This window comes from Haloarcula halobia (genome assembly GCF_029338255.1).
Classification (GTDB): domain Archaea; phylum Halobacteriota; class Halobacteria; order Halobacteriales; family Haloarculaceae; genus Haloarcula; species Haloarcula halobia.
Map to the genome: position 1 here is coordinate 991,905 of NZ_CP119787.1, position 221,044 is coordinate 1,212,948.

Annotated in this window: 228 protein-coding genes, 2 tRNA genes and 2 pseudogenes (2 of these 232 only partly in view); 107 read left to right on the plus strand and 125 right to left on the minus strand. The window is 68.9% G+C overall.

Features of this window, described 5'->3' with window-relative positions:
* Positions 1-1,977 carry the 5' portion of a VWA domain-containing protein gene (locus tag P1K88_RS05295; RefSeq protein WP_276413119.1) on the minus strand. The gene continues 147 nt to the left of window position 1, outside the view, so the window shows 1,977 of its 2,124 coding nt (coding positions 1-1,977); the start codon lies at positions 1,975-1,977; its stop codon lies off the left edge, out of view.
* A gap of 35 nt (positions 1,978-2,012) precedes the next feature.
* On the opposite strand from P1K88_RS05295, the gene cobN reads away from it, so the two are divergent.
* From cobN to P1K88_RS05315, 4 genes are all read left to right on the plus strand, one after another.
* Positions 2,013-5,897, plus strand: a complete 3,885-nt coding sequence (gene cobN / locus P1K88_RS05300; RefSeq protein ID WP_276413120.1) for a cobaltochelatase subunit CobN — start codon at positions 2,013-2,015, stop codon at positions 5,895-5,897.
* Complete coding sequence (locus P1K88_RS05305; protein ID WP_276413122.1) at positions 5,887-6,654, plus strand: precorrin-8X methylmutase; 768 nt, start codon at positions 5,887-5,889, stop codon at positions 6,652-6,654. The genes cobN and P1K88_RS05305 overlap by 11 nt, the downstream gene beginning before the upstream one ends.
* Positions 6,651-7,421: a cobalt-precorrin-7 (C(5))-methyltransferase gene (locus tag P1K88_RS05310; protein WP_276413123.1), complete on the plus strand. Its 771-nt coding sequence runs from the start codon at positions 6,651-6,653 to the stop codon at positions 7,419-7,421. The genes P1K88_RS05305 and P1K88_RS05310 overlap by 4 nt, the downstream gene beginning before the upstream one ends.
* A gap of 177 nt (positions 7,422-7,598) precedes the next feature.
* Complete coding sequence (locus P1K88_RS05315) at positions 7,599-8,381, plus strand: CbiX/SirB N-terminal domain-containing protein (RefSeq protein WP_276413125.1); 783 nt, start codon at positions 7,599-7,601, stop codon at positions 8,379-8,381.
* A gap of 741 nt (positions 8,382-9,122) precedes the next feature.
* Here P1K88_RS05315 and P1K88_RS05320 read toward each other — a convergent pair.
* Entirely contained in the window at positions 9,123-9,851 is a 729-nt protein-coding gene (locus P1K88_RS05320; RefSeq protein WP_276413126.1) for a DUF7847 domain-containing protein, read from the minus strand.
* A 172-nt stretch (positions 9,852-10,023) separates the two neighbouring features.
* Here P1K88_RS05320 and P1K88_RS05325 point away from each other — a divergent pair, with 172 nt between their 5' ends.
* From P1K88_RS05325 to P1K88_RS05360, 8 genes are all read left to right on the plus strand, one after another.
* Entirely contained in the window at positions 10,024-10,968 is a 945-nt protein-coding gene (locus P1K88_RS05325; protein WP_276413127.1) for an ABC transporter substrate-binding protein, read from the plus strand.
* The gene (locus tag P1K88_RS05330; protein WP_379786737.1) at positions 10,965-11,687 is read left to right on the plus strand and encodes an ABC transporter permease; all 723 of its coding nucleotides are present in this window, start codon (positions 10,965-10,967) and stop codon (positions 11,685-11,687) included. Before P1K88_RS05325 ends, P1K88_RS05330 begins: the two co-directional genes overlap by 4 nt.
* A complete protein-coding gene (locus P1K88_RS05335) occupies positions 11,687-12,451 on the plus strand; it encodes a phosphate ABC transporter ATP-binding protein (protein ID WP_276413131.1) in 765 nt (254 codons plus the stop codon). The genes P1K88_RS05330 and P1K88_RS05335 overlap by 1 nt, the downstream gene beginning before the upstream one ends.
* A 188-nt stretch (positions 12,452-12,639) precedes the next feature.
* The gene (locus P1K88_RS05340) at positions 12,640-13,122 is read left to right on the plus strand and encodes a Tfx family DNA-binding protein (protein ID WP_276413132.1); all 483 of its coding nucleotides are present in this window, start codon (positions 12,640-12,642) and stop codon (positions 13,120-13,122) included.
* A gap of 189 nt (positions 13,123-13,311) precedes the next feature.
* Positions 13,312-13,710 carry a hypothetical protein gene (locus tag P1K88_RS05345; RefSeq protein WP_276413133.1) on the plus strand — a complete coding sequence of 133 codons (399 nt, stop codon included), beginning with the start codon at positions 13,312-13,314 and terminating at the stop codon, positions 13,708-13,710.
* Positions 13,711-13,720: 10 nt separating this feature from the next.
* Positions 13,721-13,969 carry a sulfurtransferase TusA family protein gene (locus P1K88_RS05350; RefSeq protein ID WP_276413134.1) on the plus strand — a complete coding sequence of 83 codons (249 nt, stop codon included), beginning with the start codon at positions 13,721-13,723 and terminating at the stop codon, positions 13,967-13,969.
* Positions 13,970-13,976: 7 nt separating this feature from the next.
* Entirely contained in the window at positions 13,977-15,116 is a 1,140-nt protein-coding gene (locus P1K88_RS05355; RefSeq protein WP_276413136.1) for an NAD(P)/FAD-dependent oxidoreductase, read from the plus strand.
* Between the two features lie 9 nt (positions 15,117-15,125).
* Complete coding sequence (locus P1K88_RS05360; protein ID WP_276413138.1) at positions 15,126-15,608, plus strand: helical membrane plugin domain-containing protein; 483 nt, start codon at positions 15,126-15,128, stop codon at positions 15,606-15,608.
* Positions 15,609-15,748: 140 nt separating this feature from the next.
* Here P1K88_RS05360 and P1K88_RS05365 read toward each other — a convergent pair whose 3' ends face one another.
* The 5 genes from P1K88_RS05365 to P1K88_RS05385 all read right to left on the minus strand — a co-directional run bounded on the left by P1K88_RS05365 (position 15,749) and on the right by P1K88_RS05385 (position 17,722).
* A complete protein-coding gene (locus P1K88_RS05365; protein ID WP_276413140.1) occupies positions 15,749-16,738 on the minus strand; it encodes a ring-cleaving dioxygenase in 990 nt (329 codons plus the stop codon).
* A 97-nt stretch (positions 16,739-16,835) separates the two neighbouring features.
* Complete coding sequence (locus P1K88_RS05370) at positions 16,836-16,991, minus strand: hypothetical protein (protein ID WP_276413141.1); 156 nt, start codon at positions 16,989-16,991, stop codon at positions 16,836-16,838.
* Positions 16,992-17,089: 98 nt separating this feature from the next.
* On the minus strand, positions 17,090-17,227 hold the full coding sequence (locus P1K88_RS05375) for a hypothetical protein (protein ID WP_276276387.1): 138 nt from the start codon (positions 17,225-17,227) through the stop codon (positions 17,090-17,092).
* 139 nt (positions 17,228-17,366) lie between these two features.
* The gene (locus tag P1K88_RS05380; RefSeq protein WP_276413144.1) at positions 17,367-17,555 is read right to left on the minus strand and encodes a hypothetical protein; all 189 of its coding nucleotides are present in this window, start codon (positions 17,553-17,555) and stop codon (positions 17,367-17,369) included.
* A 2-nt stretch (positions 17,556-17,557) separates the two neighbouring features.
* The gene (locus tag P1K88_RS05385; protein WP_276413146.1) at positions 17,558-17,722 is read right to left on the minus strand and encodes a hypothetical protein; all 165 of its coding nucleotides are present in this window, start codon (positions 17,720-17,722) and stop codon (positions 17,558-17,560) included.
* Between the two features lie 162 nt (positions 17,723-17,884).
* On the opposite strand from P1K88_RS05385, the gene P1K88_RS05390 reads away from it, so the two are divergent.
* From P1K88_RS05390 to P1K88_RS05405, 4 genes are read left to right on the plus strand one after another with little or no spacing between them, the layout of a single operon-like run.
* Positions 17,885-18,517: a hypothetical protein gene (locus tag P1K88_RS05390; protein ID WP_276413148.1), complete on the plus strand. Its 633-nt coding sequence runs from the start codon at positions 17,885-17,887 to the stop codon at positions 18,515-18,517.
* Positions 18,518-18,519: 2 nt separating this feature from the next.
* Complete coding sequence (locus tag P1K88_RS05395; RefSeq protein WP_276413151.1) at positions 18,520-18,828, plus strand: DUF8156 family protein; 309 nt, start codon at positions 18,520-18,522, stop codon at positions 18,826-18,828.
* A 6-nt stretch (positions 18,829-18,834) separates the two neighbouring features.
* Positions 18,835-20,967, plus strand: coding sequence for a type B DNA-directed DNA polymerase (locus tag P1K88_RS05400; protein WP_276413152.1), 2,133 nt, complete (start codon positions 18,835-18,837; stop codon positions 20,965-20,967).
* A gap of 59 nt (positions 20,968-21,026) precedes the next feature.
* Positions 21,027-21,659, plus strand: a complete 633-nt coding sequence (locus P1K88_RS05405) for a hypothetical protein (protein WP_276413153.1) — start codon at positions 21,027-21,029, stop codon at positions 21,657-21,659.
* A gap of 9 nt (positions 21,660-21,668) precedes the next feature.
* On the opposite strand, the gene P1K88_RS05410 is transcribed toward P1K88_RS05405, so the two are convergent.
* Positions 21,669-22,652: a Gfo/Idh/MocA family protein gene (locus tag P1K88_RS05410; protein ID WP_276413155.1), complete on the minus strand. Its 984-nt coding sequence runs from the start codon at positions 22,650-22,652 to the stop codon at positions 21,669-21,671.
* 46 nt (positions 22,653-22,698) lie between these two features.
* The gene (locus tag P1K88_RS05415; protein ID WP_276414118.1) at positions 22,699-22,977 is read right to left on the minus strand and encodes a DUF7577 domain-containing protein; all 279 of its coding nucleotides are present in this window, start codon (positions 22,975-22,977) and stop codon (positions 22,699-22,701) included.
* Between the two features lie 164 nt (positions 22,978-23,141).
* Between P1K88_RS05415 and P1K88_RS05420 the strand changes: the two genes are divergently transcribed.
* Positions 23,142-23,573: a hypothetical protein gene (locus P1K88_RS05420; protein WP_276413157.1), complete on the plus strand. Its 432-nt coding sequence runs from the start codon at positions 23,142-23,144 to the stop codon at positions 23,571-23,573.
* Positions 23,574-23,582: 9 nt separating this feature from the next.
* Positions 23,583-24,317, plus strand: a complete 735-nt coding sequence (gene nucS / locus P1K88_RS05425) for an endonuclease NucS (protein ID WP_276413158.1) — start codon at positions 23,583-23,585, stop codon at positions 24,315-24,317.
* Positions 24,318-24,333: 16 nt separating this feature from the next.
* On the opposite strand, the gene mutS (P1K88_RS05430) is transcribed toward nucS, so the two are convergent.
* Complete coding sequence (mutS, locus tag P1K88_RS05430; RefSeq protein WP_276413160.1) at positions 24,334-27,012, minus strand: DNA mismatch repair protein MutS; 2,679 nt, start codon at positions 27,010-27,012, stop codon at positions 24,334-24,336.
* Positions 27,013-27,098: 86 nt separating this feature from the next.
* Here mutS (P1K88_RS05430) and P1K88_RS05435 point away from each other — a divergent pair, with 86 nt between their 5' ends.
* On the plus strand, positions 27,099-27,428 hold the full coding sequence (locus tag P1K88_RS05435; RefSeq protein WP_276413161.1) for a thioredoxin family protein: 330 nt from the start codon (positions 27,099-27,101) through the stop codon (positions 27,426-27,428).
* Between the two features lie 57 nt (positions 27,429-27,485).
* Here P1K88_RS05435 and P1K88_RS05440 read toward each other — a convergent pair whose 3' ends face one another.
* The 5 genes from P1K88_RS05440 to P1K88_RS05460 are packed head-to-tail and all read right to left on the minus strand — an operon-like array spanning position 27,486 to position 32,537.
* Complete coding sequence (locus tag P1K88_RS05440) at positions 27,486-28,196, minus strand: ABC transporter ATP-binding protein (RefSeq protein WP_276413163.1); 711 nt, start codon at positions 28,194-28,196, stop codon at positions 27,486-27,488.
* Positions 28,193-29,014 (minus strand): ABC transporter ATP-binding protein, encoded by an 822-nt coding sequence (locus P1K88_RS05445; protein WP_276413164.1) that lies wholly within the window; start codon positions 29,012-29,014, stop codon positions 28,193-28,195. The genes P1K88_RS05440 and P1K88_RS05445 overlap by 4 nt, the downstream gene beginning before the upstream one ends.
* Positions 29,007-30,233 (minus strand): branched-chain amino acid ABC transporter permease, encoded by a 1,227-nt coding sequence (locus tag P1K88_RS05450; RefSeq protein ID WP_276413165.1) that lies wholly within the window; start codon positions 30,231-30,233, stop codon positions 29,007-29,009. The genes P1K88_RS05445 and P1K88_RS05450 overlap by 8 nt, the downstream gene beginning before the upstream one ends.
* A gap of 1 nt (position 30,234) precedes the next feature.
* Entirely contained in the window at positions 30,235-31,194 is a 960-nt protein-coding gene (locus P1K88_RS05455) for a branched-chain amino acid ABC transporter permease (protein WP_276413167.1), read from the minus strand.
* Between the two features lie 8 nt (positions 31,195-31,202).
* Positions 31,203-32,537 (minus strand): ABC transporter substrate-binding protein, encoded by a 1,335-nt coding sequence (locus tag P1K88_RS05460; RefSeq protein ID WP_276413168.1) that lies wholly within the window; start codon positions 32,535-32,537, stop codon positions 31,203-31,205.
* Between the two features lie 169 nt (positions 32,538-32,706).
* Here P1K88_RS05460 and P1K88_RS05465 point away from each other — a divergent pair, with 169 nt between their 5' ends.
* The gene (locus P1K88_RS05465) at positions 32,707-33,534 is read left to right on the plus strand and encodes a proline dehydrogenase family protein (RefSeq protein WP_276413169.1); all 828 of its coding nucleotides are present in this window, start codon (positions 32,707-32,709) and stop codon (positions 33,532-33,534) included.
* Here the strand turns inward: P1K88_RS05465 and P1K88_RS05470 are convergent.
* Positions 33,531-34,250: a helix-turn-helix domain-containing protein gene (locus P1K88_RS05470; RefSeq protein WP_276413171.1), complete on the minus strand. Its 720-nt coding sequence runs from the start codon at positions 34,248-34,250 to the stop codon at positions 33,531-33,533. The genes P1K88_RS05465 and P1K88_RS05470 overlap by 4 nt on opposite strands.
* A 162-nt stretch (positions 34,251-34,412) precedes the next feature.
* On the opposite strand from P1K88_RS05470, the gene P1K88_RS05475 reads away from it, so the two are divergent.
* A complete protein-coding gene (locus P1K88_RS05475) occupies positions 34,413-35,936 on the plus strand; it encodes an aldehyde dehydrogenase family protein (RefSeq protein WP_276413173.1) in 1,524 nt (507 codons plus the stop codon).
* Positions 35,929-36,057 (plus strand): hypothetical protein, encoded by a 129-nt coding sequence (locus tag P1K88_RS05480; protein ID WP_276413174.1) that lies wholly within the window; start codon positions 35,929-35,931, stop codon positions 36,055-36,057. The genes P1K88_RS05475 and P1K88_RS05480 overlap by 8 nt, the downstream gene beginning before the upstream one ends.
* Before the next feature lie 64 nt (positions 36,058-36,121).
* Here P1K88_RS05480 and P1K88_RS18415 read toward each other — a convergent pair.
* A pseudogene (locus P1K88_RS18415) lies at positions 36,122-36,394 on the minus strand (sulfite exporter TauE/SafE family protein); the annotation flags it as partial.
* A gap of 226 nt (positions 36,395-36,620) precedes the next feature.
* On the minus strand, positions 36,621-37,253 hold the full coding sequence (locus tag P1K88_RS05485; protein WP_276413176.1) for a DsbA family oxidoreductase: 633 nt from the start codon (positions 37,251-37,253) through the stop codon (positions 36,621-36,623).
* 226 nt (positions 37,254-37,479) lie between these two features.
* On the opposite strand from P1K88_RS05485, the gene P1K88_RS05490 reads away from it, so the two are divergent.
* On the plus strand, positions 37,480-38,340 hold the full coding sequence (locus P1K88_RS05490) for a class 1 fructose-bisphosphatase (protein WP_276413177.1): 861 nt from the start codon (positions 37,480-37,482) through the stop codon (positions 38,338-38,340).
* A 3-nt stretch (positions 38,341-38,343) separates the two neighbouring features.
* On the opposite strand, the gene thiD is transcribed toward P1K88_RS05490, so the two are convergent.
* Positions 38,344-39,699, minus strand: a complete 1,356-nt coding sequence (thiD, locus tag P1K88_RS05495; protein WP_276413179.1) for a bifunctional hydroxymethylpyrimidine kinase/phosphomethylpyrimidine kinase — start codon at positions 39,697-39,699, stop codon at positions 38,344-38,346.
* 147 nt (positions 39,700-39,846) lie between these two features.
* Here thiD and P1K88_RS05500 point away from each other — a divergent pair, with 147 nt between their 5' ends.
* Positions 39,847-40,011 carry a DUF7331 family protein gene (locus tag P1K88_RS05500; RefSeq protein ID WP_276276413.1) on the plus strand — a complete coding sequence of 55 codons (165 nt, stop codon included), beginning with the start codon at positions 39,847-39,849 and terminating at the stop codon, positions 40,009-40,011.
* A gap of 564 nt (positions 40,012-40,575) precedes the next feature.
* On the opposite strand, the gene P1K88_RS05505 is transcribed toward P1K88_RS05500, so the two are convergent.
* From P1K88_RS05505 to P1K88_RS05515, 3 genes are read right to left on the minus strand one after another with little or no spacing between them, the layout of a single operon-like run.
* Entirely contained in the window at positions 40,576-41,604 is a 1,029-nt protein-coding gene (locus tag P1K88_RS05505; protein WP_276413182.1) for an AIR synthase family protein, read from the minus strand.
* Positions 41,605-41,655: 51 nt separating this feature from the next.
* The gene (locus P1K88_RS05510) at positions 41,656-43,734 is read right to left on the minus strand and encodes a PGF-CTERM sorting domain-containing protein (RefSeq protein WP_276413183.1); all 2,079 of its coding nucleotides are present in this window, start codon (positions 43,732-43,734) and stop codon (positions 41,656-41,658) included.
* 40 nt (positions 43,735-43,774) lie between these two features.
* Complete coding sequence (locus tag P1K88_RS05515; protein ID WP_276413185.1) at positions 43,775-44,206, minus strand: arsenate-mycothiol transferase ArsC; 432 nt, start codon at positions 44,204-44,206, stop codon at positions 43,775-43,777.
* Between the two features lie 175 nt (positions 44,207-44,381).
* Between P1K88_RS05515 and mutS (P1K88_RS05520) the strand changes: the two genes are divergently transcribed.
* A complete protein-coding gene (gene mutS, locus P1K88_RS05520; protein ID WP_276413186.1) occupies positions 44,382-47,057 on the plus strand; it encodes a DNA mismatch repair protein MutS in 2,676 nt (891 codons plus the stop codon).
* A gap of 15 nt (positions 47,058-47,072) precedes the next feature.
* On the opposite strand, the gene P1K88_RS05525 is transcribed toward mutS (P1K88_RS05520), so the two are convergent.
* The 6 genes from P1K88_RS05525 to P1K88_RS05550 form a co-directional block, all read right to left on the minus strand.
* Positions 47,073-47,627: a DUF7992 family protein gene (locus P1K88_RS05525; protein ID WP_276413188.1), complete on the minus strand. Its 555-nt coding sequence runs from the start codon at positions 47,625-47,627 to the stop codon at positions 47,073-47,075.
* 130 nt (positions 47,628-47,757) lie between these two features.
* Positions 47,758-48,354, minus strand: a complete 597-nt coding sequence (locus P1K88_RS05530) for a class I SAM-dependent methyltransferase (protein ID WP_276413190.1) — start codon at positions 48,352-48,354, stop codon at positions 47,758-47,760.
* 48 nt (positions 48,355-48,402) lie between these two features.
* Entirely contained in the window at positions 48,403-48,534 is a 132-nt protein-coding gene (locus P1K88_RS05535; RefSeq protein WP_276413191.1) for a hypothetical protein, read from the minus strand.
* Positions 48,535-48,598: 64 nt separating this feature from the next.
* Positions 48,599-48,802: a DUF8149 family protein gene (locus P1K88_RS05540; protein WP_276413192.1), complete on the minus strand. Its 204-nt coding sequence runs from the start codon at positions 48,800-48,802 to the stop codon at positions 48,599-48,601.
* Between the two features lie 52 nt (positions 48,803-48,854).
* On the minus strand, positions 48,855-49,361 hold the full coding sequence (locus P1K88_RS05545; protein WP_276413193.1) for a hypothetical protein: 507 nt from the start codon (positions 49,359-49,361) through the stop codon (positions 48,855-48,857).
* A 70-nt stretch (positions 49,362-49,431) separates the two neighbouring features.
* A complete protein-coding gene (locus P1K88_RS05550; RefSeq protein ID WP_276413195.1) occupies positions 49,432-50,688 on the minus strand; it encodes an HAD family hydrolase in 1,257 nt (418 codons plus the stop codon).
* Between the two features lie 365 nt (positions 50,689-51,053).
* Here P1K88_RS05550 and mutL point away from each other — a divergent pair, with 365 nt between their 5' ends.
* The 4 genes from mutL to ygfZ all read left to right on the plus strand — a co-directional run bounded on the left by mutL (position 51,054) and on the right by ygfZ (position 56,488).
* The gene (gene mutL, locus P1K88_RS05555) at positions 51,054-53,072 is read left to right on the plus strand and encodes a DNA mismatch repair endonuclease MutL (RefSeq protein ID WP_276413197.1); all 2,019 of its coding nucleotides are present in this window, start codon (positions 51,054-51,056) and stop codon (positions 53,070-53,072) included.
* Positions 53,073-53,109: 37 nt separating this feature from the next.
* Complete coding sequence (locus P1K88_RS05560) at positions 53,110-54,054, plus strand: sugar kinase (RefSeq protein WP_276413199.1); 945 nt, start codon at positions 53,110-53,112, stop codon at positions 54,052-54,054.
* Positions 54,055-54,128: 74 nt separating this feature from the next.
* Entirely contained in the window at positions 54,129-55,364 is a 1,236-nt protein-coding gene (locus tag P1K88_RS05565) for a PGF-CTERM sorting domain-containing protein (RefSeq protein ID WP_276413201.1), read from the plus strand.
* Between the two features lie 38 nt (positions 55,365-55,402).
* Positions 55,403-56,488, plus strand: coding sequence for a CAF17-like 4Fe-4S cluster assembly/insertion protein YgfZ (gene ygfZ / locus P1K88_RS05570; RefSeq protein ID WP_276413203.1), 1,086 nt, complete (start codon positions 55,403-55,405; stop codon positions 56,486-56,488).
* Here ygfZ and P1K88_RS05575 read toward each other — a convergent pair.
* Positions 56,479-56,874, minus strand: a complete 396-nt coding sequence (locus P1K88_RS05575; RefSeq protein ID WP_276413205.1) for a hypothetical protein — start codon at positions 56,872-56,874, stop codon at positions 56,479-56,481. The two genes, ygfZ and P1K88_RS05575, sit on opposite strands and share 10 nt — an antisense overlap.
* A 58-nt stretch (positions 56,875-56,932) precedes the next feature.
* Positions 56,933-57,160 (minus strand): DUF7860 family protein, encoded by a 228-nt coding sequence (locus P1K88_RS05580; protein ID WP_276413207.1) that lies wholly within the window; start codon positions 57,158-57,160, stop codon positions 56,933-56,935.
* Between the two features lie 81 nt (positions 57,161-57,241).
* Here P1K88_RS05580 and P1K88_RS05585 point away from each other — a divergent pair, with 81 nt between their 5' ends.
* Positions 57,242-57,472: a DUF8151 family protein gene (locus P1K88_RS05585; protein ID WP_276413209.1), complete on the plus strand. Its 231-nt coding sequence runs from the start codon at positions 57,242-57,244 to the stop codon at positions 57,470-57,472.
* 6 nt (positions 57,473-57,478) lie between these two features.
* Here the strand turns inward: P1K88_RS05585 and P1K88_RS05590 are convergent, their stop codons facing one another.
* Together P1K88_RS05590 and P1K88_RS05595 are read right to left on the minus strand one after the other, a co-directional pair.
* Entirely contained in the window at positions 57,479-58,561 is a 1,083-nt protein-coding gene (locus tag P1K88_RS05590) for a geranylgeranyl reductase family protein (RefSeq protein ID WP_276413211.1), read from the minus strand.
* 45 nt (positions 58,562-58,606) lie between these two features.
* The gene (locus tag P1K88_RS05595; protein WP_276413213.1) at positions 58,607-59,044 is read right to left on the minus strand and encodes a DUF5518 domain-containing protein; all 438 of its coding nucleotides are present in this window, start codon (positions 59,042-59,044) and stop codon (positions 58,607-58,609) included.
* 123 nt (positions 59,045-59,167) lie between these two features.
* Between P1K88_RS05595 and P1K88_RS05600 the strand changes: the two genes are divergently transcribed.
* Complete coding sequence (locus P1K88_RS05600) at positions 59,168-59,554, plus strand: hypothetical protein (protein WP_276413215.1); 387 nt, start codon at positions 59,168-59,170, stop codon at positions 59,552-59,554.
* Here the strand turns inward: P1K88_RS05600 and P1K88_RS05605 are convergent.
* From P1K88_RS05605 to uvrA, 4 genes are all read right to left on the minus strand, one after another.
* Positions 59,551-60,504: a WD40/YVTN/BNR-like repeat-containing protein gene (locus tag P1K88_RS05605; protein ID WP_276413216.1), complete on the minus strand. Its 954-nt coding sequence runs from the start codon at positions 60,502-60,504 to the stop codon at positions 59,551-59,553. The two genes, P1K88_RS05600 and P1K88_RS05605, sit on opposite strands and share 4 nt — an antisense overlap.
* A 50-nt stretch (positions 60,505-60,554) precedes the next feature.
* Positions 60,555-62,411, minus strand: a complete 1,857-nt coding sequence (locus P1K88_RS05610) for a S9 family peptidase (protein ID WP_276413217.1) — start codon at positions 62,409-62,411, stop codon at positions 60,555-60,557.
* 43 nt (positions 62,412-62,454) lie between these two features.
* Positions 62,455-63,216 (minus strand): hypothetical protein, encoded by a 762-nt coding sequence (locus tag P1K88_RS05615; RefSeq protein WP_276413218.1) that lies wholly within the window; start codon positions 63,214-63,216, stop codon positions 62,455-62,457.
* Positions 63,217-63,286: 70 nt separating this feature from the next.
* Positions 63,287-66,256 (minus strand): excinuclease ABC subunit UvrA, encoded by a 2,970-nt coding sequence (gene uvrA, locus P1K88_RS05620; RefSeq protein WP_276413219.1) that lies wholly within the window; start codon positions 66,254-66,256, stop codon positions 63,287-63,289.
* A gap of 105 nt (positions 66,257-66,361) precedes the next feature.
* Here uvrA and P1K88_RS05625 point away from each other — a divergent pair, with 105 nt between their 5' ends.
* Positions 66,362-66,943 carry an LURP-one-related/scramblase family protein gene (locus tag P1K88_RS05625; RefSeq protein WP_276413221.1) on the plus strand — a complete coding sequence of 194 codons (582 nt, stop codon included), beginning with the start codon at positions 66,362-66,364 and terminating at the stop codon, positions 66,941-66,943.
* Between the two features lie 55 nt (positions 66,944-66,998).
* Positions 66,999-68,399 carry an LVIVD repeat-containing protein gene (locus P1K88_RS05630; RefSeq protein ID WP_276413222.1) on the plus strand — a complete coding sequence of 467 codons (1,401 nt, stop codon included), beginning with the start codon at positions 66,999-67,001 and terminating at the stop codon, positions 68,397-68,399.
* Positions 68,400-68,405: 6 nt separating this feature from the next.
* On the opposite strand, the gene P1K88_RS05635 is transcribed toward P1K88_RS05630, so the two are convergent.
* The 3 genes from P1K88_RS05635 to P1K88_RS05645 are packed head-to-tail and all read right to left on the minus strand — an operon-like array spanning position 68,406 to position 70,372.
* Positions 68,406-69,806 carry a ribonuclease FAU-1 family protein gene (locus tag P1K88_RS05635; protein ID WP_276413223.1) on the minus strand — a complete coding sequence of 467 codons (1,401 nt, stop codon included), beginning with the start codon at positions 69,804-69,806 and terminating at the stop codon, positions 68,406-68,408.
* Complete coding sequence (locus P1K88_RS05640; RefSeq protein WP_276413225.1) at positions 69,803-70,177, minus strand: DUF7532 family protein; 375 nt, start codon at positions 70,175-70,177, stop codon at positions 69,803-69,805. Before P1K88_RS05640 ends, P1K88_RS05635 begins: the two co-directional genes overlap by 4 nt.
* A gap of 39 nt (positions 70,178-70,216) precedes the next feature.
* A complete protein-coding gene (locus P1K88_RS05645) occupies positions 70,217-70,372 on the minus strand; it encodes a preprotein translocase subunit Sec61beta (RefSeq protein WP_276413226.1) in 156 nt (51 codons plus the stop codon).
* Between the two features lie 247 nt (positions 70,373-70,619).
* Here P1K88_RS05645 and trxA point away from each other — a divergent pair, with 247 nt between their 5' ends.
* The 4 genes from trxA to P1K88_RS05665 all read left to right on the plus strand — a co-directional run bounded on the left by trxA (position 70,620) and on the right by P1K88_RS05665 (position 74,723).
* The gene (gene trxA / locus P1K88_RS05650) at positions 70,620-70,886 is read left to right on the plus strand and encodes a thioredoxin (RefSeq protein ID WP_276276444.1); all 267 of its coding nucleotides are present in this window, start codon (positions 70,620-70,622) and stop codon (positions 70,884-70,886) included.
* 123 nt (positions 70,887-71,009) lie between these two features.
* Positions 71,010-71,603, plus strand: a complete 594-nt coding sequence (locus P1K88_RS05655) for a DUF192 domain-containing protein (protein ID WP_276413228.1) — start codon at positions 71,010-71,012, stop codon at positions 71,601-71,603.
* A gap of 46 nt (positions 71,604-71,649) precedes the next feature.
* A complete protein-coding gene (locus tag P1K88_RS05660) occupies positions 71,650-73,569 on the plus strand; it encodes an ABC transporter ATP-binding protein (protein ID WP_276413229.1) in 1,920 nt (639 codons plus the stop codon).
* A 245-nt stretch (positions 73,570-73,814) separates the two neighbouring features.
* Positions 73,815-74,723, plus strand: coding sequence for an NAD(P)H-binding protein (locus P1K88_RS05665; protein ID WP_276413231.1), 909 nt, complete (start codon positions 73,815-73,817; stop codon positions 74,721-74,723).
* A 1-nt stretch (position 74,724) separates the two neighbouring features.
* On the opposite strand, the gene P1K88_RS05670 is transcribed toward P1K88_RS05665, so the two are convergent.
* The gene (locus tag P1K88_RS05670) at positions 74,725-75,378 is read right to left on the minus strand and encodes a potassium channel family protein (protein ID WP_276413232.1); all 654 of its coding nucleotides are present in this window, start codon (positions 75,376-75,378) and stop codon (positions 74,725-74,727) included.
* 3 nt (positions 75,379-75,381) lie between these two features.
* Positions 75,382-76,782 (minus strand): APC family permease, encoded by a 1,401-nt coding sequence (locus P1K88_RS05675; protein ID WP_336407607.1) that lies wholly within the window; start codon positions 76,780-76,782, stop codon positions 75,382-75,384.
* A gap of 297 nt (positions 76,783-77,079) precedes the next feature.
* Between P1K88_RS05675 and P1K88_RS05680 the strand changes: the two genes are divergently transcribed.
* Positions 77,080-77,523, plus strand: a complete 444-nt coding sequence (locus tag P1K88_RS05680) for a hypothetical protein (RefSeq protein WP_276413237.1) — start codon at positions 77,080-77,082, stop codon at positions 77,521-77,523.
* A gap of 69 nt (positions 77,524-77,592) precedes the next feature.
* Complete coding sequence (locus tag P1K88_RS05685; RefSeq protein WP_276413239.1) at positions 77,593-78,345, plus strand: response regulator; 753 nt, start codon at positions 77,593-77,595, stop codon at positions 78,343-78,345.
* A 42-nt stretch (positions 78,346-78,387) separates the two neighbouring features.
* Here P1K88_RS05685 and P1K88_RS05690 read toward each other — a convergent pair whose 3' ends face one another.
* Genes P1K88_RS05690 through coxB form a run of 3 tightly spaced genes read right to left on the minus strand, consistent with a single transcriptional unit; the run spans position 78,388 to position 82,006 of the window.
* Positions 78,388-78,654: a cytochrome C oxidase subunit IV family protein gene (locus P1K88_RS05690; protein WP_276413240.1), complete on the minus strand. Its 267-nt coding sequence runs from the start codon at positions 78,652-78,654 to the stop codon at positions 78,388-78,390.
* 2 nt (positions 78,655-78,656) lie between these two features.
* Positions 78,657-81,221: a cbb3-type cytochrome c oxidase subunit I gene (locus tag P1K88_RS05695; protein WP_276413242.1), complete on the minus strand. Its 2,565-nt coding sequence runs from the start codon at positions 81,219-81,221 to the stop codon at positions 78,657-78,659.
* Positions 81,218-82,006, minus strand: coding sequence for a cytochrome c oxidase subunit II (coxB, locus tag P1K88_RS05700; RefSeq protein WP_276413244.1), 789 nt, complete (start codon positions 82,004-82,006; stop codon positions 81,218-81,220). The genes P1K88_RS05695 and coxB overlap by 4 nt, the downstream gene beginning before the upstream one ends.
* Positions 82,007-82,120: 114 nt before the next feature.
* On the opposite strand from coxB, the gene P1K88_RS05705 reads away from it, so the two are divergent.
* On the plus strand, positions 82,121-82,648 hold the full coding sequence (locus tag P1K88_RS05705) for a DUF6789 family protein (RefSeq protein WP_276413246.1): 528 nt from the start codon (positions 82,121-82,123) through the stop codon (positions 82,646-82,648).
* 42 nt (positions 82,649-82,690) lie between these two features.
* Here the strand turns inward: P1K88_RS05705 and P1K88_RS05710 are convergent, their stop codons facing one another.
* Positions 82,691-82,840 carry a DUF7557 family protein gene (locus tag P1K88_RS05710; protein WP_276276455.1) on the minus strand — a complete coding sequence of 50 codons (150 nt, stop codon included), beginning with the start codon at positions 82,838-82,840 and terminating at the stop codon, positions 82,691-82,693.
* Between the two features lie 155 nt (positions 82,841-82,995).
* Here P1K88_RS05710 and P1K88_RS05715 point away from each other — a divergent pair, with 155 nt between their 5' ends.
* The gene (locus tag P1K88_RS05715; protein WP_276413247.1) at positions 82,996-83,415 is read left to right on the plus strand and encodes a universal stress protein; all 420 of its coding nucleotides are present in this window, start codon (positions 82,996-82,998) and stop codon (positions 83,413-83,415) included.
* 8 nt (positions 83,416-83,423) lie between these two features.
* A complete protein-coding gene (locus P1K88_RS05720; RefSeq protein WP_276413248.1) occupies positions 83,424-84,293 on the plus strand; it encodes a universal stress protein in 870 nt (289 codons plus the stop codon).
* 21 nt (positions 84,294-84,314) lie between these two features.
* Here P1K88_RS05720 and P1K88_RS05725 read toward each other — a convergent pair whose 3' ends face one another.
* The 6 genes from P1K88_RS05725 to P1K88_RS05750 form a co-directional block, all read right to left on the minus strand.
* A complete protein-coding gene (locus P1K88_RS05725; protein WP_276413250.1) occupies positions 84,315-84,482 on the minus strand; it encodes a CBS domain-containing protein in 168 nt (55 codons plus the stop codon).
* Between the two features lie 397 nt (positions 84,483-84,879).
* Positions 84,880-84,953, minus strand: a tRNA-Val gene (locus P1K88_RS05730).
* 47 nt (positions 84,954-85,000) lie between these two features.
* Positions 85,001-85,666 (minus strand): NADPH-dependent F420 reductase, encoded by a 666-nt coding sequence (gene npdG / locus P1K88_RS05735; protein WP_276413251.1) that lies wholly within the window; start codon positions 85,664-85,666, stop codon positions 85,001-85,003.
* Between the two features lie 54 nt (positions 85,667-85,720).
* A complete protein-coding gene (locus P1K88_RS05740; RefSeq protein WP_276413252.1) occupies positions 85,721-86,110 on the minus strand; it encodes a hypothetical protein in 390 nt (129 codons plus the stop codon).
* Between the two features lie 42 nt (positions 86,111-86,152).
* On the minus strand, positions 86,153-87,019 hold the full coding sequence (locus tag P1K88_RS05745) for a TIGR01548 family HAD-type hydrolase (RefSeq protein ID WP_276413254.1): 867 nt from the start codon (positions 87,017-87,019) through the stop codon (positions 86,153-86,155).
* Between the two features lie 19 nt (positions 87,020-87,038).
* A complete protein-coding gene (locus tag P1K88_RS05750) occupies positions 87,039-87,449 on the minus strand; it encodes a UPF0146 family protein (protein WP_276413255.1) in 411 nt (136 codons plus the stop codon).
* Positions 87,450-87,488: 39 nt separating this feature from the next.
* On the opposite strand from P1K88_RS05750, the gene P1K88_RS05755 reads away from it, so the two are divergent.
* Entirely contained in the window at positions 87,489-88,010 is a 522-nt protein-coding gene (locus P1K88_RS05755) for an archaemetzincin family Zn-dependent metalloprotease (RefSeq protein ID WP_276413256.1), read from the plus strand.
* Between the two features lie 70 nt (positions 88,011-88,080).
* A complete protein-coding gene (locus P1K88_RS05760) occupies positions 88,081-88,308 on the plus strand; it encodes a hypothetical protein (protein ID WP_276413258.1) in 228 nt (75 codons plus the stop codon).
* 70 nt (positions 88,309-88,378) lie between these two features.
* Here the strand turns inward: P1K88_RS05760 and P1K88_RS05765 are convergent, their stop codons facing one another.
* The gene (locus tag P1K88_RS05765; protein ID WP_276413259.1) at positions 88,379-88,903 is read right to left on the minus strand and encodes an RNA-binding protein; all 525 of its coding nucleotides are present in this window, start codon (positions 88,901-88,903) and stop codon (positions 88,379-88,381) included.
* Between the two features lie 78 nt (positions 88,904-88,981).
* On the opposite strand from P1K88_RS05765, the gene P1K88_RS05770 reads away from it, so the two are divergent.
* Positions 88,982-89,893, plus strand: coding sequence for a cobalamin-binding protein (locus tag P1K88_RS05770; RefSeq protein WP_276413261.1), 912 nt, complete (start codon positions 88,982-88,984; stop codon positions 89,891-89,893).
* Here the strand turns inward: P1K88_RS05770 and P1K88_RS05775 are convergent.
* The 3 genes from P1K88_RS05775 to P1K88_RS05785 all read right to left on the minus strand — a co-directional run bounded on the left by P1K88_RS05775 (position 89,890) and on the right by P1K88_RS05785 (position 92,223).
* Positions 89,890-90,264: a DUF5658 family protein gene (locus P1K88_RS05775; RefSeq protein ID WP_276413263.1), complete on the minus strand. Its 375-nt coding sequence runs from the start codon at positions 90,262-90,264 to the stop codon at positions 89,890-89,892. The two genes, P1K88_RS05770 and P1K88_RS05775, sit on opposite strands and share 4 nt — an antisense overlap.
* A 64-nt stretch (positions 90,265-90,328) precedes the next feature.
* The gene (gene ubaA, locus P1K88_RS05780; protein ID WP_276413264.1) at positions 90,329-91,144 is read right to left on the minus strand and encodes an SAMP-activating enzyme E1; all 816 of its coding nucleotides are present in this window, start codon (positions 91,142-91,144) and stop codon (positions 90,329-90,331) included.
* Between the two features lie 53 nt (positions 91,145-91,197).
* Positions 91,198-92,223, minus strand: coding sequence for a methyl-accepting chemotaxis protein (locus P1K88_RS05785; RefSeq protein WP_473092252.1), 1,026 nt, complete (start codon positions 92,221-92,223; stop codon positions 91,198-91,200).
* Between the two features lie 219 nt (positions 92,224-92,442).
* Here P1K88_RS05785 and P1K88_RS05790 point away from each other — a divergent pair, with 219 nt between their 5' ends.
* Positions 92,443-93,600 carry an amidohydrolase family protein gene (locus P1K88_RS05790; RefSeq protein ID WP_276413268.1) on the plus strand — a complete coding sequence of 386 codons (1,158 nt, stop codon included), beginning with the start codon at positions 92,443-92,445 and terminating at the stop codon, positions 93,598-93,600.
* A 39-nt stretch (positions 93,601-93,639) separates the two neighbouring features.
* Here the strand turns inward: P1K88_RS05790 and P1K88_RS05795 are convergent, their stop codons facing one another.
* Positions 93,640-95,421 carry a hypothetical protein gene (locus P1K88_RS05795; RefSeq protein WP_276413270.1) on the minus strand — a complete coding sequence of 594 codons (1,782 nt, stop codon included), beginning with the start codon at positions 95,419-95,421 and terminating at the stop codon, positions 93,640-93,642.
* A 62-nt stretch (positions 95,422-95,483) separates the two neighbouring features.
* On the opposite strand from P1K88_RS05795, the gene P1K88_RS05800 reads away from it, so the two are divergent.
* The 3 genes from P1K88_RS05800 (at position 95,484) to P1K88_RS05810 (ending at position 98,093) form a co-directional block, all read left to right on the plus strand.
* Positions 95,484-95,669, plus strand: a complete 186-nt coding sequence (locus P1K88_RS05800; protein ID WP_276276472.1) for a hypothetical protein — start codon at positions 95,484-95,486, stop codon at positions 95,667-95,669.
* A gap of 450 nt (positions 95,670-96,119) precedes the next feature.
* Positions 96,120-97,283: a M24 family metallopeptidase gene (locus P1K88_RS05805; protein ID WP_276413272.1), complete on the plus strand. Its 1,164-nt coding sequence runs from the start codon at positions 96,120-96,122 to the stop codon at positions 97,281-97,283.
* A 57-nt stretch (positions 97,284-97,340) separates the two neighbouring features.
* A complete protein-coding gene (locus P1K88_RS05810) occupies positions 97,341-98,093 on the plus strand; it encodes a GNAT family N-acetyltransferase (protein WP_276413273.1) in 753 nt (250 codons plus the stop codon).
* Between the two features lie 10 nt (positions 98,094-98,103).
* Here P1K88_RS05810 and P1K88_RS05815 read toward each other — a convergent pair whose 3' ends face one another.
* On the minus strand, positions 98,104-99,177 hold the full coding sequence (locus P1K88_RS05815) for a M20 family metallopeptidase (protein WP_276413275.1): 1,074 nt from the start codon (positions 99,175-99,177) through the stop codon (positions 98,104-98,106).
* Positions 99,178-99,326: 149 nt separating this feature from the next.
* Here P1K88_RS05815 and P1K88_RS05820 point away from each other — a divergent pair, with 149 nt between their 5' ends.
* Positions 99,327-101,204 (plus strand): PINc/VapC family ATPase, encoded by a 1,878-nt coding sequence (locus tag P1K88_RS05820; protein ID WP_276413276.1) that lies wholly within the window; start codon positions 99,327-99,329, stop codon positions 101,202-101,204.
* Between the two features lie 373 nt (positions 101,205-101,577).
* A complete protein-coding gene (locus tag P1K88_RS05825) occupies positions 101,578-101,853 on the plus strand; it encodes a ubiquitin-like small modifier protein 1 (RefSeq protein WP_276413278.1) in 276 nt (91 codons plus the stop codon).
* Here the strand turns inward: P1K88_RS05825 and P1K88_RS05830 are convergent.
* Complete coding sequence (locus P1K88_RS05830; protein WP_276413280.1) at positions 101,850-102,245, minus strand: pterin cluster protein; 396 nt, start codon at positions 102,243-102,245, stop codon at positions 101,850-101,852. The two genes, P1K88_RS05825 and P1K88_RS05830, sit on opposite strands and share 4 nt — an antisense overlap.
* A 91-nt stretch (positions 102,246-102,336) precedes the next feature.
* Here P1K88_RS05830 and P1K88_RS05835 point away from each other — a divergent pair, with 91 nt between their 5' ends.
* Genes P1K88_RS05835 through P1K88_RS05845 form a run of 3 tightly spaced genes read left to right on the plus strand, consistent with a single transcriptional unit; the run spans position 102,337 to position 103,381 of the window.
* On the plus strand, positions 102,337-102,705 hold the full coding sequence (locus P1K88_RS05835; RefSeq protein ID WP_276413281.1) for a DUF7971 family protein: 369 nt from the start codon (positions 102,337-102,339) through the stop codon (positions 102,703-102,705).
* A 52-nt stretch (positions 102,706-102,757) separates the two neighbouring features.
* Positions 102,758-103,012, plus strand: a complete 255-nt coding sequence (locus P1K88_RS05840; protein WP_276413283.1) for a MoaD-like domain-containing protein — start codon at positions 102,758-102,760, stop codon at positions 103,010-103,012.
* A gap of 6 nt (positions 103,013-103,018) precedes the next feature.
* A complete protein-coding gene (locus tag P1K88_RS05845) occupies positions 103,019-103,381 on the plus strand; it encodes a DUF8048 family protein (protein WP_276413285.1) in 363 nt (120 codons plus the stop codon).
* Here P1K88_RS05845 and P1K88_RS05850 read toward each other — a convergent pair.
* Positions 103,371-103,733, minus strand: a complete 363-nt coding sequence (locus P1K88_RS05850) for a DUF8159 domain-containing protein (RefSeq protein WP_276413287.1) — start codon at positions 103,731-103,733, stop codon at positions 103,371-103,373. The two genes, P1K88_RS05845 and P1K88_RS05850, sit on opposite strands and share 11 nt — an antisense overlap.
* Before the next feature lie 76 nt (positions 103,734-103,809).
* Positions 103,810-105,753, minus strand: coding sequence for an aldehyde ferredoxin oxidoreductase family protein (locus tag P1K88_RS05855; RefSeq protein WP_276413289.1), 1,944 nt, complete (start codon positions 105,751-105,753; stop codon positions 103,810-103,812).
* Between the two features lie 275 nt (positions 105,754-106,028).
* Between P1K88_RS05855 and P1K88_RS05860 the strand changes: the two genes are divergently transcribed.
* Together P1K88_RS05860 and moaA are read left to right on the plus strand one after the other, a co-directional pair.
* Positions 106,029-106,730, plus strand: coding sequence for a TOBE domain-containing protein (locus P1K88_RS05860; protein WP_276413290.1), 702 nt, complete (start codon positions 106,029-106,031; stop codon positions 106,728-106,730).
* Positions 106,731-106,802: 72 nt separating this feature from the next.
* Positions 106,803-107,888: a GTP 3',8-cyclase MoaA gene (gene moaA, locus P1K88_RS05865; RefSeq protein WP_276413292.1), complete on the plus strand. Its 1,086-nt coding sequence runs from the start codon at positions 106,803-106,805 to the stop codon at positions 107,886-107,888.
* Here moaA and P1K88_RS05870 read toward each other — a convergent pair whose 3' ends face one another.
* The 3 genes from P1K88_RS05870 to P1K88_RS05880 all read right to left on the minus strand — a co-directional run bounded on the left by P1K88_RS05870 (position 107,889) and on the right by P1K88_RS05880 (position 111,325).
* On the minus strand, positions 107,889-109,739 hold the full coding sequence (locus P1K88_RS05870) for a molybdopterin biosynthesis protein (protein WP_276413293.1): 1,851 nt from the start codon (positions 109,737-109,739) through the stop codon (positions 107,889-107,891). It abuts the gene before it with no gap.
* Positions 109,736-110,953 (minus strand): molybdopterin molybdotransferase MoeA, encoded by a 1,218-nt coding sequence (locus P1K88_RS05875; RefSeq protein WP_276413294.1) that lies wholly within the window; start codon positions 110,951-110,953, stop codon positions 109,736-109,738. Before P1K88_RS05875 ends, P1K88_RS05870 begins: the two co-directional genes overlap by 4 nt.
* 108 nt (positions 110,954-111,061) lie before the next feature.
* Positions 111,062-111,325 (minus strand): helix-turn-helix domain-containing protein, encoded by a 264-nt coding sequence (locus P1K88_RS05880; RefSeq protein WP_276413296.1) that lies wholly within the window; start codon positions 111,323-111,325, stop codon positions 111,062-111,064.
* Between the two features lie 127 nt (positions 111,326-111,452).
* On the opposite strand from P1K88_RS05880, the gene P1K88_RS05885 reads away from it, so the two are divergent.
* Positions 111,453-111,749, plus strand: a complete 297-nt coding sequence (locus P1K88_RS05885; protein ID WP_276413297.1) for an EMC6-like membrane protein — start codon at positions 111,453-111,455, stop codon at positions 111,747-111,749.
* A gap of 2 nt (positions 111,750-111,751) precedes the next feature.
* Positions 111,752-113,590 carry a ribosome biogenesis/translation initiation ATPase RLI gene (locus tag P1K88_RS05890; protein WP_276413298.1) on the plus strand — a complete coding sequence of 613 codons (1,839 nt, stop codon included), beginning with the start codon at positions 111,752-111,754 and terminating at the stop codon, positions 113,588-113,590.
* Between the two features lie 25 nt (positions 113,591-113,615).
* On the opposite strand, the gene P1K88_RS05895 is transcribed toward P1K88_RS05890, so the two are convergent.
* Positions 113,616-114,086 carry a hypothetical protein gene (locus tag P1K88_RS05895; RefSeq protein WP_276413300.1) on the minus strand — a complete coding sequence of 157 codons (471 nt, stop codon included), beginning with the start codon at positions 114,084-114,086 and terminating at the stop codon, positions 113,616-113,618.
* 459 nt (positions 114,087-114,545) lie between these two features.
* Between P1K88_RS05895 and P1K88_RS05900 the strand changes: the two genes are divergently transcribed.
* The 3 genes from P1K88_RS05900 to P1K88_RS05910 all read left to right on the plus strand — a co-directional run bounded on the left by P1K88_RS05900 (position 114,546) and on the right by P1K88_RS05910 (position 116,811).
* Positions 114,546-114,905 carry a cell division protein SepF gene (locus P1K88_RS05900; protein ID WP_276413302.1) on the plus strand — a complete coding sequence of 120 codons (360 nt, stop codon included), beginning with the start codon at positions 114,546-114,548 and terminating at the stop codon, positions 114,903-114,905.
* A gap of 89 nt (positions 114,906-114,994) precedes the next feature.
* Positions 114,995-115,939, plus strand: coding sequence for an ABC transporter ATP-binding protein (locus P1K88_RS05905; protein WP_276413304.1), 945 nt, complete (start codon positions 114,995-114,997; stop codon positions 115,937-115,939).
* 98 nt (positions 115,940-116,037) lie between these two features.
* Entirely contained in the window at positions 116,038-116,811 is a 774-nt protein-coding gene (locus tag P1K88_RS05910; protein WP_276414119.1) for an ABC transporter permease, read from the plus strand.
* Between the two features lie 201 nt (positions 116,812-117,012).
* On the opposite strand, the gene P1K88_RS05915 is transcribed toward P1K88_RS05910, so the two are convergent.
* Entirely contained in the window at positions 117,013-117,405 is a 393-nt protein-coding gene (locus P1K88_RS05915) for a DUF5611 family protein (RefSeq protein WP_276413306.1), read from the minus strand.
* A gap of 38 nt (positions 117,406-117,443) precedes the next feature.
* Positions 117,444-118,220 (minus strand): DUF7093 family protein, encoded by a 777-nt coding sequence (locus P1K88_RS05920; protein WP_276413307.1) that lies wholly within the window; start codon positions 118,218-118,220, stop codon positions 117,444-117,446.
* 145 nt (positions 118,221-118,365) lie between these two features.
* Between P1K88_RS05920 and P1K88_RS05925 the strand changes: the two genes are divergently transcribed.
* The 3 genes from P1K88_RS05925 (at position 118,366) to P1K88_RS05935 (ending at position 121,580) form a co-directional block, all read left to right on the plus strand.
* On the plus strand, positions 118,366-119,667 hold the full coding sequence (locus P1K88_RS05925; protein ID WP_276413309.1) for a PKD domain-containing protein: 1,302 nt from the start codon (positions 118,366-118,368) through the stop codon (positions 119,665-119,667).
* A gap of 197 nt (positions 119,668-119,864) precedes the next feature.
* Complete coding sequence (locus P1K88_RS05930; RefSeq protein ID WP_276413312.1) at positions 119,865-120,923, plus strand: hypothetical protein; 1,059 nt, start codon at positions 119,865-119,867, stop codon at positions 120,921-120,923.
* Between the two features lie 363 nt (positions 120,924-121,286).
* Positions 121,287-121,580 carry a DUF6432 family protein gene (locus tag P1K88_RS05935; protein ID WP_276276497.1) on the plus strand — a complete coding sequence of 98 codons (294 nt, stop codon included), beginning with the start codon at positions 121,287-121,289 and terminating at the stop codon, positions 121,578-121,580.
* Between the two features lie 76 nt (positions 121,581-121,656).
* Here P1K88_RS05935 and P1K88_RS05940 read toward each other — a convergent pair whose 3' ends face one another.
* Positions 121,657-122,871: an MBL fold metallo-hydrolase gene (locus P1K88_RS05940; protein ID WP_276413314.1), complete on the minus strand. Its 1,215-nt coding sequence runs from the start codon at positions 122,869-122,871 to the stop codon at positions 121,657-121,659.
* A gap of 69 nt (positions 122,872-122,940) precedes the next feature.
* On the opposite strand from P1K88_RS05940, the gene P1K88_RS05945 reads away from it, so the two are divergent.
* Entirely contained in the window at positions 122,941-123,546 is a 606-nt protein-coding gene (locus P1K88_RS05945) for a transcription antitermination protein (protein WP_276413316.1), read from the plus strand.
* Positions 123,547-124,005: 459 nt separating this feature from the next.
* On the opposite strand, the gene P1K88_RS05950 is transcribed toward P1K88_RS05945, so the two are convergent.
* Positions 124,006-125,322: an RNB domain-containing ribonuclease gene (locus P1K88_RS05950; protein ID WP_276413319.1), complete on the minus strand. Its 1,317-nt coding sequence runs from the start codon at positions 125,320-125,322 to the stop codon at positions 124,006-124,008.
* 51 nt (positions 125,323-125,373) lie between these two features.
* Positions 125,374-125,649, minus strand: a complete 276-nt coding sequence (locus tag P1K88_RS05955) for a DUF7562 family protein (protein WP_276413320.1) — start codon at positions 125,647-125,649, stop codon at positions 125,374-125,376.
* Between the two features lie 337 nt (positions 125,650-125,986).
* Here P1K88_RS05955 and P1K88_RS05960 point away from each other — a divergent pair, with 337 nt between their 5' ends.
* From P1K88_RS05960 to P1K88_RS05970, 3 genes are read left to right on the plus strand one after another with little or no spacing between them, the layout of a single operon-like run.
* Positions 125,987-126,958 carry a phytoene/squalene synthase family protein gene (locus P1K88_RS05960; RefSeq protein ID WP_276413321.1) on the plus strand — a complete coding sequence of 324 codons (972 nt, stop codon included), beginning with the start codon at positions 125,987-125,989 and terminating at the stop codon, positions 126,956-126,958.
* A 14-nt stretch (positions 126,959-126,972) separates the two neighbouring features.
* Entirely contained in the window at positions 126,973-127,698 is a 726-nt protein-coding gene (locus P1K88_RS05965) for a lycopene cyclase domain-containing protein (RefSeq protein ID WP_276413322.1), read from the plus strand.
* A complete protein-coding gene (locus P1K88_RS05970; protein WP_276413323.1) occupies positions 127,689-128,735 on the plus strand; it encodes a Brp/Blh family beta-carotene 15,15'-dioxygenase in 1,047 nt (348 codons plus the stop codon). Before P1K88_RS05965 ends, P1K88_RS05970 begins: the two co-directional genes overlap by 10 nt.
* A gap of 258 nt (positions 128,736-128,993) precedes the next feature.
* Here P1K88_RS05970 and P1K88_RS05975 read toward each other — a convergent pair whose 3' ends face one another.
* Both P1K88_RS05975 and P1K88_RS05980 read right to left on the minus strand, forming a co-directional pair.
* Positions 128,994-129,761 carry an IclR family transcriptional regulator gene (locus P1K88_RS05975; protein ID WP_276413324.1) on the minus strand — a complete coding sequence of 256 codons (768 nt, stop codon included), beginning with the start codon at positions 129,759-129,761 and terminating at the stop codon, positions 128,994-128,996.
* A gap of 279 nt (positions 129,762-130,040) precedes the next feature.
* A complete protein-coding gene (locus P1K88_RS05980; RefSeq protein WP_276413325.1) occupies positions 130,041-131,072 on the minus strand; it encodes an alcohol dehydrogenase catalytic domain-containing protein in 1,032 nt (343 codons plus the stop codon).
* Between the two features lie 458 nt (positions 131,073-131,530).
* On the opposite strand from P1K88_RS05980, the gene P1K88_RS05985 reads away from it, so the two are divergent.
* From P1K88_RS05985 to P1K88_RS06010, 6 genes are all read left to right on the plus strand, one after another.
* Entirely contained in the window at positions 131,531-133,003 is a 1,473-nt protein-coding gene (locus P1K88_RS05985) for an extracellular solute-binding protein (RefSeq protein WP_276413327.1), read from the plus strand.
* A 43-nt stretch (positions 133,004-133,046) separates the two neighbouring features.
* Positions 133,047-133,982 (plus strand): carbohydrate ABC transporter permease, encoded by a 936-nt coding sequence (locus tag P1K88_RS05990; RefSeq protein WP_276413329.1) that lies wholly within the window; start codon positions 133,047-133,049, stop codon positions 133,980-133,982.
* Entirely contained in the window at positions 133,982-134,863 is an 882-nt protein-coding gene (locus P1K88_RS05995; protein WP_276413330.1) for a carbohydrate ABC transporter permease, read from the plus strand. Before P1K88_RS05990 ends, P1K88_RS05995 begins: the two co-directional genes overlap by 1 nt.
* A gap of 85 nt (positions 134,864-134,948) precedes the next feature.
* The gene (locus P1K88_RS06000; protein WP_276413331.1) at positions 134,949-136,112 is read left to right on the plus strand and encodes an ABC transporter ATP-binding protein; all 1,164 of its coding nucleotides are present in this window, start codon (positions 134,949-134,951) and stop codon (positions 136,110-136,112) included.
* 93 nt (positions 136,113-136,205) lie between these two features.
* On the plus strand, positions 136,206-137,357 hold the full coding sequence (gene dgoD / locus P1K88_RS06005) for a galactonate dehydratase (protein ID WP_276413332.1): 1,152 nt from the start codon (positions 136,206-136,208) through the stop codon (positions 137,355-137,357).
* Between the two features lie 38 nt (positions 137,358-137,395).
* The gene (locus P1K88_RS06010) at positions 137,396-138,427 is read left to right on the plus strand and encodes an NAD(P)-dependent alcohol dehydrogenase (protein ID WP_276413333.1); all 1,032 of its coding nucleotides are present in this window, start codon (positions 137,396-137,398) and stop codon (positions 138,425-138,427) included.
* Positions 138,428-138,702: 275 nt separating this feature from the next.
* Here the strand turns inward: P1K88_RS06010 and P1K88_RS06015 are convergent, their stop codons facing one another.
* The gene (locus tag P1K88_RS06015; RefSeq protein ID WP_276413334.1) at positions 138,703-139,293 is read right to left on the minus strand and encodes a 50S ribosomal protein L15e; all 591 of its coding nucleotides are present in this window, start codon (positions 139,291-139,293) and stop codon (positions 138,703-138,705) included.
* A gap of 308 nt (positions 139,294-139,601) precedes the next feature.
* On the opposite strand from P1K88_RS06015, the gene P1K88_RS06020 reads away from it, so the two are divergent.
* Entirely contained in the window at positions 139,602-140,564 is a 963-nt protein-coding gene (locus tag P1K88_RS06020) for a C-terminal binding protein (protein ID WP_276413335.1), read from the plus strand.
* A gap of 294 nt (positions 140,565-140,858) precedes the next feature.
* Complete coding sequence (locus tag P1K88_RS06025) at positions 140,859-141,707, plus strand: DUF7537 family lipoprotein (RefSeq protein WP_276413337.1); 849 nt, start codon at positions 140,859-140,861, stop codon at positions 141,705-141,707.
* A gap of 21 nt (positions 141,708-141,728) precedes the next feature.
* On the opposite strand, the gene P1K88_RS06030 is transcribed toward P1K88_RS06025, so the two are convergent.
* The 5 genes from P1K88_RS06030 to P1K88_RS06050 form a co-directional block, all read right to left on the minus strand.
* Positions 141,729-142,049 (minus strand): cupin domain-containing protein, encoded by a 321-nt coding sequence (locus P1K88_RS06030; RefSeq protein WP_276413339.1) that lies wholly within the window; start codon positions 142,047-142,049, stop codon positions 141,729-141,731.
* Positions 142,050-142,250: 201 nt separating this feature from the next.
* Positions 142,251-143,159, minus strand: coding sequence for a serine/threonine-protein kinase RIO2 (locus P1K88_RS06035; protein WP_276413340.1), 909 nt, complete (start codon positions 143,157-143,159; stop codon positions 142,251-142,253).
* Between the two features lie 136 nt (positions 143,160-143,295).
* Complete coding sequence (locus P1K88_RS06040) at positions 143,296-143,721, minus strand: acyl-CoA thioesterase (RefSeq protein WP_276413341.1); 426 nt, start codon at positions 143,719-143,721, stop codon at positions 143,296-143,298.
* A complete protein-coding gene (gene msrA, locus P1K88_RS06045) occupies positions 143,718-144,242 on the minus strand; it encodes a peptide-methionine (S)-S-oxide reductase MsrA (RefSeq protein WP_276413343.1) in 525 nt (174 codons plus the stop codon). The genes P1K88_RS06040 and msrA overlap by 4 nt, the downstream gene beginning before the upstream one ends.
* Positions 144,243-144,296: 54 nt before the next feature.
* The gene (locus P1K88_RS06050; protein ID WP_276413345.1) at positions 144,297-145,937 is read right to left on the minus strand and encodes an NADH-quinone oxidoreductase subunit D; all 1,641 of its coding nucleotides are present in this window, start codon (positions 145,935-145,937) and stop codon (positions 144,297-144,299) included.
* 86 nt (positions 145,938-146,023) lie between these two features.
* Between P1K88_RS06050 and P1K88_RS06055 the strand changes: the two genes are divergently transcribed.
* From P1K88_RS06055 to P1K88_RS06070, 4 genes are all read left to right on the plus strand, one after another.
* Positions 146,024-146,698 (plus strand): helix-turn-helix domain-containing protein, encoded by a 675-nt coding sequence (locus P1K88_RS06055; protein ID WP_276413347.1) that lies wholly within the window; start codon positions 146,024-146,026, stop codon positions 146,696-146,698.
* A gap of 39 nt (positions 146,699-146,737) precedes the next feature.
* Positions 146,738-147,535 carry a lipoate--protein ligase family protein gene (locus tag P1K88_RS06060; RefSeq protein ID WP_276413349.1) on the plus strand — a complete coding sequence of 266 codons (798 nt, stop codon included), beginning with the start codon at positions 146,738-146,740 and terminating at the stop codon, positions 147,533-147,535.
* A gap of 47 nt (positions 147,536-147,582) precedes the next feature.
* Positions 147,583-148,416, plus strand: coding sequence for a deoxyribonuclease IV (locus tag P1K88_RS06065; RefSeq protein ID WP_276413351.1), 834 nt, complete (start codon positions 147,583-147,585; stop codon positions 148,414-148,416).
* 90 nt (positions 148,417-148,506) lie between these two features.
* Positions 148,507-149,253, plus strand: coding sequence for a class I SAM-dependent methyltransferase (locus tag P1K88_RS06070; RefSeq protein ID WP_276414120.1), 747 nt, complete (start codon positions 148,507-148,509; stop codon positions 149,251-149,253).
* Here P1K88_RS06070 and P1K88_RS06075 read toward each other — a convergent pair.
* Genes P1K88_RS06075 through P1K88_RS06085 form a run of 3 tightly spaced genes read right to left on the minus strand, consistent with a single transcriptional unit; the run spans position 149,231 to position 150,894 of the window.
* Positions 149,231-149,746, minus strand: a complete 516-nt coding sequence (locus P1K88_RS06075) for a DUF7965 family protein (protein ID WP_276413353.1) — start codon at positions 149,744-149,746, stop codon at positions 149,231-149,233. The two genes, P1K88_RS06070 and P1K88_RS06075, sit on opposite strands and share 23 nt — an antisense overlap.
* Positions 149,739-150,164, minus strand: coding sequence for a CopD family protein (locus P1K88_RS06080; protein WP_276413355.1), 426 nt, complete (start codon positions 150,162-150,164; stop codon positions 149,739-149,741). The genes P1K88_RS06075 and P1K88_RS06080 overlap by 8 nt, the downstream gene beginning before the upstream one ends.
* 37 nt (positions 150,165-150,201) lie before the next feature.
* The gene (locus tag P1K88_RS06085; protein WP_379786751.1) at positions 150,202-150,894 is read right to left on the minus strand and encodes a DUF7095 family protein; all 693 of its coding nucleotides are present in this window, start codon (positions 150,892-150,894) and stop codon (positions 150,202-150,204) included.
* A gap of 88 nt (positions 150,895-150,982) precedes the next feature.
* On the opposite strand from P1K88_RS06085, the gene P1K88_RS06090 reads away from it, so the two are divergent.
* Positions 150,983-151,690, plus strand: a complete 708-nt coding sequence (locus P1K88_RS06090) for an alpha/beta fold hydrolase (RefSeq protein WP_276413358.1) — start codon at positions 150,983-150,985, stop codon at positions 151,688-151,690.
* A gap of 55 nt (positions 151,691-151,745) precedes the next feature.
* Entirely contained in the window at positions 151,746-152,741 is a 996-nt protein-coding gene (ncsA, locus tag P1K88_RS06095; RefSeq protein ID WP_276413360.1) for a tRNA 2-thiolation protein NcsA, read from the plus strand.
* 98 nt (positions 152,742-152,839) lie between these two features.
* On the opposite strand, the gene ftsZ is transcribed toward ncsA, so the two are convergent.
* From ftsZ to P1K88_RS06110, 3 genes are all read right to left on the minus strand, one after another.
* Entirely contained in the window at positions 152,840-154,069 is a 1,230-nt protein-coding gene (ftsZ, locus tag P1K88_RS06100) for a cell division protein FtsZ (protein ID WP_276413361.1), read from the minus strand.
* 2 nt (positions 154,070-154,071) lie between these two features.
* Positions 154,072-154,254, minus strand: coding sequence for a ribbon-helix-helix domain-containing protein (locus tag P1K88_RS06105; RefSeq protein ID WP_276413363.1), 183 nt, complete (start codon positions 154,252-154,254; stop codon positions 154,072-154,074).
* A gap of 236 nt (positions 154,255-154,490) precedes the next feature.
* On the minus strand, positions 154,491-155,090 hold the full coding sequence (locus P1K88_RS06110) for a double zinc ribbon domain-containing protein (protein ID WP_276413364.1): 600 nt from the start codon (positions 155,088-155,090) through the stop codon (positions 154,491-154,493).
* 252 nt (positions 155,091-155,342) lie between these two features.
* Here P1K88_RS06110 and P1K88_RS06115 point away from each other — a divergent pair.
* Positions 155,343-155,416: transfer RNA gene (locus tag P1K88_RS06115), tRNA-Tyr, on the plus strand.
* A 205-nt stretch (positions 155,417-155,621) separates the two neighbouring features.
* Here P1K88_RS06115 and P1K88_RS06120 read toward each other — a convergent pair.
* Complete coding sequence (locus P1K88_RS06120; RefSeq protein WP_276413366.1) at positions 155,622-156,200, minus strand: transglutaminase-like domain-containing protein; 579 nt, start codon at positions 156,198-156,200, stop codon at positions 155,622-155,624.
* Between the two features lie 446 nt (positions 156,201-156,646).
* On the opposite strand from P1K88_RS06120, the gene P1K88_RS06125 reads away from it, so the two are divergent.
* The 9 genes from P1K88_RS06125 to P1K88_RS06165 all read left to right on the plus strand — a co-directional run bounded on the left by P1K88_RS06125 (position 156,647) and on the right by P1K88_RS06165 (position 163,509).
* A complete protein-coding gene (locus tag P1K88_RS06125) occupies positions 156,647-156,805 on the plus strand; it encodes an FmdB family zinc ribbon protein (protein ID WP_276413367.1) in 159 nt (52 codons plus the stop codon).
* Between the two features lie 110 nt (positions 156,806-156,915).
* On the plus strand, positions 156,916-157,905 hold the full coding sequence (locus tag P1K88_RS06130) for an aldo/keto reductase (RefSeq protein WP_276413369.1): 990 nt from the start codon (positions 156,916-156,918) through the stop codon (positions 157,903-157,905).
* A gap of 278 nt (positions 157,906-158,183) precedes the next feature.
* Positions 158,184-158,822, plus strand: a complete 639-nt coding sequence (locus P1K88_RS06135) for an HAD family hydrolase (RefSeq protein WP_276413371.1) — start codon at positions 158,184-158,186, stop codon at positions 158,820-158,822.
* On the plus strand, positions 158,816-159,733 hold the full coding sequence (gene cbiB / locus P1K88_RS06140) for an adenosylcobinamide-phosphate synthase CbiB (RefSeq protein ID WP_276413373.1): 918 nt from the start codon (positions 158,816-158,818) through the stop codon (positions 159,731-159,733). Before P1K88_RS06135 ends, cbiB begins: the two co-directional genes overlap by 7 nt.
* Entirely contained in the window at positions 159,724-160,500 is a 777-nt protein-coding gene (gene cobS / locus P1K88_RS06145) for an adenosylcobinamide-GDP ribazoletransferase (protein WP_276413375.1), read from the plus strand. Before cbiB ends, cobS begins: the two co-directional genes overlap by 10 nt.
* Complete coding sequence (locus P1K88_RS06150) at positions 160,500-161,057, plus strand: NTP transferase domain-containing protein (RefSeq protein WP_276414121.1); 558 nt, start codon at positions 160,500-160,502, stop codon at positions 161,055-161,057. The genes cobS and P1K88_RS06150 overlap by 1 nt, the downstream gene beginning before the upstream one ends.
* Positions 161,058-161,080: 23 nt before the next feature.
* Positions 161,081-162,121, plus strand: coding sequence for a threonine-phosphate decarboxylase CobD (cobD, locus tag P1K88_RS06155; RefSeq protein ID WP_276413377.1), 1,041 nt, complete (start codon positions 161,081-161,083; stop codon positions 162,119-162,121).
* On the plus strand, positions 162,114-162,827 hold the full coding sequence (locus P1K88_RS06160) for an adenosylcobinamide amidohydrolase (RefSeq protein WP_276413379.1): 714 nt from the start codon (positions 162,114-162,116) through the stop codon (positions 162,825-162,827). The genes cobD and P1K88_RS06160 overlap by 8 nt, the downstream gene beginning before the upstream one ends.
* A gap of 10 nt (positions 162,828-162,837) precedes the next feature.
* Positions 162,838-163,509: a cob(I)yrinic acid a,c-diamide adenosyltransferase gene (locus tag P1K88_RS06165; protein ID WP_276413380.1), complete on the plus strand. Its 672-nt coding sequence runs from the start codon at positions 162,838-162,840 to the stop codon at positions 163,507-163,509.
* Here the strand turns inward: P1K88_RS06165 and P1K88_RS06170 are convergent, their stop codons facing one another.
* A complete protein-coding gene (locus P1K88_RS06170; RefSeq protein ID WP_276413381.1) occupies positions 163,510-163,776 on the minus strand; it encodes a DUF8152 family protein in 267 nt (88 codons plus the stop codon). It lies immediately after the preceding gene.
* Positions 163,777-163,893: 117 nt separating this feature from the next.
* On the opposite strand from P1K88_RS06170, the gene P1K88_RS06175 reads away from it, so the two are divergent.
* From P1K88_RS06175 to P1K88_RS06185, 3 genes are read left to right on the plus strand one after another with little or no spacing between them, the layout of a single operon-like run.
* A complete protein-coding gene (locus tag P1K88_RS06175) occupies positions 163,894-165,363 on the plus strand; it encodes a cobyric acid synthase (RefSeq protein ID WP_276413383.1) in 1,470 nt (489 codons plus the stop codon).
* Positions 165,364-165,422: 59 nt separating this feature from the next.
* Complete coding sequence (locus P1K88_RS06180) at positions 165,423-166,190, plus strand: nucleotide-binding protein (RefSeq protein ID WP_276413385.1); 768 nt, start codon at positions 165,423-165,425, stop codon at positions 166,188-166,190.
* Entirely contained in the window at positions 166,187-166,738 is a 552-nt protein-coding gene (locus tag P1K88_RS06185) for a DUF8054 family protein (RefSeq protein WP_276413386.1), read from the plus strand. The genes P1K88_RS06180 and P1K88_RS06185 overlap by 4 nt, the downstream gene beginning before the upstream one ends.
* 230 nt (positions 166,739-166,968) lie before the next feature.
* On the opposite strand, the gene P1K88_RS06190 is transcribed toward P1K88_RS06185, so the two are convergent.
* From P1K88_RS06190 to P1K88_RS06240, 11 genes are all read right to left on the minus strand, one after another.
* Positions 166,969-167,202, minus strand: a complete 234-nt coding sequence (locus P1K88_RS06190; RefSeq protein WP_276413388.1) for an SgrR family transcriptional regulator — start codon at positions 167,200-167,202, stop codon at positions 166,969-166,971.
* Between the two features lie 400 nt (positions 167,203-167,602).
* Positions 167,603-168,406 (minus strand): helix-turn-helix transcriptional regulator, encoded by an 804-nt coding sequence (locus P1K88_RS06195; RefSeq protein WP_276413389.1) that lies wholly within the window; start codon positions 168,404-168,406, stop codon positions 167,603-167,605.
* A gap of 60 nt (positions 168,407-168,466) precedes the next feature.
* Entirely contained in the window at positions 168,467-168,985 is a 519-nt protein-coding gene (locus P1K88_RS06200; RefSeq protein WP_276413390.1) for a DUF7261 family protein, read from the minus strand.
* The gene (locus P1K88_RS06205; protein ID WP_276413393.1) at positions 168,982-169,386 is read right to left on the minus strand and encodes a DUF7262 family protein; all 405 of its coding nucleotides are present in this window, start codon (positions 169,384-169,386) and stop codon (positions 168,982-168,984) included. The genes P1K88_RS06200 and P1K88_RS06205 overlap by 4 nt, the downstream gene beginning before the upstream one ends.
* Entirely contained in the window at positions 169,379-170,089 is a 711-nt protein-coding gene (locus P1K88_RS06210) for a DUF7263 family protein (RefSeq protein WP_276413395.1), read from the minus strand. Before P1K88_RS06210 ends, P1K88_RS06205 begins: the two co-directional genes overlap by 8 nt.
* Positions 170,086-170,529, minus strand: a complete 444-nt coding sequence (locus P1K88_RS06215) for a DUF7266 family protein (protein ID WP_276413397.1) — start codon at positions 170,527-170,529, stop codon at positions 170,086-170,088. Before P1K88_RS06215 ends, P1K88_RS06210 begins: the two co-directional genes overlap by 4 nt.
* Positions 170,522-171,250: a DUF7289 family protein gene (locus P1K88_RS06220; protein ID WP_276413398.1), complete on the minus strand. Its 729-nt coding sequence runs from the start codon at positions 171,248-171,250 to the stop codon at positions 170,522-170,524. The genes P1K88_RS06215 and P1K88_RS06220 overlap by 8 nt, the downstream gene beginning before the upstream one ends.
* A complete protein-coding gene (locus P1K88_RS06225) occupies positions 171,247-173,136 on the minus strand; it encodes a type II secretion system F family protein (RefSeq protein ID WP_276413400.1) in 1,890 nt (629 codons plus the stop codon). The genes P1K88_RS06220 and P1K88_RS06225 overlap by 4 nt, the downstream gene beginning before the upstream one ends.
* The gene (locus P1K88_RS06230) at positions 173,126-175,348 is read right to left on the minus strand and encodes a type II/IV secretion system ATPase subunit (protein ID WP_276413401.1); all 2,223 of its coding nucleotides are present in this window, start codon (positions 175,346-175,348) and stop codon (positions 173,126-173,128) included. The genes P1K88_RS06225 and P1K88_RS06230 overlap by 11 nt, the downstream gene beginning before the upstream one ends.
* A 99-nt stretch (positions 175,349-175,447) precedes the next feature.
* Entirely contained in the window at positions 175,448-177,724 is a 2,277-nt protein-coding gene (locus P1K88_RS06235; protein ID WP_276413402.1) for a hybrid sensor histidine kinase/response regulator, read from the minus strand.
* A 92-nt stretch (positions 177,725-177,816) separates the two neighbouring features.
* Positions 177,817-178,206: a gamma-glutamylcyclotransferase family protein gene (locus P1K88_RS06240; RefSeq protein ID WP_276413403.1), complete on the minus strand. Its 390-nt coding sequence runs from the start codon at positions 178,204-178,206 to the stop codon at positions 177,817-177,819.
* Between the two features lie 112 nt (positions 178,207-178,318).
* Between P1K88_RS06240 and P1K88_RS06245 the strand changes: the two genes are divergently transcribed.
* Together P1K88_RS06245 and P1K88_RS06250 are read left to right on the plus strand one after the other, a co-directional pair.
* Entirely contained in the window at positions 178,319-179,536 is a 1,218-nt protein-coding gene (locus P1K88_RS06245; RefSeq protein WP_276413405.1) for an MFS transporter, read from the plus strand.
* Positions 179,537-180,111: 575 nt separating this feature from the next.
* Complete coding sequence (locus tag P1K88_RS06250) at positions 180,112-181,830, plus strand: L-lactate permease (RefSeq protein WP_276413406.1); 1,719 nt, start codon at positions 180,112-180,114, stop codon at positions 181,828-181,830.
* 47 nt (positions 181,831-181,877) lie between these two features.
* Here the strand turns inward: P1K88_RS06250 and P1K88_RS06255 are convergent, their stop codons facing one another.
* Both P1K88_RS06255 and P1K88_RS06260 read right to left on the minus strand, forming a co-directional pair.
* Entirely contained in the window at positions 181,878-182,444 is a 567-nt protein-coding gene (locus P1K88_RS06255) for an ArsR family transcriptional regulator (protein WP_276413407.1), read from the minus strand.
* Between the two features lie 120 nt (positions 182,445-182,564).
* Positions 182,565-183,938 (minus strand): annotated as a pseudogene (locus tag P1K88_RS06260) (geranylgeranyl reductase family protein).
* 103 nt (positions 183,939-184,041) lie between these two features.
* Here P1K88_RS06260 and P1K88_RS06265 point away from each other — a divergent pair.
* Together P1K88_RS06265 and P1K88_RS06270 are read left to right on the plus strand one after the other, a co-directional pair.
* Entirely contained in the window at positions 184,042-184,362 is a 321-nt protein-coding gene (locus tag P1K88_RS06265) for a 2Fe-2S iron-sulfur cluster-binding protein (RefSeq protein ID WP_276413408.1), read from the plus strand.
* A 202-nt stretch (positions 184,363-184,564) separates the two neighbouring features.
* Positions 184,565-185,164 (plus strand): DUF7110 family protein, encoded by a 600-nt coding sequence (locus P1K88_RS06270; protein ID WP_276413410.1) that lies wholly within the window; start codon positions 184,565-184,567, stop codon positions 185,162-185,164.
* A gap of 86 nt (positions 185,165-185,250) precedes the next feature.
* Here P1K88_RS06270 and P1K88_RS06275 read toward each other — a convergent pair whose 3' ends face one another.
* Entirely contained in the window at positions 185,251-185,865 is a 615-nt protein-coding gene (locus P1K88_RS06275; RefSeq protein ID WP_276413411.1) for a stage II sporulation protein M, read from the minus strand.
* A 163-nt stretch (positions 185,866-186,028) separates the two neighbouring features.
* Here P1K88_RS06275 and P1K88_RS06280 point away from each other — a divergent pair, with 163 nt between their 5' ends.
* A complete protein-coding gene (locus P1K88_RS06280) occupies positions 186,029-187,000 on the plus strand; it encodes a phosphoadenosine phosphosulfate reductase family protein (protein ID WP_276413412.1) in 972 nt (323 codons plus the stop codon).
* 378 nt (positions 187,001-187,378) lie between these two features.
* Here the strand turns inward: P1K88_RS06280 and P1K88_RS06285 are convergent, their stop codons facing one another.
* The 4 genes from P1K88_RS06285 to P1K88_RS06300 all read right to left on the minus strand — a co-directional run bounded on the left by P1K88_RS06285 (position 187,379) and on the right by P1K88_RS06300 (position 191,098).
* Entirely contained in the window at positions 187,379-188,068 is a 690-nt protein-coding gene (locus P1K88_RS06285) for a type I 3-dehydroquinate dehydratase (protein WP_276413413.1), read from the minus strand.
* 22 nt (positions 188,069-188,090) lie between these two features.
* On the minus strand, positions 188,091-189,131 hold the full coding sequence (locus P1K88_RS06290; RefSeq protein WP_276413415.1) for a DNA-methyltransferase: 1,041 nt from the start codon (positions 189,129-189,131) through the stop codon (positions 188,091-188,093).
* 412 nt (positions 189,132-189,543) lie between these two features.
* Positions 189,544-190,509, minus strand: a complete 966-nt coding sequence (locus P1K88_RS06295) for a transcription initiation factor IIB (RefSeq protein WP_276276564.1) — start codon at positions 190,507-190,509, stop codon at positions 189,544-189,546.
* Positions 190,510-190,792: 283 nt separating this feature from the next.
* Entirely contained in the window at positions 190,793-191,098 is a 306-nt protein-coding gene (locus P1K88_RS06300) for a hypothetical protein (protein WP_276413421.1), read from the minus strand.
* A 97-nt stretch (positions 191,099-191,195) separates the two neighbouring features.
* Here P1K88_RS06300 and P1K88_RS06305 point away from each other — a divergent pair, with 97 nt between their 5' ends.
* A complete protein-coding gene (locus P1K88_RS06305) occupies positions 191,196-191,456 on the plus strand; it encodes a hypothetical protein (protein WP_276413423.1) in 261 nt (86 codons plus the stop codon).
* A 37-nt stretch (positions 191,457-191,493) separates the two neighbouring features.
* Here P1K88_RS06305 and P1K88_RS06310 read toward each other — a convergent pair whose 3' ends face one another.
* The 3 genes from P1K88_RS06310 to P1K88_RS06320 form a co-directional block, all read right to left on the minus strand.
* Positions 191,494-193,314, minus strand: coding sequence for a flippase-like domain-containing protein (locus P1K88_RS06310; protein WP_276413425.1), 1,821 nt, complete (start codon positions 193,312-193,314; stop codon positions 191,494-191,496).
* A gap of 109 nt (positions 193,315-193,423) precedes the next feature.
* Positions 193,424-195,187 (minus strand): radical SAM protein, encoded by a 1,764-nt coding sequence (locus tag P1K88_RS06315; protein WP_276413426.1) that lies wholly within the window; start codon positions 195,185-195,187, stop codon positions 193,424-193,426.
* A 164-nt stretch (positions 195,188-195,351) separates the two neighbouring features.
* Positions 195,352-196,149 (minus strand): DUF429 domain-containing protein, encoded by a 798-nt coding sequence (locus P1K88_RS06320; RefSeq protein ID WP_276413428.1) that lies wholly within the window; start codon positions 196,147-196,149, stop codon positions 195,352-195,354.
* A gap of 96 nt (positions 196,150-196,245) precedes the next feature.
* On the opposite strand from P1K88_RS06320, the gene P1K88_RS06325 reads away from it, so the two are divergent.
* Together P1K88_RS06325 and P1K88_RS06330 are read left to right on the plus strand one after the other, a co-directional pair.
* Positions 196,246-196,404, plus strand: a complete 159-nt coding sequence (locus P1K88_RS06325) for a DUF7559 family protein (RefSeq protein ID WP_276413430.1) — start codon at positions 196,246-196,248, stop codon at positions 196,402-196,404.
* Positions 196,401-196,838 (plus strand): Hsp20/alpha crystallin family protein, encoded by a 438-nt coding sequence (locus P1K88_RS06330; protein ID WP_276413432.1) that lies wholly within the window; start codon positions 196,401-196,403, stop codon positions 196,836-196,838. The genes P1K88_RS06325 and P1K88_RS06330 overlap by 4 nt, the downstream gene beginning before the upstream one ends.
* A 28-nt stretch (positions 196,839-196,866) precedes the next feature.
* Here P1K88_RS06330 and P1K88_RS06335 read toward each other — a convergent pair whose 3' ends face one another.
* The 4 genes from P1K88_RS06335 to P1K88_RS06350 all read right to left on the minus strand — a co-directional run bounded on the left by P1K88_RS06335 (position 196,867) and on the right by P1K88_RS06350 (position 200,340).
* The gene (locus P1K88_RS06335; RefSeq protein ID WP_276413433.1) at positions 196,867-197,973 is read right to left on the minus strand and encodes an NAD(P)/FAD-dependent oxidoreductase; all 1,107 of its coding nucleotides are present in this window, start codon (positions 197,971-197,973) and stop codon (positions 196,867-196,869) included.
* Positions 197,973-198,590: an NUDIX hydrolase gene (locus tag P1K88_RS06340; protein ID WP_276413435.1), complete on the minus strand. Its 618-nt coding sequence runs from the start codon at positions 198,588-198,590 to the stop codon at positions 197,973-197,975. Before P1K88_RS06340 ends, P1K88_RS06335 begins: the two co-directional genes overlap by 1 nt.
* A 25-nt stretch (positions 198,591-198,615) precedes the next feature.
* Complete coding sequence (locus tag P1K88_RS06345) at positions 198,616-199,122, minus strand: DUF7109 family protein (RefSeq protein WP_276413437.1); 507 nt, start codon at positions 199,120-199,122, stop codon at positions 198,616-198,618.
* Positions 199,123-199,203: 81 nt separating this feature from the next.
* The gene (locus P1K88_RS06350) at positions 199,204-200,340 is read right to left on the minus strand and encodes an MFS transporter (protein WP_276414122.1); all 1,137 of its coding nucleotides are present in this window, start codon (positions 200,338-200,340) and stop codon (positions 199,204-199,206) included.
* A 115-nt stretch (positions 200,341-200,455) separates the two neighbouring features.
* On the opposite strand from P1K88_RS06350, the gene P1K88_RS06355 reads away from it, so the two are divergent.
* Positions 200,456-200,626 (plus strand): HVO_0758 family zinc finger protein, encoded by a 171-nt coding sequence (locus P1K88_RS06355; RefSeq protein WP_276413438.1) that lies wholly within the window; start codon positions 200,456-200,458, stop codon positions 200,624-200,626.
* Here the strand turns inward: P1K88_RS06355 and P1K88_RS06360 are convergent, their stop codons facing one another.
* Genes P1K88_RS06360 through P1K88_RS06415 form a run of 12 tightly spaced genes read right to left on the minus strand, consistent with a single transcriptional unit; the run spans position 200,627 to position 213,771 of the window.
* Positions 200,627-201,712, minus strand: a complete 1,086-nt coding sequence (locus P1K88_RS06360) for an aldo/keto reductase (protein WP_276413440.1) — start codon at positions 201,710-201,712, stop codon at positions 200,627-200,629.
* A gap of 48 nt (positions 201,713-201,760) precedes the next feature.
* On the minus strand, positions 201,761-202,960 hold the full coding sequence (locus tag P1K88_RS06365) for a DHH family phosphoesterase (protein ID WP_276413442.1): 1,200 nt from the start codon (positions 202,958-202,960) through the stop codon (positions 201,761-201,763).
* Positions 202,961-203,005: 45 nt separating this feature from the next.
* Positions 203,006-203,890, minus strand: a complete 885-nt coding sequence (locus P1K88_RS06370) for an SDR family oxidoreductase (RefSeq protein WP_379786742.1) — start codon at positions 203,888-203,890, stop codon at positions 203,006-203,008.
* 2 nt (positions 203,891-203,892) lie between these two features.
* Entirely contained in the window at positions 203,893-204,321 is a 429-nt protein-coding gene (locus tag P1K88_RS06375; protein WP_276413444.1) for a DUF5791 family protein, read from the minus strand.
* A gap of 41 nt (positions 204,322-204,362) precedes the next feature.
* Entirely contained in the window at positions 204,363-207,374 is a 3,012-nt protein-coding gene (locus P1K88_RS06380) for a DUF7286 family protein (RefSeq protein ID WP_276413446.1), read from the minus strand.
* Complete coding sequence (locus P1K88_RS06385) at positions 207,371-208,243, minus strand: DUF7284 family protein (RefSeq protein ID WP_276414124.1); 873 nt, start codon at positions 208,241-208,243, stop codon at positions 207,371-207,373. Before P1K88_RS06385 ends, P1K88_RS06380 begins: the two co-directional genes overlap by 4 nt.
* On the minus strand, positions 208,240-208,629 hold the full coding sequence (locus P1K88_RS06390) for a DUF7285 family protein (RefSeq protein ID WP_276413448.1): 390 nt from the start codon (positions 208,627-208,629) through the stop codon (positions 208,240-208,242). The genes P1K88_RS06385 and P1K88_RS06390 overlap by 4 nt, the downstream gene beginning before the upstream one ends.
* Positions 208,610-209,071 carry a DUF7283 family protein gene (locus P1K88_RS06395; RefSeq protein WP_276413449.1) on the minus strand — a complete coding sequence of 154 codons (462 nt, stop codon included), beginning with the start codon at positions 209,069-209,071 and terminating at the stop codon, positions 208,610-208,612. Before P1K88_RS06395 ends, P1K88_RS06390 begins: the two co-directional genes overlap by 20 nt.
* Before the next feature lie 33 nt (positions 209,072-209,104).
* Positions 209,105-210,817 (minus strand): type II secretion system protein, encoded by a 1,713-nt coding sequence (locus P1K88_RS06400; RefSeq protein WP_276413451.1) that lies wholly within the window; start codon positions 210,815-210,817, stop codon positions 209,105-209,107.
* Positions 210,814-212,670: an ATPase, T2SS/T4P/T4SS family gene (locus P1K88_RS06405; protein ID WP_276413453.1), complete on the minus strand. Its 1,857-nt coding sequence runs from the start codon at positions 212,668-212,670 to the stop codon at positions 210,814-210,816. Before P1K88_RS06405 ends, P1K88_RS06400 begins: the two co-directional genes overlap by 4 nt.
* A complete protein-coding gene (locus P1K88_RS06410) occupies positions 212,663-213,136 on the minus strand; it encodes a DUF7311 family protein (protein ID WP_276413455.1) in 474 nt (157 codons plus the stop codon). The genes P1K88_RS06405 and P1K88_RS06410 overlap by 8 nt, the downstream gene beginning before the upstream one ends.
* On the minus strand, positions 213,136-213,771 hold the full coding sequence (locus P1K88_RS06415) for a DUF7310 family coiled-coil domain-containing protein (RefSeq protein ID WP_276413457.1): 636 nt from the start codon (positions 213,769-213,771) through the stop codon (positions 213,136-213,138). The genes P1K88_RS06410 and P1K88_RS06415 overlap by 1 nt, the downstream gene beginning before the upstream one ends.
* Positions 213,772-213,977: 206 nt before the next feature.
* Here P1K88_RS06415 and mre11 point away from each other — a divergent pair, with 206 nt between their 5' ends.
* The gene (mre11, locus tag P1K88_RS06420; RefSeq protein ID WP_276413459.1) at positions 213,978-215,315 is read left to right on the plus strand and encodes a DNA double-strand break repair protein Mre11; all 1,338 of its coding nucleotides are present in this window, start codon (positions 213,978-213,980) and stop codon (positions 215,313-215,315) included.
* Positions 215,316-215,328: 13 nt separating this feature from the next.
* The gene (rad50, locus tag P1K88_RS06425; protein ID WP_276413461.1) at positions 215,329-217,998 is read left to right on the plus strand and encodes a DNA double-strand break repair ATPase Rad50; all 2,670 of its coding nucleotides are present in this window, start codon (positions 215,329-215,331) and stop codon (positions 217,996-217,998) included.
* Here the strand turns inward: rad50 and P1K88_RS06430 are convergent.
* The 3 genes from P1K88_RS06430 to P1K88_RS06440 are packed head-to-tail and all read right to left on the minus strand — an operon-like array spanning position 217,990 to position 219,111.
* A complete protein-coding gene (locus P1K88_RS06430) occupies positions 217,990-218,421 on the minus strand; it encodes a DUF7346 family protein (protein WP_276413462.1) in 432 nt (143 codons plus the stop codon). The genes rad50 and P1K88_RS06430 overlap by 9 nt on opposite strands.
* Before the next feature lie 25 nt (positions 218,422-218,446).
* Complete coding sequence (locus P1K88_RS06435; RefSeq protein ID WP_276413464.1) at positions 218,447-218,878, minus strand: DUF7322 domain-containing protein; 432 nt, start codon at positions 218,876-218,878, stop codon at positions 218,447-218,449.
* A 41-nt stretch (positions 218,879-218,919) separates the two neighbouring features.
* Positions 218,920-219,111: a DUF7331 family protein gene (locus P1K88_RS06440; RefSeq protein WP_276413466.1), complete on the minus strand. Its 192-nt coding sequence runs from the start codon at positions 219,109-219,111 to the stop codon at positions 218,920-218,922.
* Positions 219,112-219,269: 158 nt separating this feature from the next.
* On the opposite strand from P1K88_RS06440, the gene P1K88_RS06445 reads away from it, so the two are divergent.
* Positions 219,270-221,044, plus strand: partial view of a DNA-directed DNA polymerase gene (locus P1K88_RS06445; RefSeq protein ID WP_276413467.1) — the 5' portion only. Its footprint extends 1,036 nt past the window's final position; the window shows 1,775 of its 2,811 coding nt (coding positions 1-1,775); its start codon is at positions 219,270-219,272; the stop codon falls past the right edge of the window.

Below are 221,044 nucleotides of genomic sequence, written 5' to 3' on the forward strand. Positions count from 1 at the left end.
CCCGAGTCGTCGTGCGGCCTCCCGCGTGGCCGCTACCGGACTCCCGGACGCGGTGTTCGCCCGTCCGTCTGTGACGACCACGGCGATGCCGGCGTCGGGGTCGGTTCGAGCCAATACGTCGTGTGCGGCGGCAAGGCCGGCCGGGAGCGGCGTCCGGTCGCCGGTCGGCAGGTCCTTGAGGTGGCGAGCGGCCCGCGAGACGCTGTCGGTCGGTGGCAACACCACGTCCGCGTCCTCGCCCGCGAACGTGACGACCGACACCTCGTCGCGGGCCTGATAGGCGTCTTCGAGCAGTTCGAGGACGGTTCCTTTCGCCGCTCGCATCGCCGGGCGCATCGACGCGCTGGCGTCCAGTGCGAACACGACCAGCGTCTCGGCGTCGCTGACGCGGACCGACTGTCGGAGGTCGCGCGCGTCGACGCGGCCGCGGCCCCGTCTCGCGGCTGCCCGAACCGACGCGGCCGCGTCGACCTCGTCGCCGGGACCGGCGCGCTGCGTCCGGACTGTCGCTCCTCGAGCCGTGCCCGTCGCCTCTGCTCGTCCGCTGGCGGCGTCACTGTCGGTGTCGACGGCCGGCGCCCCTACCTCCGGTGCAGTGCTGTCGCCGACCGCGACGCTGGACTGCCCGGGGAGGAGTGGGGTCGCGTCGTCGCCGTCGGTTTCCTCGTCGCCGTCGCGCGCCTGGGCATCGCTCTCGTTGTCGGCGGTGTCTGCTCCAGCCTCGGCTGGCGACGGTGAATCACCGTCGCTGTCGTCGGGCGCGTCGCACCCGGGACCGTCGGCCTCCGGTGGTTCCTGGTCGCCGTCGTCACCGCCTGGACCCGGCCCGGTCTCGGCCGTCTGGTCGTCTGCCCCGCCGGCTGAGTCGTCCGTAGCACCGTCCGGTGACGCAGCATCGGGGTCGTCGTCGCTCTCGGTGCGCTCGCTTCGTTCATCGCTGTCGGCGTCTCCGCCACCGGACTCGTCTCCGAAGTGGTCCGCCAGGACGTCGTCGAGGTTGGGCGAGTCCTCGAACGGCGTGGACGCGAGCCGGTGGGGCAGCGCGAACTCGGCGGCGCGTTCGACGTCGGGTTCCAGGACCGTCGTCCGGCCGTCGAGCGCGGCGAAGACTCTGGCCGTGCGGGCCGTCGCGATGTCGCCCCGGTGCCCGTCGAGCCCGGCGTCCAGACAGAGCCGTGCGATCTGTTCGCGGAACTCGCGGGCGAGGTCGACCTCGTCGAGTCGGTCCCGGGCGGCCCGCAGGCGTTCGCCGGCCGGCCGTTCGTTCGACCGCCCCTCGGTTCCGTTCCCGTCGCCGAGCGCCCCGTCGATGATCGCCACGCGGTCGTCGACGTCCTCACACGCCGTCACCGTGGTCTGCAGGGCGAAGCGGTCCCGGAGCTGGGGTCGGAGGTCGCCCTCCTCGGGGTTCATGGTCCCGACGAGCGTGAACGTGGCGGGATGGGTCACGGTGACGCCGTCCCGTTCGACGCGGTTGATCCCGCTCGCGGCGGCGTCGAGCAGGACGTCGACCAGGTGGTCCTCGAGCAGGTTCACCTCGTCCACGTAGAGGATGCCGCGATTTGCCCGTGCGAGCAGTCCCGGGTCGAACTCGTGGTCCCCGGCCAGCGCGTCCGCGACCGAAAGCGTCCCGACCACCCGGTCCCGGGTCGCGCCGAGTGGGAGGGTCACGAGTGGCGCCGACCGCTCCTCGGCCGGCAGGCGCTCGCGACTGCGGCAGTCCGAGCACTGCCGACCGGGGTCGTCGGGTGGACACCCGTACGGACAGTCCGCGACCGCCCGCTGGGTCGGGAGACACTCGGCGAGTGCACGCACCGCCGTCGACTTGGCAGTCCCCTTCTCGCCGCGAATCAACAACCCGTCGAGCGAATCGTCCGCTGCGACGGCGAGGAGCGCGTCTTTGAGGTCGCGCTGCCTGACCACCGCCGCGAACGACGGTCCCTGCGAAGGTTTTTTGACCTCGCCGTATTCAACCATACTTGCATTAGTACAAACGGAGATTTAATAACGTTATGCCACAGCTCGGACTCTACACCGCGACGGAGAACGAACTCGGGGCCGTCCAGCGCGCCGCCGGCGAGGTCGATGCCGACCTCGTCGTCCGCTCGGAGAGCGACCTCGACGACGAACCGGCGGTCGAGCGGTTCGTCGAGGCACTGACAGACGCGACGGCGGTCGTCCTCTGGCTCCACGGTGCCGAGGACAGCATGCCCGGCTACGAGCGGGCGGTCGAACGCCTGCGCGACGCGGGCGTCCCGCTCGTCGTGAAAGCCACCGGTGACGCATTCGCCCACGAGGACACGTCGGTCCCCGACGACCACCGCGAGACGGTCTCCGATTACCTGGATCGGGGCGGTGCGAGCAACGTCGCCAACTGCCTGCGCTACCTGGTGAGCCAGTACGGCGCGGCCGACCCCGCGTACGACGACCCCGTCGCGCTGCCCACCGAGGGAGTCTACCACCCGGACCACCCGGCCGCCAGCATCGAGGAGTTGCGGGCGACGTTCGACCCCGAGCGGCCGACCGTCGCCGTCTGGTTCTACGAGTCCCACTGGACCCACGAGAACACCCGCTACGTCGACGCACAGGTCCGGGCGATCGAGGAACAGGGAGCGAACGCACTGCCGATCTTCTGTGAACCGGCTACCGACGCCGATGGCCAGTGGAACGCCGAGCGCGTGACCGAGGAGTGGTTGCTCGACGACGACGGCACGCCGCTGGTCGACGCCGTCTGTTCCTCGTTCATGTTCTCGCTGTCGATGGACGAACGGGGCCGGAGCGCCGACGACGAGGGCCAGGACGCCGAGGAGGTCTTCCTCGACAGGCTGGGCGTGCCGGTCGTCCAGACCGTGACGACGATGCGCTCGCGGTCGCGATACGACGGCAGCGACACCGGCGTGATGGGCTTCGAACTCGCCCTGTCGGTCGCACTGCCCGAGTTCGACGGGAACGTCATCACCCACCCGATCTCCGGGAAAGAGCGCACTGACGACGCCGCGGACATCGGCAGCGCACCGAAACAGCACTTCCCCATCGACGACCGGGTCGACCACGCCGCCAGACTGGCGGTCAACTGGGCGCGGTTGCGCCACACGCCGAACGACGAGAAACGGGTCGCGGTCGTCCTCCACAACTACCCGCCGAGCGACGACGGCATCGGGACCGCCTTCGGGCTGGACTCGCCCGAGAGCACGGTGAGCCTGCTCGAGGAACTCGACGCGCGCGGCTACGAGACGGGCCCGTCGCTGCCCGCCAGCGGCCAATCGCTCGTAGAGCGGCTGACCGACCAGTTGACGCTCGACGACCGGTGGGTCGCGCCAGAGGACGTACGCGACCTGAGCGTCGACACGGTGTCGCCGACGCAGTACGCCGAGTGGTTCGACGCGCTGGACCCGGCGTTCCGCGAGCACGTCCTCGAGGAGTGGGGGGACCCGCCGGACCGCCCGTTCGCCATCCCCGGCGTGGCCTTTGGCAACGTGCTAGTCACCGTCCAGCCGCCCCGTGGCTTCGGCGTGGACCCCTCGAAGGTGTACCACGATTCAGCCCTCCAGCCGCCACACGACTACGTCGCCTTCTACCGGTGGCTCCGCGACGGCTACGAGGCCGACGCGGTCGTCCACCTTGGCACCCACGGCAGCCTGGAGTGGTTGCCCGGCAAGACCGTCGGCCTGGACGGCGAGAGCGCCCCCGACCAGTTGATCGACGACCTGCCGAACGTGTATCCCTACATCGTCAACAACCCCGGCGAGGGGACACAGGCCAAGCGGCGCTCGTACGCCGCCATCGTCGACTACCTGACGCCGGCGATGGCCAACGCCGGCACCTACGACGACCTGGCGGAACTGGAGGAACTGGCCACCCGCTACCGCGAAGCGGGGATGGAGGACGCCCGGACCGACGACGGCGACCATCTCGAAGCGAGGATTCGGGAGACCGTCGACGACCTGGACCTGGCCGTCGAACTCGGCATCGACGGCGAGATCGACGAGCGGGTCGAGGTTCGGGGACCAGACGAGGCGGGCTCGACGCTGGCCGAGGGGGGCGTCGCGGGCGACGACCTGGACATCGACGACCTGGTCGAACGCGTTCACGAGTACCTCACCGACGTGAAGACGACCCAGATTCGCAAGGGACTGCACACGATGGGCGAACCGCCGGTCGAGGACCGTCTCGTCGACTACCTCGTCGCGCTCACCAGACTCGAAAATCCCGGCGCGCCGTCGCTCCGGGAGAGCGTCGCCGGCGTGCTCGGCGTCGACTACGACGCCCTCAGGAACGCCCCCGGCGCGTACGACGACGCGCTCGGGATGACCTACGCCGAGGCCGCAGACCACGTCCACGAGACCAGCCGCGACCTGGTCCGGACGCTCGCCGACCACGACTTCGACGTCCCCGAGAGCGAGCTCGACGACGGCGAGTCGGCGGTGAACATGAACCTCCTCGTGGTCGACGTCGACCCGCTTGGCGACGCCCGGGCGAGGTCCGGCGCCCACGACGACCTTCGCGAGGTCCTGGCGTACATCTGCGAGGAAGCCGCTCCACGAGTGGCGGGGGCGGCCGACGAGATCCCGCGCACCGCCGACGCCCTCGCGGGCGAGTACGTCCCACCCGGCGGGTCCGGCGCGCCGACCCGCGGCGGGGTCGACCTGCTCCCGACGGCGCGGAACTTCTACACGCTCGACCCCCGGAAGGTCCCCGCGAAGACCGCGTGGGACGTGGGCCGAGAGGTCGCCGCGGGTGTCCTGGAGCGCCACCGGCGAGACGAGGGGGGCTATCCCGAGGAGGTCGGCGTCGTGGTCTGGGGGACGCCGACGGTCCGGACCCGCGGCGAGACCATCGCGCAGGTGCTCGCGCTGCTGGGGGTCGAACCGGTCTGGAGCGACGCCGGCCGCGTCGAGGCCGTCGAACCCATCCCACTCGCGGAACTCGGCCGGCCGCGCATCGACGTGACGACGCGGGTCTCGGGGCTGTTCAGGGATGCGTTCCCGGCCGCGGCGAGCGTCGTCCACGACGCCGTCGACGCCGTGATCGACCTCGACGAACCCCACGAGATGAACTACGTCAAGAAGCACGTGGAGACTGAGACCGAGGACCTCGTGGCGGAGGGCATGGACGAGAGCGACGCCGAGAGCGCGGCGAGACACCGCGTGTTCACGACGCGGCCGGGCGGCTACGGCGCGGGGACGAACAAGGCCGTCGACGAGGGCAACTGGGACGACCGGTCGGACCTCGCGGCGGTGTACGTCCAGTGGGGCGGCTACGCGATGGGGTCCCGCGGTCGCGTCAGCGAGGCCCGCGGGTCCTTCGAGCGTCGCCTGGAGAGCGTCGAGGCGACGGTGAAAATCGAGGACACCGCCGAGCAAGACGAGTTCGACAGCTCGGACTGGTACGCGTTCCACGGCGGGTTCGTCACCGCCGTCTCGGAACTGGCCGGCGAGGAACCGGCCTCGTACGTCGGCGATTCGGCCGACCCCGACGACGTCTCGGTCTACACCAACGAGGAGAAGGTCCGGAAGGCCCTGCGCGCTCGCGTCCTCAATCCGACCTGGCTCGACTCGATGGAAGCACACGACTACAAGGGCGCCGGCGACCTCTCGACGACCGTCGACGTCGTCCTCGGCTGGGACGCGACGACCGGCGTCGTCAGCGATACGCTCTGGAACGACGTCGCGGAGCGATACGCCTTCGACGACGACCGGCAGGCGTGGCTCCGCGAGGTCAACCCGTGGGCGCTCGAGAGCATCACCGACACTCTGCTGGAGGCTGTCGAGCGGGGCCTGTGGGACGCCGACGACGAGGTGGTCGACCGCCTCAGGGACGTGAACCTCGAAGTGGACGGCGACATCGAGGCCCGCGCGGGCCAGGGAGCCACGGAGGTGCCCGGCGATGACGACTGACGGGGAAGCATCGGGGGAGGGCGGCGACTTCGAGGCGTACGCCGACCTGGGCGCGACCACCAGCGACGCGATGGCCATCGCCGAGACGAGCATGGACCGCGTCCGCGAACTCGTGCCCGACGAGACGCCGGCCGATCGCATCCGGCAGAAGTCCGTCCACGCGACGGGCGACCCGGAGTTCCAGCACCTCGTCCGGTTCACCGGCGGCGACGATTCGGCACCGGTCCGCGCGGGGGCTCGTGCGGTCCTCGACGAGCGGCCAATCGTCACCGACATCACGATGGTAAAAGCGGGGATCACCGGCCGCGGGCACGACTGTCCCGTGCGGAAGGCCATCGGCAACGGAGCCGAGTTAGCAGAGCGGACGGGGCTGACCCGGACGGCGGCGTCCGTGCTCGAACTCGACCGCGAGGGCGTCTACGACGGTGCGATCGCCGTGGTCGGCAACGCGCCGACCGCCGCGCTCGCACTCGCGGACTGCATCGAGGACGGGACGCGCCCGGCCGTCGTCGTCGCGACGCCGGTCGGGTTCGTGAAGGCCGCCGAGAGTCGCACACGGGTACGCGAGGTCGCAGCGGCCTGCGACGTGCCCGCGATAACGACGGTCGGTCGCCGCGGCGGGAGCGGACTGGCGGCCGGGCTGGCCAACGAGCTGGTGCACGTCGCGAGCGACGTGCGAGACGGGACCGTCTCGCTCGACCCCGTCGAGTCGAGCGGGTCCCGGCCCCGACAGAGAGAAGTCGGTGACGACCCGTGAGCGACGACTACGACCTCGAGGCCGGGCCGGATCCGGCGGCGATCGCGTCGTCCAAGCCGGAACTGACCGGGACGACGACGGAACCGGTGTATGCAGTCGGTATCGGCCCGGGGAACCCGGAGTACCTGACCCCACGTGGGCGGCGAGCGATCAGGGAGGCCGACGTGGTCGTCGGCTTCGAGACGGTCGTCGAGTTCGTCGACGACCTGACCGACGCCGAGGTGCTCACCTGTGGCTACCGAGACGAGGCAACGATCCTCGCGACGTTCGCACGCCGCGTCGAACGGGGCGCAGCGGGGACAGCGGTACTGATGGGCGATCCGAACCACTCTGGCTACCAGTTCGTCGGGAAGGTGCAGGCAGCCGTCGACACTCCGGTTCGGGTGATTCCGGGGATCTCCTCGCTACAGGTCGCCGCGAGTCGGGCCCGGACGCCGATGGAGACGAGCCGGTTCGTGACACTCCACAAGAGCGGTGACGTCGGCCCGGACCTCCAGGCACTCCGCGAGACCGTCGGCGAGCGACACCTGCTGGTGCTCCCGCGGCCCTTCGACTGGATGCCGGAGGACGTGGCGGCCATGCTGCTCGACGCCGGTGCCGCTCCGTCGCTCGAGGCGCTCGTCTTCGAACGCCTCACCCACGACGACGAGTCCGTGACGGCGACGACGCTCGACGAACTCGGCGAGCGAACCACGGAGACGGCGGCCCGGGACTCGCCGTTTTCCGACCTCTCAGTTCTGGTCGTCCGGGCCGGCTCCGTGGCGTGAGCCACACGGGCCGCACTGCCGCTCGCGGTGACGGTTATGGTCGACACGACACTCGATCGATAGCTGGTCGCACCGTCGGGATCCACCCTGACCACAATTTATATTACAGTCCGTTCCATGGGATTTGACAAGAACAATTGGGGTAGATAAAGTGAACTTTCATTACGTGGCCGAACCATGACAACGGAGACGATACTGCTCGTCGGCCGAGACGTCGGAAACCGGCAGGCGGTGCTGGAAACGCACGCGAGTCGGCTGGAACATCGTCGCGGCGTCGACGAGGTGCTGACTGCGACCTACGAGCAGGAACCGGTCCGCGAGCTGCGGGCGGCGTTCGAGCAGCTGTCGGCCGAATCGGTGTACGCAGTCCCGATGTGTGCGGCCCACGACCACCAGACCCTCACCGACGTCCCGGCTGCACTGTCGTATCTCTCCGGGACCGTCCACTACTGTGAGCCGATCGGACAGAGCGGGGCCGTCACCGACGTGATCGAGGAGCGCGCAGCCGACCTCGTCACACCTGGCGCAGACGCGACGCTCGTCATCGTCGGCTTCGGAAGCAGTTCGAAACCCTACCAGCGTGAGACGGCACGGTACCACGCGGCGCGCCTCCGCGAGCAGTCGGCCTACGAATCGGTTCTGACCTGCTATCTCCTCCAGAACCCCGCCGTAGAGTGTGTCAGGTACAACGTCACGACGAACCGGGCAGTGGCGGTCCCGATGTTCGTCTCACGGACCGACGCGACCGGGAGTCACATTCCGGACGCACTCGAACTCGAACGCGGGGGCATCGAGTACGGAGAGCCGTTCGGTGAGCATCCGCGGCTCACGGACGCCATCCACGCCGAAGTCGAGAAACAGCGGACGCTCGCGTCCGACGACGCCGGGCAGCCGACGTCGTTCGAGGGACAGCTGACGGAGGCCCGGCGTCCACTCTCGACCGACGGCGAGGGGGTGTAAGACGCCGATGCTGTTCATCCCGGCGTGGAAGACGGCGATTCACTCGGTCGTCCGACCCGTCGGCGGGTGGTGGCCCCGTCGACCCCACCGGGTGTCATCACCTGGACCTGAATCCCGATACCTCCTTTCCAGTCGCACTGTCGGCTAGCGTCAAGAGGTATGGGGCGTCCCCGTGTACAGACACCCGGCTGTGGACGCCGTCACACACCTGTCTCTCTGCGGACGTGTCCGAGCGAAAGCAGTGGTATCGGGATGCGAGCCCGGCACTATGCCGAGCCGTCCGCAATCGGGGCTCGGATAGGTCCCTAGAGGGACACTCGCGTCAAACGGTGCAGGCGACGTATATTTTCTGATAGACGCAATACTGATCGGGGTGTATCTGCTGACAGCTCTGCGAGCAGCTTTGCGCTCTGTCCCGATACGGGTATTCTACCCGGGACTTGTGGGAGAAGCCCACACGGTGTCGGCTCGGTCCCCAAACTCTCGAGGCCGGGGGAGGCGGCAGTTCGACCGGGTTCGCGCTGGTGACCGGAGCCAGGCTTTTTCACGCAACTCCCGAAAGGGGTGACATGGGCGACTGCGTCTGCTATCGTGAGTACTGTCCCGACTGCGACGTGCAGGTGACGATAGTCGACGACACGTGCCCGGTGTGTGACAGGGACCTCGAGATCGCGTAGCGCCGTGACCACTCGGTTGTCGCTCCCGGGGCCCCGCCTCCGGGACATCCTGCAGCCGAGCGGTTCACAGCTCGGCGACGCCCGACTGGTCGTCGCGCAGCTGCAGATAGGCGTCGGCGACGATGCCGTACCCGATAATCGCGAGCGGGGCCGTCACCAGCAGGCTGACTATCTGTCCGAGCGTCGGACTCACGAACGACGCGAGCGAGCCGAGACTGCTGAGGACGCCGGTCACGACGCCGACGAGCAGGAGCAGTGCCGCCAGTCGCAGGCGGTTCCCGCGAGCGATGTCCCAGCTCCGTCGCAGCGACGTCACGAGCCGCGCGTCTTCGACGGCGACGGCGAACAGGACGAACGCGAAACTCACCATGAGGAAGATGCCGGGCAACACCAGCAGGACGAACCCCACGAGCGTGGCGATGCCGACGACGACGTTCGCGCCGACGGCCGAGAGCAGCGCCCGACCGATTCGTCGGGTGAACAGCGACCCGGTGACCGCCCCGCTGTCGGGCCCCTCGCGGGTGAACGCCCGGGCGGCGGCGATGTAGATTATCATGCCCAACAGGAGGGCCACGAGCACGAGCACCCCCGCCACGGCACTCGGCAGCGGCAGGGTCACACCGATCTGTGCCTCTTGCTGGGCGGCGGGCGGGAGCTGGTTGGCGACGATGGTGTTCACCGAACTGGTGAACAACCCCACGTAGAGGGCTGTGAGTGCCATCAGGGCGATACCGACCGGAGACAGGCTCCGGCGAATACCGTTGCTAATCGCACGGCCAAGTTGGAGGGCCATACCCCGATTGTTCAGGCCGGCGTAGAAAATCTTTCGCTTGAGGACCGGGTGGAAATTACGCTCCGGTCGCGCCCCACACGCCCGACTGCCGCCCGCCGAGGCGCCGGTCCGGCCCTCGCTCCCGGCCGGTGGCGGCGAAACACCTATCATCTGTTCCCGCATCGTTGTTTCTATGCCGATACAACGGCGACAGTTCATCACGGTAGCCGGGGTCGGTGCGGTCGCGAGCATCGCGGGCTGTTCGCAGTCCAGGGGGCAGACTCAGGGGGAGAGCGCGCCACAGGACCAGCCCGGAGTCGCTGGGGAGACGCTGACGCTGACGACGACGACGAGCACGTACGACACGGGGCTCCTCGATGCGATTCACCCCGACTTCGAGGCGATGTACGGCGTCACAGTCGACGCGGTGGCCCAGGGGACCGGAGCGGCCCTGGAGTCCGCCCGAAACGGCGACTCGGACGTGGTGCTGGTCCACGCCCGCGGTCTCGAGGACGAGTTCATGCGGAACGGGTACGGCATCAACCGCCGGGACCTCATGTTCAACGACTTCGTCGTCGTCGGTCCGGACGACGACCCGGCGGGCATCCGGGGGATGGGTTCGGCCACCGAGGCGCTGACCGCCATCGCCGAGTCGGAGTCGACGTTCGTCTCCCGCGGGGACAACTCCGGGACCCACACGAAGGAACTGGCCCTCTGGGCGGCCGCCGGCACGGACCCCGGTGGCGACTGGTACCAGGAGACCGGGACCGGGATGGGGGAGGCGCTGAACGTCGCCACCCAGCAGGGCGCCTACACGCTCTCGGACCGGGGCACGTTCATCTCCCAGCGCTCGGCGATCGACCTAGTCGTCCTCGTCCAGGGGCCCATCGAGGGCGGCCCGGCGACTCTGGCGAACCCCTACGGGGTCATGGCGGTCAACCCCGGCGTCCACGACACCGCGAACTACGACCTCGCGATGGCCTACATCGGCTGGATAACCAGCCCCGGCGCCCAGGCGGCCATCGGGGAGTACCAGGTCAACGGGGAGCAGCTGTTCTTCCCCGAAGCAGTCTCCGAGGACCCCGACTTCCAGCAGTACGTTCCGCAAGGGTGGAGTAGCGAGTCCTCGAACGGGTGAGCGTGCCACTCGATTCACTCGTCGGCCTCCTGTCGGCTGTCGTCGACCTGCCGTTCAGGGAGGGGTACGTCTCGAGCATCATCTACGTCTCCCTGTACGTCAGCGGCACCGCCGTCGCGTTGAGCACGCTGTTCTCCCTCCCGGTCGCGCTCGCGATGGGCTTTACCGACTTCCCGGGGAAACGCGCCCTGAAGTCGGTCATCAACACCGGTATGGGCTTTCCGAGCGTCGTCGTCGGCCTGCTCGTGCTCTTTGCGGTCTCCAACCAGGGGCCCCTGGGGACCTTCGACCTCATCTTCACCAGGGAAGCGATGGTACTCTCGCAGTTCGTCCTCGCGACGCCACCCATCACGGCCATCAGTCTCGCGGCCGTCACCGGCGTGGACGACGACGTCCGCGACGCGGCCCACGTCCTCGGCGGGACGAGCCTCGACGTCGCGCTGGTCGTGATCAAGGAGGCCCGCTACGGCATCGCCACGGCGATTCTCGCGGGCTTCGGCCGGGCCATCAGCGAGGTCGGGTCCGTCCTCATCGTCGGGGGCAACATCACGAGTTCGGGGGGCATCTCGAAGACGCGGACGCTGACGACGGCCATCCAGCTTGAGGCCCGCCAGGGCCGGTACGAGACGGCGATGATACTCGGCGCGGTCCTGCTGGTGCTCGTGCTGGCGGTCAACGCCGTCGTCGTCCAGCTCGGCGATTCGCGGGTGATGAGCTGATGATCCGCCTGGCAGCTCTCTCACACGCCTACGGTGACGAGCGCGTCCTCGCGGACGTCTCGCTCACGGTCGACCCCGGAGAAGTGGTCGCTATCATCGGGCCCTCGGGGGTGGGAAAGACCACCCTGCTGCGCATCCTGGCGCTCAACCGCCGGCCGACCGAGGGTACCGTCGAACTGGACGGCCAGCGGGCGTGGTCGGTCGACGAAGGCCGCCGCCTGGAACTGCGCCGCCGCGTCGGGTTGGTGTTCCAGCGCGCGAGCCTGTTCGACGCCTCCGTCGCCCGGAACGTCGCGTACGGCCTCCGGGTGCGACGGTCCTGGCGACGGCGACTCGCGGATGGGCTGCGCTCGCTAGTCGGGTCGAAGGACCTGTCGGCGGCCGTCGAAGAGGCGCTCGAGGTCGTCGAGATGCGCGAGAAGGCCGATCAGGACGCGCGCTCGCTCTCGGGCGGCGAGGCCCAGCGGGTCTCTTTCGCGCGGGCGCTCGCCTACGAACCGGCGTACCTCCTGCTGGACGAACCGACCTCCGACCTCGACCCGCGGAACACGGGACTCATCGAGGCGGCTATCGGCGAGGCGCGCGACCGGGGCCTGGGTGTCGTCGTCGCGACTCACGACATGCACCAGGCCGAGCGCATCGCCGACCGCGTCGCCGTGTTGCTCGGCGACGGGTTGACCGAGGTGGGGCCGACGGAGCGAATCTTCGAGGACCCGACCGACGAGCGCACGCGGCAGTTCATCTCCGGGGAACTGGTGTACTGAACGGCGTCGCGGCGACCGGGGGTGGGCCGGCCGCTCACGCCTGGGTCGGGTCCCGGGGGGCACCGTCGGCGTAACTTGTCGTGGGGCCGTGACGGACCGGGTCCGTCCGCCGGGTCGTGACGGCGGCCCACCGACCGGGATAGCCAAGGGGGGCGGCCCGCTCTAGGCAACAGGAGGCCGATTCGACGATGGAGACCGCAGACGACGAGGCGGACGCGAGCGCGCTGCTCGCAGCGCTCGGGTTCGACGCCGAGGAGAGCGCGCTCACAGAACGGCAGGCCCAGGTGCTGTTGCTACGGGAACGCGGGCACACGCAGACCGCCATCGCCGAGATGCTGGGGACCTCACGGGCGAACGTGGCCAACGTCGAGGCCAGCGCGAGAGCGAACGTCGCCAAGGCACGGGAGACCCTGCGGGTCGTCCGGGCGATGGAGGCTCCCGTGCGGGTCCCCGTCCCGGCGGGGGCCGACATCTACGAGGTCCCCGAGACGGTGTACGAGGCGTGCAACGACGCGGACATCAAGGTCGCCTACTCGGCGCCGGAGCTCGTCCGCCGACTCCTCGACGAAGCCGAGTCGGTCGTCGACGGGCGCACCATCGAGGTCTCGCTGACCCTGCACGTCACCGAGGACGGCGAGGTCGTCATCCGCCGCACCGACCGGGACCGGTAGCCGGCCCTCCGGACGGACGAATCGCGGCTGCCGTTCGCAAATCGCGAAATACTCTTATCCCCCTGTTGCTGATAGAATCTCCCAGAAACCTCTCCGGGCGACTCCGGGATATCATGTTCTCATAATCTTGGAACTGATGCACAATATTATATCCCTGTAGGGTGTATACTCACCTGTGGTGAACAAGACATGACAGGATATGCAATCGTCCTTGCCTCGGGCAAGCTAGAGCGGTTACAGGCAGTAGCGAACATCGCGTCGGTCGCCGGGGCGTCGGACGTCCCCATCGACATCTTCGCGACGATGGACGGCCTCGAGGCCTTCGACCTCGAGACCATCGAGAACGGCAACTTCGAGATGGGTGCCGTCGCCCAGGCGATGATGGAGTCGGAGTCGACGAAGATGCCGATGTTCTACGAGTCCATCGGCCAGGCCAAGGAGATCGGTCCCGTGACCCTCTATGCCTGCGAGCTGTCGATGGACATGCTCGACAAGGGCCTCGAGGACTACGCCGACCTGTTCGACGACGTACTCGGCGTCTCCGGGTTCCTGACGATGGCCGAAGACAAACAAGTGATGTTCATCTGAGGTGACAACAATGAGTGAATCTATTTCCCCAGACGTGACGGTCGATTCGCGCGGCGCCGCCTGCCCGGGTCCGCTGATGGACCTCATCGGCAAGATCAAACAGGCCGATGCAGGCACGGTGTTCGAACTACAGACCAACGACAGCTCCTCGAGCCACGACGTCCCCGAGTGGGTCGAGAAGGCCGGCCACGAGCTGCTCGACGTCGTCGAACACGGCGACGGGGAGTACTGGTCCATCTTCGTCGAGACGAGGGAGTGACCACGGCATGACCCGCATCGTCATCGTCGGTGGCGGCACGGGCGGGACGGTTCTCGCGAACCGCCTCGCCGACAAGCTCGCCCCCGACCTGAAACGTGGCGACGTCGAGGTGACGCTCGTCAACGACGGGCCCGACCAGGTGTACAAGCCGACGTTCCTGTATGTCCCTTTCGGCGAGGCGACCGTCGAGGAGGCGCGCCACCCCATCGTCGACCTCGTCGATCGGACGGTCGACTTCCGCGTCGACCGGGTGACGAGCATCGACACCGACGCCAAGCGCCTCTCGCTCCAGCGCGACGGCGCCCTCGAGTACGACTACCTCGTGCTCGCGACCGGGGCGAACCTCGCGCCCGACGAGGTTCCGGGACTCGTCGAGGGCGGCCACCACTTCTACGGCGCCGCAGGTGCCGAGAAGCTGCGCGACGCCCTCGCCGAGTTCGAGGCGGGCCACCTCGTCCTGTCGGTCATCGGCGTCCCGCACATGTGTCCGGCCGCACCGGTAGAGTTCGTGATGATGGCCGACCAGTGGCTCCGCGAGCGCGGCCGCCGCGAGGACGTGGACATCACGTACACGTACCCCATCCAGCGCATCCACGGGCTCGAACCCGTCGCGGAGTGGGCCCAGCCGCTGTTCGACGAACGGGGTATCGAGGCCGAGACGTTCTTCAACCCCGAGTCTGTCGACCCCGACGAGCGGGTCATCGAGACGATGGAGGGGACGGAACTGGACTACGACCTCCTCGTGGCCATCCCGCCACACAGCGGGTCGCCGCTGGTCGAGGAGGCAGGTCTGGGCGATGGCGGCTGGGTCGCCGTGGACAACCGGACGCTCGAAGCCGAACACGCCGACGACGTCTACGCCATCGGCGACGTGGCCGACGTCGCGACGAGCAAGGCCGGCAGCGTCGCCCACTACCAGGCCGGCGCCGTCGCCGACCGACTTGCAAGCCAGGCCCGCGGGCAGGTCCCGACCGCCGAGTACGACGGCAAGACGATGTGTTTCGTCGAGTCCGGCACCGACGAGGCGGCGTTCATCGAGTTCAGTTACGAGCGCCAGCCCGAACCCCGCGACCCGAACCAGTTCGTCCACTGGGGGAAACTGGCCTACAACGAGGCCTACTGGCTGACCGCCAGGGGGCTCCTGTGAGGTGGTACGATGAGTGAACAGGAACAACAGGACGTCGAGGCCGGAGACGACGCCCCGGCCGACCCGTCCACCGACCTCGACCAGCTGACCGAACTCGCCGACGCGGTCGAGGGCAACGAGGCCGAGGTGGCCGAACTGCTCGATCGGGTCGACGAGGTCAACGACCTGCTTGACGTCCTCGCGCTTGGCACCCAGGCGATGGACGACGAGATGGTACAGAAACTCGCCGACACCGGCGGCAACCTCGGGGCGCTGGCGGACGCTGCCGCCGAACCGGCGACCGTCCGGGGCGCCGAGTCGCTGCTCCACGCCGTCGGCGACGCGACCGGCGATCTCGAGGAACCGCCCGAGCGGGTCGGCGTCGTCGGCCTCCTGCGCGCCCTGCGTGACCCCGAGGTCCAGGCCGGACTGGGCTATCTCGTAGCCGTCTCCAGGCACCTCGGGCGTGACCTCACCCGTCGGTCCGAGCTCCGTCAGGAGCTTGAGGACTGAGCGCGTCGGCGGCGCCGCGCTCGCCGGCGGCGAGCATCGTCGTCACCTCCGTTCTCGTCGCCGCCCTCGCGATGGCTGGCGTCTTCGAGTCGACGGTGTGGGTCCCGCGCCCCGACGCCGGCCGGTCGCCCGGTCTCCGTTCAGTCGTCGGCTTCCATCGACCCGGCCTGCGGCACCGTCACGTCGGTGAGTTGCGCTTCGATCTCCTCGCGGCGGTCCTCGAACTTCCCGGGGAGGACCAGGCGGCCACCGAGCTCAGAGAGCGGTTCGTCGCTGGTGTAGCCCGGCCCGCTGGTCGCCAGTTCGAAGAGGACGCCGTTGAACTCCCGCACGTAGACCGACCGGAACCAGTGGCGGTCGATCTGGTTCGTCGGACGCAGGCCCAGCGACTGGATGGCCTCGCGCGTCGCGGCCTGGTCCTCGTCGGTCGGTGTCTGGAAGGCGACGTGGTGGACGGTGCCGTGGCCCTGGCGCCCGCCCTGGATGGTCGGGAGCACGTCGACGTACTTGCCTACCGGCCCGGCCGCGGCGAAGCGGGTCCGCTCGTCGCCCGGTGTGTCTCCCTCTGCCTGTTCGGTACCGACCTCCTCGAAGCCCACCGTCTCCAGGACGTCTATCGTGCGGTCGGGGTCGGCCAGCCAGAGCGTCACCGAGTGAAAGCCCCGGATGGCGTGTTCGGCGGGGACGAACTCGGTCCACGGGACCGTCGGGTCGTCGTCGGGGATCTCGACTTCGACCAGCTCGACCGGGAGGCCGTCCGGGTCGCGGAAGGGCAGGACCACCTGGTCAAACCGCTCGACCCGGTCGTCGTAGTCGACGCCGAACTCGTCGAAGCGGTCCTCCCAGAACTCCAGGCTCCCCTCGGGGACCCGGAACGCGGTCCGGGAGACCTGGCCCGAACCGACCTCCCCCTGTCGCATGCTCTCCCAGGGGAAGAACGTCATGCTCGTGCCGGGGGTGCCCTCGGCGTCGGCGAAGAAGAAGTGGTAGGTGCCGGGGTCGTCCTGGTTGATAGAGCGTTTGACGAGGCGGAGGCCGAGCGTCTCCGCCCAGAAGTCCATGTTCCGCTGCGGGTCGCCGGCGATGCAGGTGACGTGGTGGATGCCCGGTGTGGGGCTCGGGTCGGTCATACCTACCGGTAGGGGACGGACGGACTTTAATTGGTGCTGACATCGGTGTTACCGGGCTATCACGACCGCCGGGTGTTCGCCCCGCAGCGCCGAAAAATCAGTCCGCAGTCTGTACGACGTTGCGCTTCGCGTCGGCCGCTCGGCGTCGTGCCATCGCCTCGCGGCGCAGTGCTTCCCGGTGGTCGTCCCAGGTCGCGTATTTGGGGACGGGCGTCGCACCGACAGGAACGCGGTTCTTCCTCGTCTTTTGCATGTCTCTACCTCCACCAGTCCCGTCGCGCGGCACGGAGATAACCCTCGTCGCCAGTTTCGACTCAGTTGCTCGCCGCCACGTCACAGAACAGTCGCGGCTCAGGTCTGGTCGGCTTCGGGGTTGTTCGTCCGCCGGTAGGACCCGACCATCTTCCAGAGGGTGTCGTTGAGGTCGCCGCCGTTCGCTTCGTTCTCGAGCTGCCGGTACAGGTTCTCCGGGACGTCGATTCGGGGCATCACCTGTGCATACTGGCTGCGGATACATAAAATTCGTCTGACACGGAATCGAGTAAACGCTTCGACGCTGCGTGACCGTGACAGCGCTATCTGTCGATTCCGTCCGGGAAACAGTTCACTCAGTTCCGTGTACTTCCTGTCAGTTCGCCCGGTAGAGCCACTTCGCGCCGTAGGCGACGAACCAGGCCATCCAGACACAGAAGATGGTCAGCCAGGCAGCGTACTGGACCGTCGGATCCGGGACGAGGACGTACGCGACGACGAGCAGGGCGACGACGCTCGCGGCGGCCGCGTAGTCGTACCGACCCGGACCCGGCGGCGCGACCATCGCTACCGGGAGCTGCCGTCGATTCGCCGGTCGTCCTCGTCGTCACGTTCCCGGTCGAGGTCGGCATCGGTGGCGGCTGTGACCGTCTCGCCGCCGCCGTTCCCCGTGCCGAGACCGACCACCGGGTATCCGTCACCGCTCGGGAGCGTTACCGTCGGTCGTGTCATGTCCGTGGCAACACCCCCCGGGGTCAAAACCGTTGGGCCGCGCGCCGTCATTTTGCCGCCGTACGACGGTATCGGTCGCTCGGCGCCGATGCCGGTCTACTTTCACTTCCGCTCTCCACCCGTGGCTCGGCTTTAGTGCCGTCCGGGCGAAAGCGGTCGGCCATGGAGACGCCACCACTCGAACCGGGACTGACGTTCGTCGCCCAGCCCGACGGGCGCGGGGGGGTCGCGGCGCTCGCCCGGCACGCCGACGCCACCGAGACGCTGTGGGTCGACACGCGCGGGGCGGCGTCCACTTACGCGCTGACCGCCGACGCCGACCGGAGCGCGCTCCGCGGGCTCCGGATCGCTCGCGCGTTCACGGCCCACCAGCACCACGCACTCGTCCGCCGGGCCGTCGACGCCGCCACGGCGCGGACCGACCTCGTCGTCGCCCCGAACCTCGCGGCGCTGTACGAGGCGGCCGACGGCCCCGACGCCGAACTCGACCGCCTGTACGCGGCCACCTGCTCGCTGCTCTCCGCCCTGGCCGAGTCGACCGGGGTCCCGGTCCTGGCCGGCGCGCCCGACGCCACAGACGCCCACCGCCAGACGCTCCGCGAGGCGGCCGCCCGCGAGGTGACCTGTCGACCGACCGACTTCGGCTACGCCGTCGACGCGCCGGGGTTCACCCAGTCGGGCTACTGGGGCGAGGGCTGGTGGCAGACGACCATCCCCTACTGGGTCGAGGTGTGTGGCGCCGCCGGGACGCCCGCACCGGCCACGGCCGACCCCGTGGCAGTCGCCGTCGAGTGACGATGGGCCGGACGAACCCCACCTACCGCGACTTCCTCACCGACTACGAGGGGCGCTGGCGCGACTTCCGCCGGGCGCTGCGCCACGAGGCGGGTGAGGACTTCGACCGCCTGTTCGCCCGCGCCCGGCGCCACGCCGACGCGGCGGGTTACGCCAACGACCCCGACCGAGAACTGCTCGTCGTCGTGTCGATGCTGCTGGCCCACGAGACGGAACTCCGGCGGCTCCGGGAGCGCGTCGAGACCCTCGAGGCGGCCGCCGAGCGCGACGGGGCTCCCGAGATAGCCGCAGAGACCGACGAAGAGGCGTAATCGCCGATGGCGTTCGCCTTCGACGTGACCGGCGACGGCGTCCGCGTCTGGCGCCGCGAATCCGACGCGGACGCCACCGTCCGGACCGACCGCGAGTTCCGCCCGTCGCTGTACGCCGCCGGCCCGGACGCGGCGCTCGCGACGCTCGACGAGCGCCTGGCCCGCGACCCGAAGGTCGAGGCCACGGGCGTCGCCTCGCGGTTCACGTCGCTCCGGGACGACGCGCCCCGCGACGTCCTCCGGGTCGACACCGTTCCGGGGGCCGTCCGACAGGTCGCCCGCGAGATTCGCTGTGTCCACGAACCAGACCGATGGGCGCCCGGGACCGTCCGCCTGTTCAACGTGGACCTGGACCCCACGGCCCGCTACTGCCTCGATACCGGGACGAGTCCGGTACCCGAGGCCGACCTCCGCTCGCTCTCGCTGTCGCTGCCGACCGCCGCGCTGGCCGACGGGGACCTGACGGCGCTGACCTGCGAGGGCGCCCCGCTCGTCGCCGAGTCCACCCGCACCGACGACACCGAACGGCGCGTCCTGCGGGCGCTCGGCGACCGCCTCGCCGCTGCGGACCCCGACGTGCTGGTGCTCTCGAGTGCCGACCTCGTGCCCCTGCTCGCCGACCGGGCCGCCGACCTGGGCGTCGACTGCTCGCTCGGTCGGGAACCGGGCTATCGCAAGCTCGCCGGCGCGAACACCTACCAGAGCTACGGCCGGGTCGGTCACTCCCCCGCGAGATACGCGGTCCCGGGCCGGGCTATCGTCGACCGCTCGAACAGCTTCCTCTGGGACGAGGGCGGCCTCCCGGGCCTGCTGGACCTCGTCGAGCGCTCCTGGCTCCCCCTGCAGGCGCTCTCGCGGGCCTCCATCGGGACGGTGTTCACGGGCATCCAGATCCGCGAGGCGTTCGAGCGCGACGTGCTGGTCCCCTGGCGGGCCTGGGAACCCGAGGCGTTCAAGGCCGCCCGGACGCTCCACGACGCCGACCGCGGCGGGTTCACGTTCGAACCAACGGTTGGGTTCCACGAGGACGTCGTCGAGGTGGACTTCGCCTCGCTGTACCCCCGCATCATGTGCGAGCACAACCTCAGCCCCGAGACGGTTCGGTGTGACTGCCACGACACCGACGACGTGCCGGGCCTGGGCTACAGCGTCTGTGACACGCCGGGGTTCGTCCCCGCGGTCCTCCGTCCCATCCTCGACGACCGGGCCGAGATCAAGGCCCACCTCGCAGAGGCCGACCCCGACTCGGCCGAGGCCGACCGACTGGAGGCCCGCTCGGGCGCGCTGAAGTGGATTCTCGTGACCTGTTTCGGCTACCAGGGCTACCGCAACAGCAAGTTCGGGCGCATCGAGTGCCACGAGGCGATCAACGCCCACGCCCGGGAGATACTGCTGGACGCGAAAGACGCCCTCGAGGCCGGCGGCTGGCGCGTGCTCCACGGCATCGTCGACAGCCTCTGGGTGACGCCGCGCGTCGACGACCCGACCCCCATCGAGGCGCTCTGTGAGCGCATTTCTGCCGACGCCGGCATCCCGCTGGAACACGAGGACGACTTCACCTGGGTGTCGTTCGTCCCCCGGCAGGACGGCCGCGGCGGGTCGCTCACCAGCTACGTCGGGAAGGTCGCCGACCGCGACGCGTTCAAGATTCGCGGCCTCGCCGCCCGCCGGCGCTCGACGTGTCCGTTCGTCGAGGCCGCCCAGCGCGACCTCCTCCGGGTGCTCGACCGCACCCGCGACCCGAGCACGGTGTGTGACCGCCTCGCCCGTCACGTCGCTCGACTCGAAGCGGGGGCCGTCGACCCGGCCGACCTCGTCGTCCGGACGCGCATCTCGAAGTCGCTCGAGGGGTACGATCAGCGCTCTCGCCCGGTCGCGGCGCTGGAACGCTACCGCGACCACGGTATCGAGCGCCACCCCGGCCAGGACGTCCGGTACGTGGTCGTCGACGACGCCGTCCGCTCGCGCGAGCGGGTCCGTCTGGACTTCGAGGCCACCGACGACTACGACGTTACCTTCTACCGCGAGCGCCTCGTCCGGGCGGCCGGCGAAGTGGTCTCGCCGCTCGGGTGGGACCGCGACCGGGTTCGGGCCGCTCTTCGAGACACGCGCGATACGACGCTCGGGGCGTTCGAGTGACTCAAAACCGAATCTGAGCGTTCGCTGTCTCTTTTGGGTGTCCTCGAGACGGGACGTGTATGAAAACCGAACACGCCCTCCTCGGCGTCGTCGCGCTCCTCCTGCTCGGTGGGCTGGCCACCGCTGCCGTCGGGGCGGCGGTCCTCACCGACTTCGGCCAGGACCCGGCCTTCGAGGAGACGTCGATCCGCTCGGTCGACATGACCGACCCGCACTGCAGCGACCCGCGCACGTCGAACAGTTCCACCCGGAGCCACCCGGTCCCCGGCGGCCGCGTCATGACGATCAACGACACCATCGCCGTCGACGCCCGCGACTCGTCAGTTTCGGTTCGCCTCGACGAGTTCGGGCCCGGAAGGTACGTCCTCGCGTTCGACCGCGAACCGGGTACGGAGACGGCCGACTGTCACCTCGAGGTCCGCTACAACGTGTCGCTGAACCTCTCGCAACCCCAGGACTACACCCTCCTCATCACCCACGACGACCGACTGGTCGGCGCGTACTTCGGCGACGAGAACAGCGGCGGCGGGTTCAGCACGTCGGGGGTGTCGGCTGCCGGGGGCAGTGCGAGTGGCGGATCGTCGAGCAGCGCGGCCGGCGGGTCCGACAGCGCGAGCGACGGCGGTGGTGAAGCGACGACTGCTGAGGCTCCGGTCGGCACGTCCGTAACCGACGACGGGGGGACCGGCTGACCGCGCCGCTCAGTTCGGGCCGGCGACGTCGACGGGTTCGCCACGTTCGGCGCTCCGGGCGAGCGCGTCGATAGCGCGCATGTTCCCCACCGTCTCGGCCCGGTCGACCGGCGGTTCCTCGCCCGCCGCGACGGCGTCGGCAAAGGCCTCGGCCTGCAGGGTGTAGTGGTCGACGGCGTCGAACGTCTCGGTGACCTCGCGGCCGTCGACGCTGTAGGTCAGCGACACCGACTGGTCGGGCCCGGGCCCGAAGCAGTCCCGCGCCTCGAGCCACCCGTCCGTCGTCTCGACCCGGTAGCGCTCGACGTGGGGGCCGTCGAGGCCACAGCCGATCTGCCCGACGCGGCCGTCGTCGAACTCCAGCGTGCCGGCGAGGTTCGTGTCCACGCCTGCGTCGCGGGTATCGGCGGCGTACGCGTAGGCCCGGTTCGGTTCACCCAGGAAGCCACGGACCGCGCTGACGGCGTAACAGCCGACGTCCATCAGGCCGCCGCCGGCCAGTTCCGGGCTGAGGCGGATGTCGTCGGGGTCGTCCAGCCGGAACTTGAACGACGCCTCGACGGTCCGGACCTCGCCCAGTTCCTCGGCGACGAGTTCGCGGGCCCGGACGGTCCGCGGGTGGAACTGGTACATGAACGCCTCCATCAGCGTCACACCGCGCTCCTCGACGTAGGTAAAGAGGTCGGCGGCCTGCGCGGCGTCGACGGTCAGGGGCTTCTCACAGAGGACGTGGTGGCCGTGGTCGGCCGCCGTCTGGGTCCACTCGGCGTGGAGGGCGTTGGGCAGCGGGTTGTAGACGGCGTCGACGTCGGCCTCGGCGAGCATCGTCTCGTAGTCGCCGTACGAGGCCGCGATGCCGAGGTCGTCGGCCGCCCGGCGGGCCGCGTCGGCGTCGCGCGACGCGATGGCGGTGACCTCGTGGTCGCTTCGCTGGATGGCGGGAATGACGGATTCGCGCCCGATTCTGGCCGTCGAGAGGACTCCAAAGCGCATGGCGCGGGAAACGGCGGGGTCGCACCTAAAAGTGTCTGCCCCCGGGTCAGTGTGGCTGTCCCTGCTCGATCTGTGGCCGCTGTGTGGTCCGGGTGCTGAGGTCCGAGACGCACTGCTTGCAGAACCGATACCCCGACCGGTTCGTCACGCCACAGTGCGGGCATGTCACGCGCTCCTCGTCGCGTGTCTCGTTGACCGGCGGGGGCGGCTCGGCCTGCACGCTCGCGCCCGCCGGGTCGCTGTTTCGCCGGTAGGCATACAGCATGGTCAGTATATGGATACCCACGAGGAGTGCGATTGCCCCGTATAACCATTCGCTCACCATCATACGTGACGCTACGGTGACGAATTACTTGAGGGTTGTGCCGTGGTATCACGACGTGGGCGACCGGTCGTGAGCGCTCAGTCTCCGTCACCGTCCGAGCGTTCAAGTAGGGTGACGGGACCAGGGCCGCGTATGCTCGTCCGAGAGACGTCCGGTGGTCACTGATGGGGGCGCGGACGCTCGTCGTCGTTGCACGCGACGACGACCGGTTCGACTGCCGACTCGCCCACTGGGGCGTCGACGCCGACCCGCTCGCCCAGTCGCGCCCGCTCGCGGCCGGCCTGACCCCGGCGGAGGTCCGTGACGTGCTGGACGCGACGGTGGAGACGCTGGTCGTCCTCGACGGGGCCGTGTGCACCTACTGCGTCTGCTGGCTCGATCCGACGCTGTCCGACCCCGACGACGTCGCGGTGGCCCGCACCGGCGATCCCGGCGCCCTGCGGGACTGGTGGACCGGCGCCAAGAGCCACGCCTCCGGTGCCGTCGCCGCGGGCCTGCCGCCGCCCCTCGTCCGCGCCGGGTTGCTCGGGGCGCTCTACCGGCGGGCCGAGGTTGTCCACGTCGACGACGCGTCCTTTTTACGGGACGACCGCTAACCGCCAGCCGTGACCGCCGAACGCGCCGTCGAGACGCTCTCGTACCCCACCCCAGCGACGGCGCTGGACCTCGTCGAACGCGGCCTCGAGCGCGGCGCGCTGGTGACGCTCTTTGGCACCTGCGCCGTCGAGTACGAGGGTCGCGCGAGCAGTTCGCTGGGGCCGGGCGACCGCCACGTGATGCTCAAGTCAGACGGCACGGCGCTGGTCCACACCGACGAGGGTCACCAGCCGGTCAACTGGCAACCGCCGGGGTGTGACCACGAGGCCACGGTCGTCGACGACGCGCTCGTCGTCACCTCCGACCGGTCGACCCCCGACGAGCACCTGGAGGTGGTCTTCGAGACGGTCGCCCACGCCGCTGCCTTCGACGGTACCGACCCCGAGGACCTCGCGCTGACCGGGACCGAGGCGGACCTGAAAGACCGTCTCCTCGCGGACCCCGAACTCGTCGAGGCCGGGTTCACGCCGCTGGCGACCGAACGGGAGACGCCAGCGGGCGCCGTCGACATCTACGGCGAGGACGACGCCGGCCGGGCCGTCGTCGTCGAGCTGAAGCGCCGGCGGGTCGGGCCGGACGCCGTGGGCCAGCTCGACCGGTACGTGGGCGCGCTCCGGCGTGACCTCCACGCCGACACGGAGGTCCGGGGCATCCTGGCCGCGCCGTCGGTCACCGACCGGGCGCGACAGCTGCTCGCCGAGAAGGGACTGGAGTTCGTGCCCGTGGAACCGCCGAGCGAGTAGCGACCGGAACGACCGCTCACTCGATCCGATCTTTGAGCGTCGCCAGCGTGTTCAGCGCCTCCAGGGGCGTCATCGTCGCCACGTCGGCCTCGCGGATGGCGGCCTCGACGCCGCTGTCCCCCTCGGCCGCCACGGCGTCTGTGGTCGGGTCGTGGCCGTTCGTGCCGGGGTCGGGTTCGGCATCGCCGGCCGCCGTCCCGCCGGCATCCAGCAGGTCACGCGAACGCTCGACGACCGAGTCCGGGACACCGGCCATGCTCGCCACCTCGACGCCATAGGAGGCCGCGGCCGGACCGGGCGCGACCTCGTGGTCGAAGACGACCCGGCCGTCCTCGCGACTCGTCTCGAAGTGGCGGTTGGTCACGCCCGGCAGCGCCGCTGCCGCGTCGGTCAGGTCGTGGTGGTGGGTCGCAAAGAGCGTGTACGCGCCCACCTCGTCGTGGAGGTACTCGGTGACCGCCCGGGCGATGGCCAGTCCGTCGGCCGTCGAGGTACCCCGTCCCACCTCGTCGAGCAGGACCAGCGAGTCGGCCGTCGCCCCCTCGAGTATCGTCGCCAGTTCGGTCATCTCTATCATGAACGTCGACCGGCCGCCGGCGATGTCGTCGCTGGCACCGACGCGGGTGAAGATGCGGTCCAGGATGGGGAGGTCGGCCGACCGGGCGGGGACGAAACTGCCTGCCTGGGCCAGCAGGCATAGCAACGCCACCTGGCGCATGTACGTCGACTTCCCGCTCATGTTGGGGCCGGTGACGACGGCGAAGTAGGGCGCGGTGACCTCGCTCGCGCCGTCGACGGGGCCGCTCCCGAGATGGGTGTCGTTGGGGACGAACGCGTCCTGGGTGCGCTCGACGACCGGATGCCGGCCCGCCGTGACGTCGATGCCGTCGGTCCCGACGGTCGGCCGGCAGTAGTCGTAGCGGGCGGCCACCTCGGCGAACGAGACGAGCACGTCCAGGCGGGCCAGGCGAGCGGCCAGTGCCTGCACCCGTTCGGCCTCGGCCGCGACGTCGTCGCGCACCGCACAGAACAGGTCGTACTCCAGGTCGTCGGCGGCCGTCTCGGCCCGCAGGATCTCCTCTTCGCGCTCCTTGAGCTCGGGCGTGTAGTAGCGTTCGCTGTTCTTCAGGGTCTGGCGGCGCTGGTAGTCCTCGGGCACCGAATCGAGGTTCGCGTCGGTCACCTCGATGTAGTAGCCGTGGACGCTGTTGTGGCCCACCTTCAGCGAGTCGATGCCGGTGCGCTCGCGCTCGCTTTCCTCCAGGTCGGCGATCCACTGCTTGCCCGACCGTTCGGTCGAACGCAAGGCGTCGAGGTCGTCGTCGTAGCCCTCGCGGACGACCCCGCCTTCGGTCACCTGCTGTGGCGGGTCCGGGCGGATGGCCGCCGCGATCTCCTCGCGGGTCTCGGTCAGGGGGTCCAGCGTCGCGCCCAGGTCTGCGAGCAGTCGCGCATCGGCGTCTTCGAGCGCCTCGCGCACGTCGGGCACGACGGCGAGCGTCGACGCAAGCGAGCGCAGGTCCCTGGCGTTGGCCCGGCCCCGCGACACCCGAGAGATGAGTCGCTCGACGTCGTAGACCTCTGACAGCAGGTCGTGGAGGCGCTCGCGGGTCGCCGGGTCGCACTGGAGTTCCGCGACCGCTTCGTGGCGGGCCTCGATGCGTTGCTCGTCGAGCAGCGGCCGGCGGAGCCAGTCGGTGAGCTTCCGGCGGCCGAGCGCACAGGCGGTCTCGTCCAGCGTCTCGACGAGCGTCAGGTTCTCGTGGCCCCGCACCGACCGGCGCTCGAACAGCTCTAGGCTCTCGACGGCGACGGCGTCCAGTAGCATGTACTCCCGTGGGTCGTAGCGCGTGAGATGATTGAGGTAGTCGAGCGTCCGCTCCGGGTCCGCGTCCGGGTCGACCGGTTCGCCGTCCGGTCCGACCGCCCCCGCGCTCCCGCGGGTGTACTCGGCGTAGGCCAGCAGCGCGCCAGTGGCGCGGATCTCGCTGTCGCCGGCCAGCAACCGGTCGGGCGGGCCGAAGTACCGCTCGACGCGCTCGCCGGCCCGGTCGACTTCGAAGGTCGCCGCGTCGTACTCGGTCACCAGACAGGCCGGGCCGAAGACGGCGTCTGCGTCGACGTCGACCCCAGGCCCGACGATGGCCTCGGCGGGGCCGAAGCGGCTCAGTTCGTCGCCCACGGCAGTCTCGCTTCCGACGCTGGTCGCGTAGCAGTCGCCCGTCGAGATGTCTAGGAGCGCGAGGCCGTAGTCCGCCCCCTGGGTGAGTGCGGCGACGTAGTTGTTGTCCGCCCCGCCCAGCAGTTCGGCCTCGGTGAGCGTCCCGGGCGTGACGATGCGGGTCACCGCGCGCTCGACGACGCCGCTTACCTCGTCGGGGTCCTCCACCTGGTCGGCGACGGCCACCCGGTAGCCCGCCTCCAGCAGCGTCTCGATGTACGACTCGGCGTTGTCGATGGGGATGCCCGCCATCGGGTACTCGCCGGTCGAGTCCGTCCGCTGGGTGAGCGTGATCTCACACAGCCGGGCGACCCGCTCGGCGGCGTCACAGAACGCCTCGTAGAAGTCCCCGACCTGAAAGAGCAGGAGGGACTCGTCGTACTGCCGGCACAGCTCGAAGTACTGTGCCATCATCGGCGTCAGGTCGTCCTCGAGCTCGGCCATCTGGTCGGGCGGGCCAAGCGCTGCGTCCATGGGCGGTCACAGCACCCGGGCCCTGATAGGCGCTCCGCTCCGGGTCCGGCGAGGGGTTCTTGACACCCGGCGTCCTACCTTCGCCTGTGTCTACAGACGTCTCAGACCGTGCCGTGACCATCGAAACCCGAACCGAACTCGACGAGATACTCGCCGCCCGCGAGCGCGTGCTGGTGATGGTCCGGACCGCCGGCTGTGCCATCTGCAAGTCGATGGACCCCATCATCGACAACGTCGCCCGCGCGACGGACGTGGCCGTGGTGGACTTCAACCCGAAATCCGACCTCGACGCCGTCGCCGAGTTCGACGTGCGTAGCGTCCCGACCTTCCTGCTGTTCGAGGACGGCGCGGTCGTCGACCGGGTCGCCGACGGGTTCGTCCCGACCGAGGACCTCGTCGCGTTCGTCGAGCGCTAGAACCGTCCGCCGTCGTCTCCGGCTGTCGCCATCCACGACGGGTTGGACGACGCCCACTCACCCGCCGAGGTAGAGCTTCGAGACGTCGTCGTTGTCGAGCAGCGCCGACGCTTCGTCCTCGAAGCGGACGGTCCCCTGGTCTAAGACGTAGCCGCGGTCGGAGATGCCCAGCCCCTTCGTGGCGTTCTGTTCGACCATCAGGATGGCCGTATCCAGGTCGTTGACCGCCTGGACGTGGCCGAACACCTCGTCGGCGGTGTTCGGTGCCAGGCCGGCCGAGGGCTCGTCGATGAGCAACACGTCCGGTTCCATCACCAGCGCGCGGGCGAACGCGAGCACCTGGCGCTGGCCGCCCGAGAGGGTCGACGCGTTCGCCGACCGCTTCTCGTCGAGCAGCGGGAACCGGTCGTAGAGGCGGTTGATGACCTCGTCGAGGCCGCCCTCGCGGGCGACACCGCCCATCCGGAGGTTCTCCTCGATGGTCAGGCTCCCGAACACGTTGTCCGTCTGTGGGACGTAGCCGATGCCCTCGCGGACGATGTCCTCGGGCGCCATCCCGCCGATCTCGTCGCCGTGGTAGGTGACGGTCCCCTCCCACGGGGTCAGCATGCCGAAGGCCGTCTTCAGCACCGTCGACTTTCCGGCGCCGTTCGGGCCGATGAGACAGACGATCTCCTCGGGGTTCAGATGCAGCGTCAGGTCGTCGAGCACCTGGACCTCGCCGTACCCGCTGTCGACGTGGGTCAGTTCCAGCACCGGGTCGGTCATACGTTCCCTCCCAGGTAGGCGTCGATGACGCGCTGGTCGGTCTGGACCGCCTTCGGCGCCCCCTCCATGAGCACGTGGCCCTGGTCGAGGACGATGACTGGGTCGGCGAGTTTCATCACGAAGTCCATGTCGTGCTCGATGAGCAAGAACGTCGTGCCCTGCTCGTGCAGCCGGCGGATCTGGTCTGCGAGCTTGTTCCGGAGCGTCGGGTTGACCCCGGCCGCCGGTTCGTCCAGCAAGAGGAGTTCCGGTTCGGCCAGCATCGCCCGCGCCAGCTCGACGAGTTTCATCTGCCCGCCCGAGATCTGTGTCGCGGGCTGGGTCGCGAGGTGGTCGATCTCGAACTCCTCTAAGATGCGCTCGGCCTCCTCGAGGTTGGCCGCCTCCCGCTCTCCGACCGTCCCCGGCCGGAAGAACAGGTTCAGGAACGACTCGCCGGGCTGTTCGCGCGGGCCGACGAGCATCGCCTCGCGGACAGTCATCCCCTCCAGCTTGCGGGGGGTCTGGAACGTCCGGATGAGGCCGTGATCGGCTACCTCGTAGGGTTCCATGCCCGTCACGTCGGTGCCGTTGACCTCGACGCGGCCGCCGTCCGGTTCGTAGAAGCCCGAGACGAGGTTGAACAGCGTCGACTTCCCGGCACCGTTGGGGCCGATGAGGCCCGTGATGGTGCCGCGTTCGACGGCGAACGTCGCGTGGTCGGTCGCCGTCAGCGCGCCGAAGGACTTCTGGAGGTCCTCGACGCGCAGGACGACGTCCTCTTTCTGGTCGGGGTCGGTCGCCCCGCGGGCCTGGTCGCCCCCCGTCTGTTCACTCATCGGACTCACCCGCCTTGACGCCGCGGACGCCGGAATCGAGTTTCGACGGCGGGTCGTCGACCACGCTGGGCCAGATGAGCTCGCGCTGTGGCGGCAGGATGCCCTGTGGCCGGTACCGCATCAGGACCACGATGAGCACGCCGATGAGCAGGAAGCGAAGCGGCGCGACGTTCGACGAGATGAAGCTCAGGTCGAACTGGAGCGCCACGACGCCCAGGTCGAGGACGAACCCCGAGAGGCCGCTGAGAAAGCGCGTGCCCTCGCGGATGGTGACGATGACGACGCCGCCGAACAGCGCCCCGCGGTTCGACCCGCTGCCGCCGAGGATGACCGCCACCCAGACGTAGAACGTCGTCACCGGATCCAGGTCGCCCGGGCTCACGAACAGGTTCAGGTGCGCGTAGAACACGCCGGCCAGCGCCATGATGAGGCTGCCCAGCACGAACGACTGCATCTTGAACGCGTAGGTGTTCTTCCCGAGCGCCCGTGCCAGGTCCTCGTCGGCCCGGATGGTGCGCAGGACGCGCCCCCACGGCGAGCGGTGGGCCCGCCTGAGGATGCCGTAGCTGATGCCGACGAACGCCACGACGATCGCGACGTTCAACAGCGCCCCCCAGAACGGCGTCTCCAAGACGAGTTCGGTCCCCGGCAACGGCCGTATCACCAGCCCCGGCAGCTGCTGTGGGAGCGTCGCCAGGACGGGCCACCCCTCGAAGAACGGCGGGATGCCCCGGACGCCGGCGCTCCCGTTGGTGATCTGGCGCTCGTTGAGGACGACGAGTCGGACGACCTCCGCGAGGCCGAGCGACGCGATGGCGAGGTAGTCCGCGCGCAGTCGCAACGTCGGGATGCCGATCGCCAGTGCGATGACAGCGGCGACGGCGAGCGCCACGAACAGCCCCACTATCGGGAGGACTCCACCCGCTATGGGCGAGGAGTCGGCGCTCATCAGCGCCGTCCCGTAGGCACCGATGCCGAAGAACGCGGCCACGCTGAAGTTGATGAGGCCGCTGAACCCCCACTGGGAGTTCAGTCCGAACGACAGCAGGGCGTACATCCCCGCGATGCCGACGAGAAACAGGAAGTACGTCGGCGAGAGTGCCCCGGTCAGCAGGCCCGCGAGCAGGAGGACGGCGAAGCCCACTATGAAGCCGACGACGCCGCGCTCGGCCCGCGTGAGGTCCGCCCAGTACCCCTTCGGGTCGGAGAGGGCGCCCATCTCAGACCGCCTCCCCGGCGATGCCGTTCGGTCTGACGAGCAACACGGCCACCATGATGACGAAGGCGATGGCGTTGGCGTACTCGATGCCGATGACGATGCCGAAGCTGTCGGGCACCAGCGGCAGCATGGTCCCCATCTCGGTGAGGAACCGGATGTCCGAGAGCACGGGCGTCAGCTGGTTGATGACTCCGATGAGGAGCCCGCCGAGCATCGCCCCGTAGACGGAGCCGATGCCGCCCAGGATGACGGCGGCGAAGATGAGCAAGAGGAGGTTGAATCCCATCCGGGGCGACAGCTGGTTGTACAGGCCCAGGAAGACGCCGCCCGACCCGGCCAGGCCGGCGCCGATGATCCAGGTCCACAGCTTGACCCGGTCGGTCCGGATGCCGCTCACGCGGGCGAGGTCGGGGTTGTCCGCCATCGCCCGCATCTTCCGTCCGAGGTCGGTGTACTGGAGCAGCGTGTGCAGGCTCCCGACCAGCACGACCGCCGAGACGACGATGGCCACGTCGTGTTGTGTGACGCGGACGCCGTACGGCAACAGCGCCTCGATGGGACGCTGGGTCTGGACGTCGAACCGCGTGAAGTCCGCACCGAAGCTCATCTGGATGATCGCGCGGTAGATGAACGCGATCCCGATCGAGGTGATGAGCAACTGGATCGAACTGGCGTTCATCCCGTCGTAGACGACCTTCTCCGTGACGACGGCCACGACGGCCGCGGCGACGATGCCGACCACGAGCGCCACGAAAAAGCCGAGCGGGAGGCCGAGAATCCCGAACCCGAGCCCGCCGACGGCCCCGAAGGTGACGAACGCCGCGTACGCGCCGACCGTCATGGTGTCCCCGTGCGCGAAGTTCGCGAAGTTCGCGATGCTGTAGATCAGCGACAGCCCGATGCTGCCCAGCACGATGATGCTGCTGAACACGAGGCCACTGGCGAGTAAGTCAAGGACCATTGTCGGGATTACGACGTGATGAAGTCGGTTCCGACGTACTCGTGTTCCTGGACGGTAAACACTTGCAGGAAGCCCTTGGGATCACCGTTCTCGTCGAAGTCGATCGGGCCGCTGACGCCCTGGTAGTCGACGTCGCTGGGGCTGCCACCGTCTGCGAGGATCTCGGCCGCGGCCTCATAGGTGGTGACCTGCTCTCCTTCCGGACGGGTCACCTCGCGGATCGTCTCCTGCAGGGCCACACCAGTGAATTCGTCGGCGGCGAGAATCGACAGCGCGGCGGTTACGACACAGTCGTACGCAAACGCCGACCACGCGGTCGGCGACTCGCCGTATTCGGATTCGAACTCCGAGGCGAACTGCTTGTAGTTCTCTTCCTCTACCGGAGCAGACGGCGCGACGACCTTCATGCCGTCCATGCTGCCCTCGGGCGTGTTCTCGATGACATTGCTACCCTTGGCGGAGTCCGCACCGTAGAGAGGGGCCTCGTATCCGCTGGAATATATCTCGTTGACCATCGTCGCGAACTCGGCCTGATAGGCGATGAACAGCCACGCGTCGGCGCCCGAATCGTTCATCTCGGAAACGAGACTCGAATAGGACTGCTGTTCCTGGTCGTGCGGGGTGTTGTAGGCGATATCGCCGTCATACGAATTGACGAACGCGTCGGCCAGACTCTGTCCGTAGTCGTTGTTGACGTAGGTGAGCGCCACGGAGTCGTGGCCGTCTTCCGCGATTATATTCGCCAGTGCGACTGACTGGGTGCGCCCCGACGGTGACATCCGGAGCAGTCCAGGGAACTCGGTCAGGCCCAGTCCGGTCGAGTTCTGGCTGAGCTGGACGACGTCGGTGCCCTGGACGACACTCTCGTAGATCGCCAGTGAGACGCCGGACCCGACTGCGCCGATGAGGAACGGGACCTCGTCCTGGTTGACGAGCTTCTGGGCCGCGGAGACGCCGCCCTGACTCTCGCTCTCGGAGTCCTCTTCGATAATCGAGAGCTCGCGGCCCCCGACGCCGACCGAATTGACGGCCTCCAGGGCGAGTTCCTTCCCGCGCTGGTTGCGCTGCCCGAACGCCGACAGCGACCCGGTCAGGGAGTTGACCATCCCGATCTCGTACGGCCCGGAAGCGCCGCCGTCGCCGCCCGATTCGGTGTCCGTGTCCTCGCTGCCGCCGTCGCTGGAGCCGCCGTCGCTGGAGCCGCCGTCGCTGGAGCCGTCGCTGCCGCCGTCGCCACCGTCGTCCGTCGTGCTGACACAGCCGGCCAGGCCCGCGAGTCCCGCGAGGCCCGCCGCTTTGAGTACCCGTCGTCGGTCGAACGTGTATTCTGAATCGTCTTTCATGGCTATGCCCCACATGGCACAAGGACCATCATTAACCGCGCCCCGACCATGGACGGGAAGCCGGGAACTGGCGTCTCGAGACGGGGACTGCAAGTATAATTTCGATACGAACAATCCGGAATTTTTGGTCGGGGGGACCTATATACCGCGGTAGGACCAGCTGGTGGGTATGCTACCACCTATCGCGAGAAACTTCGTCGCGGGCGAGACACAGGGGGCGGCGATGGACCACGTCGACGACCTGAACGACCGGGGCGTCGGGGGGATACTGAACCTGCTGGGCGAACACTACGACGACCGGGCGGATGCGGACGCGGACACCCAGGCCTACGTCGACCTCGTGACCGCGCTGGCGGACCGCGATACCCGGTCGTGTATCTCGGTCAAACCCAGCCAGATCGGTCTCGACATCGGCGAGGACGTCTTCCGGGAGAACCTCGCGCGAATCGTCGAGGCCGCCGACTGTCTGGTCTGGATCGACATGGAAGACCACACGACGACCGACGTCACCCTCGACGCCTTCGAGCACCACGCCCGGGAGACCGACGGCAACGTGGGCGTCTGCGTCCAGGCCAACCTCAAGCGCACGCGCGAGGACCTCGAGCGACTGGCCGACCTCCCGGGGAAGGTCCGGCTGGTCAAGGGCGCCTACGACGAACCGAAGGAGATCGCCTACAAGAAGAAGGCAGAGGTCGACGAGGCGTACCGGGAGTACCTCGAGTACATGTTCGAGCACTTCGAGGACGGCATCGCCGTCGGGAGCCACGACCCCGAGATGATCTCGCTGGCCGCCGACCTCCACGCCGAGTACGGCACCCCCTACGAGGTCCAGATGCTCATGGGCGTGCGCGAGGACGAACAGACCCGTCTCGCCCCCGACGTCGACGTCTACCAGTACATCCCCTACGGCGAGAAGTGGTTCTCGTATTTCTACCGCCGCGTCAGAGAGCGCAAGTCCAACGCCCTGTTCGCGCTGCGGGCCGTCGTCGGTATTTAGGGGTCAAGGAGTTTCGCCTCGGCCTTCCGCAGGTGTTCTAACAGCGTGGTCTTCGAGACGTCCAGGTCGGCCGCCAGTTCGCGGGTCGACGTCGCGCGCGGCCACTCGTAGTAACCCGACTCCCGGGCGTGCTCGAAGACGTCGCGCTGGGCCGCGGTGAGCGAATCGAGACGGCCCTCGCGGGCCGACAACGGCGAGTCCGATGTGGTTATCGACGCCACGTCCACGTCGGCACCGGCGGCCGATTCGACGTCGTCGAGTGCCGGTTCGATACGCGAGCGCTCGCCGGCGAAACAGACCTGCCACTCCTCGCGGCCGTCCTCGATGCGGACGGGAGCGCTGTGGACGAACCCGTGTTCGAGCAGCGTCGGACAGACCATGTCCGCGGGGTCGTACTCGAGGAAGAACTCGCGGACGACGTTGCCGGGGGCGTTGCGCTGGCGGCCGAACCGCTCTTGTAGCTCCTGGAGCTCCCCGGCCCGACTGGACTCGCTGATGGTCTGGAGCAGTCTGTCGACTTCGTCTTCGGAGTCCCCGAAGGCCGTGAACAGCCCGTTGACCGACGAGACCCCCGCCTCGCTCGTCGCCGGCGAGTTGTAGACGGCGTGGGCCAGGACGCCGCCGCCTACCTGTTCGGTCGCCTCGATGGCCCAGCAGTTCGGATGCCACAGGTCCAGTGTGAGCCGGGTTCCCGATACCGGAATGTCGACACTCATAGGTTCTGTATCCCTTAGACGCGTTTGTACGTGACGGTTTCACAAACCCCGGCCGACCATGGTCGGGTGGGATCCAGCCACCCGCCTCGGCCACCTGTCGTCGCTCCGACCCGTCCATGGTCGGACGGGGCTATTGGCTACCTGGCGTGATATGTCGACGCAATGGGAGCGACACATCAACACTACATCGACGGTGAATGGACGGACGGAACCGGTTCGGACTCGTTTTCGAGCGAGAACCCGGCGACTGGGGAGCCCCTCGGCGAGTTCCCCCGTGGGACGCCCGAGGACGTAGAGCGCGCAGTCGCGGCCGCCGAGGACGCCTACGACGACTGGCGCGCGCTCTCTCGCATCGACCGCGCGGAGTACCTCTGGAACGTCTTCCACGCCCTGAAGACAAACGTCGACGAGTACGCCGAAATCGTCACCCGCGAGTGCGGGAAGGAGATCAGCGAGGGGCGGGCCGACGTCGTCGAGGCCGCCCACATGGTCGAGTGGGCCGCGGGCGACGCCCGCCATCCCAGCGGCGACGTCGTCCCCTCGGAGGTCGCGGCGAAAGACGCCTACATGCGCCGCAAGCCCCGCGGCGTCGTCGGCTGTATCACGCCCTGGAACTTCCCCATCGCCATCCCCTACTGGCACATGGCCGTCGCGCTGGTCGAGGGTAACACCGTGGTGTTCAAGCCCGCCGAGCAGACGCCCAAGTGCGCCGACGTCATCGCCCAGCTGTTCGTCGACGCCGGCCTGCCCGACGGCGTGTTCAACATGGTCCACGGCTTCGGCGACGCCGGCAACGCCATCGTCGAGTCCGACACCGTCGAGACGGTGCTGTTTACCGGCTCGGCGGAGGTCGGCCACAAGATCGCCGACGCGGTCGGCGGCGTCCCCGGCAAGCGGGCCGCCTGCGAGATGGGCGGGAAGAACGCCGTGGTCATCACCGAACACGCCGACATGGACATCGCGGTCCACTCGGCGGTGATGTCCTCGTTCAAGACGACCGGCCAGCGCTGTGTCTCCTCGGAGCGCCTCATCGTCCACACGGACGTCTACGAGGAGTTCAGGGAACGCTTCGTCGACGTCGCCTCGACGGTTGCCGTCGGCGACCCCCTCTCCGAGGACACGTTCATGGGCCCGCTCATCGAGGCCGACCACAGAGAGAAGGTCACCGGCTACGCCGACGTCGCCCGCAAGGAGGGCGTGAACGTCCTCGTCGACCGCACCGAACTCGACGCCGACGAGATCCCCGACGGCCACGAGGACGGCCACTGGGTCGGTCCCTTCGTCTACGAGGCCGACCCCGACGCCGACCTGCGCTGTACGCACGAGGAGGTCTTCGGCCCCCACGTCGCGCTCATGGAGTACGACGGCGACATCGAGCGGGCCGTCGAGATTCAAAACGACACCGACTACGGCCTGGCCGGCGCCATCGTCTCCGAAGACTACCGCCAGATCAACTACTACCGCGACCACGCCGAGCTTGGCCTGGCCTACGGCAACCTCCCGTGTATCGGCGCGGAGGTCCAGCTGCCCTTCGGCGGCGTCAAGAAGTCCGGCAACGGCTTCCCCTCGGCCCGCGAGATAATCGAGGCCGTCACCGACCGGACCGCGTGGACGCTCAACAACTCGACGGACATCCAGATGGCACAGGGCCTGTCGGCGGACATCGTCACGAGCGACGATGACTGATGCGACGCGGACCGCCGAACTGACCGAGCGCTGTCCGGCCTGTAGCGGCCCGCTGACCGGAACGCTCGGGCTGGTGCGCTGTGAGATTTGCTGCTGGAGCCCGCGACAGGGCGCCGACTGAGCGACCGCAGGCGACGTTTTCGCCGCACACGAACGACGAGTACCGCTCCGGTCGTCGCGTCTCCGACCACGCCGGACGCCATCGGAAAGAGCGCGACGGCGATGACCGCAACGAGGACGCCGACGCCCGTCTCGATGAGGCCGGTGTCCAGGGTCGCAGGGACGTAGGGCGCTATCTGCACGCCGGTGACCGTCGCGAGGACGGTCCAGACGACCACGTTCCACGGGGTCGACGCGGGGTCGATGCTGTGAGCGCCGGGGACGAGTTCGCCACCGAAGCCGTGGGCCAGCGAGGCGAGGACGGCTCCCAGCCCGACGACGATGTGATTACTGTCGATGTCGATGGCGACGTGGCCAGGGGGTCCCCGCCGCCCCGCTGTACACCTACGAGAATCCGGACTACGCGTCCGAGACGGCCGACGGACGACTCCGGGCAGCCGAGACGAGGTGGGGCCCGGTCACCGTCGAGAGCGCCGACGGGCGGCCATGGGGCGAGTCCCGACCCACACGCTCTTTGTGTTCGACTGGCAGGGCGACCACGGGCTGGGACCTTCTACGCCTGAGTCAAGTCCCCTCGACGAGGCGTTCGAGGTGTTCGGGCGGCACCGCGCCGCGGGCGGCGTGCCCGTCGTAGGCGAACGTGGGGACGCCCGTGACGCCCTCTCGCCGGGCGGCGTCGAACTGCTCGCGGACCTCGGCCCGGAGCGCGTCGTCGTCGAGCGCCGACCGCACCGCCCCGCCGTCGACGCCGGCCTCGGTCGCCAGGTCGACGAGCAGGTCCGTCGCCCCGATGTCCGCGCCGTCCTGCCACAGCGCGTCGAAGATGGCCCGGTCGAACGCCAGCCACGTCTCGTAGTCGTAGTACTCGGCGACGTAGTACGAGGCGACCTGCGCCGGCAGCGAGTCGACGTCGGTGGCGATGTCCAGCGTCATCTCCACGCCGTATCTGTCCTGGAGCTTTCGGACGTTCTGTTTGGCCTGCTCGTAGTAGTCCTCGCCCTTGCCGTCGTCGACGGAGTGGTCGATGGTGCCGTCGGGGTTGCGCTGCTGACTCCGCAGGTCGAACGGATGCCAGTCTATCTCGAGGGGTTCCTCACGCCGGTCCTGGTACTGACGCAGCGACTCGCGGCCGAGGTAACAGAATGGACAGACGTAGTCCGAGTACACCGTGATGGTCTCGTCCGACTCCTGTGTCATGGTGGCCCTACTCGCTCGAGGGTTAAGAGTCCGTCTCGGTCGTCCCGCCTCGCGACACGACGGGCGCGACGGATCGTCTCCTCCACGCCGTGTCACCGCTCGACCGAGTACGCGCCGATCGCCCGCACTCTCCGGGAACAGTTTGATATAGGGTGTGGGCGAACCCGGACTCGATGACCACGACGCACACGTCGGAGCCGCGCTCGCCAGGGAGGCCGATGGTGGCATGACGCAGTTCGACTCGGAGAGCACGGTCGACGAGATCGTCTCGGCTATCGCGGACACGTCCGAGAACGTCCGCGAGGGCCTCGTCGAGGACCGGACCGTCTCCGCGGAGACCAATCCCAGCGGCGAGACGCAGATGGCCGCCGACATCCGCGCCGACGAACTGTTCGAGGACGTCATCCTGTCCATCGACGGCGTCGGCACCTACGCCAGCGAGGAGCGCGCGGACCCGATCGAGCGCGACGACGGTGAGTACCACGTCGCGATGGACCCGCTCGACGGCTCCTCGAACCTGCGGTCGAACAACGCCATGGGCACCATCTTCGGCGTCTACACCGAGCGCCCGCCCGCGCTGGGGCGCGACCTCGTCGCCTCGGGCTTTGTCCTCTATGGCCCCATCACGACGATGATCGTCGCCCGGGACGGCGAGGTCACCGACTACCTCCTCGAGGGAGACGAGCCACAGGTGCTCGCCGAGGACGTGACCCTGCCCGACGACCCCAACATCTACGGCTTCGGCGGGGACGTCCCGAACTGGCCCGACGACTTCCTCGCGTTCGCCCGCGAGATAGAACAGGAGCTCAAACTCCGCTACGGGGGCGCGATGATAGCCGACATCAACCAGCTGCTCACCTACGGCGGCATCTTCGCGTACCCCGCGCTCGAGGGAAAGCCCGACAGCAAACTCCGCCTGCAGTTCGAGGGCAATCCCATCGCCCACGTCTTCGAGGCCGCGGGTGGGGCGTCCTCGACCGGCGACGGCTCGATACTCGACGCCGAGCCCGAGTCGCTCCACCAGTGTGCGCCGATGCACGTCGGCAACGTCGCCCTCATCGACCGACTCGAGGCGGCGCTCGACTGAGTCTCAGGGCTCGACCGCGTCCAGCACCCGGGTGGTCCGCTCGACGAGCGTCCCGGCGTCCGTCGCGAGCAGCGTCGCGCTCGCTTCGACGCCGAGTTCGCCCCGGTCGACGACGGCCACGGGCGTCTCCTCGCTCGCCTCGAACGCCTCGCCGACGCCCCACGCTGCCGTCTCGTCGGCCCCGACGTCCGGGGGTCGGTCTTCGGGGTCGTAGGCGGGCACCGACCCGGCCAGGTCGGCCAGCGCGTCCTCGACGGCGTCGTCGAGGCGGCAGTTGACCGCGAAGCGAAGCGCCGGGTCGTGCTCGCGGGCCGCGAGCAGGACGCGGGCGACGGTGGTCGACGCCCCGAAGCGGACGCCGCGGTTGGGTCGCACCCCCGAGAGCGTGCGGGTGATTCGCCCCTCGACAGCGGCCGTCTCGGCCGGCGTCTCCGCGTAGGGCGTCGCGCCGACGACGGTCATCCCCACCTCCGGGACCAGGCGGGAGACGTCGCGGTCGACGAGCGTCTCGACGGCGTGCTCGACGGCCTCGCTCGTCTCGTAGCGCGCGGCCTCGTTGCGCCTCTCGACCAGGTGGTGGACCGCGCCGGGCCCCTCGCCGACGTCGAGATTGTACCGGACCGCTCGCGAGAGCAGGTCGATGCCCGACGCCACGGCCGTCGACAGGTCGTCGCCGTGGGCCAGTCGGGTGGCGATGGCCGACGAGAGCGTACACCCGGACCCGTGGGTCGCCGCTGTGTCGACCCGGTCGTGGCGGAACGTCGTCACCGAGTCCGCGGTCACCAGCGTGTCCACGACTTCGTCGCCGGGGACGTGCCCGCCTTTGACGAGCGCAGCCTCGGCCCCCATCTCGACCAGGTCGTGGCCGGCCGCCTCGGCGGCGTCGGGGTCGTCGACGTCGCGACCGGTGAGTACCTCGGCCTCGTCGGCGTTGGGCGTGACGACCGCCGACTCGGCGACGAGGCGCTCGTAGGCGTCCTCGGCGTCCGGGTCGAGCAGTCGGTCCCCCGAAGCGGCGACCATCACCGGGTCGACGACGAGGTTCGGCAGGTCCCCGGCGTGTTCGACGACGAGGTCGACGACCTCCCCCGTCGCGAGCATCCCGGTCTTGACCGCCGCGAGGTCGAAGTCCTCGCGGACGGCCCGGATCTGTGCCTCGATGTCCTCGACGGGGAGCAGGTGCTGTCCCTGGACACCGGTGGTGTTCTGTGCGGTGACGCTCGTGATGGCGCTGGTGCCGAAGGCACCGCCGGCCTCGATGGTCTTGAGGTCGGCCTGGATGCCGGCACCGCCGCCCGAGTCGCTCCCGGCGACGGTCAAGACGACCGGCGGGGAGACTGGCGCGTCGGCTCGGTTCATGTCCGGCCACTCGGCCGGTGTCCCCAAAGCGGTGGTGGTCTCGGGACGTAACCACCGGCCGGCGGCCATCCTAGTATGCTAATAATACTTGAAACCAGACCCGAGAAAAGCTTATGTGCCTCAGTCCCACAAAACCGGTGTACGACAATGGAACCGGCATCGAACCAGGCCGACGAGGCGGACGAACGGTACGGCAGTTTCACGACCGGCGGCGGCGACGTCGTCGTCTACGACACGGACAACCCGGAAGCGTGGCTCCAGTCCGACTACGCGGTAGAGGTCGGGCCCTCGTCGGAACGAACAAGTGCTTGACATCCTCCCCGCGCTAAAGCGCGAGGATTCCACGAAGTGGAGTTTGAGGTTCCGTGTTTCCTCGGGGTTCAAAGACGCTTTCGCGTGACCCTTCAACGGTAGCCGTCCAATTATGACCGAGGACGTGCATTGCAACGGGTACAGCCCTGTCAACAGGGCCTTCCCATCCACACTTGGTGGACGCTTCAACGGGAATGCCGCATCCCTCCACGACAGGGTATTCAGCCTGTTGGGTACCGCCATTCGCGTCTCCATTACGAGGACGTGGCGGAATGGTTCTGGTTTTGTCACCCATCACGGTGGCTGGTCGAAGACCAGTGGACGGTGAAACCGTCGTACCGTGCGTGGGGAAGACCATCACCATAGAGTACGATCAAACACTAGATAAAATTGAGGGTTCCAAACTCTGACTGGCCATCGTCGGTGGTTTGTGTCATCGTCTGTCGGATTCATCCCCGCGCTGAAGCACGGGGCTTTCTCCTCGAACTTCCGTAAGCGGGTCCTTCTCCCGGCAACCCGACATCGCCACCGAGCGACGGCGCCGCCGGCCGACGGTCAGGCGCTTCAGTCCCGGGCCTCGAGCCTGCCCATGTACTCCTCGAAGGTACCCCAGAAGGGATCGACGCCGGGGTGGTCCATCGGGTCGCCGTCGACGACGAGGCCCGACCCCTCGGTGACCTCGCCCACCTCGGCAGCCGGGATGCCCTCGTCGTCGAGCGCGTCGAGCACGTCGTCGACACCCTCGGCCGGCACCGAGGCCAGCAGCGTTCCCTCGCTGATAGAGATCCACGGGTCGATGCCGAAGAAGTCACACGCCGCCTCGACCCCGGGCTGGACCGGGACGCGGTCGGTCGCCAGTTCGATGCCGACGCCGGCGGCCCGGGCCATCTCGTAGAGACCGCCGAAGATACCACACTCGGTGGCGTCGTGCATGGCCGTCACCGGGCCGGCAGCCGCCGCGACCAGGGCGTCGCGGACCGGGCTCATGTCGTAGAAGCGGTCTTTCGCGTCCTGGATCGTCCCCGGATCGAGTTCCCCGTCCATCAGGGGCTCGAACTGGATGGAGAGCAGGCCCGTGGCCTCGATGGCCGGGCCCTTCGTGACGACGACCCGGTCACCGACCTGTGCGCCGTCGGGGCGCACCAGCCGGTCGTAGTCGCCGACGGAGACGGCCGTCGCGCCGCCCACCATCGGGTAGTTACACCCAGCGTACCGCGCGGTGTGGCCGGTGACGACCGAGACGTCCAGCTTCCGGGCCTCCTCGTCGAACGTCTCCCAGACGGTGCTGAACTGCTCGTCGGTGATCTCCGGCGGGAGGTTGAAGTCGATGGAGAGGTGCGTCGGCGGCAGCCCGGAGACGGCCACGTCGCTCATCAGGACGTGGAACGCGAACCAGGCCGCCCGCTCGAACCCGAGCGAGGGCATCACGAACACGGGATCGGTCGCCATGGCGACGGCCTTCCCGTCGACGTCCACGACGCCGAAGTCGACGCCGTGTTGCGGCCCGAGCGTCACGTCGTCGCGGTCGGCGCCCAGGTGCGGGTAGATGTACTCGTCGAAGAACTCGCGGTCGACTTTGCCGAGGTCGGACATACCCGGTGATATCTTGCGGTGGTACTAATCAGTGGCTATCTGCCGGGGTTCCTAGCGTCGCCGTGCCAGCAGTGTCGCCAGCACGAGCGCGACAACCGCGAGTGCCGCGGTAAAGCCCGGTGCGCTCCCGCCGGTCGTCTCGCTCGCCGTGGTGGTGGTGGTCGACGTCGACGTCGACGCCGTCGTCGTCCGCGTCGGCGTCTCGGCGGGCGTGACCGTCACCCTGACCGCCCTGGCCCCGCCGGCCGAGAGCAGTACCTCGCCGGCTTCGGGCACCGTCACGCCCGTCGAGACCTCCGTCGTGTTCTCGGGCGGGAGGTAGACCTGGCGTTCCGCGACCGACTGGAAGTCCCTGGTGAACACGACCAGGATCTCGCCGGGTATCTCGGCTTCGTTGACCACCGAGGCGGTGACGACGACGATGTCGCCCTGGTCGGCCGCGCGCGTGTCGACCTCGACGTCGGTGACGCTGGCCCGCGCCGGCCGTTCGACGCGGACGGTCACGTTGTCGCCGTCGACGTTCATCTGGTACCGTCCCGGCGTGACGAACCGGTGGGAGAGGGGAACGAGCACCTCCTCCCCGGGCTCGATGCGCCCGCGCTGGCTCGCCACCTCGGTCCCGTTTATGTCGAGGGTGGCGTTGTACTGGCCCTCGGTCCCGCCCGCGTTGCTGACGACGGCCTCCAGCGTGAGCGTCTCGCCGGTCGCCAGCCGAATCGGCCCGCCTCCGTCGAGGTTCGTCTCGCGATACGGGCCGGTCACGTTGTACGTCGCCGGCTCGCCCGTCGACGGGAGGCCGTAGCCGATGCGGGCCGGCAGCTGCTCGAAGACGGCGGCGTGGCGGGACTGGTCCCACATCGTCACGTCCGTCCGCTGCTCGGTCAGGTCGGCGGCCGCCGCCCGGACCGACTCGTTGCCCGCACGCTCGACGGCCGCGAGGAACGCCGCCTGCGTGACCGCCTGGCCGCGGCCGTTCAGCAGGCGGAACGTGTCCTGGAGCGTCCGTTCGCTGTCGCTCGCCACGCGAACGCGCTCGTCGACCCGCCCCGCGACCAGCGCCCCGCGGTGGTAGTCGGGGTTTTGCTCCCAAGTGCTCGGATCGGTCAGGACGACGCTGTCGTACACCTCCCGCTCGCCCTCGCTCATGCGGGCCTCGAACGCTCCGAAGTCGATGCGGTCCTGTTCGAGCGTCAGCAGGGCGGCGTAGTACACCGCGCTCGCCTCGGTGAACCAGCGGCTCTCGGCCGTCGTCCGGAACCGCTGTCTCGAGTGGACGTACTCGTGTATCCAGACGTTCTCGGCGGTATCGAGGCGCTCGCCGTCCTGGACCCACATGTCGGCGTCGCCGGTCTGGAGACCGCGGACGGCCCACTCGATGTCGCCGGTCGGGGCCGCGACGACGAACACCGACGTGTCCCTGTCGCCGACCCGGAGCGCGTCGGAGGCGTTGGCGATCGAGTCCAGGATGGCCGTCCGGTTCTCCGCGAGCGACGACGCCGCGGGGACGACCAGGCGGACGGTCTGCCCGTGGGTGGTCCGGCTGACGCTCTCTTGCTCGCCGAGGTAGACCAGGTCGTCGCCGGCCGCACCCGCCCCCGCCGTCGTCACCCCGCGCTCGAAGCGCACCGGCTCGGTCCCGGTGTACTGCCACCGCGTGGGCGTCCGCGAGCGCTGGAACAGTGCCCACTCGCCGGCGTCGACGCTGATGTAGGTCCCCGAGTCCGCCTCGGGCCCCGTCGTCTCGAGGGTCTCGTTGGGGTTCATCCGGTACTCGATGGTCGCCTCCGGGGTCGTCCCGTCCCACTCGAAGGTGGACTCGTTGACCTGGTCGAACCCGTCGGCGTCGGCCACGGTCACGCTGGTGGGCACCTGCGTCTCGAGGCTGACCACCCGGTCGGGTATCTCGTAGGTCAGCGTCACCCGGACCTCGCCGGGGCGCGAGGGCGTCAGCGCGTACGTCTGGGTCTGCCGGATGCTGTCGCCGTCGGTGACCTGCGCTGCGCTCGCGCTGGTCGCGTACCGCGTCGGCTCCGCAGTCGTCCCGCCGGCAACTCCGACGAGTGGCGTGACCGCGGCGAGCACGACGAGGACGGTGAGTGTGGCCACCACTCCCCGGCGGGCCCCGTGCATACGCACTTTCTAACAGGGCCCCAATGAAATAACTGCCCCGTTATGCGGCCGTTTCGAGTCGCGCCTCGATGTCGTCGAAGACGTCGGCGACGCGCTCGCGGATCTCCTCGCGGATCTCCCGCACCGTCTCGGCGTCCTGCCCGTCCGGGTCGGCAAGCGCCCAGTCGCGGATCTCGACGTCGGCGTCGAGTTCCAGCGTCGAACACCCCATCGTCGCGACCAGGTCACACGCGTTGAGCTCCTCGTCGGTGACCGTCCGCGGGACGCGGTCCGAGAGGTCGATATCCAGCTCCCGCATGGTCTCGACCACCTCGCCGTGAACGTGGTCGGCGGGGTGGGTCCCGCCGGTGACGACCTCGACGCGGTCCTCGAGGCCGCGCTCGGCAACCTCTCGCTCGGCGAAGGCGGTCGACATCTGCGAGCGACCGGCGTTCTGTACACAGACGAAGGCGACGCGGAATGTCTCGGTCATGCTGTGTCCACGGAATCGCTCCGCGATAGGGAGGATTCGCCCACCGGATATATGTCGATTTCGGTGCCTTCAGACTTCAATACTACTATTTAGTGGTATATTCCGGTCCGGGGATCGGTCCCGCGTCCGCGTCGCTCCCGCAACCCTTACCCCGGGGACACGCACAGAAGTGGATATGACCGAGGCGACGGGCATCGTCGGGGAGTTCCTCACGCTCAAGGAGGGCACCGACGCGGACCTGCTGGCGATGCAGTGTGGCGACTTCTACGAGTTCTTCGGCGAGGACGCCGAGGTCGTCGCCGACGAACTCGATCTGAAGGTGAGCCAGAAGTCCTCCCACGGGTCCTCGTACCCGATGGCGGGCGTCCCCGTCGACGACCTCACGCCGTACGTCGCCGCGCTGGTCGAGCGGGGCTACCGCGTGGCCGTCGCCGACCAGCACGAGACTACCGACGGCCACGCTCGCGAGATAACCCGCGTGGTAACGCCCGGCACGCACCTGGAGACGGGCGACGCCGCCGCGCAGTACCTCGCGGCGGTCGTCCGCCACCGCGAGGGTGACATTGACACCTACGGACTGGCCGTCGCGGACGTGACGACCGGCCAGTTCCAGGTCACGCAACTCGACGGCGCCACCGCCGGCGAGGTGCTCTCGGAGCTGTACACGTTCGACCCCGCGGAGGTGCTCCCGGGGCCGGACCTGCGTGCCGACGACGACTTCCTCGAGAGCCTCCGCGAGCGGACCGACGCGGCGCTGACCCTGCACGCTACGGAGTCGTTCGCCCCCGGGCGAGCACGCCACCGGGTCCGCCAGCAGTTCGGCGCCGAGACGCTCGAGAGCGTCGGCATCGACGCCGACGACGCGGCTATCGCCGCCGCCGGGGCCGTCCTCTCGTACGTCGAGGAGACGGGCGTGGGGACGCTCGCGGCCGTCACGCGCCTGCAGGCCTACGGCGCCCGCGAGCACGTCGACCTGGACGCGACCACCCAGCGCAACCTCGAGCTCACCGAGACGATGCAGGGCGACAAGTCGGGGTCGCTGTTCGACACCATCGACCACACGGTGACCGCGGCCGGCCGGCGCCGCCTCCGGGAGTGGATTCAGCGGCCGCGGCGGGACCGCGGCGAGATTCGCCGCCGGCAGTCCTCGGTCGCCGCCTTCTCCCGGGCGGCGATGGCTCGCGAGGCCATCCGCGAGACCCTCTCTGACGCCTACGACCTGGAGCGACTGGGCGCCCGCGCCATCTCCGGGAGCGCCGACGCCCGCGACCTGCGGGCGGTCCAGGAGACGCTGGCGCTGCTGCCCGCGGTGGCCAGCGCCGTCGACGAGACCGAACGCCTCGCGGAGTCGCCGGTCGCCGACGCGCTCGCCGGCGCAGACCGCGAGGCCGCCGCCTCGCTCGCGGCGGAACTCGACGCGGCGCTCGTCGAGGACCCGCCCGGGACGGTCACGCAGGGCAGCCTCTTTCGCCGAGGCTACGACGACGAACTCGACGATCTAGTCGAGGAACACGAGGCCGCCCTGGAGTGGCTCGACACCCTCCCCGAGCGCGAGAAGTCGCGGACCGGCATCACGCACCTCTCGGTCGACCGGAACAAGACCGACGGCTACTACATCCAGGTCGGCAAGAGCGAGACCGACGCGGTCCCCGACGAGTACGAGGAGATCAAGACGCTGAAGAACTCGAAGCGCTACACCATCCCCGAACTCGACGAGCGCGAGCGGGACGTCCTCCGCCTGGAGGAACGGCGCCACGACCTCGAGTACGAGCTGTTCGAGGGGTTGCGCGACCGGGTCGCCGAGCGGGCGACGCTCTTACAGGACGTCGGCCGCGCGCTCGCCGAGGTGGACGCGCTGGCCTCGCTCGCGGTCCACGCCGTCGAGAACGACTGGACCCGCCCCGAGGTCCTCGAGGGGCGCGAACTCACCATCGAGGCGGGTCGTCACCCGGTCGTCGAACAGACCACCGAGTTCGTGCCCAACGACCTCGCGATGGACGACCAGCGCCAGTTCCTCGTCGTCACGGGGCCCAACATGAGCGGGAAGTCGACCTACATGCGCCAGACGGCGCTCATCACGCTGCTGGCGCAGGTCGGGAGTTTCGTCCCCGCGCGGTCGGCCCGCGTCGGCGTGGTCGACGGCATCTACACTCGCGTCGGCGCGCTGGACGAGCTCGCCCAGGGCCGCTCGACGTTCATGGTCGAGATGCAGGAACTCTCGAATATCCTCCACTCGGCGACCGACGAGTCGCTCGTCATCTTAGACGAGGTCGGCCGCGGGACCGCGACCTTCGACGGCATCTCCATCGCCTGGGCGGCCACCGAGTACCTGCACAACGAGGTGCGCGCGAAGACGCTCTTTGCCACGCACTACCACGAACTGACGACGCTGGCCGACCACCTCGAACGGGTCGAGAACGTCCACGTCGCGGCCGACGAGACGGACGGGGACGTCACCTTCCTCCGGACGGTCCGGGACGGCCCCACGGACCGCTCGTATGGCATCCACGTCGCGGACCTGGCGGGCGTCCCCGGGCCGGTCGTCGAGCGCTCCCGGGAGGTGCTGGACCGCCTCCGCGAGGAGAAGGCCATCGAAGCGAAGGGCAGCGGTGGCGGCGGGACCACGCAGGCCGTCTTCGACCTCTCCTCGGGGACGTTCGGCGGCGCCACGGAGTCGCCCACGAGCGCCGACGGCGGCTCGGCCCAGCAGGATCCGACGCTGGAAGACCGGTTCGGCCCCGGGGCCGAGGACGTCCTGCGGGCCCTCTCGGAGCTGGACGTCAACGAGACGCCGCCGGTCGAACTGCTGGCGACGGTCCAGGCCTGGCAGGAGGACCTAGCAGACGACTGACCCGGTCGCCGGCGCTCAGCGCCGGGTGTCGTCGCCCAGTGGGTCTCTCGTGGGTTCCTCCGTCGGTTCCTCGCCCGGGTTCGCTCCCCGGACGCGTTCCGGTTCCGCGTCGAACTCGGACTCCGGGGCCTCGTCGTCGAAGAACCCGAAGGTCTCGTCGTCGCGGGGCAGGTAGTCGTTCTCGAGCATCTCCGAGACCACCCGCCCGAGCGCGTCGAGTTCGAGCGCTATCTCGTCGGCGTCGCCGACGGCCAGGTCGCGCTCGACGGTCTCGGGCAGCGTCGGCGCCCGGTACCCCACCTCGTCGGTCGCGGGGTCCCAGTAGAAGTCGAACTCGTCGACCAGGTCGTGCTCGACGACGAGTTCGAAGTCGGCCGGCACCAGGCTGGTCTGGGCGGACCACTCCTCGAAGCCGTCGTGCCAGGCGCCCGCCTCGAGGATTTCGGCGATCTCCTCGCGGCGGTAGTCGTCCGCCTGTTCGTCGGTCGAGGCGCCGATGGCGTCGTACTCGCCCCGCGGTTGGGGGCCACGGAGTGCCGGCGGGTCCGGGACGGGAACGTCGAGTGACATACCCGAATCTTCGTCGGTCAGACGGAAATACGCACCGCTGGTCACTGTAGCAGCAATCGGTTCAGAGAGCCAGAACGCCCCCGGGCTGTTCACGATCTGTATCTCTCAACTACACACTACCGTCGTTGGGTCACCCCAGGCGCGCGAAGGCGAACTCCGTCGAGGTCCCGAGCGGGTCGTCGGCCACCTCGGTCCACACCTCGTCGAACCCGGCGTCGCGCAGCTGGTCCAGGGTGGCCTGCCGACCGGGTGCCGAGAAGAACATCGACCCGCCCATCCAGCCCCGCCGGACGGTCTCGAACCGGCCGCCGGGGAGCGACAGCAGGACGAGGCCGCCCGGGCGTAGCACGCGGGCGAACTCGCGGTAGACGGCGGGGTGGCGCTTGCGAGACACGTGGAACACGGCGTGGTACGCGGTGACGGCGTCGACGCTGTCGTCGGCGACCGGCAGGGCGGTCATCTCGCCCTGGACGAGTCGGGCCGCCTGGACCCGCTCGGTGGCCAGTTCGAGGCTCCGGCGGGAGACATCCAGGCCGACGGTGCCGGGCGGGAGGTTCGCCAGCGTCCGCGCGCCGTCCCCACACCCGACGTCGAGCACCGTCGGGGAGGCGGGGAGCATGGCCAGTAGGTCGTCGATGAGCGCCGCGTCCGAGCCGGTCGGGTCGCGTCGCTCGGCGTACGTCTCGGCGACGTCGTCCCACGCCCGCCGCACGTCGTCCGGGTCCATGGGCTCGCTACGGCGGACAGCGACAAGAATCCTCGCCGGTGCTCTCGCTCACTCCGGGACGAGGCACTGCTCGACGAGTTCGCTCTTTCGGTGGTGGACGTGGAGGTGGGCCCGGAGCTGGCCGGGGCCGTCGCAGTCCTGGCCACACAGCGGGCAGCCCGTCTCGAGGCGTAGACTCATAGGTTCCCTGACGCGACGGCGACGGGTGACGCCGCTGCCGGACTGTTCCGGTACGGACGAGACCTCAGAGCAGGCCCAGGTCCTTCGCCACGTGGTCGGTCAGCGCCTCGAGCACGTCGGGGTCGACCTCGGCGACGGCCTCGCCGCCGTGGAGCTGCTCGTTGTGCCGCCTGACGGCCCGTTCCACCTCGTCGAAGGCGACCTTCGTCCGGGTGTCACACTCGGGACAGACGACCGGAATCTCCGGGAGTTCGTCGTCGCTGGCCATACCCGTCACTCTCGGCGCGGGCGTGAAATACGGACCGATTCCGCCCGGCAGCTCACTCGAGCACCGACTTCGGCCGCTTCAGGTAGAACTCCTGGTCGGTGACGCGCTCGTAGACGTCGTAGAGCGTCTCGATGGCCGCCGCAGGCGGGTCGAACCGGACGTGCGGGGCGACGTGGTAGGCCTTGCAGCTGGTCAGGAAGAAATACAGCGTCCGGTGGTGGGCCGGCGTGGCGTCGACGACGCCCATCGACGCACCCCCGAGGTCCTCCGAGAAGTCGTTGAGCATCGTCGCGATGTCGTCGTGGAGCCGCTCGTCGGGCCGCTTGAGCGGGGTTCCGAAGGTCTGTTCGAGGAAGTCGCTGGTCGCCTGAACGAACGGGTTCGAGCCCATCCCGCTGGGATCGACGCCGGCGAACTGCTCGTAGAGGTCGAGCAGCGCCGTCAGCTCCGCCGCGGTGACGGCGACCGGTCGAACCGGGTCGCCCTGCGGGAGCGAGTAGTCCGGGAAGGTGTACGACGCGGGGTCCGGGACCTTCCCGAACACGTTCTCGAGTGACATGCCTCCGCGTTGGGTCGCGACCCGTCTAACTGTTGTGCCGGGTCGTGGAGTACCGGGGCGACGGAGACGGTCAGGACCGGCGTTCGTCGAGGTCGGCGAGCAGGTTCAACCCGTAGACGACGTGGAGGATCGAACTCGCCTCGCCAGGCTCGTAGACCAGGTCGTCGTGGGCCCGGACGTGGTCGAGGACGGCCTGCGAGGCGTGTTCCGGGGCCGCGGCGATGCCGGCGTCGGCCCCGGCCACCCACTCCATCACGCGCAGGTCGCTCTTGCTGTCGCCCATCACGATGCCGAAGGGGTCCTCGATGCCCAGCACGTCGAAGGCTTCCTGGACCCCGGTTGCCTTGTCCAGTTCCAGACTGACCAGCTCGACGGCGTCGGCCTCGTAGTAGCCCAGGTCGATACGCTCGAAGACCGCCAGCACGGACTCGGGGGCACCGCCGAGCTCCGCGTCGGTCGACGCGCCGGCGTCGGCGAACACGCGGGCCAGTTCCGGGTCGCTCGCGAAGTACGTCCGGGCGAGCGCCGCGGGGTCGTCGACCGGCTCGTCGACTGCCTCGACCACTGCCTCGCCGACGAGCGCACAGAGGTGACAGACCGCCGCGTCGATGACCGCCGCGGCGGCCTCGCTCCCTACCTCGGCGTTGGGCTTGAGCGTGACGTTGAACTCGTTGCCCTGGAGGTGACAGCCGCGGCGAATCGAGTCGGGTGCCTCCGAGAGGACCCGCCCGCGCACCGTCTCGAAGACGCTGCCGATCTCGGGATCGAGGCGCTCGTAGAGCAACCGCTTCGTGTCGGGGCCGTGGCCCGGCGTGAAGACGGCGTTGCCCGTCTCGTAGACGATGCTCACGTCCCCCGAGGAGACGACTTCGTTGCCCAGACCCTGTATCATGAACCCCTTGACGTTCTCTAAGGTCTGGCCGGTGACGACGACGATGGGGACGCCCCGCTCGTGGAACTCCGTCAGGAGGTGGAGCGTGCTCCGGGGGATCTCGTTGTCCGTGTCGCCGGCCGACCGCAGCGTCTCGTCGACGTCGAGCACGAGGACGTTCACCGGCCGGTCGTACTTCGAGTAGAGGTCCAGCGCGGTGAACGCCTCCTCGCGGGTCAGGCGCGCGGCGAGCTCGGCGTAGGTCTCTCCGGTCGTCGGGAACTCCTCGGCGATGGCCGCCTTGCGCTCGTCGAGTTCAGCCCGCACGGCGTCCCACTGGTCGAGGGCGACCGTCGACCGCAACGGGGGAAAGAGGTCCACGAACTCCTGGTAGGCCCGCAGCGTCTCGGTGTCGGTCGTCCGGTAGAGGTGATAGAGCTGGTCGTATTTCTCCATTGACTCTCGATGGTCGGTGTGTCGACGCCGGCGCACTTCACTGTAGGGCCCGGACGGTGACGGAAAAAACGGGCGTCCTGCCGGCCGGTCGCCGGCTCAACCGCTCTCGTCGCCGCCGTCGGTCAGTACTTCGACCTCGTCGTCCTCGTTTGCCTCGTTGAGGAACGATGGCAGGTCGTCGTCGGCCGTCTCGCTGTCGTCCATTCTCTCCTGGTCGCGGTTCCACGGTGGTATCCGTCCTCTGTCGTGGCACATGGGACTCCACCGTGTACAGCTGAGGACTGTTCCATGTTAACACTTTGCTCGCACACGGGACACGCTCAAGTCGCCCCGGCCGCTATCACCGACGACATGCGGGGGACGTCATGACCGACATCCGGCAACTCGACGACCAGACCGTAGAGCGCATCGCCGCCGGCGAGGTGGTCGAGCGGCCGGCCTCGGTCGTCAAGGAACTGGTCGAGAACGCCATCGACGCGGACGCGTCCCGCGTCTCGGTGGCCGTCGAGGCCGGCGGCACCGAGGGCATCCGCGTCAGCGACGACGGGGTCGGGATGGACCGCGAGGCGGTCACGCGCGCCGTCGAGAAACACACCACCTCGAAGATACGCGACATCGCGGACCTGGAGGGTGGCGTCGGCACGCTGGGCTTCCGTGGCGAGGCGCTCCACGCCATCGGCGCCGTCTCCCGGCTCACCGTCACCACCCGGCCCCGCGGGGGCGACGTCGGCACCGAACTCGTCCTCGAGGGCGGCGAGGTAACCTCGGTCGGGCCGGCAGGGTGTCCCGAGGGGACGACCATCGAGGTCGCGGACCTCTTCTACAACGTCCCCGCCCGACGGAAGTATCTCAAGCAGGCCTCGACGGAGTTCGCCCACGTCAACACCGTCGTCACGTCCTACGCGCTGGCCAACCCCGACGTCGCGGTGTCGCTGTCCCACGACGGCCGCGAGACGTTCGCGACGACCGGCCAGGGCGACCTGCGCGAGACGGTGCTGTCGGTGTACGGCCGGGAGGTTGCCACCGCTATGATTCCGCTCGAAACTGACGACCTCCCCGACGGCCCGCTGGACGGCGTCTCCGGCCTGGTCTCCCATCCCGAGACGAACCGCGCCGGCCGGGAGTACCTCACGACGTACGTCAATGGCCGGTACGTCCGCGCCGGCACCGTCCGCGACGCGGTAATCGACGCCTACGGGACCCAGATCGCCCCCGACCGCTACCCCTTCGCCGTCGTCTTCCTCGACGTGCCCGCCGGGGATGTCGACGTCAACGTCCACCCCCGGAAGATGGAGGTCCGGTTCGCCGACGACGAGGGCCTGCGCCGGCAGGTCCGGACCGCCGTCGAGGACGCCCTGCTCCGGGAGGGACTGCTTCGCTCGTCGGCACCGCGGGGCCGCTCGGCGCCGGAACAGACCGAGATCAGCCCGGACCGGTCGGGGAGCGACGACCTCGATGACGCCTCGGCTTCGGGTCGAACGACGGACGACCCGGTACCCGGTGACGAGACTGACGCCGCCGGAAACACGGGCAACACCACCAGTGAGGCGAGTGGCGCCACCGACGACAGCACCGGTCCCAGTTCTGCCTGGAGTGGTAGCACCACGGAGAGGAGTGAGACGGCCCGTGCGACCACTGATGCCGGTGACACGACCGACACGGCGACCGAACCGGACGAGTCGCCCGACGCTCGCGAGCAGTCCGCGTCCCGGAAGTTCTCCGGCGGCCACGACCAGGAGCGCCTGGGCGAGGCTCCCGAGACGACCCACGACTCGCTCCCGTCGATGCGCATCCTCGGTCAGTTACACGACACGTACGTCGTCGCCGAGACGGACGACGGCCTCCTGCTGGTCGACCAGCACGCCGCCGACGAGCGGGTCAACTACGAGCGGCTCCAACGCCAGTTCGAGGGCGAGACGACGACCCAGGCGCTGGCCGACCCGGTCGAACTGGAACTGACCGCCCGCGAGGCCGCCGTCTTCGAGGGCCGGGCCGACGCGCTGGCCAGCCTTGGCTTTCACACCGCCCGCACCGGCGAGCGGACCGTCGAGGTGCGGACGGTGCCGGGTGTCGTCGCGGACGCCGCCGGGCCCGACCTGGTCCGGGACGTCCTCGGCCAGTTCGTCTCGGGCGACGACGAGGCGGCCGCGACGGTCGAACAGGCAGCCGACGAGCTGCTGGGTGACCTGGCGTGCTATCCGTCGGTGACCGGCAACACGTCGCTCACCGAGGGCTCGGTACGCGACCTGCTCGCGGCGCTCGACGACTGCGAGAACCCCTACGCCTGTCCCCACGGCCGGCCGACCGTCATCGAGGTGAACCGGATCGAACTCGAGGACCGCTTCGAGCGGGACTATCCGGGCCACGGCGGCCGCCGCTCCTAGCCGGTTGAACTAAGCCCCAGTCTCTCGATGGGGGGATATGACACTCGTCACGGTCGGCGAGACGGCCCTCCGCTTCTCGCCACCGGCCGGTCACAGATTCGAAACCGCCGACGAGGTGACCCTCCACACGGACGGGATGGCCAGCACCGCCGCCGCCACCGCCCACCGCCTCGGTGGCGACGCCGTCTGGGTCTCGAAGCTCCCCGACTCGCCGCTCGGGCGCCGCGTCGTCGCCGAACTCCACGAACACGGGCTGGAGACGGACGTCGTCTGGGCCGACCCGGCGGGCGGCCGTCAGGGCCTGTCCTTCCACGAGGACGCCGCGCCCCCGCGGGAGACCCGCCTCCTCCAGGACCGGCACGGCGCCGCCATGGCGACGCTCACACCCGGCGAGCTCCCGATGGACCGCCTCCGGGCCGCCGACGCGCTGTTCGTCGCCGGGTCGATGGCCGCGCTGTCAGAGACGGCCGCCGACACGGCGGGCGCCTTGCTGCGGGCCATGCCGGGAACGACGGCGCTGGACCTGGACTTTCACCCCGGACTGTGGACCACAGAACGGGCCTTCGAGACGCTGTCCGGCCTCTTCGACGCCGTCGACGTCCTCTTTGCGGGCGAGAGCCAGGCCGAGGCCCTGTTCGATACGAACGGCCGCCCGCGCGAGATGGCCCACGCCATCGCCGCGGACTACGGCTTCGAGACGGTGGTCCTGACGCGAAACGAGTACGGTGCCGTCGCCTTCCACGACAACGTCATCCACGAACGGGACGCTGTCGAGACGGAGCCGGTCGACGACACCGGCCAGCACGCTGCCTTCGTGGGCGCCGTCCTCGAACGCCTCGTCGCGGACGTCCCGCTCGACGAGGCCCTGTCCCACGGCGTCGCGGCCGCCGCGCTCACGCGGACGATGCCGGGGGCGCTGACGCCGATAGAGCCCACCGAGGTGGAGCGACTCGTCGCGGCCCAGTCCGACGACCGCCCCTGACCCCCAGGCCCCGCTGTCTCTCACCCCGGTAATACGACCATACTGTTAAAGGCTCCCGCGAGAAGTGTCCGTATATGCTCAAGAATCGGAGTCGAGCCGCGACACTGCTCGTCCTCTTTCTGGTCGTGGCCGGCAGTACGGTGGTGCTGTCGGGGGCCGCGACGGCACAGTCACAGGTGACGCTTACGGTCACCGTCGTCGATCAGGACGGCGACCCGCTGAGCAACATGGACATCTCGGCGCGGTGGGACGGCGGCGGCCCGGTCAACGAGACGACCAGTGCCAACGGCCAGGCGCTCGTCGACGTCCCCGAGGGCGCTGACGTCCGGATATCCGTCCACGACGACGAGTACGTCCGCAACGTCCCGCTGACCGTCGAGGACGCCTCGACCCGCAGCGTCGACGTCGACGTCTCGCCCGCGGCCACCGCGACGGTGTCCGTCGTCGGGACCGACGACAGCCCCGTCGAGGACGCCCACGTCCGGCTGTACACCGACGGGAACTACGTGACCGACCAGCGCACCGGCAGCGACGGGACGGTCACCACCGCGCCTATCGAGGAGGGAACCTACACCGTCATCGCGACCAAGGCGGGGTACTTCCGGAACACGACCCGCTCCACCTTCGTCGGCGAGAACGAGACGTCGCTCACGCTGACCGAGGGGTCGGTCCTCGTCACGTTCTCAGTGGTCGACGACCACTTCGACCCGGCCGAACCGATGCGCGGGGCACGGATACGCGTCGGCGACGTGGGCTCCATCCAGACCCTCTCGGACGGCGGGGCGACGATCTCGGTACCGGTCAACGACCGCTACGACGTCCGGATCACCAAGGACGGCTACCAGACATACGAACAGCGTCTCGCCATCCAGGAGTCCGAGACGACGGTCAACGTTTCCATCTCGCGGACGCCCCGCATCGACCTGACGTCGGCCAACGAACGCGTGGTGGTCGACGAGTCGGTCCGCCTGATGGTCACCGACGAGTACGGTGAGGCGGTGCCCAACGCGACGGTCCGCCGGGGCGAGGAGGTGGTCGGCACTACCGACGCGGACGGCGAGATAACCGCCACCGTCCCGACGGCCGGGAACGTGACCTTCTCCGCCGAGAACGGGTCGCTGACGGCGACCGTCACCGTCGAGGGTGTCCAGTCCGGCGGCGGGACGGAGTCGCCGACCGAGACGGCCACACCGACGGCCACCGACCAGCCCACGACGGACTCGACGGGCATAGCGGGCCCCGGATTCACCCCCGTCGCCGCGCTGGTCGCAGTGGCCCTCGCGGCGGCCTTCCTGGCACGGCGCCGCTAACGGGACGCTTTTCCCCGCGAAGGCCCCACCGGTGTACAATGACCGTTCTCGAGGCTGTCCACGAGGCTCACAACGCGACGTTCCGCGAGGTGGGGGGTCGGCGCGTCGTCGACAACTACGGCCGCCCCGAGCGGACCCACCGCGCAGTTCGGAACGTCGTCGGCGTCTGCGAGTTCGGCTACGGCGTCGTCGTCGTCACTGGCGAGGACCGGGTCGAGTACGTCGACAACGCCGTCTCGAACCGCGTCCCCGACGCCGACGGACAGGGGACCTACGCGCTCTTGCTCGACCCACAGGGCCGGGTCGAGACCGACATGTACGTCTACAACGCCGGCGAGCGTCTACTGGTCTTCACCCCGCCACAGACGGCCGAGTCCCTGGCCGAGGCGTGGGCCGAGAAGACGTTCATCCAGGACGTCGCGTTCGAGGTCGCGACCGACGACTTCGCCACCTTCGGCGTCCACGGGCCGAAGTCAACCGAGAAGATCGCGAGCGTGCTCCACCAGGCGGCCTCGCCCGAGGCGCCGCTCACGTTCGACCGGGGCGAACTGGGCGACGCGGGCGTGACCGTCGTCCGGACCGACAACCTCGCCGGCGAGGAGAGCTACGACGTCATCTGTCGCGCCGACGACGCCGAGCGGGTGTTCGACACGCTCGTCAACCGCGGGCTCAACGCCGTCCCGTTCGGGTACACGACCTGGGAGACGCTGACGCTGGAGGCGGGGACGCCGCTGTTCGACACCGAGATCGAGGGGGCCCTCCCGAACGACCTGGGCCTGCGCAACGCGCTTGACTTCGAGAAGGGGTGTTACGTCGGCCAGGAAGTCGTCTCCCGGGTCGAGAACCGCGGGCACCCGAGCACGCGACTCGCCGGCCTGGCCGTCGAGGCCCTGCCCGAACCGGGCGCGGCCGTCTTCGCCGGCGACGAGCACGTCGGCGAGGTGACTCGCGCCGTCGACAGTCCGATGCGCGCGGCCCCCATCGCCATGGCGACCCTGGACTGGGATTTGCCCGCGGACGCGCTGACCGTCCGCGTCGACGACGACCCGGTCGGGGCCCAGCGGGTGTCCCTGCCCTTCGTCGAGGGCTCTGCGACGTCGGCGCGACTGCCGACCTACGAGTAACCCGCGTCGTCGGCCGCCAGGTCCGACTCGCCCAGATAGTACTCGACGGCGACCAGCGCCGTGTACGCCGAGAACGCCGCGAGACTCATCCCGCCGAACTGCGTGACTGCGGTCAACGCCGGTCGCACGTTCCCGTACTGGAGCGGTGCGAGGATGAGCCACACGCCGACGGCCGTCGCCATGACGCCCGCGGCGAGGCGGGGGCGGCCGCGGCCGCGAATCGTCAGGAGGTTCTTGGCGGCGAAGACGGCACCCACCACCGCCGAGAGCGTCACGCTCCCGCGGATGCCCGGGTTCGCACCGAGCGCGAGTGGTCCGACGAACGCGACGACACACCCCAGCAGGGCGACCACTGCCGATGCCGTAGTGAAGCGAGCGGCTTCCATACGGCAGAGAGTCGCCGGCGCCCCGTAAATAGGTTGTACCTGGTTCGACCGCCGTCGATCACTCGACGAGCGGCAGCACGATGCCGAAGACGAGCGGCGAGAACAGCGCGAGGAGGATGCCGAACCCTTCCATGTCGGTCAACAGCATGTCGCCCCAGGCCGGCAGCGGGCCGACGAGGGCGGGCCCGGAGGCCTCGCCGAGCACGCCGAGCGCGAAGAGGCCGACGCCGAGCAGGAAGCCGCGTTTGGCGAGCGTCGCGTGGTCCATCTGACGCGTGTGTCCCATACCAGTCGTCTCTCACGGGGGGCGACACGTGTGTTTCGGTTTCAGAAAGGCCTATAGTCGAAAGCGGCGTTGGCGTGAGTGATGAACGCTATCGTCACCGAACTGGCCGACCTGCTGCTCTCGCTCGTCGCCGCCGGCCTGCTGACCGTCGTGGGGGCGCTGACCGAGAGCGCGGGCCTCGCGAACCTGCTTGCGGGCCAGTCGATGCTCGGCCTGTGGGAGCTGTGGATGGGCGCCATCGCGCTCTACGCCGGCGTCTACCTGCTCGGCTACAAGCGAATCGTGGCGCGGGTCACATCCCCGTCGAACTGACCACCCTCAGGGCCGCGTGAGCAGCGCCCGCAGCTGCTCGCGCGAGAACAGCGTCGTCGGCCGGTCCATGTGGACCCCGATTTCCCCCTCGAAGGCGCGCATGCCGAGTTTCTGGACCGGTTCGGGCATCGAGTAGCCGGCGCGAACGGCATGCCCCAGGCGAATCTCCGAGCGGAGGTCCGCCCGCCACGCCCGCTCGTAGTCGCCCAGCGTCCCCGGGTCGTCGGGGTCGATCTCGCGGGCCGCGTGGTCCGCCGCGGTCATGCCATAGAGGATGCCGCCGCCGGTGAACGGTTTGGTCTGGGCGGCGGCGTCCCCGACGAGGAACGACCGGCGGCCGGTGACTCGCCTGGGCGGGCCGACGGGGATGAGGCCCGAGCAGCGGTGGTCCGTCTCGACGCCGTAGCCCGCACAGAACGCCTCGAAACGACCGCGGGCGTCGTCGCCCGGCGGCACGGCGAGGCCGTACTCGACGCCCGCCTCGCCGCGCGGGATGCGCCAGGCGAAAAAGCGCGGGACGGTGAGGTGGACGTCGACGAAGTCGCCGTCGTCGACCTCGTCGGTGAACCCGAGCACGCCGTGGAGCAGTTCGCCGGGGTCGGGCATGTCCAGTTCCCGCCGGACGCGGCTCTTGGGACCGTCACAGCCGGCGACCAGCTTCGCCCGGTGGGTCTCGACGCCGTCCGGGCCGCGAACCTTGACGCGGACGCCGTCGCGGTCCTCGCTGACCCCGACGACGGTGTGGCCTTCGCGGACGTCCGCGCCGGCTTCCCGCGCCAGGTCCGCCAGGTGGCGGTCCAGGCCGACGCGGTCGATGACGTTCGAGATGACCTCGTCCCGGTAGAACGGGTGGTCGGCGCTGCCCGGTCCGCCGGTGTGGAACCGCGCGCCCGAGATCGCGTTCTGGAACAGCTCGTCGCGGGCGTCCTCGGTGTACTCCCAGATGTCGGTGCTGACGTGGCCCGAACAGGCCAGCGGCTCGCCCACCGTCCCCTGTTCGAAGACGAGCACGTCGAGCCCTCGCTGGGCGGCCCGGCGGGCGTAGCGCGACCCGGCCGGTCCGGCCCCGACCACGACGACGTCGTGCATACCTCCGGTGTGGGTGTCACGCGTCAAATATGTTCCCGATTCCGGTCAGCGCCCGGCGGTCGACGGCCGACGGCCGCCGAACCGTTCGACGAACCAGGCGCCGAGACGGCCGCCGAGCGAGCCAAGCAGCGCACCCAGCCCGAACAGTGCCGCGACGAGGACGACCAGAACGACGACCTGCACCGCGCGAAACCACGCCGGTTCGGCGAGGCCGGCGACGAAGCCGCCCAGGTCGGCCCCCATCCAGAGCGCGGGCAGCGAGCCGACCAGGCCGGCCCGGAACCCGGTCCGAGTGCCAGAGAGCCCCTGCCGCCGGGCGAGTGTGCCGGCCAGCAGGCCGCCGAGAAACACGACGTTGAGGCTCAGTTCGGTGCCGGTCTGCCAGTAGGCGGCCGCCGTGACCGGGAGCGAGACGAGGCCGCCGACGAGCGCGTACGTCCAGACGGCGCGTGTGGTCCGGGTGGAGGGGTCGGTCGGGGACATCGCCGGACGTACACACCGAAATCACAAAAACGCAGGTGCTGCCGATCCGGGTGTGAGCGGTGTCGACCGCGGGTGGCCGGTTCGGTCCCGAGTCGATTTATCCCCGGCCCTCCAATCGGTGCCATGGTCGAGTACCAGCCGGGGGTCTGTAACATCGGGGCCGACCAGCGTCGGGCACGCCGGCTCTCCGGTGTCGGGTCGTTCGGTGTCGCGGCGGCAATCGTCATCGCGGTGGCGCTCGGGCAGCTGCCCGACACCGCGCTGTGGGCGACCGCGCCCTTCCTCTTTGGCGGGTGGGTCGGCGTCCTCCAGGACTACTTCCAGTTTTGCGTCGCCTTCGGGGCGCTTGCCCGCTACGACCTCTCCGGGTCGGGCGGGTCCAGCGGCGCCGTCGCGGAACGCGAGGCGGTCAGGGCCGACCGGAAGCGCGCCCTCCGGATTCTCGCCGTCGCCGGGGTCCTGGCCGTGGCGACCACCGGCGCCGTCGTCCTCCTCGACGGCGCGCTCTAGACGACTGCCAGTCCCCGGGGCACCTGGTCGGAGGCGTCTCGCCAGGGGCCAACCGCGTCCCACTCGCGGCCGTCGGCCGACCGGAAGAGGCCGTGGTTGGTGAGCGCGTAGAAGGCCTCGTCGTCGGTCGCGAGCACCGCCCGGGCGAGTCCGTCGGGGGCGGGCAGGCCCGCCATCGACCGCGTCCACGCCCCGCCCGTCCGGCGGTAGAGGTAACTCTCGCCGGTCGTGCTGTGGGCCGCGTACGGACCGCTCGCGGCGGCGACGACGACCACGTCCGGGTCCTCGGGGTGGACGGCGACGCTCCAGACGTACTGGTGGTCCAGCCCCGTCTGCGGGGCCGTCCACGTCTCGCCACGGTCGTCCGAGCGCGCGTAGCCGTCGCCCGCGGCGGTGTAGACCCGGTCGGGGGCGTCAGGGTGGGTCGCGAGCGTGTGGTTGTCCCGCCGGGCGCCGTCGGGGTGGTCGACCCACGTCGCACCGCCGTCGGGAGAGCGGACGAACGCCCCGGCCTCGATGGCGACGTACAGCTGCTCGGGGTCGTCCGGGGCGACCGCCATCCAGCGGACGTGATGCGTGTGGGGGCGGGGCGGGAACGACCAGCGCGGGGCCGACGGCAGCTCTGTCAGCCCCTCGCGCCCGGTCCAGGACCTGCCGCCGTCCGTCGACCGGTAGACCGCGCTGGGTTCGGTCCCCGCCCACACCACCTCGGGGTCGTGGGGACTGACGGTGACGCCAGTGACCCGGTCGCCGGCCTCGAGCGCAGCGGTCCACGTCTCGCCGCCGTCCGCCGTCCGCTGGAGGCCCGCCTCGACGGTGCCGACGAACGCCCGTTCGGGGGCCGCCGCGTCGGCCGCGACGCACTCGACGGTCCGGCCCCGGAGCCGGTCGGTCCACTCCGTGCCGTCGCCGACCAGCACGCGGTCCGTGAGTCCGCCGTAGACGTACATGACCCACCGTTGGCGTCGGCGCGACAGAAATCTGTTGGCGGCGCGACCGGTCAGAGCCGCCGGTCGAGGAAGTCCGCGAGCAGGCGAAAGCGGCGTTTCTTCTGTTCGACGTCCGAGGGGACGTGACTCTCCCCGCCGAGTTCGACGTACTCGTAGTCGCCCTCCTCGGCCTCCGTGTAGCCGTAGGTGTCGAGTGCCCGGCGGAACCGGCGGGCCTGCGAGCCCGGGACGCCCCGGTCGGTGACGTCGTGGAGCACCAACAGCGGGGCCGAGAGGTTGCTGACGTAGTCGACCGGCGAGCGCTCCCGGTACTGGTCGGGGGTGTCCGCGGGCGTCTCGAGGGTCTTCTCCAGCAGTTCCGTCCGGTAGTGTGGCATCGTCGTCTCGTACATACGCGGCCGGTCGGTCAGCCCGGTCCAGGCGACCCCCGCGTCGTAGAGGTCCGGGTACTGGACCAGCTGCCAGTACGTCGAGTCCCCGCCGTAGGACGCGCCGAAGACGGCGACGCGGTCGGGGTCGATCCAGATGCGCTCCGCGACGACGTGTTCGGTCACCGTCGCCACGTCGCCCTGTTCGGCCCCGCCCCGATCGTCGTACAGCTCGCGGACGAACGACCGGCCGCGACCGGACGACCCGCGGTAGTTCACCTGGAGAACGCTGTAACCCTGCTGGACGAGGAACTGTGCGTACCGGTCGAACGCCTTCGTGTTCATCGTCCGCGGCCCGCCGTGGGGGGTGACGACGAGCGGCGACGGCCGCGCCCCCGAGTCGTACAGTAGCGCCCCGATCTCCAGGGACGCGGCCGGTTCGTGTTCGACGGCCGCCTGGCGCGTCGCCGGGACGCCGTCGGACTCGACGGTGACGTACTCCGCCTCGGCGAAATCAGACGGGCTGAACGGACCGTACTCCGCGCCCAGTACCGTCGAGGCCTCCTTGGTGGCGAGGTCGTAGACGAGGACCTCCGGCCGCTGTGTCGGCGTCGTGTGGGTCAACAGGAGACGGTCGTCGCCCAGGGTGGCGGTTCGCCCGAACGAACTGACCCCCTCCGGCAGGTAGACCGGCTCCTCGCCGCGTCCCCCGACGTCGTAGACGACCGGCAGCGTCGTCGCTTCGCGGGTCCGGAGCGCGACGACTCGCTCGCCGTCTGGCAGAAAACAGTGTGGCTCCTCCTCGTACCCACTGCCGAACCAGTGAACGCCGCCCGTCTCGAGGTCGTAGACGGCGCTCCGCATCAGGTCGGCGCTGTTGTCCGCGACGAGCAGACGATTGCCCCCGGGCCCCCAGTCGACGGGCACCGTCTCCGCGCCCGTCTCGCCGATGGGCAGGACCCGCGGGTCCGACCCGTCGGCCGCGGCGACGTAGACGTCGAGGTTCTCGAAGTCCGCCGTCTCGTTGGTTGCGTAGGCGACGTGCTCGCAGTCCGGGGAGAGTTCCGCATTCCGGACGGGCCGTTCGTACTCAGTGAGTTTCGTCGTCTCGCCGGTCCGCAGGTCGTGGCAGTAGAGGTTCCGCTGGCCGTCGCGGGTCCCGCCCAGGAGGAGCGTCCGCCCGTCCGCGCCGACGTCCTCGACGGTCACCTGGCCGTCCATCCGGACCACCGGTTCGACGCGGCCCTCGGCGTCGATGGCGTAGACGTCGTTTTGCTCGTCGCCGGCCTCGTCGCGGTGGAAGAACACCCGGTCGCCGTCGGCGCTCCACTCGACGTGCCAGCGTGGGTCCCCGGGTACCTCGCCGTCGCTCCACTGGGTCAGTGTGCCCGTCTCGACGTCGACGACGTGGAGTTCGTTGCGCCCGGTCCCGTCGTAGTACAGGGCGACGGCCTCGCCGTCGGGCGACGCGGTGGGATGAGCGATGGTCGGGAGCTCGGCCAGCGCCTCGAGCGAGTCTCCACCGTCGAGTAATGTCATTCTATCTGACACCTTGTGCGAGTCCCAGATAACGTTTCGGTTATCACGTCCACCGGATGCCGACCATCACGAAGACGATAGCCAGCTGCATCAGGCCCTGGATACCGCCCAGCTTGGCGTTTCGCATCCCGATGTCCGATATGAGGTCGACGTCGGGGTCCGCCGAGACCACCTGCCGGTAGATGCGTATCTCGCCGGGGAGGATGACGCCGAAGCCCTGCACCGACAGCAGCGTGACGATCGCCAGCGCCGCGACGATCCACGGCGAGGTCATCGCGAACTCCGGCAGGGTCGTCACCAGATACGCCCCCGACCCGACCACTGCCACGCCGAGCGCCACGAGCGTCTTCGGGTCGGTCAGCGCGTCGAACTGGTACCCGATGAGCACCACCACGGGGATCAGCGTCGCCGCCGTCATGAGCGCCAGCCACGGGTCGGCGTTGGGGAACTTCCCGAGTCTGAGCGCCAGCACGATGCCGCCGACGATGGTCACCACCGCCAGCGCCGGCATCAGGAAGGTCATCTTCGGCGTGAACGTCGTGAAGAACGCCGCCCGCTGTTCGGGTTCCTGGCTGCCCAGCACCGGCCCCAGCACCAGCCCCATGAACAGGTCGATGCCGGTCCACAGCACCCCGGCCATCACGTGGACGTACGTGAGCGACCTGAGGTTCCCGGTCACCAGCGCGGCCGCGAGCGCCAGGAGCGGCACCGCCACCGCCCCCACCGCGAACGCCGGGTTCGCCTGTTGCGCGAGTCCCCCGAGACCCCGTTTCCGTTGCACCTGGTCAGATGTCGCACCTGCCATGTCCGCGGCCTCAATCGCCGAAAACAAAAACGTTGGTCCGCAGTCGGCCAGGGGGTCGACCCACCCTGTCTCAGTCGTCGTCGGCGGCCGGCTGGGCCACCTCGCGGTCGGCCCGTGGCCCCTCCAGGTCGACGCTGGGCAGCAGGTCGCGGAGGTACTGGCCGGTGTAGGACTCCTCGGTCCGTGCGACCTCCTCCGGGGTACCCGCGGCAACGAGCGTCCCGCCGTTCTCCCCGCCCTCCGGTCCGAGGTCGAGGATGTGGTCGGCGTTCTTCACCAGGTCCAGCTCGTGCTCGATGACCACCACGGTGTTGCCGTCGTCGGTCAGGCGGTGGAGCACGTCGATGAGCTTTCGCTCGTCCTCGGGGTGGAGCCCGGTGGTGGGCTCGTCCAGCAGATAGAGCGTCTCGCCGGAATCTTTCTTGCCCAGTTCCTCTGCGAGTTTGACGCGCTGTGCCTCCCCGCCCGAGAGGGTGGTCGAGGGCTGGCCGAGTTTCATGTAGTCCAGCCCGACGTCCTTCAGGAGCTGGAGGCGCCGCCGGATGCCGCTGTGGCTCTCGAAGAAGTCGTAGGCCTCCTCGACGGTCATCTCCAGGACGTCGGCGATGGTCGCGCCCTTGTACGTGACGTCCAGCGTCTCGTCGTTGTAGCGGGCGCCGCCACACTCCTCGCAGGGCACCTCCACGTCCGAGAGGAAGTTCATGTCGATGGTGACGGTGCCCTGGCCGCCACACCCCTCACAGCGGCCGCCCTTGACGTTGAAGGAGAACCGCCCTTTCTCGTAGCCCCGCTGTTTCGAGAGGCTGGTCTCGGCGAACAGCTCGCGGATGTGGTCGAAGACGTTGGTGTAGGTCGCGGGGTTCGACCGGGGCGTGCGGCCGATTGGCGACTGGTCGATCAACCGGACCGTCTCGATGTTGTCGATGCCCTCGATGGCGTCGTGCTCGCCGGGGTTCACGTCGGTGTCGTTCATCCGGCGCACGAGGCCCTTGTAGAGCACGTCGTGCATTAGCGTCGACTTACCCGACCCCGAGACGCCGGTGATGGCTGTGAACGTCCCCAGCGGGAACTCGATGTCGAGGTCCGCGAGGTTGTGCTGGCGGGCACCCCGCACGGTGAGCGTCCCGTCGCCCGGTCGACGCTCCTCCGGGACCGGAATCGCCCGCTCCCCGGAGAGGTACTCGCCGGTCACGGAGTCGTCGGCGGCCATCACCTCCTCGACGGGGCCGTTGACTACCACCTCGCCGCCGCGCCGGCCGGGACCCGGGCCCATGTCGATGATGTTGTCGGCCCGCCGCATCGTCTCGGTGTCGTGTTCGACGACCAGCAGGGTGTTGCCCAGGTCGCGCAGTTCCTCTAAGGTGTTCAGCAGGCGGTCGTTGTCGCGGTGGTGCAGGCCGATGGAGGGCTCGTCGAGCACGTAGAGGACGCCGACGAGTCCCGAGCCGATCTGCGTCGCCAGGCGGATGCGCTGGCTCTCCCCGCCCGAGAGCGTCGCGGCCTCGCGGTCCAGCGTCAGGTACTCCAGGCCGACCTCCTTCATGAAGCCCAGGCGGGCGCGGATCTCCTTGAGGATCTCCTCGGCGATCTTCCGGTCGCGCGCCGAGAGGTTCGCCTCCAGGCCCTCGAAGTGGGTCAGCGCGTCGCCGATCGACATCTGGTTGACCTCGGTGATGGCGGTGCCGTCCACCAGAACCGCGCGGGACTCGGCTTTCAGGCGCGTCCCCTCGCAGTCGGGACAGGTCGTCGTCGCCATGAAGTCCTCGATGTGCTCGCGGGCGCGGTCCGAGTCCGTCTCGACGTGCCGGCGCTCGAGATTGGGGATGACGCCCTCGAAGCGCTCGGTCTTCTCACGGGTGCCGTTCTTGGTGCGCCACTGGAAGTGGACGACGTCGTCGGTCCCGTAGAGGAACTGCCGGCGAATCCCCGGGTCCAGGTCCTCGAAGGGCGTGTGGACGGAGACGCCGAAGTGCTCGGCGACGTTGTCCAGCTGCCGGGAGTAGTACGTCCGGTCGTAGCTCCAGGGCTCGAAGACGTCTTTCAGCGGTTTACTCTCGTCGCGTACGACGAGGTCCTCGGCGACCTCCTTGGTCTCGCCGAGCCCCTCGCAGGCCGGACAGGCACCGTGCGGGGAGTTAAACGAGAACGACCGGGTCTCGATCTCGGAGATGTCGATGCCACAGTGGGTACAGGCGAGGTCCTCGGAGAGTTCGACGACCAGGCGGTCGTCGCTCCCGGCGTCCGCCTCGTCGTGGGCCAGGTCGCCCGTCCGACGGCTGGTCGACCCGCCGAGCGCGTCGGCCACACCCCCGGGCGGGTCCGGGAGGACGACCTTCAGCGTCCCCTCGGCCTCCCCGAGCGCCGTCTCGACGGAGTCGGTGATCCGCGATCGCGCCTCCGTCGAGACCGTGATACGGTCGACGACGACGTCGACGGTGTGGTCGTAGTTCTCGTCCAGGTCGGGGCGGTCCAGCGTGAGGTCGTACTCCTCGCCGTCGACCTCGACGCGGGCGTACCCGTCGCCGACGAGCTCGTCGAACAGGTCCTCGAAGGCGCCCTTCTGGTCGCGGACCACTGGCGCACACAGCTTCGCGCGGGTCCCCTCGGGGAGGTCGAGGAGGCGCGAGACCATGTTCTGGGCCGACTGCTCGCCCACCTCGCGGCCACACTCCGGGCAGTGCGGGACGCCGATGCGGGCATACAGCAGGCGGAGGTAGTCGTGGAGTTCCGTGACGGTCCCGACCGTCGAGCGGGGGTTGTTCGCGGCGTTCTTCTGGTCGATGGAGATCGCCGGCGAGAGCCCCTCGACGTTCTCGACCTGGGGCTTGTCCATCTGGCCCAGGAAGTTCCGGGCGTACGCCGACAGCGACTCGATGTAGCGCCGCTGGCCCTCGGCGTAGACCGTCTCGAAGGCGAGCGAGGACTTCCCCGACCCCGAGAGGCCGGTGACGACGGTGAGTTCCTCGCGGGGAATCTCCACGTCGACGTCCTTGAGGTTGTGTTCCGCTGCGCCCGTGACCTCGATGACGTCTTTACTCATCTATGGCGTGTCCAGGGATTGGGTCGGGGAAACGCTGTCGGTTGCGCCCGGACGAGGGGGCGCCGCGCCAACACGTTGAAGGTCCTGACCGGTGCATTCGGGGGTATGAGCACGCCCTCCACGTACGACATCAGCGGTCTCGCCCTCACCGACGACTCCTACACCGTCGAACAGAGCCTCGTGCGCAACAAGTACAAGGCGATGGACGCCGCCGGCAACGTCGTCCTCCGCGGCAAGCAGAAGCTGTTCAAACTCAAAGAGGAGTTCCCGTTCGTCGACGGGAACGGCGAGGACGTGTTCACGGTGAAAGCGGCGAGTATGCTCGACGTCGCCGGCAACTACGTCCTCACCGACTCCCGGACCGGCGAGGAGGTGGTCGTGCTGGACAACGACTTCTCCTTGCTACAGGACACCTGGCGGATTCGCGACCCGGGGACCGGCGAGGAACTGGCCCGAATCGACTCCCGCGGGGCGCTGGTGACGATACTCCGGAACGTCCTCCCGTTCGGCGAGTGGATTCCCCACAAGTACGAGATCACCGACGCGAACGGCGCTCACGTCGGGCGCATCGACGGCCAGTTCTCCCTGAAGGACCGCTACCAGATTATCATCGACGACGCCAGCGACGTGCCGACGGAACCGGTCGTCGCCGCGGCGATGGTCATCGACGCGATCCAGGGCAACTGAGGCGGGGGTGCTACGCTACCGGAACCCTTCTCTGGCTTCCGGTCAGAACGTGGGTATGCGCCGTCGACGCTTCCTCCGCAGTATCGGGGTCGCCAGCGTCGGTTCCGGCCTCGCCGTCGGAACCGCCCGTGGCCACCCGACGCCGACAGACGACGGTACCCCGGGCACGCCCGCCGGGACGCCGACCGGCGACGGGCCCCTTGGAGTCCTCGACCTCCCCGCTGCTCACGAGGCCGTCGTCAGCCCAGACGGCCACACGGCGTACGTCGCTATCGGCGACGGGTTCGTCGTCGTCGACATCGAGTCACCGTCGGACCCGCGGCGTCTCGGCACACAGACAGACCTGCTGGCCGACAGCGCCGACGGCCCCATGCAGCGCGTCCAGGACCTCGCCGTCAGCGGGTCCCGGTTGCTGGTCGTCGGGCCGGCACACCCCAGCGAGGGGGCCCGCGGCCTCGTGGTCTACGACGTGAGCGACCGCCGGGACCCACGGCGAGTCGCCGGCTACGAGTTCGACTCGACCGTCCACAACTGCGACTTCGACGGCCGCTTCGCCTACCTGACCGCCAACAGCCGCGAGGCGAACCCGCTGGTCGTCGTCGACACGGAAACCGAACGCGAGGCCGGCACGTGGTCGCTGTTCGACGTCGACGCACGCTGGCGGGACGTCTCGCCCGGCCTGCGCTCGCTGCACGACGTCACCGTCCAGGGGGACCGCGCCTACCTCGCTCACTGGGACGCCGGGACGTGGATACTCGACGTCTCGGACCCGACCGCGCCCGAACTCGTCTCGAAGGTGCGGGGCCGGGACCCGGCGACGCTTGCGGCCGTCGACGACCCCGGGCGCGAGAGTCGCGTCCCGCCCGGCAACGACCACTACGTCACCGTCGGCGAGGACGCGGCACTCCTGGGGGTGGGAAGCGAGACGTTCGGCCTCGAGGGCGGCGCCGGCGGGCCGAGCGGCATCGAGCTGTTCGACGTCAGCGACCCGACGGCGCCCCGGGCCCTCGCGACCATCGAGCCGCCACCCTCGGAGAACCCGACGCGCGACGGCGTCCTGACGACGGCCCACAACTTCGAACTCGTCGATGGGCGGTGTTACGCCTCGTGGTACCTCGGCGGCCTCACGGTCCACGACGTCTCCGACCCGACGGCCCCCCGCGAGGTGTTCGCCTGGCGCGACAGCCAGCGCGCGTCGTTCTGGACCGCCCAGCGGGCCGCGGGAACAGTCGCCGCCACCAGCACGAACGCGCTCGGCGGGGTCGAGGTCCAGCCCGGGCTCTACACCTTCCCGGACCCGCCCCGGGACGGCGCGACGGGGACCGACGGCACGACGGGGACCGACGAGTCACAGGCCGGCGACGACCCGGCCGTCTCCGGTGCCGGCGGCGCGGGGTTCGGCGTCGGGGCGGCACTCTCGGCAGTCGCGCTGTGGGCCTGCCGGCACCGGCGCTGACCGGGCCTACTGCAGTGCGTTCTCGACGGCCGCCGCGACGCTCCGCGCCCGCTTTGCGAGTGCCTCCGGGACGTTCCCGGTCTCGACGGCTGCCGCGAGTTCGTCGTCGTCGACCCGCTCGACCGTCCCGTCCGGGTGTTTCACCACGTCGACGTGCAGGTCGACGTAGCGAGCCGCGTCCGGGAAGATCTCGACTGGGGTACAGACGTTGACGTAGGTTCCCTTCGCGGTCCCGTCGTCGCCGCGGTAGGTCGTCGGGTACCACCAGCGTCCCTCCTTGAGTTTCGTCAGGGCGACGTCACCGGCTTCCATAGGGGTGCCCAGCGCGTCGTAGGTCCCGCCGCCGCCCATCTCGCGTTCGATGGTCACCGTCCCGTCCGGGTCGACAGACTGGACCTCGCCGCTGCTCAGCGTGACGAGTCGGCCGTCGGGCTTGCCGTGGCCGACCCCCAGCGTGTCGCCCTCGCGGGGGCCGAACTGCCGGGCCGTCACGGCGAAGGGGAAGTCCGTCTCCTCGCCGGCACCGGGGTCGGCACACAGCGCCTCGACGTAGTCGACGGCGGCGCTGGCGGCCCGGTCGCCGGCCTTCACGCGGTGGTGGCCGGCCATCGTCGTCGTCACCGCGCGGCGGTGCTCGTCCAGCGCGAAGCGGCTCTCGCGGCCGAACCACACCCAGACCGTCCGCTCGTCGTCGACGTAGCCGGCGGGTGCAGTCTCCGCTGGCGGCGCCGCGTCCGCGAGTGCCGCGTCGATGGCCGCGGCCCGCTCGTTGGCCGCTTCGAGTGCGTCGGCCAGCGCGTCGAACCCGGCCTCGTCGCTCGCGGCCTCCCAGGAGACGCCCCAGCCCTCGCGGGGGGTGGCGTCGACGACGTCCAGCATCGCCGGGCCGCCCGCTGTGGTCGCGTTCGAGCGCCCGCGGGTCAGCGTCAGCACCTCGCCGCCGACGGAAAGCGTGGTCGAGAGCACCGGGCGGCCGTCCGTCCAGGGGGCGCTGGCGTCGACGACCTGGACGCGCAGGCAGTCACCCGTCTCGACCCGGTCGGCGGCGTTCCCGTAGGGGAGAAAGCCCTCGCCGTCGCCACAGTCCACGACGGCCCCGCTCCCCAGGGTCTCGGTCACCTCGCCCGCGTACACCGCGCCCGCTGGCAGCGGTGCGTCCCACCAGAGCGTGTCCCGGCCGAGGTCGGCGAGCAGGTCCAGGACCGCGTCGACGCGCTCGGGGTCGCCGACGACGCCGACGCCCTGCTGGTCGCCGGTCGTCTCGACGGCGACGGCGGCGTGCCGCGTGGCGAAGTCGGCGTCGAACCGTTCCCGTATCGGCCCCGACGCCTGCACCACGTCGACGCCCGCCTCGGTCAGCAGGTGGGTCAGCGCCGTCGCGTAGATGCCCCTGACCCGGACGGTCATAACACGTCCTCTGTGGCGCCAAAGCGGACCCGCGAATCGACCGTCGGGCCCAGCGACAGTTCGACGACGTCGTCGCCCAGCACCCGCCCGTCCTCGACGGGGACGCCCCACGTGTCGAACCGGAGGTACCCCCGGATGTCGTCGGCGTGCGTGAACAGGTCCAGGTACGCGACGTCGTGTTCCTGGATATCGCTCGAACTGTGGGCGAGGTCCATGTCGGAGTAGACCGTCCCTCGCCCCTCGAAGAAGGCCTCGAGGGACCCGGCCGCGTCTTCGGTTGCCTCGACGACGGCCGCCGACGCTGCCTCGATGGTCTCCTGGTCGACGCCGGCGTCGCGAAGCGCCCGCTGTTCGCGTCGTGTGAAGTGCATAGCCGACGTTCGACGGCCGGGGAAGAAAACGTCGTGGATTCAGGCCATCGCGTTCAGCACGAGCATCAGGATGCCAAAGAGGAGGCCGGAGGCGACGATCGTTCGCGGGTCGATACGGATGGTTTTCGTGTCCTCGGCGTCGAAGTACCGGACGAGTCCGGCACTGGACATCAGTCCGCCGCTGTCGCTGCTCATAGTCAATCCTGTCGTCTCAGGCCGCCTAAGCCTTTCGCCTTTGTCCGGGCGACCCCAGCCACCGGCGTCACGGACGTCCGGACGAGCGCCGGACGTCCCCCGTCTCGAGAATCCCGTCGGTTTCGCTCCGGAGAATCGACCGAACGCCAACTTATCGCCGCTATGACCCCTGTATTCGGGGTTGTGAGGCGTCAACACACATTGATAACCCTTATCTGATTTCACGGACAACGATGGGGAGAGTACAATGACGGTTACACTCATGGACTTCTACGCCGACTGGTGCGGTCCGTGCAAGACACAGGACCCGATTCTCGAGGAGCTCGAGGAGGAATGGGGTGACGTCGAGTTCGAGAAGATCGACGTCGACGAGGAGCAGGACATCGCCAACGAATACCAGGTCCGGTCGCTGCCGACGCTCATCATCGAGAACGACGACGGCATCGTCGAGCGGTTCGTCGGCGTGACACAGGCCGACGACATCGAAGCGGCACTGCAGCAGGCGAGCGCCTGAGCCGACTGTTCTCCAGCGGCGTTCGCGGCCGGCGTCGGCGGTGACCGCCGCAGTGGTCGTTCGCCCGCCTCCGCTGTCCCCGACACCGACAGCGTTACCCACCGCCCAGCCCATCGGTCGGGCATGGAACGCCGTGCGCTCGCGGTCGTCGTCGCGGCCGCCGTCGCACTCGTCCTCGCCGCCGTCGTCCTCCAGTCCGGCCTGTGGGTGAGCCTGCTCGGCGTCGGCGAGTACGAGGAGGGGACCGTGACCGTCCGCGAGGGGACAGACGCGGCCGGCGACGCGCCGACCCGGACGGCCACCGCGACCCCCGAGCCGGCCGGGACGACCGTCGCCGTTCGCAACGACTCGACCGGACCGGTGCTCGCGACGGTCGAGGTGCGTATCGCCGATACCTTCCAGCAGCGCTACGTCGGCCTCAGTGAGACGCCGTCGATGGGTCCCGACGAGGGGATGCTGTTCGTCCACGACGATGAGGGGCGTCACGCCTACGTGATGCGGAACATGTCCTTCGAGCTCGACATCGTCTTCGTCGCGGCCGACGGCACGATCACGACCATCCACCACGCCTCGCTCCCCCCGGAGGGGACGAGCAACTCCGACCTCGAACGCTACGAGGGTCGCGGGCTGTACGTCCTCGAGGTCAACCGGGGATGGGCCAACCGGACCGGTGTCGGCGTCGGCGACCGGGTCGAACTCCCCGACGCCGTCCGCTGACGGCGGCCCCGACGACCTTTTGCGCGTCCGGTCCAATCTGTGACCAATGGACATCGACGCGGCCACCGAGGACGACGCGTTCGAGGACGCCCGCGAGCGCGCCGACCGTCCGATGTTCCGGCTGTTCACGCAGTACGGGAAGGGACAGCGTCCCGCGTTCGTCGTCGGACTCGTCAGCTCCGTCGCCGCCCGGATGCTCGACCTGCTGCCGCCGCTCTTGCTGGCCGTCGCCATCGACGCCGTCATCCAGGACGAGACCGCGTTCTCGCTGTGGGGCGTCCCCGACGCGTGGCTCCCGACCGATCCGGTGGGACAGCTGTTCCTGACGACGGGACTCATCGCGGCCACGTTCGTCTTCGGGGCCCTGTTCCACTGGAGTCGCAACTGGGGGTGGAACAAGTTCGCCCAGCACGTCCAGCACGCGGTGCGGACCGACACCTACGAGACGATGCAGCGCCTGAACATGGACTTCTTCGCCGACAAGCAGACCGGCGAGATGATGTCGGTGCTCTCGAACGACGTCAACCGCCTCGAGAAGTTCCTCAACGACGGCCTGAACTCCGCCTCGCGGCTGATCATCATGGTCGTCGGCATCGCCGCCTACCTGTTTGTGATGAACTGGCAACTCGCGCTGGTGGCGCTGTTGCCCGTGCCGATCATCGCCGTGTTCACCAAGCGCTTCATCGAGACCATCCAGCCAAAGTACGCCGACGTGCGCTCGTCGGTCGGCGCGCTCAACTCCCGCCTGGAGAACAACCTCAGCGGCATCCAGATCATCAAGACGGCCAACACCGAACCCTACGAGGCCGACCGGGTCGAGGACAGCTCGCAGGACTACCTCGACGCCAACTGGGACGCCATCGAGACGCGGATCACCTTCTTCCCGGGTCTGCGGCTTGTCTCGGGGCTGGGCTTCGTCGTCACGTTCGTCGTCGGGGGTCTGATGGTTCTCGGTCGGCCCCCGGGGCCGATAACCACGACACTCAGCCCCGGGCAGTTCGTCGCGTTCATCATCTACACCCAGCGGTTCGTCTGGCCGATGGCCCAGTTCGGACAGATCATCAACATGTACCAGCGGGCCTACGCCTCCGCCGAGCGGGTCTTTGGCCTGATGGACACGCCGGGGCGACTCGAGGAGGCCGACGACGCCGCCCCGCTTCGCGTCACCGAGGGTGCCGTCGAGTACGCCGACGTCTCGTTTGGCTACGGCGAGGACGACCCTGTCGTCGAGGACGTGACCTTCGACGTCGAGGGCGGCGAGACGGTCGCGCTCGTCGGCCCCACGGGTGCCGGGAAGTCCACCCTGCTGAAACTCCTGATGCGGATGTACGACGTCGACGAGGGGGCCGTGCGCATCGACGGCCAGGACGTCCGGGACGTGACGATTCCGAGCGTGCGCCAGGCCATCGGCTACGTCAGCCAGGAGACGTTCCTCTTCTACGGGACGGTCCGGGACAACATCGCCTACGGCACGTTCGACGCCAGCGACGAGGCGATCGTCGCCGCCGCGAAGGCCGCCGAGGCCCACCAGTTCATCGAGAGCCTCCCGGAGGGCTACGACACGAAGGTCGGCGAACGCGGGATCAAACTCTCGGGCGGCCAGCGCCAGCGCATCGCCATCGCCCGCGCGATGCTGAAAGACCCGGAGATCCTCGTCCTCGACGAGGCGACCAGCGACGTCGACACGGAGACGGAGCTGCTCATCCAGCGCTCGCTGAACGAACTGACCGCCGACCGGACCACCTTCGCCATCGCCCACCGCCTCTCGACTATCAAGGACGCGGACGTCATCCTCGTCTTAGAGGACGGCCGCGTCGTCGAGCGTGGCACCCACGAGCGGCTCCTCTCCGAAGAGGGGCTGTACGCGAATCTCTGGGCGGTCCAGGCCGGCGAGATCGACGAACTGCCCGACGACTTTGTCCAGCGGGCGATTCGCCGGCGGGCGCGGACGGACGCCGACGACTGAGCCGGCCCGGAACCCCCCGTCGACGGCCTCTCGCCGGCAGAGCGTACGTTCAGACGACAGTCTGCGAAGGGCCACCCCCCCGGAAGGCATCGGGGGCGACGTGCCGATACCGCCCCGTCCTGCCCCACTTCGGTGCCCAATCAACGGGGCGAGGGCCGTCTGGCTGTTCACAATCGTACGCACTCACCCGACAACCGTTCCCAGTCAGGGCTGTGATTAAAGCGTCTGCGGTCGTACAGGTCTGTATGCGCGTCCTCGTCACTGGAGCGACAGGGTTCGTCGGCAGCCACCTCGTCCCGGCGTTGCGCGAGGTGGGCCACGAGGTGGTCGCGCTCGTCCGGGACCCCGCGACCTACGACGGGCCGGCGGGGGTCGAGGTGGTCCAGGGCGACGTACTCGACCCGGACCTCGCGCTTCCGAGCGTCGACGCCGCCTACTACCTCGTCCACTCGATGGGGGCGGGCGAGGACTTCGAGGAGCGCGACCGGCGGGCGGCCCGGAACTTCGTCGCAGCTGCCGACGCAGCGGGCATCGACCGCATCGTCTACCTCGGCGGCCTGGGGCACGAAGAGGACGACCTCTCCGATCACCTGCGGTCGCGGCGCGAGGTCGAGCGCCTGCTCGCCACCGGCGCGGCCGACCTGACGGTGCTCCGGGCGGCCATCATCATCGGCGACGGGTCCGCGAGCTTCCAGGTCATCCGCCAGCTCGCCAGGCGCCTCCCGGTGATGGTCACCCCGAGCTGGGTCCGGACGGACTGCCAGCCCATCTACGTCGACGACGTCGTCGCCTACCTCGTGGGCGTCCTCGAGACCCCCGAGACCGCCGGCCGGACGTTCGAAATCGGCGGCCCGGACGTACTGACCTACGAGGAGATACTGCTCCAGACCGCCGAGATTCTGTTCGACCGGCACCCGGTCATCGTCCCCGTGCCGGTCCTCTCGCCGGGGCTGTCGGCCCGCTGGCTCAGACTGGTGACCGACGTCCCCGTCAGCGTCGCCAAGCCGCTGGTCGACGGGCTCCAGAACTCGGTCGTGGTCACCGACGACAGCATCGAGTCGTACGTGTCCGTCGAGACGACGCCGTTCCGGGAGGCAGTCAGGCTGGCCGGCACGGAGCGCGACCGGGCAGAGCGCCGCCCCGTCGAAGCCTGAGTCACCCGCGCATGAGATTCATCACCTCCTCGGCGACGTCCGGTTCGACGGCGACGACGTAGCGCTTGCCGGCGTCGAGGGTCGTCTCCGGCCGGGCGATGCGGTTGCCGTCGTCGTCGGAGACGACCAGCGTCCCGGCCGGGAACCGGACCTCGGAGAGTTTCCGGCCGGCGGCCGGCGCGCCCTCGGCGACGCGGATCTGCATGATGTCGAGCGTCCCCGTGACGTCCGCGAGCGTCTCGACGTCGCTGCCGATGATCTCGTTCGCCGCGGTCCGGGCCCCCGCCAGTTCGGGGAACAGGACCGTGTCGACGAACCGGGTGTACGACTCCTTGGCCCGGGTGTCGATGCGCGCGACGGTCCGGATGCCCGGCGTCATCTCCTTGGCCTCCATGCAGACCGCGAGGTTCAGGCCCGCCTGGCCGGTCAGGCCGGCGATGGCGTCGGCGCCCTCGACGCCGGCCTGTTCCAGTATCGACGGGTTCGAGGCGTCGCCGGAGATCACCGTCGCGACGTACTCGTCGGAGACGGCGTCGGCCCGCTCCTGGTCGCGTTCGACGACGGTGACGTCGTGGCCCCGGTCGTCGAGGATGGTCGCTGTTTCGAAGCCGACACGGCCGCCGCCCGCGACGATGACGTCCAGTTTGCTTACCATGGTTCAGTCGTCCTCCAGGGGAACCTGCTCCTTGCCGGCCGCCGTCCCCTCGGCGGCGCCCGGGTCCGTACGAAGGCGATTCAGTGCGACGTAGGTGACCACGCCCAGCCCGATCCACGCGCCGCTGAGTGCCAGCGCCAGCGGGTCGGTTCGGACGAGGAAATCGATCAGCACGACGGTCAACACGAGGTTCAACACGATGCCGATGACCGGTGGCGCCGGGTAGAACGGCATCTCGTAGGGTCGGTTCATGTCGGGTCGCTCCCGGCGCAGCTTGATGACCGAGCCGTTGACGACGATAAAGGAAAGCAGGAAGAAGAGACTCGACATGTTACCGGCGCTCTGGGTGGGCAAGACGACCGACCCGAGCATCACCGCCGCCGAGGCGACGATGGCGACGAACGGCGTCCCGTAGCGGTGGTGAATCTGGCCGAACGACGGGAGCAACTGCCCCTCTCGCCCCATCGAGAAGGCGACCCGCGAGGAGGCGATGACGACGGCGTTCAGCGCCGTCAGCGTCGAGAACACCGCCCCGAAGACGATGATGGCTCCGCCGTTCTGGATGATGGGCAGCCCCGTCGGCATGAACGACGTCGCCGCCTGCGCGATGCCGGCCTCGCCGGCCTCGGCCAGTCCCTGTGCACCCAGGGTCCCGACGGCGACGGTCACGACGGCGAGGTAGACGACCACCGTGACCGCGAGGCTCACGAAGATGGCTTTCGGGATGTTCTCGCGGGGGTTCTCGACCTCCTCGGTGACCGTGGTGATGAGGTCGTACCCCTCGAAGGCGATGAACGTCAGCCCCATCGCGGGGAGGATTGCCAGCGCGCCTCCATCCGCCGGGAACAGGGGCTGGAACTCCGCCGTCGAGAACATCGGTGCCGTCGCGCCGAAGGCGACGAACACCACGAGGATGCTCACCTTGATGATGGTAAAGGCCGTCTCGAGGCTCCCGCTGGCGGCCGTCGAGACGGCGTTCAGCGAGACCAGTCCCAGGACCGCCGCGAACGCGAGCAAGAAGGGGGCGGGGAGTGCGAGGTCCACGACCGGGAGCGCGACGGCGCCCACTTCCTCGGGCGCCGGCACGAGGCCGTAGACGTGCAGCAGCTCCAGGAAGTTCGGGGCGAAACCCAGCGCGTACAGCGCGCCGGCGATCATGTACGCGAACCAGAGCATCCAGCCCATCAGGTACGACGGGAGGTCGGCGAACACCTCGCGGACGAAGGCGTACCCGCCGCCGCTCTTGGGAATCGAAGCGGCGAGCTCGGCATAGGACAGACCGGTGAAGGCCGTGACGACGCCGTTGAGTGCGAACACGAGAATCGCCGCGGGCCCGGCTATCTCGGCGGCCAGGCCCGTGAGAACGAAGATGCCGGCGCCGATCATCGCGCCCATGCCGATCATCGTCGCATCGAGCAGGCCCAGATCGGCCTCCGGCGAGCGGTCCTGCTGGCTCACCTTCGCCTCCGTGCGTGATTCGCCGTCTCTCGGGTCCGCGGCCCTCGCCGGCACGGACCGGGTCGGGGCCGTCTCGTGATTCTTCCGTCTCCGGACGGACTCTCGCGCATCACCGGCATAATCTGTCCGTTCCCACTTTTAATTCGGGGGTGATTGGCGCGAGCCGAGAACCGTCGGTACCTTCAGACGACGGCGGTCCGGTCGGATAAACGATTATTACGGAGTGTCATGTAGTTGCATGACATGACAACGGCGTATCTGGCGAGTACGGGAGTGATGGGCCTGCTCGTGGTCGGCGTGTTGCTGTGGCTCGGACGGGCCCGCGGGTGGTATCAGTACTCACCGGCCGTCTCCAGCCATGGGTGGTCGCCCGGCGTCCAGCGGGCGAGCACGCTCGACCGACTGACCGGCAACACGTCCGCGTGGGTCGTCGCGTTCACGCTGCTCGTCGTCGGCTTCGTCGTCGGCGGAGTGGCGGTCATCTCCGCGCCCGACGGGAGCGGCGGTCTCGCCGGGCCCGCCCTCGCCGCCGGCGGGGGGCTGGTGCTCGTCGGCTATCTCCTCTTTGGCGTCTACCTCTCGGCGAAGCGCCGGGGCCACCCGAGCTCCCTCGCGGCCGCAGAGTCCGCCACCGTCGCGGGCACGCTGTTCCTCGTCGCCATCACCGTGACGCTCTTGTTGCCCTGAGGCAGCGACGAACGGGTAACAGCGTTGGTATCGTCGATATATACGTATCTCCACTCTACTCTGACCAGGATGAACGGGACCACCCGGCTTTCAATTCTCCACGTCGACGACGACCCCGACCTGCTGGACCTCGTCAAGCTCCAGCTCGAACGGGAGGGAAACGGCGTCGAATGTGCGGTTCGAACCGAGTCGTCCCCGAGGGCGGCCCTCGACCTGCTACGGGACGAGGAGACGGCGCTGGACTGTGTCATCAGCGACTACAACATGCCCGAGATGAACGGCATCGAGTTCCTGCGGGCGGTCCGGGAGTCCCACCCCGAGCTCCCCGTCTTACTGTTCTCGGGCGCGGAGACCGGCGACATCGCCGCCGAAATCGTCGAGGTGGGTCTCACGGACTACCTGCGCAAGGGATACGGGCTGGACCAGTACACGATGTTGATCCGCCGGGTGTCCCACGCCGTCGAGTCCGACGGCGCGTTCGACCCCGAGACGGAGACGGAACTCGACGGCGTCGGCGTCGTCGGGCGGGACGAACTCTTCGACGACGTCGACGACACCTACGCCTCGTTGTACGGCTACTCGGCGGACGAACTCACCGGGAAACACTGGACGGAACTCCATCCCGAGGCGGAGGTCGAGCACATCCGCACGCACGTCCTGCCCGTCGTCGAGCGTGGCGGCAAGTGGACCGGGCGGAGCGAGGGACTCCGCTCGGACGACTCGCGGTTCACGGAGTCGAAACTCGTGACGGCGCTGGACGACGGCCGCCTGCTCATCGCCGTCTCGGAACTCGACGACTCGACGATCCGGAAGCAGGCCTGAGCCCCCTCGTCTCCGGCAGTCGGTCCTCTGGCGGCCGGCGCCTCAGACGATGGAGTACGCCGCCGCCCCGGTCAGCGCGATGGCACCGAGCGTCCCGCCCAGTATCATGTAGGTGACCGCGCGCGGTTCGGAGACGAGATGTTGGTAGTACGCGGCGACGCCGACGGCCTTGATGACCGACAGCACCATGATGACGCCGAACGCGAGCCAGTACGCGCTGTCGACGAGGCCGACGAACTCCACGACGGCCTGGATGGTCGCGAACACGAACAGTACGACGTATATCAGGGTGTAGCCTTTCCAGTCCATGGTCACAGGATGTAGAACAGCGGGAACAGGAACAGCCAGACGATGTCGACGAAGTGCCAGTAGAGCCCGAAGTACTCTATCGGCTTGTCGTCGCCCTGGTAGGCCCCGTTCCAGGCGCGGATGGTCATGTACCCACAGATGACGAGCCCGACGACGACGTGGGCCCCGTGGAGCCCCGTCGTCAGGTAGAACGTCGACGACCCGATGTTCGTCGAGAGGTTCCAGCCGTTCGGGAACATCTCGCTGTGGATGTGAAACAGGTGGTTCCACTCGATGCCCTTGTTGACGAGGAAGCCGACGCCGAGCGCGAAGGTGCCCGCCAGCGAGGCCGTCGTCGCCCCGCGCCACTCGCGTTTCGCGGCCACCATCGCCAGCACGACGAGGAAACTCGACGTGAGCAGCAGGTAGGTGTTGATGAGCCCCGGCATCGTCACGTGTGCCGCCGGGATGAGGTCGTGGTGCCAGTCCGACCAGCCGTAGGCCACCCGGACGAAGGCGTAGGACCCGATGAACCCACCGAAGAGGACCACGTCGCTCGCGAGGAACGTCCACAGCCCGAGTTTCATCTTCTCGACGCCCTCGAAGGGCCACCGTTCGGCGATGGCCATCTCCGGGGCGTGGAACGGTTCGCGGGTCATCCCGACCAGCGACCCGAAGGTGGCCAGACCGCCGACGGCCGCCATGCCGACGTAGACGACGCTCCCGGTCCGGACGCCCGAGAGGCCCAGGAACGCGACGAAGCCGCCGAGACTGACCAGGAAGGGCCAGAAACTCGCGTGGCTGGCGTGGTCCTCACCGGCGGTCTCGTGGGTCGTCGCCGTCGCCGTCGCGGGGGCGGTCACCGCCCGGATGTTCCTGGCGGTCCCGCCGTCCGAGGCCGTGCCCCCGTCGGCGGCGACGCCCGCGCCGGCGGGCCTGTCGGTCCGCTCGGCGACTTCCTCGTCGTCGAGGAACTCGAGCGACCCGCTCGCGTACGACGGCAGGCCGGGGAAGTTCTCCAGTCGCGGGGGCGAGGCGACGGCCCACTCGGCGGTACTGGCGTACTTCCAGGGGCTCTCACCGACGTCTTCGCCGCGCCAGATGCTGACAAAGAGGTTGTAGAACATGACGAGCATGCTCGCCCCGAGGATGAACCCGCCGACCGTCGAGAGGTTGTGCCAGATGGTCAGGTCCGCGGGGTACTCGAAGACGCGCCGCGGCGTCTCCCAGGCGATGAACATCGGGAAGTACAGCAGGTTGAAGCCGACGAAGAACGCCGCGAAGTGGACCTTCCCGAGGAACTCGTCGTACATCTTCCCGGTCATCTTCGGGTACCAGTAGTACAGCGCCCCGATGAGCGCTGTCGCACCCCCGAACATCACGTAGTGGAAGTGTGCGACCACCCAGTAGGTGCCCCGGAACTGGTAGTCGAGCACGATGGCCCCGAGGAAGACGCCGGTGATGCCACCGACGATAAAGAGCAGCAGGGCCCCGAGCGCGAACAGGAACGGCGTCTTGAACCGGACCCGCCCCTTGGCCATCGTGTAGATGAGCGAGAAGACCATCAGGTCGAAGGGCAGCGAGATGCCGATGGTCGTCGCCATGAAGATGGTCTTGATCGGCAGGTTGATGCCGGTCAGGAACATGTGGTGCATCCAGACGATAAAGGACTGGATGGCCACGAGCACCATCGAGATGATGAACCACTTGCGCCCGACCAGTCGTCGCCCGGTGAACGTCTGGAAGATCTCGGCCATCGCGCCCAGGGCCGGGAAGAACACGATGTAGACCTCCGGATGGCCGAAGAACCAGAACAGGTGCGCCCAGAGTAACGACGCCCCGGGGTTCTCCGCGCTCGTCCCGATGGTCGTCCCGTCGTTGGCGAACTGGAAGTAGGTCGTCCCGATGACGTGGTCCGACGCCAGGATCATCAGGGCGGCCAGCAGCGCCGCGAAGGCAAAGAGCATCATCCAGACGGTGAGGTTGATCGACAGCGAGAAGATGGGGATGTCGCGCATCCGCAGCCCCTCGGCGCGCATGCGGTACATCGTCGTCAGGAAGTTCACCGACCCCATCGTCACCGCGGCGGTGAACATGATGAGCGCCAGGACGACCGACGTCGCGCCAAGCCCCTCGCCGGGGATGTACGCGGGCGTGTTCAGCGGCGCGTACATCGTCCACCCGCCGGCGAACGTCGCACCCTGGAAAAAGGAGACGCCCACCAAGATCCCCGAAAAGAGGTAGAGCCAGTACGACAGCGCGTTCAGCCGGGGGAACGCGAGGTCGTCGGCCCCGATCTGGAGCGGGACGAGGTAGTTGGCGAAGCCGAAGGCAAAGGGCGAGATGAACCAGAACACCATCAGCAGGCCGTGGGTCGAGACGGCCTGGTTGTACCCCATCTGGCCCAGCAGATCCGCCCCGGGAGACAGCAGTTCGAGACGGAAGAGTAGCGCCAGGATGCCGCCGAAGACGAGGAAGAACAGCGCGGTGATGAGATAGAGGATACCGATGTCCTTGTGGTTGGTCGTGAGGAACCAGCGACTGATGGAGGACTTCGGCGGCAGGCCGTGTTCGTGGTCGTGGCTCATGTCGGGACACCTCCGACCGTATTGGTCGCTCCGGCGTCGAGAGCTGCCGTCTCGTTCCCGTTGGTCTCGTTACCGCTCGACTGCGTGCCCTCGTACCACTCGTCGTACTCCGACTGGGGGACGACCTCGACCGAGGTGACCATCAGCGAGTGTCCGGTCCCACACAGCTCGTAGCACTTGGCGGTGTACTCGCCGGTCTCGGGGGCCGTGAACCACGCGGTGGTGTACTGGCCCGGGAGTGCGTCGGTCTTGACCCGCAACTCCGGGATCCCGAAGTTGTGGAACACGTCCAGGGACGTCACCTGTAACCTGACCACCCGGTCCTGGGGCACGATCAGCGAGTTCGTCTCGTGTCCGTTGGGATAGATGAAGTTCCACCCGAACTGGAACCCCTCGACCTCTATCTCGATAGCGTCGATGGCCGCCTGGGACTCGTCGGGCCCGTTCTCGATGTACAGCAGCGTCGTGTACGTCCACGCGATGAGCGAGACGACGATGACGGCGCTGATTCCGAACGAGTAAAACACCTTCCGGCCACCCGTCCCGCCGGTGGGTTTCTCGCCCAGCTGGGGCCGTTCGACCGTGCCCGCGTACGGGTCGTCCGTGTTCCCGGAGTCCCGGTACTTGATGGCGTGGTACATCGTGTACGTCACCACGACGATGCCCACGACCGTCCCGAGGACGAGGAACACCTCGAAGATACTGTTGAACACGTCCGCCGGCGCCCTGACGCCGCCCCCATGGAGCGGTACCCCCACGGCGTGTGCTATCGTATCACTCGGCATCTTGGTAAGCGTTCATACCAGTACCTATTAGTCATTGTGGACAGACCGGCGACATATCTTCCCCGGCATGTCGGCTCGCGAACTTTTTTGTCCACTGGTATGGAATACCACACCATGGCAGATACGACTTCCAGCGTCGACGACCGGCCCGTAAACGAGGAGTCGGCAGTCGGCGACGACAACGAGTTCGACAACCTGGCCGGTATCATCGGTGACGGCGTCGTCGGGGCCGCGGGCGGCCTCGTCGGGACGGCGATGATGAGCGTCGTCTTCCTGGTCGCCGAGTCCGTCGGCGCCTTCGACCGGTCCGCGTTCGCCGTCCTGACGGAACTGGTCGGCCTGGACGGGCTCGTCCCCGAGATACTGTTCGGGTACATCATCTTCCTCGGCGGCGGGATGTTCCCCTGGCCGCTCCTGTTTGCGTCCCTGAAGGCGTACCTCCCCGGGCGGTCCGACCCCACGAGCGGGGCCTTCTTCGGGGCCGCGATGTGGACGGGGTTCGTCCTGGCGTTCTACACGGGCCAGTCCGGCCTCTCGCTGGTCCTGTACGTCGCCCTGACGCTGGTCGCCCACGTCGTCTACGGCCTCGGCCTGGGCATCGTCTTCAACTACTTCATGACGCGCCCGGACTCTATCGTCTGACCGGGTCGGGCCGGCGGCCCGGAACGGCCCCGTCCGCCCTGGTCACTCCGAGTAGCCTTCCTGGAGAAACGCACCCTCCGTCTCGTACATCGCCACCAGCTCGGTGATGAACTCCTCGTAGGTCTCGTCTTCCTCCAGGTGGCTCTCGAGCCGTTCTCGCAGGTCGTCGCTGATTTCGAGCGTGTAGGTCATGGCAACCGGGAACACTGTTCCCGTACTTGGTACGTAGGCGGCGCAAGGTCAAATAACCGGCCGCTAGTCGGGTTGCGGGACGCCGACGGCACCGGGACCGCTCCAGCAGGTTCGTCTCGGGGAACAGTTAATTCATTCCACAGTGTATGTGTGGTATGGGAAGTATCCTCCTTGCCACCGACGGGAGCGAGTACGCACGCACGGCCGCCAGCCGGGCGATCGAACTGGCGGAGGAACGCGACTGCCCGTTGCACGTCATCTGTGTGGTCGACAGACAGAAGTTCGACGACCCCGCGCTCAGCTCCGCCGAGCTGGCGACGATATACGCCGAGGACCACGCCGTCGTCACCGTCAACGAGGTCACCCAGATGGCCGACGGGCGCGCCGTCCGGGTCGAGGGCGAGACGAAACACGGCGTCCCCCACGAGACCATCGTGGCGTACGCCGACGAGGTCGACGCGGACGTCATCGTGGTCGGCGAACACGGCGACCACGACAGGCACTTCTCGGGCGTCGGGCAGAAGATACGGAACGGGGGCGACTACGAAGTGGTCGTCGTCGAGGCGGAGTCCTGATCCTGCCGATGTACGAGCGGATTCTGATGCCGACGGACGGCAGTGACGTGGCCGCGGCCGCCGCCGAAGCCGCCCTGGGACTCGCTGCACGGTTCGACGCCACGCTTCACGTCGTCCACGTCAACGAACTCGGCGAACTCCCACCGGGGGCCGAAGACGACGACGCGAGCGCGCTCGCGACCGGCGCGAGGGCAGCGATACGCGACGTCGAGCGCGAGGCGAGGGACGCCGGCCTCACAGTCGAGACGGCCATCGTCGAGGCGGGGAGCTCGATCCACGAGGCGCTGGTCACCTACGCCCGGCGCCACGACGTCGACTGTCTCGTGATGGGCACGCACGGCCGGAGCGGGGTCGACCGCCTCGTCTTCGGGAGCGTCGCCGAACGGACCGTCCGCGACGCCCCCGTCCCCGTGCTCACCGTCCACGCGGACTCGGTGCTCGACCCGTCCCTTCCCTCGATACTGGTCCCGACGGACGGCAGCGACTGTGCCCGCGCCGCCGTCGATCACGCCATCGGCCTGGCCGACGTGACCGGCGCGACGCTCCACCTGCTCCACGCGGTCGACCCCGCGACGGTCTACGGCGACGTCGGGGCCGTCGGGTTCCTCGACTCGCTCGAAGAGGCCGGGGCCGACCTCCTCGCAGACCTCCGCGCCGAGGCCGACGACGCCGGCCTCGACGTCGAGACGACGGTGACCCAGGGAACGCCCTACCGGGCCATCACGGACTACGCAGACGAACACGACGTCGGCTGTATCGCGATGGGTACCCACGGTCGGACCGGCGTCCAGCGGTACCTGCTGGGCAGCGTCACCAGTCGCGTCATCCGACTCTCGGAGACGCCGGTGCTCGCCGTCCCCGGGGTCAGGGACGACTAGCCGCCACCCGCGTCTCCGCCGTCAGTCCGCCTCCTCGAGAAGCCACCCGAAGCGTTTCTCCCAGAACTCCTCGCCGCGGACGACGACGCCGCTGCGTGTGGCGTCGTCGAAGGCTCCGACGAACTTCGAGACGCGCGTCTCGGGGCTGAACTCGGTGTAACCCTCCGATACGATTGCTTCGATGTCCACGACTGTGCGTGGTTCCGCTGCGGTCGACGACTGTGCGACACCGGTGGCCACTATCGTTGCTCTCGGCTGACACTTCGTCACACGGGAGGACATAGCCGCCGGTGGGGTCAGTCGACCCCTGCTCGGTCCAGCGTGGCGGGCCCCTGTGTCGTCTGCACCGCCGGGCGGATTCGAACCGGAGAAAGATTCACTACGTTCGTCTTTCAGGGCTCGAATCCTGATGGCCCACACAGATTCCGCTGGCTCCTCGCTCCGCTCGTCGCAGGCGGCGTCAGAAGTGGGTCCGGGCGGATTCGAACCGGAGGAAGACGTGCTCGCTTCGCTGCGCGCGACTTCCAGGGCTCGAACCGCCCGTCGGATAGATTCGCCACTCACGGTTCGTTCGTGGCAGAATCTATGGGTCCGGGCGGATTCGAACCACCGACCTCGGCCTTGTAAAGGCCACGTCATAACCAACTAGACCACGGACCCGTATCTCGTCGTTTTCGACGGGCGGGAATAACGCTTTCTCTCTGGGACTACCAGAACTTCACGCCGAGGTCGTGCATCCTCTCGTTGTGGCGGGCGACGTTGATGAGCAGCGGCGTGACCGCTTCCGCCTCGGCGGCGTTCGCGAGCGGGCCGGCGTCGAGGGCCCGGAGGCCGTCGATGGCTTCAGCGAGTTCGCTGACGGTCGCTTTCGCGTCGGCGTCGTCGCCGACGACCACGGTGTCCCAGTCCAGGTCGGCGTCGAGGTTGGCCAGTCGGCCCGCGGCGAGGTTGTGGAACGCACCGACCACCGGCGTGTCGTCGGGCGCGGCGTTGGCCGCGAGTTCCGTGACGCTGCCGGCGCCGGGGCGGTTGTAGTGGAAGCCGTCCTCGTCGCGTTTCATGCCGACAGCGGGCGAGACGAGGATGGCGTCGCCGAGCTCGTCCGCCACCGCTTCGATGGTGTCCGTGAGGTGGTAGGCCGGGACGGCCGTGACGACGACGTCGGCCCGCGCGGCGGCCTCCGCGTTCGAGAGGCCGTCGATGGTCACCTCCCGGTCGCGGCTGTCGAGTTCCGTCTCGTACTCCTCGGCCATCGTCTCGGCCTTCTCGGCCTCTCGGGAGCCGACGATGACCGCGTGGGTGGAGTCGGCCGCCCAGCGCAGCGCCAGTCCCTGTCCGATGTCGCCGGTGCCGCCGAGTAACGCGATGTCCATGTCGTCTGCGTCGGGCGTCCGGCGAATAAGCGTTGTGCGACCGGCCGGTATCGCCTACGTGTAGGTGTCCCAGGCCCGGTCGAACCCGCCGCCGTACGCGACGTAGAGGGCGACGCCCAGCCCGGCCGCGAACGCGACCAGCTGGACGCCCATCCCGACGATGCTGGTGTGGCCGAGCGCCAGGTTGGCCACCGTCGCCAGGGTCACCGTCGTGAAGAAGCACGCGAGGATGAACATCCCCAGCCGTCCTGGGCGGTGTGCGTCCTCGAAGACGTCCCGGTGCTTGTGAATCGTCCAGTAGGCGACCGGCCACGCGACCAGCTGGAAGCCGACCGTGTACAGCTGGGCGGCGTCGACCGTCGGGAGGTAGACGGCCACACCGCCGACGATGCCGGCCCAGATGCTCACCAGGAGCGACCACCCCACCATCGCCAACCGGCCCATACGTCGACCTGTTCGTCGTCGCCGAAATCCCTGCCGCTTCGCTCACTCGAGCAGGTCTGGCAGGTCCTCGACCGACCCGACGACGTCGCTGGCCCCCGCCCAAACGTACTTCTTCCGGCCCGCCTGCCCGGTGAGCCCGCCGGTCAGGACGCCGATGCCGTAGTAGACCCGCTCGTCGTCTTCCGCATCGGCGTTGACCGCGGTCTGGATGTCGTCCAGCGTGTCGCCGGCGAAGGCCACCTGCTCGGCGTCGAAGCGCTCGGCCAGCGCCAGCAGCGCGGCGGGGTGGGGTTTGCCCTCGTCCCAGTCGTCCATCGTGAAGCGATGCTCGTCGGGGATGTCGAGGCCCACGCGGGCCAGCGCGATGTCGGCCTCGGCGGCCGGCCGTCCCGTCACCACGCCCACGTGGTACCGCGACTGGAGCGCCGCGAGCGTCTCGGCCGAGACCAGCTTCGGTTCGTCGTGGATGTACCCCGGCGCCTCGAACGGCGGGTCCCCGCCTTCGATGTCGCGATACAGGTCCGCTCCGAGGTACAGTGCCTGGAAGACGTCACGCAGGCGCTCGCTGTCCCACGCGTCGAACACGCTGTCGGCGCTCGCCTCGTCGAGTCGCTCGTTGACGACGGCTTTCGCGGCGTCCAGGCCCCCACCGCGTTCGGAGATTGCGTCCGTGAACTCGACCACGGTCCCGACGTCGCCCTCGCGACCGGCGAGGACGAACAGGGCCGCGGCGTCGGTCAGTTCCCAGTCGTTGTTGAACCCACCCGCGTCCTTGAACGGCTGGATGTCGGCCCGCTCGATGGTGTCGCCGTACACTCGATCGACGGACTCGATGATGGCCCGCCGGTAGGAGCCGGCCACGTCCACGAGCACGCCGTCGATGTCGAGGACGACCGTATCTACGTCCATGCCTGGCCGAACACGCCGGTCACTCAAGCACCTTCCCATCTCTGCCGGTCGCCCGGTACAGCGTCACGCCACCGGGGAGTTGCTCGGTCGCGACCGGCACCGTCGGCGCGTCGCCGCCGAGCGTCGTGAACCAGCACGCCGCGCCGACCGACCGCGCGACGTCCAGCGCGGGCCGGTGCAGTTCGGGCGGGAGGTTCCGCGCGAAGACGACGTCGGCCCCGGCGTACACGGACTGGTCGGGGTCGGTCACGTCGTCGACGACGAACCGGACGCCATCGGGGACCGGTCGCGGCTCGATATCCGTCGCCGTCACCGAGACGCCCGCGGCGGCGAGGTCCCCCACGACGCCGGGCCGAGCACCCACCCCGACCTCGACGACCGTGTCGGCGATTGCGAGCCGCGATACCAGCGCCGTCTTCGGGTCTTGCACGTCGGGATATTTATGAGATGGCGTCGCATATAGGTTCTCATGCACGTCGACATCGTACCCGTGGGCGAGGTCTCCGCTCAGGTGAAGCGGGAGGCCTCGGACGGGTTGCGGTCCGTCTACGACTGCGAGGTCTCCATGCACGAACCGCAGTCGATTCCGAAGGGTGCGTACGACGCCGACCGGGACCAGTACCGCGCCGAAGAACTGATAGACCTCGTCCGCCGGGTCGGGTCCGGCGACAAGAACATCGGCATCACCCCGATGGACCTGTTCTACCGCCGCCGCAACTACGTCTTCGGTCTCGCGTATCTGGGTGGCTCCGGGAGCGTCATCTCGACCTATCGCCTGCAGACCTCCTCCGACGGCGGGTTCTCGAACCGCTCTGCCAGCGAAATCTTCTCGGCCAGGGTCCGCAAGGAGATCGTCCACGAGATCGGCCACACGCTCGGCCTAGAGCACTGTGACAACAAGCGCTGCGTGATGAACTTCTCCCCGACTGTCAGGCAGGTCGACGTGAAGGAGGCGTCGCTCTGTGGTTCCTGTCAGCGCAACGTCCTCTGAGCCACCCCTCGATATTCCTAACGAGTTAGGTGTCCCTGATAGGTTCTCCCATACGCTATAGGTAACTGCGATGAGCAAGAGTCAATCCCGCGACCGCACGAAGGAACTCGGCGACATCTTCGTCTCGGTCACCGGCGGCGAATCGGTCACCGAACAGCAGGACGACGGACCTTCCGACCGGGAACTGCGACCGGACGAAGAGTTCGACGGCGAAGACGTCGCCGACGGCCTCGAGGACGCCGTCGCGGGCGCCGAGATGGGCGACACCTCCGACCCTGCCGACCTGAGCGACGACTGACGCGACCGGGTCCCTGCGGCTCCTGGTCTCCCCTTCTTCCCGACCCCGGCGCGCCAGCGGCGGGTGTCGCTCAGATGCTGAACTCGAAGAGGTCGTCGCCGACGTGGTGGATGGACTTGACGACCTTGCCGCTGTCGCCGACCATGTCCGACCCGTCGGTCATCGCCCGGCCGATGGCGAGGAACTTCCCGTGGGTCTCCTCGTTTATCGCCACGAGGTCACCCTCGCTGATGTCCGGGTCCGACTCGGTGATGCCCGGGCGCATGATGTCGGCGCCGTCGGAGACGAACGATATCGCTCCGGCGTCGACGGTCACGACGTGTTTCTGCGGGGGGTGGGCGTTTGCACCCTGGACGGTGAGGAACGGTTCCGCTCCGGCGGCGTCGCCGCCTCCGTCCGGGGCCCCCTGGGCGTCGCTCTCGACGTAGAGCACGAGCGGGTCGCCGTCGACGAGGACGACGTCCCAGTCGCTGTCCGCGAACTCGACCTTCTCGAAGCTGCCGGCGTCGACCTCGACCCCGAGGTTGGCCGAGAGTGCGTCCGTGATGGTGCCGACCTCGTCCGAGCGGAGATGGTGGCGGGATTTGACCTGCATACCTCCCAGTGAGCGGGGCCGGCGGGTAAGCGTAACGAACCGGCGGAGGCTTTTGTCGGCCCCCGCCCTACGTGGGGTATGCGCGTCGTCACCCTGTTGCCCTCGGCGACCGAGATCGTCTACGCCCTCGGGGTCGCACCGGTCGGCGTCTCCCACGAGTGTGACTACCCGCCGGCGGCCCGAGAGCAACCCGCCGTCAACCGGTCCCGGATCGACCCCGAGGCCTCGAGCAGCGAGATCAACGAGCAGGTCGCGGCCGCCGAGGAGGGAGACGGCGTCTACGCCATCGACCGGGAGACGCTGGCCGATCTCGACCCAGACGTCGTCGTCACCCAGGGCGTCTGTGACGTCTGTGCCGTCGACCACGTCCTGGTCGCCGACGCCGTCGCCGACCTGGGTCTCGATTGCGAGGTGCTGACCCTCGACGTCCACAGCCTCGAGGACCTCTTCGAGTCCATCCACCGGGTCGGCGCGGCCATCGACGAACCCGAGCGGGCGACGGACGTGGTCGCCGACCTCCGGGAGCGGGTCGGGGCGGTCGAACAGACGGCGGCCGGGGCCACCGAGACGCCCACCGTGGCCGTCCTCGACTGGCTGGACCCGGTGATGGTCGCTGGCCACTGGATTCCGGAGATGGTCGCCCTCGCCGGCGGCCGCTACGGGATGGCCGAGCGGGGCGCACACTCCCGCCCGCGCGAGTGGGCCGAGGTCCGGAAGTCCGATCCCGACGTGCTGGTGGCCGCGCCCTGTGGGTTCGACGTCGCCCAGACCACCGGGAACCTCGCGGACCTGACCGACCGGCCGGGGTTCGACGACCTCCGGGCCGTCCGTGAGGGCCGCGCCCACGTGATGGACGGGCACCACTTCGTCAACCGGTCGGGCCCGCGGCTCGTCGAGACCCTGGAGTACCTGGCGGCGCTGATTCACCCCGACCTGTTCGACGTGCCGCCGCGTGACGCCGTGTGCGACCTGGCGACGCTGCGCGCCTAGAGCGTCGAGAGCGCGACGTAGACGTTGCCCGCGACGACGAGCGTCCCGGCGAGGATGACGGCGGCGAACCACGCCCGCCACAGCGGCACCGACTCGATGACGTCGCGGCACTCGAGTAAGACCACGCCGACCAGCAGGACGACGGCGCCTTTCACCAGCGGAATCAGGAGCGGCTCTATCGAGAACAGGAGCCGGAGCCACGGGTTCTGTTCGTGTCTGATGCCGACGGCGTCGGCGGCCAGCAGTGTCGAGACGGCGTCGCCGAAGCCCCAGACCAGCACCACGGCGAACACGAGTTCGACGTACCCCGGCCGAGCCACTCGCGAGCGCAGGGTTTCGAACCGATCGGCCGCGGCCTCGGGACGGGACATGATACTGGTCGTCTACCGGCCGCTACGTGTCCATCTATGATAACTCTCTCCGTCGTCACCGGCCTCAGTCACCGGCCAGCGAGCACTGCCCCTCGTATGTGGCCTCGCTGACGGTCTCGATGACGGGGGCCTCGCCACAGACCGGACAGTCCGGGTGCTGTGTGACCGGCACCTCGTCGAGGTGCATCGACCCGGCGTCGAAGGCCAGCAGGCGCCCCTCCAGGGACTCGCCGTAGTCCATCGCGAGCTTGACCACCTCCGTCGCCTGCATGCAGCCGATGGTGCCCGGGAGCACGCCCAGCACCCCGGCGGTCGAACAGTCCGGGACGGTCCCCGCCGGCGGCGCCTCGGGGAACAGACACCGGTAACACGGCCCCCCGCCGGAGAACGTCGTCACCTGCCCCTCGAAGCGAAAGACCGCGCCGTGGGAGAAGGGGACGCCGGCGAGCGTGCAGGCGTCGTTGACCAGGAACCGGGTGGGGAAGTTGTCCGACGCGTCGACGACGATGTCGTAGGCCTCGACCAGGCCCGGGGCGTTGTCCGTCGCGAACCGCGTCCGGTGGCCCTCGACGGTGACGTCCGGGTTCAGGTCGTTGACGAACTCGGTGGCGCTCTCGACTTTGGGCCGGCCCACGTCGTCGTCGCCGTGGATGACCTGGCGCTGGAGGTTCGACCGCTCGACCACGTCGTCGTCGACGATACCGAGGGTGCCGACCCCGGCGGCCGCGAGGTACTGCAGGACCGGCGAGCCAAGTCCCCCGGCCCCGACGACCAGCACCGACGAGTCGAGCAGCGCCGCCTGTCCCTCGGGGCCCACCCCGTCCATGATGATGTGCCGCGAGTAGCGGTCGAGCTGTTCGGGGTCCAGGTTCGGTCGCATACGCCCCGTTGACGGGCCGGAAAGATAAAGAGCGGGATGGGGGCGACGGGCGTTCAGTTGTCGCGCTGCAGGTCCGCGACCAGGTCGTCCATCTTCCGGTTGATGCTCGAGATCTGGTCGGTCTGGGCGACGGCCTCGTCGGCGATGTCGGCCGTGCTGTCGGCGATCTCTTCGGCGGCGCCGGTGGCCTGGTCGACCATGCTGGCGACCTCCTCGGTCGAGGCTGCCTGCTGGTCGGTCGCCGTCGCGACCTCCTCGATGCCGTGGTTGACCTCCGTGACGGTGTCGCCGATCTCGTCGAGAATCTCCGTGGACTCCTCGACGGTGGAGATGCCCGCTTCTATCTCCTCGTTGCTCTCCTCTAAGCTCTCGACGGCGTTCCGGGTGTCGTCCTGGATGCCGTCGATCATGTTCTCGATGGTGGTCGCCTGCTCCTGGGACTCCTCGGCGAGGCTCTTGACCTCGTCGGCGACGACCGCGAACCCCTCGCCGGCCTCACCCGCCCGGGCGGCCTCGATTGAGGCGTTCAGCGCCAGCATGTTGGTCTGGTCGGCGATGTCGTTGATGACCTCGACGATGGCGTCTATCTCCTCGACGCCCTCCTGGATGGTCCTGACGTCCTGCGCGACGCTGTCGGCGGCCTGCTGGATGCTCTCCATCGCCTCGTGGACGTCCTCGGCGTTGTCCTGGCCGCGTCCGGCGAGCTCTTTGGCCTCGCGGGCCGCCGCCGACACCTCCTCGGAGGAGGAGGCGATCTCCTCGACCGACGCCGAGAGGTTCGAGACCTCGCTTGCGACCTCGGCCATGCCCTCGTACTGTTCTGCGGCCTGTTCGCGGATGTCGTCGGTCTCCTCGGCGATGTCGACCGAGGAGTCCTCGAGTTCCGCCAGCAGCGTCTGTATCTCGCTGGCGGTATCGTGATCGTAGCCGGCCTGCCTGTCGATGTCCTCCGCGACGTCGCCCTCGATGTCCGTGTCGATGTCGTCGTCGACGTCCGCGTCGGCGGCAATCTCCGTCGCTCCCATGCTACGCTCAGACATTGTGTTCCCTCTTTTGCTCTTGTATATAAAAAAGGGCATACCTACGTCCCGCCGACTGAAAACCGGCCGGTCCCCCGGTCGGCACTCGGCGGGCCACTCGTGGATGGACACGCCCTCACGGCCCGTCCCCCGCGGTCGAACTCGACGTCGTGGGTCGGGTGCGCCGCGAAAACCGACCCTGGGGAGCGCGCCGGGACGGCGGCCGCGGCTTCGTGGGCGACGCAAAACTGATTACTGTCCCAGCGCTCCGTCTGCCCAATGGTGATCATACGAAACGGTCTCGTCCACACGCAGACCGAGCGCGGGACCGTCGAGGCCGACCTCTGTTTTCGGGACGGCGAGGTCGTCTCGGTCGGTGACGTCGAGGCACGCGCAGACGAGACGATACTCGACGCCGACGGGGGTCACGTCACGCCGGGGCTGGTCGACGCACACAGCCACGTCGGGCTCTCGGAGTGGGGCGAACCCGAGGACTACGACATCAACGAGCTGACCGAACCGGTGACCCCCCACGTGTCGGCACTGGACGGGTTCCACCCCGGCGACGAGGAACTGGCGAAGGCCTGTCAGGGTGGGGTCACGACGGTCTCTGCCCGGATGGGGAGCGCGAACGTCGTCGGTGGCATCACCTGCTCGATGAAGACCCACGGGGAGACTGCCGACGGGATGCTCGTCCGCGAGGACGGGATGAAGGCCGCGATGGGCGAGAACCCAAAGCGGATCCACGGCGAGGAGAACGACAGACAGCCCTCGACCAGGCCGGGCGTCGCTGCGATGCTCCGGAGCACCCTGATGAAAGCCGAAGACTACGTCGCGCGCAAGGAGCACGCTCGGGACGAGGGGGATGCCTTCGAGCGCGACCTGGGGATGGAGAACCTCTCGCGGGTTCTCGACGGCGACCTCGCGCTGCGGGTCCACGCACACCGGGCCGACGACATCAGGAGCGTGTTCCGGATCGCAGACGAGTTCGACGTCACGAACCTCTCTATCGAGCACGCCACCGAGGGTCACCGGATCGCCGAGGAGTTCGTCTCGCGGGCGGTCCCGGCCGTCGTCGGGCCGAGCTTCGTCAGCGCCACGAAGTACGAACTCCGGAACGTCTCCTTCGAAACGCCGGCGAGACTGCACGACGCGGGCGTTGCGGTCGCGATCCAGACGGACGCCCCGGTCCTCCCACAGCAGTATCTCGACGTCTGTGTCGGCCTGGCCGTCCGCGAGGGGCTGCCCAGCGAGGCCGCCCTCGATACGGTCACCACGACGCCGGCGAAACTGCTGGGTATCGACGACCGCGTGGGGACGCTCGACCCGGGGACCGACGCCGACCTCGTCGTCTGGGACGGCCCCTTCTATCGCCTGCAGACGAACCCGGAACACGTCTTCGTCGATGGCAAACAGTTCCACGGCGACGCGCTCTGAACCGGGGTCAGACCCAGCGCCGTGACCGGCCGGGACACGCTATCGATGGACCGACCGGGTGAGCGCAAACACCGACAGGGCGACGAGGAACGCGCCCATCAGGCCTTCCACGGCCGAGACGAACCGGAGGGCGTACGTGACGTCCCCGCCGACGGGACTGCCCAGGATGAACGTGATGAAGCTCTGGAAGCTCAGGAGCAGTATCTCCCGCGGCGGGTGGTCCGTGCCGGGCCCGAGGTGGGTGATCCCGGCGAAGACGAACGCGAACGCGACGATGGTCGCCAGCGAGGCGAGCAGGACGCGATGGGGTTTCTCGCCGTAGCCGGTCGTGGCCGCGAGCACGACGTTGGCGACCCACGCGCCCGCAGCCGAGAGTCGCTCGAAGACCGTCGTCGAGCCGTTGGCGGCCGGTCGCCCGTTGAGTGCGACCTCGGCGTGGCCCTTCCGGCGGAAGGCGAGCTCTTTCTGGAAGAAGCGAGCGGCCGCCTTGTTGTCCCCGGCCTTGTTCGCGCCGTTCTTGGCCTTCAGATACGTCGTCTCGTCGAGCGACTTCTCGTCGACGCCGGGCGCTGTCCGCCCGAGGAGCGAGCGTCCGAACCAGGCAACGGGGGTCGCGAGCGAGGCGAGGCGGTCCCGGGCCGCCCGGAGCGGCCCCGATTCGGTCTGCGTGTCGGCTATCGGTCCGTCCGCGACGGTGTGGATCGTCCAGTTCGACCTGAGCAGGAGCGGGCGGTGTCGGCCGAAGTCGAACCCGTCGAAGGTCGTGTTCGTGAAGAATATGCGCTCGAAGCCGTTCCCGGGAACGTCCTGTAGCCGGACGTCGCCGATCGTCGCGTCCGTGAAATCGTACGTGACGTGCCCCTCGTCGGGTTGTCCGAGCTCCCCCGCCGGTACCGAACAGCCGGTCAGGTCGACCCAGTTGCCCGCCACCGAGGTGTCCTCGAAGAGGAATCGCCCCTCGACGTCGAGGTCCTCGAAGGTCAGTTTCCCCCCGAACGTCGACTCACGGACGACGACGTCCCCCTCGATACTCCCGCCGCGAATGAGGTTGTTCGGCTCGTTGGTCTCGTCGAAGGTCTCGAACGTGGAGCGGACACACCAGAGGTTCCCGCCGACGTGTTTCGGTTCGACGACGAGCGCTCCTGTACAGTCGATCCGCGAGAAACAGCTGTATCCGTCGACCTCGGCGTCGGCGAGTCGGAGGTTCCCGCCGATGTCGGCGCCAGCGAGACAGAGGTCCTCCCCGACGGAGCAGCGGTCGAAGGACGTCCCGGAGCCGAACTCGGCGTGGATCGCCCAGACGTGCCGGGAGAACGTCGCGTCGGTGAAATCCACCGGTCCACGGAAGACCGCATCGGAGACGTCGAAGTCGGCACGGATCTGTGCCCGGTGGAACGTCGTCTCGCCCTCGACGACGGTCCCGACGAGACGGATCGGGTTCGTCGTCACGAGCCGGTCTAACTCCAACGCACCCGCCACGGTGGAGAACCGGAGGTCTATCGGGCGGTTCCCCTCCCCTTCGAGCACGAGATGTGAGAGCGATACGTCGTCGAACTCGGCGCCGAGAAACCGGTTCTCGGCCACCGCGTCGACGTCTGTCTCGGCTGCCGGTGTCGCCACCTCCTCGACCAGTCGCTCCGCCACCGCCTGGCTGTCCGTCTCGTCCACAGGTCGGTGAAAGAGGCAGGCCCCGTCGCCCTCGACCGGACGGTCACACGACCACCCGGTCGGCACGGACTCCTCGAGGCGGAAGTCCCGTCCCCGGTCTTCCCGCCACTCCGCCAGATCGAATACGTAGTCGCACGTACTGTCGGACGTCATGGCAACGATTTACCGAGCGTCGTCACGGTACTGATAACTGTCTACAGCGTAACTGCACACTTATGAGTGACGGTTGGGCCGAACAGTGGTCCGGTGACTGCAGCAGGTGTGGCACCGACTGGATACACTTCGAACGCCGGGTCGACGGGCGGACCCAGCACAGACGCGACGGGTATACGCGCCTGTCTGACTGGACGCTCGAGTGCGACGAGTGTGACTACATCAGCAACCCGAAACGGCAGTTCTAGGGCACCAGCACCGCCAAAATCCTCCCCCGGACCCAGAAACGGCGTGGGGGCGGAACCGCCGCAGTCGAGGCTGATACTTTCCTGCCGGTACACCGCGCCGTGGGCCGTTTACGTTGGTTTGATCATGGTGAGTGATGGATTCGGTCGTTCACGCACTGTTCGGGCCGGAGGCCCGCCCTCACCCGTTCATTTAGGACCGTGAAGGATAAATTTACCGACGGGCGCCCTGACCAGATTCGCGCGACTGTGCTGCCGGTGTCCGTCCGGAGCGGCTTTCGCAACCACGGGGTCAGGGGTACCGACACGAAGGAACGAGCGGACGCGTCGGGCGACACAGCAAAGAGACCCGTCCGGGAAGGTCGATTCCAGAGGGGGAGCCCCCCGAAACCGGCGGTCACGCAGTCGACCTGCGTCCGGTAGCTTTTATACGCGAGTTCCGAACAGAGACCCATGTTCCGTCTTCCGGCGTCGGCCCGCGATCGGCGACTCGACACCGTCCGCGAGCGCATCGCCGAGGAAGGCGTCGACGCCGGTGTCTGGTTCGACGCGACGAGCATCGAGTACCTCGCCGGGTTCCCCCACGTCGTCACCGAACGCCCGGTGGTGCTCGTCGTGACCGCCGAGACCGTCGCGCTGGTCGTCCCCCGACTGGAGGTCGAGCGGGCACGTGCGGTCGAGCACGTCGACGCGGTGCATCACTACTTCGATTACCCGGCAGCGTCCCCGATGGGGACCGTCCGCGAGACGCTCGACAGCCTCGGCGTCGGGTCGGTCGCGGCCGACGCCGGGTCACCGCCGTCGGTCATGGGATACGAGGGCCCCTCGCTCGACGAGTTCGTCGACGTCAGGGAGCAGTCGTGGGTCCGGGAGGCCCGGCGCGAGAAGTCCGCGGCCGAGCTGGAACTGATACGCGAATCGGCGCGGTGGGCCGACCGGGTCCACGACCACCTCGCCGGACTCGTCCGTCCGGGCGCGAATCCGCTGACCGTCTCGGAGCGAGCGATGACCGCGGGGACCGAGTCGCTGACGGCCGAACTCGGCGACGACTACGAGGCACGGACGCGGTTCGACGGCCCCGTCATCGCGGGCATCGTGAGCGGCGAGCGGACGGGTCGACCGCACGCCTACACGTCCAACGACCCGCTCGAACCCGGCGACTCGCTCATCACCGGCGTCGTCGTGGATATCGGGGGCTACCAGGCCGAGCTCGAGCGGACCATGTTCGTCGGCCACCCGGACGACAGGGCACGCGAGTACTTCGAGATAATGTGTGCGGCCCAGTCTGCGGCGATCGATAGCATCGCACCGGGCGTTCCGGTTGCGACAGTCGAGCGAACGGCCCGTGACTACTTCGAAGAGCGGGGGGTCCTCGAGTTCACGCGACACCACAGCGGCCACGCCCTCGGGATGGAACTCCACGAACCCCCGTACCTCGACCGGGGGAGCGACGCGACGATACGGGCGGGCGACGTCTACGCCGTCGAACCGGCGCTGTACACCGACGTGGGCGGGTTCAGACACTCCGATACCGTGGTCGTGACCGCCGACGGTGCCGAGCGCATCACCGAGACGCCGCGCGGATTCGAGGCGAACGTCCTCCCGACCGACGACTAGTCGGCGCACCTGCCTTCGTCCCGGGGTATCATGGTCCGTCGACCGATGGGTGTCCCTATGGCCCGCGATATCGTGACCGAGGCGAACGCGAACATGGCGACGACCTTCGAGCACATCGCGGCCCACGTCTCGGGCGGTGAGACCCGTCGGCACGGGGCCGCACTCGCCGTCTCGGCCGGCCTCCCGCTCCCGGTGTACAACCAGATATTCGCGTTCGACGCGCCACCCGACGACATCGCGGCCGCAGTGGCGTGGATGCGTGCCCGCGACGTCCCCTTCCTGGTGGGTGTGACCGAAGGCGAGCAAGAGCGCGTCCGGGAGGCCGACGCCGGGTTGGCGCTCCTCGACGAACCCGAACTCGGCCTGGCGTACCGCTCGCTCGATGCCGTGCCGGCCGACGAGGGGCGTGTCGACGTCACGGGGGTGTCGGGGTCGGCCGACTTCGCCGACTTCGTGTCCGTCTATACGGCGGTCTTCGGGAGGGACGAACGCGTCGCCGAACGGGTCCACCGGGCGGTCGCGGCCGCCGACGGCACCGACTTGTACGTCGGCCGGGTCGACGGTCGGCCCGTCGCCAGTGGCGTCCTCGTCCGGACCGGCGACGTGGCCGGCATCTACACTGTCGGCGTCGTCGAACCGTTCCGCGGTCGCGGCATCGGCAAAGCGACAACCCGCGCGCTGCTCCGTGCGGGCCGAGCCGATGGCTGTGAGGTGGGCGTGGTCCAGGCCGAGGCGTCTGTCGCACCGCTCTACGAGAACCTGGGGTTCGAACCCGTCGTCAGGTACCGGTACTTCCAGCCGACCGGGTGAGTCGCCTCGATCACCGACGCCACGACTCTGCGACATCGAGGTACGTCTCGTAACACCGCGACAGCACCGCGAGAGAGACGCTCTCGTTGCCGGTGTGGGCCTCGCCCGGTTCCGCCGCACCGACCACGACACACTCAGTGCCCGCCTGTGAGAGCCACCCGGCGTCCGTCGCGTGGGGCTTGACGACCTGCTCGGGCGTCCCGTCCTGGGCGTCGGCGGCCGCGGCCAGCACGAACTCGGCGAACGCAGCGTCCGCACAGGCCATCGGCGGGAGGTCCTGGTCGACCTGCCAGGTGATCCCACCGATGACTTCGACGCGCTCCAGCGGCGCGCGTTCGCCGGGGACGGTCCGCTCGTCGACGGTCACCTCGCAGCGCTCGGGGATGACGTTCCACGCCGACCCGCCGTCGATCTCCGTGACCGCGACGCTCCCCGTCAGGTCGTGGCCCAGCACCGTCGTCTCGGGGAACGCGAGCTCGCGGACCACGTCGACGGCGTCCGTGGCGCGGTAGATGGCGTTCTCGCCCGCCTCGGGTTCGCTGGCGTGGGCGGGCAGGCCGTCGGCGACGATGGTCGAGCCTCGCCGGCCCTTGTGTGCGACGGCGACGTCTGTCACGCCCGGCCCCGAGTACCCCGTCGACCCCTCGCCGACGAGGGCGTAGTCCGGGACGAACCCGTCGTCGATGGCCGCCTGACAGCCCAGGCCGCCCTGCTCCTCGTCGACGAAGGAGGCAAAGACCAGTTCCTCGGTCGGGTCGGCGTCCCTGAAGGCGAGCATCGCGGCGGCGACACACCCCTTCATGTCGGCGGCGCCCCGGCCGTACAGACGTCCGTCGCGCTCCTCGACGACGTACTCGCCGTCGGCTACCTGCGAGTCGTCCGGCGGGACGACGTCGTGGTGGCCGACGAGCGCGAGCGACGTCTCGCCGTCTCCCTTGCGAGCGAGGACGTTTCCGTGGTCGTCACGGGTCACGTCGGCCGCTGTCTCGGCCCGGAGCCACGCCTCGACGTGGTCGCCGGCGGCCGTCTCGTCCTCGTGGCTCGGTATCGCGACCAGTTCACGCGCGAGGTCGGCGACGTCCATACCGGTCGGTCGGGGGCCGTGGGTTTGTGTCTTGCTGGAACGGTGCTGTCAGTCCTGGTCCGGGACCGGGCCCTCGAACGCCAGGCCGTACTGCGCGCCGACGGCGCCGGGTGAACATCCTTATCAATCGACGGCCGCGTACCCACGGTATGGAAATTGTACCGGACACGAGCGTGGTCGTCGACGGCCGCGTGTCCGAACAGGTCGAGGCCGACGCCGATCCGGACTCGCCGGAGAGCGGCAAAGGCTTTGCCGGCGCGACGGTGGTGATGCCCGAGGCCGTCGTCGGCGAACTCGAAGCACAGGCCAACGACGGCCGACAGACCGGCTGGGAGGGACTCGAGGAACTCCAGCGACTGGTCGAGCTCGCAGGCGAGGGCACCATCGAGGTCGAGTACGTCGGCCGCCGGCCCGACGCCATCGAGAAGCGCGACGCCGGCGAGGGCGAGATCGACGCGCTCATCCGGGACATCGCCGGCGACCGCGGCGCCCTGCTGGTCACCAGCGACGACGTCCAGGCCGAGGTGGCCCGCGCGAAGGGCCTGGAGGTCGAGTACATCGAACCCCGGGGGCGCTCGGTCGACCGCCTGGATATCGAGAACTTCTTCGACGAGTCGACGATGAGCGTCCACCTGAAGGTCGGCGTCGCCCCGTTCGCGAAGAAGGGCGACATCGGCGACATGCACTACCAGCCGATTCGCGACGACGAGGCCACGGAGTCGGAACTGCAGGCCTACGCCGCCGACATCGAGGACGGGGCGCGCGGCTCGCCCGACGGCTTCGTCGAGCTGGACGAACCGGGGATGACCATCATCCAGTTCCGGGACCTCCGTATCGCCATCGCACGGCCGCCCTTTGCCGACGCCCTGGAGATCACGGCGGTCCGCCCCATCGTCAAGACCGAACTCGACGACTACGAGTACGCCGACGAACTGCGGGACCGCTTTACCGAACGCCAGCGTGGCGTCCTCATCTCCGGGTCGCCCGGGGCCGGGAAGTCGACGTTCGCCCAGGCCGTCGCGGAGTTCCTCGTCGACGCCGACTACTCGGTCAAGACGATGGAGAAGCCACGGGACCTCCAGGTCGGCCCGAACGTCACCCAGTACACCGCCCTCGACGGGTCGATGGCGAAGACAGCCGACGCGCTACTGATGGTCCGGCCCGACTACACCATCTACGACGAGGTCCGCAAGACCGACGACTTCGAGGTGTTTGCGGACATGCGTCTGGCCGGCGTCGGGATGGTCGGGGTCGTCCACGCGACCCGCGCCATCGACGCCCTCCAGCGACTCATCGGCCGGGTCGAACTCGGTCTCATCCCGCAGATCGTCGACACCGTCGTCTACATCGAGGCCGGCCAGGTCCACACCGTCTACGACGTCACGACCGAGGTCAAGGTCCCCGCGGGCCTCATGGAGGAGGACCTGGCCCGCCCGGTCATCATGGTCAAGGACTTCGAGACCGACGCGCCGGCCTTCGAGATCTACACCTTCAACAACCAGGTCGTCACCGTCCCGCTTGACGAGGACGACGACGGCGAGGACTCGGGCGTCGACCGCCTCGCGAAACAGGAGGTCGAACGCGAGATCCGCTCGATCGCCCGCGGCCACGTCGAGGTCGAACTGCGCGGCCCCAACACGGCGGTCGTGTGGGTCGAGGACGACGACATCTCGCAGGTCATCGGCAAGGGCGGGGGTCGCATCTCCGACGTCGAGAACCGCCTGGGCATCGACATCGACGTCCGGACCTTCGAGGAGCGCCCGACCGGCCCCTCCGGCGGGCCACAGACCGACAGCGGCGGCAAACAGGGCGAGATCGTCCAGCCCGAGGTCACGTCGCGACACATCATCGTCCCGCTTGACGGGCACGCCGGCGACACCGTCGAGGTGCAGGCCGACGGCGAGTACCTGTTCACTGCGACGGTCTCCCGTGGCGGCGAGATACAGGTCTCGCGCGGGTCGGGTATCGCGGAGGAACTGGAGCGGGCAATCGACCGCGGGAACACGATCACCGTCGTGCCGTCCTGAAGGGCATCCGACGAGCGTAGCGAGTCGGTTCCCGGGACCGAATAGCGTGAGGTCCCGCTTTTTCGCCCACGTTTTTCGAGGAGCGGTGTGCGAGCACCGCGAGCACACCCGACGACGAAAAAGGTGGTAGAACACGATCACCGTCGTGCCGTCCTGAAGGGCATCCGACGAGCGTAGCGAGTCGGTTCCCGGGACCGAACAGCGTGAGGTCCCGCTTTTTCGCCCACGTTTTTCGAGGAGCGGTGTGCGAGCACCGCGAGCACACCCGACGACGAAAAAGGTGGTAGAACACGATCACCGTCGTGTCGTCGTCAGCACCCCTCGCATACGTCCCCCGTTCACATTTATATCGCCGACCCGCTAGATGACCGATATGGAAATCGAGCTCCGCTTCTTCGCGAACTTCCGGGAGACCGTCGGCCAGAAGGTGATCCACCGCGAGTTCGACGACGAGGCGACGGCCGGCGACATCCTCCGGTCGCTCCCCGAGGAGTTCCCGGAGATGGAACTGTTCGAGGCCGACGGTCAGCTGCGCCAGTACCTGACGATTCTGCGCAACGGCCAGGACATCGAACACATCGAGGGGCTCGAGACGACACTCGCGGACGGCGACGAGCTCAGCGTCTTTCCGCCGGTCGCGGGCGGCTAGCAACAGAAGATAAAGGGGTAGAGCAGGCCGACACGGTCGCCCTCCTCGAGCGTCGTGTCGAGGCCGTCGAGCAGTTCGTTGAACTGCCCGTTGACCGTCACGCGGGCGTAACACCGGGTCTGTTCGCCTTCGGGGTTCTTCGCCCACGTCCCCGGCAGGTCGACCAGCTCCGGTGCCCAGCCGTCCGTCGAGGCCTCGGACTCCGTCTCGGCGATGAGGAGGTCGGCCACGTCGTAGGTCCCACAGAACACCTCGAGGAAGTCCCCGAGCGTTCGCCCGTCGAACGTGTACTCCATGTGCGGTTCCCCGACGGCGGCTCTGACGTGACCCGTACACCGGACCTCGACGGTCCGCTCGGCGGCTGTCTCCTGCTCGCGAAGTTGCCTGCTCATGCCGCCATCTAAGGTCGCAAGCACCAACAACGTGGGGCCGAACATGTTCGTCCGGGGCTGGCTTTAATTGGGTCCGGCCCGTCGCGAGGGTATGGACGACATCGAACTGGCCATCCCGGGCCCTATCGTCGACTCGCTGCCCGAGGACGGCGCGGACGCGAAACGGGACATCCAGCGCGCCGTCGACGGGTGGGAGAACGACATCAACGCCGTGCTCGACAGCGACGATCCTGCGGCCGGCGTGGTCGACCTCATCGAGTACTTCGAGGACCGCTGGGAGGCCTACGACGAGTACGTCGTGGAACTGCGGGCGTGGGGGCAATCACCCATCTACGCGATGGTCTGGCGAGACCTCGTGGCGTCGGTCATCCAGCAGATATACGACCACGCCGACCTGGCCGACCGAATCAACCGCGAGCGCAACGCCCGTATCGTCGACGACGGCATCCGGCCTGGATGAGCGGATACACGACACCCACAGGGTTTAGCCGCGGGGGTCCCTACGACCACCGATGCGACGTGAACGGAGCTGGCGCGGTATCTCGATACGGGCCGCCGTCGGCTACCTCGAGAACTGCGGCGGCGAGAAACAGGACGAGACGACCGTCGCCGGGGACGGCTGGACGGCCCAGCTCTCCGCCGAGAAGGTCAGCGTCGGCCCGTCTTTGCAGTTGAACGAGGTGACGGTCGTCTTCGAGGGTGAGGCGGAGACGCTGGACCCGCTCATCGAGCGGTTCGCCCAGAAGGCTATGCGCGCGGGCGGGTGAGCGCCGGTGGCCGACCATCCTATCGAGGGGCAACTGCTCCTTGCTGCGGGCGCCCGCGCGAGCGTCGCCCTCCACCGCGTCGACGGCCTCGTCGAGCGGGCCCAGGACCACGTGGTCGCCAACCTCGAGGCCTACGAGCGGGCCTACGAGCGCATCGAGGGCGCCCGCGACGCCGACTTCTACTGCGTCGAGACGGGGTTCTGGGAGCGGGTCGGCGAGGAGCTTGGCTTCGACCGCCGGGAGGCCGACGCCGTCCGGCGCGCTCACGAGGCGCAGTTCACCCGCGACGGCCGCCGACTCGACCGGGAGTCGGAGTTCGAGTCGACGCTCGAGGTTCGCGAGGTCGTGGCCGTCTCGGCTACACGCTGAGCGTCTCGAGTACCTTCTCCGAGAAGTCCGTCTCCGAGAGGTCGCCGTTGTGCAGGCGGTCGAACCACTCGGCGTCGACGTACCAGTAGCCCCGAACCTCGCCGTCCAGGTCGAGCACGGTTGCCTCGACGTCGTGGCCAGTCCAGTCGTCGGCGTGGAGGTCCCGGAGGACGTTGATCACCCGGCCGATCTCGCGGTGGGGGACCGACCCCGGCTGGGCGGCGATGGACTCGTAGGCGACCTCGTAGGTCTCGTCGCCGGTGCGCTCGGTGAACGTCTGGACGTAGACGCCGTGGCTGGTCAGTCGCGACTCCACCTGGAACTCGAAATCGTCGAAATCCTCCTTGTGCATCGGTGACGGTCTCCTCCACGGCTCACTACGTTCACCGTTCCGGTTCGAGGCATCTCCCTGCGGTCGATGCCTCGCTTCAGTCGTCGCTCGGGGCGGCCGCGCCGCCGGCGCTGACGCCGGTGCCGGGGCCGATGTCGATGCCCAGCTCGTCGAGCTTCTCGTCGGGCACGACGCCGTCCTCCCAGCCGCGGACGTCGTAGTACTCCCCTTTCAGCTTGTCCAGCTCGGCGAGTTCGCCCTCGGAGCCGCCCTGTGCGGGGATGGCGTCCTCGTGACCCTCGACGAACCGGCCCGGCAGGTCGTCGTCGCTGCCGTCGAAGCCCGCGAGGTTGTTGTAGTAGCGTTCGAGGTTGTAGATGCGCTCGCCGGCCTCCATCAGCTCGTCCTCGGTGACCTCCATGCCGGTCATGCCGTTGTACTGCAGGACGTACTCCTCGATACCCTCGGCGAAGGCGTTGAACTTGCAGATGTCGAAGGAGTCGCTGATGGCGTGCAGGTCCTGGAAGAGGGCACACAGTTCGCCTTTGCCTTCCCACTCGCGCGGGTCGACCTTCTCCGGAACGCCCAGGATCTCGGCGGCCGGCGTGTACCCACGGAGGTGGCACGCGCCGCGGTTCGAGGTCGCGTAGCCGATGGCCATCCCCTTCATGCAGCGGGGGTCGTAGGCGGCCATCGTCTGGCCCTTGACCGCCAGCGAGTTGTCGTGGGCGTCGAACTCCTCGCCGAGGTGGTTCGGGCCCTCGGCGAGGTGGTCGGCGAGCTCGCCGTCGCGCTCGGCGATGGCGTCGATCATGTCGATCATCGTGTCGGCGTCGCCCCAGTCCATGCCCTCACCGAGCCCGTCGAGCTTGCCCTGCTCGGTCATCTCCATGGCCATCGCCATCGTGTTGCCCACGTCGATGGTGTCGACGCCCACGTCGTTGCACCGTTCGAGCATCACGGCGATCTTGTCGCGCTCGACGTGGCCGGAGTTCGGGCCCAGCGCCCACGCGGACTCGTACTCGTAGGACTCGGTGCGGACGTTCAGCTCCTCGCCCTTGTGCATCGTCTGGACCTCGACTTCCTTCTTGCAGGCGACCGGACAGGAGTGACAGGTCGGCTCGTCGACGAGGATGTTCTCCCGGACGTTCTCGCCCGATACGTCCTCGGAGTCGATGATGCGCTCGCCGTCGCCCTCCGCCTCGGACATCGCCCGGGTCGAGGAGTACTTGGCGTTCTTCGTCGGCAGTCCGTCCATCTCCTCGGTGACGTTCATCAGGACGTTGGTACCGTACACCGAGAGGCCACCCTCGTTGGGGCCGGTGATGTCGGACTCCTGGATGACCTGCATGGCCTGCTTGTGGCCCTCCTGGAACGTCTCCTTGTCCTTCGGTTTCGGCATCCGGGTCGGCGACTTCACGACCACGGCTTTCAGCTTCTTGTTGCCCATCACACAGCCGGTCCCGCCACGGCCCGACGCCCGGTCGTCCTCGTTGACGATGCAGGCGTACTTGACCTCGTTCTCGCCGGCCTGGCCGATGGCCATCGTCGAGAGGTTCTTGCCGTAGGAGCCCTCGATCTCGTCTTCGATCTCGTCGATGGTGTCGTGGACGCCCCAGCCCCACATGTGGGAGGCGTCGCGCAGTTCGACCTCGCCGTCCTCGACGACGGCGTAGACGGGGTGGTCGGACTGTCCCTCGAACAGCAGGCCGTCGAACCCGGCCCACTTCAGGCGTGCGCCCGACCAGCCACCGTGGTGGGAGTCTGTGACCTGTCCCTCGATGGGTGACTTGGTACAGATGGCGATACGGCCGCTCATGGTCACCTGAGTCCCTGTGAGCGGGCCGTTCATGAACGCGAGCAGGTTGTCCGGGCCCAGTGGGTCGACGTCCGGACCCTGGTCGAAGACGTACTTCACACCCAGCCCCCGGGCACCGATGTACTTCTTCGCGTCCTCGTCGTCGATGCCCTCGTAGGACACCTCCCCCTCTCCGAGGTCTATTCGGGCGATGTGGTCTTGGAAGCCGCCGAGGTCAGTCATGAATATCTATCCTAGACCGGCGGTTTGTATCCACTTAACGATTTGTACTAGAATCTGATATCATCGACTCCCGGCCGGCCGCGACCGATCGCGTGCCGGCCGGACCTGTCTCGCCGGCAGACGGCTCGAACGGACTGATTCGGTCGCACGGTCGGGCACGATGACCGACGGGCGGTCCCTCGCTCCGGGTATCCTCGACGGCTCTGTATCGAAGATGATACATCGGTTGCGGGATTGGTGACAACCGTTTTGCCCGGCCGGGACCGAGAGATGGTATGGACGCCAGCGTCGACGCACAGCTCCAGGCCGAGGGCGTGGCCTTCACCGCTGCCGACGCGGCCCTGTTGCGTGCCATCGACCGGACCGGCACGGTCAGCGGCGCCAGCGAGGACCTGGGGCGCTCGCGGGCGCGGGCGCTGGACCGCATCCAGCGCCTCGAGGACGCCTTCGGCCCGCTGGTCGACCGGCACCGCGGCGGCGAGACCGGCGGCGGCAGCGACCTGACGGCGGCGGCGAGGCGGCTCCTGGCCCGGTTCGCCCGGCTCCAGGCGGCACTGGCGAGCACGACCAGCGCCGAGGAGACCGTCCTCGCCGGGACCGTGACCGAGCGCGAGGGTGAACTGGGCGTCGTCGACACCGCGGCCGGCCACCTGCGGGCCCGGCTGGTCGACCGGCGCGAGACCGTCGCGGTCGGGGCCGCCGTCCAGGTCAGCGTCCACTCGGACGCGGTGACGCTGCACGACCCCGCGGACGTGCCGGCCGCCAGCGCGACCAGCGCCCGCAACCGGTTCGAGGGGACGGTCGTGGACGTCGGGCGCGGCACCGCAATCGGGCGCGTGACCGTCGACGTCGGCGCCGAGTCGCCCCTGGTGGCCCTGTTGACCCACGAGAGCCTCGACCGGATGGGCCTGGGGCCGGGCGACGGCGTCGTGGCCTCGTTCAAGGCGACGGCGACCCGGGCGCTGACGACCGGCTGAGGCGCGCTGTCGGTGTCAGGTGTGCGAAAAAACCACCCTTTAAATCCGGGGAGCGTCAACGTATGGCAGTATATGCTCGAGGACGACTTCGGCCGGGAGGTGACAGGCGTCCGGGTGTCACTCACCGACCGGTGTAACTTCGACTGCGTCTACTGCCACAACGAGGGGCTGGGTGACACGCGCGGGCCGCTGGACCCGCAGGACGACGAGCTCTCCACCGACCGGGTCGTCGCTTTCCTCGAGGTCTGTTCGGAGTACGGCGTCGAAGCGGTGAAGTTCACCGGCGGCGAGCCGATGCTTCGGGACGACCTCGAGGAACTCGTCCGGCGCACGCCCGACGGGATGGCGGTGTCGATGACGACCAACGGGACCTTCCTCCCCGGGCGGGCGACCGGTCTGGTCGACGCCGGCCTCGAACGGGTCAACGTCTCACAGGACGCTCTGGACGCCGAGGACTTCGCGGCGCTGACCAACAGCGGGGCCTACGAGCGCGTCCTCGAGGGGGTCGAGGCCGCGCTGGACGCCGGGCTCGCCCCGGTCAAGCTCAACATGGTCGTCTTCGAGCCGACCGCGGGATACGTCCCCCGGATGGTCGATCACGTCGCCGAGAACCGCGGCCTCCAGCTCCAGCTCATCGAGTACATGCCCGAGCTGGCGGGCCACCCCGAGTGGGCCATCGACATCCAGCGCGTCCACGACTGGCTCGCGGACCGGGCCGACTACGTCGAGACCCGCGAGATGCACGACCGCAAGCGCTACTTCGTCCGGAGCGAGGCCGCCGAAGTCGAGGACGCGGCCGCCAGCACGTCGATGGCGGCCGCCGACGGCGGCGTCCGGACCGACCCGGGCGCGAGCGACGTCGGGATGGTCGAGATCGTCGACCCCGTCGGCAACGCGGAGTTCTGCGCGAACTGCCACCGGGTCCGGCTCACTCACGACGGGTACCTCAAGGGCTGTCTGAACCGCAACGACGACCTGGTCGACATCGGCGAGACGAAGGCCCAGATGCGCGCGGCCTTCGAGAAGACGGTCGACGAGCGGGTCCCCTACTACGGCGAGTACATGGTCGAAGACGAGGCGGGCGACTGGACGTTCAACGAGGCCTACCAGGACAGCGAGGGCGACCGGACGCCCTACGAGTACACCGGGGACGACTGACTACGCGTCCTCGAGAGACACAATCGCTCGCTCTAGCGCCCGGACGCCCGCTTTCTCCGTCCGGTCGGGATCCGCGTACACCGTGACCTCCTGGGTCCCGAGCGGGACGAACTCGAGGCCCAGCTGCTCGGCTGTCGCACGGAGGCCGAGCCCCGCGTCGGCCTGTCCGGCCGCGACCTTCCGGGCGGGGCTCTCGTGGGCCCTCATCGTCAGTCCGTACCCCGCGATAGACTCTGTGAGCGCGTGGCGGTCGACGCCGCGTTCTGCGGCCAGGGCCCCGAGCGCGTCGTCGAAACTCTGCCGGAGGCCGGACCCGGTCCCGCGGTTGACGAAGCTCGCGTCGCCGTCGACCAGCGCCGCCAGGCCGCCCACCGCGTCGGCGTCTGCCACCACCAGTCCCCAGTCTCGCTCCCAGCCCCCGATGTCCAGGGCGTCGGTCGGCGGGTCGGCCGGGCCGGCGGCCACCGCGACGTCCGGCGTGCCGCCCCCGAGGCGCCGCAGGCCCTCTGTGGTCCCAACGGGGAGGTACCGGGGCCGCTCGACGTCGTCGAGCAGCGCCGAGAGCGTCGGGTCGTCCTCGCCGACGCCAAGCAGCGTCGGGGGCCGTACGCCGGGCGAGAACAGCGTCACCTCGACGGCCTCGCCCGCCTCCAGGATGTCCGTCCCCGGCGGGACGGCGACGGTGCCGTCGGCGTCGACGAGGCTGGTCGTCGCGCCGCTGCCCTTGTCGACCGGGTACACCAGCAGGTCGCCGGCGCCGTCCTCGACGAGACCGACCGGCATGAACCGCAGGCGCCCCTCGCCGTAGCGCTCGGTGACGGCCATCGCCCCGGTGACCGTCGCGGTGGCCGGTTCGTCGACATCGGCCGCGTCTCGGACGATGGGGGCGACGAACTCCCGGAAGATGGTCAGCGCCGAGATGGGGTAGCCCGGGAGTCCGACGTAGGCCGCGTCGCCGACGGTGCCGACGAGCATCGGCTTGCCGGGCTTGACCGCCACGCCGTGCAACAGCAGGTCGCCCCGGTCCTCGATGACCCGGTAGATGACGTCGACGGCGCTGGCGCTGGTCGACCCCGAGGAGAGCACGAGGTCACACTCGTCTGCGGCCTCGTGGAGCAGGCGCTCCATCTCGTCGTAGTCGTCGCCCGCGTGCGGGTAGAGGACGGAGTCGCCGCCAGCGTCCTCGACGGCGGCCGCGAGCGTGTAACTGTTCACGTCGAATATCTGGCCGGCGGCGCTGTCCAGCGAGTCGCCGGGCCGAACCAGCTCGTCGCCCGTCGAGACGATGCCGACCGTCGGGCGGCCCCGGACGGGCACCGCGTCGACGCCCAGCGCCGAGAGCAGCCCGATCTCGCGGGGCGTGACGGTCGTGCCCGGCCCGAGCGCCCGGGCGCCGGCAGCGATGTCGGCGCCGGCGAGCATCACGTTGTCCCCGGGCGCGACGGCGGTCCGGACCTCGATGCCCTCCTCGGCCTCTGTCGTCCGCTCGACCATCACGACGGCGTCGGCACCCGGGGGCATCACGGCGCCGGTGGATATCTCGGCGACGGTCCCCGCCTCGACGGTCACGTCGGGTTCCTCGCCGGCGTGGACCGCCCCGGCGAGCGGTAGCGTTACGGGGTCGGCCTCGTCGGCGCCGAAGGTGTCGGCCGCGCGGACCGCGTAGCCGTCCATGCTCGCGCGGTCGAAGCCCGGGACGTCGAGTTCGGCGTCGATTCGCTCGGCGAGAACCCGGCCGCGGGCCTCGGCCAGCGGAACGTGTTGGGGATCGGGCGTCAGGTCCAGACCGGCCAGTACCTCGCGGGCCTCCGCGGGCGGCGCGAGGTCGCGGAACTCGCGGCGCTCGCTCACCGCGACCACTCCCAGTCCTCGACGGCGACGGTGTCGCCGGCGTCCAGTCCCTCCAGTCGCTCGGGGACGACGACCCAGCCGTCGGCCAGCGCCACGCTCGAGAGGACCCCCGACCCGCTGGCCCGTGTCGGCGTCGCGGTGGCCGTCTCGCTGTCGCGGTCGAGCTGGACCCTGGCGAACGTCCGGGTTCCGGGGTCGCTGACGATTTTCCGGGTCAGTTCCGCCTCGACCGTCGGCGGTCCGGTGTGTGGCAGGTGGCCGACCTCGCGGAGCGTCGGCCGGAGGAACTGGACGGCGTTGACGATACACGCCACGGGGTAGCCCGGCAGCATCAGCACGGGCGTCTCCTCGACGACCCCCAGGGCGACCGGGTGGCCGGGCTTGAGCGCGACGCCGTGGACCAGCACCTCCCCCAGGTCGTCGACGACCTCCGGGACGAGGTCGCGCTCGCCCACCGACGACCCGCCGGTCGTCACCACGACGTCGTGGTCCAGGTCGCGCTCGACGGCCGCGCGCAGGGCCGCCTCGTCGTCGGTGACGATGTCGCGGTACGTCGCCTCGCCGCCCCACCGCTCGACGTAGTGGGCGACGGTCTGCCCGTTGGTCTCGGTCACCTCGCCGGGCGCCGGGTCGGCCTCGACCAGCTCCTCGCCGGTCGGAACCACGCTCACCCTCGGGCGCTCGTACACCGCGACGGTCTCGTTCCCGACTGACTTCAGCAGGCCGAGGTCGGAGGGGCGCAACCGGTGGCCCGCCGCGTAGAGCGCCTCGCCCGCCGTGACGTCCTCGCCGACGGGGGCGACGTTCTCCCCGCCGGCCACCGCGTCGAACACCGTCAGCGACTCGCCGCGCGTCTCGGTCTCCTCGACCATCACCACGGCGTCGGCGCCCGCGGGCAGTTCGCTCCCCGTGTGGACGCGGGTCGCCGTCTCCGGGCCGACCGTCTCCCCGACCCGCAACTGCGCTGGCGAGCGGTCGCTCGCGCCGAAGGTGTCCTCGGCCCGGACCGCGTAGCCGTCCATCGCCGCCCGCCGGTAGTGGGGGACCGGCCGCTCGGCGACGGCCTCTGTCGCCAGGACGCGCTCGTCGGCGTCCCGGAGCGATACCCGTTCGGTCCGCCCGTGTGGCGTCACCACCTCGAGGAGCCGTTCCCTCGCCGTCTCGAGTGGCGTCCGCCGTCTGAAGCCGTGTGTCCGCCGGCCCTCGTCGCTCATGGGGGTCCGTAGGTCCCTGTCGACCAAAAACCTCCGCGTGCCCACGACGGCGTCGGTCCCGGGAGCCCTGTGGCTGGCCCACGACGACCCTCGAACGGGGAAGCTGCGTCAGTCAGAAACCGGCGCGTCCGCTTCGGCGGGCTGGTCCGTTATCTCATAGAGGTTCTGTCGCGCGTCGGCGAAGTAGACGTCCTCTTCGACGACCCCGACCTCGTCTAAGCGTTCGAGCGCGTAGCGGACGGTCCGCGCGGAGAGCATCGACTCCTCTACGATCCCCTTCTGGGTGAGCGGCCCGTCGTACTCCAGCACCTTGTACACGAGTTTCGCGCTCGGAGGAAGGTCCGCTATGGCTTCCCCATCGGACTCTGTCATCACGTTGACCCAGAGGCGCGGGATGCTTAAAGATTGAGGAGTTGCGTCGGCTGGCAGGCCCTCGCGGCCGGCGAGCGCGTCTCGGCGAACCGCGCCCCTTTTGGTGGAGGGTAGACGAAGGTGGGGTATGGCTACGGACACGGCGGACGGCATGAGCTCGCACATGCGCGGGCTCACTGTCACGACGCTGACAGCGGTCGCGGGCATCGCCGCGGCGTTCGGGTCGAACGCCTTCGCGAGCGGTGCCACCGACACGACGGGGGTGCTCGTGCTCGCGGCGGCCGTCCTGGTGCAGTTCCCGATTCTGCGCCTCGTCGGCATCGACCAGGCGGACCTCTCGACGAAGGACATCCTCTACATCGCGTTCATGACCTTCTCGCTGTGGTTCGTCACGTGGGGCATCCTGCTGACGACAGGGGTGTAACCATGGCGGACGACAGCATCGCCGTCGTCGACCTCGACAGGTGCCAGCCCGACCGCTGTAACTACGAGTGTATGAACTACTGCCCGCCCAACCGCAGCGGGAAAGAGTGCATCGTCAAGCGCGGCGACACTTACGAGGACGACGAGGAGTTCGAGGGGAAACCCGACCAGGTCCGCATCTCCGAGGAGATCTGTCTCGGCGAGACCTGTGGCATCTGCGTCAACAAGTGCCCGTTCGACGCGATCGAGATCATCAACCTCCCCCAGGAGCTGGAAGACGAGCCGGTCCACCGCTACGGGGAGAACGCCTTCGCGCTGTACGGCCTGCCGGCCCCCTCGGAGGGCCAGGTCACGGGCATCCTCGGCCCGAACGGCATCGGGAAGACCACCGCGGTCCAGATCCTCGCCGACGAGATGGCCCCGAACCTGGGCCGCTACGGCGAGGAACCGGGCTGGGACGAGATTCTCGACCAGTACCGCGGGACCGCCCTGCAGGACTACCTCGAAGAGTTGCGCGACGGCGACGTGACCGTGGCCCGAAAGCCCCAGTACGTCGACCGCATCCCCGATCAGTTCGACGGGAAAGCACGCGAACTGCTCGAACGGACCGACGAGCGCGGTGCGCTCGACGACCTCGTCGAACGCACGGGCATCGCTCCCGTCGTCGACAACCACATCGACGACCTCTCGGGCGGCGAACTCCAGCGGGTCGCGCTCGTGGCCACGCTCGCACGGGACGCCGACTTCTACTTCTTAGACGAGATCACGCCCTACCTGGACATCGGCCAGCGGATGACCGCCGCGCGTCTCATCCGCGACCTCGCCGAGGACGGCGACCGCTCGATGCTCGTCGTCGAGCACGACCTCGCCATCCTCGACCTGCTTGCCGACAACATCAACGTCGCCTACGGTCGCCCGGGCGCGTTCGGTATCATCACGCCGCCCAAGTCGACGAAGAACGGCATCAACGAGTACCTCTCGGGGTACCTCGAGAACGAGAACATGCGCATCCGCCAGACCGAGATCGAGTTCGAGGAACACGCCCCGCGGAGCGCCTCGACCGGCGACGTCGTCATCGAGTACCCCGACTTAGAGAAGAGCTACGGCGAGGACGAGTTCTCGCTGTCCGTCGAGGCCGGGACCATCCGCGAGAGCGAGGTGCTGGGCGTCGTCGGGCCGAACGGCATCGGGAAGTCGACGTTCGCGAAGATGCTCGCGGGCCGCCTCGAACCCTCCAGTGGCGCCGTCGACGCGGACCTCGACATCGCCTACAAGCCCCAGTACATCGACATCGACCAGGGGATGCGCGTCGACGCGTTTCTCTCGACGATCACCGACGACTTCGGCAGCTCCTACTGGACCACCGAGATCGCCCAGCCCCTGCAACTGGACGCCGTGATGGAACAGAACCTCACGGACCTCTCGGGCGGGGAGCGCCAGCGCGTCGCCATCGCGGCGTGTCTCTCGAAGGACGCCGACCTCTACCTGCTGGACGAACCTTCCGCCCACCTCGACGTCGAACAACGGGTGCTGGCCACGTCGGCCATCCGGCGCTACGCCGAGAACCACGACGCCACGGCGCTGGTCATCGACCACGACATCTACATGATCGACCTGCTGGCCGACCGCCTGCTCGTCTTCGAGGGCGAACCCGCGAAGCACGGGCGAGCCACCCCGCCACAGGGGATGCGCGAGGGGATGAACGAGTTCTTAGAGAACCTCGACATCACCTTCCGCCGCGACGAGCGCACGTCCCGCCCGCGCATCAACAAGCCGGGATCGCAACTCGACCGCAAGCAGAAGAACGCCGGCGAGTATTACTACGCGCCCGACCGGGACTGAGGAACAACCCGCGCCTTCGGACTCCTCAGGACGGGCCGACGTCGTGTTCTCGGATATGGGACAGAGAGAGTGCGGGCGACCGTGCGAGAAGTGCCTCTATGTCACTCTTTGTGTCCGGTATCGGCGTCGTATCCATTCCTACGGGTGTCTCTGGAGTCGTTGCTGTCCGTTGCTTCGTTCCCGTACTCGCGGCAATCGCGAACTTATTGAAGCCGAGTGCCACCTGCCAGCCGTCTCCTGCAAAGTACTGTGCCTGTTCCGACGGAGAGTTGACTATGGGGACGACGATGAGGACTCTCACACGAAGGTCATCTGTATCGGTGTACTCGGCTTGCACACCCTCTCTAAAACCGAGGTTCGAGAATGCTGCTTCCTCTGTCGATGTTTGCTCCCATCCGTTTCCCGGAGTCGGGAGAAGTTCTTCCGGGCTTGCTTCGTCCCAGTTTGCGGTGGTCGATGCCGGTGTAGTCGTCTCCGTCGGTGCGTGGCTGGTCACCGTCTCGGACGTCGCTGTTTCTGTCCGTCCTTCGTTGCCCCCCCGTGCAACCGGAAACACCACCGAAACAGACGGTACTTCCGAGGCGGAGTCTCGAGCGCCGGTTCCAGTCCCGAGTAGGCATTGTAGCACTGCTATTGTTGGTGTGAGCAAGTGTCTTCTGGCGAAATTCTCGGTTCGTTTAACTCTCATTCCGTGGTTCTCGGGCGGTCCACCCTTGGATCTAAGATCATTCCAAATTCCCGAAAAAGGCCCGTATGTACACTGAAGAGAGGCGGTACGCAAGCGTACGGTGCGAGCGAAGCGAGCACCGTTTCACGGCCGCGAACGAAGTGAGCGGCCGGCCTTTTTCGCCCACGTTTTTCGAGGCGTGGTGGCCGAGCGAAGCGAGGCCACCCAACGAAGAAAAAGGTGGAGTCTGACGTAAGACCTAAACCACCTGCGAACGCCCTACGTGACATGGGACTGATGAGCAAGATTCTCGGCGGCTCGGGATCCTCCCGGAAGACCGAGGACTACGTCGAACTGAACGCCGACGCCTACGATCTGACGACCGCCGAGGCCGAACGCCGGGTCCGCATCGCCCGCATCAGCGACAAGCAAGACGTCATCGAAATCAAGGACGCCGTCTACGACGGTGACATCGTCATCGCCGACATCGTCCGCCACTCGACGACCGACCGGACGATGGAACACATCAGCGACGAACTCAAGCAGGTCGCAAACGAGGTGGGCGGCGACATCGTCCAGAAGGACGACGACCAGCTCATCATCACGCCGGCCGGCGTCGCCATCGCCCGCGACCGGCTCGGCCAGTAATCGGACCTCGGCGTAGACGGGTCGGCCCGTCGCCCCGCGAGCCGGGCCGTTTCAACGTGCTTTTCGGTCTCGGTCCACTGCAGATGACAATGACAGCGCCCGCCATCCGTGCCCGGGAGTTGGTGAAACGCTACGGCGACGTGACGGCCCTCGACGGCCTGGACCTGACCGTCGAGCGAGGCGAGTTCTTCGGCCTGCTCGGTCCCAACGGGGCCGGCAAGACGACGTTCATCAACACGCTCGTCGGTCTGGCCCACAGCGACGGCGGGGCCGCGGAGGTCTTCGGGTTCGACGTCGAGGCCGACTACCGCGAGGCCCGCGACCGCATCGGCCTGGCCCCCCAGGAGTTCAACGTCGACCGATTCTTCCCCATCATCGAGGTCCTCGAACACAAGGCGGGCTACCACGGCATCGGACGCCGCGAGGCCCGACAGCGGGCCGAGGAGGCACTGCAGACCGTCGGCATCTGGGACAAACGCGACACCCGTTTCGACTGGCTCTCGGGCGGGATGAAGCGGCGCTTCGTCCTCGCGCGGGCGCTGGTCTCGGACCCGGACCTGCTCATCCTCGACGAGCCGACCGCCGGCGTCGACGTCCAGTTGCGCCACGACCTCTGGGACATCATCAACCGGATGAACGACTCGGGGACGACCATCCTGCTGACGACCCACTACATCGAGGAGGCCGAACGCCTCTGTGACCGCGTCGCCATCATGGACGACGGACGGAAGGTCGACGTCGCCACGCCGGACGAACTGATGTCACGCGGGACCGACACCATCGAACTCGGTCTGGCGGACCCGCCCCGGACCGCGCCCCGCCTCGACGTCGAGGGCGTCACCGACGTCGCGGTTACCGACGAGGGGCTCAGCGTGACCGCGATGGGCGGCAGCCAGACCGCGCCAGCACTCATGCGGGCGCTCGAACGCGAGGGCCACACCGTCACGTCCCTGGACATCCGCCGGGCCTCCCTCGAAGAGGTGTTCGTCAACATGACCCGCGACGAACGGGAGTACCAGGAGGTGTCGGCGTGAGTTCCGATGGCGACGAGGTGGTCGGCACCGACGGCGGCACCACGCCGCTCGCCGGCGAGAGCGAGTCCGAGGGCGCACCCACCGGCCCTCGAGCACGCATGGTCGGCCTCTGGACGCTGCTGCACCGCGAGATCCTCCGGTACGTCCGCCGGCCCCGGAACACGTTCCTGCCGCCGATGATAACTAACGTCTTGTACTTCACCGTCTTCGGCGTCGTGCTCGGCGAGCGCATCAGCGGCGGCGACCCGGACGCCTTCGGCGGCGCGGGCTACGTCCGGTTCATCCTGCCCGGCCTGGTGGTCCTGGGGACCATCTCCAACGCCTTCGAGAACGCCTCCTTCTCGATCTTCCACGGGCGCTGGAACGAGTACATCCACGAGGTGCTGACCTCGCCGCTCTCGCACACGGAAATGGTGCTCGCGTACGTCTCGGCGTCGGCGCTGCGCGGCGTCGTCGTCGGCTGTATCATCTGGGGCGTCGGGATGATCTTCACCCCCGTCTCGGTCGCCAACCCGTTTTACCTCGTGGCGTTCATGCTCGTCATCCCGACGCTCTTTGCGGGCTTTGGCGTCATCGGCGGTCTCTGGGCCAGCGACTTCGACTACCTGACCGTGATGAATCAGTTCATCATCCGCCCGCTGGTGTTCTTCGGGGCCGTCTTCTATCCGCTCGACGCCCTCTCGGGTATCTGGCGACAGGTCACCCTGCTGAACCCGATGGTCTACATGGTCAACGGCGTCCGCTACGGCGTCATCCCCCAGACCACCGACGTGGCGCCGAATCTCTCGCTCGCGGTGCTCTCCGGCCTGACCGTCCTCGTCGTCGCCGTCGACATCGCGCTGGTCAAGCGCGGCTACGGCCTGGTGGACTGAGAACCGAACGAACGGACGTGGTGAATGCCGGAATGGGTCCGCTCCGGCGGGCGGACAAACTATGACAGGTGCCCCACGAGCGGTGCTCGCGGTCCGGATACTTGTGTGCGCCTCCGGACGGGGCGTGTGTGAGAATATGTCACGCAGAGTATTTACACTTGGCGGGTTTTCGCGTGCTGAGGAGTGAAAAGATGGCCCGTATCAGACGTTGTCGGGCGCGTCGGGGTCGTCCTCGACGGCCCGCTTCAGGGAGTCACGCCGGGCCTTCGCGTCGCGGCCGGTCGCCTCCTCGAGGAAGTCGTTTTTCGCCGCGACGGCGTCTTCGGCGGCGTCGACGTGCCCCTCGGCGATGACCTGCTCGGCGGGCTTCTCGTCGATGTGGAGTGCGAGCTTGTCCTTCTTGCTCCCGTAGCCGACGGTGCCGGCCACGACGCGTTCGAACACGGGATTTTTCGGTTCGTCGACGACATGGAGGTCGTTCCCCTCGTAGTCCTCGGTGTCGGTGATCTCCCCGAAGTACTCCTCGACGAACGCCTCCATGTCCGGGACGCGGTCTTCGAGATGCTCGCCCCGACGCATTTTGTACTCTCGCATGGGCGTGGTTTTGCGAGCGCCCGTCTTACCCTTTGCGTTCACTCGCCGGCGGTATGGACCAGCGCACCTTTGTGACACTCCGGACAGAAGTCGCCCTCACGGAGCGACGAGGACTCGACGGGGGTCGAGAACCCACACTCCTCGCAGTAGAACTCCCCCTCCGGGACGGTCACGGCGCTCTTGGTGACCGGTTCGACGTCTGGCTCCTCGGCCGCCTCGTCGGTGTCGTCGCCGAGCACCGTCTCGGGCTTCCAGTCGTCCTCGTCGTCCCCCGGTTCCTCGGGCCACTCGCCCGGCGCGCGGTCGTCGCCGGTCGACTCCTCGTCGTCCCCGTCGATGATGACGCCGTCGTCTTCCCCGGGTTCGGTCTCGGCGGTCACGTCGCTCTCCGCGTCGGGCACGTCGACGTCCGTGGTCGGCGCGTCGAGTTCGGCGTCGCCGCTCGCGACGCCGTCGTCGCTGTCGTCCATGATTTCGGCGTCCTCGGCCGACGGGTCGACCGGGCCGACGCCCTCCCCGCCACGCTCCTCTTCGAAGACCGGCGTCACGGCCTCGTCGTTCTCTGCTTCGGTGTCTGTTTCCTCGTCCGCGTCGTTCGCCGCTGTCTGTGCTTCCACGACGTCACCGGCGATGTCGGCGGGCGTCTCTATCGACGTCACTTCCTTGTTCTCGGAGACGACCCGCGTGTTGCCACACCGCTCGCACGTCTCCTCCTCACGGATGGTGATGACGACTTCGCTGCCCTGTTCCTCACGGTCGCGCTCGACGGTGGCCTCGCCGTACTTGTGCCCGAAGACGGAGCATTTGAGACCCATTGTCAGTTCTTCCCACCGTGACGTACTTAAACCCTGTCTGTCTGGACGGTCGGATCCTCGGCCGGAGTGATTCAAATATTCGGGGGATTAATTAATAACTGGAGAAGTGAAATTTTATAACCGAAGGGGAGCCGACACTCGACCGATGCCCCGGACCCTGACGGCGTGTGCGGTGCTGGTCCTCTGTGTCGGTGGTCTGTTCGTCGGTGCGGCGGCGGCCACGAACAACGCGCCGCCGCTGGCCGACGCGGGCCTCGACCAGACGGTCGGCCCCGACGCGACGGTCCACCTCGACGCCAACGGGTCGCGGGACCCCGACGGCGCCATCGCCGGCGTCCGCTGGACTATCGAGACCCCCGACGGGACGACCACGCGCCCCGACTGCCCGACCTGCCGGGAGACACAGTTCCAGCCCGCGACGACGGGCCGCTACACCGTCACCCTGAACGTCACCGACGACGACGGCGCGACCCGTTCGGACACGCTCTTCGTCGACGTCCAGGCCGGCACCGACCCCTCGGTCACGCTCTCGGGCCCGACCACGGTGGTCCGGAACCGCTCGGCGACGCTCACGGCCGACGTCGACGCCGGCGACGCCGACCTCTCCTCGCTCGCCTGGGTCCTCGACGGCCGGGTCGCACAGCGCGATTCCCTCGCCGGGGGCAGCGCGACGGTCACCCTCGAACGGACGTACACGGCTACCGGGCCGGTCCCGGTACGTGCCGTCGTCTACGACAGCGCCGGTCGGCGTAACGCCACGACCCACGAGGTCACCGTGTACACGCGGGCAGGCGACACGGGCAACGGTGGGGATGGCAACAGCGACGACTGTCACTTCTGGTCGAATAACTGCCTCAACGACGCTACCCTGAAGAACCCCGCCACGGGCGTGGAGAAAGTCGTTAACGCCAACGGTGAACCGGGTATCCAGGTCCAAACCGTCATGGGGAAGATGGACGTCTCCGAACTCGTCGACACGAGTGAATACCAGGTCCACGGGGAGGGGCTGGACGCTGACGTAATCGATGCGGCGAAAAGCCAGGCCATCCTCGAAAATACGGAAAAAGAGAACGAGAAGAATGATGATGGAGACAAGGACTCTACTGGAGATGATGAATCCTCGTCTGGTGGGAATGACGACTATACCAGTTACTCAGCAGGATCGTCCAGTTCAAATGGCGGCTCTTATGAGAGCGAATCCGGAACCACGATGGCTGACGTGACGAGCAGCCCCAGCGATGATGATAGTAGCAGTGACGATGATTCCAGCTCTGACGACAGCGGCGGTGGCTGGTCATACGGTGGTTACGGTGGATCTACTGGTGGTTCCAGCGATACTGGCTCTAGTGACAGTGGTGATTCCTCCGATGATAGTGGTTCCAACGACTCCGGTGGTGGAGGCAGCGGCTTCTCCTGGGGCGGTTTCTCCGGCGGGTCGTACTTCTAACGCTTCAGGAACCGTCTTCTTCGAGCTCTTTGATGACGACATCTCCCCCTCTATGTTTCTAAATGTGCTACTATCGTCGTTGATCCGTGTGTGGGGTGTCTAACAAACACGCACCTCTGCCTTTAGATTTAAATACAAGAATGAGAAATATAAACATAGAGATTATGACTGGTGAAAATTTACGGTCTACGCTACTATTGACTGTGGTTGCGCTCCTTCTGCTCTCTGCGGGGTGTTCCGCACTTTCGAGCACGGCTGACACGGGCCCGAACGCGACACCGGTCCCGAGCACAGAGACGGCCACGGTCACTTCGACCGAGGATGACTGTCGGTGTGGTCTCAACAACTTCACGACCACCACAACCGCTACTGCAGATGGCAAAGACCTTCGGAGTGTCGAACTCGGTCAGATTGCGGGCGGAGAGATTGATTCCAAGGACCCCGTGGGAGACCAGGGCTTCTACGAACCGGTGAAGATGGAAGGCGATAGAGGTCAGAAGGTAACTGTCCTGATGCAAGCCGCTCAGGGCGATCCACGCCTGAAAGTCGTTGCACCGAACGGATCAGTTATCGCCTCGGATGATAACAATGGCCCCGATGAGAGTGCTGAAATTGAAGACCTCGTCCTGCCGGAAGACGGTGAGTACACGATCAAGTCGATGTCTGCGGAGCCAAACTCCACATTCCAGTACGCCCTTGACGTGAGTGACTACGATGATGCTACTGGTGGCTGGTACGATGGTGATGCGACAAAGTGGAATCGGAGCGAGCAACTCGGGGAGTTTACGATTGATTATCAAGAGCTCGCTGATGATGAAGATGTCCACATGACCCCCGCCGACGAAGTTGACGCGGTGAATCCCGAGAAGGAGTATATCGTCGTCACGTACCGTCTTGAGAGTGATAGTCCTAGCTCGGACAAGCTGACAGCTATCGACGCTTCACTTCTAGTCACCTACGATCTGATTGTAGAGGACTACGTAGGGAGCGATGCGGATGTAAACGAGAGCTGGGTTCCCGACCGCGTGTATCACAGGGCGGTGACTCCCGATGGTGAGCTGTACAGGACAACTTACGTCTCAAAAACAATGGTCGACCGCTACACTGGGGATAACTATCCGGAATACTGGTTCGCGTACCTATCGACAGGGAAGTTTGGACCGGCAAACCCGAACTATATCGAGGGCGCGGAAAACTCCACGACGGAGTTGGACTACCCGGAGATGGACGAGGATACCGAGAAGTACCCGCCGTAGCGGTGTCGAGTTCTCCTCGATTCGTTCACGCTGCACGAAGGACGGGCGACTGAGAGAGCCACTGATGATTGCGAGACAGGCACCTGTGGAGGACGGCGTATGTCTTGACAGCGTGACGTTCGTCCCGTTGCGTCCCGACGCTGCGCCCCTGCTACTGTCGCGGCATTTCCGCGGTTACGCAGCCGACTTGGTGGCTTCCCTGGGAATCGATCTGCTGGCGGCTTCCAGAGTTCGATTTCGGTCATTGTGTCGATAACAGTAGGTGAACCGTCTTCGCTGATAGAATGAGACGGTGGCAGCGACTGCACACCGACCGCCTGAACGAGGGACAAAGCCAAGAGCCGTCCGACTATAGTACCACGTATGAGAGCGAAGCGGGAGTACCGTGACCGAGACGATACCGAAGTTGCGGTGCTCGACGCCCTCGCGGACCGCCACCAGGAGGGGATGACGGTGTTCGAACTCCGGTCGCGCGCGGACGTCAGCATCGACCAGATCGAAGACGCGCTGGCCGCTCTCAAGGCGGACGACCTCATCGAGGTGGAGGACAACGGCGAGCGGACGGTCATCCTCCCACACGAGGACGTGGTCGGGGCTGACCAGCCGGACGACGAGGAGTCACTGCTCGACCAGTTGCGCAGGCGACTCCCGCTGTGACCTGACGGGCGGGAGTGCGTCGCGCCGCTGTCGCTTCGCGCCTCGCTGACCCACCCGGATTCAGGTACTTCCGGATTCAGACGTTCTCGAGCGGCGTCGCCGCGCAGTTGTTCGGCCCGAGTTCGAGCTCGAACGCTTCAGTCTCCGCGACGGTCTCCCGGCCGAGGTTGACCGCGATGATGCGCTCGAAGTTGGCCGGCCGCGGCGGGATGTCGCCGGTGACGTCGTCGACGAACGCCTCGGTGTCCAGCTCGAACGCGGGCAGGCGGTCCCTGAGGTCGCCCAGGCGCGCGGTGTAGGTCCCGTCGGCGGCGGGCTCGGTCCGGTCGTCGTAGTGGCCCGGTGCGACCAGCGTGTCGTCGGGCAGCGTGGCGAGTCGATCGGTGAGCGTCTCGTGGAGGTCCCTGGCCAGCGCCGGGGCGCCCTCGTCGCCGGCCTCGAGGTCCGGGCGGGCGACGCTCTCGAGGAAGAGGCTGTCGCCGGTCAGCAACACCTCGCCGACGCGGAACCCCGTCATCTCGGTGGTGTGGCCGGGGAGCGCGACGGCCGTGAGCGTCGCGTCCCCGACAGTCACGGCCGTGCCGTCGTCGAGTTCGGTCACCGCGTAGGCGAGGCCTCGCTCGTTTGCGCGTGCGGGCAACACAGGTTCGACGCCCTCGGCGGCGAGTCGCTGGAGGCCGCTGACGTGGTCGGCGTGGACGTGCGTGTCGACGGCGTAGCGGAGCGTCGCGTCCCGGGCGGCGGCGTCGTCGACGTAGCGGTCGGCGAACGCCCGGAGCGGGTCGACGACGGCGGCCTCGCCATCGGCGACGACCAGGTAACTCAGACACCCGGACGACGGCCGCTGGTACTGGACCACGGTGGCCGCCTCGCACGGGACCTCGTGGGCCTCGTAGAGTCGCGCCCACCCCTCCATCCCGCCGTCTAAGTTCCGGGCTTCGACGCCGTGGTCGACCAGCAGGCCCGCTGCGAACTCGCTGGCCTCGCCCTCGGCACAGACCGTGACGATGGGGCCCTCGCCCTCGCCCTCGCCCTCGCCCTCGCCCTCGCCCTCGCTCTCGAGGCCCGCCAGCAGCGCGTCGACGTCGCCGGTGACCTTGGCCTGGAGGACCCGGGTGAACGGGACCTGTGTCGCGGTGACCGTCGGGCCGTCGATGTGCCACTGTTCGTACTCCTCCCGGTCGCGGACGTCGAGTAAGCGGATGGGCTCGCCGGCGTCGAGTCGCCGTTTCAGGTCCGCTGCCGACAGCCCCGCCGGTTCGGCCGGCGGAGTCGGTGCGTTGGTGGCCATACCAGCGCTTGGTCTCGCGGGCGGATAAGTCGGACGGGGATTGAAATACGTCTCGCCCCACCGTCCGGTATGGGTCCTGCCGACACCATCGAGACGGTTCGCGAGACGACGGCCACGGAACTCGATCGCCTCGGGTCGGACAAGCTCCTGATCGCCGTGACGGGGGCGACGCTGGAACCGGCCGCGGTCCGGACGGCGGCGGCGACACGCGAGCGCGGCCTCGCCCGGACGCTCGAACGGTGGGGCGTCGAGACGTCCGAGACGGCCGTCGCCGGGACGTTCGCGGACGCGGCGGCCGACGCCGTCGACCGCGCCGACCGGCTCGACGCCGAGGCCGAGGGCGACGACGCGCTGGTCGCGCACCTCGACACCGTCGCGGAGACGCCTGCTCGCGTGGGGGCTGGCCTCGTCGCGCCCCCGCTGCTCGCCGACCGGTTCTACCTGCAGGTGGTCAACTTCTTCCTCAACGAACCCGACAGGGCCAGCGCCGACCGGTTCCGCGAGATCCGCACGGGGGCTGCGGACCTCGACTATCCCAGTGCTGCGCTCGAGTCGCTCTCGTCCGAGGAGCGCGAGCAGGCGGCCGCCGCCGCCGTCGACGCCATCGAGGCGGTCTACGCCGACTACGCCGAGACCCTCGAGGCGATGGGACTCGACCCGAGACCAGTCTGTTGAGTGCCGTCGCCATCGACACCACACCAGTACTTGTGTGCGTGTTCGGTGCACTGCGGCTATGTCTTCAGCGGCAGGCGGCCGGGAGCGGGTGGGTGTACACGCACACCGCTGGCGGGCGACGGCGGTGCCGGGCACGAAGTGGCACCCGGTCGTCGTCTCGACGTTACTGGCAGACGACGGGCGGGGCATCAGCGACCACAGGGGGCGCTCGATGGCGTCGCCGACAAGGCCCGCTCCGACTGCCTCGATGACCTCCAGACGCTCGGCCTGGTCTCGCGGGCGGTCATCGACGACAAACCGGTCCGGGTCGGGAGCACCTGCCCGACGACTCGCGGTCCAGTCGTCGTCCCGTCGCCCTCGAGGGCCGGCCCGTGGCTCATAGTGATTGCTGTGACTGTTTACCGGTACGACCGCACGTAGTCGTGCGGTTGGTGCCGAAATGACTCACAGCAGTCACTATCAGTCCTCGTCGTCGACGACTTCGAGGCCGCGGTTGTTCACCGCCGACGGGTCGAGGCCGACCTCCTCTAGGAACTGCTTGTACTCGCGCTCGCACTGCTCGGCGTCTTTCTGTCGGTCGCTCGCACGGTCACACAGCGCCACGAGGTCCTCGGGGACGTCGTTGGTGTAGACGATCCAGTGGTTGATGAGGTCCGACAGGCGACGGATGGGCGAGGTGAAGTGGCCGTATATCTCGAAGTTCAGCGCGTGGTGGCCGCCGAAGGGGTCGTTCATGTACTTCGCGCGGGGCATGACCTTCATCACGGCCCACTGAATCTTGCTCAGCTGGCGCTTGGGGGCCTGTTCGAGCGTGGCGTTGACCGCCTTCCGGGGGTCGTCCCACGCCGACCCGGGGATGGAGACGCCGTCGAGCTCCTGTATCTCGACGAGCGCCTCGTCCCACTCCTCGGGACTCGGTTGCGGGTGGACACGGTACATCGCTTCGACCCCGCGGTCCCACATCAGCTCGTGGGTGACGGCCTTGTTCGCCTTCAGCATGCACTCTTCGATGATCGTGTGTGCGCGATCGCGCGCGGGGTTGAGCACGAGCGACCCGTCCTCCTTGCGCTGTTCGTGCATCCGGTCGGCCAGTTCCCAGACGAGCTCGGTCCTCTCGGCGAGGTCGACGCGCTGGTCTTCCAGCAGGTCGTCGGCGCTGTTGGGATCGTCCAGCAGGCGCTCGGCCTGCGTGTAGGTCAGGCGGGCGTCGCTCTCGATGACGGACTTGTAGATGTCGATGTCCTCGTAGCTCAGCGTCTCCTTGTCGAGGTGCATCTCGACGGTGTGAGCGAGGCGGTCCTCGTTGGGGACCAGCGAACAGACCGTCTCTGCCAGCACCGGCGGGAGCATGTGGATGGTGTAGGCCGGCAGGTACACCGTGTTCCCGCGCTCGACGGCCTCGGCCCACATCGCCGACTCCGGGTGGACGTAGTGGGTCACGTCGGCGATGTGGACCCAGAGGACGTACTCGTCGTCGCGCTCCTCGACGGAGATGGCGTCGTCGAAGTCCTGGGCGTCGACGGGGTCGGTCGTCCACGTCGTCATCGCCCGGAGATCCTCGCGCTCGTCGAGTTCGTCCTGTATCTCCTGCTGGACGTCCTCGGTCCGGGCCTCGGCCTCCTCTAGCACCTCCGGCGGAAACTCGTCGCGGATGCCGAACTTCTCGAACAACTCCTCGCGCTTGTTGGCCAGGTGGCGGGCCATCTCCTCGTCGATCTCGACGGGGCCCTGCCCCTCCGCGGTCCCGGCCGCCGCCTGTGCGTCCTCGGTAGTCATGGGGCGGCCTACGACCAGGGTGTAGTTAGGACTGTCGGGCCGGACACGGCCTCACTCGCGGCGGCGCTCGGACAGTTCCCGGAACCGCTCGAGAAACGTCTCCCGGTCGGTCTTCCCGGCACCGGCCTCGTCTAACGTCCGCTCTAGTCCCCGTCGGGGCTGGCGACAGAGGTCGCCGAAACATGCCTTGCAGACGTACTCGAACTCCTTGTCCGTTCGGTCCCACCGGTCCCCGTACTTGTCGTACTCGCGGGCGTCGGACCGTGACACGGTCTCCCCGCAGGCGATGCAGGTCACCGTCTCCCGGCGGGCCCGGGACCCGAACATATGCCCTACTATCGGTGGGTTCCCTATATCGTTTTCCACCCCCGGGACCGGACCGTCTCGCCGGTCGGCCGGTGCAGAATCGGACCGGCCGCGACGCCCGACAGCAGGCCCGGGAACCGAGTCTACGGGCCGGTGCCTAACACGGTTGGGTACACAGGTTAAAGTTATAGGGCACGTTGTCTCAAGAAGATGACGCAATCCTCTGGAGACGAGTGGTCCCACGTGCGCCCCCGTGGCCCCCACCCGGTCCCCCGCCGCAGGACCGCACCGGGACACTCGAGGAGTCTGCCGCAGATGCGACTCGCATCATCTCCGACTGTCACGCCGCCCAAATCCAATGCAATCTGAGAATATCACCACGAGCAGATCGATCCAGCGACAGACCGGTCGGACGTTCCATCTCGCGACGCGGCTCCTGCCAAAGCGCATCCGTCACCCGACGTACGTGATGTATGCCTTCTTCCGCGTCGCAGACGAGATCGTCGACCAGCCGGACGGTCCGCCGCCGGCGGTCCAGCACGAGCGCTTAGAGGAGTTCCGCGAGATGGCGCTGGGCAACCGCGAGCCCGAGGACTCCGAGGCGGGGGCCGTGATGGCCGCCTTCCAGGAGCTCGCGGCGGAACACGGCATCGACGACGACGAGATCAACGTCTTCATCGACGCGATGGAGATGGACATCGCCCAGGCCCGCTACGAGACCTTCGAGGACCTCAGGGAGTACATGCGCGGGTCGGCGGTGGCCGTCGGCAACATGATGACGACGGTGATGGGGCCCGATCAGGAGGCGGAGGCGCGTCCGCACGCGGCGGCCCTCGCCGAGGCGTTCCAGCTCTCGAACTTCCTCCGGGACGTCCGCGAGGACATCCACGAGTACGGGCGGGTCTACCTCCCCCAGGAGACGCTGGAGCGCCACGGCGTGACCGAAGACCAGCTGGCGGAGGCCCGGGTCGACGAGGCGTTCCGGGCGGTCATGCAGGAGGAAGTCGCCCGGACCGACGACCTCTACCGCGAGGGCGTGGCCGGCATCCGCTATCTCCCCGAGGACTGTCAGTTCGGCGTCCTGCTCGCGGCGGTGCTGTACGCCGAACACCACCGGCTCATCCGGTCGCGAGGCTACGACGTCCTGACGGAGACGCCCGAGCTGACCCGGCGTCGTCGTCTCTGGTTGCTCGCCCGGACCTGGTGGCACTGGCGGCGCAACGGCGACCCGGAGGCGACCTTCTACGCCGTCAGCGCCGTCTCCGAACGCCGCCCGAGCACCGCGTCGACGGAAGTCGCCAGCCACGGCCAGCCCGCCTGGCGCGGCTGATCCGCGCCGCGGTGATGCCGTATCCACTGACGTACCTCCAGTTTCACGCGGTCTTTATCCTGCCTGTGCTGGTCGGGCTGGTGCTGGCCGCTCGCTACCGGCTCGCCAGCCGCCGCGTCGTCCTGACGGGGACGCTCGTGCTCGCCGGCCTGGCCGCCGTCTACACCACGCCGTGGGACCGCTACCTCATCCTCCGTGGCGCCTGGTGGTACGGTGAGGGCCGCGTCGCACTCCGGGTGGCCGACATCCCGCTCGGGGAGTACCTCTTTTTCGTCCTCCAGCCCATCGTCGTCGGGCTGTGGGTCGGGCGCTTCCCCGTCGATACTTCGCGCCCGCTCGCGCTGCCGGTCCGGACGCGGCTGGCGGGCCTGGGAGCAGCCGCCCTCGTCGGCCTGTCGGGGCTCGCGCTGCTGGGTCGTCCCGGCGGGCTGTACCTGGGCCTCCTGCTCGCCTGGGGGGCACCGATTCTGGCCATCCAGTGGGCGTTCGGGTGGCCGTTCCTCCTCGATCACTGGCGGACCGTCGCCGTCGGGACGCTCGTCCCGATGGCCTACCTCTGGGTGGTCGACACCATCGCCCTGGCACTCGGTATCTGGGTCATCTCGAAGGAACACACGCTCGGCCTCGACGTGCCACTGCTGGGCCTGCCCATCGAAGAGGCGACCTTCTTCCTGCTGACGTCCCTGTTTGTCGTCCAGGGCGTCGTCCTCTACGCCTGGGTGGTCGATAGATGGCAGTGACGGACCGGTCGCTCGTCGCTCGACCCGCTCGCGAGACGCTTCGCCGCGTCGTCTTCGTCCCCTCGTGGGTGGTCACACTCCTGCTTGCGGCGCTGTTTCTGGCCGGCGCGTCGCTCTCGCCGGCGCTGCAGTACGCGCCGCTGGTGCTCAGCGTCGTCGTCTTCGGCCTCCCACACGGGGCCGTAGACCACCTCGCGGTCGCGCGCACCCGCGGGGTGCCCCCCGACGTACGTGCCGTCGCGCGCGTCTTCGGACTCTACGTCGCTCTGGGCGGGGCCTACGCGGTCCTGTGGTTCCTCGCGCCGGCGGTCGCCTTCGTCCTCTTTATCGCGCTCACCTGGTTCCACTGGGGACAGGGGGACCTCTTCTCGCTGGTCGCACTCGCGGACGCCGACCACGTCCGCTCCGGCGGTCAGCGCGTCGCGACGGTCGTCGTCCGTGGCGGTCTCCCGATGCTCGTCCCACTGCTCGCCTTCCCGGCCTGGTACCGCCGGGTCGCCGGCGACCTGGTCGGCCTGTTCGCGCCCGGCGCGTCGGCGGCGCTGGACGTGGTCTTCCGGCCCGACGTCCGCGCGGGGCTGGCCGTCGCCTACGCGGCGGTCCTCGTCGCGACGCTGGCCGTGGGATACGCCCGCGCGTCGGACCGGGCCCCCTGGCTGCTTGACGCCGGCGAGACGCTGGGCCTGGTCGTGTACTTCGCGCTGGTTCCGCCGGTGCTGGCCATCGGCGTCTACTTCTGTCTCTGGCACTCGCTGCGCCACGTCGCTCGCTTGCTGGCGGTCGACGACCGTGCGGCGACCGCACTCCGCAACCGACACCCCGCGCGTGCACTCGGACGGTTCGCCCGCGACGCGGCCCCGCTCACGGTGGCGTCGCTCGCACTCCTCGCCGGCCTCGCCGTCCTCGTCCCGGACCCGCCACAGACAGTCCCGGAGTGGGTGGCGCTCTATCTCGTGTTCATCGCGGTGGTGACGCTCCCCCACGTCGTCGTCGTCACGCTGATGGACCTCGAACAGGACATCTGGGCGGCAGCCTGAGCCGGGGTGCCTCCTCCCGTGGGCCCCGCCTCCCCGCCGAGCGATTCGAACCCCGTTCCACGAAGACAGACGTGAATACAGAAAAAACAGATATAGAACTCACACTTGTAGAATCGCAAATCGTAACATGCAGGCCAAATAAGCCATATAGTTATATAATCATACTTTGAGAATACAATGTGGAGTTATGGATTTAAAAACGGATATTATACACTCGGAATGGGGGAATCAGCACAGATAACAGGTGTACATGTATTATTATTGTCCCGTGAGCTCGACCTCTATCGACTTCGCCGTACTGAATACCTGGCCGGGGATGTCCTCCTCGAGATACCGGCCGTGAAGCCTGTCCACGGGCCCACAGACGCCCAGCGCGGCCACGCGTTCGTCCTCGGTGGTCGTCACCGGCGCGGCGACGCCGACGATACCCTCGTACTGTTCTCCTCTGCAGAACGCGAATCCCTCGTCGCGGACGCCCCGAAGCGTCTCTTTCAGCGCGTCGGGTTCGGTGATGGTGGCGCTCGTGGGCGCGACGAGGTCTCTGTCCGCCACGAAGGTGTCGAGGCGCTCCTCCGAGAGCGCCGAGAGCATGGCCTTCCCGGGGGCGTTCACGTGCAGGGGGAGGCGCTCGCCCGGGACGTAGCGCGGTGACCATCCATCCGGAGACTCGGCGATATAGACGGGCACACCGGCTGTTTCTTGTAGGATGAACAGGACCGCGGTCTCTCCGGCGGCCGACGCGAGGTTGTCCAGGTACCGCTTGGCCGCCGTGTAGATGGGCAACCGCTGTAGCGTCTTCGCTCCGATGTACAGCGAGCACAGCGCCGGTTCGTAGCGATTTCCCCGTTTGCAGACGTAGTTCCTGGCCCGGAGCGTCGAGAGGTGGTTGTGGACCACGCTCTTCGAGACGTCCAGACTCTCCGCGAGCGCGGTCACCCCCATCGGCTCGTCCGACTCGACGAGCGTCTCGAGGAGGTCGAGCGAGGTTTCCGTCGCGTCGATGGTGTAGTCCTGGTCGGATGACATGCTGTCATCCAGTACAGAGCGACGACGTATAACTTTGTTCGTTAGAAAAGAACACGAGGCACCTGCTACTCGATGGCACGGTAATATATATCATGATAAATCACCAATATTACTTTTCTACCGGTCCGAAATGGTACGAAGCATATCTTTTCTGCTCTGCAGAACGCCGGTCCGCCCGCGGCGTGTCGCACCCGCCGCGCTTTCCCCCGAAGTGGACCGCCCCACGCGAGGCTCACGGTGCCGTCACGCGCAGATGGGGTGGTCGGCCCGGTTCCGGACTCAGGTCCGACTCGGGTCGACGATTTTCTTCAGTCCCTCCGCGTCGTCCATGCGCTCGAACGCGCGCGGGATGTCCTCGAGGCCGATGTGATCGGTGATGACGCTGTCGGCGTCGACGCGCCCCGTCCGGAGCATCGTGATGGCTCGCTGGAAGTCCTCCGTGTTGAGCGCGAACGAGCCACGATAGTCGATTTCGTGGTAGAAGATGTCGAAGGGGCTGACCTCCAGCGTCGCGTCCTGGGCGGGCACGCCGAAGATGAGCGTGGTCCCGCCGTTGGCCGTGACGGCGTTGGCCTGCTCGATGGTCGGCACGAGACCGATCGCCTCGGCGGCCACGTCGACCTTCCCGCCGGCGGCCGCGGGAATCGCCGCCTCCGGGTCGACCTCGGTCGGGTCGACGACCGCGTCCGCGCCCAGCTCTCTCGCGACCTCCCGCCGTTCGGGGTCCAGTTCCGAGACGACGATGGGACCGGCGCCCGCGTTGCGAAACGACTGGAGGAGGAGGAGCCCGATGGGGCCCGCGCCGATGATGGCGACGCTGTCGCCCGGGGTGATGTCGGCCACCTCGACGCCGTGGACACAGCAGGCCAGGGGTTCGGCCAGGGCTGCCCGGTCGAACGGCATGTCGCCGATGTCCTCGATGCAGATCTCGGGGACTCTGACGTACTCGGCGAAGGCGCCGTCGCGGACCGTCTCGGCGGCGCCGCCGATGCTCGTGCTGCTCTCACAGAGGTGCGTGTCGCCCTCCTTACAGTACGAACACACGGTACACGGGACGGTCGGGTTGACCGCGACGCGGTCGCCGACTGCGGCGGTCTCGACGTCGGCACCGACCTCGACGACGGTGCCGGCGCTCTCGTGACCCGGGACCATCGGCTTGTCCACCGGGAAGGTACCGTGATACATGTGGAAGTCGGTCATACAGACGCTACAGGCACCGACTTCGACGAGTACCTCGTCGGGGTCGGGCGAGGGTCGCTCCCGCTCCTGGATCTCGATTTCTCCGACGTCCGTCAGGGCGGCGACGCGCATCAGTTCCCGCCCTCCCTGGCGCGCGCGCGTGAACGGGATGTGAAGCGATACTGGGAGTGCTTGGATAGGTTCCGTGTCATAGTCTCTGAATCGTGGTGGGCCGTCTGCAGGCGGTCGGGAGCCGAACCGGGGCCGACTCCTGCGGTCGCCACGCGTGTAGCGATCGGCTTTCTCGTCCCGGATATGGTGTGAGGTTCTATTAAAAACTTTCCACCGGCGTGGGTGGTGGTTACTTTGGCAGTGCTCGTTTCACAGAGCCAGGCAGCCTCGCGCTCTCAGCGCCCCCCGTCTCGCTGAGTGCGCGGTCCATGCTTCTCGCCCAACCCGGCAGATCTCCCGGCTCCGGACGGATCGTTCCGGCTGTTCACTCTCGAAATGTCTCGACCGAACGCGTCTCGGAGGGGAAGGGAGTAGCTTTATTATCCATGAACAATGTGCTTAGTGTGAGGCAATCGAACATGCCAAGCAATTCAAACAGGCGGAAGTTTCTGAAAGCGACGGGTGTCGGAATCACAGCGGGCCTCGCGGGATGTACTCGAGGGGGCTCCGACGGTGGCTCCGGCGGTGATGGCGGGTCCGGCGGCGACGGCGGGTCCGGCGGCGACGGCGGCGACGGGGGCTCCAGCGGCGACGGCGGTTCGAACGACGGCAGCTCGGAGGACGAGCTCCCGATCTCGCTGAGCGAGTACGACAGCGCCGACATCGACTGGAAACAGTTCGAGGGCGACAGCATCAACATCGGTGCGGTCCAGCACCCGTGGGTGTCGGCCATCAAGCCGGCGATTCCGACCTTCGAGGCACTGACCGGCATCGACGTCCAGTGGAACATCCTGCCGGAGAACCAGTTCCGGACCAAGCGACAGACCGACGCGAGTACCGGTGCCGGGCAGTTCGACGTCTTCTTCATGGACCAGGTCGTCAACCAGTTCCGTGAAGAGGGCTGGCTGCAGCCGCTCGACCCGTACTTCAACGACGAGAGCCTCTACGACGAGAGCTTCTACCAGCCCGGCGACCTCTTCGAGGGGTCGCGCTGGCAGGCCCACGGTGGTGGCTACAGCGACAACTGGACCGGACTTCCCATCACGGTCGAGGTCCAGACCCAGTTCTACCGCCAGGACCTCTACGACAAACACGGCCTTGAGGTCGCCGAGACCTGGCAACAGCACCGCGAGAACGCGCAGGTCATCGACGAGAACGAGGACTTCCCCGGCACGGCCGGGCGTGGCCAGAAGGGCTACGGGATGAACATCTACATCCTGAACACGCTGCTCCGTCAGAAGGGGACCAGCCTCTGGACCGACTTCCCGAACGACTCCGGGCTCGACACCGACGGCGTCATCGAGGCAGCAGAGTACTACACGAGCCTGCTCCAGGACTACGGGCCGGACGGCGCGGACTCCCAGACCTGGTCGGACGTCCTCACGACGATGCAGGAAGGCCGCAGCGGTCACATCGTCGCCGACGCCAACATGTTCTGGGGCGGCCTGACCAGCGACGAGTCGAGCGTCGCCGACACTGTTCGGATCGCGAAGGTGCCCAAGCCGGAGGGTGGCGAGCTGAACCCCAACGCGTTCAACTGGCAGATCTCGACGTCCACGAACGCCAGCAACCCCGAGCAGGCGTTCCTGTTCATGGAGTGGGCGACCTCGCCGCCGACCGACCGCTGGATCAACGTCGAGAGCAGCGGTGTCTTCTCCGTGCGCCAGTCCACCTGGGAGGACGAGGACTACATCTCGAAGGTCGGCGAGGACTACGCGACTGTCTCGCTCGAGTCGCTCAAGGTCTCGTCGCCCGACCCGTTCGACCGCAAGTACCCCCAGTGGGGCCAGCGCTACTCCGAGGAACTGCAGCGCGCCATCGCCGGCCAGAAGGATGCCGAGACCGCGATGAAAGACGCCGCGGCGGCCGCCGAAGACATCTACAGCAGCTGAGGCCGGACGACAGACCTGTCCGTCAAATTTTTTCACGTAATCCATGAGTACACCAACACAAACAGAAACTAGCAACACGCAAGGCCTCGCCAGACTCCGGGACCTGTGGAACGACTACCTCCCGTACTGGTTCATGGCACCGATGGTCCTGGTGATGGTGATGATCACCTTCTTCCCCGGTGCCTACGACCTGTACCTCTCGCTGATCGAGGAGCCCACGCTGAACATCTTCGCGGCCGAGTTCGCCGGGCTGAGTAACTTCGAGACGGCGTTCACCCGCGGCGGTGCGTTCCACTCGTTTGTCATCACGGTCACCGTCGTCGTCAGCGCGCTGTTCCTCGAGAGCGTCCTCGGGTTCGTCCTGGCCGCACTCGTCTCCGGCGTCGAAGATTCCAATCGGATGAAGTCGTTCTACCGGGTGCTGTTCATCATCCCGATGGCCGTCGCGCCCGTCTCGCTTGCGACCATCGGGCGACTCATGCTCAACACCGAGATCGGGATCATCCCGTACGTCATCAACACGGCGACGCCGTTTGCCGCACCCTCGTTCCTCTCTGATCTGCCACTGCTCACCGTGATACTGCTCGATACGTGGAACTGGACGCCGTTCATGTTCATCATCTTCTACGCCGGGCTCTCGTCGGTGCCTACGACGCTCATCGAGGCGTCGCGGGTCGACGGCGCACCCCTGTGGCGACGCTACGTCCACGTCATCATCCCGTACATGAAGCCGGTGGTGTTCGTCGCGACGCTCATCAGGATGATCGATCTGTTCCGGACGTTCGGTGTGGTGTACGGACTGACCCAGGGCGGTCCCGGGACGGCGACGCAACTGGTGAGCATCAACATCTACGAACAGATGTTCATCAACAACCAGTTCGGCGTGGCCGCGGCGATCGCAGTCGTCTATCTCATCTTCGTCATCGCCATCGCGAACATCGTCATCGCGAAGGTCGGCTTCGAGGGGGTGTGGGACTGATGGCGTCGGCAGACCTGGACACCGCGGCGACCGGCTCGCAGTGGCTCGACAAGGAGACCCGCGAGACGCTCGTCACGGTGATCCGACACGGCATCCTGCTGACCTGGTCGTTCATCGTGCTGTTCCCGCTGTACTGGCTGGCGTCGATGTCGCTGAAACCGCCGGGCCAGGCGAACGCGCTCCCGCCGGAGTGGATCTTCCTGCCGACGGTGTACAACTACATCCAGCTCGTCCAGCAGTCGGAATTCGTCAACGCGTTCGCCAACAGTCTCTTCATGGTCAGCGCATCGGTCGTCCTCGTCGTGCTGATCGGGGTCCCGGCTGCGTACGTCCTCTCGCGGTACGACATCCCGATGGAGCGGGACGTGCTCGTGTGGATCCTCTCCTCGCGGATGCTCCCGCCCATCGCCGTCGTCCTGCCGTTCTTCTTCATCTTCCGGGCGCTGAATCTGTTCGACAGCCGGATCGGGATGGTGCTGATGTACATCAGCATCAACCTCTCGCTGGTCGTGTGGGTGATGAAGGCGTTCTTCGACGGCATCCCCGAGACGCTGGAGGAGGCCGCACGGGTCGACGGTGCGACCCAGTTCCAGGGCTTCATGAAGGTCGTCCTGCCTGCGGCCAAACCCGGCATCTTCTCGGTGGCCATCATCAGCTTCATCTTCGCGTGGATCGAGCTGCTCTTCGGGCTCGTGCTGACGAGCTTCGAGGCAGTCCCGGTCACGCTGTTCGTCTACTCCTTTATCGGCTCCCGCTCCATCGAGTGGGGGATGCTCGCAGCCGCCTCGACGGCGATGATCGTCCCCGTGGTGATCTTCCTCATCGCGGTCAACAAGTACCTCGCCGCGGGACTCAGCTTCGGTGTGGTGATCAAAGAATGAGCACGACTGCAACGACACGGCGCGCACTGCTCGCAGACCACGCCCATGCGGTGGCGGTAAATAGCCGCACGACGGAGGTTCACTAATGGCTCGAATCACAATCGACGACGTAACGAAGCGGTTCGGAGAGGGCGACGAGTCTATCGTCGCGGTCGACGACGTCTCGCTGGATATCCACGACGGCGAGTTCATCGTCTTCGTGGGTCCCTCGGGCAGCGGGAAGTCGACGCTCATGCGCATCGTCGCGGGGCTCGAGACCCAGTCCGAGGGCGACATCCACATCGGCGACACCCTCGTCAACCAGCTCGGGCCGCGCGCCCGGGACATCGCGATGGTGTTTCAGAACTACGCGCTGTACCCGAACATGACCGTCGAGGAGAACATGTCGTTCGGTCTGAAGATGTCCACGGACCTCTCCGAAGACGAGATCGAGCGCCAGGTCACCGAGGCCGCCGAGATGATGGGCATCGGCGACCTGCTCGACAACCGTCCCGGCGAACTGTCGGGGGGACAGCAACAGCGCGTCGCGCTGGGCCGTGCCATCGTCAGGGACCCGAACGTCTTCCTGATGGACGAGCCGCTCAGTAACCTGGACGCGAAGCTCCGCGCGGAGATGCGCACCGAGATCAACCGCCTCCAGAACGACCTGGACGTGACGACGCTCTATGTCACCCACGACCAGACGGAGGCGATGACGATGGGCGACCGGCTGGTCATCCTCAACTACGGGGAGATCCAGCAGGTCGGGACGCCGCTCGAGTGTTTCTACCGTCCGTCGAACCAGTTCGTCGCCGGCTTCCTGGGCTCGCCCTCGATGAACTTCTTCGAGGGCACCGTCGAGGGCGGAACGCTCCGGGTTGACGGCTTCGACTTCGACCTGACCGACCGGATGCAGACGGCCGTCGGCGACCGGACCGCACTCACCCTCGGTGTCCGTCCGGAGGACATCTCCCTGCACGACGAACCGACCGTCGGCACCGAGTTCGAGGCCGTCGTCGACGTCGTCGAGCCGATGGGGAGCATCTCCTACGTCTACCTGAAGCCGTCCAACCAGGACGACGACCAGACGTTCATCGCCGAGACGGACGGTCAGCGCCCCATCTCGGAGGAACAGACCGTCTACGTCGACATCCCGGCAGCGGACATCCACCTGTTCGACGCCGGGTCGGGTGAGACCATCCACCAGCGCCAGCTCGGGGAAGAGGCGGAGATCGCGCTCGAGGAGCGGATGCAGTCGGCCAGTCAGTAACCCCGCGACGTGCGTCGTCGTTTTTCGCTCGCAGTCGGTCGGCGGTGGGTCCGGACCAGCCATTTCAAGTAGATACTCCCCTATTGACCACGCATGCAAATCACCGACTACGAGCTGTTCGCCGTGCCGCCCCGGTGGTTACTGCTGAAACTGGAGACCGATACGGGGGTCGTCGGGTGGGGCGAGCCGATTCTCCCGGGCCGTCTCGAGACGGTGCGGTCGGCGGTGACCGAACTCGTCGAGGGGCACCTGCTCGGGCGCGACCCCCGCCGGACCGAGTACCACTGGCGCAAGCTCTACCAGGGTGGCTACCACCGCGGCGGCCCGGTGCTGATGAGCGCACTGTCGGGCATCGACATGGCGCTGTGGGACATCAAGGGCCGCCACCACGACACCCCGGTCCACCAGCTGCTGGGTGGCCACGTCCGCGACCGGATGCTCGTCTACCAGTGGATCGGCGGCGACGACCCCGAAGACATCGCCGAGTCCGCCCGGCAGGGATACGACCGGGGGTATCGGGCGCTCAAGTTCAACGTCGCCCGGAAGTTCCGGCCACTCGAGACCGCCGACACGGTCGACCACGCCCTCGACCGCATCAGGGCCGTCCGGAACGCCGTCGGCGACGACTGCTTCATCGGCGTCGACTTCCACGGCCGCGTCTCGAAGGCGATGGTCCGCGAGCTGGTCCGGCGACTCGAACCGTACAACCTGATGTTCGTCGACCAGCCCGTCCTGCCCGAACACTCCGAAGTGCTCGCGAGTCTCAGCGAACAGACCACCGTCCCCATCGCGACGGGCGAGCGGTTCTACTCCCGGTACGACTTCAAGCAGCTGTTCGTCGACGACGCCGTCTCGGTCATCGAGCCCTGTCTGATCCACGTCGGGGGCATCAGCGAGATGAAGAAACTCGTCTCGATGGCCGAAGCCTTCGACGTCGCCGTCGTCCCTCACTGCCCGCTGGGCCCCATCGCCTTCGCGGCCCACCTCCAGGTGGGCTTTAGCGCCCAGGGCGTCGTGATGCAGGAACAGGACCTCGGCGTGGACGACCCCGAGTCGAGCAAGCGCCTCGGCCTCCTCGAGGACCCCACGACCTTCGAGTTCGCGGACGGTTACGTCGAGCGCCCGACCGGTCCGGGGCTGGGCATCGAGGTCGACGAGGCCACCGTCCGGGAGCAGGCCCAGGCGGAGGTCAACTGGTACAACCCCGTCTGGCACCACGCCGACGGGAGCGTCGCTGAGTGGTGACCCGGCTCTTTTAGTAGGTCACCGACCCACACTCTCGTATGCGAACCGCAGTCCTAGTCGGACCTACCGAGTTCGAACTCACCGACCGTCCCAGACCGCAACCGGCCCCCGACGAGGTACTCGTCGCCGTCCGCGACGTCGGCATCTGTGGGTCCGACGTCCATTACTACGAACACGGCCGCATCGGCGACTACGTCGTCGAGAACCCGCTGGTGCTGGGCCACGAGAGCGCCGGCGAGGTCGTCGCCGTCGGCGACGCGGTGACACACCTGTCGGTCGGCGACCGGGTCGCGCTGGAACCGGGTGTCCCCTGTCGCCGCTGTACCCACTGCAAGCGCGGGGACTACCACCTCTGTGAGGACGTCACTTTCATGGCGACGCCGCCACACGACGGTGCCTTCACCGAGTACGTCTCGTGGCCGGCCGACTTCGCGTACAGACTGCCCGAGAGCGTCTCGACCACCGAGGGCGCGCTCTGTGAACCACTCAGCGTCGGCATCCACGCCGTTCGCCGCGGCGACGTCGAGACCGGAGACACCGTCGTCGTCACGGGCGCGGGCCCCATCGGGCTGCTGGTGATGGAGGCCGCCCGTGCCGCGGGCGCCACCGACGTCGTCCTCACCGACGTGGTGCCGGAGAAACTGGCGGTCGCCGCGGAACGTGGCGCCGACCTCACCGTCGACGTCAGCGAGACGGACCTCGAGGCGGCCGTCGACGACCACACGGACGGCGTCGGCGCGGACGTGGTCGTCGAGGCATCGGGCGCCGCTCCGTCTATCGAGAGCACGTTCGACGTCGTCCGCCGCGGGGGAACCGTCGTCCTCGTCGGCCTCGCCTCCGAGGTGACCATCCCCATCGACGTCCTCGACGTCATCGACAACGAACTCGACGTCCACGGGTCGTTTCGCTACAAGAACACCTACGACGCGGCCGTCGATCTGCTCGCCGACGGCGTCGTCGACGTCGAGGGCATCGTCGACTTCGAGGCCCCGCTCTCTGACATCGATACCGCCTTCCAGCGGTCAATGGGCTCAGATATCGTCAAAGATATAATAAAAATTGACAGTTGAGGGCTAGATAGCCACTTATAGAGACATATATCCTCCAGAAGAGTCTCTACACCAAAATACCAACTCATTTCTGCCCCACCTGAAACTATCACGTGTACCTCTGGAGATAGACGGGGTCAGAATACTGCTGCCGACTCGCCACTCTCGCCTTTGAACGCGCTGACTACCGGCCACCCCACGCTCCGGTCGGCCGGCAGCCCGTAAGTCGAGGAACGACGGCGCGGCCGCTGTGGGCCGGTACCATCGAAGAAATCGAGCCCCTGGGGACGGGGACGTTACTTGCCCTTGCCGCCCTGGCTGCGCAGGGACGGGCGGGTCTTCTCTGTGCCCTTCCCCTTCTTCGAGAGACCGCGGTTGCGGCGGCCGGCACCGGTCAGCCCGCGGAAGACGCGGTCGGCCTGGTGGTCCTCACAGATCCAGTTGAGGTCGTCGTCGTTCTGGATGGCCGCGTGCTCGGGGTCGACGAGGATGACCTCGTGCCACTTCTGTCGGCCGTCCTGGCCGACGGAGTAGCTGTTCAGCACGCGGAGGTTCGGGAAGACGCGGGCGGCGCGTTCCTCGGCGACGCGCTGGATGTCCTTCCGGCGCGTGATTCGGGTGACGCCCTGGCGCTTCGAGCGGCGCCCGGCCTTGTGTCGGCGCTTGCGCGCGCCGCCTTTCCGGACGGAGACGCGCGCCACGACGATGCCCTGTTTGGCCTTGTAGCCCTGCGAACGGGCCTTGTCGAGGCGGGTCGGGCGCTCGATGCGCTCGACGGCACCCTCCGTTCGCCATTCCTGCTGTCGCTGCCACTGGAGCTCTGCGAGCTTGCCGTCGCCCGGGTTCTTCCAGGCGTCTCGGATGTACGAGTATGCACTTCGTGCCATGTGTATCACCACGGGCGTTGCGTGGTTCAAGGCCTGCGGGGCTCCGCCCCGAGCGCCTCACATCCCGACCTGCACACGCAGGTGCCCGCTGGCGCCCGTCGTCCAGCGAGTTACTGGAGGTTCTGGACTCGACGGCTTAAACGGTTCGAACTGTCCCGAGGCTGTGGACCGCTCACAGGGCCCGCCGGGTCGATTTCCTATCCCGACATGTGGTTTATCGACCTGACCTGCTCACAGACAATCGTGACGATTCCAGTCGCTTGAGAACGCAAGGGGCCGTTATATAGCGGGAGACAAACACTCGGCGTATGAAGCGAGTGGTCGCCAGCGACGACCCGATGATAGACGTAGCACAACTCGACGAGGCACTCGACGCCGAGGTAATCGCCGCTGAAACCGGCGAGGAAGACGAGCTCGTCGCAGCGGCCAGCGGCGCCCACGGCCTCGTCGTCGACGTGAACACGCCGGTTACCGCCGCCGTCCTCGCCGAACTCGACGCGCTCGAGGTGGTGGCACGGGCCGGCGTCGGCATCGACAACGTCGACGTCGCGGCCGCCGCGGAGCACAGGGTCACCGTCACGAACGCCCCCGACTACTGTACGACCGAAGTGGCGACCCACACCGTCGCACTGCTCCTGGACTGCGTTCGCAACGTCTCCGGCTACGACCGGGACGTCGCGGCGGGCAACTGGGGCTGGGAGCACAGCCGGCCGCTGTATCGCGTCCCCGGCCGGACCCTCGGCCTGGTCTCCTACGGCCCCATCGCCCGGCAGGTCCGGGAGCGCCTCCGCGGGTTCGACCTCGAGGTCGTCGCCTTCGACCCGTACGTCGACGCCGAGGAGATGGCCGCGGACGACGTCGAGAAGGTACCGCTGGAGGACCTGTACGCGCGCGCGGACTACGTCTCCCTGCACGCACCGCTGACCGACGGCACGCGCGAGATGGTCGACGCCGACGCGCTGGCGTCCATGCGGGACCACGCCGTGCTCGTCAACACGGGCCGTGGCGGTCTGGTCGACGAGACGGCCCTCGCCGACGCGCTGGACGCCGGCGAGGTCGCGGCCGCCGGCCTCGACGTCCTCCAGGCGGAACCGCCGAGTAGCGACAATCCGCTGGTGGGCCTCGACAACTGTATCGTCACCCCCCACGCCGGGTGGTACTCCGTCGAGGCCCGAGCGGACCTGAACCGCACTGTCGCCGACAACGTCCGCGCGGCGCTGGCCGGCGAGACGCCACCGGACCGTATCGACCCAGCGACCGACTGGCTCTGAGCCCCCGTCGTCGCCGACAGGCGACGTCCGTGTGTCTTCATGTCGTCCTGGTCAGCGACCACCGTGCGGTGACGGCTCTGGTCGGCAGTTCGACCGGGACGGGCGACCGCCCCGCGAGCGACGCCGCCACTTTCCCTCGACGGTATCGGTGGCTGGCGGGTATGCGCGCCATCGAAACCACCGAAACCAGTCCGCGGCCCCGTCGACAACGCCCACAGACTCCGTGATTCGGGGTGGTCGGCGCTATCGTATCAACCGCATAGCCTTATCTGGTATCCACGCGTCTCTAGCTCGATGAGTTCACGCACAGTTCTGACAGTGTTCGTCGCTCTGCTGGTCCTCCTCGCCGGCTGTGGCGGTGCTGCCGTCTCCGAGGATGGGGACGGCGGCGTGGCCGGCAGCAGCGACGGGACCGGTGGCGACGGCGCCGACGGGTCGGCCGACGACGCGGGACCGAACGGCAGCGACGGCGATAGCCCGGACCAGTCGTTTGCAGTCACCGACTCGGAGCAGGCGCTCCGTGACGCCGGGAGCTTCACCGCCCGGTTGTACTTCGAGATGACCGACAGCAACGGAACGACGTCCTCGATCGAGCGTACATACGCCGTCGACCTCGACGCCGAGCGTTCCGCCCAGTCGTTCTCGATCGTCGGCGACGCCGAAGCCGTCGAGTTCGAGACGTTCCACGCCGACGGCACGGCCTACACGAAACTCGGCGACGGCGAACAGGCGTTCTACCAGGTGCGACCCGACGACACCGATCTGGTCGAGAACGCCCTCAGCCAGGGCATGACCGGCTACGACGAGTTCGATGACGCGCGCCACGACGGCACTGAGTCCTTCGACGGGACCACCGTCGACCGCTTTGTCTTCTCCGACCCGACCGTCTGGCGACAGTACGGCACGACGGCCTTCGGAACCGAGGAGAACGTCACGGTCACCGACTTCACCGTCGTCGTACTGGTCGACCGGGACGGCCTGGCCCGCTCGACAGAGTGGACCCTGACCGGCGAGACGGAGGACGGACGGCCCGTCTCGGCCGACTGGCGCTACACGGTGACCGACCTGGGTTCGACGTCGGTCGAGGACCCCGACTGGCTCGAGGATGCCGTCGCCCAGAGCCAGGGCCAGACCGACTACTGACCGGCCCGTTTTTGTGTCACGTCACGGGAGCGGACAGAGACTCGCGGTGACGACGGCTCGCTCGTCGCTCCCGTTCCGGAGGCCGTGTGCCTGGCCGCGCTCGTTCAACACGACGCCGGGTGCCCGGACCTGCGATTCCTCGTCGTCCTGTATCACGACCACGGTACCCTCGACGACGTGGAAGACGTTCGTCGACTCGGCGTGTTCGTGTGGCTCCACCGTGGCTCCCGGCCCGAGCGCGAAGGCCTTCACCAGTACGTCGTCGGTCACCGCGAGTTCACCGTCCACGACGTCGCCGGCCCCGGGCCGGGCGTCGAACTCCGAGAGTCGGTCGAGTGACATACGTCCACCCTCGGCCGGCACCGAGATAGCCCTTTGGACGGATTCGACCACGAGCGCCCCACGAACCGCCGGTGTGCTGTGTGCGGGCCACAGCCGCGATTCCGAATTTGATATCGCGATATGTAGTTTATCAGTACTGGTTCGAGCGGCGCTATCGTGGCCACTCGGCCCCAGATCACCAGAAATTCCCGAGATCGAGACTCAGTCGAGGTACGGCGACAGCGAGTTGAACGCCGCCTCGGCCACCGCCTCGGCGACGCCCTCGACGTCGACGTCACCCACGATGGCCGGATACTTCCGCTCGAAGTAGCTCACGATGTTGTCCACGTCACGGGTCAACAGTTCGCGCGCGTTCTCGTGGTCGGTCGGCACCGCCTGGGGCCAATCGAAGACGACGACCCCCTGGTTCGTGACGAAGACGTTGTACTCGCTCATGTCCGCGTGGACGAACCCCTCGCGGTAGGCCGACTGCATCTCCGCTAAGACGAGCTCCAGGACGGGGACGACCTGGCCGTCGGTGAGGCCGGTCCGTGAGAGCTCGACACCGTCGACTTTCTCCATGACGATCGCGTGACGGTTCGAGTCGATGGGCTGGGGGACCGAGACGTCGGGGTACAGCGTCTCGAGTGCCTCGTACTCCCGTTCTGCGGCCTTCCGGGCCGTGTACTGCCAGGAGACGTGGTCCCGGTCGGCCGTGTAGTCACGTTCGCGCATCACCTCCCGGAAGTTGGTGTAGCCCTCCCGGTGGAACTTCAGGGCCAGGGGTTTGTACGACGTGACTTCGTAGACGTCGCTCTCCTTGCCCACCCCCAGGGGTGCACCCATGCCCTCGATGGTATCTCGCTCGACGAACGTGTGGAGCGCGAGCGCGTCGTAGCCCTCGAAGGTGAGTTTGAACCCCTCGTACTGGATGGTCTTTCGCTCGACGAGCCCCCGGTCCTCACAGCGGTCCAGTCTGTAGTCGACGTTCTCTTCGGTCAGGCCGGAGAAGTCGGTGAGTTTCCCCCGGTCGACGAACTCCGAGAACCGCATCCCCTGCTCGACGCCCGAGAGCAGGTGGAAGTCCTCGGCCTCCAGTTCGGCCATCACGGAAGCGACGTTCTGGACCATTAGCGTGCCGTAGTCGCCCGACTCGTAAAAGCGCGACGCGTTTGCCGGGAAGCCAGCGATAAATGCATATCCGCTATATAAAATCTGCATTCGGCAGGGGTCGCCTCAGTCGCGGGGAATCGCGGTACAGAGGGGGCTAGAGTCCCTCGAACTCCGCGATCGCCTCGCGCCAGTGGTCGGGTATCGGTCGCGGTGCCTCCGCCGCCCGGTCGTAGGTGACCACCGTCGTCTCGCCGGTGGCTGCGACGGCGCCCTCGTCGCGCAGTTCGTACTCGAGAGTGAAGCTCGTCTCGCCCAGGCGGGTCACCCTGACCGCGACGGCGACGCTGTCGGTCATCGTTATCGACCGTTCGTAGTCGATCTGGAGGTTGGCGATGACGATGCCGGTCCCCTCCCCGTCGCCGCCGGTGAGGGTCTCGCTGTCCTCGCGGCCGACCACCGACTCGAGGTAGTCGATGCGGGCCTCCTCGAAGTACGTCCCGTAGGTGACGTTGTTGACGTGACCGTAACTGTCTACGTCCCGGTACCGCACCGCGACGTCCGTGATGAAGTCGAAGCTCACGCCAGCAGTTCCGCGTGCTTCTCCTCGAGCTTTTCGAGTTTCGGCGGGATGGTCATCCGGCAGTACGCCTGGGTTGGGTTCTTCTCGAAGTAGTCCTGGTGGTACTCCTCGGCCGGGTAGAACGCCTCCAGGGGTTCGACCTCGGTGACGATGTCGTCGTCGTAGCCAGGCTGGATGTCCTCGATGAACGCCTCGGTGGTCTCGCGCTGGGTCGCGTCGTGGTAGAAGATGGCCGACCGGTACTGGGTCCCGACGTCGTTGCCCTGGCGGTTCAGCGTCGTCGGGTTGTGGGTCGTGAAGAACGCGGCCAGCAGCTCCTCGTAGCTCACCACGTCGGGGTCGTAGGTGATCTGGACGCACTCGGCGTGGCCGGTCTCCTCGCGACACACCGCCTCGTAGCTGGGGTTCGCGACGTGACCGCCGCTGTAGCCCGAGACCACGTCCGTGACGCCCTCGATCTGCTTGAACACGGACTCGGTACACCAGAAGCAGCCCCCGGCGAACGTCGCTTGTTCTGTCATCTCACGTCGGTAGGTGCGCGAGAGGGAAAACAGCCTCGGCGGCGCGCGTCGGGGTCACCGGTCCACGTCGCCCATGATGGGGTCGAGGCTGCCGAGGGTGGCGACGAGGTCGGCGACGTACTCCCCGCGGGCCATCTCGGGGAGCACGTGGACGTGCGAAAACGACGGGCCGCGAATCTTGAAGCGGGCGGGCGTCTCGGTGCCGTCGGTGCGGACGTAGATGCCCAGCTCCCCCTTGGCGGACTCGACGGCACGGTAGATCTCGCGGTCGGGATCGGGCCGGATCGTCCGCGGGACGTTGGCCTGTATCTCGCGGTCGGCCTCGGGCCACTCCTCCAGCAGGTCCACGCACTGTTCGATGATCTTCGCGGACTCCTCGACCTCCCGGAGGCGGACGAGCAGGCGCGAGAAGTTGTCGCCCTCGTCCTCGGTGACGACCGACCAGTCGAGTTCGTCGTAGTAGCCGTAGGGGTCGTCGCGCCGGAGGTCGTAGTCGATGCCCGACCCGCGTGCGACGGGCCCGGTACAGCCGTACGCTCGGGCCGTCTCGGCCGGAAGGTGGCCGGTGTCGACCGTGCGCACCTGGAGGACCTCGTTCCCGGTGAGCATCGTGTGGTACTCCTCGAGTTTCCTCGGCAGGTCATCGAGGAATGCGCGGATGTTCTCGAAGAATGCCTCGCGGGGTTCCGGGAGGTCCCACGCGACCCCGCCCAGCCGGAAGTAGTTGAACATGAGCCGCTGCCCGGTGAGGTCCTCGAGGACGTCCTGGACGAGCTCGCGGTCCCGGACGCCCCACTGGAAGACGGGCGTGAACTCGCCGACGACGTCCAGCGCGTAGGTCGCGACCGCGAGCAGGTGCCCGAGGATGCGCGAGAACTCGCCACACATCGTCCGGATGACCTGTGCGTACTCCGGAACCTCGATGCCCACGAGGGATTCGGCGGTCCGGGCGTACGCCCACTCGTTCAGCAGGCCGGCGCCGCTCCAGTCCCAGCGGTCGGGATAGGGCATTATCTGGTGGCGGTAGGTCTTGGACTGGCACATCTGTTCCTCGCAGCGGTGGATGTACCCGATGTCGGGGGCCACGTCGGCGACCGTCTCCCCGTCGAGCGACACCTCCAGGTGGAGGACACCGTGGGTGGAGGGGTGGTGTGGTCCCACGTTCAGGTGCAGCGTCTCCGGGCCCTCGCGCCGGTCCTCGAAGACGCGCTCGTGCTCGCGGTAGGTGACGATCTGTGGCTGGTCCTGGTTGTAGTCCTTCGAGAGGGGATGGCCCTGCCAGGTCTCGGGCAGGAGGATGCGCCGGAGGTCGGGGTGACCCTCGTACTCGATGCCGACGAGGTCGTAGGCTTCCCGTTCGTGCCACGCCGCCGTCGGGTAGACGGGGGCGCCCGACTCGCTCGTCGGGTCGTCTTTCGTCGTGGGGACGACCACCGACAGCTCCGTCGTGGGGTCGTCGTAGCGCCGCAGATGGTAGATTGACTCGTAGCGGTCGTCGTACTCCTGTGCGGTGACGGCGGCACAGTGGTCGAGGCCGGACTCGGCTTTCAGCGTCGACAGCACCGTCTGGACCTCGTCGGCGCGGACGACGACGGCGGGCGCGTGCTCGTGGTCGTCGGTCGCGACGACGTGCTCGCGGACGGGGTCGACCAGCGGCGACGCCTCGACAGCGTCGGCACGGACTGTCTGTGACATCTCGTGGGGACCGATTCGCGACGCCGGCCCCTCGGTCTGGTGCCCCACAGGCGAGGCTTCTTTATCAGGGGGGTCGAACGGCCGCCGTGAAGTACGTCAGTCTCTCGCTCGCGATGGACGCCGACGGCCGCCATCCGATGCACCAGTTCGTCGTCGAACACGAGGGCTACGAGGCGAGCTACCTCCTGCGCGGCAACGAGGTCGGCGAGGACGTCCAGACGCTGCTCTTCCACGTCGACGGCTTCCCGCCCGACCCCTACCGGGCGGCCCTGGAGCGGACCGACTCGGTCGTGGAGTACGCCATCTCGACGTGCCCCGACGAGACGTTCTACCTCTATGTCAGGGACCGTCCCTCGGAGACGGACCGGGACCTCGTCGACGCGCTCTTGCAGGTCGGCCTCGTGCCCGTCTCGCCCGTCGCCTACCGGGCCGACGGCACGGTCGAACTCACCCTGGTAGGGCCCGGGGAGACGGTCCAGCGCGCCCTCGAATCCTTGCCGGCGTGGGTCACGGTCGACGTCCGGGAGGTGGGCACGTACGCGAGTCGACGGCTGGACACGGCCGCGACGCTGACCGACCGGCAGTTCGCCGCCGTCTCGGCGGCCGTCGAGTGTGGCTACTACGACGACCCCCGACGCGGGAGCACGGAGGCGGTGGCGACGGCGCTTGACTGTGCGCCCAGCACCGCCGCCGAACATCTCCGGAAGGCAGAGGCCCGCGTCATGGAACGGCTCGTCGACACCGGCACCCGGCAGCCCTAGCCCGCAACCCATATCGGCCCGACCGACCTACACCCGTCGATGACCGACCTCTCGGCCCTGGAGTGGCGCGTCGTCGGCGAGGAGCGCCACCCGGGTCCGCTGACGATGGCCCTCGAGGAGGTGGCCGCCGAGACCGTCGCCGACGGCGGCCCCGCTACGGTCCGCGTGTACACCTGGCCAGACGCGCTCTCGCTGGGGTACAACCAGACCCCCGAGACGATAGACTGGGAGTACTGCGAGCGCGAGGGCATCGGCGTCACGCGACGACCGACCGGCGGCGGCGCCATCTACCACGATTCGGTCGGTGACGTCTCCTACGGCATCGTCGCGCCGGCCGACGCCGTCCCCGGAAACCTCATGGACTGCTACGAGCTGTTCTGTAAGCCGGTGCTGGACGCGTTCGCGCGGATGGGCGTCGACGCGGCCTTCGTCGAGCGCGAACGCGAGGCTATCTACCACCCGGCCTGTTACCTCCGGGCGCTCCACCCGGCTCACGACGTCGTCGGCCCCGACGGCCGGAAGGTCAGCGGTAACGCCCAGTACCGCCAGCGCGAGGCCGTCGTCCAGCATGGCTCGCTCTCGTTCTCGCTGCGACCCGAGCGCCACTGTGGCTGTTTCGCCGGCAAACCGGACCCGGGCGCGTTCCGGGAGCGCGTCGGCGCCATCGACGAGTACGTCGACCGCTCCCGCGACGAGGCCGTCGAGACGCTCCAGGAGACGCTGACCGAGTGGTGTGGTGCCCACGAGGGAACCTGGACCGACGCGGAACTGGAGCGCGCCCGTGCTCTCACCGCCGAGAAGTACGCCGCGGACGAGTGGGTGCGGCGGGCGCCCTGACCGCCGACTCCGGAACCTCTTTTGCCGACCGAATCTGACCCCGGAGCATGGTACGAGTCGGCGCACACACCTCCATCGCTGGCGGCGCGTTCAACGCCGTCGAAGAGCAGGTCGAGTACGGTGGCAACTGCGGGCAGATATTCTCGCACTCCCCCCAGGTCTGGCAGGACCCGAACATCGAGGACGGCGAGGCCGAGCGGTTCCGCTCGCTCTCCGAGGACCACGGGGTCGGCCCGTGGGTCATCCACTCGTCGTACCTCGTGAACCTCTGTACGCCCAAAGACGACCTCCGCGAGAAGTCCGTCGACTCCATGCAAAAGGAGGTCGACGCCGCGGCCACGCTGGGCATCGAGTACGTCAACGTCCACCTGGGCGCCCACACAGGTGCGGGCGTCGACGGCGGCCTCTCGAACGCCGCCAGCGCGCTGGACGAACTCGACGTGCCCGACGGCGTCACTGTGCTCGTGGAATCGGACGCCGGCAGCGGGACGAAGCTCGGCGGCGACTTCGAGCACCTCGCGACGGTCCGCGAGCGGACCGATCTCGACATCGAGTTCTGCCTGGACACCGCCCACGCCTTCGCGGCCGGGTACGACCTCTCGACGCCCGAGGCGGTCGAGGAGACGCTGGCGACGTTCGACGACGTCGTCGGGTTCGACGACCTCGCCTGCGTCCACCTCAACGACTCGAAGCACGCCTGCGGGACGAACAAGGACGAACATGCCCACGTGGGAAAAGGAGAGATCGGCGACGACGGCATGCGCGCGTTCGTCAACCACGACGCCATCAGGGACCTGCCGCTGGTGCTCGAGACGCCCACGGAAGACGGGAAGAGCTACCCGTGGAACATCCAGCGGGTCCGGGAACTGCGCGACCAGTAGCCGCTGACCGCTGCACTTTTGCCCGCGACCCGACTGCCTGTGAGTGTGCGACGGTTCTCCGCCGACTACCTCGAGACGACGCGGACGGGGATGTGGGCCGACTCCCGTGAGGCGCTGGCCGACCTGCGCCTGGCCGACTGCGAGCGGGTGCTGGACGTCGGCTGTGGCACCGGCGAGCTCACGCGGGTGCTGCGCGAGGAGACCGGCGGGACTGTCGTCGGCCTCGATGCCGACGTGCGACTCCTCGTCGACGTGGGTGATCCGGTCGTCCGCGGCGACGCGACGCGGCTCCCAGTCGCCGACGACGCCGTCGACCTGGTCGTCTGCCAGGCGCTGCTCATCAACCTGCCCGACCCCGTGGCGGCCGTCGAGGAGTTCGCCCGCGTCGGGCGCGACCGGGTGGCGGCCATCGAACCGAACAACGCCGCCGTCACCGTCGAATCGACCGTCGAGCGCGAACCCGTCCTGGCCCGCCGGGCCCGCGAGTACTTCCTCGACGGGGTCGGGACCGACGTGACCCTGGGGGCGGACACGGCCGACGTCTTCGAGGCCGCGGGGCTGGAGGTGGTCTCGACGCGACGCTACGACCAGCGCCGTGCCGTGGAACCGCCCTACGACGAGTCGGCGGTGCGGGCCGCCCGGCGCAAGGCCACCGGGGAGGGACTGGCGGCCGACCGCGAGACCATCCTGGAGGGCAAGACGACGCCGGCGGAGTACGACGCGCTGCGCGAACAGTGGCGCGAGATGGGGCGGGACGTCGTCGCCCAGATGCAGGCCGGCGAGTACGAGCGCCGGGAGACCACACCCTTCTTCGTCACCGTCGGTCGGGTGCCGTAGCCGACTCGCCCCGGGCCGGGGCGACGGCACCACCCAGCCGGTAGAGCCCCACGTCGAGCAGGCCGAACGCGAGCCCCAGGAGCGCGCCGACCGGCGCGGCCAGGACGACGCCGAAGGTCGTTATCAGCGCGGCCGACAGCGGTTCGAGCGAGGTGGTGACCACGCGCGGGACGACCGCGGCGACCACGACCCCAAGCAGAAACGCGACGCCAGTTGCGGCCCCCGCGGCGACTCCCCGGAGCGCGAGCGCCCGCAACCGTGCCTCGGCGAGCGACGCCTCCGCGAGCACCCACTGGACGGCGAGGCTCACGAGCACCCAGAGGTACGCGAAGACGGCGACGCCGAGTACAGTGTTCAGCCCACCCAGCAGGTCGCCGAGGGCGCCGCTGGCGTGGGCGATGAGGACGGCGAGCAACACGAACAGCGTCACGTCGACCGTCGCGAGCGCCCACGCGGTCAGCGTCCAGTCGTCGCCGGGCACCCACTCAGCCATGTGCCAGCACCTCCGCGAGGACGACGACGAGGACGAGCGCGACGGTCGTCGCCCCGTACAGCCGTCCGACGACGCGGTTCCGCGTTGGGCGTGCCGAGGAGGTGCCGGTGACGTGAACGACCGAGAGCGTCCGGACGGCAGAGCCGACGACGACGGCGAGGACGAGGACCAGCTTCACCAGGAAGGTCCGGCCCCAGGCGGTCGCCGGTCCGGGGGCGCCGAGGGCGCCGAGGTTCCCGACGCCGGTGACGACGAGGACGCCCAGGGCGGCCCAGAACGACCACTCGTAGCGGCGCGCGAGGGACAGATCGGTGACCGCCTCGGTCCGGTAGCCGTACCACACCGCGAGCGTCCCGCCGACCAGCACCGCCATCGTGAGGACGTGGAGGGTCCGTATCGCGAGGGACAGGGGGGCCATGACCCGGCACTACGCACGCCGGCCCAAAAGTGTCGGCCTACACGACGTCGCCCCGGACCGTCGCCCCCTCCTGGCGCTCGCGGGAGGCGCGGACGGCGTCGGCGGCCTCGCTGGCTTCCTCGGCCTCCATCCCGAGCATCTCCAGCGCACCCGAGAGCGTCGGCAGGACGAACGCACCGTCGCGCAACTTCTGGAAGGCCTCGGGAGAGCGTTGCCCGCCGTCGGACTCGTCCGACGAGGCTCGCCGCGCGCTGCTCGGCTCACCGTCCACCCACAGACACGCGCCCCGCGGGTCCAGAATCTGCTCGTAGTCCTCGCGGGCCATCGCGCCCTTCAGCCGCTGGGTGACGTTGTCGTCGAAGGAGGCGTTACACACCTCCAGGTGGACGGGTTCGTCGTCGGGGAGCAGGTGGGCGGCCAGGCACTTCTCCGGGGCGGCGTGGCCGTTCGCGTTCGCCCGCAGGTACTCGGGGAACTCGTCGGCCCACTCGGCCCGGACCGTCTTGCCGACGCCCGCGACCCCGTGGCTCGCCTCGAACTCCTCGGCGCGCTCGGGGTCGTCCCGGAACAGGATGTCCTTGGTGACGTAGACGTCCAGGCGCTCGACGGGGTCTAAGCCCAGCGCCACGTCGCCGTACACCCACACCTCGCGCACCGGGACCGGCATCGTCTCTTCCTCGACGGTCGCCACGATCTCCTCGACGCGCTCGACGGCCGCCGCGCGGTCCATGCTCATCGACGGTCAGTAGCGGTCCCGCGGGCAAAACGCTGACTCTCCGGCGCGGTGTATTTTTCCCGGCCGCGGCGCAACTGTCAGCATGAACGTCCGGGTGTACGACGACGGCGCCGACGATGACTGTCTGCTCGTGCTCGGGTGGGGGAACCGCTGTCGTCACGAGAACGTCCGGTGGCTCGTCGACCGGGTGGCCGAGCGCTACCGGGTCCACGCCGTCGAGCTGCCGACGCACATCACCGACGTCCGACGCCAGTGGGTCGCTCCCCTCGAGCGGTACCTCGCCGACGCGGACCTGGACGGCGTGCCCGTCCTGGCCCACAGCGCCGGCGGGCTGACGGCTGCGCACCTCGAGAGCGAGGTCGTCACGAACCGCGTCTATCTGAGTCCCTGGTGGGGCGCCGACCCCCCGCTCCCGGAACCGGTCCTGCGGGTCATCGCGCGCCTGCCCATCACCCGACCGATACTCCCGGTCGGCGACCTCGGCTCGTCCGACTCCATCGGCGACCTCGCGACAGAGGCCCAGCTGCAGGACGGCCCGCGAGCGTACTCGCCGGCGTTCGTCCGGACCGTCGCGCGGGCCCACGCGACGCTGCCGCCGGCCCGCGAGAACGAGGTCGCGTTCTGTACCCTCACCGACGAGATCGTCGACCCGAGAGCCGTCGGCGAGCGCCTGCCCGCCGCCCGCGTCCGACTGTACGACGGCGGGCACGAGCTGTTCTCCTCCAGCGCCCGGACCGACCACATCGACGACGTCCTCGCGGCCCTCGCGTCCGGCCCGGCGGCCCTCTGACGGCGGCCGTGCCGAGACGAAACCCTCACCCCCCTCGACGCGCAATCTCCCGGCAATGGACTGTGACAAGTGCGGCGAGAGCGCCGCGATGCACGCCCCCTACTCGGGCCTGCACCTCTGTGAGGGGCACCTCTGTCGCGCCGTCGAGAAGCGAGTGCGTCGGCGCATCCGCGAGGACGGCCTGGTCCCCGACGACGCCACGCCCGACGATCCCGAGACGTGGGTCATCGGGCTCTCGGGGGGCAAGGACAGCGTCGTCCTCACCGAGATCCTCCACGATGTCTTCGAGGTGGATCCGCGCATCGAACTCGTCGCGCTCTCGATACACGAGGGCATCGAGGGCTACCGCGATACGAGCCTCGAGGCCTGTGAAGAACTGACCGACGACCTGGGCATCCGCCACGAGGTCGTCTCCTACAGCGAGGAGTTCGGCGTCGAGATGGACGACGTCGTCGAGGACGACCCCGAGAACATGGCCGCCTGCGCGTACTGTGGCGTCTTCCGCCGCGACCTGCTGTCGCGGTACGCCGAGGAACTCGACGCGGACAAACTCCTGACCGGGCACAACCTGGACGACGAGGCCGAGACGGCGCTGATGAACTTCCTCGAGGGCGACGTGACCCAGATGGCCCAGCACTTCGACGCCTCGCTGGGCCCGTTCGAGGCCGGCGGCGACGCGCCGACCGAGCGCGCCCGCGAGACCCAGGACCACCACGTCCCGCGGGTCAAACCCCTCCGGGACGTCCCCGAGAAGGAGGTCGCCCTCTACGCGCGCTTCCGGGGCCTGCCCGCCCACATAACCGAGTGTCCCCACGCCGACGAGGCCTACCGCGGCGAGATCCAGTCGCTGATGCTCGACCTGGAACAGAACCACCCCGGCACCCGTCACTCCATCATGGCGGGCTACGAGAAACTCGCCGCGCTCGCTGCGGACGCCTACGGCGGTGCCGATGCCGACGTCGACTTCGGCGACTGCGACCGCTGCGGTGCGCCCACCGCCCGAGACCTGTGTCGGAAGTGCAACCTGCTCGAGGCGCTCGACGCGGCGTGAGCCGTTGTCCGACAGGCCGTCGACATCGTCACACAGCGACCGCTCGGCGGTGAATCGAACGCAGAAGACGGCAGACGACTCCCGACCGCGGGGCGTCGTTACTTGTTCGTCCGGATGACGTCGAGGCCGTTGTTCTTCTCGACGGGGTCCTGCCCGCCGTCCGTCTCGCTGTAGCCCGTGTTGCGCCCGCCGTTCGAGCGCCCGGCGCTGCCACCGTTGAACGACTCGACGTTCTCGGAGGCGTCGAAGGAGGCGTCGTCACCGACCTCCTGGATCGCCTCACGGGACTTGTTGGCCTGCTTCTGGGTCGTCGGGCCCAGTACCTGCGCGGACTGGACGCCGGTCATGATGGCCATGACGCGGACCTTGCCCTTGTACTCCTCCTGGATGCGCGCGCCCCAGATGACGTTGGCGTTGGCCTCGAGTCGCTCGGTGATGTTCTGGGCGATGCCCTCGGCCTCCTTCAGCGTGAGGTCCGGGCCGCCGGTGATGTGGACCAGGCCACCCGACGCGCCGCGGTAGTCGACGTCCAGCAGCGGGTGGTTCATCGCGTCCTTGACCACCTCCTGGGTCTTGTTCTTGTCCTGGGTCTCGCCGACCAGCATCACCGCGACGCCGCCCTGGTTCATGATCGAGGTCATGTCGGCGTAGTCTAAGTTGATGAGGCTCGGCTGGGTGATGGTCTCCGAGATACCCTTGACCGTCTCGGCGATGATCTGGTCCATCACCGAGAAGGCCTTGCCGATGGGCAGGTTCGGGACGTAGTCGAGCAGGCGGTTGTTGTCCAGCACGATGATGGAGTCGGCCTCGTTGCGCAGCTTCTCCAGGCCCTCCTCGGCTTTGACCGTCCGTGCGCGCTCGACGTTGAACGGCGTCGACACCATGCCGACGACGATGGCGCCCTGCTCCTTGGCGATCTTCGAGACCACGGGGGCCGCGCCGGTCCCGGTCCCGCCACCCATGCCGGCGGTGACGAACACGAGGTCAGCGTCGCCCAGCACTTCCTTGATAGTCCCCTGTGCCATCTCGGTGGCGCGCTCACCCATCGAGGGGTCGCCGCCGGCACCGAGTCCGTTGGTCAGGGACTTGCCGACCAGAATCTTCGTGTCGGCCTCGACCATCTTGAGGTGCTGTTTGTCCGTGTTGATGGCGACGGTATCCGCGCCTTCGACGCCGATGTTGTAGAGCCGGTTGACCGTGTTGTTCCCGGCTCCACCACACCCGACGATGACGATGCGCGGGTCACCGAACCCGTCGACGTCCTCGTCGGACAGCTGCTTTTGCTCCTGCTCGTCGCGTTCGAGGGCCTCGTTGACGATGTCCTGCATCGTTACACCCTCGCCCAGGTCCGCTTGCGTTTCTCGGAGGATTGCTCGGAGCTCTCCTGCTCGGCGAGCATCTCCCGGACTGCCGAACGGATGGCCTCACTCCGGTTGGGGTACTCCCCCGTCTCGACCATCTGTTCGACCTCTTCGATCTGCTGTTTCGGAATCCGTAGTGTCACACGCTCCATATTTTTTGTTCCCTTTGGGTAAGACGGTCCGACCGGGCCGATTCTCGCCCCGCCCATTCGTTTACACAGCGAATCCGCCCGACTGCGGGGGTCACACCCCCACGACGTCCGCTGTGTAAGACAGCCGTCTTACGCAGACGAAACAACAGACCATTATATATTAAAACTTACGGTGAGTGTCATACACGCACCCGGGAACGCAGTCTTACGCTCTGTGTGTCGTGTAAACGCCGTAATCAGGTCTGGTCGAGCACGTCCGCAGCGGGTGTTCGGCGACCACAGCTCGGGCAAAAGCCCCAGTCCGACCGGAGCTCGTCGCCGCAGTCACAGAACACGCGTCGGGACGCCTTCTCACCGCAATTCGGGCAGTATACGTGCGACGACGCGACTTCCTCGCCACACTGGGCGCACGTTTTACGCGCCGTCGGTTCCGCGCGGTCCCGCGCCTCGGGTTCTGTCTTACGGGCCTCCTCGTCGTGTGATACACCCGCCGCAGGCCCGTTAGACACGTCCGACTCCGGTGTAGCCGATTCGGCCGTATTCACTGCCGAGTCGCCCGCTACCTTGATGTTTACGTTGACGTCCTGGGGTTCGCGGCGCGGGATGGCGTCGTCCAGGCGCTCGGCGATGATGCGGTCGACGCGATCGGCGATGAGTTCGTCGATGGACTCGGTGTCCGTCACCGACCCCTGGGGGCCCTCACGTTTTCCGCTCGCGTCCTCCTGCTCCCCGAGGTACGCTCTGAGCGCCTCACGCATGACCTCGCTCTTCGAGGCGTCGTACTCCTCGAGCTGCGAGATGAGGGCGTCGTCGGCCCGGAACGTGATCTTGCTCATCCGACTCGTCAGACACGATGTCGGCCGACTATTTTAATCTTCCCGCGATGTCTGACGTACGTCTGCCAAAACGGTTGGATACTTGACTAGTACGGGTGACCTCGGCGCCGCCCGAGGCGAACGCCACACGCGCGATGTCGCGGGTGTGGACCATCGCCGCGAGTCGTTCAGAACCCGCCGTGGTATCGTCCGCCGCACGTCTACCGAATAACAATCCTTAAGTCCGGACGGCGGGCTACCTTCGAGTGTCGACCGCCCTTAGCTCAGACTGGTAGAGCAGTCGACTGTAGATCGACTTGCCCCCCGTTCAAATCGGGGAGGGCGGACTTCTCCTGCGAACAACGTGAACAGTGAGTAGTCTATCTCGAGCCGATTTGACCACGAGAGTCGCAGCGCCGAGCGGAGAGAGGCAACCGTCTTTCATCTGTTCGAATCGGGGAGGGCGGATACTTCCGATGGCGCCAGGTGCTCGGTGCGGGCCGCCGTCGAGCACCTCCCGCTCACGGAAACATCCCTGCCTCGCTCGTTCAGTCAGGGATAGTAGTACTCGACGGTATTCCACGTCCAGGACCCGTCTGCTTCCGGTCCGTGAACGTACCCGTTGTCAGAAAGCTGCTGAACGTCGCCCACGTATCGTCCCATCGCCGTATCGGCGGGATACCAGATACGGTTGTCGCCAGCATCGTAGTAGAACGTGTCGTATCCGTACCCATATGATGAGTAGTAGTCGGTGAGTGAACCGGCGATATCGGCGGTCTCGCCGTTTGCTGAATCAGCGAGATAGACCTCCGGGAGGAGGTGCCAGTCGCCGTTGACGGATTGGCACCGAGCGAGCCTCGTGGTCGCTCCGATGGCTTCACACAGCGAAGCGACCAGGACGGCCTGGCAATCACAATCTCCCGCCCCCGTCTCCAGCGTCTCACTCGGCGGCGCAACGTAGTTGCTGGATGACGGGTCCGGGACGTAGGTGATATTCTCGTTGACGTACCTGTGTAGCTCTGCGACCTGGTGATAGTGGAACGTGCCCCCACTGGCCGACGGCTGGTCGCTGACGATATCGGCCGCCGTCGTCCGGACTGCCATCGCGTCGACTTTCTCCGCGAGATTCATAGCAAAATTAACTGTGTGGGGTGCTGCTATTAGTAATTGCGTCCGATGGAACGTCCGACCCTGGTGTCGTCTCGCCGCCGACCGGGGACGACTCCGAACAGCGCGAGCATCGCTGCACCCGGGCCGCCCGCGGGAATCGTGGGTCATGCGAGACTGCCGCATGGTCGTCCGACCGTCGACTCGCCACCGGGACGGCTTCACGCCGATGTCTGTCGGCGACGCATGAACGTCCGACGTTCTCCGGAACTGACCTGACGGGCCCTCTCTCCCACGCTGTCCGACGGCCGGTCCCCACCGTGTGGGGGCCCGCAGGTCGCACCTCGCCGAGCGGCCGAACGGGACTTCCGCTCGTCGGCGCGAAAACCGCACGACGGCGGGGGGTGAAATGACGTGAACTATCCACCCGATTTTTACCGGTGTCTGCCGTACGTACGACGTGGTCGTCGATGGGACTATTTGACAAGGACAAACGTGGATCCCACCTCGGGGCAGACACGCGGGGACCGTACATCTGTCTGAACTGCGAGGAGTCGTTCGAAGTACTCTACCACTCGTGTCCGGTCTGTGGCGCGTACGACGTCCGCCGGGCCAAATGGGTCGAATAACCCCTCGACGTCCACTGGCACGTCCACACTCTCACGCTATCGGGCGTTCGCCCCATTTTTCGACTGGCCGCATCGGTTAGACACAAGTGCATCGCGCCGCTTTGCTCTGTATGGACAGACGACCACTCGGTTCGACTGGCATCGACGTGACGGAGGTCGGCTTCGGCACCTGGAACATGGGTGGCGACTGGGGCGACGTCGACGAGGAAGCGGGGCGCGAGGCCGTTCGGACGGCCCTCGACGCCGGCATCGACTTCGTCGACACCGCAGACGTCTACGGCGACGGATTCAGCGAGCAGCGCATCGGCGAGGTGCTGGACGAACGCGGCGTGCGCGACGAGGTGACCGTCGCGACGAAGGCCGGCCGTCGTCTGGACCCCCACACCGCCGACCGGTACGACTACGAGCACCTCTCGGCGTTCGTCGACCGCTCGCGGGAGTACCTGGGGACCGAGACGCTGGACCTCCTCCAGTTGCACTGCCCGCCCAGCGACGCGTACTACCAGCCAGCGACGTTCGACGCGCTCGCCCGACTGGCCGACGAGGGGACGGTCGCTCACTACGGCGTCAGCGTCGAGCGCGTCGAGCAGGCGCTGAAGGCCATCGAGTACCCCGGCGTCGAGACGGTCCAGATCATCTTCAACATGTTCCGACAGCGACCCGCGGAGCTGTTCTTCGAGGAGGCCCGGCGTCGCGACGTCGGCGTCATCGTCCGCGTGCCGCTGGCCTCCGGCCTGCTCACGGGCGAGCTCTCCCGGGACACGTCCTTCCCAGAGAGCGACCACCGCAACTACAACATCGAGGGCGAAGCCTTCGACCGCGGCGAGACCTTCGCGGGCCTCCCGGTCGAGGCCGGCTTCGACGCCGTCGACGACCTCCGCGAGCACGTGCCCGAGGAGATGACGATGGCCCAGATGGCGCTGCGGTGGATTCTCGACCACGACGCCGTCTCGACGGTCATCCCCGGGTCGACGACGCCGGCACACATCGAGGCCAACGCGGCCGCCAGCGAACTGCCGCCCCTGTCCCACCAGACACACGGCGCGGTGCGCGACATCTACGAGGAACACGTCTACGACGCCGTCCACTATCGCTGGTGAGTGCTGGACCTACTCGTTTACGTACTGTTACTGGGCTCGACTGTGTGACTCGAAGTAATGTCAACAGGATGGATTTTATCGACGAAATATATTCTGCATTCCCCCAATTTGGATAAGAGTTCTGACTGTTTTCGCGAACCGAAATATACTATTTCTGGTAGATTGTCTGACGCCTCATATCAGGGATAGATAATGAAATCTCTGTCGGTCGTGCCCCAGTGGTGAACTTTACTCGGCCGACCACACCGTTGAAGTACGCTTGCAGGGTTCACACGGACGTGGCAGTCTCGTTCGACCTCTTCGGGACGCTCGTCGACGCCGACCGGCCGGCGGCCCCCTGGCACGCCGTCGCGGACGCCCTCGCCGAACGCGACCTTCGCGTCCCCGACGACTGGGAGGCCGCGTACCGCAGCGCCCACCGGGAGTACGACCGGGGCCGGGAGGCACCGCTCGACGAGCACGTCCGCCTCGCGCTGGCGAGTCGGGGCGTCGACGTCACCGAAGCCGGCGCGCGCGAGGCGGTCCTCGCGGCGTTCGACACACCAGTCGCGGTGCGCGACGGCGCCCGACCCGCGCTGCGCGCCGCCGCGGCCCGCGGGCCCGTGGGCATCTGTTCGAACTGCAGCGTCCCCGGCCTCGTCGAGCGGACGCTCGAACGCGCCGCGCTGGCCGACGCCGTCCCCGACGGGTTCGGCGCCGTCGTGACCAGCGTCGACTGCGGGTGGCGCAAGCCCCACCCGGAGATGTTCGCGGCGACGGCCCGGGGGCTGGGCGTCCCCCTCGCGGACTTGGTCCACGTCGGCGACGACGCGCGCACCGACGGTGGCGCCGGACGAGTCGGGGCGCAGGCGGTCCTCCTCGAGAACGTGGCGCTCCCGACTATCGCCCAGCAACTCCGGGAGGGATCGCTGTGCTGACGGCGCTCGCCGTCCTCGTGGCGGCGACGCTCGAGGTGGTCGTCGGCGAACCGCCGACCCGGTTCCACCCGGTGGCGTGGCTCGGGACCGCGGTCGGGATGGTGGACCGGGAGTGGCGACGGCCCCTGCTCGTCGGGGCCGCGGCCGCGCTCGTGTTGCCCCTCGCCGTCGCCATCGTCGTCGCGCTCCTCGTCGCGGCCGCCGCGGCGGTGTCGCTGCTCGGCGGCGTGCTCATTGCGGGCACCGTCCTCTTCCTGACGACGAGTCTCCGGATGCTCGTCTCGGTGGCCTGGCGGGTCGTCGGCGACGCCGAGCACGATCTCGAGGTCGCCCGCGAGGGCCTGCTCGCGCTCGCGGGGCGGGACGCGCGGTCGCTCGCTGCGGGCCACGTCAGGAGCGCGGCGGTCGAGAGCGCCGCCGAGAACCTCGCCGACGGCCTGGTCGCCTCGCTCGGCGCGTTCGTCCTCGCGGGCGCGCTCGCACCGCTGGTCGGCTTCCAGGCGCTGCCCGTCGCGGCGGGCGCGGCCGCGTGGGTGAAGGCCGTCAACACGATGGACTCGATGCTCGGCTACCGCGAGAAGCGCGTCGGCACGCCCGCCGCACGCCTCGACGACGCCGTGATGTGGCTCCCCGCCCGCGTGAGCGCGCTCGCGCTCGCCTCGGCATTCGCGGACCCGCTGGCCCTCGTCCGGGCCAGGGCGTGGCTCGACCGCGTCCCGTCGCCGAACTCCGGGTGGCCGATGGGCGTCGCCGCCGCTGCACTCGACGCCCGGCTCGAGAAACCCGACGTGTACGTACTCAACGACGGCGCGACCCTGCCCGACCTCGAGACCGCCCGCCGTGCCGTCCGACGCGTCGGCCTCGCCGGCCTCCTCTCGTACCTCGCCGCGGGGGTGATCGCGTGGTTCTGACCGCCGTCCGCGGGGCGCTGGGTTTCCTCTCGCGGCTCCCCGTCGGCCACAGCGAGTCGGCGTGGGACGCGTTCACTGCGACGCCCGCGGCCTTCCCGCTGGCGGGGTACGTCGTCGGCGGCCTCGTCGCGCTCCCGCTGCTGGCGGCGGGCGTCCTGCCCGCGCCCGTCGTCGCCGCCGGCTATCTCGCGGCCGTCGTGCTCGTGACCGGCGTCAACCACTTCGACGGCCTCGCCGACCTGGGCGACGCCGCCGTCGTCCACGGGAACCCCGCGGAGCGCCGCGAGGTGATGCGCGACACCACCGTCGGCGTCGGGGCCGTCCTCGCGCTCGGGTCGGTCCTCGTCGCCCTCGCGCTCGGCGCACTCGCGGTAGCCGCCCTCTCGCCGCTCGTCGCCGCCGCGCTCGTCCTCGCCAGCGAGGTGGGCGCGAAACTGGCGATGGCTACGCTCGCCTGTCTCGGCAGGCCGAGTCACGACGGGTTCGGGGCGACGGTCCTGGCGGGCGCACGTCCCCGCGATCTCCTGGCGCCCGTGGCCGTCACGCTCCCCGTCGCCGTCCTGGTCGTGCCCGCGACGGCCGCCGCCGTCCTCGCCGGTCTCGTCGTCGGCGCCGGTCTGACACGCTGGGCCGCCCGGACACTCGACGGCGTCGGCGGGGACGTCTTCGGCGCGGGGAACGAACTCGCCCGCGTCGTCGCGCTCCACGCCGCCGTGGCCGCCTGGACGCTCTCGGACTGGGGGGTGGTCGCGTGGACGCCCTGGTGATGTGCGGGGGCCGCGGGACCCGCCTGGCGGCCCCGGTCGAGAAACCCCTGTTCGAGGTGGGCGGCGTGCCGATGGTCGACCGCGTGCTGGGCGCACTCGACGCCAGCAGCGTCGACGCGGTGTACGCCGCCACGTCGCCCGCGACGCCCGAGACGCGCGCTCACGTCGACGTCCCGACCGTCGAGACGCCCGGCGAGGGGTACGTCGACGACCTGTCGTCGGCGCTGGCCGACGACCGCCTCTCGACGCCGGTGCTCACCGTCGCCGCGGACCTGCCGCTGCTGGACGGCGAGATACTCGACCGGGTCCTCGACGCACACGACGGCGGCTCGACGACCGTCCTGGTCCCCGCCGCCCTGAAACGCGACCTGGGGGGCAGCGACGACACGACCTACGAGCGAGGCGGCCGCGAGGCGGCACCGACGGGCGTGAACGTCGTCGGCGACGCGGGCGACGACGCGTGGTGGACAGACGACGTCCGACTTGCAATCAACGTCAACACGCGGCGGGACGCGCGAGTGGCCGCGCACCTGCTCGCGTCGCGAAACCTTCTCTAGGTCCCTGGCCCTACGACCGGCCAATGGACCCAGACACGGTCGAGCGGCTGCGGGCGAGTGGGGACGACGCCATCGGTCCCGACGGCCGCGTGCCCCACGGCAGCGACGACGACCCGCAGGTGCTCGACTTCAGCGCGAACACGAACCCGCGGCTCCCGCCCGGCGTCGAAACCGTCTACCGCGAGGCGTTCGACGCCGCCCGCTCGTACCCGGCCGACGACTACTCGGCGTTCCGGGCGGCGGCCGCCGAGTTCGTCGGCTGTTCCCCCGAACAGGTGGTGCCGACCGCTGGCGGTCTGGAGGCGATCCGACTGGCCATCCAGACGACGGTCCGGGCCGGCGAGTCGGTGCTCGTCCCGGAGCCGAGCTTCGGGGAGTACGCCCGCGAGGTGGGACTCCAGGGCGCCGAGCCGTCGTTCGTCGCTCACGACGCGGTGCTGGACGCCGACCCAGAACCCCACGGGCTGGTCGTCGTCTGCAACCCGAACAACCCGACCGGGGAGACCTACGACCCGGCCTCGCTCGGGGCGTTCGCCGGCCGCTGTCGCGACGCGGGGACGACGCTGCTGGTCGACGAGGCGTTCCTGGGCTTCACTGACGACCCGTCGCTGGCCGGCCGCGAGGGTGTGGTGGTCGCGCGCTCGCTGACGAAACTGTTCGGCCTGCCGGGCGTCAGGATGGGCTATGCCGTCGCGACGGGCGACGCGCTCGACCGGTTGACGACCGCGCGGCGCGCGTGGTCGATGAGCGCCCCCGCGGCCGCCGTCGGTGCCCACTGCTACCGGCAGGACGCCTTCGTCGCGGCGACGCGGGAGCGCGTCGCCCGCGAACGCGAGCGGATGGTCGAGCGACTGGCCACGCGCTTCGACGTCCATCCGTCGGACGCTCCCTTCCTCCTCCTCGAGGTGGCCGACGCGTCCGTCGACGCACTCCTCGCGAGCGCACGCGAGCAGGGACTCGCCCTGCGGAACGCCCGGACGTTCCGCGGCCTGGACAGCCACGTCCGCGTCGCGGTCAGGACCTCAGCGGAGAACGACCGCCTGCTGGAGGCCCTGGATGTTTGAGGTCGACCGGCACACCGGGTTAGCCAGGATGGCCCACGACGGGGCTCGCTGGCTCTCGACGTCGTGGGACGGCGGCTACCGGCGCGCCGACGCCGTCTACAACCTCACCGTCCCCGAGGGGTTCGAGCGGACGGACCTCGATGCCTACCGCGAACAGCGACTCGCCGACGCGGGCTTTCCCCCCGGCCCGGCGCTCTTGACCGGCGTCGACGTGGCGAACGCCCGGTGTGCCCGGAGCGGCCCGGTGACCGTGCTCGCGACAGCCGGCGTTTCGAACCCGGCGGTGCTGCCGATGGGTGGGGACGACGCCGAGCCAGGGGCCGCCGCCGACCCGGCGCCCGACGACGGCGTCGAGGGCGGGCGACCCGGCACGGTCAACCTCCTCGTCGGCACACGTCGCGCTCTCGACGACGGCGCGCTCGCGACGCTCCTGGCGACGGCCGTCGAGGCGAAGGCCGCGACCCTGCTGGACGTCGCCGGCGTCCCGGGGACGACCTCCGACGCCGCGCTCGTGGGCTGTGTCCCCGACGCGGCACCCGCCGAGTTCGCCGGGAGTGCGACGGAGGTGGGGGCGGCGACACGTGCGTGTGTCCGGGACGCCGTCCGGGCGAGTCTGGCCGCTCGCTACGACGACGGCCCCCCGACGCCCGCGGGGGCCCCTTACGGCGTCGTCACCGACCGCCAGACGGATGTGTTCCAGCCCTGAAAGCGGGGGTATGAGCGACGACCAGACTGACCCCGCCCGAAACGCGGCCGGCCCGACGGCCGAACCGATCACGCCCGGCGCGCCCGCGGACTTCGGCCTCGTCCAGGTGTGGTGGGGGGACGGGAAGGGAAAGACCACCGCGGCCCTGGGGATGGCGACCCGCGCCGTCGGCCACGGCTACCGCGTCCACCTGTTGCAGTTCATGAAAGGCGGGACGGGCACCGTCGAGGACGTCCGCGGTGAGTACAACGCCATCGCGGCGCTCCGTGGCTTCTCCTACGAGAACGCCGGCCACTACGGCTGGCACGGCTTCCTGGACGGCAGCGACGACGACGAACACGCGGCCCGCGCGAAGGCCGCGCTTGACCGCGCTCGCGAGATACTCGCGGGCAGCGCCGCGGCCGACCTCTCGACCCCCCTGCAGGCCGACGCCCCCCCCGAGGCGGGCGTCAACATGCTCGTCGTCGACGAGATCCTGTACGCCGCCAACCGCGGCCTGGTCGACCCGGCGGACGTCGTCGACCTCGTCGAGTCGAAACCCGAGGACCTGGAACTGGTGTTGACCGGCGGCCACGAGGAACCCGACTACGTCGTCGAGCACGCCGACCTGGTCACGGAGGTACGCAAGCAGCAACACCCGCTCGACGCGGGCCACGCCGCCCGCAAGGGCACCGAGTACTGACTACGACTCGCGGAGTCCGTCCAGCAGGTCCCGGGCCGACTCGAGGTGCTCGTCGGCTTCCTCGTCGCCCGTCGTCTCGACGTTCGACAGCAGGTGGTCGAGCTGGTCGAGGCGTTTCGCTCTCGCGTCCGCGTCGAGGTCGCTCTCGGCGAGGTCCGTCGCGATAGCCTCGGCCTCGCCCAGCCAGCGGGCGGCCGACCGCTCGACCGGCCGTTCGCCCGTCGTTTGGATGTGCTCCGCCAGCCTATCGAGTCGGTCCCCGGTCATCACTCGCCGTTCGGTCCGCGACCCCGTAGGCGATTCGGTCCTCGAGGCAGCGCCGACTGCACTGCGCGGCTAACCGGGAGTCTCAAGCGGGCCCGGTCCGAAGCACCGGCGACCCGAATGACGACCGTCCTCGTCGCCGGAACTGCGTCCCACGTGGGCAAGAGTACGATCGCGGCCGGGCTCTGTCGCCTCCTGTCGAACCGCGGCCACGACGTGGCCCCGTTCAAGGCCCAGAACATGAGTAACAACGCCCGAGCGACCCCGGGCGGGGAGATCGGCGTCTCACAGTACGTCCAGGCCCGGGCGGCACGCGTCTCGCCGACGACCGACCATAACCCAGTCTTGCTCAAACCCCGCGGCGACGGCGAGTCCCAGCTGGTCGTCGACGGCGACGCCGTAGCCGACGTATCGGCGGGCGCCTACTACGAGGACCACTGGGACGCCGCACTGGAGGCGGCCGAGGCCGCCCACGGCCGACTCGAGCGAGCCCACGACGTCGTCGTGGCCGAGGGGGCCGGCTCCGTCGCCGAGATCAACCTCCACGACCGCGACCTCGCGAACGTCGAGACGGCCCGGTTCGCCGACGCCGAGGTGCTGCTGGTGGCCGACATCGAGCGCGGCGGCGTCTTCGCGTCCATCGTCGGGACGTTCGAACTCGTCCCCGAGTCCCTCAGGGACCGCATCGCCGGCGTCGTGATAACGAAGTTCCGCGGCGACCGCTCGCTGCTCGGGCCCGGCATCGAGGCCGTCGAGGAGCGTACCGGTGTGCCGGTGCTCGGCGTCGTCCCCTACGAGGACCCCGGTCTCCCCGAGGAAGACAGCGTCTCGCTCCCGCCGGTCGGTACGCGCGCGGTTCGTGGAGACGACGACGGCGTCCCCGGGGACCGGAGCGTCACCGTCGCCGTCCCGCGCCTCCCGCGCATCTCGAACTTCACGGACCTCGAACCGCTCGTCCGCGAACCCGGCGTCCGGGTCGCCTACGTTCCGCCGGGCGACTCGCTTGCGGACGCCGACGCCGTCGTCCTGCCCGGGAGCAAGAACACCGTCGACGACCTGCTGGCGCTCAGAGAGGCGGGGTTCGACGAGCGACTCGCCGCCTTCGAGGGGCCGGTGGTCGGCCTCTGTGGCGGCTACCAGATGCTCGGGGAGTCGCTGGCAAATGCTGCCCTCGAAGGTACTACCGACCAGGAGCGCGTCGACGGCGTCGGCCTGCTCCCCGTCGAGACGAGGTTCTCCGAGACAAAGACGGTCGAGCACGTCACGCGGCAGATACGCGGCGTCGGCCCGCTCGAGGGCGCCGAAGGCCGCGTGGAGGGCTACGAGATACACACGGGCGAGTCGACGCTGACCGGCGACGTGACGCGCCCCTTCGCGGCCGAGGGGGCCGCCACCGACGACGTGCTCGGTACCTACCTCCACGATCTCTTCGAGAACGATCTGGCGAAACGTGCCTTCGTGAGAAATACGTTCGGAGCCGCCGGTATCGACCCGCCGCAGGGGGGCGACGCCGAGCAGCCAAATCCCTACGAACGCGCCGCACGGCTGGTCGCCGACCACGTGGACCTCGGGCCACTCGGGTTCGAGTGAGGTTTTTTCGGATCGGATTTCCGCGAAGTTTATGTGCGATGGGGCGGGGACGCACGCACATGGTCGAAGTCTTCGCCGTCGCCAGCGGGAAAGGGGGGACGGGCAAGACGACGAGCGCCGTCGCGCTGGGGATGGCGCTGTCGGACCGCTACGACGTGACCGTCGTCGACGCCGACACCGGCATGGCGAACCTGCTCTTTCACGCCGGCCTGTCGTCGGCCGAGACGACGCTGCACGACGTGCTGGCCGACGACGCGCCCGTCTTCGACGCCGCCTACGATCGCTTCGGGATGACGGTGGTCCCCTGCGGGACGAGTCTGGAGGGGTTCCGCGACGCCGATCCGACGCGACTGCGGGAGGTCGTCGCGACGCTCGCGGCCGACACCGAGGTCATCCTGCTGGACTCGCCCCCGGCGCTGGACAGTCGCGCCGCCGTCCTCCCGGTAGTGATGGCAGACCGGACCGTGATCGTCCTCCAGCCGACGATACCGGCAATCTCCGACGGCCTCAAGGTCCAGGAGTACGCCGCCTCCTACGACACCGACGTTGCCGGTCTCCTGTTCAACAAGGTCAGGGACGAGGAACCCATCGACCGGGTCGCCGAGAAGACCGAGCGGTACTTCGACGGACCGACGCTGGCGGCGGTCCCGGAGGCCGAGGCCGCACGCGAGGCCCGGCGGGCGGGTCGGCCGTTGCTCGCCCACGCACCCGAGTCGGCGGCGGCCGCGGCCTACCGGCGAGCGGCGGACGCGCTGACGATAGCGAACGGCCGGCCGGGAGACGTCGCCGACCGCTTCCGGAGCGCGGTCATCCCCCACCCACCATGAGGCTCCCCACCGGTCGCCTCTGCAAGTCGCGCGTCGTCGCGGACCCGCGGGAACCGCTCGCAGACGTGCTCGACCGCGAGCTGACGGGCTACGCGGTCTTCGAGTCCCAGGACGCGCTCTTGCTCGACGCCGAGGGGCGCGGCGTCATCACCTTCGAGGACGGCGTGCCGGTCGTCGCCTACCACACCGGGACGGACCGCGGCGGGCCGCCGGCGCTGGCCGACCTGGCGGTTCCCGGCCCCTACCACGTCTCGCTGTACGAACTGCCGGCGACCGAGCTGGCGACCGTCCACGACGCGACGGACCTCCAGGTGCCACCGGGGATGCCTGCCGAGCGACTGGCCGGCGACCCCGCGCTGGCCGAGAGCACGCGCCGGGCCGGCCCGGACCGGTCGTCGGACGAGGAGTCCGCGGGGTCTGAGACGCCACGCGACCCCGGCGACGCGAGCGCCGTCGAGGCGTTCCTCGAGGACACGGAGAAGATCTCGGCCATCAAGGAGCAGGCGCGCGCCGAGGCCCGGGAGCGGGCCGAGGAGTGGGACCTGTAGCGTCGCGGACCCTACTTTCTCATGTCCCGCCGCCGCGTCCCTGGGCGGCGGCGTAACTCGTCCCGAGCACAGACGCGAGGCGGAGGGTGGTCGCCGCGAGGACCAGTCGGAGCCACAGGGCGTCGCCGGACGTCACGCGACGTGAGGTTTCTACCGGGATCCTTTCTTCCCAACTGTGTACGACGGCGTGAACGACGGCAAAACTCTCTCGCGGGCGGGAAATCCAGATTTCAGCTCGTCCGGACCGGAATCCACCAGACCCGCGAGCGCCCCCCGACCTTCTTGCTGGTGACGTCCGTCTCCGCGGCCAGGCTGTGCAGCTTGTTCAGTGCGGTCCGGCGCGAACAGCCCAGCCGGTCGGCGACCTCGGAAGCCGTCAGTGGCTCCGCGTAGTCGTTCCGGTCTCTGAACACCTCGATGACGTCGGATTCGGTGTACTGGACCTCCCGTCCGGGTGGTGACATGTGAGAAATCACGATGGCCTGGTACTTATACTGTCGGTCGTCCGTGGGGACCGCCCCGACGTCCCGCGGTTTACAGATCGACGGGGCGAGTAGCCCCACGAGAACTGGTCGTCCCGTAGACGATGATATCCCAACGCGGCAATCCTCGCGCTTCAGCGCGGGAAGGATATCATGCGACGGGTGTGTTACAGGGGTTGTAACAGATTTCGGGTCCGGTAACTGGTGTGCGCGAATAAGTATAGGCTGTTACCACCGCATTGTTCCGATGGGACGTTCCCGTCCCACTGGCCTGGATGCCAGGTCCGCCAGGGACCCATCGATTCGGCCTTCCATGGTCCCCCATTCCCCCTCCACCCCCGTTCCGGTCGTCCGGTCCCCCGTCTGACACCGCGCCCAGGCGTCACTCCTGTGAGTCAGTCACGAGCGTCTCCAGCGGGTCCGCCCGTTCCTTGCGTCGCTCGTATTGCACGTGCGCCCACTCTCTGACGGACTCGTCGGCCGACTCGATGGTCGCTTTGAGGTTGTTCCCGTCGTCGTAGACGGCCAGACAGCACCCCGTGTCGTCCAGTAACAGCCCGAACGACAGCGGCGTCTCGTGGACGAAGATCTCGATACCGCCGTGTTCTATCCCCCGCTCGAACGCCGTCGGGAAGTCCGACGCGGAGCGGTCGATGACGTCCCGGTCGACGACGAGCGTCATCTCGACGTCGGACTCCAGCAGGTCGGCCGCCACCTCGTTGAACGACTGGGAGACGATGGGCGAGATCGCCCGAACTCGCCCCTCGGCCGATTGGAACCGGTCGATGAGCCGGGTCACCGCCGCGAGCGGGTCCTGTTCCGTCCCCCGCGTCATCGTGCTCTCGGTCAGCAGCGCCGTAGGGAACCGGTCGGCCACCGGTTCCAGGTGCGTCGCGACGGGGCCGAACTCGCGGGCCCGTTCGACTTCGGTCAGCAGCGATCGGTACCGGGTCAGCACCCGCCGCCCGGTCACCGTCGGGTGGTACTGCCCGTCGCGTTTGTAGGCCCAGTCGCGCTCCCTGAACCCGGCGAGGATGCGCTGGACGGTCGTCCGCGTCGCGTCTACCCGGTCGCACAGCTCGCAGGGCCGTGCCGGCGTCTCACACAGGGCCGACAGCACCGCGAACCGCTGGGGGGACCCAGTGAGAAACTGGACGTCCCCGAAGGCCGCCTCGTCGGGTTCCATTGGTTCACAGTACCAGGCCCCTGCGTGTTTAGTGTCACGATTGTGCAGCTGTCGACCGGTTCATCGACCGACCGGGCGGACGAAGACGGTGACGCGCGTCTCGCCGCGGGGCGTCGTCGTCGTGAGGTCGAAACCGACGCCGACGACGTGGGTGACGCCGGTCCGGTTCTGGACGAGCACGCCCCGGTCGACGGCGCAGGCGCCGAACTGTCGGGCCGGGCCGCCCGGACAGCGCTCGTCGGCCCACGCCCCGGCGACGGTTCCGTTGTAGGTCGCCGCGTGCACCGTCCCGGCGTCGACCTCCGAGGTCCGGAGCCGCTCGAGTCGCGGTTCCAGTCGGCCGCGGACCTCCGTCACCGCGGCCCGCCGGCGCGACCAGGCGTACTCGCCGGTGACGCCCGACTGCGCAGTCGCGACCGCCCGGTCGAGCGTGCGCCGGGCGTCCCGGGTCTGATCGCCGTGGTCCGCCGTCGCCCGGACGTCGCCGTGGTAGCCCAGCTGGAGGTACGAGAGGACGATCGGTGCCAGCGCGACCGCGACGAGCGCCGCCGCGACGAGCACGAGCTGGCCCCGTCTCACGCGTACCACACCTCGATGCGGACCCGGCCGTACCCGGTCGAGACCATCGCCGTCCCCGTCGGGACGCCCTCGGGTTTCGGGAACCCGACGGTCCCGTGTGGCGTCACGACCCGGTACATCACGTTCGCGGGCACGATGCGGTCGACGCGGCGTTCCAGCGCGCCCCGTTCCCGCTCGAAGGCCCCCTCGCTGCGCAGCACCTCCCCCAACCGCGTCGTGCCGCCGTGGCGCGGCGCCTCGTTTGCCAGCACCGTCGCCGTATCCTCGGCGTAGGCCGTCAGCTGGGGCGTCCGCGTGTCCGGCGCCGGCGTCCCGAGCGCGAACCCCAGCGCGACCCCGAGTATCAGCACGGCACCGAGCGCCACCTCGACCAGGGACAGCGGGAGTTGCGCCCTAGGCATCGACGCTCACCGCCAGCGTGGCCTTCGTCGTCCGGGCGGCGTCGTAGGCGACGGTCACGTCACCCGCGTCAAGCGGGCCGGCGAAGCGGAACCGGAGCGTCGTCGTCTCGTAGGGGACCAGCGACACCTCGAAGCGCCCCTCGAGGCCGCCCGCGTCGTGGAGGACGACCCTGTCGTCGGCCCGGACCGTCCAGACGGTGGTCCCGTTCGGCGGGGCCACCGTCACCGTCGCCGCGCCGGTGCGGCGGGGGAGCGTCACCGCGGGGGTATCTCCCAGATCCGGTGTCAGCGTCGCGCGCGTCCGCCGCTCGAGGAGGACGATGCGCCGGACCGTCGTTCCGTCCTGTGGGGTGCCCCGGCGCGCGATCGGCCGGCCGTCGAGCGTGACGCTGACGTCGTAGTCGTCGTCGGCCGTGGCGACTGGCGGGAGGTCGCCGGCGTCGAACGACCGGACCTGGCTCCGCGCGAGCACGTTCTCCCGGACGGCCAGCGGGCCGTCGGGCGCAACCAGGTGGTCGGCGAGCGCTGTCGCGGCGCGTCGCTCGTCGGGCGCCCGGTCGCCACCGGCGATGGCCGCGTCGGCCATCCCCAGGCTCAGGCCGGTCAGCACCGTCAGGACGACGAGCGCCAGCGCCAGCGCCGGGAGCGTCGTCTGTGCTCGACGCCCGCGCGCGCCGGGCAGTCGGAACGTTCCGGTGCTCATCGTTCCTCCAGTTCGACGGTCAGCTCGCCCGGCGGCCCGTCCACTATAACCACCGTCTCGGCGCCGCTCTCCCAGGTCCCGGCGAGCGCGTCGACCCGGTCGGGCAACACGGGTCGGGTCCGTCCGCCGACGGCGGGGTCGGGGTGGACCAACACGAGGTCACGCCCGTCGGTCCGGATCGCGTAGGCCGCGCCGCCGATCGTCGCCGGGAGGTCGACCCGGTACCGCGCCGACCCGGCCCTGGCGTCCGGTGGGACGGCCTGCTCGACGCGGGCCGTCGCCTCCGCCAGCGTCCGCTCGCCCAGTTCGCTCCCGACGGCCGCCCGGTAGGCCGGGACGGCGCCGCCGTACAGCGTCGTCGTCAGGAGGCCGACGTAGACCACCACCAGCCCCAGCGCGAGCAGCTTCTCGACGACGGGGCTGACCGCGCGGTTATCCATGGGCCACCTCCAGGCGCATCCGGTGGACCACGAGGTACAGTGTCCGGTTCCCCGGGAAGGTGGCGACCACGCTCTGTACCCCGTCGCCGTCGAGGTCCCGGACCCGGGTGGTGGCGTTCTGGCGCCGGAAGTAGCGTGCCAGCGGGCCGGGGGCTGCGGTCTCGAGTGCGACCCCGTACTCCCGCTCGCCCAGTTCGATCCGCTCGTGGCTGACGTTCGTCCGGAGTCGCACCGACGCGCCGCCGGTTCCGGCGAGACTCTCCCCGCTGGCCCCCAGTCGCGGCGCGCCGACGACGAGGGTGTCCGCGTTCCGCGTGACCGTGACGGGCGGGTCGCGCTCGAGCCACGCGTTCCCGGCGGTCCCGCGGATGACACTGCCGGCGACGAGGGCGACGCGGGACTGGCCGGAGTCGTAGACGAGCCCGCCGACCTCGACGGTCCGTGCGACGCCCGTCGGCGTCGTGATGCTGAGGTCGCGCTCGACGGTCGACAGGCGCCCCTCCGTGAAACTGACCCGCGCTTCGTTCGGCCCGGTGTGTTCGACCGGCCGGAGCTCGGTCCGGAAGGCGTGTTCGACACGTGCCTCGTCGGCCGCCGCGGTCTGGCCGTCGACGACGGTGCCGACGGCCGCCGTCAGACCCCCCAGCGCGACCACGGTGATGCCAAGCAGCAGGACGACGCCGACGACGTGTGACTGGCCGCGCGACGGCGTCCGACTCACAGCAGGCCCACCCCCGCGAAGACGACGTAGGCGATACACACCTGCCCGCCGGAGTGAAGCAGTGCCTCGTAGACCCCGCGGCTGGCCGTGCCGGCGAACCAGCCACAGGCGAGCATCGTCGCCTGCGTGACGACGTAGAACCGGTACCGCGCCCGCTCGGGGTCGACCGCGGCCGGGTCGAAGGCGACGGTCGATCCGTCGGCGACGGCCGACAGCTGGGCGAACTCCGCCAGGACGTAGACGTTGACGGCGACGGTGATGCCAAGCACCAGCAGGGCCGTCGTCCAGCCGACGGCGACGTAGACCAAAAGCGCCGAGCGGAGCGACTTGCGCTGGTGGTAGAGCGTCCCGATCTCGGTCTGCAGGGTCTCGAAGACGTCCTCGCTGTCGCTCCCGGTGTCGAGCGCGCCGACGACGAGCCCGATGGTCTGCTCGGCGAGCGGCGTCCCGACCCGCTCGACGAACTGCTCGAGCGCCGCCGAGCGACGGTTGGCCGCCTCCCCGTCCGGACTGTCGCTCAGGCCCAGGGTGAACGCGAGCGCGTCGACGTCCGCGGCGAGTGCCCCCAGTTCCACCTCCGCCGCCACTCGCCGGACCGCCTCGGGGAACGGCCGCCCGAGGGCGACGTGGCCGGCGACGGCGTGGACGAAGTCCTGTATCTCCCGGTCCTTCGCGTCGTCCCGACGTGCCCTGCGGACGGCGACGGCACCGACCGGGAGGCCGACGGCGACGTACGACAGCAGGCCGACGTTCAGCGGTCGGTAGCCCAGCGACCAGAGACCAGCGGCGACCAGCACCCCGGCCGGCACGGCGACGACGAGCGCGCTCGCGGGGTTCGTGTGGACCGTCGCGAGCGTCGCCAGCGGGCCGTCGGGCCGGCGGTACGTCGGCGTCGCGGTCGTCGTGGGCCGCAGCGAGTGGACGAGCCAGGACGCGAGGATCCCGGTCACCAGGACGAACCCCGCGCTCCCGTAGACCACGGCCGCCCTGACCGTGGTCTCGCCCAGCGGGGTCGACACCGGCGCCGACAGTCCCGGCGCGAGCACGCTCATGACGGTGACGATGAGGACGATCAGCGCCGGCACCACCAGGAGGACGACGAACAGCTCCGCGAGCAGTTCGAGGTAGCCGGTCGCGCGCTCGTGGCGGCGGGTCTGCTGGTGGGCGAGGAGCCGTCCCTCCATCTCCAGGTAGCCCGCCAGCGCCTCGGTGCTCTGGTTGGCGTGTTCCTTGAACTTCAGCAGGAAGGGCGCGAGCAGGTCCCGGGAGGGCGTCTCGCTGGCGACCCGTTCGAGCCCTTCGTCCAGGCTCCCGGTCAGCGCGCCCCGGTTGAGCGCACGCCGGAACGCTCGGGCTGTCTCGCCGTAGGCGTCCTGCCGGGCCACCGCCCGGAGCATCGCCTCCCGGTCGTGGGTGCCAGAGGCCAGCACGCGCAGGTACCGGACCGCGCCGGGGAGCGTCACGGCGATGTCGGCCCGTCGACCGGCGGCGACCCACGAGAGGTAGCGGTCGCCCAGCCGGAACACCACGACCCGACAGCAGAGCCCGGCCGCCGCACTGGCGACGAGCACGAGGACCGCCCGGGGGACCGTCGGTAGCGGGAGGCGGTTGAGGATCGGCAGGCTCTCGCCGACCACGGCCGCGAGTCGAGTGACGGCGGCCGGCGGGGCCAGCGCGGCCAGCGTCGCGGTGCCGGCGATACCGGCGACGAGCGCCAGCCACGCGAGGCCGTACAGCCGCGCGACGTAGAGCCCGAACCCGGTGTCCGGGTCGGCCGCCCGGTACCGGTCCCGCGTTGCTGTGTGGCGGCCGTCGTCGGCGTGGTGGGCAAAGAGCGCGTACAGCCCCCGGTCGACGATGCCGAGCGGGGGACCGTCAGTCGTCATCGTTCCGCACCTCCAGGCGGTCGGGGCCCGACTCGCCGGCCCGTCGCCGGAGTCGCTCGACGGTCGCGGCCTCGTTGGTCTCCAAGTCGGCGAGCACCTCGAACAGCGACTCGAAGTCCGTGAGGTCCTCTCGGACCAGGTACTGCACGTAGCGGTGCCGGCGGTGCAGCGCGGCCTCCACGTCCTCGATTGGTTCGTCGCGGAGCGTCGCCAGGCGCTCGAGGACGCCCGTCTCGACCGACCGGGCCTCGCCGCCGAACTGCGGGTGCTCGTAGGCGATGTCGTAGGTCCCGTCCGGCCGGCGGCGGCAGACGCTGTTCCAGTGGACGGTCGTCCCGTCTTTCTCGATGGTCCCGGAACGGTCGTCGCGGTACCGGGGTTCGTCGACGAACTCGACGACGTCGGCGACGTACCGCTCGCCGTCGACGTACCGCGGGAAGACGACGAGGTCGATCTCCGCGAGCAGGTACGTCGGGACCCCCTTCTCGATGACGCGGTTGACGAGCGTCTCCACGTCGTCGGCGTGCGTGGTGCCGATGACGCCGTGGCCCGTGTTCAGCGTCTCGGCGAACGTCTCGAAGGACTCGGGCGTGTTGATCTCGGCGATGACCTCGACGTCCGGGTTGAGGTAGTTACACTGGGTCATCAGGTCGGCCATCGTCACCCGCCGGTGGTCGCGCTCGTGCTCGCGGGTGGTTAGCGAGACGCCGGTCTCGTGGGGAATCCGCACCTCGCGTGACCCCTCGTCCATGCTGATGGGGCGGTCACGGTAGGGGACGAAGGGCATGTGGGCGTTCATGAGCGTCGTCTTGCCCGCACCCGTCGGGCCGGAGAAGAGCACGACGCCGTGGGACTCGTAGAACAGCCACAGCAGGGCGACCAGCTCCGTCGGGAGCGCGTCGCGTTCGACGAGGTCGACCGGCGTCATCGCGTCGGCAGACTGCTTGCGGATGGAGATGTGCGGGCCGCCCTCGCTGATGGTCGGTAAGGCCACCGCACAGCGGATGGTCTCGTCAGCCTCGCTGTCGCCGTCGGGGTCGATGTTGACCTTCGCGCTCGGGTTCGAGGCGTTGAGCTCGGTGCCGTCGTCGGCCGCCAGCTGCATCACCACGTTGACGAAGGCACTCTCGGACTCGAAGGCGAGGTTCGTCGGGACACGGCCGTCGTGGCCCAGGTCGGCGCGGGGGAGGACCTTCACGCGCTCGCCCACCCGGTTGGCCTCGATGTCCTCGAGCGTGTGATCGCGGACGGGAACCGTCAGTTTCCCGTAGCCGACGAGATCGCGCATCACGTAGTACAGCAGGTCCTCGAGCCGATCGGCGGCAAAGCGGTGATCGACCGGCGGCACCGCGAGGTCGAGCTCGGCCAGCGCCGAGCGGACGCGGTAGCACACGGCGTCGAGCCACTCGGTCGTGTTGCGGACGGTCAGCTGCCGGGCCAGGTGAGCCCGCGCCCGGTCGCGGACGAACGCGGTGCGGTCCTCGACGAGGCCGTCGACGTTCGTCTCCCAGATGCGCTCCTTGCAGGCCTCGATGAGCTGTTCGTCGCCGGGCAACAGGTCCGGTTCCCGGACCGCGTACTTCGTCGTGAACGGGTCCGACCCCAGCAGGTGCTCGCGGTAGACGACGACCGGCACCTCGAACCCCTCGAAGGAGACGGTGTGGCGCTCGACGCGCTCGCTGGCGAACCGGTCGATGAACGCCGGGTCCGGCCCCAGGTCGGTCTCGGCGGGGGCGTAGTCGTCGGTGTGGACCACGACGCCGTCGTCGGTGACGTCGGCGACGTCGATGCGGTGGTCCAGCGCGTACGGCGTCAGATCGCCCAGGCACGCAAGCGAACAGGCGGCGTGGTAGTCAACGCGGCGGCGGACGGTCGGCGAACACTCCACCAGTCGGTCGATGACCCGGCGGTGCTTCGGGTCGAACCCGCAATCCATGCGTTCGATGGCACCCTCACGCGTTCGGGGACGCTCGACGTGCGCACCCTCGAAGTGCGATTCGACGGTCGCGAGGGCGCTCGCGGCCGGTGTCGAGAGCAGCGGTTCGCGGACATCGTACCCGAACTCGCTGCCTGCCCGGCGGATGGTGACGACCACGCCGGGGTAGATCTCGTCCTGTTCTCGGACGTCCGGAGCGTACCATGCTCCGGGGTCGTCCGGCGGTACCGGTGCCGGCACGGTGGCGTGCCAGCCTGTGTCCGCGCGTCGGCTCATGTCGGGTCGTTCGACGCCCGACCGAACTTAAATTTTAGTATAGAATACGCCTGATTTTATCGCAGTATTGTGGGTATTATTTAGCCCGCGGGACTGGACTCACTCCTCGGTCGGGTCCGTCTCGACGCCGGACACCTCGAAGCGCGCCCCGCCGTCCGCGCCGTCGGTGAGGCGGAGGTCCCAGCCGTGGGCGTCGGCGACCTGATCGGCGATGACCAGTCCGAACCCCGTGCCGCCGTCGGCCGTCGAGTAGCCCCGCTCGAAGACCTGCTCGCGTTCGGCCGGCGGGATTCCGGTGCCGTCGTCCTCGACGTAGAACCCGTCCGCCATGTCACCGATGGTCACGGTCACGTCGGTCCCGCCGTGGTCCACCGCGTTCCGGACGAGGTTCTCGAGTAGCTGTTTCAGCTGGCTCTCGTCGGCCCGCACGCGCATGGTCGCCTCCACGTCGAGCGTCGCCCCGTCGGTCCTGACCGTCTCCCAGCAGGCCCGCCCGACCTCGGCGAGCGAGATGGGCTCCGGGTCGAGTGTCTGGCCGTTGTGGCGCGCGAGCGCCAGCAGGTCGTCGACCAGCTGGTCCATCCGGTCGTGGGCGCGAACCACGATGTCCAGTGTGTCGTCGTCCAGGTCACCGTCGTTCTCGAATTGCTGCTGGACCATCTCGACGCCCGACTGGGCGACCAGCAACGGGTTCCGGAGGTCGTGGCTCACGACGCCCGCGAACATCTCCAGGCGTTCGTTTTGCTGTTCCAGGCGGCGTTGGGACCGCTTCAGTTCGCTGATGTCGACGTAGATACGGAAGTACTCGTCGTGGTCCCCGGGGACCGGGACCGACCGAAAGAGGAAGTCACCGAGTCCGTCGTCCGTCCGGCGACGCACCTCCCGCCCGAACGTCCGGCCGCTGCGTATCCGGTCGTCGATGCGCTCGGCCGCGGGCTGGCGGTCCGGCGGGACGATGAGGTCGTTGACCGGTTGGCCGACGGCGGCCTCGACGTCGTGGCCGAAGGTCTCCTCGAACGCCGGGTTCCCGTCCCGCAGGACGGGGCGGTCGTCCTCGAACCTGACCCGGATGATCGGTTCCGGCACCATCTCGAAGAGCGTCCGGAGCCGGTCGCGCTGGAGTCCCAGCGCCTCGGTACGTTCGATACGCTCGAGGGCCGCCGTCGCCGTCGCGGCGAGCGTCTTCATCAGCGAGACGTCGGCCCCGTCGAACTCCGAGACCTCCGTCGACCCCGCCAGGAGCACGCCGTAGTCCCCGAGCGGGAGTATCATCTCGCTCCGGACGTCCGTCTCGGGGTTGAACCGGTCCTCGGCGCTCGAGACGTCATCGAACATCGCCGTGTCGCCGGACTCGAAGACCTGCCAGGCGAGTCCGCTTCCGGGTTCGAACGTCGGAAGGGGACCGACCAGCTCCCTGGCTTCGTCGGTCCACGCGACCGGTTCGAGGCAGTCCCCCGTTGCCGCCTGGAGGTGGACTGAGTTGACCGGGATGTCGAGGATGTCGCGGGCGGCCTGGACGACCATCTCCGCGACGTCGTCGTGCGTCTCGGCCCCCATCAGCGAACGGGCGGTCTCGTGGAGCTGTTCGACCGCGTCCTCGCGGCGCCGTCGCTCCGTGACCTCCTGGAAGAGGGAGAACATCGTGACGACCGACCCGTCGTCGTCGGTGACGACCCGGTTGTGCCACTCGCAGGTGATGCGCTCGCCGTCGCCGCGGACGTTCTCGTTGACGCTGCGGGCCTCCGTCCCCGTCTCCATGCTATCGGCGATGACGTCGGCGACGGGGGCCCGGTCGGACGGCGGCACGATTTCGGTCCACGGTTCGCCGACCAGCTCCGCCTCGCTGTACCCGAGGATGTCCTCGGCGGCGGGGTTCATCTGGACGACGCCCATCTCCCCGTCCCACTCGATGACGCCCATCGGCGACTCGTCGACGAGCAGGGACAGGCGCTCCTCGTTCGACTCGTCCTCGCCCCGCGATCGGTATTCGTCGATCGCCGTCGCGACCCTGTTCGCGAGGACGGCGTCCCGACCGGTCTCGCCCGACTGCTGCAGGTAGTCGGTCACGCCGGCGCCGATGGCCTCGCTGGCCACCGCCTCGCTGCCGCGACCGGTGAAGATGACGAACGGCAACTCCCCGTACCGTTCGCGGACCGTCTCGAGGAACTCGATACCGGTCCGGTCGGGGAGGTCGTACTCGCTGACGACACAGTCCACCCGTTCCGTCTCGATGCGGTCGAGCCCGTCGCGCGCCGAGTCCGCGGTCACGACCTCCAGCGGGTCGGCTTCCCGTTCGAGGCCCGCCGCGGTGCGGGCCGCGAACGTCTCGTCGCCGTCGACATAGAGGACCCGGGCGGTGCGCTCGGCCGCGGACATGTGCCTGACAGACTGAGGTGACACTGATAATAGTTCGGACGAGATTACTACTGCTGATACTCCGGTGTCGGTGGTCGGCGGGACCGACCCGGCTATTCCTGGGCCCGAACCCCGACGTCCTCGCTTCGACAGACCCGTCGCACGCGGTCGGCGAACGGGCCGGTGCCGGGCCACTCGACCGGGGCGTCGAGCGCCGCCGGGTCGCCCACGTAGCACTCGACGCGCTGGCCCGTTGTGTCGGCCCGCGGGAGCGATACCCGGACGTACAGCCCCCGGTCGACCCCCTCGTAGGCGTCGAGGGCGGTGACCTCGGGCGTCCAGAGGAGCCGGCCGTCGGCCGTGCCACCGGGCGCGAGCGTGGGGTAGCGTCCGTCGACGCGGTGGAGGCCGGCGAGCGTAGCCGACCCGCGGTACGTGTATGTCTCGAGCACCGACGCCGCCGTCGCCGGGTCGGTGAGCGTCCCGTAGACGAAGACCTCCATGCCCCCGGCTACGAGCGCCACAGGCATGAACGCCGCCACAACGTCATCCCTAATTACGGCCGGTCACAACGCCTGCTGTGCACCGAGCGACGAGCGGCGGTGAGTCGGCCCGATGACCCGCCAGCGGACCGTCGTGCTCGCTGTCATCGTGAACACCTTCTTCGTCGGGTTCGGCGGCGGCGTCGTCTTCCCCATCCTGCCGAACCTGGGGGCCGTGCTCGGCATCTCGCCGTTCCTCGTGGGACTCATCCTCAGCGCCAACCGCATCACCCGCATCGTCGCGAACGCCCCGGCGGGGTCGCTCATCGACCGGGTGGGGACGCGCACGCCCTTCGTCGTCGGTCTCTTCGTCGAGGGACTGGCGACGCTTGGCTACCTCGTGGCCGTCACCGCGCCGTTCCCGGAGGCCTGGTTCCTGGTGGCCCGCGTCCTCTGGGGGGTCGGCAGCGCGCTGGTGTTCGCGACGGCCTACACCATCGCCGCCGACGTGAGCGGGGCCGACTCCCGCGGGGCGAACATGGGCGTCGTCCGCGGCGGCATCACGCTCGGGTTCCCCGTCGGCCTCGTCCTGGGGGGCGTCGTCAGCGAGGCCTACAGCGTCGCCGCCGCGTTCGCCGCTGCGGCGGCGTTTGCCATGCTCGCCAGCGCCATCGCTTACGTGCTGGTCCCCGAGACACACGTCGACGACCACCGGGGCGGCGTCTCGCCGCTCGACGTCGACACCACCCGGACCACCCTCGCCGTCGGCCTGGTGAACTTCGGCCTCTACTTCGCGTACCTCGGGGCGCTGTTCTCGACGCTCGTGCTCGTCATCGACGTCAGGGACCTGACGACGCTGGGCTACGGCGCCCAGGGGCTCTCGGGCGGGCTGATGGCGGTGACCGTCGTCGCCGCCTCGGGGCTGACGCTCGCCGGTGGGACGCTCAGCGACGGCGACGGCCGGCGCCTGCCGGTCTTGCTCGCCTTCCTCGTCGTCTCGTTCGCCGGGTTTCTCCTGCTCGCGGCCGCCGGCTCTCTCCCGGCGTTCGTGCTGGCCTGCCTCCTCGTCGGGGCCGGCCAGGGGGGAACCAGCGGACCGCTGGTCGCGCTCCTGGCCGACCTGACGCCGAGCGAGCGGATGGGGCGGGCGACGGCGACGAACAACGTCCTCGGCGACTTCGGCGGGGCGCTCGGCCCGCTGGTGTCGCTCCCGCTGGTCGACGTGGTCGGGTTCGCCCCGGTCTACGTCGCCTGCGCCGTCGTCCCGATCGCCGCCGGGGCCGTACTGGTGGGCAGTCTCTCGGCCGAGGGACACTCGCCGCTGCCCGCCCCGGGGACGGCCGAGGACTGACCGGCGGGTTCGGGGGTCCGCCCTACCGTCGGGCACGCCCGTCGACCGGATTGAACGACGCGAGCGACCTCGCCGCGGTCGCCCCACGTCGCCCTCGGGTCGACTCACCGCCGGTGCGTTCGGTCCGTCGACCCCGTCTCGAATACGCACGCTCGCCGTGCGCTCCGTCTGCGGACGGGGCCGGTCGGTCGTCCGGGCCTGTCGACAGGTCGGCCGGGACGAGCCGAGGATCCGGTCGCAATCTGGTGGTTACAGTTGACTGCACCAGTGGAAACCCGGCCTTGTACCGGCGGTGCACACGAGTGTATCTCCCGTCGAGCGTACACACAACTGCAATCGGGGGGTTTTGTTTTGTATACGAAAAACCAGAATTAATACTCGAATAGATCTTAAATAATTTCTTACGCTATCTGAGACAGTCGTTTGAGTTACGACGAGTTGTGAACGATTGTCGGGTATAAATACCCGGTCGGACGAGCCGGCGACTATGCCACCATTGGCATCGATACAGACAGCACAGTACAGTCCGCGACCCGAACCGGCGAGTCGCGCGCTCCCGGGGGAGGGGCACTGAGATGGCGACCGCACTGCAGATCGGCCTGGCCGTGTTGCCACTGGCGGCCATCGCGTTCCTGATGATCGGTCGGTACTGGCCGGCGACGAAGGCCATGCCGGTCGCGTGGGTGGTCGCGGCCGTCGTCGGCCTCCTCGGGTGGAACATGTCCCCGCGGTGGCTCGTCGCGGCGTCGATCAACGGGGCGATAACGGCGGTGAACATCCTCTACATCGTCTTCGGCGCCATCCTGGTGCTGTACACGCTCAAGGAGACCGGCGCGTTCGACGTCATCAACGAGGGCTTTACCTCCATCAGCGACGACCGGCGCGTCCAGGTCGTCCTGCTCGTGTTCCTGATGGGGTCCTTTATCGAGGCCGCCGCCGGGTTCGGGACGCCGGCCGCCGTCGTCGGCCCGCTGCTCGTGGGGCTCGGCTTCCCGCCGCTGGCGGCCGTGGTCATCGCGCTGACCGGTAACCTGATGGCCATCACGTTCGGGGCGGTCGGGACGCCGCTCATCATCGGCCTCGAGGACATCTTCGCCTCGACCGAGTCCATCCAGTCGACGGTCGCCGCCCAGGGGATGACCATCCCCGAGTGGGTCGCCCAGATCGCGGTCTGGGCCGCAACCTTCCACGTCATCGTGGGCGCAGTGCTGCCGTTCATCGGCGTGGCGATGATGACGCGCTTCTTCGGCGAGGAACGCTCCATCCGGCCCGCGCTCGAGGTCCTGCCCCTGACGCTGTTCGCGTGGGCCTCCTTCTCGGTGCCGTACTGGCTCACCGCCTACTTCCTGGGCCCGACCTTCCCCGGCCTGTTCGGGGCGATGGGCGGGATGGTCCTCACGGTCGGCGCGCTGAAGGCCGGCTTCTTCCACCCCGACGAGGAGTGGGACTTCGCGCCCGAGTCGCAGTGGCCCGAGCACTGGATCGGCGACATCCAGCCGGGCGAGTCGGCCAGCGGCGACACGAGGGTTGCCGCCGACGGCGGACAGGTCACCGCCCAGTCCATGTCGCTCGTCCGCGCGTGGACGCCCTACGCCGTGCTCGCCGCGCTGCTCGTCCTCACGCGGGTCGTCGACCCCGTGACGAACTTCCTCACCTCGACGCTCGTCTTCGAGTGGGCGAACATCCTCGGCACGGGCATGGACAACAGCTTCGCGCTGCTGTACCTGCCCGGCGCTATCTTCGTCGCGGTCCACCTGCTGACCATCCCGCTGCACGGGATGGACCGACGCGAGATCACGGACGCCTGGTCCGAGACCATCGTGAAGGTGACGCCCGCGGTGCTCGCGCTGGTCTTTGCCGTCGCGACGGTCCAGATCATGATCCAGTCCGGCGAGACGGCCAACGTCGACAGCATGCTGGTGGTCCTCTCGGAGGCGACGGCCGACACCGCCGGCGTCGTCTACCCGTTCTTCGCCGCGCTGGTCGGGGCCTTCGGGGCGTTCCTGGCCGGGTCGAACACGGTCAGTGACATCCTCTTTGGCACCTTCCAGTACAACGTCGCGACCGACCTTGGCGTCTCCCGGACCATCCTGGTCGGCGCCCAGGCCGTCGGCGGCGCCATCGGGAACCTCATCGCGGTTCACAACGTCGTCGCCGCGCTGGCCGTCGTCGGCCTCGTCGGCGAGGAGGGGCGTGTCATCCGTCTCGAGCTCATCCCGCTTGCCTACTACGCCACGATGACCGGCATCCTGGCGCTGCTGTTCGTCTACGTCTTGGCGCCCGGGACGTTCTGAGACGGGGCCGACAAACCCGTTTTCGACGACTGCGTCCCGCCGCGCTTCTAGCCGCCGACGTAGTGCCAGAAGTGGTCCGTGTCCGTGGCCACGTCGACGGCTGGCAGTTCCTTCAGGGCCGGCTTGATGACTGTCCACCAGTCGTCGGCGGTGTCGTACCCGGCGGGATGGTCGGGGAACACCTCGGTGATCACCTCCGACTCGGTGGCCTCCGGGTTCTCGCCGAGGAAGTCGTAGGCCGCCTGCAGGGCCGCGCGCTGTTTCGCGAGTCGCTCGCCGTCGCCCGGGAGGTCCACCGCGTGGACCTCGTTGTCGATGGCCAGTTCGCGTTCCGCGCGGGCCCGAGCCGCGTCGTCGACCACCGAGTCGAGGGGCACCCACCAGACCCGACCGCGGGCACCGACCTTCCGCGTCGCGAGGCGACCCTGCTCGACGAGCGCGTTGAGCTTGTTGTGGGCCGTCCGCCGCGAGCAACCCAGTGCCTCCATCACGTCGTTGGCGGTCAGCGGCCGCCCGGGGTCCGAGCGGCCGTCGAAGACGGCGAGGACGCTCTCCAGCGAGAACTCGTCGCTCGACGTTCGGTCAGACGACTCGCCGGGCCTCGCATCGCTCATGGGTTGGTCGTTGCGCCCGACGCTATTGTATCTTGACGTGCCCGGGCGAGGGCCGGCGACGTCGTGCCAGGGAGACTGCTCGTCGGTCGCACACCCGCAGAACGGTCAGTCACGGACGTGTCAGTACTTCGGGTCCGCACCGGTGAGCTCGTAGACGTCGTCCATGATGGCGTCGCGCTCGCGCTGCCAGGCGTCGAACCCGGAGGGGTCGCTCGGGTAGGCCTCGTAGTGGTCGAGCAGTCGGTCGGCCAGTCGCTTTGTCTGATAGAGATCGTAGATGGTGCCCCAGTGACCGACGCTCTTGATCGCCGTCTTCACCTTCAGACCGAGGCTCAGGTCCGTGGACCCGCCGTAGAGCGCCTCGGCGAGTTTCTCTCCGGGGAGCGCAGCGAGCAGGCCCATCAGGTCGTCGACGTCGTAGGCGGTGGTGAAGATGTTGTAGACGTCCAGCGCCGCGTAGCGAGCGCCGAAGTGGTCCATCACGTTCTCGTTGTATTCCCAGAGGGCCGCCTCGTCGCCCGTGGCGTCGTCTTCGATGGCCTCCATTGCCTGCTCGGCGGCGTACTTCCCGGCGTAGGCCGCCCCGGCGATGCCGCCGCCGGTCGTCGGGTTGACGTGGCCCGCCGCGTCGCCGACGGCGATGTAGCCCGGTGCGACCGCCGAATCGTAGGGCCGCCGGGTGGGGAGTGCCGCCCCGAGTTTGTCCGTCACCGTCGCACCCTGGAATTCCGTGCGCGCTTCCAGGTCGGCCTTCAGGTCGTCGACCAGCTCCATCGGTTCCTCGTTCATCTGGAAGCCAAGGCCGGCGTTGATCTCCGTCGACGTACGCGGGAAGTACCACAGGTAGCCCGCCGAGCGCTCGGTCGGCTTGAAGACGAGGGCGTCGTCCCACTCGACGGGTTCGTCGACCTCGATTATCTCGCGGTAGGCCGAACAGAACTGCGAGTACCGGACGTTGGTGTCGAAGGTGGCCCCCTCGAAGTCCGTCTTGTCCTGCAACAGGGAGAGCGCGCCGGCGGCGTCGACGACCAGGGCCGCCTCGTAGGTCGCCTCGCGGCCCTTTCGCACCGCGGTGATGCCCGTCACGCGCCCGTCGGCGTCCTGCTCGACGTCCTGGACGACGGTGTCGTAGTGGAAGTCCGCGCCCTTCGACTCGGCCCCGTCGATTACCCGGCGGCCGTACTCCCAGCGGTCGATGACAGCCAGTTCGCCGGGCACCGGGATCTCGAGGACGGCGTCCTCCTGTGGAATCTCGAAGCGGCCGTGGTCGACGCCCGTGTTGGTGAACGCGGGTTCGAGCTAGGACTTCGGGATGGCCTCGGGGAAGTCGCTGGCCCCCTTCAGCGCGTCCCCGCAGGCGATGTGGCCCGCCTCCTCGGCGTCCTTCCGTTCGACGACGACGACGTCGTACCCCCCGTCGGCGAGCGTCGCGGCGGCGTAACACCCGGACGTGCCCGCCCCGACGACGACGACGTCGTACTCGTGACTGCTCATGGTGGTGCCTGCTAGCCGGAGAGAGAAAACCGTTCCGACTGTCGGTCTCGGCCAGTCAGCCTCGGAGACAAGAGTTTTGACGGGTGGTTCCGAACGGCGGGACATGACCGAGTACACCGTCGAATTCGTCGGGACCGGCGAGACCGTCACGGTCGCCGACACGGAGACCATCCTCTCGCGGTGCATCGAGGAGGGCATCGCCCAAGAGTACTCCTGTCGCGTGGGGATGTGCCTGGCGTGTTCGGCCCACATCGTCGAGGGCGAGGTGACCCAGCCGGCCGCGCGCGGCCTCACCGAACGCGAGCGAGAGAACTACGCGCTGACCTGCATGGCCCGACCCCAGTCCGACCTGAAACTCGACCGGGGTGTCTACCCGCCGAGCATCGAAGCGGAGGCCGGCGACGCCGTCTCGGCCGACGACTGACCCACCGGTAGGCCCCGGAAACCCGATTTTTCGAGACCCCAGTGAAGCCCATTCGCGGCCGGACCCACCGTTCGAACCGGACGCCAATAGAATGACATGACCTAGCACAATAAAGGGCAGGTGATATAAGCGTGTGGTTCCTATGTGGTGGTGACAGCAGTGTCAGCGGACGGCCGGCGACGATTGACACCTTCCCCTAACCATGACCAGTCGCGTATACAGACTACATTCGACACTTGAACTGCCACTGGAAGACGCATACGATTTTTTCGACGACCCGAAACTCCCTCCCGAAATCGCGGACATTGACATCACCCGCCGGAACAACACGCTCATCGTCAGCGCCGTCGCCGAGGACGAGACGATGAGCAAGTACACGCCGACCGCACAGCTCAAGGCCAGCGTCACGGAGAATCGGGTCTACGAGGAGGACCCCGACGAGATGGGGCCGCCCGGCGCGGCCAGCACGGGGAGCAGCGGGGGGCCACAGTGGGGTACCCTCGAGGAGGAAGAGGAGGAGATCGAGTCCGAGCTCGTCGAGTACGCCTGTTTCAAGGGCGACCGCGAGACGGTGCTCCAGAACACCGCCCTCCAGTACGAGATGTTCGAGGTACTGTGTGAAATCGCGAAGGTGGCCGAGAAAGGGACGCTGACGGCTATCGCCGCCGTCGACGACGAGCTGACCGCCGTCCGCATCGTCGACGGCGAGGAACTGCCCGCCTCCATCAACGTCGTCGAGGACCCGTCCGACGACGACGAGAACGAGGGTGTCAACTGGCGGGACAACGAGTTCATCAACTAGTCGCGTCCGGATTGGTCCGACGCCTGCCGCGCGTTCGCGAGCGACGCGTCCTTCGCCCGCCGGCCTCGACTGACGCCGCCGCGCCGTCAGCGCCCGACAGGACCGATGGCCCCACCGGCGACCCGTTCGGCGACCTGGAGCGTGATGGTCGCCTCGATGTACGCGGCAACGAGGATTAGCCCCGTCGCGAGGGCGACGAGCCACCCGGCCTCCCGGAGTCGCCGCTCGGTCACGAGTTCCGGTTCCCGGTCGCGCAGGTAGCGGACGGTCAACCTGCCAAAGCGCAGGCCGACGGCCGCGACGAGCAGGAGCGCCGGAATCTCGAGAATCCCGTGGGGGACCAGCAGGGCGAGTACCACAACGACGGGCAGTTCCTGGAGGGCCAGGCCCACCACCGCGCCGATGAGCAGGCCGTTCAGGACGAGGCCGAACACGGAGACGATGCCAAGCGTGACGGCCCCGAGCAGCATGACGAGCATCGCCGTGAGGTTGTTCACCGCGATGGCGGTGGTCGTCAGTTCGCTCGGCACGAACGGGTTCGCACCGCCGTCGGGTGCCGTCGGTAGCGACTCGACGGGGACCGCGGCCCCCAGCAGGAACCCGACGGCGGTGCTGGCCCCGAGCAGGACTGCCGCGACGGGGACGTACAGGGCGACCCAGCGCCGGTAGATGCCGGCGGTCGACGCGATACGGTCGGTCATCCTGTCTGGACGCAGGGGCGACACGAGTAAAAGAACGGGGGCGTAGAGAGTGCCTACGGGGACGCGACGGCGGTCCCACTCGCCAGTAGGTATGTCCTTTCCTCCCATACCACTCGAGAACCCAAAAAATACTTACAAGCCTCTAATTATATCTCATTACACGATGATCGACGACTTCCCCGATTACCTCGACGTCGACTACGAGGACGGCGAGAAACAGACCGCCACAGATTACCCGGCGATCACCGACAAGATAGAGAAGGCAATCGAGGTCACCAAGCACGGCCTCGAGGAGTACCAGAACCCGGTCGTCATGTGGACCGGCGGGAAAGACTCGACGCTGACGCTGTACTTCGTCAAGGAGGTCGCCGACCGCTTCGACCTCGAGGTGCCCCCGGTCGTCTTCATCGACCACTACCAGCACTTCGACGAGCTCATCGAGTTCGTCAAGCACTGGGCCGACGAGTGGGACCTGGACGTCATCTGGGCGCGCAACACCGACGTCGGTGACTACGTCGACGAGCACGGCCTCGAACCGGGCGACGACATCCCCATCGACGCCCTCTCCGAGCACAACCAGCACCACGTGCGCAACATCTTGGAGTACGAGGAAGATTCCTTCCCGTTCCTGCTCGACACCTACGTCGGCAACCACCTGCTGAAGACCGTCGCGCTCAACGACACCATCGAGGAGTACGACGTCGACGGCATCCTCTCGGGGATCCGCTGGGACGAACAGGAGTCCCGCGCCGACGAGACGTTCTTCTCGCCGCGGCACAACCCCGACATCTACCCGCCCCACGACCGAATCCAGCCGATACTCCAGTTCGCCGAGGCCGACGTCTGGGAGGCCTTCTGGCACTTCGTCGTCCCCGACACCGTTTCCGGCTACCCCGAGGAAGGGTACGTCCCGCAGGGCTTCGACGACCTGCCCGAGGGCATCGAACAGGACGACATCCCGGTCTCCCCGAAGTACTTCGAGGGCTTTCGCTCGCTGGGCAGCGAGGTCTCGACGAAGAAGTCCGACGACGATCCCGCCTGGCTGCAGGACATGGCGAACACGACCGAGCGCGCCGGCCGCGCCCAGGACAAGGAGGACCTGATGGAGCGCCTGCGCGACCTCGGCTACATGTAACCCCCGGCGTCACCCACGGGTAATTTCGACGCCCGTCTCACTCCGTTCCGGTTTCTCACGCACTGACCGTCTGTTCAGTGTCCGGTCCGGCTCTACGAGCGGGATCCGGGCGACTGTGGGTTCGTCGATTGTCGTATAAAAATTTAGTAGCCGTCGAAATATAGGGTGACGTATGTCAGTTCGAGCCTACGACTGTCCCGACTGCGGCGAGCCGATGAGTTACGAGACGACGAAACACCGCGGGTGTCAGAACTGCGGATTCGTGCCGGCACACGGCGCAGAGTAGCGACCGCGGGGACGAACGACCGGTCCCCGGGTCGTAGTCGACCGAGCGGTCCGTAGAGACGGGTCGTTTCGGCACCGCGATCTCTCCTCTCGCTACTCCTCGCTCGCCAGCTGCTCGACCAGGTCCCGGAGCGTCGCCAGGTCGTACTGGCCCGGTGCCGTCGCCACAGCGGGGTCGACCGGCGCGTACCCGATCTTCGACCCGTAGAGCGGCGCCACTGCCCGTGAGTGGCGCCCGGCTTCGCCCATGCACATGGTGGCGACGCGCTCGCCGGCGGTGGTCAGCACCCGGGTCGCGGCCAGCACGGCCAGCACGTCGTCGGGGGTGTGGGCCGTCGTCGCTACCTTCCCGACGTCCCCGACCGCACAGGCCCGTTCCAGCCGGTCGACGAGTGTCGCACGGTCGGGGGTCGCCTCGAAGTCGTGCGCCGAGACGACCACCGACGCCCCGCGGTCGCGGGCGTGGGCCGCAACCCGGCTCGCATCGTGGTCCCCTTCCCCCTCGAGTGCCGCGAGTTCCAGGTCGACCGCCTCGACGGCGTCGAACTCGACGGCCGTCTCCAGTGTGTCGAGTCGCTCGGCCGTGTCCGCCGTCCCGCCACCCTCCCACTCGACGCGGTTGGTCACGAGCACCGGGAGCTCGCCGTCGTAGGCCTCGAGCTGGGCCAGTGGCGCCTCGGCCATGTCCATGCGCAGTTCGACCCCGTCGGCGTCCTCGCGGGCGGCCGGTTCGATCCCCAGGTCGTCGCCGGCCGCGAGCAGTGTAAACGAGCTGAAGTCCATACCGGGCGTTCGCCGCGCCGGCCTAAAACGTCCCTGCCTCGATGGGTGCGTGGGTCGCCCGGTACCCCTCGCCGGTCGCGTCGACCTCGTCGACGGCGTACAGGCGGATCTGTTCCTCCTGTCTGGTGTTGACCGCGAAGTCGTAGTGTTCGGCCTCGTAGCCCGGTTTCTCGCCGGCCTCGCGACGGGCCCGGACCCACTCGCGGTGAGCGATCAGGCGATCGCGGGCCACCCCCGCCGAGCGCTCGGGGACGTCGGCGACTCGCCGGTCGAGCGCGGCGACCAGGTCAGCGTCTCGCTCGACGCCCACGGAGTTCCGTCCGGCGACCATCGCCGCGAGCGTCGTCGTCCCCGTCCCCAGGAACGGGTCGAGCACGGTGTCGCCGTACACCGAGAACATCGACAGCAGGCGGTACGGGACTTCGAGCGGATAGGCTCCCGACCGGTCGCGGACACCCTCGTCTAGGTCCTGGACCTCGCCGGGGAACTCCCAGAGGTCCGAGAACCACTCGTTGCGCTCCTCCCAGAAGTACGCGCTCTCGTAGCGCCGGTCGGCGCCGGGTTCCAGTCGACGGCGCTCGCCGTTGCGGAAGATGAGCACGTGCTCGTGTTCGAGCGTCGGGTAGGCGTTGGGCGGGACCATCCCCGAGCCCATGAACTTCGCGCCGCTGTTGGTCGGCTTGCGCCAGAGGATGTCCGGCAGCGCCCGCAGGCCACGCGCTGTCAGTCGGGACGTTATCTCGGCGTGGTTCGGGTACGAGCGGAAGCCGTCGGACAGCGAGCGGGTCGCGTCGCCGACGTTGATGCAGGCGATGCCCCCGGGCGCGAGGACGCGGTCTACCTCGGCCCAGACCTCGTCCAAGACGTCGTGCATCAGCGAGAAGGCGCGGTCGCCGTCGCCGGCCGCGAGGGCGTCCGCGATGGCCGGGTCGAGGGCCCCGAAGATGTCGTCCCACATCTCTATCATCGGATAGGGTGGGGACGTGACGACGAGTTCCACGCTGTCGTCCGGCAGCGGAATCTCGCGGGCGTCCCCCGTGACGATCCGATGTGTCGTCTCCATATCAACGGTCGAGACGGGGGCGGGACTCGGTTCTTGCGGTTGTCGCCAGTTGTAGTGTTTATATTATGAGGAATCGGGTTAGAGAGCCAGAAAGCCCCCGCGCTCCCAACTCCCGCGGCTCGCTGCGCGCTTCCTTCGCTCACTTCGCTCGCTCAGTCCAGTGCTTACGTCGCCGGGGTTCGCTGAGAGCGCGGCCCCTTTCAGTCCCGCCCATGCTGGCTGACCAACCGGCATGGGTGGGACTGAAAGGGGCGGCTGGCTCCGGGAAGGCGGCCGACGCAAGCACCGCAACGAACGTAGTGAGTGAGGAGCGCAGCGAGGCCCCCGACTGGAGCCAGCCGGGGCTTTCTGGCTGTTCGCACTTACAATCGCGTAACTAAACACTACCTCGCGCCGCGACCTCTTTCCTAGGTCAGGCGACCGGCAGGTCCTGCTCGGCTTCCAGCAGCTCGTGGTACCGGTTGCGGATGGTGACCTCTGAGATGTCGGCGACCTCGCTGACGGCTGCCTGCGTGGTCTTCTCGTTGGTCAGCAGGGCGGCGGCGTAGACGGCCGCGGCGGCCAGGCCGACCGGTGACTTCCCGGAGTGGACGCCCTGTTCCTTGGCGTTCTGGAGGAGCTGGCGCGCGCGGTGCTCGGCCTCGTCGGACAGTTCCAGCGAGGAGGCAAAGCGGGGGACGTAGCTCTCGGGGTCGGCCGGCGCGACCTCCAGGCCAAGTTCGCGGACGACGTAGCGGTAGGTCCGGGCGATCTCGCTCTTCTCGACGCGGGAGACCTCGGTGATCTCGTCGAGCGAGCGGGGGACGCCGGCCTGGCGGGCGGCGGCGTACACCGAGGACGTCGAGACCCCCTCGATGGAGCGGCCGGGCAGGAGGTTCTCGTCGAGCGCGCGCCGGTAGATGACGCTCGCAGTCTCGCGGACGTTCTCCGGGAGGCCGAGTGCCGAGGCCATGCGGTCGATCTCGCCGAGCGCCTGCTTGAGGTTGCGCTCCTTGGAGTCGCGGGTGCGGAACCGCTCGTTCCACTTCCGGAGGCGCTGCATCTTCTGGCGCTGCTTGTTCGACAGGGAGTTGCCGTAGGCGTCCTTGTCGCGCCAGTCGATGTTCGTCGAGAGGCCCTTGTCGTGCATCATGTTCGTCGTCGGCGCGCCGACGCGGGACTTCTCGTCTTTCTCACTTGAGTCGAACGCGCGCCACTCGGGGCCGCGGTCTATCTCGTCGGACTCGACGACGAGGCCACAGTCCTCACAGACCGTCTCGCCGTGCTCGTCGTCCATGACGAGCGAGCCGCTACATTCAGGGCAGGCGGTCGCAGTCGATTCGGTCGACTCCGTGGTCGTTTCCTCGGTTCGCTGTCGCAGTCGTGTATGGTCACTCATTGGTTGCGAGGGCGGGTGCTCACCGGGCTGGAAGCTTCCCGAGAAACCCGGCGGCTGTCGGTAAACCTTCCTGCGTTCGAAAGCCATTTAAACGCTCTGGTATCGCGACGGAGAACACCGTTTCACCCGTCGACGCCCGCGTCTGTGTCACTTTCTCACGACCATTCAAAAAGCACACGTGCGGGCCCGAACGCCCGGTATCACACGTGCGCTGCGTGCATCTGTGTCGCTACCGACCGGGCGGTGACCCGCGGCCACGCACTCACACCCGTCGCGGGCCCGCTCACTCGACCGTGTCGGACTGGTGGCGCCCGCGCGTCTGGACGTCGACGAAGTGGTGCCGGGCCGCGTCGCCGACGACGCCGGCGAACGACCGGGCCGTCTCGTCGTCGCCGTAGACCTCCTCGGCCGCACGGAGTCCGTTCTCGGCCAGTCGCGCCGACACTGCGTCGGGCACCGGATCCCCACCGCTGACGTCCAGGATGAGCAGTCGGTCGGTGAAACTCTTCGCGAGGAAGGCGTCGACGACGCCGTCGGACGCCCGGAGGTCGGCTGCCAGCTGGCTGAGTTTCGCCGTCCGGTCGGTCATACCCCACTCTCGGGCCGGACGGACCGTAGTCCCCGTCGCGAACATCTCCGGGTCGCCGACGGCGTGGCTTTATTTTCCGTGGGGCGTTCGCCTACGCATGCCAGACCACACGGACGACTCGCTCGACGCGGTCCCCGCCGACCTCTCGGGCGACGCCGAGACCCTCGACGACATCTCCGAGGACGTCTCGGACGACATCGAGATCGTCGAGTACACGCGCGAGGACTGCACGTACGTCGGCTACGCCGTCGAGAAGACTGATCCCAGTTTCGACGCCGAGCGGTCGGTGGTCACGGCCTTCCGGGTCCCACGCGGCGAGGCCGAGTCTCGGGACGTGACCGACGAGTACTCGGGATGACGACCACCACTCGACCACGCGAAGCGGGTCGACCGAGTCAATCGTCCGCTTCGACCTCCACGTCCCCCGCGCTCTGTGACTCCTCGACTGCCTTCGTCAGCGAGACGTTGAGCCACGCCATCGAGGCCACCCCGCCGGCGATGGTGACGACGTTCTTGACCGCGTGGTCGACGATGGCAATAGAGAGCGCGGCGGCGACGCCGACCGGGGTCAGCGCGGCCACGATGAGCGTGAACGCCCCCTCGTAGAGGCCGACGCCGCCGGGCGTCAGCGGGAGCACCTTCGCCAGGTTCCCGACGCTGACAGCGAAGAAACCGACCGCGACGATGGCGGGCGTCACTTCGATGCCGAAGGCGGCGAAGACGACCAGCGCCGTCACCACGTCCAGCGACCAGATGAGGAGGCTCGCACCGCCCACGCGGCCGAAGGCCGAGGCGTCCGCGGCCACCGTCTGGACGTCGCCGACGAACCGCTCGACGACGCCGGCGACGTAGTCGGCGTAGGAGTCTTGGCTCAGCGCCCCGACAGTCCGGCGGACGAAGTTCCGGTCGGTGCGTGCGCTGGCGACGATGGCCGCTACCGCAGTGATGGCGGCCAGTCCCACCCCGGCGGCGACGGTGATGGCGGTCCGCCCGCTGGTGGCCGTGTCGCCCCCGACGGCCCCGTCGGTCAGGGCCACGAGCAGCTGGTCGGCCGACCCCGTCGCCGCGAGGGCCACCAACACCACGCCGGCCAGCAGCGTGATGGTCAGCAGGTCGAAGACGCGCTCGACCGCCAGCGAGGCAAAGCCCGTCGGGTATGGGATCGAGCGCCGGGCCTTCACCACGTAGGCCCGGACGGCGTCGCCCGCGCGGGCCGGGAAGACGAGGTTCCCGGTCTGGCTGATGAAGACCGCGCCGGTCAGGAAACCCCAGCGCTCCCGGTACCCCATCGACGAGAGGATGTCGCGGTAACGGGAACCACGGAGCGGCCACGAGAGCAGGTAGACGAGCGCGCTCGCCAGCACGATAGCGGGGTCGGCGCCGGCCATCCGGGTCAGCACCGCCTGGGGGTCGAGGTACTGGGTCATCAACACGAGCGCCAGGACGACAAGCATCGTTCCCGCCCCCAGCGACACCCGGCGGGTGATGCGGGGGCTGACCGACAGCTCCCAGAAGGTCCGCAGGATCTGGCTCCCCATCCCGAAGACGTCGCGGACGATATCGACCTTCGAGTCGCCCTTGGGCGTCCAGTCGACGGGGAACTCCTTGACCCGGTAGCCCCGGCGCTGGGCCTTCACCAGCACCTCGGTGTCCCAGAACCAGTGCTCGTCGCCGACCGCGGGCAACAGCGACTCCAGCACAGCCCGGTCGAAGGCCTTGAAGCCACACTGGTGGTCTCGCAGGTCCGACCGGAGGACCGTCCGGACGAGCGTGTTGTACCCGAAGCTCGGGATGCCCCGCTTCGCGGGCCGGTCCGCGCGGTTCTCGGGCATCCAGCGCGACCCCGTCGCCACGTCGTACCCCTCCGTCCGGACGGACTCGACCAGTTCCTCGAGGTGGCGCATGTCCGTCGCGAGGTCCGTATCGAAGTAGACAAGCGTCTCGCCGGCCGCCCGCTCGAAGGCGTACTCGAGTGCACCGCCACGACCCAGGCGCTCGTCGCTGTGGACGTGCCGAACCCTGTCGTCCTCGCTGGCGAGTCGCGCCGCGATCTCGGGAGTCCTGTCGGCACAGCCGTCTTCGGCGACGATGACCTCGTAGGATCCTGCGGGCAGGAAGGAGTCGAGCGTCTCGAGCGTGACGCTGACGGTCCGCTCGATGGTGTCGGCCTCGTTGTAGGCGGGGAGGACGACGCTCACATCGACTCCGTCGCTCATTACTTCGGGATGTGCGAGCGGCGCAAAAGTACCTTCTGTTCGCTTCGACCGCAGTCACGGCGACGGGCCGACTGGGCGGTCGCGTTCCCGCCCGCGTCGGTCGGGCCGTTCAGTCCGCCTTCGGCGGCGGCCGGGCGGTGACGAACCTCGCGAGGTCCTCGCCGACCTCCGAGACCGACTGGTAGGGTCGACCGACGACGATGTCGCCCGCGCGACTCTTGCCGACGCCGGGGATCGTCGCGAGTTCACCCATCGACGCCGAGTTCAGGTCCAGCGGGTAGGGCACGCCGGTGACCGAGCGGTAGCCGTGCCCCGTGATGGCCACGTCCAGCGTCGTCCCGAGGTCGCGCTCGCCCGGAAGCCCCACGAGCAGCGGGTAGGTGCCCAGTTGCCGGCCGAAGGTCTTGCCGTCCTGGTGGTACTCCAGGTGGACGTCCGGCAGGACCGTTCCCGGCGGCGCGACGCGCTTGAGCATCGGGTTGTCGATGGTCTCCCGGACTTCCCGCTTGTACTGCTTGAACAGTTTCTTGTGGTCGTGGGCGATCTCCGCGCCGGTCTCGGCCATGTCGGTTCCCTCGAAGGCCATCACCTGCCGGATGTTCACCCGGCGCAGCATCAGGCCCGCGTCGTAGACCCGCTGGAGGAACCGCTTGTTGTGCTCGAAGGTCTCCCTGGTCTCGCCTTTCAGCCCGTGGACGAGGTTGATGCCCGGCAGGAGTTTGGGCAGGCGACGGGCGGCGTCCTCGCCGTGGTTGGGCGCCGAGTCTCTCGCTCGCGGCGATGCCGCTCGCGTGTCCGACCCGCGTAGCGGGTCGCCGTCCCCGCCCGGTCTGAAGCCGGCCACCTCGTTGACCACCTTCACCGCCTCGAAGCACTCGTCGGCGGTGACGTTGAGGTTGTTGTCGCTCATCACGTTCGGGTCGGCCGACTCGAGGCCGAACGCGGCGGTGTCGCCGGGGGTGTTGTGCTCGGCGATGATGCGGATCCCCTCGCGGGCCTTCTCTGGCCACTTCACGACGGTGATGGGGTTCATGTTGTCGAGATGGAGCGTCTCCAGGTCCGGAGCCACCTCGCGGATGCCGCCGTACAGCCGCCGCAGGGCGTCTGGATTGGGAGCCTCGCCGTCGCCGCCGTAGGCGAGGATGTCGGCCTGCCGGCCCAGGCGGAAGTGCCTCACGCCGCGGTCCGAGAGGGCGTCCACCTCGTCGACGACGCTCTCGGGCGGCCGGAAGTCGGGGTTCCCGTACATCGGCTCCGTGCAGAACGAACAGCGGTACGGACAGCCCCGGGAGGTCTCCATCTCGCAGATGAGGTAGTCGGGGTGGTTGGGGTGCTGTTCGACGACGAACGCGCCGGCACGCGCCCAGCGGGTCTCCTCCTCGACGTCGCGATACCGGTCGTTGAACCCCTCAAGGCCGGACTCGACGAGGTCGTAGACGGCCGCCTCGACGTCGGCCATCGCCAGGAAGTCGAAGTCCAGATCGTCGCGGGCCGTCTCGCTGGCCCCCTCGTTGGCCTCGCCGACGCCGAAGCGGACGGGCCCGCCGATGATGGAGGTGCCGTCGGCCGTCCAGGCCAGTTCCCGGACCTCGTCGGGTTCGGCGGGCGTCCCGCCGACGTACTTGCCGGGGACGGTCATCCCCCCGACGTAGACCATGAGGTCGGCCTCCTCGACGTCGCGCCACAGGTGGCGGTCCTCCCGGAGCGCGTCGATCGTGTGGTACGTGATCTGCTCGCGGGGGACCCCGGCGTCGACCAGCGCGCCGGCGGCGTAGCGCGGGTAGGTCGAGACGTAAGGCGGGACCCCGAAGTGCGCGGGTTCGTCGACGTAGCCGTCGACGATGGTCACCGAGAGGGTGTCGGGGTCGGTCATGGACGCGGGTTGTCGCCCGACGCCTAAAACGGTGTCTGGTCGCCCTCGCCGCCCGTGGAACGCATCGTCCCTGTGGGGCCCTCTCTCGGGACGAGTGTCACCGTCGGACGGTCCGCCTCCCTGGACGGGCAGGTCGCTCCGACGACGGGCGCCCGCGCCGCGATTCAGACGTAGATGTGGCCCTCGGCGTCGGGGCCGACCGGGTCGGGCCGGGACCCGTCACAGACCCGCGCGGCCGAGACGACGGCGGCGAGCGAGTCCAGCGCGTCGTGGCTCTCGAGGTACGTCCCGCGGTGGTCGCCGACGGTCACGCTGCAGGCCTCGACCGTCCGGAGGTTGTGTGCCCGCCGCTCGCTGGCGCCGTCGACGTTCTTGTACCCCTCGCGGTAGCACCCGAGCCAGCCGAACGTCGCCGCCGGATACACCTCACAGACCCTCGTCGCGGCGTCGTCGCCCTGCATCGGGACGACGGCCGTGTCCTCGCGGGGCGCGAGGCGACCCAGAACCTCCCGCGCCCCGTGGTAGGTCATGCTTCGGACGCGATTGGTGTAGGGACACAGCGCCGCGCGCTGGAGGTCAGTTTCCCGGCGCACGTCGCGCGCGCCGGTGAGCGCCTCGGCGCGCTCCCGGCACCGCGAGGAGCACGCCGCGGGGTCGGCCGGGCCCGTGCTCCCCGCGACCCACTCGAGAAAGCCCGTCCAGTCGCCACCACACAGGTCCTCCAGCAGCACCTGCGGGAGACTGAACGGGAAGTCCAGGCCGACGGTCGTCACGTCGTCGTCGGTGATTCGCTCGACGAGGCCCTCGTAGGCGGACTCGCGGTCCCGACCCCACACGTCGCTCGCACGGTAACAGTCCTCGACGACCAGTCCGGTCGCCGTGTGGTTCGCCTCCGTCACCCAGAGTGCGTCCCCTGCCCCCCTGGCACCGCTGAAGTCCACGCCCAGCACACCGGAACCCATAGACGAGTTGTTAGGTCCCGCTATTATCAATGTTTGGAACTGGACGGTTCGAACGCGTCCGAAAGCGGTTTGTCCGGGACGTGCCAACAGAATGGTATGCCCGCGACCCTGGAACTCGTCTGCAACAACGACGACTGTACGCTGGACATGTTCGAACTCCACTACACCTACGACATGCCCGACGAGACCGGCGTGTCGGACTTCCACTGCCCGTACTGCGGCGAGACGGAGACCCTGGAGGCCATCGAGGTATGATGCGAGATATCGGCGAGTCCATCGGCAACGCCATCTTCGGCAACCTCGGGCGCGCGTCAAGTCGCGTCCAGGAGAACAAGCCCCTGCCAGCCGACCTGCTCGAGGCCGACGACGCCTATCTGGTCGTCTTCGACGCCCCGGGCGCGGTGTCGAGCGACGTGCAGGTGCGCTACGTCGACGACCGCGTCGAGGTCCGAATCGACCGGTTCCGGGACTTCCACGAGGGGTTCGAGATGCGCTATCCGGGTCGCGGCCTGGCGCTCGACGGCTCTGTCACGCTGCCCGAGGACGCCGTCGTCGACCCCGAGGCGGCGACGGCCACGCTGAAGCAAAACGGGACGCTGCAGGTCACCATCCCGAAAGACGGGGCCGTCGAGACGGCCGACTACGACGCCGACACGGTCCACGACGACGCGGCGGACGACGAGGCCTGAGCGCTCGGTCAGGACGTCTGGGCGCCCCTTATTCCCAGTCGCGGGTCGGGTCGCCGAGCGCGTCGAACGGCTCGGTCCCGTCGAACCGCGTCGGGTCGAGGCGGGCCGCGACCCGTGCGTCGATTGGGTGTGTGGTCCCCAGGACGCGACTGGCCAGATACTCGCCCATCGCCGGCGCTCGCATGAGCCCGTGGCCCTGCCACCCCGTCGCGACCCAGAGTCCGTCGGCGACCCGACCCACGAGCGGATCCCGGTCGGGCGTGGCGGTACACAGACCGGCCCACGAGCGAGCGACACCCGGGTCCAGCGTCGTCGTCGCGCCGAGGCGACCCAGCGCCGACTCGAGGAACGAGGGGTCGGCGTCGCGGTTCCACCCGTCGGGTGACGCTTCGTGGGCGCCGTCGCCGACGAGCAGGCCGCCGCCCCGCGGCCGCCAGTAGAACTCCCGGGTCGCGTCGTACAGCGACGGGAGCGTCGCGTCCACCGGCGTCGTCTCGAGCACCTGTGCCCGGTAGGTCTTCAGTGCGATTGCGACGTCGGCGGCGGCGAGCAGTCGCCTCGTGGCCCACCCCGCGGCGACGACGACGGCGTCGAACCGCTCCTCGCCGGCGGGCGTCGAGAGCGTCCGCGGGTCGGCCGCCGAGAGCGACACCGGCGTCCCGGACTCGAGTGTCGCGCCGGCCTCGCGAGCGCGGGCGGCGAGCGTCTCGACCACTCGCTCCGGGTCGAGGAGGCCCGCGTCGGTGGCGACGCCCGCCGCGGTTATCGTTTCGGTCTCCAGCGCGGGGTAGCGGTCGGCCAGCGTCGCACCGTCGGCGTGGTCGACGGCACGGCCCAGGGCTTGCATCCGGTCGACTTGTTCCCGGACTGCTCGCGCGTCGGCGTCGTCGCGGGCGACCCAGACGTACGGACACGGTTCCAGCAGGCCCCACTCGCGGTAGCGGGTCAGCGCCCGGTCGGCGACGGCGGCGTCGAGCGGGTCCGCGAAGGCGTCGTAACAGATGCCGGCGGCCCGCCCCGTCGCCCCGCTCCCGAGCTCGCCGCGCTCGTAACAGACGACGGCGGCGTCGCGGCGGGCCAGGTCGGCGGCGGCGACGAGTCCGACCGCCCCACCGCCGACGACGGCGACGCGCATCACACCTGGTCGCGGACGCTCGGCGGCAGGTCGTCGTCCGGGCCGGTGTAGCGGTCGGGTTCGGGCGGCATCCGCCAGTCGGTCGTGAGTTCGAGCAACTGGACGAGCATCCGCGCGGTCGCCCCCCAGACGGTGTAGCCGTCGACGTAGAAGAAGTGCAGGCGGATCTCCCCGTAGTAGGGGTGGTCGCGCTGTTCGGACTCGTAGTTGTCCGGGTCGGTGAGGTCGGCGACCGAGAGGGTGACGACCTCCGCGACCTCCTCGTCGTTGGGGAGGTACTCGCGGTCGGGGATGCGCGCGACGAACGGGCGGACCGAGTAGTGGGTTATCGTCCGGATGTCGTCGAGGCGGCCGACGACGTTGACCGCCATCGGGTCGAGGCCGATCTCCTCGTTGGCCTCGCGGATGGCCGTCGCCAGCAGGTCGTCGTCCTCCGGTTCGCGCCCGCCCCCGGGGAACGACATCTGTCCGGGGTGGTCGGTGAGGTGGTCGGCCCGCTTGGTGAACAGAATCGCGGGCCCCTCCGGACGCGTGACGACCGGCGCGATGACGGCGGCTTCCCGCTGCTCGTCCTCGACGACGATTGGGTCGTATGCCGCCACCCGGTCGAAGTCCATGCTAGACCGGATGGTGCGGACGCTCTTAATTCCGTTCGTGCTCCCCGCTGTCCCGGGCCTCGCAGACGCTGTCGAGTCGCTCGCGGATGCCGTCGACGGCGACGGGACCCCAGGCGTCCAGGTCGTAACTGATATCCACCAGTTCGGCGACGCGCTCGCGGTCCTCGGCCTTGGCCGCGAGCATCGCGTCCTCCTGGAACCGGTCCTCGGCGGCCGCGACGACGGCGTCCCGGTCGAGGGCACGCTCCGGCACGTCGAGGATGTGCGGGAGGTCACCGGCCCCGTCCGGGAGCGTCGCGAAGGCCGTCGGGCCAGCCACGAGCAGGGGCGCGTCGACGTCGGCGTCGTGGTCAGTGACCGCGACGAGGTGGTAGGACGCGACGGCGTCGTCGATACTGGACTCGAACGCGTCGGCGTCGACCCGGTCCCCGCGCTTGAAGGCCAGCTCCGCACAGGCCTGGCCGAGTTCGGCACGGGTCAGCGCCCCGAACAGGTCCACCACGCCCGCGAGTTCGTCGGGTGTCGGGTCCATACCTGCTCACCCGTGGGCGAAGGGCTTCAGACTGTTGGACGTCCGACCGGGGTGCGAGGGGTGTTGCTCACCGCCAGCCGGTCATCCCTGCACGCTCGTGGGGAGGCGGCCGCCGGCGTACAGCACGAGCAACGCGCCGGTGAGCACGACCAGGCCGGCACCCATCGCGCCGAAGATAGCCGGGAATGAGACGCTGGCGTCCAGGAGCGTCCCGACGACGACGCTCCCGAGCGACTGTATCAGCATCATCCCGCCGCTGTAGGCCGCGTAGGCACTGGCCCGGTGCTGGTTCGGGAGCGAACCGAGAAGGTAGGTGTCGGCTGCCGGGAAGATGCTGTGACTGACGAAGCCCAGTACGGCGCTGAACGCCACCAGCGGCCAGCGACCGCCGACGGCCGGCAACACCAGGATACAGCCGGTGAAAGCCACGATGAGCGCGAGGAGGTACGGAACGTTCGGGAGGCGGTCGGCCAGTCGGCCGCTGACGTAGAACGCGGGGACGCCCGCCGCGAAGACGACCAGCAGCATGAGCCGTCCCGTCTCCCCGGAGAGCGACAGCGTTCCCAGGTACGTCACGTAGAAGTTGAACACGCCGTTCCAGACCAACGTCGTCGCGCCGATGGCCAGGACGCCGGTGAGGACGAGGCGCCACTGGGCCCGAACCGCGGCCGCGAAGTCGGTGTCCTCGGCGCCCGCGGCCGGGAACTCGGCCCGCCGCGCGACGAGCGTGAAGACGACGGTCATGAGTGCCGCCGCTACCGCCAGCCCCCGGAGGGTCGTCCGCCAGGTGCCGACCACGAGCGCCACGGAGACGAGTGGGGGCGCGACCACGGCGGCCACCTGGGCGGCCACACCGTGCTGCCCCAGGGCCCGGCCTGGGCGCTCGGGGAACAGCTCGGTGATGAGCGGGTTCGCCGCGATGAGATAGACGCCGCTCGCGAGCCCCATCGTGAACCCACCGACCAGCAGCAGTCCCGGGTCGGTGGTCAGGGCCATGAACGTCGCCCCGGCGGTCAGGACGACGCCCGACCCAAACACCACCGTCGGCCGGCTGACCCGCGTCAGGAGGTACCCGGTCGGGAGCCGCGGAAGTGCGCTCCCGGCCCAGACCAGCGTCGCCAGGAGACCGAGAGTGGCGTCGCCCGCGCCCGTCGCGGCCCGGATGGGTTCGATGAGCGGGGCGAAGACGACGCGGGCGAGGTTGACCAGGAAGACCAGGCCGAGGAGGGAGCCAAAGACTGTCCGTCGGGACACGACTGGGCCTGGTTCGGCGAAGACAAGAAGCGTTCCGGAAGGGCGGGGGCTTTTTGTCCGCTGGTGACAGAGCACGGGTATGGATTCGGTCAGGAAGGCGCTTCGCGCCGGGGACGTCGAGAAAGACAGCTACGGGCGCCTCTCGTGTACGAACTGCGGAGAGACGCTCTCGACGGAGAGCCGCCCGGACGAGGTCTGGAAGGTCCGGGTCTGTCCCGAGTGTGGCACCGAGTGGAAGGAGATCGGATAGCTACTCGAAGACGGCGTCGAAGGCGTTCGCGCCAAGCGGTTCGTACCGTCCCGCGTCGACGTTCTCGCCGACGTGGTCCGGGGTCCCCATCCCGACCAGTGACGACGTCACGCCCGGGGCGCTCCGGGCGAAGTTGATTGCGCGCTGGACCCGCGTCTCCCCGTCGACTTCCGCCGCGACGGCCTCGGGCATCTCCGTCACCAGTCGCCCCTGCATGATTGAGGCGCTCGTGAACACGTCCAGGCCCGCCTCGTGGGCGAACCACAGCGCCGACTGGGCGCCCTCGGCACCGCGGTGGGCCTCGACCGTGAAGGCGTCGGCCATGAACACGTTGAAGGGCAGCTGTATCGCCCGCAGGTGCGTCGCGGCGTTGTCCGCGGCCGACGCGGCCGACCGCGCCCGCTCGACGACCTCCGGGAGCGAGAGGTACCGCTCGTGGTCGGCCGGGACGCGGAAGGCGTCCCACGTCGCGACCCCGTAGTGGGAGATGTCCCCGTCGCTGGCCCGGCGTTCGAGGACCTCGAAGGCCGCCTCTATCCGGTCGTAGACGGTCTCGCGGGCGTTCTCTGCCAGCTGTGTCTCGGGGTTGTGCAGGTAGTAGAGGTCGATGGCGTCGAGGCCGAGGTTCGCGAGCGAGCGGTCGACCTGGTCGTCGACGAACCCCGGCGCGAGACAGTGCTGGCCGCCGACGAGGTCTTCGGGGTCGGCGAGGCCGGTGTCGACGTACTCGGACTGGACGAACGCCTCCGGGTTCGCCGGGCGCTCGCCGTCGAAGGGGACGAACCCGCCCTTCGTCGCGACGAGGACGGCGTCCCGGTCGACGTCCGTGTCGGCGACGGCCTCTCCCACGGCCCGCTCCGAGCGCTGGTGCCGGTAGTTGATGGCCGTGTCGACGACGTTGATCCCCGATTCCAGCGCGCTCCGGATGGCCCCGCGGTAGGCCGCGTCGCGTTCGTCGGTCGGGTCACCGAGGTAGGTGCCGACGCCGATGCTGGAGACGACGCCCGCACCGAACCGCCGGAAGTACGTCCGCGCGAAGTCGTCGTGGTCGTCCCGGTACGCCCAGGTCGCCTCCCGTGTCACCATACCCGCAGGTTCGGGCCCACGGGACAAAAGGGGCGAGATTCCGGGCCGTCAGCGCTCGCCGCCCATCGCCTCGAACAACCGCTCGGCCAGCTCGTCGCGGGAGATGCCCTCGCCGGGTCCGAGACCGTTCATGTACTCGACGGAGATTTTCCCCCCGCCCATCCGGGCGTGGCCGCCCCCTTCCGCCATCGGGATGTCGTCGGTGACCGCCTCGATGGCGCGGCCGATGTGGACCCGGTCGTCCCGTGACCGCCCCGCCAGGCGTATCGTGCCGTCCTTCTCGCCGACGACCACCACGGCGGAGACGCCCTCGAGCGTCTCGAGTTCGTCCGCGGCCTGTGGAATCGCGTCCGAATTCGAGACCGAGCCCACGTCGCTGACGGCATAGGGGGCCCGGACGTCCCGTTCGGTTATCGCGCGTGCCTTTACCTCTAAGACCTCGGCGTCTATCTGGGGGTTCGCGATGCGGTTCAGCAGGTCGCCGTCCATCCCGTCGTAGAGGTACGCGGCCGCCGAGAAGTCCGCGGGCGCACAGCCGTTGGTCAGCGATCGGGTGTCAGACTGGATGCCGTAGACGAGCCCCGTCGCGACGTGGCTCGGGACGCAGGCGTCGGGGATGTCCTGCAGGTCGGGTCCGTCGTTGGTCGGGTCCACGTCGACCTCCCGGAACTCCCAGTCCAGGTCGCTGAAGTAGTCGGCGAAGATGGTCGCACAGGCACCGGTCTCGTTCCTGACGTCGGTGAACCGCCTGCCGGTCCCGCCGCCGGGGTGGTGGTCGACGACGGCGATCGGGTCGACGTTGCTGGCGCCCGCGAACCCGCGCGGTTCGTTGTGGTCGACCAGCACCACGGCGCCGCTTTCGATGTCGCTGCGGGTCTCGATCCGGTCGAACTCGAGGTTGAGGACCGTCTCGAACGCGCGGTTCTCCGGGCGGCGTATCTCCCCCGAGTACAGCAGCGACGCCGAGGTGTCGACCGCCCGAGCCAGTCGCTCGACGGCCAGCGCACAGGACATCGCGTCCGGGTCGGGGTTGGGGTGCATCAGCACCGCCACCTCGTCGTACCCCGCGAGGACCGATTGGAACCGCTTGACCACGGGTCGTGTGAGGTACCGGTACAGCCACGCAGCGCCGCCGCCGAGAACGAGCGCCCCGACGAGGATGCCGGCAGCGAGCAGCGGGTTCGACGTGGTGAACCCGAGCACCGCCCCGACTATCGACTCGGGGAGCCCCGCGGCCACCAGTAGCATACCTTGGGATGCTTCGGGCACCGATAAGAAGGTTCCCCTGACTTCTCAACCCGTGCAGAACGTGTCGATCGCGGCGCGATACCCCTCCCGGAACGTCGGGTAGGCAAACTCGTAGCCCAGGTCCTGCAGCCGGTCGTTCGAGCACCGCTTGCTGGTCTGTATGCGACGGCGGGCGGTCGACGATAGCGTCTCGTCGTCCAGTCGCTCCGCTTTCGTCTGCTTGGGCGGGCGGGAAACGCCACACTGGTCGGCCAGCCAGTCGGCAAACGCCCACTTCTCGACCGGTTCGTCGTCGACCACCAGGACCACCTCGTCGCGGTGCCCGCCTTCGAGCAGGAACCGGACCGCCCCCGCCGCGTCGTCGCGGTGGACCATGTTGAGATAGCCCTCCGTGACGGGGCCGTCGAGATAGCGCTCCAGCCGGTAGCGCTCGGGGCCATAGAGGCCGGCGAACCTGGCGACGGTGCCGTGGCCACCCCGAGCAGCCGGTCGCTCGCGAGCGACGCGCTCTGCCGCCGCGAGCACTTCGGTCTTCTCGGTCTGTGGGGCCAGCGGGGTCGTCTCGTCGACCCAGTCGCCGCCGTGGTCGCCGTAGACGCCGGTGCTCGACGTGTAGACCAGCCGGTCGGGGGCGTCCGCGCGGGCCCAGAAGTGGTCGATAGCCGTCCGCAGGCCCTCGACGTACACCTCGCGGGCCGCCTCGGCACCCCGGCCACCCGAACTCGCGGCGAACACCACCCAGTCGGCGTCGGGCACGGCCTCGAGCGCCGCCGGGTCGGTGACGTCCGCCCGCACGCCGTCGAACCCGGCGTCCTCGATGGCTTGTACGCCCGCTTCGGAGCGACGAACGCCGACGACGTCGTGGGCCGGTGTCAGCTGCCGACCCAGCTCGAGGCCGACGTACCCACAGCCCAGTATCGCGACCCGCATCGTCAGTGCGCCGCGCTCTCGATGTGCTGGTGGAGGACGGCGTACTCGGCGACGGTCATCGGGTGACGTCCCTCGATCTTCTGCTGTATCTCCTTCGGTTCCATCGCGTCGTCGATGCCCGACGCCAGCGATTCGACGTCCATCACCGCCGTCGTCATCCCCATCAGGAGGATGTCCTGGGCCTCGGCCTGGATGGCGTCGGCGTCTGGCCGCTCCGGGTCCGTCGCGAGCACGGCGGCGGCGTCGGACAGCGAGAGGTCGGCCGCGTCGCCGGCGCCGACGGCCTCGACCGTCTCCGGGTCGAGCCCCGTCGCCTCGACGACTCGTTCGACGCCGACCGATTCGACGGTGTCCGCGAGCACGGCCTCGTAGGCCGCGAGCAACTCCTCGGCCGTCCGCTCGCCCGCGTCCGGGAACTCGGCTCTGAGCATACCGCTGGTAGGGTCGGGGGGTATTTGTGATTTGAGTCCCGTCACGGGCCGGGCGTTGGCCACCCCGCCGACGTTTCGACGGCCTGGCCGTCCTTGTCACCGACGCCCCGCGGCCGTGGCGGCACCACGACCACGACGCCCGTTTCGGCCCTGAACGAGACGCGGCTGGCGGTCCCCAGTCGCTCGGGGTCGCCGTCGCCGTCCACGTCGAGTCGGACCGGGTCGCCGTCGCGGACGTACGACGTCGTGGCGCCCGGTGTGGCCGGTGACCCGTACGGTGCCGTCACGCGAAAGCGTGCGTACTCCCCCCGCACGGAGACCCACCAGACGTTCGCCGTCGCGTACCACGCCGACAGCGGCGGGGCGAGCGGCAGGCCGGACGGGAGCGTACTGGTGCCGACACGGCGCTCGACGGTCCGCTCTACCTGCGTTCGGCCTGCGTCCGCGAGCGCTCTGGTCGCCTCCTTCCGGGCGACCGACCGCACCGCCGTCGCGGTCCTGTTCACCGCGCTCGCCCGCGGGCGCACCTCTGACCGTTCGAGCGTGTCGGCGACGGCTCCCCGGAGACGCACGCCGAGCCAGTCCCGTTCCGTCGTCGAGAGAGCGAGTCTGGTCGCCGCGACGCGGGCGACACGCCGCGGCGCCGACCCGTTCGCGAGGGCCAGTCCCCGCGTGGCCGTCCCGTTCCAGTCCCTCAACGCGGCGGCGACGATCGCCCGACTCGCCCGGGCGTCGGTGCCGGTGGTCTCCCCGATCGTCGCCGCCATGGCGCGTGCGGCCGCTTCGTTGGTCTCGGCGACCTGTGCTGCCAGCCGCCCTCGCCCGACCACGCCGGACCCGTTCGCCGACTCGCTTGCCGTCCGGTCGGCTGCAGCGAGTGTCCGGGCCGCCGTCGCGAGCCGCGCCCGTCTGGCCGACCTCCCGAGTCCGTCCGTGACCGCCGCGGCGGCGTCGCCGTACGGGACGGCGAAGACGTTGACGTTGCGGGCCACCAGCGGGTGTTCGCGTCCCTCGACCGCCGGGAAGTTACGCTCCGACAGCGCGGCCCGGGTGAGGTACTGCGGGCTCGCGTCGACCCGGAGGTCGACCGGTCCCGCGGGGCCCGTCGGCGTCGGGCGGGGCTGTGGTTGCTGTGTCGCGCGGGCCGCTAGTCCGCGCCTGAGGTCGGTCAGTGAGCCGCCGGTACGATTCCGGACGACCCGTCCGAGCTTCTCGCCGGCACGGCTGCGCCGGCGGACACGATCGTCGAGTCGGCGTTCGACCGCGTTCAGGTACGCGATGCGGGCCGCCACCTTGGCCTTCTCGGCCGTGCTCCCGTAGGTCTCGGGGGCGGCGGTCAGGTTCTGACGCCGCTCTGTCACCCGCTGGCGGAGTCGTCGCGCGGGATTCGTCTCGAAGGTCCCGACGGGACCTCGCTCTGCCGAGACGGAGACGTTGCGCAGGCGTTCGCGGAGGGCAGCGAGGTCACGGTATACCCACGCCCGCAGTCTGTCTGGACGCTCGCCGTAGACGGTGATCGCCGCCGTCTCGAGGTCACCGCGCACGGCCCGCTTCGCGAGGACGTCTCTGCCGCCCGCCCGACGCACCAGGTGTCGATCTGCCCTGGCCGCGACGTCTGCGAGGTTCGGACCCGAGAGGGGACCGGCACCGCGCTCGTGGGCCGTCCGTATCGGCCGTGGCGGGGCGATCGACTCCCCCTCGTGGCGACCGAGGACGGCGACGGACACGCGCCAGCGCGCCGTACTCGTCGTCGCCGTCGTCCGCGTCTCGTTCCCGGTCTCCCAGACGGCCCTCCGGGTGTACTCGCGGACGACGACGCGGCCGAAGTTGTCCAGTGTGTGCCAGCCGTCGGGGCCGGTGACGTCCGGAGGTGCCGGGCCGGCAACCGTCGTCCGCCTGGTCGTCTCCTCGTCGGCGAGCGTCCAGTCGGGTCCGGGCGACGGTGGCCGCCCCGGTGGCCCGCCGCTCACGCGCTCGGTCGCCGCGGCCAGTCGGACGTCGACGCTGTAGGCCGCGCGAAGCGTCCGATCGAGCTGTGCCGGGGCTGCGACAGTGCGGAAGCCGTCGACCGCGGTCTCCTCGAGCCCGATGCGGACCGGCGTCTCCGGGCCGGGCGCATCCGTCGGCCGGTCCAGGGTGCTGATGGCTTCGGCCGCCGGCCGGTACTCGGCCCTGTCGAGTACGCGGCCGGCGAGCGCCGCCCCGTCGCTCCCGCGGACGACGTCCTCGATCCCCGTCACCGCAGTCGCCTCGGTGAGCGCCCGGCGGCCGTCGGGGTCGCTCCGGCCGATGGTCGACCGCTGGACGCCCAGCAGCGCCCCGTTCGCGGCCAGCGCGACGTGGCGGTTCGCGACGACGTTCTCGAGGGGTGCGCCGCCGTACTGGGCGTAGCCGCGCGCCCACGCGATCGGGTAGAGACGCGCTGTCAGACGGCGGCTCAGCCCCGCCCTCCCGAGGCCAGCGTTCAGCTGCTCCTCGTAGGCCGCCACGCGGTCGTGGAGCAGGAGGACGGGCGTCGGCACGACGACGCTGGGCGAGCGGACGCGCCTCGTGACGGTCCGCCCGCCTCGGCTGACGGTGAGCGTGACGTTCTCGACCGTCGCGCGCGTCGCGGTTCCGTTCGGGCCGGCCCGGGCCAGGTGGACGCGCTCGATGGCCTCCCGGACGTCGCTGGCGTTCTCGACCGGGGGCAACCGCGCCGTCGCGGTGGTACCCTCGCTCGTCTCCGACACGCCGGCGAGTCGCCGGCGAACCTGCAGGTACGCCCGCAACCGGAGCGCGTCGCGGAACGGTGTCGACTCGTTCAGGACCCGGCCGACGGTGGTGTTGGCGGGCCGTGTCACCGGATTCGCCGCAGCGCGGTGGGCGGCCGTCGCCACGCCGTCCCGGACGGCCGTCTGTGTCTCGGCCGTCGTCTCGTCGAGGACTCGCTCGACTGCCGTCTCGGTCGGTGGCGCGGTCGGTGCGAGCGTCGGCGCGAGCGAGAGGCTGCTCACGAGCAGCAACACGCCCAGCAGTGCGAACGGGACCCGGCCGCGCGTGTCGGCGATCACGGCGACCACGTCCTGACGGTGATGTGGACGGTCTCCGTGTCGACGGCCGCTGTGGCCGCCGCCGGTGACTCGAAGCGGGAGCGCAGGTCCGCGGTCAGCAGATCCGTCAGCGCCACCGTCAGCTCGCGGTTCGTCGCCGCCACGGACTGGCCACCGACGTCGAGCGGATCCACACCGGTGATCCGACCGACTCGCCGGTAGCGCCGAGCGACCACTGCGTCGTCCGGATAGTCCCCCTGGAGGGCGACGCGGCTCCGGTCTGGAGGGAAGAGCCCGTCGACGACCGTCTTGGCGACGGCGCGTGCGACGCCGCGGTAGCCGGCCTCTCGTGTTGCTACCCGTGTGCTGCTCGTCGCGTTGCCCAGGCCGCTCGCGACGGTGACCGTGGCCGCGCGCACGTCGGCCGACGCCGGCGGTCGCGGACCGAGCCTGAACCTGCCCGTCACCGGCGCGCCGGGATACAGGGTCCACGTCACACGGACGCTCGTCCGGTAGCGCCGGTCCGCGAGTCGTCGCCCGACGGTCGCACCGACCTGCTGCTCGAACCGTCGGCCCGCGAGCGAGACGCGCGTCCCGTCGATGCGGACGCGACTCATCGCCGCCTCGCCGAGCAACGCCGCGAGCGTCCCGTGAGCGGTCCGCTGGCGCCTGGCAGACGCGTCACCGACCCACGAGGGTTCGGGGCCCGGCACGACGAGTTCGTAGTCGACGGCCGCGGTACTCGTCGCGAGCAGTTCCCCCCGCTCGCTCGCGGGGTTCCCGGCTGGCGGCCCCTCGACGGTGGCGCCCCCGACGAGCGCCGCGGCCGCCGCCCCGACAAGCAGCAGGAACAGCGCCACGTCCAGGACGGTACTCGTCGCGCGCGTCATCGCCACACCCGGACCGTGAGACGGCCACGACGAATCACTCCCGCCCCCAGTCGGACACTCACCACGCGTGTCGCCGTGTCGGCGGCGGGCGGCGGCGTCGGCCCGACAGCCCACCGCTGTGCGCTCTCCAGGGTCACGTTCCCCTCGTATCCCGACGGTATCGCTTCGCGAACGCTCGCGAGGCGGCCGGGCGAGACGATCCCAGCCGGCGCGAGGTGCCGCTCGACGGCGTCCGCGGTGGCCGCGGCCCGGTTTCGCGTCCCCGTCGCGTCCGCCACGGCCTCGTCGAGGACGCCCGCGTACAGCGACAGACCGAGCGCGACGGCTGTCACGGCGACCAGCGCCGCTGTCGGCTCTACCGCGCCCCTAGCCGACGAGCGTGACATCGCTCCCTCCCCAGACGACGTGTCTGACGGTCAGTCGGTCGGGCGCCGGACGCCACCTGCCGGTGGCAGTCGTGCCCCGGCGCACCGCTCGCCTGAACGCCGTCGGCGACGTGAACACCTGCCCGGGTGTCCCCTCGCGGAGCACCTGTCTGAGCGGTCCGGTACCGACCGGGACGGCTCGCCGGGTGAGCCGTGCGTGGGCTGTCCCGCCATCGTTTCGCAGTCCGAGCCGTCGCCCGTCCAGGCGCCACGAATCGGCGGCTAGCGGTCGGCGACGGACCGACCCCGGCGGGCTCGTCGTCACTTCGTCGATGGTCGCTGCCATCCCCGCGGCGTCGGGCGGCGCCGTCGTCGGCACGTTCCCGACGACGCCGAGCACGGCGACGGCGACGGCGCCGAGTGCGATCCAGAGCAGCAGCGTATCGACCGGTGTCTCGAACACAGCGGACCTGGTCCCGCTCTCGGATATAAACCTTCAGACGATCAGCCGGGTCGCGAGGACGGCCGCCACGTACGTCGCCGTCGCCGAAAGGAGTGCCGTCCCGACGCGGTACCCCACGCGCGCCCTGTCGACCCCGTATCGCAACCCGGTCGAGAGCGCTGTCAGGACGCCCGCGAGGACGAGGACGTACCAGCCGACGACGAGGCCCACCGACTCGACGGGTGGCCCTCCGAGGGGGCCTGCGGTCCCCATCGTCCCTGCGAGCGCGACGGTCGCACCAGCCACGAGCGGCCCGAACAGGGCGGCCGTGTTCGACAGCGTCCCGGTGACCTGTGCCAGGTCGCGGCGCAGGTCCCGCTCCACGCTCCGGAGTGCCGACAGGTGCTCCCCCAGTGCCGAGAGCGAGTCAGCAGCGGGCGGCCCGATAGTGGCTGCGGCCCCGAGCAACGTGGCTGTCTGGCGCGTCCGTGGACTCGGGACCGTCGCGAGCGCGCCCCGGTGAGCCAGGAACGCCGTCTCGACGTCGACACCCAGGACCGCCTGTCGCTCTGTGGCCTGCTGGAGTATATCTGTCAGTGGGCCGGACTGTGTCTCCGCGACGTCGGCGAGGGCTGCCTCGACGGACTGGCCGCGGTCGATCCGGTCGGCGACGGCCGTCAGGGCGTCCGGGAGACCGCGCTCGATGGCGGTCACGCGCTCGCGGACCCGTCGCGCCGGTCGGTGGTGGACGACAAGTGCGGCTCCGAGACCCGCCCCCAGCACGACGATCGGAACTGCCCACGCCAGGCCGATGGCGTGGACGAAGGCGCCAGCGGCACCACTCGCACCGATGCCAGCGCCCGCCGCTCGCCGGCGCCCGTCCGGGACGGCAGGGTGGCTCTGGGGCACCGCTGCGGTCGGGAACGCGACGGGGCGCTGGCAGAGGAGCCACCCGCTCGCGAGACAGAGCGCAGCCGGGAGGACCACCCCGTAGGCAGCGACGAGGAGCGGCGTCCCCACCGGGACGCCGGCCGCGCTCGCCGCCGGGAGCATCGAGACCAGCGCCAGCGGCAGCAAGACGCCGAACGCGTAGAGCCCCGTGGCCGGTGCACGGAGCCCGGCGGCGAACGCACTCGTCTCCTGGCGGACCCCCTCGAGGACACACTGGCGAGCGGATCCGAGCGTCGTCGTTCTCTCGTCCGGTGGTCGGGCGGTCGCCCGATCGATTCGCTGGACTGCGTCCGGTAGCGCCGGCATCGACTCGTCCCACTGGCTGGCGAACGCGTCCAGCCCACTCCGTGGCGTTCCCGCTGCGCGTCGAGCGTGGGCGGCGAGGGAATCGGCGAGCGGCCGGTCGGTGGCCCGCGTGGCGAATTCCGTCGCCCGCTCGCTGCTCCCCCACAGCGCCGCTCCGAGAGTGAGCATCGTCACCAGCGACGGCGCGGCGCTCAGCATCCGGAGGCGTTTCGCCCGGGCCACGACGGGGACCCCGTACCGGACGACCAGCGCGAGCGCCGACGAGAGGAGGAGTGCCGCGAGGCCGGTGACGGCGACGAACTGAGCACCTCCGAGCGCGACGAGCACCACTCCGACGACCGTTCCGACCGTCGCGACGGTGTACACGGCCGCGAGCAGGGACGCCGGCCACACCGGCAGCTGGAGCAGGTCGCAGGCCCGGCGAAACGCGGGCGGGACGTCGACGGACCACGGCCAGGCACTCGCACACGGTTCGACGACCCGCGAGAGCAGGCCGGTGCTCCCGCTCACGGTGTCGACCCCGCACTGTCGTCCGCACTGGTTTCCTCGCCACGGTGGCACTCGAAGGTCCCCGTTCGGTCGTCGACGGTCGCCAGCACGGACTCGTAGGACTCCCCCGGGCCCCGAAGCGCGTCGACCAGGTGGCTCGTGCCCCGGGCGAGCCGGCCCGTCGCAATCGCCGTCGCGCCGTCGCGCTCGTAGAGCGTCTCGAACCGGGCCCCGGATTCGGTCCCGACGACCTCCTGGACGCGCTCGACGCCGCGGCCCGCACTGGAAGTGGGGGGCGCGAGTGTCACCACCAGGTCGGTCGCCGCGAAGGACCGTGGCGGGACCCCGAGGTCGGTGACGAGTCGTTCGCGGACCGCCTCGGACCCGTCGCCGTGTATCGTCCCCAGGACGGCTCCGTCGCCGCCGCCGACGCGCATCGCCTCGTAGAGGACGCTCGCCTCCTCGCCGCGCACCTCGCCGACGACGAGCGCGCCCTCGCCGAGGCGGAGTGCCGTCCGCAGCGCCTCGTCCGGTGCCACCGAGGGACCGTCGCCGGTGGTCGTCCGCAGCGCCTGGACGTCCCGTTCCGCGGCCTGCAGGTCGTCGACGGGCAGTTCCGGGGTGTCTTCGATGACGAGGGTCCTGACCGACCGGGGGAGTTCCCACAGGAGCGCGCCCAGGAGCGTCGTCTTCCCGGCACCGCGCGGCCCGGCGACGAGACATGCGCTCCCCCGCTCGACGGCCACCGACAGCAGCCCGGCCACGGCGGGCGGCATCGACCCGGCCGCGACCAGGTCCCGCAGATCCCAGCACTCCTCGTCCTGTGCGCGGAACGCGAACGCGAGGCCGTCGCTGACCGGTTCGGTGACACCCGCCACCCGGATCTGCCGGTCGGCCACCGTCGCCGTCGCGTCCAGCGTGGGACTCGCTCGGGAGAACGAGCGGCCGCTCGTCCGGCGGAAGGTGGACGCGAGCGCCTTGGCCCCCACGTCCGTGAGGCGGACGTTCGTCCGGCGCGTCGCACCGTCGACGCGCACGCGGAGCGCGTTCTCCGCGACCGGTGCGGTGGCGAAGACGTCCGAGACGCGCGGGTCGGCAAAGAGGTCCTCGAGGATACCGAGGCCGGCCGTGTGCTTTGCCAGCACCGCCCCCACGGCCGCTGCCGTCTCGCCGTCCGTACAGACCGCTCTGGCCGCACGTCTGGGGGTCGTCTGCTCGTCGCCGATGGCGCACACCAGTCGCTCGTGTGCGCGCTGGAGCGTCGCCGTGGCCGACTCGTCGAACCGCTGTTCCCGTGGTTCGACGTGGTACGCGTCCAGCCGACCGGACGGCGTCGCGTACCGTCTGGCCACCGCGCCCGTCTCGAGGGTCTCGCGGTCCTGCAGTGTCGCCTCGGGCGGCGGCGCGGTGCCGACGCGCGCGTCGCTCACTGCGGGCCCGGTGTGACAGGAAAGCGCCCTGTCGTAGTCGTCGGCCCGCTCGGCCAGCAACGCGAGTCCCGTCTCGGCGGCCAGGTCCGCGACGGTGCCGGTCCGGCCCGCCGCCTCGCTGGCCGCGGCGAGGGGGTCGCGCTTCGCCCGACGCGCTACCCGCTCGTCGATGGGCGCCACGCGGGTGGCGAACCGGCCGGCGGCGACCAGGAGGGCCGCGGCGTCGTCGCAGTAGGCACGCTCGGTCCCTGCGCGTTCGACGACCACACTGTCGACGTCGGTCCCCCCGAGCGCGTCGACCACCGTCGCTCGACAGGCCGACGCTGTCGCGAGGGCACCCGACCCCGGACAGGCCGACGCGTCGACGGTCAGGGTGTCCCGGTCGAAGGCGACCGCACACTCGCAGTCGGCCGGGGCCGCCGACCCGGGTGACGTCTCACTCATCGGCGGCCTCCCGTGAACGGTTCCCCGCCAGCCGCCGGACGGTCACGACCGGTGCGCCGTCGCGGCCGGCCAGTTCGAACGCGAGCCGGTGTGTGCCGGCCGCCGCCAGCGTGAGCACGCCACCGACTGGACGTAGTGGGACGTCGACAAGCAGCTGCCGGCCGCGGTGGCCCGCCCCGACCTGCCAGGTCACGACGCCTACCCCATCGCGGTCGTGGAAGGTGACTCGATCGACGCGGGCACTGGTCAGCGACCGCCCGGGCAGGCGCAGCGTCGCCACCACTCGCGCGCTCGCTCCCCGGCCTGGGTCGTCCGCGGCGACCAGGTGCCCGAGTCGGTCCGACAGCGCCCCGAGTTGCCGTTCGAGCGTCGCGTCAGTGCGCTCGACGCCCGCCGCCGAGATAGCGGGCGTGCTCACCGCGAGTAGCGCCCCCGTCACGACGGCCGCCAGCACCAGGCGAACCATCACAGGTACGCCCGTATCCGGGCGAGCACTCCGGGCTCGTCGGCCGCGTCCGGGTCCCGGTCGGACGCTCCCTCCGTGAGCGACGTGAGGTCGTCCGTGTCGTGACCGCCCCCACTGCCGGCCGGCGCGCTGTCGAACTCGGTGGAATCCTGCGCGTGCGCTGGCCGCCCGTCCGGAGGTCGGATTTCATCTGCCGCGTCACAGCGCTGGTCGACAGAGTCCGGTCCGCGCTGTCCGGTCAGCGTGTCTTCCACCCCGTTCTGCCCGGCGACTGTCTCGTCCGGGCCGCCCTGTCCGGTCGGCGTGCCGTCACCCACCGGGGCGGTCCTGCCCCGCCCGGGCAGCTCCTCGTCCAGTCGCCGTTCCAGTCGGTCGGTCGCAGCGAGGGCCGCGTCGGCGCGCTGTTCGACGTCCTCGTTGACCGAGCGGACGTTCCCGACGTACCCGCGGAGCGCCTGGGTCGCCGCCTCCAGTTCGGTCGTCCGGTCGTCGATGTCCGCGACGCGGTCCTCCAGCGCCTCGATGCGCGTCTCCAGGTCGGCGAGTGCCGTCGCGTCGGGGAACTCGCTCTCGCCGTCGGTGACGGCCCGTTCGACGGTCCGGACGCGCTCTGCCAGCGTTTCGAGGTCGGTCATGGCCGGGGGTGGTCCCGTCCCCGTACTTGAACCCTCGGACGCGGCGCTCCCGAGGGTTTATGCCGTATCCGGGGGCAAGCGACGCTCGTGTCCGGAACCGACCAGAGGAAGGCGGCGTTCGAGCCCTACCGCCGGACGGCCGCCGGCGACCACTTTCACCGCGCTCGCGACACCTCTTTACGCGGGGCTGGCGTACGCCACGGCAAATGACACGGGTGATACACACCGGTGACACCCACATCGGGTACCAGCAGTACCACGTGCCCGAACGCCGCCGGGACTTCCTCGCGGCGTTCCGGCAGGTCGTCGACGACGCCGTCGACGACGACGTCGACGCGGTGGTACACGCCGGCGACCTGTTTCACGATCGCCGGCCGACGCTCACCGACATCCTGGGGACCCTCGAGGTGCTCGAGACGCTGGACGAGGCCGGAATCCCGTTTCTCGCCGTCGTCGGCAACCACGAGGCGAAACGGGACGCCCAGTGGCTCGACCTCTACGAGTCGCTGGGACTGGCGACGCGGCTCGGCGCCGACCCTACCGCCGTCGGCGACACGGCGTTCTACGGGCTCGATTTCGTCCCGCGGTCCCAGCGCGAGGACCTCGCGTACGAGTTCGCGCCGTCCGACGCCGAGCACGCGGCGCTCGTCACGCACGGCCTCTTCCAGCCGTTCGACTACGGCGACTGGGACGTGAGCGAGGTGCTCTCGGCGGCCACCGTCGACTTCGACGCGATGCTGCTGGGCGACAACCACGCGCCGGGCAAACAGCGCGTTGAGGGCGCCTGGGTCACCTACTGCGGGTCGACCGAGCGCGCGAGCGCGAGCGAACGCGACGACCGGGGGTACAACATCGTCACCTTCGACGGCGAGGTCCGCATCACGCGCCGTGGCCTGGAGACCCGCGAGTTCGTCTTCGTCGACGTCGAACTCGACGGCGAGGAGGGGGCAGACCGCGTCCGTCGCCGCGTCGGACAGCACGACCTCGAGGACGCCGTCGTCGTCGTGACAATCGACGGCGAGGGCGACCCGATCGCCCCCGCGAGCGTCGAGGAGTTCGCGCTCGACGCCGGGGCGCTCGTCGCTCGCGTCACCGACCACCGGGAACTCGCGACCGAGGACCGCGAGACGAGCGTGAGCTTCGCCGACCCGGACGAGGCCGTCACCGAACGGGTCCGCGAACTGGGGCTGAGCGGGGCCGCCCGCGACATCGACGAGACGGTCCGCGCGTCGAAGGTCGCCGACTCGAACGTCGCCGACACCGTCGAACAGCGGGTCCGCGACCTCGTGGAGGCGGACCCGGACGCCCTGACCGCGGCGGTCGACCGGTCGAGCGAGGACGCCGAGACGGGCGTCGAGGACAGGGGCCCGGCCGGAGACGACGCTGACGCACAACCCGACGGGAGCGACGCGTCGACGGGCGGCGCGGAGGCGCGCGCTGCGGAGACCGACGCCCCGGCGGACGGGTCCGACGCACCAGCGGAGGAGGTCGACGCATCGGCACCCCGTTCCGACAGCCAGGCCGACATGGGGGAGTTCCTGTGACGGGGGGCCGCCGATGAGGTTCCAGCGGGTCCGCCTGGAGAACTTCAAGTGCTACGACGACGCCGACCTGCGACTCGACCGCGGCGTGACCGTCATCCACGGCCTCAACGGGAGCGGGAAGTCCTCGCTCCTGGAGGCCTGTTTCTTCGCGCTCTACGGCTCGAAGGCCATCGACGAGACCCTCGAGGAGGTAGTCACCATCGGTGCCGAGGACTGCACCATCGAACTCTGGTTCGCCCACGGCGGCACGGAGTACCACCTCACCCGCCGCGTGCGCAACACGGGCGAGCAGGCCCAGACGGCAAAGTGCGTCCTCGAGACGCCGGAGGGGACCTTCGAGGGGGCCCGCGACGTCCGCGGGCGCGTCACCGAACTGCTCCGGATGGACGACGAGGCGTTCGTCAACTGCGCGTACGTCCGCCAGGGCGAGGTCAACAAGCTCATCAACGCCTCGCCACGCGAGCGCCAGGACATGCTCGACGACCTCCTCCAGCTCGGGAAGCTCGAGACCTATCGGGAGCGCGCGAGCGACGCCCGTCTCGGGGTCGGGCGCGTACGCGACGACAAACAGGGGGCACTCTCGCAACTGGACGAACAGATCGCAGAGAAAGCGGACAAGGACCTCCACGAGCGACTGAACTCCCTGGAGACGCGCCGGAGCGAGGTCAACGAGAAGATAGAGCAGTTCACCGAGCAGCGAGAGCAGGCCCGGGAGACCCTCGAGCAGGCCACCACCGTCCTCGAGGAACACGCGGAGAAACGCGAGGAGCTCGCCGCGCTCGAGGACGACGTCGCGTCGCTCCGGGAGGCGATAACCGAGACCGAGACCGAGCGGACGCGGCTCAAGGACCGCATCTCGGACGTGCGCACCGAGCGCGAGTCGCTCGAGGCGGACCTCGAGGAGACGCTCGCGGACACGGAGCTGGCGGCGGCGGACCCCGACGCCGTCGCAGGTCGCCTCGAGACGCTCGAGGAGCGCGACGAGGAGCTCCAGGCCAGGATCGAGGACGAGCGCGTCGAGGCACAGAAACACAGCGGCGAGGCCGACTCGCTGGCCGAGACGGCGACCGACCTCGAATCGCGGGCCGAGTCCAAGCGGTCCGAGGCCGACGCGCTGGCCGAGGAGGTCGAGGCGGCCCGCGAGACCATCGCCCAGCGCCGCGAGAAGCTCGACGACATCGACGACGACATCGCTAGTCTGGAGGCACGATTCGAGTCGGCGTCCGTCGGTCGTGACGAGGTCGGGAGCCACCGCGACGACGTCGCGGCGGAGCTGCGCGAGGCGCGACAGCGCGTGACCGAGCTGGAGACCACCCTGGACAAGGAGCGCGAGTCGCTGGCGGAGGCCGAGGCGCTGCTCGAGGCCGGCAAGTGCCCCGAGTGTGGCCAGGACGTCGAGGACTCGCCCCACGTCGACTCAATCGAGGACGACCGGGAGCGTGTCGCCGACCTGGAGGCCGACCTCGAAGCCGCCCGGGAGACGGTCGCGGAACTCGAGGCCGACCTCGAGGACGCCGAGGCGCTCGTCGAGGCGGCCGACGACCTGGCGACGCTCGAGACCAACCGGGAGAACGTCGCCCAGCTGGTCGCCGAGAAGGAGCGCGGTATCGACGACGACCAGGAACGCATCGAGACGCTGCGCGAGGCGGCCGCGGAGCTGGAGTCGCGGGCCGAGAGAAAGCGCGAGGCCGCCGCCGAGGCACGCGAGGAAGCCGAGGCGTGCCGGTCGGTCGTCGCCGAGTGCAACCAGGAGCGCCAGACCGTCAAGTCGGCCCTCCAGCGACTCGAGCGCGTCGAGGAGTTGCTCGGTGAGATAGCGGAGCGCGAGGAGACGGCCGAGCGCCTGCGCGAGAGACGCGAGCAGCAGGCCGAGCTGAACGACCAGCGCCGCGAGCGACTGGCCGACAAGCGGGAGCGAAAGGAGGAACTGGAGGCCGAGTTCGACGACGAGCGCATCGACCAGGCCCGCTCGCAGAAGGAAAATGCCGAGGCCTACATCGAGAAGGCCGACGGGAAACTCGACGAGCTCCGGGCGACGCGCGACGACCTCCAGAACGCCATCGGCGGCGTGCGAAACGAACTCGAGGAGCTCGAGACACTCCGCGAGCGGCGCGAGGACCTGGAGACGACCCTGGCGAACCTCGAGGCACTCTACGACGAGACCGAAGACCTCCAGGAGATGTACGGGCGCCTCCGTGCGGAACTGCGCCAGCGCAACGTCGAGACTCTCGAGCGGATGCTCAACGAGACGTTCCGGCTCATCTACCAGAACGACTCGTACTCCCACATCGAACTCGACGGCGAGTACGAGCTGACGGTGTACCAGAAGGACGGCGACCCGCTGGAACCCGGCCAGCTGTCCGGCGGGGAGCGGGCGCTGTTCAACCTGAGCCTGCGCTGTGCCATCTACCGCCTGCTCGCGGAGGGCATCGAGGGGTCGGCTCCGATGCCGCCGCTCATCCTGGACGAACCGACGGTGTTCCTCGACTCGGGCCACGTCACGCAGTTGCTGGACCTGGTGGCGTACATGCGCGACGAGGTTGGCGTCGAGCAGATTCTCGTCGTCAGCCACGACGATGAGCTCGTCGGCGCGGCCGACGACCTGGTCCGCGTCGAGAAAGACGCCACCTCGAACCGCTCGCGGGTCGACCGGGTCGAAGCGTCGGTGGCGGAGTTAGTCTGACGACGGCGCGAGGACCTCGAGCGCCTCGCGGGTCGTCTCGGTCGCGTCGTAACCGCGCCGCCCGCCAGCGTCGGCTGCCTCGACGAGGCCCGCCGCGCGAAACTCCGCCAGCAGGCCGTGCAGGTCGCTCTCACAGAGGTCGTAGGCGTCGAGCAGTTCGTGAACGGACAGCGGGCCGCGGGCGTCCAGTTCGACGAGCAGGCCGAGCGCGCGGTCGTCGTGGACCGCCGAGAGTACGCGCCGGACGGGCGCAGGGACGCCACGCGCGGCGGTCACGAGCGGGGACTCGCCCTCGACCGGTTCGAGCTCGTCGTTGGGGAGGTGTCGCTGGGTGCCCGTCTCCGGGTCGCGGACGAGGCTGGCGTCGCTCGAGGTCTTCACCAGAAGATAGCGACGCCCGGACGCGTCTCGAACCGTTCGCATGCCTTCGTGTAGCCGTCCGGCGTGGTTAGCCGTTGTGGTCGCCGCGGCGAGCGACGGCCGTCCCGCCGTCCGAGTCGCCGGCGTCGACCCCTTCTCCGTCACTCGTCTCGTCATCCCCGGCCCCGGTGTCGTCGGTGTCTCGTCTGGTGAACTGGAGGTACTCGTAGGTGCCATAGCCGAAGAAGACGACGCCGACCAGGAAGACGCGGCTCCCCAGGTCGACCTGGCCACGGAAGTACGCCAGCATCGGACCGAGCGCCAGTGCGAGCAACGCGACGTTGAACACGACGACGAGTTTGACGAACAGGCCGGCGACGTCGCTCTGGTAGTCGGCCCCGCTGGGCGTTGGCGTCGGCGGGCCGAGGCTTTCGGGGTCGAACTCCTCGGGTTCGTGTTTGCTCTTTTGGGTGAAGACGTTCCCGCTCACGTCGGGGTCGTCGTCGCCGGGGATGTCCACTACCGGGGGGTACGTGGCGCCGTCGAAAAAAGCGTTCGCAGTCAGTTCACGTCCTGGAGCCTGACCACAGTGTCGGTCTGGAGCCACGCGAGCGGGTTCTCCGCGTCGTAGAATACCGTCCCCTCGTCGGTCTCGTAGGTCTCGGTCGTCTGCACGGCCGCCGGCAGTGCCGGCTCCGACCGGAGCGCTTCGGACCTGTCCGCCTCGCCGTCGGGGGATGCGTGGTGCGACATGGGGTCGTCGCCTATGGGTATGGCACACCTTCACAAATACTTTCTGCCCGTGCCAGATGTTGTCACTCCCCCCGCTATCGGGTCGGTCTCGTGGGGGAGGCCACGCCAGGCCGCCGACCGCCGGTGTTTTTATCGGGCATCTCGAAGGGTGGAGACGAATGACCGACGAGAGCCAGCGAGCCCTCGGCGATTTCGCCGGGGGAACTGCGGGTGGGGACGACCGCCCCGTCGCCGACGAGGCGGCGGCCGTCGCCGGCAACGGGGGCGGCGGGGCCGCGGTCGTCGACGTCGACGACCAGCAGTTCCCGGCCGTCGAGGAGACGACGGAGTTCGTCGTCACGCAGGTCGACTACACCGTCGAGGGAAGCGGCGACGACGAGCACCCGGTCGTCCACGTCTTCGGCCGGACCGACGACCGCGAGGCCGTCCACGCCCGCGTCTACGACTTCAAGCCGTACTTCTACGCACCTGCCGACAGCGCCACGCCGGACCGACTGCGCCAGTACGACCGCATCACCGGCTGGGAGGAGGCCGACGCCGACGGCGACCCCTACGAGTCCATCCGGGGCGAGCGCCTGATGAAGATCTTCGGCCAGACGCCCCGTGACGTCGGGCAGATGCGCGACGACTTCGACCACTACGAGGCCGACATCCTCTTTCCCAACCGCCTGCTCATCGACAAGGACATCACGAGCGGCGTCCGCGTTCCGGCCCGCGAACTCGACGACGGGAGTCTGAAGGTCCATCACCGCGAGATTACCCCGGTCGAGGCCAGTGCCGCCCCGCGGGTCAACACGTTCGACATCGAGGTCGACGACCGCTCCGGGTTCCCCGAGGAGGGAGAGGAACCCATCCTCTGTCTCACCTCCCACGACTCCTACGACGACGAGTACGTCGTCTGGCTCTACCAGTCGCCGGACGGCATCGACGGCCCAGAGGCGCTCGCGGGCTACGACCCAATCCGCCAGGACGCCGATTTCGATGCCGACGTGCGAATCTTCGAGGAAGAGGAGGCGATGCTCGAGGCGTTCGTCGACTACATCGTCGAGACCGACCCGGACGTCCTGACCGGCTGGAACTTCGACGACTTCGACGCCCCTTACCTGCTGGACCGCCTCGACGTCCTCCAGGACTACGGCCACGACTACGACCTCGACGTGGACCGTCTCTCGCGGGTGAACGAGGTCTGGCGCAGCGACTGGCAGGGCCCGGACATCAAGGGCCGGGTCGTGTTCGACCTCCTGTATGCCTACAAGCGAACGCAGTTCACCGAACTCGAGTCCTACCGCCTCGATGCCGTCGGTGAACAGGAACTCGGCGTCGGCAAGGAACGCTATTCGGGCGACATCGGCGACCTCTGGGAGCAGGACCCCGAGCGCCTGCTGGAGTACAACCTCCGTGACGTCGAACTCTGCGTGGAACTCGACCGCGAGCAGGACATCATCGACTTCTGGGACGAGGTGCGTACGTTCGTCGGCTGTAAGTTAGAGGACGCCACGACGCCCGGCGACGCCGTCGACATGTACGTCCTGCACAAACTCTACGGTGAGTTCGCGCTCCCCTCGAAGGGCCAACAGGCGAGCGAGGACTACGAGGGTGGGGCCGTCTTCGACCCGATTACGGGCGTTCGCGAGAACGTAACTGTTCTAGATCTGAAAAGTCTGTATCCCATGTGCATGGTTACCACGAACGCGAGCCCGGAGACGAAGGTCGACCCGGAGACCTACGACGGCGAGACGTACCGTGCGCCCAACGGGACCCACTTCCGGAAGGAACCGGACGGCGTCATCCGGGAGATGGTCGACGAACTCCTGACCGAGCGCGAGGAGAAGAAGGAACGCCGGAACAGTTTCGACCCCGAGAACCCGGAGTACGAGCGCTTAGACCGCCAGCAAGCGGCGGTTAAGGTGATAATGAACTCGCTTTACGGCGT

Excerpts from the sequence above, each read along its gene's own strand:
- cobN (WP_276413120.1), top strand. The coding sequence starts at position 2,013 with ATGCCACAGCTCGGACTCTACACCGCGACGGAGAACGAACTCGGGGCC.
- P1K88_RS05305 (WP_276413122.1), top strand. The coding sequence starts at position 5,887 with ATGACGACTGACGGGGAAGCATCGGGGGAGGGCGGCGACTTCGAGGCG.
- P1K88_RS05315 (WP_276413125.1), top strand. The coding sequence starts at position 7,599 with ATGACAACGGAGACGATACTGCTCGTCGGCCGAGACGTCGGAAACCGG.
- P1K88_RS05320 (WP_276413126.1), bottom strand. The coding sequence starts at position 9,851 with ATGGCCCTCCAACTTGGCCGTGCGATTAGCAACGGTATTCGCCGGAGC.
- P1K88_RS05325 (WP_276413127.1), top strand. The coding sequence starts at position 10,024 with ATGCCGATACAACGGCGACAGTTCATCACGGTAGCCGGGGTCGGTGCG.
- P1K88_RS05335 (WP_276413131.1), top strand. The coding sequence starts at position 11,687 with ATGATCCGCCTGGCAGCTCTCTCACACGCCTACGGTGACGAGCGCGTC.
- P1K88_RS05340 (WP_276413132.1), top strand. The coding sequence starts at position 12,640 with ATGGAGACCGCAGACGACGAGGCGGACGCGAGCGCGCTGCTCGCAGCG.
- P1K88_RS05345 (WP_276413133.1), top strand. The coding sequence starts at position 13,312 with ATGACAGGATATGCAATCGTCCTTGCCTCGGGCAAGCTAGAGCGGTTA.
- P1K88_RS05350 (WP_276413134.1), top strand. The coding sequence starts at position 13,721 with ATGAGTGAATCTATTTCCCCAGACGTGACGGTCGATTCGCGCGGCGCC.
- P1K88_RS05355 (WP_276413136.1), top strand. The coding sequence starts at position 13,977 with ATGACCCGCATCGTCATCGTCGGTGGCGGCACGGGCGGGACGGTTCTC.
- P1K88_RS05360 (WP_276413138.1), top strand. The coding sequence starts at position 15,126 with ATGAGTGAACAGGAACAACAGGACGTCGAGGCCGGAGACGACGCCCCG.
- P1K88_RS05365 (WP_276413140.1), bottom strand. The coding sequence starts at position 16,738 with ATGACCGACCCGAGCCCCACACCGGGCATCCACCACGTCACCTGCATC.
- P1K88_RS05370 (WP_276413141.1), bottom strand. The coding sequence starts at position 16,991 with ATGCAAAAGACGAGGAAGAACCGCGTTCCTGTCGGTGCGACGCCCGTC.
- P1K88_RS05375 (WP_276276387.1), bottom strand. The coding sequence starts at position 17,227 with ATGCCCCGAATCGACGTCCCGGAGAACCTGTACCGGCAGCTCGAGAAC.
- P1K88_RS05380 (WP_276413144.1), bottom strand. The coding sequence starts at position 17,555 with ATGGTCGCGCCGCCGGGTCCGGGTCGGTACGACTACGCGGCCGCCGCG.
- P1K88_RS05385 (WP_276413146.1), bottom strand. The coding sequence starts at position 17,722 with ATGACACGACCGACGGTAACGCTCCCGAGCGGTGACGGATACCCGGTG.
- P1K88_RS05390 (WP_276413148.1), top strand. The coding sequence starts at position 17,885 with ATGGAGACGCCACCACTCGAACCGGGACTGACGTTCGTCGCCCAGCCC.
- P1K88_RS05395 (WP_276413151.1), top strand. The coding sequence starts at position 18,520 with ATGGGCCGGACGAACCCCACCTACCGCGACTTCCTCACCGACTACGAG.
- P1K88_RS05400 (WP_276413152.1), top strand. The coding sequence starts at position 18,835 with ATGGCGTTCGCCTTCGACGTGACCGGCGACGGCGTCCGCGTCTGGCGC.
- P1K88_RS05405 (WP_276413153.1), top strand. The coding sequence starts at position 21,027 with ATGAAAACCGAACACGCCCTCCTCGGCGTCGTCGCGCTCCTCCTGCTC.
- P1K88_RS05410 (WP_276413155.1), bottom strand. The coding sequence starts at position 22,652 with ATGCGCTTTGGAGTCCTCTCGACGGCCAGAATCGGGCGCGAATCCGTC.
- P1K88_RS05415 (WP_276414118.1), bottom strand. The coding sequence starts at position 22,977 with ATGGTGAGCGAATGGTTATACGGGGCAATCGCACTCCTCGTGGGTATC.
- P1K88_RS05420 (WP_276413157.1), top strand. The coding sequence starts at position 23,142 with ATGGGGGCGCGGACGCTCGTCGTCGTTGCACGCGACGACGACCGGTTC.
- mutS (WP_276413160.1), bottom strand. The coding sequence starts at position 27,012 with ATGGACGCAGCGCTTGGCCCGCCCGACCAGATGGCCGAGCTCGAGGAC.
- P1K88_RS05440 (WP_276413163.1), bottom strand. The coding sequence starts at position 28,196 with ATGACCGACCCGGTGCTGGAACTGACCCACGTCGACAGCGGGTACGGC.
- P1K88_RS05445 (WP_276413164.1), bottom strand. The coding sequence starts at position 29,014 with ATGAGTGAACAGACGGGGGGCGACCAGGCCCGCGGGGCGACCGACCCC.
- P1K88_RS05450 (WP_276413165.1), bottom strand. The coding sequence starts at position 30,233 with ATGGGCGCCCTCTCCGACCCGAAGGGGTACTGGGCGGACCTCACGCGG.
- P1K88_RS05455 (WP_276413167.1), bottom strand. The coding sequence starts at position 31,194 with ATGGTCCTTGACTTACTCGCCAGTGGCCTCGTGTTCAGCAGCATCATC.
- P1K88_RS05460 (WP_276413168.1), bottom strand. The coding sequence starts at position 32,537 with ATGAAAGACGATTCAGAATACACGTTCGACCGACGACGGGTACTCAAA.
- P1K88_RS05465 (WP_276413169.1), top strand. The coding sequence starts at position 32,707 with ATGCTACCACCTATCGCGAGAAACTTCGTCGCGGGCGAGACACAGGGG.
- P1K88_RS05470 (WP_276413171.1), bottom strand. The coding sequence starts at position 34,250 with ATGAGTGTCGACATTCCGGTATCGGGAACCCGGCTCACACTGGACCTG.
- P1K88_RS05475 (WP_276413173.1), top strand. The coding sequence starts at position 34,413 with ATGGGAGCGACACATCAACACTACATCGACGGTGAATGGACGGACGGA.
- P1K88_RS05480 (WP_276413174.1), top strand. The coding sequence starts at position 35,929 with ATGACTGATGCGACGCGGACCGCCGAACTGACCGAGCGCTGTCCGGCC.
- P1K88_RS05485 (WP_276413176.1), bottom strand. The coding sequence starts at position 37,253 with ATGACACAGGAGTCGGACGAGACCATCACGGTGTACTCGGACTACGTC.
- P1K88_RS05490 (WP_276413177.1), top strand. The coding sequence starts at position 37,480 with ATGACGCAGTTCGACTCGGAGAGCACGGTCGACGAGATCGTCTCGGCT.
- thiD (WP_276413179.1), bottom strand. The coding sequence starts at position 39,699 with ATGAACCGAGCCGACGCGCCAGTCTCCCCGCCGGTCGTCTTGACCGTC.
- P1K88_RS05500 (WP_276276413.1), top strand. The coding sequence starts at position 39,847 with ATGGAACCGGCATCGAACCAGGCCGACGAGGCGGACGAACGGTACGGC.
- P1K88_RS05505 (WP_276413182.1), bottom strand. The coding sequence starts at position 41,604 with ATGTCCGACCTCGGCAAAGTCGACCGCGAGTTCTTCGACGAGTACATC.
- P1K88_RS05510 (WP_276413183.1), bottom strand. The coding sequence starts at position 43,734 with ATGCACGGGGCCCGCCGGGGAGTGGTGGCCACACTCACCGTCCTCGTC.
- P1K88_RS05515 (WP_276413185.1), bottom strand. The coding sequence starts at position 44,206 with ATGACCGAGACATTCCGCGTCGCCTTCGTCTGTGTACAGAACGCCGGT.
- mutS (WP_276413186.1), top strand. The coding sequence starts at position 44,382 with ATGACCGAGGCGACGGGCATCGTCGGGGAGTTCCTCACGCTCAAGGAG.
- P1K88_RS05525 (WP_276413188.1), bottom strand. The coding sequence starts at position 47,627 with ATGTCACTCGACGTTCCCGTCCCGGACCCGCCGGCACTCCGTGGCCCC.
- P1K88_RS05530 (WP_276413190.1), bottom strand. The coding sequence starts at position 48,354 with ATGGACCCGGACGACGTGCGGCGGGCGTGGGACGACGTCGCCGAGACG.
- P1K88_RS05535 (WP_276413191.1), bottom strand. The coding sequence starts at position 48,534 with ATGAGTCTACGCCTCGAGACGGGCTGCCCGCTGTGTGGCCAGGACTGC.
- P1K88_RS05540 (WP_276413192.1), bottom strand. The coding sequence starts at position 48,802 with ATGGCCAGCGACGACGAACTCCCGGAGATTCCGGTCGTCTGTCCCGAG.
- P1K88_RS05545 (WP_276413193.1), bottom strand. The coding sequence starts at position 49,361 with ATGTCACTCGAGAACGTGTTCGGGAAGGTCCCGGACCCCGCGTCGTAC.
- P1K88_RS05550 (WP_276413195.1), bottom strand. The coding sequence starts at position 50,688 with ATGGAGAAATACGACCAGCTCTATCACCTCTACCGGACGACCGACACC.
- mutL (WP_276413197.1), top strand. The coding sequence starts at position 51,054 with ATGACCGACATCCGGCAACTCGACGACCAGACCGTAGAGCGCATCGCC.
- P1K88_RS05560 (WP_276413199.1), top strand. The coding sequence starts at position 53,110 with ATGACACTCGTCACGGTCGGCGAGACGGCCCTCCGCTTCTCGCCACCG.
- P1K88_RS05565 (WP_276413201.1), top strand. The coding sequence starts at position 54,129 with ATGCTCAAGAATCGGAGTCGAGCCGCGACACTGCTCGTCCTCTTTCTG.
- ygfZ (WP_276413203.1), top strand. The coding sequence starts at position 55,403 with ATGACCGTTCTCGAGGCTGTCCACGAGGCTCACAACGCGACGTTCCGC.
- P1K88_RS05575 (WP_276413205.1), bottom strand. The coding sequence starts at position 56,874 with ATGGAAGCCGCTCGCTTCACTACGGCATCGGCAGTGGTCGCCCTGCTG.
- P1K88_RS05580 (WP_276413207.1), bottom strand. The coding sequence starts at position 57,160 with ATGGGACACACGCGTCAGATGGACCACGCGACGCTCGCCAAACGCGGC.
- P1K88_RS05585 (WP_276413209.1), top strand. The coding sequence starts at position 57,242 with ATGAACGCTATCGTCACCGAACTGGCCGACCTGCTGCTCTCGCTCGTC.
- P1K88_RS05590 (WP_276413211.1), bottom strand. The coding sequence starts at position 58,561 with ATGCACGACGTCGTCGTGGTCGGGGCCGGACCGGCCGGGTCGCGCTAC.
- P1K88_RS05595 (WP_276413213.1), bottom strand. The coding sequence starts at position 59,044 with ATGTCCCCGACCGACCCCTCCACCCGGACCACACGCGCCGTCTGGACG.
- P1K88_RS05600 (WP_276413215.1), top strand. The coding sequence starts at position 59,168 with ATGGTCGAGTACCAGCCGGGGGTCTGTAACATCGGGGCCGACCAGCGT.
- P1K88_RS05605 (WP_276413216.1), bottom strand. The coding sequence starts at position 60,504 with ATGTACGTCTACGGCGGACTCACGGACCGCGTGCTGGTCGGCGACGGC.
- P1K88_RS05610 (WP_276413217.1), bottom strand. The coding sequence starts at position 62,411 with ATGACATTACTCGACGGTGGAGACTCGCTCGAGGCGCTGGCCGAGCTC.
- P1K88_RS05615 (WP_276413218.1), bottom strand. The coding sequence starts at position 63,216 with ATGGCAGGTGCGACATCTGACCAGGTGCAACGGAAACGGGGTCTCGGG.
- uvrA (WP_276413219.1), bottom strand. The coding sequence starts at position 66,256 with ATGAGTAAAGACGTCATCGAGGTCACGGGCGCAGCGGAACACAACCTC.
- P1K88_RS05625 (WP_276413221.1), top strand. The coding sequence starts at position 66,362 with ATGAGCACGCCCTCCACGTACGACATCAGCGGTCTCGCCCTCACCGAC.
- P1K88_RS05630 (WP_276413222.1), top strand. The coding sequence starts at position 66,999 with ATGCGCCGTCGACGCTTCCTCCGCAGTATCGGGGTCGCCAGCGTCGGT.
- P1K88_RS05635 (WP_276413223.1), bottom strand. The coding sequence starts at position 69,806 with ATGACCGTCCGGGTCAGGGGCATCTACGCGACGGCGCTGACCCACCTG.
- P1K88_RS05640 (WP_276413225.1), bottom strand. The coding sequence starts at position 70,177 with ATGCACTTCACACGACGCGAACAGCGGGCGCTTCGCGACGCCGGCGTC.
- P1K88_RS05645 (WP_276413226.1), bottom strand. The coding sequence starts at position 70,372 with ATGAGCAGCGACAGCGGCGGACTGATGTCCAGTGCCGGACTCGTCCGG.
- trxA (WP_276276444.1), top strand. The coding sequence starts at position 70,620 with ATGACGGTTACACTCATGGACTTCTACGCCGACTGGTGCGGTCCGTGC.
- P1K88_RS05655 (WP_276413228.1), top strand. The coding sequence starts at position 71,010 with ATGGAACGCCGTGCGCTCGCGGTCGTCGTCGCGGCCGCCGTCGCACTC.
- P1K88_RS05660 (WP_276413229.1), top strand. The coding sequence starts at position 71,650 with ATGGACATCGACGCGGCCACCGAGGACGACGCGTTCGAGGACGCCCGC.
- P1K88_RS05665 (WP_276413231.1), top strand. The coding sequence starts at position 73,815 with ATGCGCGTCCTCGTCACTGGAGCGACAGGGTTCGTCGGCAGCCACCTC.
- P1K88_RS05670 (WP_276413232.1), bottom strand. The coding sequence starts at position 75,378 with ATGGTAAGCAAACTGGACGTCATCGTCGCGGGCGGCGGCCGTGTCGGC.
- P1K88_RS05675 (WP_336407607.1), bottom strand. The coding sequence starts at position 76,782 with ATGATCGGCATGGGCGCGATGATCGGCGCCGGCATCTTCGTTCTCACG.
- P1K88_RS05680 (WP_276413237.1), top strand. The coding sequence starts at position 77,080 with ATGACAACGGCGTATCTGGCGAGTACGGGAGTGATGGGCCTGCTCGTG.
- P1K88_RS05685 (WP_276413239.1), top strand. The coding sequence starts at position 77,593 with ATGAACGGGACCACCCGGCTTTCAATTCTCCACGTCGACGACGACCCC.
- P1K88_RS05690 (WP_276413240.1), bottom strand. The coding sequence starts at position 78,654 with ATGGACTGGAAAGGCTACACCCTGATATACGTCGTACTGTTCGTGTTC.
- P1K88_RS05695 (WP_276413242.1), bottom strand. The coding sequence starts at position 81,221 with ATGAGCCACGACCACGAACACGGCCTGCCGCCGAAGTCCTCCATCAGT.
- coxB (WP_276413244.1), bottom strand. The coding sequence starts at position 82,006 with ATGCCGAGTGATACGATAGCACACGCCGTGGGGGTACCGCTCCATGGG.
- P1K88_RS05705 (WP_276413246.1), top strand. The coding sequence starts at position 82,121 with ATGGCAGATACGACTTCCAGCGTCGACGACCGGCCCGTAAACGAGGAG.
- P1K88_RS05710 (WP_276276455.1), bottom strand. The coding sequence starts at position 82,840 with ATGACCTACACGCTCGAAATCAGCGACGACCTGCGAGAACGGCTCGAG.
- P1K88_RS05715 (WP_276413247.1), top strand. The coding sequence starts at position 82,996 with ATGGGAAGTATCCTCCTTGCCACCGACGGGAGCGAGTACGCACGCACG.
- P1K88_RS05720 (WP_276413248.1), top strand. The coding sequence starts at position 83,424 with ATGTACGAGCGGATTCTGATGCCGACGGACGGCAGTGACGTGGCCGCG.
- npdG (WP_276413251.1), bottom strand. The coding sequence starts at position 85,666 with ATGGACATCGCGTTACTCGGCGGCACCGGCGACATCGGACAGGGACTG.
- P1K88_RS05740 (WP_276413252.1), bottom strand. The coding sequence starts at position 86,110 with ATGGGCCGGTTGGCGATGGTGGGGTGGTCGCTCCTGGTGAGCATCTGG.
- P1K88_RS05745 (WP_276413254.1), bottom strand. The coding sequence starts at position 87,019 with ATGGACGTAGATACGGTCGTCCTCGACATCGACGGCGTGCTCGTGGAC.
- P1K88_RS05755 (WP_276413256.1), top strand. The coding sequence starts at position 87,489 with ATGCACGTCGACATCGTACCCGTGGGCGAGGTCTCCGCTCAGGTGAAG.
- P1K88_RS05760 (WP_276413258.1), top strand. The coding sequence starts at position 88,081 with ATGAGCAAGAGTCAATCCCGCGACCGCACGAAGGAACTCGGCGACATC.
- P1K88_RS05765 (WP_276413259.1), bottom strand. The coding sequence starts at position 88,903 with ATGCAGGTCAAATCCCGCCACCATCTCCGCTCGGACGAGGTCGGCACC.
- P1K88_RS05770 (WP_276413261.1), top strand. The coding sequence starts at position 88,982 with ATGCGCGTCGTCACCCTGTTGCCCTCGGCGACCGAGATCGTCTACGCC.
- P1K88_RS05775 (WP_276413263.1), bottom strand. The coding sequence starts at position 90,264 with ATGTCCCGTCCCGAGGCCGCGGCCGATCGGTTCGAAACCCTGCGCTCG.
- ubaA (WP_276413264.1), bottom strand. The coding sequence starts at position 91,144 with ATGCGACCGAACCTGGACCCCGAACAGCTCGACCGCTACTCGCGGCAC.
- P1K88_RS05785 (WP_473092252.1), bottom strand. The coding sequence starts at position 92,223 with ATGCCCTTTTTTATATACAAGAGCAAAAGAGGGAACACAATGTCTGAG.
- P1K88_RS05790 (WP_276413268.1), top strand. The coding sequence starts at position 92,443 with ATGGTGATCATACGAAACGGTCTCGTCCACACGCAGACCGAGCGCGGG.
- P1K88_RS05795 (WP_276413270.1), bottom strand. The coding sequence starts at position 95,421 with ATGACGTCCGACAGTACGTGCGACTACGTATTCGATCTGGCGGAGTGG.
- P1K88_RS05800 (WP_276276472.1), top strand. The coding sequence starts at position 95,484 with ATGAGTGACGGTTGGGCCGAACAGTGGTCCGGTGACTGCAGCAGGTGT.
- P1K88_RS05805 (WP_276413272.1), top strand. The coding sequence starts at position 96,120 with ATGTTCCGTCTTCCGGCGTCGGCCCGCGATCGGCGACTCGACACCGTC.
- P1K88_RS05810 (WP_276413273.1), top strand. The coding sequence starts at position 97,341 with ATGGCCCGCGATATCGTGACCGAGGCGAACGCGAACATGGCGACGACC.
- P1K88_RS05815 (WP_276413275.1), bottom strand. The coding sequence starts at position 99,177 with ATGGACGTCGCCGACCTCGCGCGTGAACTGGTCGCGATACCGAGCCAC.
- P1K88_RS05820 (WP_276413276.1), top strand. The coding sequence starts at position 99,327 with ATGGAAATTGTACCGGACACGAGCGTGGTCGTCGACGGCCGCGTGTCC.
- P1K88_RS05825 (WP_276413278.1), top strand. The coding sequence starts at position 101,578 with ATGGAAATCGAGCTCCGCTTCTTCGCGAACTTCCGGGAGACCGTCGGC.
- P1K88_RS05830 (WP_276413280.1), bottom strand. The coding sequence starts at position 102,245 with ATGAGCAGGCAACTTCGCGAGCAGGAGACAGCCGCCGAGCGGACCGTC.
- P1K88_RS05835 (WP_276413281.1), top strand. The coding sequence starts at position 102,337 with ATGGACGACATCGAACTGGCCATCCCGGGCCCTATCGTCGACTCGCTG.
- P1K88_RS05840 (WP_276413283.1), top strand. The coding sequence starts at position 102,758 with ATGCGACGTGAACGGAGCTGGCGCGGTATCTCGATACGGGCCGCCGTC.
- P1K88_RS05850 (WP_276413287.1), bottom strand. The coding sequence starts at position 103,733 with ATGCACAAGGAGGATTTCGACGATTTCGAGTTCCAGGTGGAGTCGCGA.
- P1K88_RS05855 (WP_276413289.1), bottom strand. The coding sequence starts at position 105,753 with ATGACTGACCTCGGCGGCTTCCAAGACCACATCGCCCGAATAGACCTC.
- P1K88_RS05860 (WP_276413290.1), top strand. The coding sequence starts at position 106,029 with ATGGACGCCAGCGTCGACGCACAGCTCCAGGCCGAGGGCGTGGCCTTC.
- moaA (WP_276413292.1), top strand. The coding sequence starts at position 106,803 with ATGCTCGAGGACGACTTCGGCCGGGAGGTGACAGGCGTCCGGGTGTCA.
- P1K88_RS05875 (WP_276413294.1), bottom strand. The coding sequence starts at position 110,953 with ATGAGCGACGAGGGCCGGCGGACACACGGCTTCAGACGGCGGACGCCA.
- P1K88_RS05880 (WP_276413296.1), bottom strand. The coding sequence starts at position 111,325 with ATGACAGAGTCCGATGGGGAAGCCATAGCGGACCTTCCTCCGAGCGCG.
- P1K88_RS05885 (WP_276413297.1), top strand. The coding sequence starts at position 111,453 with ATGGCTACGGACACGGCGGACGGCATGAGCTCGCACATGCGCGGGCTC.
- P1K88_RS05890 (WP_276413298.1), top strand. The coding sequence starts at position 111,752 with ATGGCGGACGACAGCATCGCCGTCGTCGACCTCGACAGGTGCCAGCCC.
- P1K88_RS05900 (WP_276413302.1), top strand. The coding sequence starts at position 114,546 with ATGGGACTGATGAGCAAGATTCTCGGCGGCTCGGGATCCTCCCGGAAG.
- P1K88_RS05905 (WP_276413304.1), top strand. The coding sequence starts at position 114,995 with ATGACAGCGCCCGCCATCCGTGCCCGGGAGTTGGTGAAACGCTACGGC.
- P1K88_RS05910 (WP_276414119.1), top strand. The coding sequence starts at position 116,038 with ATGGTCGGCCTCTGGACGCTGCTGCACCGCGAGATCCTCCGGTACGTC.
- P1K88_RS05915 (WP_276413306.1), bottom strand. The coding sequence starts at position 117,405 with ATGCGAGAGTACAAAATGCGTCGGGGCGAGCATCTCGAAGACCGCGTC.
- P1K88_RS05920 (WP_276413307.1), bottom strand. The coding sequence starts at position 118,220 with ATGGGTCTCAAATGCTCCGTCTTCGGGCACAAGTACGGCGAGGCCACC.
- P1K88_RS05925 (WP_276413309.1), top strand. The coding sequence starts at position 118,366 with ATGCCCCGGACCCTGACGGCGTGTGCGGTGCTGGTCCTCTGTGTCGGT.
- P1K88_RS05935 (WP_276276497.1), top strand. The coding sequence starts at position 121,287 with ATGAGAGCGAAGCGGGAGTACCGTGACCGAGACGATACCGAAGTTGCG.
- P1K88_RS05940 (WP_276413314.1), bottom strand. The coding sequence starts at position 122,871 with ATGGCCACCAACGCACCGACTCCGCCGGCCGAACCGGCGGGGCTGTCG.
- P1K88_RS05945 (WP_276413316.1), top strand. The coding sequence starts at position 122,941 with ATGGGTCCTGCCGACACCATCGAGACGGTTCGCGAGACGACGGCCACG.
- P1K88_RS05950 (WP_276413319.1), bottom strand. The coding sequence starts at position 125,322 with ATGACTACCGAGGACGCACAGGCGGCGGCCGGGACCGCGGAGGGGCAG.
- P1K88_RS05955 (WP_276413320.1), bottom strand. The coding sequence starts at position 125,649 with ATGTTCGGGTCCCGGGCCCGCCGGGAGACGGTGACCTGCATCGCCTGC.
- P1K88_RS05960 (WP_276413321.1), top strand. The coding sequence starts at position 125,987 with ATGCAATCTGAGAATATCACCACGAGCAGATCGATCCAGCGACAGACC.
- P1K88_RS05965 (WP_276413322.1), top strand. The coding sequence starts at position 126,973 with ATGCCGTATCCACTGACGTACCTCCAGTTTCACGCGGTCTTTATCCTG.
- P1K88_RS05970 (WP_276413323.1), top strand. The coding sequence starts at position 127,689 with ATGGCAGTGACGGACCGGTCGCTCGTCGCTCGACCCGCTCGCGAGACG.
- P1K88_RS05975 (WP_276413324.1), bottom strand. The coding sequence starts at position 129,761 with ATGTCATCCGACCAGGACTACACCATCGACGCGACGGAAACCTCGCTC.
- P1K88_RS05980 (WP_276413325.1), bottom strand. The coding sequence starts at position 131,072 with ATGCGCGTCGCCGCCCTGACGGACGTCGGAGAAATCGAGATCCAGGAG.
- P1K88_RS05985 (WP_276413327.1), top strand. The coding sequence starts at position 131,531 with ATGCCAAGCAATTCAAACAGGCGGAAGTTTCTGAAAGCGACGGGTGTC.
- P1K88_RS05990 (WP_276413329.1), top strand. The coding sequence starts at position 133,047 with ATGAGTACACCAACACAAACAGAAACTAGCAACACGCAAGGCCTCGCC.
- P1K88_RS05995 (WP_276413330.1), top strand. The coding sequence starts at position 133,982 with ATGGCGTCGGCAGACCTGGACACCGCGGCGACCGGCTCGCAGTGGCTC.
- P1K88_RS06000 (WP_276413331.1), top strand. The coding sequence starts at position 134,949 with ATGGCTCGAATCACAATCGACGACGTAACGAAGCGGTTCGGAGAGGGC.
- dgoD (WP_276413332.1), top strand. The coding sequence starts at position 136,206 with ATGCAAATCACCGACTACGAGCTGTTCGCCGTGCCGCCCCGGTGGTTA.
- P1K88_RS06010 (WP_276413333.1), top strand. The coding sequence starts at position 137,396 with ATGCGAACCGCAGTCCTAGTCGGACCTACCGAGTTCGAACTCACCGAC.
- P1K88_RS06015 (WP_276413334.1), bottom strand. The coding sequence starts at position 139,293 with ATGGCACGAAGTGCATACTCGTACATCCGAGACGCCTGGAAGAACCCG.
- P1K88_RS06020 (WP_276413335.1), top strand. The coding sequence starts at position 139,602 with ATGAAGCGAGTGGTCGCCAGCGACGACCCGATGATAGACGTAGCACAA.
- P1K88_RS06025 (WP_276413337.1), top strand. The coding sequence starts at position 140,859 with ATGAGTTCACGCACAGTTCTGACAGTGTTCGTCGCTCTGCTGGTCCTC.
- P1K88_RS06030 (WP_276413339.1), bottom strand. The coding sequence starts at position 142,049 with ATGTCACTCGACCGACTCTCGGAGTTCGACGCCCGGCCCGGGGCCGGC.
- P1K88_RS06035 (WP_276413340.1), bottom strand. The coding sequence starts at position 143,159 with ATGGTCCAGAACGTCGCTTCCGTGATGGCCGAACTGGAGGCCGAGGAC.
- msrA (WP_276413343.1), bottom strand. The coding sequence starts at position 144,242 with ATGACAGAACAAGCGACGTTCGCCGGGGGCTGCTTCTGGTGTACCGAG.
- P1K88_RS06050 (WP_276413345.1), bottom strand. The coding sequence starts at position 145,937 with ATGTCACAGACAGTCCGTGCCGACGCTGTCGAGGCGTCGCCGCTGGTC.
- P1K88_RS06060 (WP_276413349.1), top strand. The coding sequence starts at position 146,738 with ATGACCGACCTCTCGGCCCTGGAGTGGCGCGTCGTCGGCGAGGAGCGC.
- P1K88_RS06065 (WP_276413351.1), top strand. The coding sequence starts at position 147,583 with ATGGTACGAGTCGGCGCACACACCTCCATCGCTGGCGGCGCGTTCAAC.
- P1K88_RS06070 (WP_276414120.1), top strand. The coding sequence starts at position 148,507 with ATGTGGGCCGACTCCCGTGAGGCGCTGGCCGACCTGCGCCTGGCCGAC.
- P1K88_RS06075 (WP_276413353.1), bottom strand. The coding sequence starts at position 149,746 with ATGGCTGAGTGGGTGCCCGGCGACGACTGGACGCTGACCGCGTGGGCG.
- P1K88_RS06080 (WP_276413355.1), bottom strand. The coding sequence starts at position 150,164 with ATGGCCCCCCTGTCCCTCGCGATACGGACCCTCCACGTCCTCACGATG.
- P1K88_RS06085 (WP_379786751.1), bottom strand. The coding sequence starts at position 150,894 with ATGGACCGCGCGGCGGCCGTCGAGCGCGTCGAGGAGATCGTGGCGACC.
- P1K88_RS06090 (WP_276413358.1), top strand. The coding sequence starts at position 150,983 with ATGAACGTCCGGGTGTACGACGACGGCGCCGACGATGACTGTCTGCTC.
- ncsA (WP_276413360.1), top strand. The coding sequence starts at position 151,746 with ATGGACTGTGACAAGTGCGGCGAGAGCGCCGCGATGCACGCCCCCTAC.
- ftsZ (WP_276413361.1), bottom strand. The coding sequence starts at position 154,069 with ATGCAGGACATCGTCAACGAGGCCCTCGAACGCGACGAGCAGGAGCAA.
- P1K88_RS06105 (WP_276413363.1), bottom strand. The coding sequence starts at position 154,254 with ATGGAGCGTGTGACACTACGGATTCCGAAACAGCAGATCGAAGAGGTC.
- P1K88_RS06110 (WP_276413364.1), bottom strand. The coding sequence starts at position 155,090 with ATGAGCAAGATCACGTTCCGGGCCGACGACGCCCTCATCTCGCAGCTC.
- P1K88_RS06120 (WP_276413366.1), bottom strand. The coding sequence starts at position 156,200 with ATGAATCTCGCGGAGAAAGTCGACGCGATGGCAGTCCGGACGACGGCG.
- P1K88_RS06125 (WP_276413367.1), top strand. The coding sequence starts at position 156,647 with ATGGGACTATTTGACAAGGACAAACGTGGATCCCACCTCGGGGCAGAC.
- P1K88_RS06130 (WP_276413369.1), top strand. The coding sequence starts at position 156,916 with ATGGACAGACGACCACTCGGTTCGACTGGCATCGACGTGACGGAGGTC.
- P1K88_RS06150 (WP_276414121.1), top strand. The coding sequence starts at position 160,500 with ATGTGCGGGGGCCGCGGGACCCGCCTGGCGGCCCCGGTCGAGAAACCC.
- cobD (WP_276413377.1), top strand. The coding sequence starts at position 161,081 with ATGGACCCAGACACGGTCGAGCGGCTGCGGGCGAGTGGGGACGACGCC.
- P1K88_RS06160 (WP_276413379.1), top strand. The coding sequence starts at position 162,114 with ATGTTTGAGGTCGACCGGCACACCGGGTTAGCCAGGATGGCCCACGAC.
- P1K88_RS06165 (WP_276413380.1), top strand. The coding sequence starts at position 162,838 with ATGAGCGACGACCAGACTGACCCCGCCCGAAACGCGGCCGGCCCGACG.
- P1K88_RS06170 (WP_276413381.1), bottom strand. The coding sequence starts at position 163,776 with ATGACCGGGGACCGACTCGATAGGCTGGCGGAGCACATCCAAACGACG.
- P1K88_RS06175 (WP_276413383.1), top strand. The coding sequence starts at position 163,894 with ATGACGACCGTCCTCGTCGCCGGAACTGCGTCCCACGTGGGCAAGAGT.
- P1K88_RS06180 (WP_276413385.1), top strand. The coding sequence starts at position 165,423 with ATGGTCGAAGTCTTCGCCGTCGCCAGCGGGAAAGGGGGGACGGGCAAG.
- P1K88_RS06185 (WP_276413386.1), top strand. The coding sequence starts at position 166,187 with ATGAGGCTCCCCACCGGTCGCCTCTGCAAGTCGCGCGTCGTCGCGGAC.
- P1K88_RS06190 (WP_276413388.1), bottom strand. The coding sequence starts at position 167,202 with ATGTCACCACCCGGACGGGAGGTCCAGTACACCGAATCCGACGTCATC.
- P1K88_RS06195 (WP_276413389.1), bottom strand. The coding sequence starts at position 168,406 with ATGGAACCCGACGAGGCGGCCTTCGGGGACGTCCAGTTTCTCACTGGG.
- P1K88_RS06205 (WP_276413393.1), bottom strand. The coding sequence starts at position 169,386 with ATGCCTAGGGCGCAACTCCCGCTGTCCCTGGTCGAGGTGGCGCTCGGT.
- P1K88_RS06210 (WP_276413395.1), bottom strand. The coding sequence starts at position 170,089 with ATGAGCACCGGAACGTTCCGACTGCCCGGCGCGCGCGGGCGTCGAGCA.
- P1K88_RS06215 (WP_276413397.1), bottom strand. The coding sequence starts at position 170,529 with ATGGATAACCGCGCGGTCAGCCCCGTCGTCGAGAAGCTGCTCGCGCTG.
- P1K88_RS06225 (WP_276413400.1), bottom strand. The coding sequence starts at position 173,136 with ATGACGACTGACGGTCCCCCGCTCGGCATCGTCGACCGGGGGCTGTAC.
- P1K88_RS06230 (WP_276413401.1), bottom strand. The coding sequence starts at position 175,348 with ATGAGCCGACGCGCGGACACAGGCTGGCACGCCACCGTGCCGGCACCG.
- P1K88_RS06235 (WP_276413402.1), bottom strand. The coding sequence starts at position 177,724 with ATGTCCGCGGCCGAGCGCACCGCCCGGGTCCTCTATGTCGACGGCGAC.
- P1K88_RS06240 (WP_276413403.1), bottom strand. The coding sequence starts at position 178,206 with ATGGAGGTCTTCGTCTACGGGACGCTCACCGACCCGGCGACGGCGGCG.
- P1K88_RS06245 (WP_276413405.1), top strand. The coding sequence starts at position 178,319 with ATGACCCGCCAGCGGACCGTCGTGCTCGCTGTCATCGTGAACACCTTC.
- P1K88_RS06250 (WP_276413406.1), top strand. The coding sequence starts at position 180,112 with ATGGCGACCGCACTGCAGATCGGCCTGGCCGTGTTGCCACTGGCGGCC.
- P1K88_RS06255 (WP_276413407.1), bottom strand. The coding sequence starts at position 182,444 with ATGAGCGATGCGAGGCCCGGCGAGTCGTCTGACCGAACGTCGAGCGAC.
- P1K88_RS06265 (WP_276413408.1), top strand. The coding sequence starts at position 184,042 with ATGACCGAGTACACCGTCGAATTCGTCGGGACCGGCGAGACCGTCACG.
- P1K88_RS06270 (WP_276413410.1), top strand. The coding sequence starts at position 184,565 with ATGACCAGTCGCGTATACAGACTACATTCGACACTTGAACTGCCACTG.
- P1K88_RS06275 (WP_276413411.1), bottom strand. The coding sequence starts at position 185,865 with ATGACCGACCGTATCGCGTCGACCGCCGGCATCTACCGGCGCTGGGTC.
- P1K88_RS06280 (WP_276413412.1), top strand. The coding sequence starts at position 186,029 with ATGATCGACGACTTCCCCGATTACCTCGACGTCGACTACGAGGACGGC.
- P1K88_RS06285 (WP_276413413.1), bottom strand. The coding sequence starts at position 188,068 with ATGGACTTCAGCTCGTTTACACTGCTCGCGGCCGGCGACGACCTGGGG.
- P1K88_RS06290 (WP_276413415.1), bottom strand. The coding sequence starts at position 189,131 with ATGGAGACGACACATCGGATCGTCACGGGGGACGCCCGCGAGATTCCG.
- P1K88_RS06295 (WP_276276564.1), bottom strand. The coding sequence starts at position 190,509 with ATGAGTGACCATACACGACTGCGACAGCGAACCGAGGAAACGACCACG.
- P1K88_RS06300 (WP_276413421.1), bottom strand. The coding sequence starts at position 191,098 with ATGACCGACCGGACGGCGAAACTCAGCCAGCTGGCAGCCGACCTCCGG.
- P1K88_RS06305 (WP_276413423.1), top strand. The coding sequence starts at position 191,196 with ATGCCAGACCACACGGACGACTCGCTCGACGCGGTCCCCGCCGACCTC.
- P1K88_RS06310 (WP_276413425.1), bottom strand. The coding sequence starts at position 193,314 with ATGAGCGACGGAGTCGATGTGAGCGTCGTCCTCCCCGCCTACAACGAG.
- P1K88_RS06315 (WP_276413426.1), bottom strand. The coding sequence starts at position 195,187 with ATGACCGACCCCGACACCCTCTCGGTGACCATCGTCGACGGCTACGTC.
- P1K88_RS06320 (WP_276413428.1), bottom strand. The coding sequence starts at position 196,149 with ATGGGTTCCGGTGTGCTGGGCGTGGACTTCAGCGGTGCCAGGGGGGCA.
- P1K88_RS06325 (WP_276413430.1), top strand. The coding sequence starts at position 196,246 with ATGCCCGCGACCCTGGAACTCGTCTGCAACAACGACGACTGTACGCTG.
- P1K88_RS06330 (WP_276413432.1), top strand. The coding sequence starts at position 196,401 with ATGATGCGAGATATCGGCGAGTCCATCGGCAACGCCATCTTCGGCAAC.
- P1K88_RS06335 (WP_276413433.1), bottom strand. The coding sequence starts at position 197,973 with ATGCGCGTCGCCGTCGTCGGCGGTGGGGCGGTCGGACTCGTCGCCGCC.
- P1K88_RS06340 (WP_276413435.1), bottom strand. The coding sequence starts at position 198,590 with ATGGACTTCGACCGGGTGGCGGCATACGACCCAATCGTCGTCGAGGAC.
- P1K88_RS06345 (WP_276413437.1), bottom strand. The coding sequence starts at position 199,122 with ATGGACCCGACACCCGACGAACTCGCGGGCGTGGTGGACCTGTTCGGG.
- P1K88_RS06355 (WP_276413438.1), top strand. The coding sequence starts at position 200,456 with ATGGATTCGGTCAGGAAGGCGCTTCGCGCCGGGGACGTCGAGAAAGAC.
- P1K88_RS06360 (WP_276413440.1), bottom strand. The coding sequence starts at position 201,712 with ATGGTGACACGGGAGGCGACCTGGGCGTACCGGGACGACCACGACGAC.
- P1K88_RS06365 (WP_276413442.1), bottom strand. The coding sequence starts at position 202,960 with ATGCTACTGGTGGCCGCGGGGCTCCCCGAGTCGATAGTCGGGGCGGTG.
- P1K88_RS06370 (WP_379786742.1), bottom strand. The coding sequence starts at position 203,890 with ATGCGGGTCGCGATACTGGGCTGTGGGTACGTCGGCCTCGAGCTGGGT.
- P1K88_RS06375 (WP_276413444.1), bottom strand. The coding sequence starts at position 204,321 with ATGCTCAGAGCCGAGTTCCCGGACGCGGGCGAGCGGACGGCCGAGGAG.
- P1K88_RS06385 (WP_276414124.1), bottom strand. The coding sequence starts at position 208,243 with ATGACGCGCGCGACGAGTACCGTCCTGGACGTGGCGCTGTTCCTGCTG.
- P1K88_RS06390 (WP_276413448.1), bottom strand. The coding sequence starts at position 208,629 with ATGTCACGCTCGTCGGCTAGGGGCGCGGTAGAGCCGACAGCGGCGCTG.
- P1K88_RS06405 (WP_276413453.1), bottom strand. The coding sequence starts at position 212,670 with ATGAGTGAGACGTCACCCGGGTCGGCGGCCCCGGCCGACTGCGAGTGT.
- P1K88_RS06410 (WP_276413455.1), bottom strand. The coding sequence starts at position 213,136 with ATGGTTCGCCTGGTGCTGGCGGCCGTCGTGACGGGGGCGCTACTCGCG.
- P1K88_RS06415 (WP_276413457.1), bottom strand. The coding sequence starts at position 213,771 with ATGACCGACCTCGAAACGCTGGCAGAGCGCGTCCGGACCGTCGAACGG.
- mre11 (WP_276413459.1), top strand. The coding sequence starts at position 213,978 with ATGACACGGGTGATACACACCGGTGACACCCACATCGGGTACCAGCAG.
- rad50 (WP_276413461.1), top strand. The coding sequence starts at position 215,329 with ATGAGGTTCCAGCGGGTCCGCCTGGAGAACTTCAAGTGCTACGACGAC.
- P1K88_RS06430 (WP_276413462.1), bottom strand. The coding sequence starts at position 218,421 with ATGCGAACGGTTCGAGACGCGTCCGGGCGTCGCTATCTTCTGGTGAAG.
- P1K88_RS06440 (WP_276413466.1), bottom strand. The coding sequence starts at position 219,111 with ATGTCGCACCACGCATCCCCCGACGGCGAGGCGGACAGGTCCGAAGCG.